Source organism: Neorhizobium sp. 2083 (assembly GCF_031455615.1).
Classification (GTDB): Bacteria; Pseudomonadota; Alphaproteobacteria; order Rhizobiales; family Rhizobiaceae; genus Neorhizobium.
On sequence record NZ_JAVDTC010000009.1, the window covers coordinates 56943 to 230997 of the forward strand.

General features: G+C 61.1%; 163 protein-coding genes and 4 pseudogenes (1 of these 167 running past the window's edge). 99 read left to right on the top strand and 68 right to left on the bottom strand.

Annotated features, from left to right (window positions below):
- Both J2X76_RS27050 and J2X76_RS27055 read left to right on the top strand, forming a co-directional pair.
- Positions 1–259, top strand: partial view of a sensor histidine kinase gene (locus tag J2X76_RS27050; protein WP_310220649.1) — the 3' portion only. Its footprint begins 1142 nt before the window's first position; the window shows 259 of its 1401 coding nt (coding positions 1143–1401); its start codon lies off the left edge, out of view; its stop codon occupies positions 257–259.
- A complete protein-coding gene (locus J2X76_RS27055; protein ID WP_310220650.1) occupies positions 256–924 on the top strand; it encodes a response regulator transcription factor in 669 nt (222 codons plus the stop codon). Before J2X76_RS27050 ends, J2X76_RS27055 begins: the two co-directional genes overlap by 4 nt.
- On the opposite strand, the gene J2X76_RS27060 is transcribed toward J2X76_RS27055, so the two are convergent.
- Positions 904–1569, bottom strand: coding sequence for a hypothetical protein (locus tag J2X76_RS27060; RefSeq protein WP_310220651.1), 666 nt, complete (start codon positions 1567–1569; stop codon positions 904–906). The two genes, J2X76_RS27055 and J2X76_RS27060, sit on opposite strands and share 21 nt — an antisense overlap.
- A gap of 559 nt (positions 1570–2128) precedes the next feature.
- Here J2X76_RS27060 and J2X76_RS27065 point away from each other — a divergent pair.
- From J2X76_RS27065 to J2X76_RS27075, 3 genes are all read left to right on the top strand, one after another.
- Positions 2129–2938 carry a DUF1236 domain-containing protein gene (locus J2X76_RS27065; RefSeq protein WP_310220652.1) on the top strand — a complete coding sequence of 270 codons (810 nt, stop codon included), beginning with the start codon at positions 2129–2131 and terminating at the stop codon, positions 2936–2938.
- 22 nt (positions 2939–2960) lie between these two features.
- Positions 2961–3149, top strand: coding sequence for a hypothetical protein (locus J2X76_RS27070; protein ID WP_310220653.1), 189 nt, complete (start codon positions 2961–2963; stop codon positions 3147–3149).
- 74 nt (positions 3150–3223) lie between these two features.
- Positions 3224–3622: a DUF1236 domain-containing protein gene (locus J2X76_RS27075; protein ID WP_310220654.1), complete on the top strand. Its 399-nt coding sequence runs from the start codon at positions 3224–3226 to the stop codon at positions 3620–3622.
- Positions 3623–3715: 93 nt separating this feature from the next.
- Here the strand turns inward: J2X76_RS27075 and J2X76_RS27080 are convergent, their stop codons facing one another.
- The 5 genes from J2X76_RS27080 to mscL all read right to left on the bottom strand — a co-directional run bounded on the left by J2X76_RS27080 (position 3716) and on the right by mscL (position 7984).
- A complete protein-coding gene (locus J2X76_RS27080) occupies positions 3716–4507 on the bottom strand; it encodes a polysaccharide deacetylase family protein (RefSeq protein ID WP_310220655.1) in 792 nt (263 codons plus the stop codon).
- 127 nt (positions 4508–4634) lie between these two features.
- Positions 4635–4964 (bottom strand): hypothetical protein, encoded by a 330-nt coding sequence (locus tag J2X76_RS27085; protein ID WP_310220656.1) that lies wholly within the window; start codon positions 4962–4964, stop codon positions 4635–4637.
- A 113-nt stretch (positions 4965–5077) separates the two neighbouring features.
- Positions 5078–6112 carry a UDP-glucose 4-epimerase GalE gene (galE, locus tag J2X76_RS27090; protein WP_310220657.1) on the bottom strand — a complete coding sequence of 345 codons (1035 nt, stop codon included), beginning with the start codon at positions 6110–6112 and terminating at the stop codon, positions 5078–5080.
- Positions 6113–6271: 159 nt separating this feature from the next.
- The gene (locus J2X76_RS27095; protein WP_310220659.1) at positions 6272–7441 is read right to left on the bottom strand and encodes a pyridoxal phosphate-dependent aminotransferase; all 1170 of its coding nucleotides are present in this window, start codon (positions 7439–7441) and stop codon (positions 6272–6274) included.
- 117 nt (positions 7442–7558) lie between these two features.
- Positions 7559–7984 carry a large conductance mechanosensitive channel protein MscL gene (mscL, locus tag J2X76_RS27100; RefSeq protein WP_310220806.1) on the bottom strand — a complete coding sequence of 142 codons (426 nt, stop codon included), beginning with the start codon at positions 7982–7984 and terminating at the stop codon, positions 7559–7561.
- A 199-nt stretch (positions 7985–8183) separates the two neighbouring features.
- Between mscL and J2X76_RS27105 the strand changes: the two genes are divergently transcribed.
- A complete protein-coding gene (locus J2X76_RS27105) occupies positions 8184–11696 on the top strand; it encodes a PAS domain-containing hybrid sensor histidine kinase/response regulator (protein WP_310220660.1) in 3513 nt (1170 codons plus the stop codon).
- A gap of 196 nt (positions 11697–11892) precedes the next feature.
- Positions 11893–13128, top strand: a complete 1236-nt coding sequence (locus J2X76_RS27110; RefSeq protein WP_310220661.1) for an OpgC domain-containing protein — start codon at positions 11893–11895, stop codon at positions 13126–13128.
- 221 nt (positions 13129–13349) lie between these two features.
- Here J2X76_RS27110 and J2X76_RS27115 read toward each other — a convergent pair whose 3' ends face one another.
- A complete protein-coding gene (locus J2X76_RS27115) occupies positions 13350–14882 on the bottom strand; it encodes an altronate dehydratase family protein (RefSeq protein ID WP_310220662.1) in 1533 nt (510 codons plus the stop codon).
- 32 nt (positions 14883–14914) lie between these two features.
- A complete protein-coding gene (locus J2X76_RS27120) occupies positions 14915–15616 on the bottom strand; it encodes a FadR/GntR family transcriptional regulator (protein WP_310220663.1) in 702 nt (233 codons plus the stop codon).
- A gap of 286 nt (positions 15617–15902) precedes the next feature.
- Here J2X76_RS27120 and J2X76_RS27125 point away from each other — a divergent pair, with 286 nt between their 5' ends.
- The 9 genes from J2X76_RS27125 (at position 15903) to J2X76_RS27165 (ending at position 24963) form a co-directional block, all read left to right on the top strand.
- The gene (locus tag J2X76_RS27125) at positions 15903–17471 is read left to right on the top strand and encodes an ATP-binding cassette domain-containing protein (RefSeq protein WP_310220807.1); all 1569 of its coding nucleotides are present in this window, start codon (positions 15903–15905) and stop codon (positions 17469–17471) included.
- Positions 17464–18492: an ABC transporter permease gene (locus J2X76_RS27130; RefSeq protein WP_310220664.1), complete on the top strand. Its 1029-nt coding sequence runs from the start codon at positions 17464–17466 to the stop codon at positions 18490–18492. The genes J2X76_RS27125 and J2X76_RS27130 overlap by 8 nt, the downstream gene beginning before the upstream one ends.
- 189 nt (positions 18493–18681) lie before the next feature.
- Positions 18682–19623, top strand: coding sequence for an ABC transporter substrate-binding protein (locus tag J2X76_RS27135; RefSeq protein WP_113130437.1), 942 nt, complete (start codon positions 18682–18684; stop codon positions 19621–19623).
- Positions 19624–19698: 75 nt separating this feature from the next.
- Complete coding sequence (locus J2X76_RS27140) at positions 19699–20712, top strand: aldo/keto reductase (protein ID WP_310220665.1); 1014 nt, start codon at positions 19699–19701, stop codon at positions 20710–20712.
- Positions 20713–20715: 3 nt separating this feature from the next.
- Positions 20716–21534 (top strand): amidohydrolase family protein, encoded by an 819-nt coding sequence (locus tag J2X76_RS27145; protein ID WP_310220666.1) that lies wholly within the window; start codon positions 20716–20718, stop codon positions 21532–21534.
- Positions 21535–21538: 4 nt separating this feature from the next.
- Complete coding sequence (locus tag J2X76_RS27150) at positions 21539–22546, top strand: zinc-binding alcohol dehydrogenase family protein (RefSeq protein ID WP_310220667.1); 1008 nt, start codon at positions 21539–21541, stop codon at positions 22544–22546.
- Between the two features lie 10 nt (positions 22547–22556).
- Positions 22557–22886 carry an L-rhamnose mutarotase gene (locus J2X76_RS27155; RefSeq protein WP_310220668.1) on the top strand — a complete coding sequence of 110 codons (330 nt, stop codon included), beginning with the start codon at positions 22557–22559 and terminating at the stop codon, positions 22884–22886.
- A 50-nt stretch (positions 22887–22936) separates the two neighbouring features.
- Complete coding sequence (locus J2X76_RS27160) at positions 22937–23668, top strand: SDR family oxidoreductase (RefSeq protein WP_310220669.1); 732 nt, start codon at positions 22937–22939, stop codon at positions 23666–23668.
- A gap of 17 nt (positions 23669–23685) precedes the next feature.
- A complete protein-coding gene (locus J2X76_RS27165; RefSeq protein WP_310220670.1) occupies positions 23686–24963 on the top strand; it encodes an L-fuconate dehydratase in 1278 nt (425 codons plus the stop codon).
- A 29-nt stretch (positions 24964–24992) separates the two neighbouring features.
- On the opposite strand, the gene J2X76_RS27170 is transcribed toward J2X76_RS27165, so the two are convergent.
- Positions 24993–26402 (bottom strand): mannitol dehydrogenase family protein, encoded by a 1410-nt coding sequence (locus J2X76_RS27170; protein WP_310220671.1) that lies wholly within the window; start codon positions 26400–26402, stop codon positions 24993–24995.
- A 299-nt stretch (positions 26403–26701) separates the two neighbouring features.
- Between J2X76_RS27170 and J2X76_RS27175 the strand changes: the two genes are divergently transcribed.
- Positions 26702–27331, top strand: a complete 630-nt coding sequence (locus J2X76_RS27175) for a hypothetical protein (protein WP_310220672.1) — start codon at positions 26702–26704, stop codon at positions 27329–27331.
- 96 nt (positions 27332–27427) lie between these two features.
- Positions 27428–28711 carry a cystathionine gamma-synthase family protein gene (locus J2X76_RS27180; RefSeq protein WP_310220673.1) on the top strand — a complete coding sequence of 428 codons (1284 nt, stop codon included), beginning with the start codon at positions 27428–27430 and terminating at the stop codon, positions 28709–28711.
- Between the two features lie 126 nt (positions 28712–28837).
- Here J2X76_RS27180 and J2X76_RS27185 read toward each other — a convergent pair whose 3' ends face one another.
- The 5 genes from J2X76_RS27185 to J2X76_RS27205 form a co-directional block, all read right to left on the bottom strand.
- Positions 28838–29146: a hypothetical protein gene (locus J2X76_RS27185; RefSeq protein WP_310220674.1), complete on the bottom strand. Its 309-nt coding sequence runs from the start codon at positions 29144–29146 to the stop codon at positions 28838–28840.
- A gap of 525 nt (positions 29147–29671) precedes the next feature.
- On the bottom strand, positions 29672–30001 hold the full coding sequence (locus J2X76_RS27190) for a hypothetical protein (RefSeq protein WP_310220675.1): 330 nt from the start codon (positions 29999–30001) through the stop codon (positions 29672–29674).
- Positions 30002–31232: 1231 nt separating this feature from the next.
- Positions 31233–33449: an FAD-dependent oxidoreductase gene (locus J2X76_RS27195; protein ID WP_310220676.1), complete on the bottom strand. Its 2217-nt coding sequence runs from the start codon at positions 33447–33449 to the stop codon at positions 31233–31235.
- A gap of 184 nt (positions 33450–33633) precedes the next feature.
- The gene (locus J2X76_RS27200) at positions 33634–34842 is read right to left on the bottom strand and encodes an acetyl-CoA C-acetyltransferase (protein ID WP_310220677.1); all 1209 of its coding nucleotides are present in this window, start codon (positions 34840–34842) and stop codon (positions 33634–33636) included.
- A 107-nt stretch (positions 34843–34949) separates the two neighbouring features.
- Positions 34950–36743 (bottom strand): acyl-CoA dehydrogenase C-terminal domain-containing protein, encoded by a 1794-nt coding sequence (locus J2X76_RS27205; protein WP_310220679.1) that lies wholly within the window; start codon positions 36741–36743, stop codon positions 34950–34952.
- A gap of 489 nt (positions 36744–37232) precedes the next feature.
- Between J2X76_RS27205 and J2X76_RS27210 the strand changes: the two genes are divergently transcribed.
- The 3 genes from J2X76_RS27210 to J2X76_RS27220 all read left to right on the top strand — a co-directional run bounded on the left by J2X76_RS27210 (position 37233) and on the right by J2X76_RS27220 (position 43161).
- The gene (locus J2X76_RS27210) at positions 37233–41162 is read left to right on the top strand and encodes a peptidoglycan-binding protein (RefSeq protein WP_310220680.1); all 3930 of its coding nucleotides are present in this window, start codon (positions 37233–37235) and stop codon (positions 41160–41162) included.
- Positions 41163–41431: 269 nt separating this feature from the next.
- Positions 41432–42358, top strand: coding sequence for a sulfite exporter TauE/SafE family protein (locus tag J2X76_RS27215; protein ID WP_113128675.1), 927 nt, complete (start codon positions 41432–41434; stop codon positions 42356–42358).
- A complete protein-coding gene (locus J2X76_RS27220) occupies positions 42358–43161 on the top strand; it encodes a TIGR02186 family protein (protein ID WP_310220681.1) in 804 nt (267 codons plus the stop codon). The genes J2X76_RS27215 and J2X76_RS27220 overlap by 1 nt, the downstream gene beginning before the upstream one ends.
- A gap of 10 nt (positions 43162–43171) precedes the next feature.
- Here J2X76_RS27220 and J2X76_RS27225 read toward each other — a convergent pair whose 3' ends face one another.
- The 3 genes from J2X76_RS27225 to J2X76_RS27235 form a co-directional block, all read right to left on the bottom strand.
- A complete protein-coding gene (locus tag J2X76_RS27225) occupies positions 43172–44062 on the bottom strand; it encodes a class I SAM-dependent methyltransferase (RefSeq protein ID WP_310220682.1) in 891 nt (296 codons plus the stop codon).
- Positions 44002–44886 (bottom strand): metal-dependent hydrolase, encoded by an 885-nt coding sequence (locus J2X76_RS27230; RefSeq protein WP_310220683.1) that lies wholly within the window; start codon positions 44884–44886, stop codon positions 44002–44004. The genes J2X76_RS27225 and J2X76_RS27230 overlap by 61 nt, the downstream gene beginning before the upstream one ends.
- Before the next feature lie 183 nt (positions 44887–45069).
- Entirely contained in the window at positions 45070–45585 is a 516-nt protein-coding gene (locus tag J2X76_RS27235) for a helix-turn-helix domain-containing protein (RefSeq protein ID WP_310220684.1), read from the bottom strand.
- Positions 45586–45679: 94 nt separating this feature from the next.
- On the opposite strand from J2X76_RS27235, the gene J2X76_RS27240 reads away from it, so the two are divergent.
- From J2X76_RS27240 to J2X76_RS27260, 5 genes are all read left to right on the top strand, one after another.
- Positions 45680–46240 (top strand): dihydrofolate reductase family protein, encoded by a 561-nt coding sequence (locus J2X76_RS27240; protein ID WP_310220685.1) that lies wholly within the window; start codon positions 45680–45682, stop codon positions 46238–46240.
- A gap of 94 nt (positions 46241–46334) precedes the next feature.
- Positions 46335–48125, top strand: coding sequence for a chloride channel protein (locus J2X76_RS27245; RefSeq protein ID WP_310220686.1), 1791 nt, complete (start codon positions 46335–46337; stop codon positions 48123–48125).
- Between the two features lie 72 nt (positions 48126–48197).
- Positions 48198–49154 carry an alpha/beta fold hydrolase gene (locus tag J2X76_RS27250; protein WP_310220687.1) on the top strand — a complete coding sequence of 319 codons (957 nt, stop codon included), beginning with the start codon at positions 48198–48200 and terminating at the stop codon, positions 49152–49154.
- Between the two features lie 84 nt (positions 49155–49238).
- Positions 49239–49676 (top strand): universal stress protein, encoded by a 438-nt coding sequence (locus J2X76_RS27255; RefSeq protein WP_113128667.1) that lies wholly within the window; start codon positions 49239–49241, stop codon positions 49674–49676.
- A gap of 40 nt (positions 49677–49716) precedes the next feature.
- On the top strand, positions 49717–50016 hold the full coding sequence (locus J2X76_RS27260; protein WP_310220688.1) for a hypothetical protein: 300 nt from the start codon (positions 49717–49719) through the stop codon (positions 50014–50016).
- On the opposite strand, the gene pdeM is transcribed toward J2X76_RS27260, so the two are convergent.
- Together pdeM and J2X76_RS27270 are read right to left on the bottom strand one after the other, a co-directional pair.
- A complete protein-coding gene (gene pdeM, locus J2X76_RS27265) occupies positions 49995–50723 on the bottom strand; it encodes a ligase-associated DNA damage response endonuclease PdeM (RefSeq protein ID WP_310220808.1) in 729 nt (242 codons plus the stop codon). The genes J2X76_RS27260 and pdeM overlap by 22 nt on opposite strands.
- Before the next feature lie 32 nt (positions 50724–50755).
- Positions 50756–53302 (bottom strand): ligase-associated DNA damage response DEXH box helicase, encoded by a 2547-nt coding sequence (locus tag J2X76_RS27270; RefSeq protein WP_405030099.1) that lies wholly within the window; start codon positions 53300–53302, stop codon positions 50756–50758.
- Positions 53303–53394: 92 nt separating this feature from the next.
- Between J2X76_RS27270 and J2X76_RS27275 the strand changes: the two genes are divergently transcribed.
- Positions 53395–53901: an Rrf2 family transcriptional regulator gene (locus J2X76_RS27275; RefSeq protein ID WP_310220689.1), complete on the top strand. Its 507-nt coding sequence runs from the start codon at positions 53395–53397 to the stop codon at positions 53899–53901.
- Between the two features lie 18 nt (positions 53902–53919).
- The gene (locus J2X76_RS27280) at positions 53920–54384 is read left to right on the top strand and encodes a carboxymuconolactone decarboxylase family protein (protein ID WP_310220690.1); all 465 of its coding nucleotides are present in this window, start codon (positions 53920–53922) and stop codon (positions 54382–54384) included.
- Between the two features lie 22 nt (positions 54385–54406).
- On the opposite strand, the gene J2X76_RS27285 is transcribed toward J2X76_RS27280, so the two are convergent.
- Both J2X76_RS27285 and J2X76_RS27290 read right to left on the bottom strand, forming a co-directional pair.
- Positions 54407–55048 (bottom strand): YitT family protein, encoded by a 642-nt coding sequence (locus J2X76_RS27285; protein ID WP_310220691.1) that lies wholly within the window; start codon positions 55046–55048, stop codon positions 54407–54409.
- A 105-nt stretch (positions 55049–55153) separates the two neighbouring features.
- Positions 55154–56095 (bottom strand): methyltransferase, encoded by a 942-nt coding sequence (locus J2X76_RS27290; protein ID WP_310220692.1) that lies wholly within the window; start codon positions 56093–56095, stop codon positions 55154–55156.
- A gap of 128 nt (positions 56096–56223) precedes the next feature.
- Between J2X76_RS27290 and J2X76_RS27295 the strand changes: the two genes are divergently transcribed.
- The 3 genes from J2X76_RS27295 to J2X76_RS27305 are packed head-to-tail and all read left to right on the top strand — an operon-like array spanning position 56224 to position 58348.
- Entirely contained in the window at positions 56224–56490 is a 267-nt protein-coding gene (locus J2X76_RS27295; protein ID WP_310220693.1) for a DUF6460 domain-containing protein, read from the top strand.
- A 1-nt stretch (position 56491) separates the two neighbouring features.
- Positions 56492–56980, top strand: coding sequence for a CAP domain-containing protein (locus J2X76_RS27300; RefSeq protein ID WP_310220695.1), 489 nt, complete (start codon positions 56492–56494; stop codon positions 56978–56980).
- A 3-nt stretch (positions 56981–56983) separates the two neighbouring features.
- A complete protein-coding gene (locus tag J2X76_RS27305; RefSeq protein ID WP_310220696.1) occupies positions 56984–58348 on the top strand; it encodes an MATE family efflux transporter in 1365 nt (454 codons plus the stop codon).
- On the opposite strand, the gene J2X76_RS27310 is transcribed toward J2X76_RS27305, so the two are convergent.
- Positions 58324–59415, bottom strand: coding sequence for a quinone-dependent dihydroorotate dehydrogenase (locus tag J2X76_RS27310; RefSeq protein ID WP_310220697.1), 1092 nt, complete (start codon positions 59413–59415; stop codon positions 58324–58326). The two genes, J2X76_RS27305 and J2X76_RS27310, sit on opposite strands and share 25 nt — an antisense overlap.
- Entirely contained in the window at positions 59412–59762 is a 351-nt protein-coding gene (locus J2X76_RS27315) for a DUF952 domain-containing protein (RefSeq protein WP_310220698.1), read from the bottom strand. The genes J2X76_RS27310 and J2X76_RS27315 overlap by 4 nt, the downstream gene beginning before the upstream one ends.
- An 82-nt stretch (positions 59763–59844) precedes the next feature.
- Between J2X76_RS27315 and J2X76_RS27320 the strand changes: the two genes are divergently transcribed.
- The 3 genes from J2X76_RS27320 to J2X76_RS27330 all read left to right on the top strand — a co-directional run bounded on the left by J2X76_RS27320 (position 59845) and on the right by J2X76_RS27330 (position 61884).
- Positions 59845–60261, top strand: coding sequence for a hypothetical protein (locus J2X76_RS27320; RefSeq protein ID WP_310220699.1), 417 nt, complete (start codon positions 59845–59847; stop codon positions 60259–60261).
- Between the two features lie 86 nt (positions 60262–60347).
- Entirely contained in the window at positions 60348–60995 is a 648-nt protein-coding gene (locus J2X76_RS27325; protein WP_310220700.1) for a response regulator transcription factor, read from the top strand.
- A 223-nt stretch (positions 60996–61218) separates the two neighbouring features.
- A complete protein-coding gene (locus J2X76_RS27330) occupies positions 61219–61884 on the top strand; it encodes a helix-turn-helix transcriptional regulator (protein WP_113128653.1) in 666 nt (221 codons plus the stop codon).
- A 41-nt stretch (positions 61885–61925) separates the two neighbouring features.
- On the opposite strand, the gene J2X76_RS27335 is transcribed toward J2X76_RS27330, so the two are convergent.
- A complete protein-coding gene (locus J2X76_RS27335; protein ID WP_405030100.1) occupies positions 61926–62810 on the bottom strand; it encodes a transporter substrate-binding domain-containing protein in 885 nt (294 codons plus the stop codon).
- Between the two features lie 59 nt (positions 62811–62869).
- Here J2X76_RS27335 and J2X76_RS27340 point away from each other — a divergent pair, with 59 nt between their 5' ends.
- From J2X76_RS27340 to J2X76_RS27350, 3 genes are all read left to right on the top strand, one after another.
- Entirely contained in the window at positions 62870–63106 is a 237-nt protein-coding gene (locus tag J2X76_RS27340; RefSeq protein ID WP_310220702.1) for a hypothetical protein, read from the top strand.
- A 152-nt stretch (positions 63107–63258) separates the two neighbouring features.
- A complete protein-coding gene (locus J2X76_RS27345) occupies positions 63259–63465 on the top strand; it encodes a hypothetical protein (protein ID WP_310220703.1) in 207 nt (68 codons plus the stop codon).
- A gap of 51 nt (positions 63466–63516) precedes the next feature.
- Positions 63517–64212 (top strand): hypothetical protein, encoded by a 696-nt coding sequence (locus J2X76_RS27350; RefSeq protein ID WP_310220704.1) that lies wholly within the window; start codon positions 63517–63519, stop codon positions 64210–64212.
- Between the two features lie 429 nt (positions 64213–64641).
- On the opposite strand, the gene J2X76_RS27355 is transcribed toward J2X76_RS27350, so the two are convergent.
- Together J2X76_RS27355 and J2X76_RS27360 are read right to left on the bottom strand one after the other, a co-directional pair.
- A complete protein-coding gene (locus tag J2X76_RS27355; RefSeq protein ID WP_310220705.1) occupies positions 64642–64878 on the bottom strand; it encodes a DUF6894 family protein in 237 nt (78 codons plus the stop codon).
- A 9-nt stretch (positions 64879–64887) separates the two neighbouring features.
- Positions 64888–65190 (bottom strand): hypothetical protein, encoded by a 303-nt coding sequence (locus J2X76_RS27360; protein WP_310220706.1) that lies wholly within the window; start codon positions 65188–65190, stop codon positions 64888–64890.
- 263 nt (positions 65191–65453) lie between these two features.
- On the opposite strand from J2X76_RS27360, the gene J2X76_RS27365 reads away from it, so the two are divergent.
- The 6 genes from J2X76_RS27365 to J2X76_RS27390 all read left to right on the top strand — a co-directional run bounded on the left by J2X76_RS27365 (position 65454) and on the right by J2X76_RS27390 (position 70161).
- A complete protein-coding gene (locus J2X76_RS27365; protein ID WP_310220707.1) occupies positions 65454–65957 on the top strand; it encodes a hypothetical protein in 504 nt (167 codons plus the stop codon).
- Positions 65958–66032: 75 nt separating this feature from the next.
- Positions 66033–66284, top strand: coding sequence for a DUF982 domain-containing protein (locus J2X76_RS31685; protein WP_405030101.1), 252 nt, complete (start codon positions 66033–66035; stop codon positions 66282–66284).
- 75 nt (positions 66285–66359) lie between these two features.
- Positions 66360–66614, top strand: coding sequence for a hypothetical protein (locus tag J2X76_RS27375; protein ID WP_310220709.1), 255 nt, complete (start codon positions 66360–66362; stop codon positions 66612–66614).
- A 1221-nt stretch (positions 66615–67835) separates the two neighbouring features.
- The gene (locus J2X76_RS27380; RefSeq protein WP_310220710.1) at positions 67836–68057 is read left to right on the top strand and encodes a hypothetical protein; all 222 of its coding nucleotides are present in this window, start codon (positions 67836–67838) and stop codon (positions 68055–68057) included.
- 615 nt (positions 68058–68672) lie between these two features.
- Positions 68673–68942 (top strand): hypothetical protein, encoded by a 270-nt coding sequence (locus tag J2X76_RS27385; protein ID WP_310220711.1) that lies wholly within the window; start codon positions 68673–68675, stop codon positions 68940–68942.
- A gap of 337 nt (positions 68943–69279) precedes the next feature.
- Positions 69280–70161, top strand: coding sequence for a DMT family transporter (locus J2X76_RS27390; protein ID WP_405030102.1), 882 nt, complete (start codon positions 69280–69282; stop codon positions 70159–70161).
- Between the two features lie 112 nt (positions 70162–70273).
- On the opposite strand, the gene repC is transcribed toward J2X76_RS27390, so the two are convergent.
- From repC to J2X76_RS27415, 5 genes are all read right to left on the bottom strand, one after another.
- Entirely contained in the window at positions 70274–71548 is a 1275-nt protein-coding gene (gene repC / locus J2X76_RS27395; protein ID WP_310220712.1) for a plasmid replication protein RepC, read from the bottom strand.
- Between the two features lie 153 nt (positions 71549–71701).
- The gene (repB, locus tag J2X76_RS27400) at positions 71702–72703 is read right to left on the bottom strand and encodes a plasmid partitioning protein RepB (protein WP_310220713.1); all 1002 of its coding nucleotides are present in this window, start codon (positions 72701–72703) and stop codon (positions 71702–71704) included.
- Between the two features lie 4 nt (positions 72704–72707).
- Positions 72708–73901, bottom strand: coding sequence for a plasmid partitioning protein RepA (gene repA, locus J2X76_RS27405; RefSeq protein WP_310220714.1), 1194 nt, complete (start codon positions 73899–73901; stop codon positions 72708–72710).
- Between the two features lie 2448 nt (positions 73902–76349).
- Positions 76350–79547, bottom strand: a complete 3198-nt coding sequence (locus tag J2X76_RS27410) for an efflux RND transporter permease subunit (RefSeq protein ID WP_310220715.1) — start codon at positions 79545–79547, stop codon at positions 76350–76352.
- A 1-nt stretch (position 79548) separates the two neighbouring features.
- A complete protein-coding gene (locus tag J2X76_RS27415; protein ID WP_310220716.1) occupies positions 79549–80688 on the bottom strand; it encodes an efflux RND transporter periplasmic adaptor subunit in 1140 nt (379 codons plus the stop codon).
- A 200-nt stretch (positions 80689–80888) separates the two neighbouring features.
- Between J2X76_RS27415 and J2X76_RS27420 the strand changes: the two genes are divergently transcribed.
- Together J2X76_RS27420 and J2X76_RS27425 are read left to right on the top strand one after the other, a co-directional pair.
- A complete protein-coding gene (locus J2X76_RS27420) occupies positions 80889–81560 on the top strand; it encodes a response regulator transcription factor (RefSeq protein ID WP_310220718.1) in 672 nt (223 codons plus the stop codon).
- Complete coding sequence (locus J2X76_RS27425; RefSeq protein WP_310220719.1) at positions 81560–82900, top strand: HAMP domain-containing sensor histidine kinase; 1341 nt, start codon at positions 81560–81562, stop codon at positions 82898–82900. The genes J2X76_RS27420 and J2X76_RS27425 overlap by 1 nt, the downstream gene beginning before the upstream one ends.
- 77 nt (positions 82901–82977) lie before the next feature.
- Here the strand turns inward: J2X76_RS27425 and J2X76_RS27430 are convergent, their stop codons facing one another.
- On the bottom strand, positions 82978–83598 hold the full coding sequence (locus J2X76_RS27430; protein WP_310220720.1) for a TetR/AcrR family transcriptional regulator: 621 nt from the start codon (positions 83596–83598) through the stop codon (positions 82978–82980).
- A 111-nt stretch (positions 83599–83709) separates the two neighbouring features.
- On the opposite strand from J2X76_RS27430, the gene J2X76_RS27435 reads away from it, so the two are divergent.
- The 4 genes from J2X76_RS27435 to J2X76_RS27450 all read left to right on the top strand — a co-directional run bounded on the left by J2X76_RS27435 (position 83710) and on the right by J2X76_RS27450 (position 90291).
- Positions 83710–84786: an efflux RND transporter periplasmic adaptor subunit gene (locus J2X76_RS27435; RefSeq protein ID WP_310220721.1), complete on the top strand. Its 1077-nt coding sequence runs from the start codon at positions 83710–83712 to the stop codon at positions 84784–84786.
- Positions 84783–85868, top strand: coding sequence for an efflux RND transporter periplasmic adaptor subunit (locus tag J2X76_RS27440; RefSeq protein WP_310220722.1), 1086 nt, complete (start codon positions 84783–84785; stop codon positions 85866–85868). The genes J2X76_RS27435 and J2X76_RS27440 overlap by 4 nt, the downstream gene beginning before the upstream one ends.
- Positions 85865–88942 (top strand): efflux RND transporter permease subunit, encoded by a 3078-nt coding sequence (locus J2X76_RS27445; protein ID WP_310220723.1) that lies wholly within the window; start codon positions 85865–85867, stop codon positions 88940–88942. The genes J2X76_RS27440 and J2X76_RS27445 overlap by 4 nt, the downstream gene beginning before the upstream one ends.
- 218 nt (positions 88943–89160) lie before the next feature.
- Positions 89161–90291 carry an alpha/beta fold hydrolase gene (locus J2X76_RS27450; RefSeq protein WP_310220724.1) on the top strand — a complete coding sequence of 377 codons (1131 nt, stop codon included), beginning with the start codon at positions 89161–89163 and terminating at the stop codon, positions 90289–90291.
- Between the two features lie 59 nt (positions 90292–90350).
- Here J2X76_RS27450 and J2X76_RS27455 read toward each other — a convergent pair whose 3' ends face one another.
- The 7 genes from J2X76_RS27455 to J2X76_RS27485 all read right to left on the bottom strand — a co-directional run bounded on the left by J2X76_RS27455 (position 90351) and on the right by J2X76_RS27485 (position 98248).
- Positions 90351–92036 carry a glycoside hydrolase family 3 N-terminal domain-containing protein gene (locus tag J2X76_RS27455; RefSeq protein WP_310220725.1) on the bottom strand — a complete coding sequence of 562 codons (1686 nt, stop codon included), beginning with the start codon at positions 92034–92036 and terminating at the stop codon, positions 90351–90353.
- Complete coding sequence (locus tag J2X76_RS27460; protein WP_310220726.1) at positions 92036–93103, bottom strand: sn-glycerol-3-phosphate ABC transporter ATP-binding protein UgpC; 1068 nt, start codon at positions 93101–93103, stop codon at positions 92036–92038. The genes J2X76_RS27455 and J2X76_RS27460 overlap by 1 nt, the downstream gene beginning before the upstream one ends.
- 2 nt (positions 93104–93105) lie before the next feature.
- Complete coding sequence (locus J2X76_RS27465; protein ID WP_310220727.1) at positions 93106–93993, bottom strand: carbohydrate ABC transporter permease; 888 nt, start codon at positions 93991–93993, stop codon at positions 93106–93108.
- A complete protein-coding gene (locus J2X76_RS27470) occupies positions 93990–94877 on the bottom strand; it encodes a sugar ABC transporter permease (RefSeq protein WP_310220728.1) in 888 nt (295 codons plus the stop codon). The genes J2X76_RS27465 and J2X76_RS27470 overlap by 4 nt, the downstream gene beginning before the upstream one ends.
- Before the next feature lie 65 nt (positions 94878–94942).
- On the bottom strand, positions 94943–96178 hold the full coding sequence (locus J2X76_RS27475) for an ABC transporter substrate-binding protein (RefSeq protein WP_310220729.1): 1236 nt from the start codon (positions 96176–96178) through the stop codon (positions 94943–94945).
- Between the two features lie 148 nt (positions 96179–96326).
- Positions 96327–97241 carry a LysR substrate-binding domain-containing protein gene (locus J2X76_RS27480; RefSeq protein WP_310220730.1) on the bottom strand — a complete coding sequence of 305 codons (915 nt, stop codon included), beginning with the start codon at positions 97239–97241 and terminating at the stop codon, positions 96327–96329.
- Positions 97242–97330: 89 nt separating this feature from the next.
- Positions 97331–98248 (bottom strand): LysR family transcriptional regulator, encoded by a 918-nt coding sequence (locus J2X76_RS27485; protein WP_310220731.1) that lies wholly within the window; start codon positions 98246–98248, stop codon positions 97331–97333.
- Between the two features lie 130 nt (positions 98249–98378).
- Here J2X76_RS27485 and J2X76_RS27490 point away from each other — a divergent pair, with 130 nt between their 5' ends.
- The 7 genes from J2X76_RS27490 to J2X76_RS27520 all read left to right on the top strand — a co-directional run bounded on the left by J2X76_RS27490 (position 98379) and on the right by J2X76_RS27520 (position 105388).
- Entirely contained in the window at positions 98379–99305 is a 927-nt protein-coding gene (locus J2X76_RS27490; RefSeq protein WP_310220732.1) for an ABC transporter substrate-binding protein, read from the top strand.
- 65 nt (positions 99306–99370) lie between these two features.
- Positions 99371–101116 carry a thiamine pyrophosphate-binding protein gene (locus J2X76_RS27495; RefSeq protein WP_310220733.1) on the top strand — a complete coding sequence of 582 codons (1746 nt, stop codon included), beginning with the start codon at positions 99371–99373 and terminating at the stop codon, positions 101114–101116.
- A gap of 1 nt (position 101117) precedes the next feature.
- Positions 101118–101942, top strand: coding sequence for an ABC transporter ATP-binding protein (locus tag J2X76_RS27500; RefSeq protein ID WP_405030103.1), 825 nt, complete (start codon positions 101118–101120; stop codon positions 101940–101942).
- Positions 101939–102715 carry an ABC transporter permease subunit gene (locus J2X76_RS27505; RefSeq protein ID WP_310220734.1) on the top strand — a complete coding sequence of 259 codons (777 nt, stop codon included), beginning with the start codon at positions 101939–101941 and terminating at the stop codon, positions 102713–102715. Before J2X76_RS27500 ends, J2X76_RS27505 begins: the two co-directional genes overlap by 4 nt.
- A complete protein-coding gene (locus tag J2X76_RS27510) occupies positions 102712–103479 on the top strand; it encodes an ABC transporter permease (RefSeq protein ID WP_310220735.1) in 768 nt (255 codons plus the stop codon). The genes J2X76_RS27505 and J2X76_RS27510 overlap by 4 nt, the downstream gene beginning before the upstream one ends.
- A 27-nt stretch (positions 103480–103506) precedes the next feature.
- Positions 103507–103941, top strand: a complete 435-nt coding sequence (locus J2X76_RS27515; RefSeq protein WP_310220736.1) for a heme-binding protein — start codon at positions 103507–103509, stop codon at positions 103939–103941.
- Positions 103942–103957: 16 nt separating this feature from the next.
- On the top strand, positions 103958–105388 hold the full coding sequence (locus J2X76_RS27520; RefSeq protein ID WP_310220737.1) for an aldehyde dehydrogenase: 1431 nt from the start codon (positions 103958–103960) through the stop codon (positions 105386–105388).
- A gap of 152 nt (positions 105389–105540) precedes the next feature.
- Here J2X76_RS27520 and J2X76_RS27525 read toward each other — a convergent pair whose 3' ends face one another.
- Complete coding sequence (locus J2X76_RS27525; protein WP_310220738.1) at positions 105541–106260, bottom strand: GntR family transcriptional regulator; 720 nt, start codon at positions 106258–106260, stop codon at positions 105541–105543.
- Between the two features lie 123 nt (positions 106261–106383).
- Here J2X76_RS27525 and J2X76_RS27530 point away from each other — a divergent pair, with 123 nt between their 5' ends.
- The 9 genes from J2X76_RS27530 (at position 106384) to fhuB (ending at position 118139) form a co-directional block, all read left to right on the top strand.
- Entirely contained in the window at positions 106384–107433 is a 1050-nt protein-coding gene (locus J2X76_RS27530) for an amidohydrolase family protein (protein ID WP_310220739.1), read from the top strand.
- A 1-nt stretch (position 107434) separates the two neighbouring features.
- Positions 107435–108328 (top strand): VOC family protein, encoded by an 894-nt coding sequence (locus J2X76_RS27535; protein WP_310220740.1) that lies wholly within the window; start codon positions 107435–107437, stop codon positions 108326–108328.
- Between the two features lie 30 nt (positions 108329–108358).
- Entirely contained in the window at positions 108359–109930 is a 1572-nt protein-coding gene (locus tag J2X76_RS27540; RefSeq protein ID WP_405030104.1) for a bifunctional 3-(3-hydroxy-phenyl)propionate/3-hydroxycinnamic acid hydroxylase, read from the top strand.
- Positions 109931–109974: 44 nt separating this feature from the next.
- The gene (locus J2X76_RS27545; protein ID WP_310220741.1) at positions 109975–110823 is read left to right on the top strand and encodes a fumarylacetoacetate hydrolase family protein; all 849 of its coding nucleotides are present in this window, start codon (positions 109975–109977) and stop codon (positions 110821–110823) included.
- 476 nt (positions 110824–111299) lie between these two features.
- The gene (locus J2X76_RS27550) at positions 111300–113423 is read left to right on the top strand and encodes a TonB-dependent siderophore receptor (protein ID WP_310220742.1); all 2124 of its coding nucleotides are present in this window, start codon (positions 111300–111302) and stop codon (positions 113421–113423) included.
- A gap of 115 nt (positions 113424–113538) precedes the next feature.
- Positions 113539–114414, top strand: coding sequence for an alpha/beta hydrolase-fold protein (locus J2X76_RS27555; RefSeq protein ID WP_310220743.1), 876 nt, complete (start codon positions 113539–113541; stop codon positions 114412–114414).
- Positions 114411–115283, top strand: a complete 873-nt coding sequence (locus J2X76_RS27560; RefSeq protein ID WP_310220744.1) for an ATP-binding cassette domain-containing protein — start codon at positions 114411–114413, stop codon at positions 115281–115283. Before J2X76_RS27555 ends, J2X76_RS27560 begins: the two co-directional genes overlap by 4 nt.
- Positions 115284–115296: 13 nt before the next feature.
- Positions 115297–116178, top strand: a complete 882-nt coding sequence (locus J2X76_RS27565; RefSeq protein WP_310220745.1) for an iron-siderophore ABC transporter substrate-binding protein — start codon at positions 115297–115299, stop codon at positions 116176–116178.
- On the top strand, positions 116175–118139 hold the full coding sequence (gene fhuB / locus J2X76_RS27570; RefSeq protein WP_310220746.1) for a Fe(3+)-hydroxamate ABC transporter permease FhuB: 1965 nt from the start codon (positions 116175–116177) through the stop codon (positions 118137–118139). Before J2X76_RS27565 ends, fhuB begins: the two co-directional genes overlap by 4 nt.
- 155 nt (positions 118140–118294) lie before the next feature.
- On the opposite strand, the gene J2X76_RS27575 is transcribed toward fhuB, so the two are convergent.
- Positions 118295–118513: a tannase/feruloyl esterase family alpha/beta hydrolase gene (locus J2X76_RS27575; protein WP_310220748.1), complete on the bottom strand. Its 219-nt coding sequence runs from the start codon at positions 118511–118513 to the stop codon at positions 118295–118297.
- 257 nt (positions 118514–118770) lie between these two features.
- Here J2X76_RS27575 and J2X76_RS27580 point away from each other — a divergent pair, with 257 nt between their 5' ends.
- The 4 genes from J2X76_RS27580 to J2X76_RS27595 all read left to right on the top strand — a co-directional run bounded on the left by J2X76_RS27580 (position 118771) and on the right by J2X76_RS27595 (position 125009).
- Positions 118771–120021, top strand: coding sequence for a sensor domain-containing diguanylate cyclase (locus J2X76_RS27580; RefSeq protein ID WP_310220749.1), 1251 nt, complete (start codon positions 118771–118773; stop codon positions 120019–120021).
- 185 nt (positions 120022–120206) lie between these two features.
- Positions 120207–122522: an EAL domain-containing protein gene (locus J2X76_RS27585; protein ID WP_310220750.1), complete on the top strand. Its 2316-nt coding sequence runs from the start codon at positions 120207–120209 to the stop codon at positions 122520–122522.
- A 404-nt stretch (positions 122523–122926) separates the two neighbouring features.
- The gene (locus J2X76_RS27590; RefSeq protein ID WP_405030108.1) at positions 122927–123760 is read left to right on the top strand and encodes a DUF3313 domain-containing protein; all 834 of its coding nucleotides are present in this window, start codon (positions 122927–122929) and stop codon (positions 123758–123760) included.
- A 436-nt stretch (positions 123761–124196) separates the two neighbouring features.
- Positions 124197–125009, top strand: coding sequence for a MipA/OmpV family protein (locus tag J2X76_RS27595; protein WP_310220752.1), 813 nt, complete (start codon positions 124197–124199; stop codon positions 125007–125009).
- 66 nt (positions 125010–125075) lie between these two features.
- Here J2X76_RS27595 and J2X76_RS27600 read toward each other — a convergent pair whose 3' ends face one another.
- The 4 genes from J2X76_RS27600 to J2X76_RS27615 all read right to left on the bottom strand — a co-directional run bounded on the left by J2X76_RS27600 (position 125076) and on the right by J2X76_RS27615 (position 127680).
- Positions 125076–125837, bottom strand: coding sequence for an amino acid ABC transporter ATP-binding protein (locus tag J2X76_RS27600; protein ID WP_310220753.1), 762 nt, complete (start codon positions 125835–125837; stop codon positions 125076–125078).
- Positions 125834–126514 carry an amino acid ABC transporter permease gene (locus J2X76_RS27605; RefSeq protein ID WP_310220754.1) on the bottom strand — a complete coding sequence of 227 codons (681 nt, stop codon included), beginning with the start codon at positions 126512–126514 and terminating at the stop codon, positions 125834–125836. The genes J2X76_RS27600 and J2X76_RS27605 overlap by 4 nt, the downstream gene beginning before the upstream one ends.
- Positions 126515–126592: 78 nt before the next feature.
- Positions 126593–127366, bottom strand: a complete 774-nt coding sequence (locus J2X76_RS27610) for an amino acid ABC transporter substrate-binding protein (RefSeq protein ID WP_310220755.1) — start codon at positions 127364–127366, stop codon at positions 126593–126595.
- A 5-nt stretch (positions 127367–127371) separates the two neighbouring features.
- Entirely contained in the window at positions 127372–127680 is a 309-nt protein-coding gene (locus J2X76_RS27615) for a hypothetical protein (RefSeq protein WP_310220756.1), read from the bottom strand.
- 54 nt (positions 127681–127734) lie between these two features.
- Between J2X76_RS27615 and J2X76_RS27620 the strand changes: the two genes are divergently transcribed.
- The 9 genes from J2X76_RS27620 to J2X76_RS27660 all read left to right on the top strand — a co-directional run bounded on the left by J2X76_RS27620 (position 127735) and on the right by J2X76_RS27660 (position 136547).
- Positions 127735–128493, top strand: a complete 759-nt coding sequence (locus J2X76_RS27620; RefSeq protein WP_310220757.1) for an IclR family transcriptional regulator — start codon at positions 127735–127737, stop codon at positions 128491–128493.
- 5 nt (positions 128494–128498) lie between these two features.
- Positions 128499–130208 (top strand): hypothetical protein, encoded by a 1710-nt coding sequence (locus J2X76_RS27625; RefSeq protein ID WP_310220758.1) that lies wholly within the window; start codon positions 128499–128501, stop codon positions 130206–130208.
- Positions 130205–130942 (top strand): hypothetical protein, encoded by a 738-nt coding sequence (locus J2X76_RS27630; protein WP_310220759.1) that lies wholly within the window; start codon positions 130205–130207, stop codon positions 130940–130942. The genes J2X76_RS27625 and J2X76_RS27630 overlap by 4 nt, the downstream gene beginning before the upstream one ends.
- The gene (locus J2X76_RS27635) at positions 130939–131910 is read left to right on the top strand and encodes a membrane dipeptidase (protein ID WP_310220760.1); all 972 of its coding nucleotides are present in this window, start codon (positions 130939–130941) and stop codon (positions 131908–131910) included. The genes J2X76_RS27630 and J2X76_RS27635 overlap by 4 nt, the downstream gene beginning before the upstream one ends.
- A gap of 15 nt (positions 131911–131925) precedes the next feature.
- A complete protein-coding gene (locus tag J2X76_RS27640; protein ID WP_310220761.1) occupies positions 131926–132966 on the top strand; it encodes an ABC transporter substrate-binding protein in 1041 nt (346 codons plus the stop codon).
- A gap of 97 nt (positions 132967–133063) precedes the next feature.
- Positions 133064–133912 carry an ABC transporter permease gene (locus tag J2X76_RS27645; protein ID WP_310220762.1) on the top strand — a complete coding sequence of 283 codons (849 nt, stop codon included), beginning with the start codon at positions 133064–133066 and terminating at the stop codon, positions 133910–133912.
- A 6-nt stretch (positions 133913–133918) separates the two neighbouring features.
- Entirely contained in the window at positions 133919–134722 is an 804-nt protein-coding gene (locus J2X76_RS27650; RefSeq protein WP_113284567.1) for an ABC transporter permease, read from the top strand.
- A 31-nt stretch (positions 134723–134753) separates the two neighbouring features.
- Entirely contained in the window at positions 134754–135818 is a 1065-nt protein-coding gene (locus tag J2X76_RS27655; RefSeq protein WP_310220763.1) for an ABC transporter ATP-binding protein, read from the top strand.
- A 399-nt stretch (positions 135819–136217) separates the two neighbouring features.
- Positions 136218–136547 carry a helix-turn-helix transcriptional regulator gene (locus J2X76_RS27660; RefSeq protein WP_310220764.1) on the top strand — a complete coding sequence of 110 codons (330 nt, stop codon included), beginning with the start codon at positions 136218–136220 and terminating at the stop codon, positions 136545–136547.
- Positions 136548–136673: 126 nt separating this feature from the next.
- Here J2X76_RS27660 and J2X76_RS27665 read toward each other — a convergent pair whose 3' ends face one another.
- From J2X76_RS27665 to J2X76_RS27680, 4 genes are read right to left on the bottom strand one after another with little or no spacing between them, the layout of a single operon-like run.
- On the bottom strand, positions 136674–136988 hold the full coding sequence (locus J2X76_RS27665) for a hypothetical protein (RefSeq protein WP_310220765.1): 315 nt from the start codon (positions 136986–136988) through the stop codon (positions 136674–136676).
- Positions 136989–137612, bottom strand: a complete 624-nt coding sequence (locus J2X76_RS27670; protein WP_310220766.1) for a thermonuclease family protein — start codon at positions 137610–137612, stop codon at positions 136989–136991.
- On the bottom strand, positions 137609–138241 hold the full coding sequence (locus J2X76_RS27675; RefSeq protein WP_310220767.1) for a thermonuclease family protein: 633 nt from the start codon (positions 138239–138241) through the stop codon (positions 137609–137611). The genes J2X76_RS27670 and J2X76_RS27675 overlap by 4 nt, the downstream gene beginning before the upstream one ends.
- A gap of 17 nt (positions 138242–138258) precedes the next feature.
- The gene (locus J2X76_RS27680) at positions 138259–138468 is read right to left on the bottom strand and encodes a hypothetical protein (RefSeq protein WP_310220768.1); all 210 of its coding nucleotides are present in this window, start codon (positions 138466–138468) and stop codon (positions 138259–138261) included.
- Positions 138469–139065: 597 nt separating this feature from the next.
- Here J2X76_RS27680 and J2X76_RS27685 point away from each other — a divergent pair.
- From J2X76_RS27685 to J2X76_RS27705, 5 genes are all read left to right on the top strand, one after another.
- Complete coding sequence (locus tag J2X76_RS27685) at positions 139066–139446, top strand: hypothetical protein (RefSeq protein ID WP_310220769.1); 381 nt, start codon at positions 139066–139068, stop codon at positions 139444–139446.
- Between the two features lie 156 nt (positions 139447–139602).
- Positions 139603–140352, top strand: a complete 750-nt coding sequence (locus J2X76_RS27690; RefSeq protein ID WP_310220770.1) for a ParA family protein — start codon at positions 139603–139605, stop codon at positions 140350–140352.
- Between the two features lie 100 nt (positions 140353–140452).
- Positions 140453–140761 (top strand): hypothetical protein, encoded by a 309-nt coding sequence (locus J2X76_RS27695; RefSeq protein ID WP_310220771.1) that lies wholly within the window; start codon positions 140453–140455, stop codon positions 140759–140761.
- 22 nt (positions 140762–140783) lie between these two features.
- The gene (locus tag J2X76_RS27700; RefSeq protein WP_310220772.1) at positions 140784–141158 is read left to right on the top strand and encodes a hypothetical protein; all 375 of its coding nucleotides are present in this window, start codon (positions 140784–140786) and stop codon (positions 141156–141158) included.
- The gene (locus tag J2X76_RS27705; protein WP_310220773.1) at positions 141124–143139 is read left to right on the top strand and encodes a relaxase/mobilization nuclease domain-containing protein; all 2016 of its coding nucleotides are present in this window, start codon (positions 141124–141126) and stop codon (positions 143137–143139) included. Before J2X76_RS27700 ends, J2X76_RS27705 begins: the two co-directional genes overlap by 35 nt.
- A 32-nt stretch (positions 143140–143171) precedes the next feature.
- Here J2X76_RS27705 and J2X76_RS27710 read toward each other — a convergent pair whose 3' ends face one another.
- A complete protein-coding gene (locus J2X76_RS27710) occupies positions 143172–143801 on the bottom strand; it encodes a hypothetical protein (RefSeq protein ID WP_310220774.1) in 630 nt (209 codons plus the stop codon).
- A 201-nt stretch (positions 143802–144002) separates the two neighbouring features.
- Here J2X76_RS27710 and J2X76_RS27715 point away from each other — a divergent pair.
- Together J2X76_RS27715 and J2X76_RS27720 are read left to right on the top strand one after the other, a co-directional pair.
- A pseudogene (locus J2X76_RS27715) lies at positions 144003–144101 on the top strand (transposase); the annotation flags it as partial.
- 212 nt (positions 144102–144313) lie between these two features.
- The gene (locus tag J2X76_RS27720) at positions 144314–144943 is read left to right on the top strand and encodes a hypothetical protein (protein ID WP_310220775.1); all 630 of its coding nucleotides are present in this window, start codon (positions 144314–144316) and stop codon (positions 144941–144943) included.
- 456 nt (positions 144944–145399) lie between these two features.
- On the opposite strand, the gene J2X76_RS27725 is transcribed toward J2X76_RS27720, so the two are convergent.
- Together J2X76_RS27725 and J2X76_RS27730 are read right to left on the bottom strand one after the other, a co-directional pair.
- Complete coding sequence (locus tag J2X76_RS27725; protein WP_310220776.1) at positions 145400–145858, bottom strand: helix-turn-helix transcriptional regulator; 459 nt, start codon at positions 145856–145858, stop codon at positions 145400–145402.
- Positions 145859–146143: 285 nt separating this feature from the next.
- Positions 146144–146899 (bottom strand): hypothetical protein, encoded by a 756-nt coding sequence (locus J2X76_RS27730; RefSeq protein ID WP_310220777.1) that lies wholly within the window; start codon positions 146897–146899, stop codon positions 146144–146146.
- A 300-nt stretch (positions 146900–147199) separates the two neighbouring features.
- Between J2X76_RS27730 and J2X76_RS27735 the strand changes: the two genes are divergently transcribed.
- From J2X76_RS27735 to J2X76_RS27770, 8 genes are all read left to right on the top strand, one after another.
- Positions 147200–148345, top strand: coding sequence for an ABC transporter ATP-binding protein (locus tag J2X76_RS27735; protein WP_310220778.1), 1146 nt, complete (start codon positions 147200–147202; stop codon positions 148343–148345).
- On the top strand, positions 148342–149244 hold the full coding sequence (locus J2X76_RS27740; RefSeq protein ID WP_310220779.1) for a sugar ABC transporter permease: 903 nt from the start codon (positions 148342–148344) through the stop codon (positions 149242–149244). Before J2X76_RS27735 ends, J2X76_RS27740 begins: the two co-directional genes overlap by 4 nt.
- Positions 149245–149312: 68 nt before the next feature.
- Positions 149313–150080 (top strand): carbohydrate ABC transporter permease, encoded by a 768-nt coding sequence (locus tag J2X76_RS27745; protein WP_310220780.1) that lies wholly within the window; start codon positions 149313–149315, stop codon positions 150078–150080.
- Positions 150081–150103: 23 nt separating this feature from the next.
- On the top strand, positions 150104–151351 hold the full coding sequence (locus J2X76_RS27750; RefSeq protein WP_310220781.1) for an ABC transporter substrate-binding protein: 1248 nt from the start codon (positions 150104–150106) through the stop codon (positions 151349–151351).
- A 16-nt stretch (positions 151352–151367) separates the two neighbouring features.
- On the top strand, positions 151368–152156 hold the full coding sequence (locus tag J2X76_RS27755) for a phosphodiesterase (RefSeq protein WP_310220782.1): 789 nt from the start codon (positions 151368–151370) through the stop codon (positions 152154–152156).
- A gap of 21 nt (positions 152157–152177) precedes the next feature.
- A complete protein-coding gene (locus tag J2X76_RS27760) occupies positions 152178–153929 on the top strand; it encodes an HAD-IA family hydrolase (RefSeq protein ID WP_310220783.1) in 1752 nt (583 codons plus the stop codon).
- Between the two features lie 196 nt (positions 153930–154125).
- Positions 154126–154626: an N-acetyltransferase gene (locus J2X76_RS27765; protein ID WP_310220784.1), complete on the top strand. Its 501-nt coding sequence runs from the start codon at positions 154126–154128 to the stop codon at positions 154624–154626.
- Positions 154627–154815: 189 nt separating this feature from the next.
- Positions 154816–156489, top strand: coding sequence for a Na/Pi cotransporter family protein (locus tag J2X76_RS27770; protein ID WP_310220785.1), 1674 nt, complete (start codon positions 154816–154818; stop codon positions 156487–156489).
- A 35-nt stretch (positions 156490–156524) separates the two neighbouring features.
- On the opposite strand, the gene J2X76_RS27775 is transcribed toward J2X76_RS27770, so the two are convergent.
- The 6 genes from J2X76_RS27775 to J2X76_RS27800 are packed head-to-tail and all read right to left on the bottom strand — an operon-like array spanning position 156525 to position 161929.
- Positions 156525–157364 (bottom strand): MurR/RpiR family transcriptional regulator, encoded by an 840-nt coding sequence (locus tag J2X76_RS27775; RefSeq protein ID WP_310220786.1) that lies wholly within the window; start codon positions 157362–157364, stop codon positions 156525–156527.
- Positions 157361–158455 carry a DMT family transporter gene (locus J2X76_RS27780; protein WP_310220787.1) on the bottom strand — a complete coding sequence of 365 codons (1095 nt, stop codon included), beginning with the start codon at positions 158453–158455 and terminating at the stop codon, positions 157361–157363. The genes J2X76_RS27775 and J2X76_RS27780 overlap by 4 nt, the downstream gene beginning before the upstream one ends.
- On the bottom strand, positions 158448–159035 hold the full coding sequence (locus tag J2X76_RS27785) for a hypothetical protein (protein ID WP_310220788.1): 588 nt from the start codon (positions 159033–159035) through the stop codon (positions 158448–158450). The genes J2X76_RS27780 and J2X76_RS27785 overlap by 8 nt, the downstream gene beginning before the upstream one ends.
- A 23-nt stretch (positions 159036–159058) precedes the next feature.
- Positions 159059–159898, bottom strand: a complete 840-nt coding sequence (locus tag J2X76_RS27790) for a nucleoside-diphosphate kinase (protein ID WP_310220789.1) — start codon at positions 159896–159898, stop codon at positions 159059–159061.
- 3 nt (positions 159899–159901) lie between these two features.
- On the bottom strand, positions 159902–160630 hold the full coding sequence (locus J2X76_RS27795) for an aspartate kinase (RefSeq protein WP_310220790.1): 729 nt from the start codon (positions 160628–160630) through the stop codon (positions 159902–159904).
- Positions 160631–160642: 12 nt separating this feature from the next.
- Positions 160643–161929: a DegT/DnrJ/EryC1/StrS family aminotransferase gene (locus J2X76_RS27800; protein ID WP_310220791.1), complete on the bottom strand. Its 1287-nt coding sequence runs from the start codon at positions 161927–161929 to the stop codon at positions 160643–160645.
- Positions 161930–162295: 366 nt separating this feature from the next.
- On the opposite strand from J2X76_RS27800, the gene J2X76_RS27805 reads away from it, so the two are divergent.
- Complete coding sequence (locus J2X76_RS27805) at positions 162296–163192, top strand: HEPN domain-containing protein (RefSeq protein ID WP_310220792.1); 897 nt, start codon at positions 162296–162298, stop codon at positions 163190–163192.
- Positions 163193–163292: 100 nt separating this feature from the next.
- Here J2X76_RS27805 and J2X76_RS27810 read toward each other — a convergent pair whose 3' ends face one another.
- The 6 genes from J2X76_RS27810 to J2X76_RS27835 all read right to left on the bottom strand — a co-directional run bounded on the left by J2X76_RS27810 (position 163293) and on the right by J2X76_RS27835 (position 168028).
- Positions 163293–163526, bottom strand: coding sequence for a hypothetical protein (locus tag J2X76_RS27810; RefSeq protein ID WP_113129065.1), 234 nt, complete (start codon positions 163524–163526; stop codon positions 163293–163295).
- Positions 163527–163635: 109 nt separating this feature from the next.
- Positions 163636–164343: a TfuA-like protein gene (locus J2X76_RS27815; protein WP_310220793.1), complete on the bottom strand. Its 708-nt coding sequence runs from the start codon at positions 164341–164343 to the stop codon at positions 163636–163638.
- Positions 164340–165542, bottom strand: a complete 1203-nt coding sequence (locus J2X76_RS27820; protein ID WP_310220794.1) for a YcaO-like family protein — start codon at positions 165540–165542, stop codon at positions 164340–164342. The genes J2X76_RS27815 and J2X76_RS27820 overlap by 4 nt, the downstream gene beginning before the upstream one ends.
- Positions 165532–165750 carry a hypothetical protein gene (locus J2X76_RS27825; protein WP_310220795.1) on the bottom strand — a complete coding sequence of 73 codons (219 nt, stop codon included), beginning with the start codon at positions 165748–165750 and terminating at the stop codon, positions 165532–165534. The genes J2X76_RS27820 and J2X76_RS27825 overlap by 11 nt, the downstream gene beginning before the upstream one ends.
- Positions 165751–165764: 14 nt before the next feature.
- Positions 165765–166886, bottom strand: a complete 1122-nt coding sequence (locus tag J2X76_RS27830; RefSeq protein ID WP_310220796.1) for a hypothetical protein — start codon at positions 166884–166886, stop codon at positions 165765–165767.
- Between the two features lie 701 nt (positions 166887–167587).
- Complete coding sequence (locus tag J2X76_RS27835) at positions 167588–168028, bottom strand: helix-turn-helix transcriptional regulator (protein WP_310220798.1); 441 nt, start codon at positions 168026–168028, stop codon at positions 167588–167590.
- 173 nt (positions 168029–168201) lie between these two features.
- Between J2X76_RS27835 and J2X76_RS31690 the strand changes: the two genes are divergently transcribed.
- The 4 genes from J2X76_RS31690 to J2X76_RS27850 all read left to right on the top strand — a co-directional run bounded on the left by J2X76_RS31690 (position 168202) and on the right by J2X76_RS27850 (position 169949).
- A complete protein-coding gene (locus J2X76_RS31690) occupies positions 168202–168459 on the top strand; it encodes a TniB family NTP-binding protein (protein WP_405030105.1) in 258 nt (85 codons plus the stop codon).
- A 153-nt stretch (positions 168460–168612) separates the two neighbouring features.
- Positions 168613–169134 carry a DUF1403 family protein gene (locus tag J2X76_RS27840; protein ID WP_310220799.1) on the top strand — a complete coding sequence of 174 codons (522 nt, stop codon included), beginning with the start codon at positions 168613–168615 and terminating at the stop codon, positions 169132–169134.
- A gap of 45 nt (positions 169135–169179) precedes the next feature.
- Positions 169180–169419 carry a hypothetical protein gene (locus tag J2X76_RS27845; RefSeq protein ID WP_310220813.1) on the top strand — a complete coding sequence of 80 codons (240 nt, stop codon included), beginning with the start codon at positions 169180–169182 and terminating at the stop codon, positions 169417–169419.
- Positions 169420–169640: 221 nt separating this feature from the next.
- The gene (locus J2X76_RS27850) at positions 169641–169949 is read left to right on the top strand and encodes a hypothetical protein (protein WP_310220800.1); all 309 of its coding nucleotides are present in this window, start codon (positions 169641–169643) and stop codon (positions 169947–169949) included.
- A gap of 962 nt (positions 169950–170911) precedes the next feature.
- Here J2X76_RS27850 and J2X76_RS27855 read toward each other — a convergent pair.
- From J2X76_RS27855 to J2X76_RS27870, 4 genes and pseudogenes are all read right to left on the bottom strand, one after another.
- Positions 170912–171166 (bottom strand): hypothetical protein, encoded by a 255-nt coding sequence (locus tag J2X76_RS27855; RefSeq protein ID WP_310220801.1) that lies wholly within the window; start codon positions 171164–171166, stop codon positions 170912–170914.
- A gap of 744 nt (positions 171167–171910) precedes the next feature.
- Positions 171911–172238: pseudogene (locus J2X76_RS27860) on the bottom strand (tyrosine-type recombinase/integrase); the annotation flags it as partial.
- Positions 172238–172537: pseudogene (locus J2X76_RS27865) on the bottom strand (type II toxin-antitoxin system VapC family toxin); the annotation flags it as partial. The pseudogenes J2X76_RS27865 and J2X76_RS27860, both read right to left, overlap by 1 nt.
- Positions 172537–172794: a type II toxin-antitoxin system VapB family antitoxin gene (locus J2X76_RS27870; RefSeq protein ID WP_310220802.1), complete on the bottom strand. Its 258-nt coding sequence runs from the start codon at positions 172792–172794 to the stop codon at positions 172537–172539. The pseudogene J2X76_RS27865 and the gene J2X76_RS27870, both read right to left, overlap by 1 nt.
- 578 nt (positions 172795–173372) lie before the next feature.
- Here J2X76_RS27870 and J2X76_RS27875 point away from each other — a divergent pair.
- A pseudogene (locus tag J2X76_RS27875) lies at positions 173373–174055 on the top strand (hypothetical protein); the annotation flags it as partial.

The window sequence follows — 174055 nt, forward strand, 5'->3', positions numbered from 1 at the left end:
AGCGCTCAACAACGGCTACCGGCACGGCGGCGGCAAAGGCCAGAGCGTCCGCCAGAGTTTCGATGACGGTAACGTGGTCATCGAGGTCGCCGACCGGGGCCCGGGCTTCGACCCTCATCGCATCCGCCCGGAGGGTCTCGGGCTTGCGGGTCTGAGAGAGCGGATAGAAAGCCTTGGCGGCACATTCGCGATCTCCACATCGAAAGACGGGACCACGGTCCGGATGTCCCTGAACGTGCATGAAATGGAGCAGGCATGATGGCAGGAATAAAGATAGCGGTCGTCGACGATCATCCGTTGTTCCGGGAGGGAGTGACGCGCAGTTTCGGCGAGATCGAGGACTTCGAAATGGTCGGTGAAGGCGGTTCGCGGGATGACGCATTGCGGATCGTACGGGAACTATGCCCGGATGTGATGCTGATGGACATTTCCATGCCCGGCAACGGCCTCGAAGCCATAGCAGAGGCGCTCGACCATTGTCCGGATCTCAAGATCGTCATGCTGACCGTTTCGGAGGCAAGCGAAGACATCGCCACGGCGCTCAAACTGGGAGCCAAAGGCTATGTTCTGAAAGGCGTCGGTTCGAGAGGTCTGGCAGACGTGGTCAGAACCGTCGCATCCGGAGAGAGCTACGTTTCTCCCGCCCTTTCGGCACGCCTGATCGCCGGCCTTTCAGCCCCCGGCGATGTACCGGCCAAGCCCGACCCCATGTCGGAACTGACCGGCCGCGAACAGGAAGTCCTGAGGCTGGTCGCCTCGGGGCTCAGCAACAAGCGGGTGGCGCGACAGCTGGATCTTCACGAGAAGACCGTGAAGCATCATATGACCCGCATCCTTGCCAAGCTGAAAGTGACCAACCGGACGGAGGCGGCGCTCGCTCTTCGCGACGCGACCGATCAGCAGTCAGCGGCCGAACGACTGTAGTCGCGAAGCATCCGAAGGGGTCGCGGTCCGGTTGACGATGGTGCGGGAACGCGAATCCCGCATCTCGTAGCGACCCTGGGAAATCCGCTCCGTGGCGCCATTGTGGTGGCGGACGGTTATCGAAGTGCCACGGACATCGACCTCGGCGCCGGCCTTGGCGGGCGCCGCCGGCGTTGCCGGCCGGGCGGGAGCTGCAGCAGGGCCGGGCGCACCAGTGGGATTTGCCGTTCCGCCTCCCGGAGCCGATGGAGCCGATCCGGCCCCCGGCCCCTTACCGGATCCGCCTGCAGCGCCGGTCTCCGTATCGGATCCGGTTGCGCTGCCGGTGCCGCCGCCGCTATTGCCGCTGCCGGCACCATTTCCGTTATTGCCGGAACCGCCGCTGCTGCCGCTGCCTCCGTTGTCGCTGCTGTTCCCGTTACCGTTACCGTTACCGCTGCCGGAGCTCTCGCTGCCGTTGCCGCCACCACCGCCATTCCCGCCGCCTCCGCCATTGCCCCCATTGCCATTGCCTTCCTGAGCAGTGGCCGTCGACAGGGCAACGTCAAGCAGACCGTCCGAACCGGCCACGACCTTCAAAGGCAGCATGGCTGCGATGACTGTGGTGATCACCCCGCTCAAGACAAGTGTTCTACGCGTCGGCATCTCTCGCTCCCTCGGGCGTGGTCATCTCCTACGTGAGACATGTATCTGGTGCACGCGGCGGCAAAGTTTAAACCGGGCACCCGCCCTTATGGTTCCGTCGCCCGTCCTACCGGTCAAAATGCCCGCCGACCGCCGCATGGCAGCCGGCGGGCAAGGTTCTGCGCTGAAAAGGACCGATGATCGCGCAGGAACCGCATCTGCAATCCGTCAGGGAGAAAGCGCTCCTCATGTGACGATAGAGACGAACAGCCTCGCGATGGGGATCAATAGCCACCTGGCCTGCAAAACGCTGTCGTCCATGACGGAACCTCCTGAAAAACCTTCAGGACCAACGATACTTTAACAGCGCGATTCCTGAATTTCAGCCCCCGCTGGACCTTTGCCCCGCCTCATCGGACCAAAGGCCCAAGACATCTTCGGCCTGAAGTCCCGTCCGGCCCGACTGAAGCCCAAACATCGGAACGACCCATGGCAGACGGAGTTGGACGGGCGATTGCGGCCTCATGCAGAGGCCAGCAACCGAGACAAATGCACAGAGAACAGAGGTAGAGGAAACATCATGAAACTCTCATTGAAACAGACGTTCGCGATGGCGCTTCTCGCCGGATCGACGCTTTCGGTGGTTCCGGCCATCGCTCAGACTCAGGCTCCCGCAAATAGTCAGGACGGCGGTTCCACTGTTCTGCCGCGCAAGCTTCCCCCAGGCTCGGATGGCGCAGCCGGCGACAAGCAGGCACAGCCGAAGCAGGATATGGGTGCCGCGACACAACAACCGAAGGGTGCCACCTCAGACAGCAGCTCGACCACCGCCCAAGGCAAGGCCGACGATCAGCAGCGCCTGAAGAAGGGCGACACCGCAGCTCAGGATAAACCCGCCGATCCGAAGAAGGCGCAGGCCAACGATAGCCAGCCGGCCGCCAAGGATAATACCGCGCAGCAGAAACCTGCCGGCCAGAACGACGGTTCCACGACCGCCAATTCCAGCTCCGGAACGGGAACGGATGCCCGCAAGCCGGCAACCGACGACACCGCCCGGCAGAACAACGGCGCGCAGCAACCAAGCTCTAACCAGGCTGCCACCACCGACAAGCCATCCAACGAAACCACCGGCAGCATCAACATTTCGACGGAACAGAAAACGGAAGTCCGCAATATCCTCGTCCAGAACAAGGTCGAGCCGGTCAACGTGGATGTCGAGGTCAATGTCGGCGTCGCCATTCCGAGGACGGTGAGATTGCATCCGCTGCCGCCGCGCATCGTCGAGATCGTGCCCGCCTATCGCGGTTACGAATATTTCGTCCTGGCGGATGGCAGGATCATCATCGTCGAGCCTTCGAGCCACAAGATCGTCTACATCCTGGTCGGCTGAGTGCCGAACAGGGGAGGAAATCATGAGTGAGCGAGAACCGACAGGAATCCGTTCGGGCGGTCGCGGCGGCTGGGCCGTCGCCATCGTCCTCCTGGTCGTCGCCATCACCGGCGGACTCTTGCTCTTTGAAGGCGGGTACCTCGGAAACCGTACCGTCGGCATCAATGTGACCCTGCCGAAGATCGAGGCGCCGGCGCCGGTCACGAAATGAACGGCCTCGATTGTATTCCAAGGGCGCGGCGCCAACCAACTGCCCGCCCTATGAGACCTGAAAGGAGAAATATCATGAAAACCAAGATCATCGTTCTTTCCGCCGCAGTTCTCGGCATCCTTGCGCCGGCGGCCTCCGCCCAGCAGGGCACCGTCAACGGTGCCGCCGGCGGCGCGGTCACCGGTGCGATCATCGGCGGCCCGGTCGGCGCAGCCGTCGGCGGCGTCGCCGGCGCGGTTGCCGGCACCGCCATCGATCCGCCGCCGCAGCGTGTCGTCACCTATGTCGAACAGGCCCCTGCCCCGGCATCGCCGGTCGTCATCAAGGAGAAGATCGTCGTCGGCAAGCCGATTCCGGAGACCGTCGTGCTCACTCCGGTTCCGGACAGCCCGAAATATGCCTATGCGGTGGTGAACGAACAGCGCGTCATCGTCGATCCGCAGACCCGGACCGTCGTCCAGGTTGTCCGCTAAACCCGACTATTGCCGAAACCAGATCGGGGAGAGACGGAATTCCGTCTCTCCCCGATCTGCATTCAAAGGCCACCGGTCCGACAGCCTGCACGCTCATTGCGTCGTGTTGTCGTCGCCCATGCCATCGACGTCCGAAAGACGCACGAATTCGACGCCTCGTCGTTTCAGGGCGAGCAGCGCGCGTGCGACCCCCTCCCCGGCCGCATGGGTCGGCTGGTTGATATGCGCGAGGACGACATCGCCATCCTTGGCTGCTGCAATGCGTTTTTCGGCGACGGTGGCCCCAAGGAGAGAGCCGCCGTCGCCGTTCAGCGAATAACCGGCGATCCGGTATCCCATCTCGCGGATCTGGCGGATCGCGGAAGGATCGTATTTGGCGGTCGAGCCGCGGAACCAGTGCGGCGGCGCAAGCCCGGCCGCCAGCATGGCATCCGCGCCCCCGGCCACTTCCTGGCGAACGGCCTCCGGCGATCCGGCCGCGGCGATGCCGTAGATCGACACCGGCACATCGACGGCCGGCACGTGGTTCTGGCCATGGTTTTCCAATTCGAACAGATCGAGGTTGTTCAGAAAGATTGCGACCGACTGCGGGTTCTTTTTCAGCCAGCGGGCGGTGACGAAAATGGTCGCAGGAATGCGTTCCCGGACAAGCGTCGACAATATGCGCTCGTCGGCCTGGCCCATGCAGGCATCGAAGGTCAGCGCCACCCGAGGGCGAACGGCATTGCCCGAACGCGAGACATGCAGCTGCGGCTCGACCAGTTTGGGAGCGTGTGCTGCGTTCTGGGCCGCTGGCTGGTTTGTAACCTGCTTCGGCGGCAGATTTTGTGCGCTCGCCGTCAAAGGCAGGAGCAGGAGGACAGTGGTAAGCAGGGCGCGTCGCATGGCGGATACCAATCTCGGGAAACGCGCCTGTTTATCGCACAAGCCTTGAGGACGCCATGCGGTGGAATATCCGGGCAACAAAAAAGGCCGGGCGATGCCGGCCTTTTTCGCGAAAACGTGTTCGGCGTCAGCAGTTCGAAGCCTGGCCGTTGGTGTTGGTGCCAGCCTGACCCGAAGGAACCGACGCTGTCCCGGTCGTATCGGGAGTGGTCGCCGAGCCCTTGGTCTGAAGGTTCGGAGCGCAATTGGTGCGGGTATCCTTGGTGCCGGCTGCATTACCCATGGCGCCGCTGGTGCTGTTGGTGGCGTTCGGGTCGATCTTCTTCGTGCCGTCGCTGCTATCGCTGGCCGAGGTTCCGGTGGAACTTGCATTGCCCTTGCCGCTCGTCTGGGCAAGCGCGCCGCCTGCTGCGAGGCCGAGGGAAAGGATCGATACGGTAATCAGCTTCAAAGTCATGGGTTTCCTCCGTTGACACACCGGCAGAACCGGCGGATTCGATTTGCTTACGCAGGTCAAACCGCAGAAAACGGAGGATGTTCCATTTAAATATTTGCCGATGGGCCGGGAGCTTAGAAGCGTGCGGATGCCAGCCTGCTCTGCAGCGACTTGAGATCTTCGGCCTTGCGGGAAGCGAGGCCCTTCTCCCAGGAAATCGCTGTCTCGACGATGAGATCGAGATCGTCATGGCGCGGTTTCCAGTCGAGCAGCCGGCGCGCCAGCGTCGAATTGGCGACTACGCTTGCCGCATCGCCCGGCCGGCGCGGCCCGTAGCGGATCTCGAACTTGCGGCCGCCGACGCGCATCACGGCATCCAGAACCTCAAGCACCGAATAACCGCGGCCGTAGCCGCAATTGGCGATCAGCGGCTCGCCGCCGCGGCGCAGGTAGCTCAAGGCCTTCAGATGGGCGTCGACCAGGTCGGTGACGTGGATGTAGTCGCGGATGCCCGTGCCGTCCGGCGTCGCATAGTCGGTTCCGTAGACATCGACGCCGCGGCGCTTGGCAAGCTCGGCCTCGCAGGCGATCTTGATGAGGTGGGTTGCCCCCTCGGTAGACAGGCCGGTTCGCCCGAGCGGATCGGCGCCGGCGACGTTGAAGTAGCGTAGCGCGACGAAACGGAAGTCGTGGGCGGCCGCAGCGTCGCGCAGCATCATTTCCGACATCAGCTTCGATTGGCCATAGGGGTTCTTCGGCTGCAGCGGCGCGCTTTCCAGCACCGGCGCATCGTCTTTCTGGTCGCCGTAGACGGCCGCTGTCGACGAGAAGACGAAATGGCGGATGCCCGCTTCGACCGCGGCGGCGGCGAGCAGGCGGGTGTTGCCCGTATTGTTCTCGTAATAATCCAGCGGGTTGGCGACCGATTGCGGCACGACGATCGAGCCTGCGAAATGCAGGATCGCGTCGATATCGTTTTCGGCGAAGATCTGCGCCAGAATGGCCCGGTCGCCGACATCGCCCAGATAGAACCGCGCCTCGGCCGGTACGGCCCAGCGAAAACCGGTCGAGAGCCGGTCAAGAACGACAACTTCCTCGCCCGCGTCGAGCAAAGCCCACGCCATGTGGCTGCCGATGTAACCCGCGCCGCCTGTCACCAGAACTGCCATGTTTATACTTCCCTGCTTTCTTATCGTTGGCAGGACAAAAACATGGGCGGTCTTCAACAATGCTTACCCGGCGCAGGTCGCGCCGGGTTTATCTGGGCCCAGGGCAAACAGACTCTTGAGCGGATCGCTCAAATTTTATCGTCTTCGTGCCGGGACGGCTCAAAGACGCTTGATATAGTCGGAAAGGCGTCCGGCCGCCTCCTCGATCTGCTTCGGGTCACGCAGGAAGCAGGCACGCAGGAAAAGCTCACCGCCCTTGCCGAAAGCCGAACCCGGCGCCAGCGCCACGCCGATCTTGTCGACGATATCGAGCGCCGCGCGGCGGCTGTCGGTGATGCCGTCCACCTTGACGAAGGCGTAGAGCGCGCCGTCCGGCTTCAGGGTCTCGACCCGGTTGGTGGCGATCAGCGCGTCGCACAGGATGTCCCGCGCCTCGGTCGCCCGGGCAATATTGGCATTGACGAAATCGTCGCCCTGGTTGAGCGCGACGACGGCACCGCGCTGCAGGAACTGCGCCACGCCGGAATTCGAATACTGCACCAGGTTCTCGATCACCTGTCCCATTTCCGGCGGGGCGACGATCCAGCCGACGCGCCAGCCGGTCATCGACCAGTTCTTGGAGAAGGAATTGGCAAAGATGATCCGGTCGCCCTCTTCCATGATGTCGAGGAAGGACGCAGCACGGGCAGCACCGCCGTAATAATAGCGCGCGTAGATCTCGTCGGCGATGATCCAGATGCCGCGCTTGCGGGCGAGCGCCAGGATGCTCTTCAGATCCTCGAGCGTCGCGGTCCAGCCGGTCGGGTTGGCCGGGGTATTGATGAACAGGCCCTTCGTCTTCGGGGTGATCTTGCCTTCCAGCTTGGCGAGATCGAGCGACCAGCGGCCGCCGACGAAATCGAGCGGCAGGCCGACGGAATGGGCGCCAGAGATCTCGATCGCCGATATGATGTTCGGCCAGGTCGGCGACAGATAGATCATCTCGTCGCCGGGCGAGGTCACGGCCTGCACCGCCAGCATGATCGCGTGCATGCCCGAGCCGGTGACATAAAAATGCTCGACCGGCAACGAAACGGAAAAATGCCGCGCGTAGTAGTCCGAAAGCGCCTGGCGCAGTTCCGGGATGCCGCGCTGCCAGGTGTAGAAGGTCTCGCCGCCCAGAAGCGCCTCGGTTGCGGCGCGATTGATGAAATCCGGGCTCGGCAGGTCGCCTTCACCGGCCCAGAGCGGGATCAATCCTTCCCGTCCGCGCGCATAGGTGATGACCTCGACGATGCCGCTTTCGGGGGCCGCGACGGCACGGGGGCTGAGACTGGAAATGATCGACATGGAATTCCCTCGGCTGGTTTTCCCACTTCTTTAGCGCAGGAAGCCTAAGGAATCCCATGATAATCCGTGAGGCGGGAATCGATTCCGATGATGATTTGCCGCCGCGTGATCAAAAGATCACTTTGTCTTCAGCAGATCCCGTATTTCGGTCAGGAGCTGGATATCGGCCGGCGGCGGAGCGGGCTTTTCGTCGACCGGCTTCTTTTCGTCTGCGAGCCGCATGCGGTTCACCGCCTTCACCATCAGGAAGATGATGAAGGCAAGGATCACGAAATTGATGAGAACGGTGATGAAATTGCCGTAGGCAAAAACTGCGCCCTGTTCGCGGGCAGCGGCGAGCGACGGCGCCGTGACCGCCTTGGACAGTGGCAGGAAATAATTCGAGAAATCGAAGCCGCCTCCGGTGATGGCGCCGACGATCGGCATGACGATGTCATCGACCAGCGATTTGACGATGCCCGTGAAAGCGGCGCCGATGATGATACCGACCGCGAGATCGATGACATTGCCCTTGGCGATAAAGGAACGGAATTCGCTAATCATTGACATGGCCACTTTCCCCCATGGCGTTCGAGATGGAATGATCTCCAACATAGCGCTTTCGCCGCGCCTGAACAGATGGCTTCGCCGAACGCCTAAATGCGACTGTCTATTGGACTTTTTGCCGAGAAGCCCCCTGATTCCCAAGCGATTGCTTTTCCCCTAATGTTCGAACTGCCGCAATTCCCTGCGGGGAGGACCGATGCTTCCAGGCTGGATCATTTTTGTTTCGGCTTTCGCCTATGTGCTGCTGCTGTTTGCGGTGGCGAGCTATGGCGACAGGCGGAGCCGTATCTTCGGCGTGCCGAAGAACGGAAGGCCGGTCGTTTACGCGCTGAGCCTGGCGATCTACTGCACCTCCTGGACCTATTTCGGCGGCGTCGGGCTTGCGTCGCAAAAGGGCCTGGAATTCACCGGCATCTATATCGGCCCGATCCTCGCCTTCACGCTTGGCATGCCGATCATCCGGCGCATCGTCGAGCTTGCCAAGGCCGAGAAGCTGACGTCGGTCGCGGATTTCATCGCCGCCCGCTATGGCAAGAATTCCACCGTCGCGATGATCGTGGCGATCATCGCGCTGGTCGGCGCCGTTCCCTATATCGCGCTGCAGCTGAAGGCGGTGTCGAGCTCGGTCGCCGCCATGGTCAATCCGTCGGATTACGGCATCGGCAGCGGCAATCTCTATTTCATCGACCTGGCGCTGATCGTCACGCTGATGATGGCTTCGTTCGCGGTCATCTTCGGCACCCGCCACACGGATGCGACCGAGCATCAGGACGGGCTGATCCTCGCGGTGGCGATGGAATCGGTCGTCAAGCTGCTCGCCTTTGCGACGGTCGGCTTTTCGGTCTTCTTCATCCTGTTCGACGGGCCGTCCGACCTGCTCGCCAAGGCATCGGAAAACATGCTGGTCGGTTCGGCGCTCGCCTACGAGACGCCGATCAGCCGCTGGCTGATCCTGATCGCACTGTCGGCGTTCGCGATCATCATGCTGCCGCGGCAGTTCCACGTGACCGTGGTCGAAAACCGCACCACGAAGGAGCGCAAGGTGGCGGGCGCGCTTCTGCCGCTCTACCTCGTCGCCATCAATATCTTCGTGCTTCCGGTCGGCATGGCCGGCCTGATCACCTTCGGCGGCACCGGCGATGCCGATCTCTACGTGCTGACCCTGCCGCTTGCCGGCGAGCTGAAGGTGGTGTCGCTGATCGCCTTCATCGGAGGCTTCTCCGCCGCCACCGCCATGGTGATCGTCGAATCCGTCGCACTCTCGATCATGGTGTCGAACGACATCATTATTCCGATCTTCCTCAGGCAGCGGCTGATGGCCGCGCGCTCCGGCCAGCGGACCGACTTCACCCGTACGCTTCTGCACATCCGCCGCGTGGCGATCTTCGGGGTCCTGATCCTCGGCTATGCCTATTACCGCATGGCCGACAGCCAGTCCGGCCTCGCCTCGATCGGGCTGCTGGCATTCGCGGCGATCGCGCAGGTGGCGCCCGCCCTGTTCGGCGGCCTCATCTGGCGCCGCGCCAACGCCCGCGGCGCGATCCTCGGCATGTCCTTCGGCTTCCTCGCCTGGGCCTATCTGCTGTTCGTGCCGAGCTTCGGCGGGCCCGACAATTCCCACGTGGCGGCGGCGGTCCTCAATTTCCTGTTTCCGGGCACCGGCATCTTCTCCGGCCCGCAGACCGATCCGCTGGTCAACGTGACCATCTTTGCCCTGACGCTCAACACGCTCGCCTTCGTGCTCGGGTCGCTGTCACGCAATCCGCGGCCGGTCGAGCGCATCCAGGCCGGCATCTTCGTGAAACGCCATCTGCGCTCGCAATTCGCCACCCGTGGCTGGAAGACCCGCGTGAGCGTCGGCGACTTGAAGGCGGCGATCGCCCGCTATCTCGGCGAGGAACGCATGCGGCGCTCCTTCTCCAATTACGAGAAGACCGCCGGCCGCACGTTCAGCGACGACCAGCCCGCCGACATGGCGATGATCCATTTCTCCGAACAGCTGCTCGGCAGCGCGATCGGCTCGTCTTCCGCCAGGCTGGTGCTTTCCCTCATTCTGCAGAAGGCCGAGGATACCAATTCCGACACCGCTTGGCTGCTCGACCAGGCAAGCGAGGCGCTGCAATATAACCAGGACATGCTGCAGACCGCCCTTTCGCAGATGGACCAGGGTATCGCCGTCTTCGACAGCTCGGAGCGCCTGACGATCTGGAACCGCCGTTTCCGCAATCTGCTCGACCTGCCGGAACAGGTCGGCCAGGTCGGCTTTCCGCTCGCCGACATGGTCGCCATTCTCTCCGAGCGCGGCGATGTGGAGGCGTCCCATCAGGCCGAGGTGATCCGCCAGTTCCAGACCCTCGACGCCCCCTTCTCGCTCGTGCTGAATGGCGGCGAGCGAATCATCGAAGTGCGCTCCAATGCCATGCCCGACAAGGGCATCGTCGCGACCTTCACCGACATTTCCGAGCGCGTCGCCGCAGACCAGGCGCTGAAACAGGCAAATGAGACGCTGGAACAGCGGGTCGGCGAACGCACCGCCGAGCTTACCCGCGTCAACAAGGAGCTTGCCGACGCCCAGGCATCAGCCGACGAGGCCAATATCGGCAAGACCCGGTTCTTTGCCGCCGCCGGCCACGACATCCTGCAGCCGCTCAACGCCGCCCGGCTCTATTCCTCGGCGCTGGTCGAACGGCTCGGTGCGTCGGACAACAATGGCTCGCTGGTCCGCAATATCGATTCGGCGCTGGAATCGGTCGAGGCGATCCTCGGCGCGGTGCTCGACATATCGAGGCTCGATACCGGCGCCATGAAGCCGCGTTTCACCTCCGTGCCGCTCGAGGACCTCCTGAAGCGTATCGAAACCGATTACGCTCCGATGGCCCGCGAGAAGGACCTGGAATTCGTGGTCATGCCGACCTCGCTGAAGGTGCGCTCGGATGCCAACCTGCTGCGCCGGCTGGTGCAGAACCTCGTGTCCAATGCGATCAAGTACACGATCGACGGCAAGGTGCTGATCGGGGCCCGCCGCCGGGGCGGCCAGGTGATCATCGAGGTGCTCGATTCCGGCATCGGCATCCCGCCCTCGAAATTCCGCACGGTGTTCAAGGAATTCGCCCGGCTCGACGAAGGTGCAAAGACCGCGGCAGGCCTCGGGCTCGGCTTGTCGATCGTCGACCGCATTTCAAGGGTGCTCAACCATCCGGTCCAGCTCGCCTCGACGCCCGGCCGCGGCACGACCTTCCGGGTGCAGGTTCCCATGGACCTCACCGCATCGCAGACGATCCGCGCCGACCAGGCGGAGCGCCGCAAGCGCTCGCAGCCGCTGAACGGGCTCAGGGTTCTCTGCATCGACAACGAACCGCGTATCCTCGAAGGCATGGCGCTGCTGATCACCGGCTGGGGCTGCACGGTCGGCCAGGCGGATTCGCTTGCCGCCCTCGACGAGATCGTCGCCCGCCACGAACCGCCGCCGGAAATCATCATCGCCGACTATCATCTCGACGACGGCAACGGCATCGAGGCCGTTCTCAAGTTGCGCCAGAAATACCAGGCGGACATCCCGGCACTGATCATCACCGCCGACCGTACACCGGAAGTCCGCGCCGAAGCGGAGCGTCACGATATCGGCGTCCAGCACAAGCCGGTGAAACCGGCCGCCATGCGCGCCTACCTCACGCAGGTTGCAGGTCTCAAGCGCGTCGCGGCGGAATAGTGTGAACCTTACCCAACCCAGCGTTCATCGCGGAGTCATCACGCACAGTTTACGGTAGTTCAGGTCTAAACGGCCAAATAGGGCTGGAACTGTCCGGCTTTTTGCCGCGTTTAGCCGCGTACATCCTGGCCCGCAGAGGCCTTACGGACCGAAAGGCGACAGCCGTCGGAACCGGCAGAGACGGAGACCGCGACCGATGAAACGCTTTGATATTATTGATGGTATGCGAGGATATTTCCTCGTTTTCATGGTACTCAATCATCTGATCTTTGCTGGCGGCTATCTTCTGGTGAAGATCAACCACAACCAGCTCGCCTTTGTCGAAGACGCCCAGGGCTTCGTCTTCCTGTCCGGCCTGCTGATCGGCATGGTTTACGCCAAGAAGATGCTGAAGAACGGCTATGCCGCCGGCCGCACCGCGATCTACAACCGCGCCTTCGAACTTTATCGTTATGCGATGGGCATCGTGCTGGTTGTGCTGGTCGCCCAGATGCTGCTGCCGGGCGCCTATTCGATCTGGTTCAACTGGCTGGGTTACACGACCTTCGACGACCCGCTGCGCCTCGCCGCGATCGCGACCTTCCTGTACCAGCCGACCTTCATGGACATCCTGCCCCAGTATATCGTCTACATGCTGTTTGCCCCGATGCTGGTGAAGCTGGTGCTGGAGGACAAGTGGCATTATGTCGTGGCCGGTTCGGTCATTCTGTGGATGGCAGCCCAGCTCGGCCTGCAGCAGATCGCCACGACGCCGCTCAACGACCTCGTCATGGGCGCCGACGACCAGGGCATTCGCGTGTCCTTCAACCTGCTCGGCTGGCAGGTCGTGTTCTATTCGGGCCTCGTGCTCGGCGCGCTGACTTCGGCCGGCAAGATCAAATGGAGCAATATCCTGTCGCCGGACAATACCTTCATCCCGAAGGTGGCGCTGCTGATGGTGCTGTTCTTCCTGCCGCTGCGCCTGATCACCGCGCATGAACTGATGCCGCCGCACATGATCGGCAAGTTCGCCTCGATGGAAATCCGCGCCGATTTCGGCCCGGTCTATCTCCTCAACTTCGCCGCCGTCGCCATGCTGGTCACCTGGCTGATCGTCGCGGGTCCGAAGCACAAGGACGAGGGGGTGCGCCGCATCGCCGGTGCGATCACCTGGGTGTTCTCGATCAAGTACCTGCAGCTGCTCGGCCGCCACTCGCTCTATGTCTATGTGTGGCACGTCGCGATCGTCTACTTCGTCTATTATTTCGACGGGCGGACGCCTGAACTCAACGAGTTCACCAAGACCGCGATTGCGCTGGTCTCGATCGCGCTGCTGTCGCTACCGGCCCTGTGGCGCGAACGCGACAAGCTGTTCGGCACAGCGGAACCGGCCCCGGTCAAGGTGCAGCAGCCGGCAAAACCCGGCGCACCGCAGCAGATGGTCATTCGGTGAGCGATAAAGGTCAGAACGAAATAAGGGCATTGGCGTAAGCCACTGCCCTTTGCGTTTCAACACATCGCAACATATGCACCGTCATCCTCGGCCTTAAGCCGAGGATCCACCATCCGCACAGCCAGCCTCGTGGATCCTCGGCTCAAGGCCGAGGATGACGGTGGGTGGGGCGGCGGAGCGGAGCGCCGCTTTTCCGAGACAGCCCCGGAGCCATCGCCCTTTCACGTGACCGCCCCGACCTGCCACGGCACGAATTCGTTGTCGCCGTAGTCATAGATCTCGCTCAGCGTCTTCTTGCCCGAAGCCACCGCGATCACGTCCTCGAAGATCCGCAGGCCCGCCTCTTCGATCGTCTCCTCACCGGTGACGATGCCGCCGCAGTTGAGGTCCATGTCTTCCTTCATGTGCTCGTACATTTCGGAATTGGTGGCGATCTTGATGCAGGGGGACGGCTTGAAGCCGGAGACAGAACCCCGGCCGGTGGTGAAACAGATGACATTGCAGCCGCCCGCCACCTGGCCCGTCACCGCGACCGGATCGTAGCCGGGCGTATCCATGAACACGAAACCGGGTTCGGTGACGGTCTCGGCAAACTCGTAGACGGCCTTCAACGGCATCGAGCCGCCCTTGGCGACGGCGCCGAGCGACTTTTCCAGGATGGTGGTCAGGCCACCCAGCTTGTTGCCGTGAGACGGGTTGTTGTTGAGCTCGTCGCCGTTGCGGGCGGTATAATCCCGCCACCAGTCGATCCGCTGCAGAAGTTTCTTCGCCACGTCCGGCGTCACGGCACGGCGGGTGAGCAGATGTTCGGCGCCGTAGATCTCCGGGGTTTCGGAGAGCACCGTCGTACCCCCGTTGCGGACGATGAGGTCCGAGGCATAACCGAGCGCCGGATTGGCCGAAATGCCGGAATAACCGTCCGAACCGCCGCATTCCAGCGCCAGTTTCAGTTTCGAGAGCGGCTGGGGGGTGCGCGTCGCGGCATTCACGGCCGGCAGCATCTCCTTGATGATCGCGATCGCCGCGTCGATGGTCTTTTTCGTGCCCCCATGCTGCTGGATGTTCATGGTGCGCAGCCGGTCGCCCTCTTCCATGCGGTAATGCTCGAGGATCGGAGCGATCTGATTGGTTTCGCAACCGAGGCCGATCATCAGGATGCCGCCGAAATTCGGATGGCGGGCATAACCCTGGATGGTGCGGATCAGCAGCCGGTAACCTTCCGACTTGTTGTTGAGCGCGCAGCCGCCGCCATGGGTGAGCGCCACGACGCCGTCGACATTGTCGAAGCCTTCGAGCCCGCCCATGCGGTTGAAATAGTCGGCGATGTAACGCGACACCGTGGCGGAACAGTTCACCGAGGAGATGACGCCGATATAGTTGCGGGTGCCGGCGCCGCCGGTGCCCCGGTCGTAACCGAGAAAGGTGCGCCGCTCGGCTTCCGGCAGCATGCCCTTTTCCTCGATATCGACGCTGAACTGATGTTCGTGTTCGGAAGGCAGCATGGCGAGGTTATGGAGATGGACATGGCTGCCGGGCGCGATGTCCTCGGTCGCAATGCCGATCACCTGGCCGTATTTCTTCACCTCGCCACCCGCCGGGATCGCCCGGATCGCCACCTTGTGGCCGCGGCCGATCAGTTCGCGGGCCATGAGATCGCCGTAACCGGTCGGTCCACCGGCCCGCATCGGCTGCCTTGCGACGCCGACGTCGTCGATCGGGTTCAAGATGATGATGGGTGAAGCCGCAATATCCATTTTCGTTTCCTCCCGAAACAGCCGCAGGCATATCACCGCGTCTCGTGGTTCATCCAGCGTTGTTTCGATTCTTCCAGATGTGCATGCATCATCGCCTGCGCAAGAAGCGGATTGCGCGCCTCCAGCGCCGCATAGATCGCCTCGTGTTCGACGAGCGCTGCACCCCAGGTTTCCGGGGATTCGAACCGCGCGCGGATCTGCGCAGACATCGGGCTGTGCCGTTCGTCGAACAGGTCGCCGACGATATGGGCCAGCACCGAATTGCCCGACTGCCCCGCAATGGTCAGATGGAAAAGCCGGTCGAGATCGAGCGCCTTGCGGCCTTCGGCGATCTCGGTGCGCATCTGGTCGAGCGTCTGGCGCAGCGACCGCAGCATTTCCGGGGTGATCCTTGCCGCCGCGAGCAGGATGACCGCGCCTTCGACGGCGGCGCGCGCCTGCATCAGCTCCAGCGGGCTTTCGCCCATGGAACCGCTCTGCCAGGCCCGGCGGTCCGGCTCGGCCGTGACATAGATGCCCGAGCCCATGCGGATCTCGACGCTTCCGTCAATTTCAAGCGCGATCAGCGCTTCGCGCAGGGATGGCCGCGAGACGCCGAGCTGCTGGGCAAGCTCCCGCTCCGCCGGCAGCCGCGCCCCAGCCGGAAACTGGCCACCCTGGATGAGCAGCCGGATCTGGTCGGCAACCTGCTGATACAGACGTCTTGGTTCTGGAGCTTTGATGGATCCATTCATGGATTTGGTCATCCCGGACAATGTGGCCTTACCATATCAGGCAGTTCCCAGAGAGCAACAAACAAATTTTCTCCATTGAATTTCCGTAGGTTTCCAGCATTTCGCGCTGACCTTCAAAAGGCAAGCGGCAGGCCGTCCAAAAAATTGGCTTGACCAGTTCTGAGCTCGGGTTTACCCATTGGTGACGCCGGAGGGAGGAGCCGCCGGCGAATGGGCCTGGTGGCCCAGGGAGGCAAATGTGGAAAACCGTCCGGCCGAGCTTGGGCAGACTGCGCATGGCGCCGCCATGCTGCCGGGCCGCGTCGCGCCGGCCCCGGCCACCGGAGCGCTGCTCCGCCTCGACAATATCAGCAAGGACTTTCCCGGCGTCAAAGCGCTCTCCAACGTCCATTTCGATCTCCGCCGCGGCGAGGTTCATGCCGTCTGCGGCGAAAACGGCGCCGGCAAGTCGACGCTGATGAAGATCGTCAGCGGCGTCTACCAGCCGAGCTCCGGCACGATCACCTACAAGGGCGAGGAACGGCATTTCTCCTCGACGCGGGAATCGGAAGCCGCCGGCATCGCCATCATTCACCAGGAACTCAATCTCGTGCCGCATCTGACGGTGGCAGAGAACATCTATCTCGCCCGCGAGCCGCGCCGCGGCTTTTTCGGCGGAGGTTTCCTGGTCGACCGAAAGAAGCTGCGCGCCGACGCCAAGCGTTGCCTCGACCGACTGGGCGTCGACATCGATCCGGACCGGCCGGTGCGGGGCCTCTCCGTCGCCCAGTGCCAGATGGTCGAGATCGCCAAGGCATTGTCGCTCGACGCCGAAGTGCTGATCATGGACGAGCCGACGTCGTCGCTCACCGAGCAGGAGACCCGGCTGCTGTTCAAGGTGATCCGCGACCTGAAGGCATCGGGCGTCGGCATCGTCTATATCTCGCACCGGCTGGACGAAATGTCCGAGATCGTCGATCGCGTCACGGTGCTGCGCGACGGCCGCTATATCTCCACCGACGATTTTGCCGCCACCAGCATCGACGCGATCGTCTCGAAAATGGTCGGCCGGTCGCTGGAGGAAAAGTTTCCGGACCGCACGTCCGTCCCGAGCGACGAGATCATCTTCTCGGCGCAAGGCCTTTCGCGCGCCGGCGTCTTCCGCGACGTCTCGTTCACGCTCCGCCGCGGCGAGATCCTCGGCTTTGCCGGGCTGATGGGCGCCGGACGCACGGAAGTCGCCCGGGCCATCTTCGGCGCCGACCCGCTCGATGCCGGCACCGTCACCCTGCATGGCCGGACGCTCACTATCAGCTCGCCGCGCGACGCCATCGCCGCCGGCCTCGCCTACCTGTCCGAAGACCGGAAGGCGCAGGGGCTGGCGGTCAAGATGACGGTCGATGCGAACATGACGCTTGCCAACATGGAGGCGGTCTCTAACCGCTTCGGCGTGATCGATTTCGCCAGGCATGCGAAGGCCACCAGGCAATATGTCGATCTGCTCAACATCCGCACGCCCTCGATCAAGCAGCCGGTTCGCCTTCTCTCGGGCGGCAACCAACAGAAGATCATCATCGGCAAGTGGCTGTTCCGCAAATCGAAGCTGCTGTTCTTCGACGAACCGACACGCGGCATCGATGTCGGCGCGAAGCTCGCGATCTACCGGATCATGGACGAGCTTGCGGCAAACGGCATCGGCGTCGTGCTGATCAGCTCCGAGCTTCCGGAAATTCTCGGCATGACCGACCGCGTCGCGGTCTTCCACCAGGGCCGCATCACCGGCGTGCTGGAGACCGCGAAAACCGATCAGGAAGAGATCATGCGATACGCCTCCGGCTACGGCCCGGCAGGTGCGGCGAGGAATGCACATGGCTGAGATCACCGAAGTCTCGAAACAGAAGAGCGGCGCATTCAGCGACCGGCAGAAGGACATCATCCAGAAATTCGCCGCACTCGGCAGCCTGTTCGTGCTGATCGGCGTCTTCTCGGCAACCAGCAGCGCCTTCTTCACCATCGACAACGGCATGACGGTGGCGCTGCAGGTGACCTCGATCGCCTTTCTCGGCATCGGCGCCACCTGCGTCATCATCACCGGCGGCATCGATCTGTCGGTCGGCTCGGTCCTGGCGCTTTCCGGCGTCGTCGCGGCACTCGCGGTCAAGGATTTCGGGGCGCCCGTCTGGCTCGGCATGATCTCCGGCATCCTGACCGGCTCGGTCTGCGGTTTCATCAACGGCATTCTCGTTACCGGCATGCGGCTGCCGCCCTTCATCGCCACGCTCGGCATGATGATGATCGCCCGCGGCGTCGCGTTGCAGATCACCGGGGCGCGGGCCGTTTCGGGGCTTGGTGAATCCTTCGGCGAACTCGGCAACGGCTCGCTCCTGCGCATCGTCAAGATCGGCGACGACGGCTTTCCGACCATCATCTTTCCGGGCATCCCCTATCCGGTCATCCTGATGATCGTCATCGCGCTTGCCGTGTCCTACATGCTCAACCGCTCGGTGCTCGGCCGGCATATCTATGCGGTCGGATCGAACATGGAGGCAGCAAGGCTTTCCGGCGTCAACGTCACCCGTATCGTCAGCTTCACCTATGTGCTGTCCGGCACGCTCGCTGGCCTCACCGGCTGCGTGCTGATGTCGCGCCTCGTCACCGCCCAGCCGAACGAGGGCGTGATGTACGAACTCGACGCGATCGCCAGCGCGGTTATCGGCGGCACCTCGCTGATCGGCGGGGTCGGCACGATTTCCGGAACCGCGATCGGCGCCTTCGTGATCGGCATCCTTCGCAACGGCCTCAACATGAACGGCGTCTCCGCCTTCACACAGCAGATCATCATCGGCCTCGTCATTCTGGTCACCGTATGGATCGACCAGCTGCGCAACCGCCGTTAGAGCGCCATGCGCCTGTTGGGCGCATAAAGGACGCTCTAAGTTATTGAATCTACGCATCGCACTTTCCGAAAATCTTCGATTTTCGGGTCGATGCGATGGAAAGGGCACGCGGACCTTTACCCGCGAGAACTTCGGAGAGTGAGGAGCTCTCGGGAAACCGGCCGACAAGGCCATCAAGAGGAGGAAGACATGAAGAAGCTTGCTGCCGCGCTGCTGACAACCGCAATCGCGCTTACCGCATTCTCTGCCCAGGCCGGCGAAATCGCCGTCATCGTGAAGACCGTCAATTCCACCTTCTGGCAGAATGTCCAGAAGGGTGCCGATGCCGCCATGAAGGCCGGCGGCGGTAGCAACACCATGACCTTCCAGGGACCGGCCGCGGAATCGGCGATCGCCGACCAGGTCAACATGGTCGAAAACGCCGTCAACCGGAAGGTTTCGGGCATCGTGCTGGCGCCGTCCGATCCGGACGCGCTGGTTCCAGCCGTCAAGAAGGCCTGGGAAGCCCGCATCCCGGTCGTGATCGTCGACTCGCTGCTCGCCAAGGGCTCCGAGCAGTACTACCAGTCGTTCCTGGCCACCGATAACAAGAAGGCCGGCGAACTCGCCGCCAAGGCGCTGATCGACAAGGTCGGCAAGGAAGGCAAGATCGCCGTGATGTCCTACGTGGCGGGCGCCGGCTCCGAGATCGGCCGCGTCGGCGGCTTCACCGACTATATCAAGGCGAACTCGAAGCTTCAGATCGTCGGGCCGTTCTACTCGCAGTCCCAGATGGCCACCGCACTCAACCAGACGACCGACGTTCTGGCCGCCAATTCCGACCTGAAGGGCATTTTCGGCGCCAACGAGCCGACCGCGATCGGCATGGGCCGCGCTCTGAAACAGTCCGGCAAGGCCGGCAAGGTGGTCGCGATCGGCTTTGACGGAAACCAGGACCTGCAGGAATTCGTGAAAGACGGCACGCTGTCGGCCATCGCGGTGCAGGGCTCGTTCCAGATGGGCGAACTCGGCGTCAAGACCGTGCTCCAGTCGCTCAACAAGGAGAAGGTCGAAAAGTTCGTCGACACCGGCGTCGTCGTCGTCACCAAGGACAATATCGACAAGCCGGAAGCCAAGAACGTTCTCTACTAAGCCTTACCCCAGCGGGCGCGCATCGCGAATGGTGCGCGTCCGTGATCCTCGCCCCCATGAACTTCGGACTGTCCCATGAATGTCGCCGAGCGCCGCAAGCTGCCCAATGCCCCCGTCGAACTCACCGTCATGGGTCTCGGCTGCGCCCAGATGGGCAACCTCTACCGCAAGACCTCCTACGAGGAATCGGCGGGCGCCTTCAAAGCCGCCTGGGAAACCGGTATCCGTTATTACGATACGGCGCCCTTCTACGGTTATACCCGCTCGGAACGCCGGCTCGGCACGATGCTGACCGACCTGCCGCGCGGCGACTTCGTGCTCAGCACAAAGGTCGGCCGGGTGATGCAGCCGGACGAGACGGTCGGGCCGGACGAGGACGGGTATGTCGAGCCGCTGCCCTTCCGGCCGGTCTTCGACTACAGCTATGACGGCATCATGTGGTCCTTCGAGGCGAGCCAGCAGCGGCTCGGCATCCTCAAGCCCGATATCCTCTACATCCACGATATCGGCAGCATGACCCATGGCGACAAACACCAGCACTACTGGTACCAGCTCACCGCCGGCGGCGGTTTCCGGGCGCTGAAGAAGTTGCGTGAGGAAGGACTTACCAAGGCCGTCGGCCTCGGCGTCAACGAGTGGGAAATCATCCGCGACGCGATGCAGGTCTTCGATATCGACATCGCCATGCTCGCCGGCCGTTATACGCTGCTCGAACAGCAGAGCCTCGCCTTCATGGACGATTGCGCAAGCCAGGGCGTCGGTATTGTGGTGGCCGGCCCGTTCAATTCCGGCCTGCTCGCCGGCAATCGCAAGTTCAACTATACAGACGCGCCGGCCGATATCCTCGCACGGGTCGATGTGCTGCGCGCTGCCTGCGAGGAAGAGGGCGTCAGCCTGCAGGCGGCTGCCCTGCAATTCCCCCTCGCCCATCCGGCCGTAGTCACCATCGTTTCCGGCGCACGCACCGCCGAGCAGATCAGATCGAATGTCGACTGGTTCGGCGAAGAGATCCCCGCCTCCTTCTGGTCGCGGCTGAAAACCCGCGGGCTGGTCGCCGAGGGCGCACCGCTGCCGGGCCAGGGAGCCTGAGCGATGCGGATCGACGCGCACCAGCATTTCTGGCGGATCGCGGACCGGGTGGGCCAATGGCCGCCGGCCGAATTGCAGGCGATCCACCGGGATTTCCTGCCCGACGATCTTTCTCCGATGCTGCGCGAAACCGGCATCGACGGCACCGTGCTGGTGCAGACCATGGAGAGCGAGGCGGATACCGCCTTCATGCTCGATCTCGCGGACAGGACGCCTTTCATCCTCGGCGTGGTGGGCTGGACGGATATGAAGGCTCCCGACGCACCGGCGAACATCGCGCGGCTGGCCCGTCATCCAAAGCTCAAAGGTCTTCGGCCGATGCTGCAGGATATCGCCGACGACGGCTGGATCGACGATGCCGCGCTCGACACCGCCGTGGCCGCGATGGTTGACCATCACCTCGTGTTCGACGCGCTGGTACTGCCGCGCCATCTCGAACCGCTGACGAATTTCGCCCGCCGGCACACCGATCTCCCCATCGTCATCGACCATGGCGCCAAGCCGCCGATCGCGGAAGGCCGGTTCATCGGCTGGTACGCACGCATGAAAGTGCTCGCCGAACTTCCGAACGTCCGTTGCAAGCTCTCCGGCCTGCTCACCGAAGCCGGCGACCAGAAGCCCCAGGCGGTGCGGCCCTATGCGGAAACCATTTTCGACCTGTTCGGCCCGAAACGGGTGATCTGGGGCAGCGACTGGCCGGTGCTGAGGCTTGCCGGCGACTATCGTGCCTGGCTCGATCAATGCCTCGACATTGTGCCGGACAGCGATCATGCCGATGTCTTCGGCGGCAATGCCCAACACTTCTACCGACTCGGAGCGTAACCCTATGCTGACGATCATCTGCGACGCACCGGGAAAACTCAGCGCCATAGACCGCCCCAAGCCTCTTCGTGGCGAAGGCGAAGTGCTGGTGAAGCTGCGCCGCATCGGCGTCTGCGGCACGGACCTGCATATCTTCACCGGCAACCAGCCCTATCTCTCCTATCCGCGCGTCATGGGCCATGAGCTTGCCGGCACGGTCGAGGAGGCGCCCGCCGGCAGCGCGCTTGAGGTCGGTGATACCGTCTCGATCATGCCCTATATCTCCTGCGGCCACTGCCACGCCTGCCTCAAGGGCCGCACCAATTGCTGCCGCAACCTCGGCGTCCTCGGCGTGCATCGCGACGGCGGCATGACCGAATATCTGAGCCTGCCGCAGGAATTCGTGCTGAAGGCGGAGGGCCTGTCGCTCGACCAGGCGGCGATGGTGGAGTTCCTGGCGATCGGCGCCCATGCGGTTGCCCGCGCCGGGATCGAGCCGGGGCAGAACGTGCTGGTCACCGGCGCCGGGCCGATCGGTCTTGCGGTCGCGATCTTCGCCACGCTCGATGGCGGCGCGGTGACGCTTCTTGACGGCCGCGCCGACAGGCTGGATTTCGCCCGGCGGAATCTGGGGCTGGCATCCACGGTTCAGCTTGGCCCGGACGACCACGGGCAGCTTTCCGCCATTACCGCCGGCGACTTCTTCGATACGGTCTTCGATGCGACCGGCAATCCGAAGGCGATCGAGCGCGGCTTCGGTTTCGTCGCCCATGGCGGCACCTACGTGCTGGTCTCGATCGTTTCGAGCGACATCACCTTTTCCGATCCGGAATTCCACAAGCGCGAGACGGCGCTGCTCGGCAGCCGCAACGCGACCGCTGCGGATTTCGCGCGGGTGATGCAGGCAATGCGCGACGGCAGGATCCCCGCGGCGCTCATCACCCATAGAATGATGCTGTCGGAGGTGCCGGAGCGGTTTCCGGGACTGACCGATCCCGCCGCCGGCGTCGTCAAGGCATTGGTGGAGATCTAAGGAGATGGTGATGCAGCGCATGGGCATGGTGATCGGCGTCGAGCCGCAGATGATCGGCGAATACAAGCGCTTGCACGCCGCCGTCTGGCCGGAAGTGCTGGAGCTGATCAGCCGCGCCAACATCAGGAATTATACGATCTTCCTGCGCGAGCCGGAAAACCTGCTGTTCGGCACCTGGGAATATCACGGCACGGATTTCGAAGCCGACATGGCAAAAATTGCCGCCGATCCGAAGAACCAGGAATGGTGGTCGTTCACCATCCCTTGCCAGAGACCCCTCGATAGCCGCAAGGAAGGCGAGTGGTGGGCGATGATGGAAGAGGTCTTTCATCTGGATTGAGAATTTCCTCAATCAGACTGACGGCCGACCGGACATTTCGAGGATAAGACATGATCAGACTTGATGGAAAAACCGCACTCGTGACCGCTGCGGGTCAGGGCATCGGCCGGGCGACGGCGCTCGCCTTCGCCGAAGCCGGCGCGACGGTCCACGCCACGGATATCAACGAGGGCCTGCTCTCCGCCCTGCCGAAACTCGGCAACCTGAAGACCGCGAAGCTCGACGTGCTGAACAATGAAGCAATCGCGGCCTGCGTCTCGAACATCGGCACGGTCGATATCCTCTTCAACTGCGCCGGCTTCGTTCATGCAGGCTCCATTCTCGAGATGAAGGACAGCGATTTCGACTTCGCCCTCGACCTCAACGTCAGGGCGATGATCCGCACCATTCGGGCGGTGCTGCCGGGCATGCTGGCGCAAAAGGACGGCGCGATCATCAACATGTCTTCCGTCGCCTCGAGCATCAAGGGCGTCCCGAACCGTTTCGCCTATGGCGTCACCAAGGCGGCCGTGATCGGGCTCACCAAATCGGTCGCCGCCGATTATGTAACGGACGGCATCCGCTGCAACGCCATCTGCCCGGGCACCGTCGAAAGCCCTTCGCTGCAGGATCGCATGCGGGCGCAGGGCAATTACGACGACGCCCGCGCCGCCTTCATCGCCCGCCAGCCGATGGGCCGGCTAGGCACGCCGGAAGAAATCGCCGAACTCGCCCTCTACCTCGCCGGCGCCACCTATACGTCAGGCCAGGCTTACGCGATTGACGGCGGCTGGACCATCTGAACGAACACGAGAAACCAATGACCCGCATCACCGATCTCCGCGTCTTCGATCTCCGTTTTCCCACATCGCAGAGCCTCGACGGCTCCGATGCGATGAACCCGGATCCGGACTATTCGGCGGCCTATGTCATTCTCGATACCGATAGCGGAGATCTTGCCGGCCACGGCCTGACCTTCACGATCGGCCGGGGCAACGACATCTGCTGCATGGCGATCAAGGCGATGCGGCATCTGGTGGTCGGGCAGGAGCTCGAAACCTTCGCCAAGGCGCCCGGAAAATTCTGGCGGCATCTGACCAGCGACAGCCAGCTGCGCTGGATCGGCCCGGACAAGGGCGCCATCCACCTCGCCACCGGCGCGGTGGTCAACGCCTTCTGGGACCTTCTCGCCAAGAAGCGCGGCAAACCCGTCTGGCAGCTCGTTTCGGAAATGTCGGCCGAAGAGATCGCAGATATCGTCGACTATCGCTACCTGACCGACGTGCTGTCACGCGAGGACGCGCTGGCGATCCTGAAGCGGGCGGAAGCGGGCAAGGCGGAGCGCATCGCCACCCTCAAGCGCGAGGGTTATGCCTGCTACACGACATCGGCCGGCTGGCTCGGTTATCCCGAAGACAAGCTGCGCCGCCTCTGCAAGGAAGCCGTCGATGCCGGCTTCAATCATGTGAAGATGAAGGTCGGGCGCGATCTCGACGACGATATCCGGCGCCTGACCATCGCCCGCGAGGTGATCGGCCCCGAGCGCTACCTGATGATCGACGCCAATCAGGTCTGGGAGGTCGGCCAGGCGATCGAATGGGTGAAAAAACTCGCCTTCGCCAAACCCTTCTTCATCGAAGAGCCGACCAGCCCGGACGACATTGCCGGCCATCGAAAAATCCGCGAGGCGATCGGTCCCGTGAAGGTCGCGACCGGCGAGATGTGCCAGAACCGCATCATGTTCAAGCAATTCATCGCGGAAGGCGCGATCGACATCGTGCAGATCGATTCATGCCGCATGGGCGGGCTGAACGAGGTGCTGGCGGTGCTGCTGGTCGCCGCGAAATATAACCTGCCCGTCTGGCCGCATGCGGGCGGCGTCGGGCTTTGCGAATACGTCCAGCATCTGTCGATGATCGACTACATCGCCGTCTCCGGCACCAAGGAAGGCCGGGTGATCGAATATGTCGACCATCTGCACGAGCATTTCGTCGATCCGTGCGTGATCGAGAATGCGGCCTATATGCCGCCGACGCTGCCGGGCTTCTCGATCGAGATGAAACCGCAATCTATCGCGGATTATACGTTCAAGGGCTGATACAAAGCCCGCCCACGAGGACGCCGGCATCAGCCGGCGTTGATTTTTTCAAGCTCCGCATTCACCTGTGCACGCCATGCGCTATTCTCCATGAGAGCCTGGGGGAACAGGCCGGGAATGGCAAAGAAGGGTGCAGACGGGTCGTCCGCCGTCATCTCCGTAGCCGCCGCCTTGAGCTCGGCCGCACGCGGATCGTTGATCTCGGCAGTCTTGCGGGCATAGGCGATCCACAACGCGACAACGTAAGCCGCGGACGACGCATCACCGCCGCTCGCCAGGCTCTCCATCGCGCCCGCAAAGATGCGCTGCGGCAGTTTCTGGGTGCCGTCCATGGCGATCTGCTGCGTCTTGTGGGCGATCGTCGGGTTTTCGAAGCGCTCGATCAGCTCGTCCATGTAGCGGCCAAGATCGATGCCCGGCACCGGATCGAGCGTCTTCACCGCTTCCGCCATGTGGCGGCGAACCAGCGCCCGATATTCCGGAACGGCCATGACATCGCGGACGAATTCGAGCCCCTTCAGCTGGCCGAGATAGGCGATCAGCGAATGGGCGCCGTTGAGCAGCCTGAGCTTCATCTTCTCATAAGGCTCGACATCGTCGACGAAAAGCGCACCGCCGGCTTCCCATTTCGGCCGACCGGCAAGGAAATGGTCCTCGATCACCCATTGCATGAAGGGTTCGGTGCTGAGCGCCAGCCTGTCCTCGGCGCCGATCAGGGTTTCGGCAAGCGCCCGCGTCTCGTCGGTCGCGGCCGGCACGATGCGGTCGACCATGCTGGACGGAAAGGCGCCATGGCCGGCGATCCAGTTGGCAAGCGCCGGATCGCGGGCTCCCGCCATCTCGATCGTGAGTCGCCGGACGATGCGGCCATTGGTCGGCAGGTTGTCGCAGCACAGCACGGTAAAGGGCGGAAGCCCGGCGGCGTGGCGGCGGGAAAAACCTTCGACCAGGTAGCCGATCACACCGCTCGGCGATGTCGGATCGGCAAGATCGGCCTTGACGGACGGATGATTGCGGTCGAGCCCGCCGGTGAGCGGATCGAGGCCATAGGCCTTTTCGGTGACGGTGATGGTGACGACCCTGATCGCCGGATCGGCCAGCAGCGCCAGGATTTCCGCCTGGTTCCCGGTGCCCGAGAGGCCCCTGACCACCGAGCCGACCACCTGGGCGTCATCGCCGGCAGCGCTGCGCGCCACCACCGAATAAAGCCCGTCCTGCGTTGCGAGATCATGGACGATATCTACGGAACGTAAGCTGACGCCGACAATGCCCCAATCGCCGAACTCCGCCTCCAGCGCCGCATCCGTATAAACCGCCTGATGGGCGCGGTGGAATGCGCCGAGGCCGATATGCAGGATGCCGGGTTTCAGAAGCGCCCGGTCATAACCGGGGACGTTCACATGGGCGGGAAGCTTGGCGGAGGCGGAAAGGCGTGGCATTTCTTTGATCATGACACCCGGAATGTTCGCGGGCATCCTCCCTTATTGACGCGAGCAGTGAAGCCCCGCGCGAACGCACGGGTCAACGCCCTACTCTGGACATCCGGCCGACGGAAAGCCAGAGATTTCCGGCTCGAAAGGCGTGGAAAATTGCGTGGCTCCGCCCCGGGCGGCGCTTTCAAAACATGCAAAATCTGATAGTGACTAACCATCGGCCGCGGGAGCGGCCGGCACATCCGCCGATCGGCCGGAAACCGGCCGGGTCTTTGGTGCGGGATGTTGCGGGCAAGGGGGCATTCATGCGTTTGCAGGCAGTTCTTTCGATAGCATTCGCCCTGGCTCTGGCCGGCTGCTCTCAGGTGGCGGAGAAGGCGGAAAACGCCGCCAACCGGTCCTTCACGAGTTATGCAATGGACCGCCCCTATGCCGAGGTCGCCAATGTCAACCAGTCGCCGCTGGCGCGGCTTTCCGGCGCCGAGGCGACGTTCGGGCCGATGATCGGATCGACCCAGCTGAAAAACGGGATGACCGTCTACCGTCACATCGCGCCCGCCGCCAAGACCGAGTCCGGCTCGAGCTTCGGCGGGCTGGTCGGCCGCTCGACCGTGTCGCAGAACAACCGGCTTTCCTATTTCCTGGTCGGCCCAGACGGTATCGTCAAGGACTGGGCGACCGGTTCGGTGCAGGGCAGCACCAGCGACTGCGTGCAGTATATCGGCGGCATCATCAACCGCTGCGCCGACATGCGGCAGGTCCAGGCGTCGCTTGCGCTCTACGACATGCGCGTGACGACCAAGGGCGGCCAGCCGATCTCGGCCTGGGGAGAGCCGGGCATGCCCGCCGCCGAGGCCCCGGCGACGCATCCGGGCTCGCCCGCAGGACGCCCGGTTCCAGCGGCGGCGCGGCCGGCTCCGGTCGCAACGCGCTGAACAATCCGGCTTTCGCGGATGGCGCCCCTTGGCGCCGCCTTTTGCGATATTATCTCCGCTCATGGCCGCCGCTTTTCTTACGCCAGGAGATCCGTCATGACCGCCCCGCATCCCTCGAAGACGCATATCGGCAATCACAAGCTCCATCCCGAAACGCAGATGCTGAACTACGGCTACGACCCGGAGCTTTCCGAGGGCGCCGTGAAGCCGCCGGTTTTCCTCACCTCCACCTTCGTGTTCAAATCGGCGGAGGAAGGCCGCGACTTCTTCGATTTCGTCTCCGGCCGCCGCGAGCCGCCGGCGGGGACGGGCGCGGGCCTGGTCTATTCGCGCTTCAACCACCCCAACAGCGAGATCGTCGAGGATCGGCTGGCGGTCTACGAGCGCACCGAAAGCTGCGCGCTTTTCTCCTCCGGCATGTCGGCGATCGCGACGACCCTTTTGGCGTTCGTGCGGCCCGGCGACAGCGTGCTACATTCGCAGCCGCTTTATGGCGGCACCGAGACGCTGCTTGCCAAAACCTTCCTCAATATGGGAGTCGCGGCAGTCGGCTTTGCCGACGGGGTGAACGAGCAGTCGGTGACGGCGGCGGCCGAGGAGGCGATGGCCAGGGGCCGCGTCTCGGTGATCCTGATCGAGACGCCCGCCAACCCGACCAACAGCCTGGTGGACGTGGCGATGATCCGCCGGGTGGCGGAGGCGATCGGCGCAAAACAGGGCCATACGCCGGTGATCGCCTGCGACAACACGCTGCTCGGGCCGGTCTTCCAGCGGCCGATCGAGCACGGGGCGGATATCTCGCTCTATTCGCTGACCAAATATGTCGGCGGCCATTCGGACCTGATCGCCGGTGCGGCACTCGGGTCCAAGGCGGTGATGAAACAGGTGAAGGCGCTGCGCGGGGCGATCGGCACCCAGCTCGATCCGCATTCCTGCTGGATGCTCGGCCGCAGCCTGGAGACGCTTTCGATCCGCATGGAAAAGGCCAATACCAATGCCAAGGCGGTCGCCGACTTCCTGCGCGGGCACCCGAATGTGGAGAAAATCCATTACCTGCCCTATCACGACCCGTCCTCGCCGGTGGGACAAGTGTTTGCGGCGCAATGCACCGGCGGCGGCTCGACCTTCTCCTTCGACATCAAGGGCGGCCAGCCAGCCTCGTTCCGGTTCCTGAACGCGCTCTCGATCTTCAAGCTGGCCGTCAGCCTCGGCGGCACGGAATCGCTTGCCAGCCACCCGGCGACCATGACCCATTCCGGCGTGCCGGCCGAGGTGCGCCAGAGGATCGGCGTGCTCGATTCGACGATCCGGCTGTCGATCGGCATCGAGCACCCGGACGACCTGATCGCCGACCTGACGATCGCGCTCGATAGGGCGTGAGGGGCCGGAAGGCCGCAACCGGAGCCACCCTGATATCGGAGGCGTCATTCGTCTCCCTCTCCGGTTTGCCGGCGCCCGTCGTATTTCTGTTGGTCGTCGCCTACGGGAAAGAGCTTGCAGATCCCGTCATAATAGATTTTCGCGCGACGGGGCTCTTCGCCGCGCGCGCAGGGTGGATAGGCCGCATTGTAGCCGGCCTTGTATTGCGCCTCGGAGAGAAACCCCGATGCAGCGCCTGGCGCGGCGGCATTTGCCGAGCGTGCAATCCTTCCAGAAGCCGACATGAGTGGCGCCGAACTGCGTGAGCCTCTGGCGCGTTTCCTGCTGCTTTCGCTCCGGCAGCCGGCGAAACTCGCCCCAGGTCATTCCGAAGTAATGAGGTTCGGCATCTTCCTTTTCCTGCCTGCGTTTCCATTCCGCCTCGCTCAAGGCCATCGCTCGCCCTCCTTTTCGGCGCGCATGCTTCTTCGTTCACGCGGCCGTCCGCGGCCCGTGTCATTGACTACTTGGGGAGAGCCCACACGAATGCGGAACCTCATTTTGTTTAGTAAGTGTGGCTCCGCATTCGCGTGGCCTTCGGCGTCTTTTCAGGGCTTCCGGCCCCTACAGGTGATCACCTCGCCCCACTGCGTGGCTGTGTTCACGGCTTCCTTTCGGGAAACCTTGCCACTTGCACGGCTAATCCGAACCCGGCCTGGCGGCCAGGGGGAGGCTTGATAGGAAGATTTGTCTTGAGACGCCTCTCCCATGGCTTTCACCTCCCTCACCTTCCCCGCACGTTACGGTTCCAATGAGGGCGCCGGCCCCCGCCTGCCCGCGAACGTCTCGCGAAACACTCCGGCGACGGAAGCGAGGGGATTGTAGGCATGGGTTCGGAGGGCGGGGATGAGGAAGGAGTTAAGTCGTTGAGGTCATTAGAGCGGCCCGCAAAACCTGCTCTGATGGAGCCGCCTGATTGGCTCAGCGGTAGCCGAGCGATTTCAGCGTCATGTCCATCCAGAAGAAACCACCGAGCGCCGCCACGGCGGTGATCGCAAACAGGAGCCACCCGGCGACAGTCAACGTGCTGCGCTCAACATCGCGATAGGGATAACGGTTTCCGGTCAGGAGAAAATAGAGGCCGAACACCGCGCAGACCGCCAGCAGAACGACGATACGCGGCATCCACGCCACCGTATCGACGCCCAATTCCGCCTGTTGAAGCGGCTGCCATATGGCGGACCATGCCACGACCGCCCCGACGATGAGGACCAGCAAGCCACCCAGACGGTATTTTACTTCCGCGGACATGACCCCTCCTGCAACCCCAGCTTGACGAATGGGGGCAACATAGAAGGGAAATCGGTGTTCGGGAAGCGTGGCAGGCTAAATCCGGGGCTTGGCTTAGGCAGCCGGCGAGCAGGTGTTCTGGCGGGAACTAAGGTGGATCCTCGGGTCACCCTCGGGTTAAACCGAGGGTGAGGATGACGGCATTGAAGGGGGTGCCGGGGTGCGAAACAGCACCGATAAGACACTCTCATCGTCGCTTTGCACCTTCACGCCACCCTATCTCCGATCTTTTTTGGGTCCCTTTTTTCGGGGTTTCCGACCAGATTTTGGCCAGCTCTCCCACCAAGCAACCGGGAATGACGCATTATGATGGCTAAATAACCGCGTCGATGCCGGCATTAACTTAAACTGAGTTCCAAAGTTATACGGCGATAAAATCTTCGTCTTTAAGCTTGCAACTACCGCATGCTTGCGGCGTCCGTGTAGATTTCGAAGGAGCTTAAAATCCATCGTTAAAAAGCAATACATACCGTTCCCTCTCGGCGACGGTAATATGGTAGCAATCGTGATTGCTAGATTGGCCCAAAGTGTCAACAAGACTGAGAAAAAGCTCATCCGTTTTTCCCGACATTCGCTGTTTTCTTTGATCACTCAATGACGGCAATCCCATATATGAGGGAGCCATTACCATCATGTAATCGCTATCTATAATCTCCTCGATTTTTATTTTCGAGAAAAGGCTATAGTCGTAGCTTTCGTACCCGCCATAACGTCCGAAGGGCTGGCTCCACGTTTCATCCCGCAACTCACTCGAAGAGAAAAGCTGAATTTTTTCTCTATGAGCGAGCCTGGCTATTGCTGGCAAATATCTGACAGACTTTGCTATGTCATATTCATCATTGTCATGGAAAACGGGAATCCTAGCCGCATAGCCAGTATCTATTTAGATATCGCCCCACATCTTTTTTCCGGTGTTTATCCAACCGGTTTCCTGAACAACTCCATGTCCAATAACAGAATTATCTATCAGAATGCGGCCTGCACCCTTCTTCTGAATTTCCGTCACTCTGACTGAATTTGAGGTATCAATGAGCCAATCTAAAACCTGCGGAAAATACCTATATCGCCAGTGTTCTTTTTTGGCCTCCCACCACCCAGAAACCAATTCCAACATAGTAAATCATTCGCGCCCAAATTAGATCGACCGAATTGTAAACCCTAAGGCCACTCATACTTCAAATGAAAAGGCGGCTCACGCCGCCGCCCCCACCTTCCCATACGGGTCAAACCGCCCATAAAACGTCTCGCCCTTCGCCGCCATGTCCTTCAACAACGGCGTCGGCTTGAAATGCGCCCCGTAGCTCGCGGCAAGCTTTTCGCAGACCGCGACAAAGTTCTTCACGCCCATGCCGTCGATGTAGGAGAGCGTGCCGCCGGTATAGGGGGCGAAGCCGAAGCCGAGGATGGAGCCGACGTCGGCTTCGCGCGGGTCGGTGACGATGCCTTCTTCCACGGTGCGGGCGGCTTCGAGCGCGATCGTGACCAGCAGGCGCTGTTTGAGGACGGTGACATCCACCTCGTCGGCGCGCTTCTGCGGGTAGAGGGTCTTCAGCTCGGGCCAGAGGAATTTCTTGGCGGGCTTGGCCGGGTATTCGTAAAAGCCCTTCAGGTTCTTGCGGCCGCGGCGGTCGAAGACGTCGACCATCTGGTCGACCAGCGCCATATGCTCCGCCTTGACGGCATTGGGGCCGAGATCGGCGATCGAGGCCTTCATGATCTTCTGGGAGAGATCGACGGCGACCTCGTCGTTGAGCGACAGCGGGCCGACCGGCATGCCGGCCATTTTTGCGGCATTTTCGATCATGACAGCCGGCACGCCTTCGATCAGCATGTCATAGGCTTCGTTGATATAACGGAAGACGCAGCGGTTGACGTAAAAGCCGCGGGTATCGTTGACGACGATCGGGGTCTTCTTGATCGCGGCGACGAAATCGAGCGCCACGGCGAGCGCCTTGTCTCCCGATTTTTCGCCGAGGATCACCTCGGTCAGCATCATCTTTTCGACCGGCGAGAAGAAATGCACGCCGATGAACTGGTCGGAACGCTTCGAATTCTGCGCCAGGCCGGTGATCGGCAGGGTCGAGGTGTTGGAGGCGAAGATGGTGGTTTCGGGGATCACCGCTTCGACCTGCTCGATCACCGCCTTCTTGACCGCGCGGTCCTCGAAGACAGCCTCGACGACGAAGCTTGCATCCGACAGCGCCTTGTAGTCCGGGGTGGGGGTGATCAGCGAGAGCAGCTTTTCGCCCTCCTCCTTGGTCATCCGGCCCTTGCCGACGCTGTCCGCCACCAGCTTTTCGGAGACGGCCTTGCCCTTATTCGCAGCCTCCTGGTCGCGGTCGATGAGGGTGACGGGAATGCCGGCGGCAGCCGTCACATAGGCGATCGAGGCGCCCATGAAACCGGCACCGACGACTCCGACCTTGGAGAACTCCGTCTTCGGCTGGCCGGCCGGGCGGCGGGCGCCCTTGCCGAGTTCCTGCATGGAAACGAACAGCGAGCGGATCATCGAAAACGCTTCGGTGGTGCGCAGGATCTCGGTGAAATACCGCTGCTCGACCTTGAGGCCCGTATCGAAGGGAAGCTGCAGGCCCTCATAGACGCATTTGAGGATGGCGAGCGCGCCCGGATAATTGCCGGCGCTCTCACGACGCAGGATGGCGGGGGCGGCCGGCCAGAGCTGAGCCGCGGCCGGCGTCCAGATGCCGCCGCCGGGGACCTTGAAACCCTTTTCGTCCCACGGGGCGACGGGTTTGAGGCCGTCCTTGATCATCTGTTTTGCGGCGTTGATGAGCTCGGCGGGCTCGACGACCTGGTGCACGAGGCCCATGGCCTTGGCGCGCTGGGCGGTCAGCGACGAGCCGGTCGTCATCATCTGCAGGGCGTCCTGGGCGTTGGCCAGCCGCGGCACGCGCTGGGTGCCGCCGGCGCCCGGGAAGATGCCGACCTTGACTTCCGGCAGCGCTATCTTCACCGACTTGGAATTGGCGGCGACGCGGCCGTGGCAGGCGAGCGACAGTTCGAACGCGCCGCCCATGCAGGTGCCGTTGATCGCCGACACCCAGGGCTTGCCGTTCGTCTCGACCTTGCGCCACAGCCAGGACATGCGGCCGGCGGCATCGAAAAGTTTTTGCGCGGCGGTCGCCGGGTCCTTCGCCTGCTCCTCGGCAAGCATCGAGAACATCGACTTGATCATGGTGAGATCGGCGCCGCCGGAGAAGGACGACTTGCCGGAGGTAAAGACGACGCCCTTGACGGCCGCATCTGCAACAGTCGCATCGACGATCGCGTCGATCTCGTCCATCACTTCCATGGTGAAGACGTTCATCGACTTTTCCGGCATGTCCCAGGTGACGAGAGCGATGCCGTCCGCGTCGGTTTCGACGGTGAAGTTCCTGTAGGTGCTCATGATGGGATTCCTCTTCCCTTGAATTCTATAATAGCGCCGAACGGCCCCTCATCCGCCTGCCGGCACCTTCTCCCCGCCAGCGGGGAGAAGACATATGCCGCGCCGTGGCCGTTCCCCCTCGCCCCGTTCACGGGGAGAGGGTGCGCCGAGCGCAGCGGAGGCGGGGTGAGGGGCTTTCACGGTCTCAAACCCGTTCGATGATCGTGGCCGTGCCCATGCCGGCGCCGATGCAGAGCGTGACCAGCGCGGTGTTCAAGTCGCGGCGCTCCAGCTCGTCCAGAACGGTGCCCAAAATCATCGCGCCGGTGGCGCCGAGCGGGTGGCCCATGGCGATAGCGCCGCCGTTGACGTTGATCTTGTCGTGACTGATGTCGAAGGCCTGCATGTAGCGGAGAACCACGGCGGCGAAGGCTTCGTTGAGCTCGAACAGGTCGATATCGGAGATCTTCATGCCGGAGCGCGCAAGCAGCTTCTCGGTGACGTCAACCGGGCCGGTCAGCATCAGCGCCGGGTCGGAGCCGATATTGGCGAAGTGGCGGATGCGGGCGCGAGGCTTGAGGTTCATGCTCTCCCCGCCGGCCCTGGAGCCGATCAGGACGGCCGCGGCGCCATCGACGATGCCGGAGGAATTGCCGGCGTGGTGGACGTAGTTGATGCGCTCGATTTCCGGATGGGCCTGGATGCCGACGGCTTCGAAACCGCCCATCTCGCCCGGCATCTGGAAGGACGGGTTCAGCTGGCCAAGCGACTGCATGTCGGTGGTCGGGCGCATGTGCTCGTCGCGGTCGAGGATAACGAGGCCGTTCTGGTCCTTGACGGGGATGACGGAGTTCTTGAAGTAGCCGGCCTCCCAGGCCTTGCCGGCCCGCTTCTGGCTTTCGACGGCATAGGCATCGACGTCGTCGCGGCTGAAACCGTATTTGGTGGCGATCAGGTCGGCGGAGACGCCCTGCGGCATGAAATAGGCCGGGAAGTTGACCGAGGGGTCCATGTACCAGGCGCCACCGGACATGCCCATGCCGACGCGCGACATCGACTCGACGCCGCCGGCGATGACGATGTCGTCGGATCCGGCTGCGACCTTGCCGGCCGCGAAGTTGACGGCATCGAGGCCGGAGGCGCAGAAGCGGGAGATCTGCATGCCGGGAGCCTTGGTCGAATACCCGGCCTCAAAGGCAGCGGCCTTGGGGATGACGGCGCCGGCGTCCATGACCGGATCGACGCAGCCCATGATGATGTCGTCGACATAAGACGTATCAAGGCCATTGCGGTCGCGGATCGCTTGGAGCGTCTTGGCGGCGAGGCGCACGGACGGCACTTCGTGCAGCGCCCCATCCTTCTTGCCGCGGCCGCGCGGCGTGCGGACGTGGTCGTAAATGAAGACTTCGGTCATGGTGTCATCTCCCTGGGTGGCAATTTATATTGCCTCAAATCTCGGACATGGGAGAGAAGACCCCTCCCCAGCCCTCCCCGCAAGGGGGAGGGACCGTCGGCGCAAAATCAAAACGCCTCGGCGGCCAGTTCCATCACGCTGTCGGCGCCGGCTTCGATGCGGACCTTCCGCATCGCGGTTTCCGGCAGGATCTTTTCCATGAAGAATTTTGCCGTGGTGAGCTTGTTCTTCAGGTAGTCGGCGCGGGCGTCGCCGGCGGCAAGGCCGGCCTGTGCCGCCTTGGCGATCTTGGCCCACATGTAGCCGAGCGTCACCAGGCCGAAGAGGTGCATGTAGTCGGTCGAGCCGGCGCCGGCATTGTCGGGCTTGGCCATGGCGTTCTGCATGAACCACATGGTGGACGCCTGCAGGTCGTTCAAGCCCTTCTTGAGGCCCTTGGTGAAGGGGGCCATGTTTTCGTCGGCGCGGTTTTCCTCGCAGAAATCGCCGATCTCCTTGAACATCGCCATGACCGCGCGACCGCCGTTCAGCGCCAGCTTGCGGCCGACGAGGTCGAGCGCCTGGATGCCGTTGGCGCCTTCGTAGATCATGGTGATGCGGGCATCGCGGACATACTGGCTCATGCCGTGTTCCTCGATATAACCGTGGCCGCCGAAGACCTGCTGGGCCATCACCGCGTGCTCAAAACCCTTGTCGGTCATCACGCCCTTGAGGATCGGGGTGGCGAGACCGAGAAGGTCGTCGGCGTTCTGGCGTTCGGCGGCATCGGGCGAACGATGGGCGATGTCCGACTTGAGAGCCGTCCAGAGCAGGAAGGCGCGGCCGGCTTCGTTGAAGGCGCGGATGGTCATCAGCGAGCGGCGGATATCTGGATGGACGATGATCGGATCAGCCTTTTTGTCCGGCGCCTTGGTGCCGGAGAGCGAACGGCCCTGGATGCGCTCGCGGGCATAGGCGACCGCATTCTGATAGGCCGTCTCGGCGATCGAGAGACCCTGCAGGCCGACGCCGAGGCGGGCCTCGTTCATCATCACGAACATGGCGGCGAGGCCCTTGTTCTCCGCCCCAATCAGGAAACCGGTCGCCTCGTCGTAGTTCATGACGCAGGTGGCATTGCCGTGAATGCCCATCTTCTCCTCGATCGCGCCGCAGGAAACGCCGTTGCGCTTGCCGAGCGATCCGTCCCTGTTGACCATGAACTTCGGGACGATGAAGAGCGAGATCCCCTTGGTGCCCTCGGGCGCGCCTTCGATACGAGCAAGCACCAGGTGCACGATGTTGTCGGTCATGCCGTGCTCGCCGGCGGAGATGAAGATCTTCTGGCCGGAAATCTTGTAGGACCCGTCGGCCTGCGGCACCGCCTTCGAACGCAGCAGGCCGAGATCGGTGCCGCAATGGGGTTCGGTCAGGTTCATCGTGCCCGACCAGGTGCCAGCGACCATGTTCGGCAGGTAGGTCTTTTTCTGCTCGTCGGAACCGTGCACGAGGATCGCGGCGATCGCGCCCTGGGTCAGGCCCGGATACATCATCAGCGACATGTTGGCGGACGACATGTATTCGCCGACGGCGGCATGCAGCGTGTAGGGCAGGCCCTGGCCGCCGAATTCCTCCGGCACGGCAAGGCCGATCCAGCCGGCCTGGCAATATTGGTCATAGGCCTGCTTGAAGCCCTTCGGCACCGAGACCGTGCCGTTGTCGTGACGGGTGCAGCCTTCCTGGTCGCCGGAGAGGTTCAAGGGGAAAAGCACGTCCTCGGCAACCTTGGCGGCTTCCCCGATGATCGCCTCCAGCATGTCCGGCGTGGCATCGGCAAAGCCCGGCAGGTTGCCGTAGCGCTCAAGGCCGAGCACGTCGTTGAGAATGAAAAGCGTGTCGTTTACCGGGGCCTTGTACACTGGCATAGTCGAGCTTCCTCCAAATCCTCGTCCAAGGATCGCTGCGGGCCTTCGGCTCACGGCAGGATCCGCATTCTTTCTACCACAAATAATTGACGTTCGCGTAAACGTCAATTGCGTGCGTGCGGAACTTCCACGGTCTCCCCGTCGCCATTCCTCGTCCCCGGCATAGTCTTAACGGGCCGAGCAGTTGCGAGGCTGGATGGGAAAGCGGGGAAATAGGGCCGGCAGGCGGAACCTCATCCCCGCGAGGGACCTGGAACACGTCGAAAAGGTTAAAATTTTCGTCCGGGTTAACGACTTGTTTACCACGTTTCGGGAAATAGTGGGCACTCAGGCGACGCAGTGCATTTACCACCAGACGTACCGCGTCCGCTGAAATGGCAAGTCCTGCGAAAGGCATTTCTAATATACGGCTATTCGGCGGGAATTTCCTGTCCCTGAACAAGGCCTATTGCGAAAGCCGGCAGGTACAACGTCGAAACGAGCGAGCACATGAACGGATCACGATCGACCCCTTCCCGTCCCGGCGACCGCTCTTCCCTGGATGCGTTGAACCGCACCATCGAAGGGCTGGAGGCGCGTATCGAGGGGTTGATGTCGGGCACGGCGCGTGACGGTCGTGCGCCGAAAGCGGCCGATCCGCGCGAGCAGCGCCGGCCGGCTCCGGCCGCCGCCTATCGCGAACCGCAACTCTCCAGCGATCCGCTTGCCGAGATCCGCGAACGCCAGCGCATGCTCGACGCCGGCCGCGACCGTGCAAGGACCGAGCGTCCTCGCGCTCCGGAGCCTCGCCGCGAAGAACCCCGTTACGCCGAACCGCGCCGTACCGAACTGCGCCCGCCGGAAGCCTATCGTCCGCCAGTACGGCAGGCCCCCGTTCGCACGGAAGCGCCCCGTTATGCCGAACAGCGCCCGATCGCGCCCGCACCGCGCCGTGAGGAGCCCCGCCGCATGGCGGCCCAGCCGCGCATGCCTGCACCGCAGCCGCAGCAGCCGGCCGAGAACGGCATGCGCGACATCGCGCAGGCGCTGGTCAGCCTGCGCCAGGAACTGAAGCAGGATATTTCCGAGAGCGTCGGCCGCGAGATGACGGCGCTGCGTTCCGAAATCCGCTCGATCAAGTCCATTGCCCAGGACCAGAATTTCACCGAGGACCTGCGCGGCGACCTTGCCCGGCTTGCCGACGGCATCAACCAGCTCGGTTACCAGGCAACGCCGGAGGCTGCCGGCCTGCGCAGCGAATTCGAGGAGCTGCGCGCCGTCATGGACGGGCTCGCCCGCGAAGATTCCGTGCGGCGGATGGAAACCCGCTGGCAGGGTCTCGAAGATCGCATGCACGATCTCGACTCGGCGGCGCTGCGCGAAGAGCTCGTCTCGCTCGCCTACCGCATCGACGACATCAAGGGCCAGCTCGGCGCCATGAGCGACAGCCCGGTCATCCGCGCGCTCGAACAGAAGCTGATCACGGTGGCGAGTGCCATGGAACAGCTTGGCTCGCGCATGCAGCCGAACGATGCGGTCATTGCAGAACAGTTCGCGACATTGGACGAGCGGCTGGACGAAATCAGCCGCGCGATCGCTGCCGGCAGCCGCGCCTCGGCAGCCGCCTCGATCGACCAGTCCTTCCTGCAGCGCCTGGACGGCCGGATCAGCGCGCTGGCCGACCAGATCGATGCGATCAGCCACGCGGCCCATGCCCAGGTCGATCCGACCGAAGCGCTCTCCGCCCGCATCGAGGCGCTGACGGGCCGGATCGAGGAGCTTACCGACGAACAGGCGGCCATGCGCCTGGAAGAGCGTCTGGAGCAGCTTTCGCTGATCCTGGAACAGGCCCAGAAACCTTCGCAGGATCCCGAGCTTTCCGCTTATCTGGCCGACATCTCCCGCAAGATCGACGGACTGGAGCAGGGTTCGGTCAACGACGCGCTTGCCGAACGGCTCGACTATCTCGCCCGCCGGATCGAGGAAATCGGCTATCAGCCGCACGCCCAGTCGGCGATGGACGGGCAGGCCTTCGAACGGCTCGAAGACCGGCTGACCGACATCGCGGCGCGGCTCGACGAGGCAACCGCAGCACCGCGCAGCGATGACGGCGCGCTTCGCAATCTCGAAGACCAGATCGCCCATCTTTCGGTGCTGATCAGCCAGCCGCAGCAGGCTGCAGGCGCCCTTCCCGCCGAATTCGAGAGCCGCATGACGGCGCTCGAAAGCTATATGGCGACCAATGACGAATACATCATCGAGGCCGCCCGACAGGCTGCCGAAACGGTGGTGGAAGCCTATTCCCGCAACGGTGCCGCAGGCGCGCCCGTGGCCGCTGCCGATATGGCGGCCCTTTCCGCGCTTGCCGAGGACCTTCGCCATCTCGAAGACCTGACCCGCCATTCGGACGACCGCACCCACCAGACCTTCGAGGCGCTGCACGGCACGCTGGTGCAGATCGCCGACCGCCTGGACGGAATGGAAGAACGGCTTGCCGGCTCCGCTCATGCGGAGCGGGATCGGTATTACGAGGAACCGGCGCGCCACGAAACCCGCGCCGCCCCGGCCATGCCGGCGGTCGCGCAGCTTTCCGTCGCCGCCGCCGAAGAGCTGATGAGCTACGAGCTGGCGGAAGCCGAGGCCGAAGCAGGCGAGCAGCCGCCCGCGACCTTCGGAACGCGGACCAAAGTGCCTCAGGAGGTTACTTCCGACGAAACGGTGCTGCGCGCCGACTATGCCGACACCAAAGTCGCCGCCAAGGAAAGCGTCGCCAAGGAGAAAGCCGCAAGGACCAGCCTGCTGACCGAGCTTTCCCGCCGCTTCCTGCCCGGCGGCAAGGCCGAGGCCCCGAAGGGCGGCCGCACCGTGATCGATCCGACGCCGTCAATCGATCCGTCCGACGTGCTGCCGGCAGATCGCGAAAACGACCTTCTCGAGCCGGGCTCGGGCGCGCCCGACGTCAAGAAAATCCTCGAGCGGGTTCGCGCCAGCCAGGCCGCCGGCGAATTCGAAACCGACCGGACGAGTGCCGCGGAACGCGCCGATTATATCGCCGCCGCCCGCCGCGCCGCCAAGGCCGCAGCCCAGGAAACCGATCCCTCGCAAGGCGGCTCGCCCTCCAAGGACATGCGCAAGGCCGCCAAGGCTGCCGGAGCCAAGGGTTTCGGCGCTGTCATCTCGCAGCATCGCCGCCCGATCCTGATGGCCGTCGGCGCCGTGCTCCTGGTGCTGATGGCGATGCCGCTCGCCAAGACGCTGACCAGCGGCACCAAGGCCCCCGAGGCACCTGCACCGACGATCGAGGCTCCGGCCCGGCCGGCCGCGCCCGCCAACATGAACGGCGCCGCCGAAATCCCGACGATCGAGGACCAGGCCGCGACCGACGGCGCCGAAAGCGACACGACCGTCGCAGCGGCTCCGACGCAACCCGTCGAGCAGGCGCCGGCGCCGGCGATCACCGCCAACTACCTCACCGATCCGCGGCCCGCATCGGGCGCGCCGTCGATCATGGAACAGCCCGGCACCGCGCCGACGGCTTCGAACACGTTCGCGGCCGCTCCCAAGGCAACGGCTCCGGCCACGATCGTGGTGCCCGTCGGCATCGAACCGAAATCGCTTGCCGACGCTGCCGCTGCCGGCGACGCGAACGCGCTCTTCGAAATCGGCGCCCGCTTCACCGACGGAAAGGGCGTCAAGACCGATCTGTCGGAAGCCGCCAACTGGTACAAGCTCGCCGCCGACCGCGGCCTGGCGCCGGCGCAGTACCGGCTCGCCAATCTCTTCGAAAAGGGCACGGGCGTTTCCCGCGACCTTTCAAAGGCGATGACCTATTACAAGCAGGCCGCAGACGCCGGCAATGCCAGCGCCATGCACAATCTCGCCGTGCTCTACGCCTCGGGCGCCGCCGGCCAGCCGGATTATGCCGCAGCCGTTTCCTGGTTCGCCAAGGCTGCCGATTTCGGCATTGCCGACAGCCAGTTCAACCTCGCCATCCTCCTGGCACGCGGCAACGGCGTGAAGCAGGATCTCGAAGAATCCTACAAGTGGTTTGCCGCCGCCGCCAAGGAAGGCGACAAGGACGCCGCCCAGAAGCGCGACGAGGTGGGCAAGGCCATGCGCAAGGAACAGCTGGAAAGCGCCAAGGCCAAGGCGGAGCAGTGGAAGGTGAAGCCGCTCGACCCGAAGGCCAATGCCGTCAACCTGCCGGACGAATGGGCTTCCGGCAAGCCGCTGACCACCGCTTCGGTCGATATGGAAAAGGCGATCCGCAACATCCAGGCGATCCTGAACAAGAGCGGTTTCGACGCCGGCACCGCCGACGGCAAGATGGGTGCAAAGACGGTAACGGCGATCAAGGCCTTCCAGACCTCGGTCGGCCAGGAGCCGACCGGCAAGATCACCGACGCGCTGGTCAAGGAACTGCTCGCCAAGAACAAGTAAGTCTATCTGCCCGATCGTTAAGTCTACTTACCCGACCGATCTAGGCGAGTTGGGGGATATTAATCACGCCCCCAGAAAAACGGCGAAATTGCCGCATTATCCGGCACTTGCGAATTGACTTCGCGGTACGCCCGGGCGCATGACGGATGAGGTCCTTCATGCCCTGTTCACATGGCATGTGAGATCACGTTCCCATACCCGCGCCGGGCGGATAACTCATCGCGAACCGCCCGCGAGGGCATCGCTTTTTGCCGTGTCGAGGTTCTGCCGTGACTGTCTACCTGCCGATCGCAGAGCTGTCGGTGAACATCTTCATCATTCTGGGCATGGGCGCGGCCGTGGGCTTCCTCTCCGGCATGTTCGGTGTCGGCGGCGGCTTCCTGATCACGCCGCTTCTGATCTTCTACAACATCCCGCCGGTCGTGGCGGTCGCCACCGGCGCCAATCAGGTCGTCGCCTCCTCGATCTCGGGCGCGATCACCCATTTCAGGCGGGGCACGCTCGACATGAAGCTCGGCTCCGTCCTGCTTGTCGGGGGTCTGGCGGGCGCCACCGCGGGCGTCTGGGTGTTCTCTTGGCTGCGGCGCATCGGCCAGCTCGACCTGTTCATCTCGGTCCTCTACGTCGTGCTGCTCGGCTCGATCGGCACGCTGATGCTGCAGGAGAGCGTGCGCGCCATGCGGCGCGCGAAGAACAACCAGCCCTTGCCCCTGAAGCGGCCCGGCCAGCACAACTGGGTGCACCGGCTGCCGCTGAAGATGCGGTTCAAGAAATCGAAGATCTATCTGTCCGCCATCCCGATCGTCGGGCTTGGATTCGGCATCGGCGTGCTGACCTCGATCATGGGCGTCGGCGGCGGCTTCATCATGGTGCCGGCGATGATCTATCTGCTGCGCATCCCGACCAACGTGGTCGTCGGCACGTCGCTGTTCCAGATCATCTTCGTCACCGCCTACACGACCATGGTGCAGGCAGCGACCAACTATTCCGTCGATATCGTGCTCGCCTCGATCCTGATGGTGGCCGGCGTGATCGGCGCGCAATATGGCGTGCGGGTCGGGCAGAAACTGCGCGGCGAGCAGCTGCGCGCGCTTCTGGCGCTGCTGGTCCTCGCCGTCGGCATCCGTCTGGCGATCGGGCTGATCGTCACGCCGGACGACGTCTATTCGGTCGCGGCCGGAGGGATGTCCTACTGATGCGCCGGCTTCTCCAAACCATCCTCCTCATGCCGTTCCTGGCGCTTGGTTCGCCAGCCGTGGCGCAGGTCCCCTTCGGGGAGGCGTCGGGGGTGAAGGAAGGACTGGAGATCGGCGCTTCGACCAGCGAGATCGCCATCACCTCGGATTTCCGCGGCGCGGATCTGACGATCTTCGGGGCACTCACCAATGCCGACGAGCTGTTTCTGGCGATCGGCCAGTATGACATGGTGGTGACGCTCGAAGGCCCGAAGGACTACGCGACGGTGCGCAAGAAGGAGCGCGTCTTCGGGATCTGGATGAATACCGAAAGCATGACCTTCGAACAGGTGCCGGAAAGCTATTCGCTGGCCAGCACAAGGATGATCGACAGTATCGACGAGGCGCCGAGCCTCAACAATATCGGCGTCGGCATCGACCACCTGGCGCTGAACCCGGTCGGCTACATCCCCGATTCCGGCATGATCGGCGAGTTCCGAGACGCCTATCGGCGCCTCAAGCTGACAAACGGGCTCTACCAGCGCGATACGAGCGGCGTGCGCTTCGTCTCGTCCAGCCTGTTCCGCGCCTCGCTGAAACTGCCGGCCAATATACCGGACGGAATGCACATGGTGCGGGCCTACCTGTTCAAGAGCGGCCAGCTGATCACCCAGCGGGAAATGCCGCTGCGCGTCGTCAAGACCGGCATCGAGCAGGCGATCACCGACGCCGCCCACGACCGGCCGCTCGCCTACGGCCTCCTCTGCGTGCTGATCGCCGTGATCACCGGCTGGGGCGCCAGCATCGTCTTGCGCAAGGACTGACGGTCCGTTCTCAGGCCGATTTGCGGAACCGGCGCGCCACGTAGACGACGCTGCCGCTTTTCAGCCCCTTGTAGAGGATCGAACCCTTGGCGCCGGCAAATTCGGACATGAAGCGCCGCATGAACCACGCCCGGTCGATGCGCTGGCGCTTGCGCGTTTCTGCCGCATCGAGCGCCTTGATGACCCCCGGCGACAGCTCGTGCCCGGCTACGCGTTCAAGCCCGGAAGCGTCGAGCTGACGGTCGAGTTCGGCGAGTTTTCCCCTGGAGCGCATGTCGGCGAAGGTGAACCAGCCGCCGGGGGCCAGGACCCGCGAGACTTCCCGCGCGAAGGCCGGGACATCCGCATAACAATGCGAGGACTCGATGTTGACGACCACGTCGAAGGATCCGTCGGCAAACGGCAGCCTCTCGGCATCGCCGGTCTGGAAGGAAAGCGCCGGGGCGTCGCCGTTCAACTTTCGCGCCAGGCGCACCGTCTCGGGAGAATAATCGAGGCCGACCACCGATGCGGGTTGGTAATAACGGGCGATATAGCGCGATCCGCCGCCGCGGCCGGAGCCGATCTCCAGGACGCGTGCGCCGGCGACCGGCAGGTCTTCCAGCGCCTGATGGTAAAGGCCGATGAAAGCCCGTTCGTTCTCGTCCTCGGCCTTCAGCGGAAATGGCGCGCCGTCCGCCACGAAGCCGTAGTTCATGAAACGCCAGTCGTTATCGCGCCAGAACCGCGACAGGATGCTGTAGAGGCCGCGCCAAGCCCATTTCTGCGTGCGCGGAAACGCGCCGCGTTCGACCGCATCGAGGACGCTGGAAAATATGTTGCGCGACATGATCAGCCCCTTCAGCCGGCAGAGCCGGAAGGCACGGGCCCCGAACCCGGCGGCATTTCCTGTTCCAGCCATGCGCGCCCCTTGCGCACCAGTTCGGCATCATCGCTGTTTTTCGGATCGAAACCGGGAAGGTAGTAGCTGAGGAAGAGCGGAAAGCAGCGCCGCCAGAAGCCGGGAGCGACGGCCACGACCCACAGGAAGCGGAGCCAGAAGCGCGGTCCGGTCTTCACCCCGTCGGTATGGGCATAAAGTCGCGTGTTTCTGAGGAAGATGAACAGGAACGGGACGATCGTGGCATTCATGGCCGACACCCGCAGCAGATAGCGTTTCCAGCCTGCCAGGTTCGGCGTCACCGCCTTCAGCACGTCGAGCGCCACGGCCTTGTGCTCCAGTTCCTCCAGCGCATGCCACATCCACAGGCGCCGGTAGGGCGCCGCCGCGCCATCGAAAATCTCCGGCCGGCGCAGCGTCACCGACGACAATGTGGCGGTTAGGTGCTCGATCGCGCAGGTCACCGCCAGCCGGTGCAGGGGGTTCTTGGTAACACCCAGCGCAGCCTTGACCGGCTTTTCCATCTCTTCGACATCGTATCCGAGCGAGGCCATGGCGCGGTTGTAGTCTTCATGCTCGCGCGTGTGGTAGGCTTCCTGTACGGAATAACCGTTGATCTCTTCCGCCAGCTCCCGGTCGCCGAGCTTGGATGCGTAGTGCTTCAGCGAGCGGATGAAATAGCGCTCGCCCTCCGGCAGGAAGATCGACAGACCGTCGGCCATCAAGGTCTTGTGGATGTCGCCGCCATACCAGTGGCGCGTCGCGTTGCCCAATATCCCGAAGCGGATGTCGCGCGGAATGATATCCGCTTCGTCATTCGGAGCGTGCCCGTTCGATCCTGCCATATGTGCCATCCATTGTTTGGAACCGGTCGCCGCGACCTGCCGCACCATAAACCAACGCCCATGCCCCGTCGCGGATCGACGATCGGCATCTCCACACCTTCGGCAGATGCGTACTGAAACCAGGCGGCAGAAGCAATACGCGACGCGACGGGACCGCCCATCGGATGCAGGGATGGCGCCGGACTACTCGGCGGCCTCGGCTGCGGCGTTGCGGGCGACGATTTCAAGATAGGCCGCGCGCAGCCGGTCGAAGACGGATGGCTTGGCCGGATCGCGCGGGGCATGCAGATGCAGGACGCGCAGCTCGTCCATGAAATCGTCCCAGAGCGGCCGTCCGCCTTCCTCCAGCAGCTGCGCACGGATGGAAAGCTCTTCCGAAACCGGCATGAAGCGACGGCCCCAGGCGCCCATTTCCGCAAATATCGGCACCAGCCGGATCGACATTTCCGTGAGGCTGTAGATGCCCTTCTGCTTGTGGCTCGGATCGTCCTCGCGGGAGAGCAGTCCTCGTTCCACCAGGCGCTTCAGCCGGTCGGCGAGGATGTTGGAGGCGATCCCCTCCTCGGAATTCTGCAGCAGTTCGCGGAAGTGGCGGCGATTGCCGAACATGATGTCGCGGATGACGATTAGGCTCCAGCGATCGCCCAGAACTTCCAGCGTCAGATTGATCGGGCAACCCGACCGATGTGTTTCCGTCATTTTTTTCTCCAAGACCACTTGCATTCTACAATCAGTTTGGCTAGCTTTCAACTGCTTGCTTTTTGCAACTGGTTTTAACGCGATGGAGGATGACATGAGAAAGCTGGTGGTCTGGAACCTGATGACGCTCGATGGCTATTTCGAGGGAGAGAAACCGTGGGACCTCTCCTTTCACAACCATGCCTGGGGACCCGAACTGGAAAAACTCTCCGAACAATTCGGCGAAGAGGGTGACCTTCTGGTGTTCGGCCGCAAGACCTACGAGGGCATGGCCGCCTATTGGCCGACCGCCGAGGAAGGCGGCAAGGTCAAGGACTATATGAACAACATCGCCAAGATCGCGGTCTCCAGGACGCTGAAGGACGCGCCGTGGAACAATACGCGGGTCGTCAGCGATCCGGTCTCCGAGCTCGCCAAGCTGAAGGGCGAGGACGGCAAGACGATCTTCATCTTCGGCAGCGCCGAACTGGTGGCTTCGCTGATGAGCCAGGGCCTCGTCGATGAATATCGGCTCTGCATCGTACCGGTGCTTCTGGGGGCCGGCAATCCGCTTTTCAAGAAGGCGAGCGAACAGACCGCGCTCAAGCTGGTCAGTTCCAGCACCGCGGCCAATGGTGCGGTGATCCTCACCTATTCGGTCGGCAAGGCCGCGTAACTTTTTCGACATCGAGAAGAACCGGCGGGATTGATTATTGGCCGCAAGGGATATTTCCGTTAGGAACGCGCCACCTCGTTCCTTGTAAGACGCCATGTTCAGCCGGTTCCCTTCTCTCCAGCCCTTCGCCCGGGTTCTTCTCAATCCGGGCCAGTTGCGGGTACTTGTCCGGCGCAGCGAATTCGGGCTCATCGCCGTTGCAGCCCTGGTCGGCGTTTTGTCGGGGCTCGCGATCGCCGGCATGAGCTTCATCTCCCAGGAAATGCACCGGTTCATCTTCGGATTGAGCGGCGACGAAAGGCTGAGTTCCGCGACCGGTACGGACAGGCTGACGATCCTGCTCGCCCCGATCGTCGGCGGCATCATTCTCGGCCTGTTGTTCCTGATCCTCCGGCGCTGGCGCAAAAAGCCGATGGTCGATCCGATCGAGGCGAACGCCCTGCATGGCGGACGGCTGTCCTTGACCGACAGCATTCTCGTCGCCGTCCAGAACCTGATTTCCAACGGTTTTGGCGCCTCTGTCGGCCTGGAGGCCGGTTATACGCAGCTTTCTGCCGGGATCGCTTCGAAGATCGGCCTGCTGCTGCAATTGCGCCGGTCGGATCTGCGCATCCTGGTCGGCTGCGGCGCGTCGGGCGCCATTGCCGCCGCCTTCAACGCGCCGCTGACGGGCGCCTTTTATGCCTTCGAGCTGATCATCGGCACCTATACGATCATGAGCCTCACCCCGGTGGTCGTCTCGGCGCTGGTCGCGACGATCGTGACCCGATTGTTTTTCGGCGAGGAATTCCTGATCGACGTTGGAAATTTCGGCGCCGTCGGGCCGGCCGACTATCTGCCGGCGATCCTGCTCGGGGCCTTTTGTGCCGGCGGCGGCATCCTGCTGATGAAAGGCGTCACCTTCGTCGAGGAGACGGCGCGCAAGAGCTCGCTTTCACCCGCCTTCCGGCCGGCGATGGGCGGGATACTGATCGGGCTGCTGGCACTTGTCGACCAGCAGGTGATGTCGGCCGGTCATGGGGCGCTGCATCTCAATCTCGGCCAGAACCTGACGATCCCGGCGCTGCTCGCCATCCTGGCGTTGAAATCGCTGGCATCGGCCGTATCGATCGGCTCCGGCTTTCGTGGCGGCCTGTTCTTCGCATCGCTGTTCATGGGCGCCCTGCTCGGCAAGATCTTCGCCTATTCGGCGCCTTATATCTTCGCCCAGGCAACGCTGACGCCGGTCATCTATGCGGTCGTCGGCATGAGCGCGATGGCGGTGGCGGTGATCGGGGGCCCGCTGACCATGACATTCCTGGCTCTCGAAATCACCGGCGATTTTCCGATCACGGTACTGGCGCTTGCCGCCGTGATCACCTCGTCGCTCACCGTGCGCAGCACGTTCGGCTATTCGTTCGCCACATGGCGCTTCCATCTTCGCGGCGAAAGCATCCGCAGCGCCCACGATATCGGCTGGATCCGCAATCTGACCGTCGAGCGGATGATGCGCCCCGACATCCGCACTGCGCCGATTTCGATGAGCATCGAGGAATTCCGCAACCAATTCCCGCTCGGTTCGACGCAGCGGGTGATCCTGCTCGACGAGGCGGAGAAATATGCGGGCATGGTGCTTTTGCCGGACATCTATGCGGCACCAACCGAGGATGCGAAGGAAAAACCGACACTCGCCTCCTTCGTGAAATACAGGAACGACGTGCTGCTGCGGTCCATGAACGCCAAGCAGGCGGCGGCGATCTTCGACAGGCTGGAGGCGGAAGCACTTGCCGTCGTCAACAACCAGATCGAGCGCAAGGTCGTCGGGCAGCTCAGCGAAAGCCATACCCTGCGGCGCTACGCGGAAGAACTCGACCGGCGGCGACGCGAGGTTTCCGGCGAGATCTGATCCGCCTCCTCCCTTCGGCTAATTGCGCCTCATGGGCCGCAATATATGGTCGCCCCTCCAGGGAGAAGGATGATGACCGAAACGCAATTCGAAGCGCCCGCGCGCGGGGTGAGCGACGGCAGCGCCGGATCGTCGCGTCCCACCGGGCAGCCCGTCAGCTTGGCCTGTCGGGACGGCATCGTTCTGCATGGCCATACCTGGCCGGCCCGAACTGCGGCGGTCGGCAGCGTCATCATCAATCCGGCGACCGGAGTGCTTGCCCGCTATTATCATTATTACGCCGATTTCCTGGCCGGCCAAGGTTTCGACGTGCTGACCTACGACTATCGCGGCATCGGACTTTCGCGCCCCGAAAGCCTGAGAGGTTGCGGTTATCGCTGGCGGGAATGGGGCGAGCAGGATTTCGACGCGGCACTCCGGCATATGGATGCCGCCCGCCCGGGGCTGCCGCTCCATGTCGTCGGCCACAGCATCGGCGGATACCTGCCCGGGCTTTCGCCGAAAGCCGGCCGCATCGACCGGATGCTGACCATGGGAGCGCAATATGCCTACTGGCCCGACTATGCCAGCGGCCACCGCTTGCGGCTGTTCCTCAAATGGCATGTGGCGATGCCGGCGCTCACCGCAATGTTCGGTTATTTTCCCGGCAAGCGCCTCGGCTGGCTGGAAGACCTGCCGGCGGGGGTTGCGAACGAATGGAGTTTTCGACGCGCTAGGATGGAGCGCACCCATCCGGCAGCGGAGCGGAGCGACGTGCTGCGCCGGTTCGAGGCGGTGACGGCGCCGATACTGGCGGTCACCATGGCGGACGACGACATCGGCACGGTGGCGGCGATCCGGCGCACGCTCGATTATTACCGCAATGCCGGGGTGCAGCAGGTTCTTCTGGAGCCGGAGGACTATGGCCTGCCGGAGATCGGGCATTTCAGCCTGTTCCACTCCCGGCACAGGGAAGGTTTTTGGCGCGACAGCGTCAGCTGGCTGCGGGACGGCATCAATCCCTGGCCGGCACACGTGCTGCCGCTGTAAACGCCTGGCCTTGCGGCTTGCGCTGGATCAATGAGCGGTCTCGTGCAGCTGGCGATGATGTCGCCAGGTTAAAAGGAGGCACAGATGTTCAAACACGTTCTCATTCCAACTGACGGCTCGCCGCTTTCGACCAGCGCGCTCGAAAAGGCGCTCGATTTCGCGCATGAAATCGGTGCCGAGGCCACGGTTCTGGTGGTGATGGAACCGCTGCAAGTGTTCACGCTCAACCCGAGCGGCATGGAAATCGCCTATGCGGAATACAACCGCCAGAACAACGAGGCGGCCGACGGTATTTTGGCCGACGCGAAGGAAGCGGCGAAACAGCGGCTTGTCGCCTGCGAAACGGTGAAGCTCGGGAGCATCGATCCGGCCACCACGATCATCGAGACCGCCGGCACCTACAATTGCGACGTCATCGCCATGGCCTCGCATGGCCGTTCGGGGTTCAAGGCCTTCATGCTCGGCAGCGTGACGATGAAGGTGCTGGCCCATTCCAAGACGCCGGTGCTGGTCTATCGGTGATAGCATTGCCTCCCGCCCGCGAGTGCGCTTTAAAGCATCGATGAGCAACGAACTGGCGGAACTGCGGGACATCGGCTGGTCCATATGGGACCCGATCAGCCTCAATACTGACACCGGGCCACCGGAGGGCGCGGCCGATGAATATGACAGCTATCTCCTGCAAGCGCGCAGAATGTTGCGCGCCGGGCGGCCACAAAATCAGGTCGCTGACTTTCTCATGGAGATCGAAAGTGAGCATATGGCGCTCGGCCACGCGCCCGATGCACGCGATCGAGCGATGAGAACAGTCCAGGCGCTGCAGCGCGTCTTTATGATTAATCAGCCGATCAGATTGGCGTAACGGACGGAATAAATACGGTCGCGGCCGAGAAGGTGCGCGACCAGGGCCTCGCGGTCGAACAGGCCGTGCATGGCCCGGTGGCGCAGGTCGAGGCCGCCCGCAAGCACGCCGAAAGCCGGCATGAGGAGGCGGGTGCCGTCGCTGGCAAAGCAGGGACGGCGGACCGATTTTTCGCGGCGCCGGACGGTCGCCGACGGATGAAGATGGCCGGCGATCTCGCCTTTGCCGGAGATCAGGCTGGGTTCGTGGCGGAAGACGAGGTCGCCATAAAAGAGTTCGTCGGTGCAGGTGCCCGGCAGATCCACCGTGCCGTCCGGATCGTGATTGCCGTTTATCCAGATCCAGTCGCGCCCGCGCGCCATCGCGGTGATCAGCGCGCGCAGGTCGGGGGCAAGATGTTGCGAACCCTTGCGATCATGGAAATTGTCGCCGAGCGAAACGACCACTTTCGGGTCGTAGCGGGTGATGACGGCCGAGAGGATATTGAGCGTCGCGATCGTATCGTAGGGCGGCAGCATCATGCCGCGGCGAGCAAAAGCAGCGCCTTTTTCCAGATGCAGGTCCGAGACGACGAGCACGCCGGTTTCCGGCAGGTAGAGGCCGCCGAGCGGATCGCAGACGGCGAGAACGCCGTTCACGACGATCTCTTCCGCACCGGTTGCGGCCGTTTCCCCTGAAATCGTTCGCGCCAAGGCGAGGCGGTGCATCAATTCAATGTCTTCCAGTCCAGCGTACCGCATCAGCCTAGAGCCTCCGCGATCAGTTCGTCGGCGGCTTCCTGCAGCACCGCGTCATGGGCCTCGCCCGGCACCGGCTCCTTGCCGATCTCCAGCATGATGGGAACGGCGAGCGGCGAAACGCGGTCGAGATCGCGGTGGGTGATGTGCCCCCTGATTCGCGCCAGCATATCGCCTAATCGGGCAAGATCCAAAAGACCGGATGCCGCATCCCGCCGCGTCGCCTCCAGGAGGATGTGGTCCGGCTCGTGGCTGCGCAGCACGTCGTAAATGAGATCGGTGGAAACGGTGACCTGGCGGCCGGTCTTTTCCTTGCCCGGATGGCGGCGCTCGATCAGGCCGGAAATCACGGCGCAATTGCGGAAGGTGCGCTTGAGCATATAGGATTCATCAAGCCAGGCCTCGAGATCGTCGCCGAGCATGTCCTCGTCGAAGAGGTCCGAGAGGCTGAGGCGACCAGTGCGGATCATCGCGCCGATATCGTTAAGACCCCAGACGGCGAGCGAATAATCGGTGGCGACAAAGCCGAGGGGATGGCTGCCTGCTCGCTCCAGCCGGCGGGTCAGGAGCATGCCGAGCGTCTGGTGCGCCAAACGCCCCTCGAAACAATAGGCGATCATGAAGAACCGCTTGCCGCGCGGAAAAGTCTCGATCAGCAGCTCGTCCTTCTTCGGCAGCATGGAGCGTTCGAGCTGGATGTTCAGCCAGTCGCGCACCTGATCCGGCAGCACGCCCCAGCGGTCGGGATCGGCGAGCATGCCGCGCACCTGGTCGGCCAAATAGGTCGAGAGCGGAAATTTGCCGCCGGCATAGGCCGGGATTTTCGGATCGAGCGAGAAGGCGTTCGAGACGAGACATTCGTTCTCGCGGATGCCCTCGAACCGCAGGACCTTGCCGGCGAAGAGAAAGGTATCGCCCTGGACGAGCTGTTCGAGGAAATATTCCTCGACCTTGCCGAGAGACATGCCACCGCGGCCGACCGTGCCCTTTGCCAGCCCTTGGGCATTGCGCTTGACCAGCCGGACATTGAGTTCCGTCGCCTCGACGATCGTGCCGAGGTTCAGGCGATATTGCTGGGCAACAGCCGGGTTGGAGACCCGCCAGCGGCCTTCCTTGGTCTTGCGGATCTTGGCGTAACGCTCGTAGGAGCGCAGCGCATAACCCCCGGTCGCGACGAAATCGACGACGCGCTCGAACATTTCCCAGGAGAGATTTGCATAGGGTGAGGCGGACGTGATCTCGTCGTAGAGCTCGACCGGGTCGAAGGGCTCGGCGCAGGCCATGCCGAGCACGTGCTGGGCGAGCACGTCGAGCGCCCCCTCGCCGACCGGCGGCGTATCCTGGGCGCCGAGATAATTGGCGTCGAGCGCCGCCTGGCATTCCATCACCTCGAAACGGTTGGCGGGTACCAGGATCGCCTTTGACGGTTCGTCCATGCGGTGGTTGGAGCGGCCGATACGCTGGGCGAGCCGCGAAGCGCCTTTCGGCGCGCCGACATGCACGACCAGATCGACATCGCCCCAGTCCATGCCGAGATCGAGCGTCGAGGTGGCGACGACCGCCCGGAGCTTGTTGGCAGCCATGGCTGCCTCGACCTTGCGGCGCTGGCCGGCATCGAGCGAGCCGTGATGCAGGGCGATCGGCAGGTTGTCCTCGTTGATGGTCCACAGCGTCTGGAACAGCAGTTCGGCCTGGAAGCGGGTGTTGACGAAGATCAGCGTCGTCTTGTGCCGCTTGATCTCCTCGTAGACCTCCGGGATCGCATAGGTGGAGACGTGGCCGGACCAGGGAATACGGTCCTCGGTGCGCATGATGGTGATGTCGGGCGCAGCACCGCCGGTGACATGCACGAGGCCGGCGGGCCGGGCCGGATGCGCGCCCTCCGGGGCGTTTTGCGGGACCAGCCAGCGCTGCAGGTCCATCGGATCCGACACGGTGGCCGAGAGGCCGATGGTGCGCATGTGCGGCGCATGCCGGCGGATACGGGCAAGGCCGAGCGAGAGGAGATGGCCGCGCTTGGAGGTGACCAGCGAATGCAGCTCGTCGAGGACCACGTATTTCAGGTCCTTGAAGAAACGTTCGGCCTCCTTGTTGGCGAGCAGCAGGGCCACCTGTTCGGGAGTGGTCAGCAGGATGTCCGGCGGATTGAGCTTCTGGCGCTGTCGCTTGGCCTGCGGCGTGTCGCCGGTGCGGTTCTCGATCGAGATATCGAGGCCCATTTCGGAGACGGGCGTCATCAGGTTGCGCTCGATATCGACGGCGAGCGCCTTCAGCGGCGAAATGTAGAGCGTGTGGATGCCGGTGAAGGCCGAGCCGGGCGGCATCTTGCCGCGGCGTGTGAGATCGGTCAGCGAGGGCAGGAATCCCGCAAGCGTCTTGCCCGCGCCGGTCGGCGCGATCAGCAGCATGTTTTCGCCGGACGTGGCGCGCGACAGCAATTCCAGCTGGTGGGCGCGCGGCTGCCAGCCCTTCTCCGCGAACCATTTCTGGAACGGCCGGGGCAGAAGCGCGGCGTCACGGCCGGAGGAATGGGTTTCGATGATATCCACGCCGTTAAGTTAAGAGAAAGCGGGCGAAAAAGAAGGGGCTTGACGCCTGCGACAATCATAGATAAATTTTATCCACGATTAGGAGATACCCCATGAAACTCGGCGACGGCGTCGAACAGGCGATCCACAGCATCAGCATGATGTCCAGCCTTTCCGAAGGCGGGGTCCTGTCGGCCGCGGCGCTGGCAGAATTTCACGGTGTTTCGACCAGCTATCTGCTGAAACATCTCCAGGCGTTGTCGGGCGCCAGACTGGTGGAAACGGTGCCGGGTCCGAAAGGCGGATATCGGCTGGCGAAAAAGCCGGCGGAAATCACGCTTCTCGATATCGTGCTCGCGGTCGAAGGGCCGGCTCCTGCCTTCCGCTGCGCCGAAATCCGCCAGCGCGGGCCAAACCCGCTGCCGGGCCGCTATTTCACAAAACCCTGCGGCATCAACGCCGCGATGCTGAAGGCCGAAAAAGCCTATCGCGCCGAACTCGCCAAGGTGACGATCGCCGACATCCTGGCGGACCTCAGCGCAGCCGACGATGGCGGCATCGCCGCCCGCGGCTGCGCCTTCCTCGAACTCAACGAACGCAGAACCAGCCGGAACGGCTGACAACCCAAGGAGAAGACCATGCATCCCCGTCTCAACATGATGAAAGCCGCCCCGGAAGCCATCAAGGCCGTGACCGCGCTCGAAAACTACGTCCAGGCTTCCGGCCTGGAGCGCCGCTTCATCCACCTCATCAAGCTGCGTGCGTCGCAGATCAACGGCTGCGCCTATTGCGTCGACATGCATGTGAAGGAATCACGCCATGACGGCCTTTCGGAACAATGGATCAACATGATGTGCGTCTGGTGGGAATCGCCGGTCTATGACGACAAGGAACGCGCCCTGCTCGGCTGGGTCGATGCCGTCACGCGCATCGCCGATACCGGCATTCCGGACAGCGCATTCGACACGCTGAAGGCGCATTTCACCGAAGAGGAGATGGTCAAGATCACCGTCGCTCTCGGCGCCATCAATACCTGGAACCGGCTTGCCGTCGGCTTCCGCAACCAGCATCCGGTCGACAAGCCGGCCACCAAGGCCGCCTGAACCCGCCTCGGCCTGCCCTCGATCACCGCGCGACGATATACCTGTCGGAGCGGTGATTGATGGCCAGCACGAGATTGAGCACGACAGCGCCCAGCACCGACCACGCGACGGTGATGGGCGAAACGACCACGAAGGCGCAAAGCATGACGCAGAGATCGAAGGCGAGCTGGATGAGGCCCGCCTGCACGCCGAACCGCTCCTGTATATAGATCGCCAGGATGCCGACGCCACCGAGCGAGGCGCGATGGCGATAAAGCCCGAGCAGGCCGTAACCCAGCACCAGGCCGCCGAGAAGAGCTGCCCAGAACGGGTGCAGATACTGGATCAGGAAGAAACGGCTCTCCACCTCGGTAATGACCGAGACCAGCGCGATGGCAATGAAGGTCTTCAGCGAGAAAGCCCAACCCAGCCGCCTGAACGACAGGTAGTAGAACGGCAGGTTGACGATGAAGAACAGCAGGCCGAACGAGATCCCGAACGCATAGTGCAGCAGGAAGGCGACGCCGGCGGTGCCGCCAGTCAGAAGCCCGACCCGATTGAGGAAATAGAAACCGAGCGCCGACACCATGGCGCCGATAAAAAGGCCCTGCGCGTCCTCCAGCAGCGTATGCTGCGACGGATCGGCGCTGTAAAATCCGAGACCGCGCCTCTGCTGTTCAGCCAATTTGAACCCCTTGGATCTGCGATGATATTGCACTGCAATAAAACCATCGGCAAGGGGCTTCAAGTCATCGGTGGCCTCGCCATGAAAAAGCAAGAAACGGCAGGTTCAGCCGGGCTTTCGCGACAGAAACAGAATGCCCTGGACAGGTTTCCCGGCATCCATGCGAATGACGGCGGTTTCGACCTTCATGAGATCGAAGCCGAAGGTGGAAAGCAACGTCCGGATATAGGTTTCCGAATGGGCATAACGCAGGGAATCCCGCAGCACGAAAACCTCCCCCTCGCCCGCATCCTCCACCGAGAATGCAAAAAAGCCGCCGGGTGAAAGCAGGTCCTGCACCAGCGGGAAGACGGTTTCGAGCGAGCCCAGATACATCAGCACGTCGGCCGCGGAAACCAGATCGCCGCGATGGAGCGGAAGTTCGCCGAACAGGCCGGAAGCCTCCCGCGCGAGGCTAAGATCGGACTGGCCGAGATGATCGTAGAGGCCTTTGGCCTGCGCCTTGGCCAGCATGTTGGCCGACAGATCGAAGCCTTCGAGACGCTCGGTCCTGCCCCGGATTTCGGCGCCGAACAGGCCGGTGCCGCAGCCGAGGTCGATCGTATTTCGGAAAGGTCCGTGCGGCGCGACCAGGGCGGCCAGCTTGGCGGGCACGGAATAACCGAGCTTCTCGACAAGCGCCCTATCAAAACGGTCGGCATAGTCATCGAACAGGCCTTCGACATAACGGCTCGGCGGCCGGGCGGGCGTTTCCTCCGCACCCAGCAATGCAAGCTTCAGGCGGGCGCCGAAGACGTCGTCCGGCTGCAGGGCCAGAGCCTGCCGATAGGCTTCTATCGCGGTGCCGAGGCCGGCCTTTTCGCGATATTCTCCGAGCCGGAACCAGCCCGCGGCCCAGCCGGGCACCAGCTCGAGCGCCTGTTCGATCAGTTCCGCGGCGGCTAGAAAATCCGCGCCTTCCGCCAGCATGCGGGCGTAGTCGGCGCGGCGGTCGGCGGTGGCATCGCCGGACGAAAATTGGCCTGTTGAAACGGGCTTGGGCGTCATGCAAGGTCCTCGAAGGTGGTGGTTCTTTGCCGAAGCCACAAAAAAACTCAAGTTCTATCTGAGGGGAGACGCTTGCGGCGCGACAGAGCCGCGGTTATGCCTTTCAAGCAATTCGGAGAAGGACAAGGATGGCGGACGGGGTCAACAGGTTCCTGGGCGATACACCGGGTCGCACGATCGTCAAGCTGATCGTGGTGTGCCTGGTCGTGGGTTTCGTGCTGGCGTTCTTCGGCTTCACGCCCGACAATATCGTCGGCGAAATCCGCTACTGGTTCCTGGACCTCTGGTACAACGGCTTCCGGGCGCTCGGACGGGTCGGCAACTATCTCGTTCTCGGCGCGATCATCGTCATCCCGATCTTCGTCCTCCTGCGCCTCATAAGCTATCGCCGCTGACATGACCTCACTGATCGAACCCTCGCGGCGGAACTTTCTCGTCTTTTCCGGCATGGCGCTGGTGCTGGCCGGCTGCTCCACCCCGGCCGTGCTGACTCCGACGGCAGGTGCCGAGGACGAGACCCAGGCAGCACTTCCCATGGTCAACAAGCTGCGCCAAAGCCGCGGCCTCGCGGCGCTTACACTCGACATGCCGGCCCGCAAAGCGGCGGCCCGCCAGGCCGTTCGCATGGCCAAGGCCAACGAGATGAAGCACCTGATCGGCTTCGACGACGATTTTGGCGCCCGGATGAAGAGTAGCGACGTGGCGTTGCCGGCGGCCGAGAACATCGCCAGCGGACAGGATACGGTCGCGGCGGCGGTACAGGCCTGGATCGATTCGCCGAAACATCTCGAAAACATGCTCGGATCCTATAAGGGGCTCGGCGTCGCCATGGCGCGAACCTCGGCGGGCGCCCGGCCCTATTGGGCCATGGTTCTCTCCGGCTGACCGATGGAAAGCGGGGAAGCGGGGCACCATCGCGAGGCTGAGGCAGTCAGGCCGTTCGACGTGACGCACCGGCTGGTGCTCGGCATCGCCATCCCGATGACGCTCGGGTTTCTCACGACGCCGCTGCTCGGGCTCACCGATACCGCGGTGGTCGGGCAACTCGGCAAGGCGGAAGCGCTGGCCGGGCTGGCGATCGGCGCCATCCTTTTCGATCTCATTTATGGCAGCCTCAGCTTTTTCCGCACCTCGACCACCGGGTTGGTGGCCCAGGCCTTCGGCCGCGGCGACCGGCGCGAGCAGCAGGCGGTGTTCTGGCGGGCATTCCTGAGCGCGATCGGCCTCGGGGTGATCATGCTGTCGCTCTCGCCGCTGATCCTCCGGTTCGCGCCGGACCTGATGACCAGCGATCCCGCCGTCGCCGGCGTGACACGGCAATATTTCGGCATCCGGGTGCTGACGAGCCCGGCGACCTTTGCCAATTTCGCGATTCTCGGCTTCGTGCTCGGGCGCGGCCAGGGCATGCTGGGCCTCATGCTGCAGATCATCCTCAACGGCACCAACATCGTGCTCGCCATCCTGTTCGGCCTCGTGCTTGGCTGGGGCGTGGCAGGGGTCGCCTGGGCGACGGCTGCGGCGGAAGTGACCGCCGTGGCGATCGGCCTCGTCATTGTCAGCCGGCAGTTTTCCGCCGCCTACAGGCCGACGCGTGAGGACATCTTCGATACCGCCAAGCTGCGGCAGCTCTTCCAGCTCAATGCCGATATCCTGATCCGCTCGCTGATATTGAACGGCGCCTTTGCGGTGCTCACCCGCGTCGGTTCGAGTTTCGGGGCGGTGACGCTGGCCGCCAATGCCGTGCTGATGAATATCTTCATGCTGTCGGCCTTTTTCCTCGACGGACTGGCTGGCGCCGCCGAACAGCTCGCCGGCCGGGCGGTCGGGGCGCAATACCGGCCGTCCTTCGACCGGGCGCTCAAGCTGACCGGGCTGTGGTCCTTCGTGATGGCGGGGGCGGTCGGGCTGTTCTTCATCGCCTTCGGCCAGCCGATCATCGAGCTGCTGACCACCTCGCAAGACGTGCGGCAGGCAGCCTATACCTATCTCGGCTGGGCGGCCGTGACAGGGCTCACCGGGGCGCTTGCCTTCCAGATGGACGGCGTGTTCATCGGCGCCACCTGGTCTCGCGAGATGCGCAACATGATGCTCATCTCATTTGCCGGTTATTGCATCGGGCTTGCCGTACTCGTGCCACCGATGGGCAATCACGGGCTCTGGCTGTCGCTCAACCTGTTCCTTCTGATGCGCGGCTTCTTCCTGGCGGCGATGGTGCCGCGCAAGGCGCGTCAGAGCTTCGTCTCGGCCCATTGATCGAGGCGGGTATCGCGCAGCTCACGGATGGAGGTAACCTTTTCCCGGTCGAGAAAGCCCGACAGGCCCTTGACGATCGTGGCCGGCAGGCCGGGGCCTTCATAGACCATGCAGGAATAAAGCTGCACGAGATCGGCACCGGCGCGGATTTTTTCGAGCGCGTCGGCCGCGCTCGAAACACCGCCGACCCCGATCACCGGCAGATCCGGGCCGACACGCTTGCGAACCTTGGCGAGAATGGCGGTCGAGCGCCTGAAGAGCGGCACGCCGGACAAGCCGCCCGCCTCCTTCGCCCGGACCTGGTCCTTCAGCCCGTCGCGGGAAAGCGTGGTGTTGGAGACGATCAGGCCGTCGAGCGGATGGGCCGCAGCTTCGGCCGCGATATCGTCGAGGCCCTCCTCGGTGAGATCGGGAGCGATCTTCAGGAAGACCGGCACTGTGCGGCCGTGGAGCAGCGCCTCTTCGGCACGGGCGGCGAGCACCGCTTCGAGCAGCGCCTTCAGGCTGTCGCGCGCCTGCAGGTCGCGCAGGCCCGGCGTATTGGGCGAGGAGATGTTGACCGTGAAATAGGTGGCGAGCGCATAGAATTTGCGGATGCCGGCGACATAGTCGGCGACACGGTCGGCCGCATCCTTGTTGGCGCCGATATTGACGCCGACGATGCCGGACGCGTTGCGCCGCGCGGTCAGGCGCGCAAAGGCGGCTTCATGGCCCTCGTTGTTGAAACCGAGCCGGTTGACGACGCCGCGGTCCTCCACAAGGCGGAAGATGCGCGGCTTGTCGTTGCCCGCCTGCGGCTTTGGAGTGACGGTGCCGATCTCGGTGAAGCCGAAACCGAGCTTCAGCATCGCATCCGGCACTTCGGCATTCTTGTCGTAACCGGCGGCAAGCCCGATCGGGTTCGCAAAGCGGATGCCGGCAACCGTCTGGGCAAGCCGCGGATCTGCGGGCAGCCGGCAGGCAGGCACGAGGCCGGTCTTCAGAGCTGATATCGACAGGCCGTGGGCGGTTTCCGGATCGAAAACGAAAAGGCTGCGCGAGGCAAGCCCGGCAAAGGGGCCGATCATGGCATCTTCTCCGGAAAAGCGTGCAGGCCATCGGCGCCGATCAAAAGCGGCATTTCCCAGAGCACCGAGGATATCGGCAGCGTGCCGTAGAGATGCGGGAAAAGATCGCCGCCGCGCGAAGGTTCATATTTCAGCGCCTCGCCGAGCTGCGGTGCATTGACCGCGATCAGCATCAAACCGGCCATGCCGGCAAAATACAGCCTGGCGGTCTCCTTCGCCTGGGCGCCGGTCGAGAAATGGATATAGCCGTCCTTCAGGTCGATTTCGGCGCCTTCGAAGACACCTTTTTGCTTCGCCTGGCGCCAAAGCGTTTCCGGCACGATCTTGTACACTATATCCGTCATCATCAACTCTCGGGGACCTGCTATTCTCCGACCGTTTGCCGCAAAGCCCGGCGCTTGTCCACCGTTACAGCAGGAGGACCACAACATGAGAACGCTCGCATTGACGACTTGCACGCTGCTCTTGCCGCTCGCCGCCTCGGCGCAGCAACCGCAAACCAACCGGTTCCAGCTTCAGCGCACCGAAACCGGCATCGTCCGGCTCGATACCGAAACCGGCGCGATGACGCTCTGCCGCGACGAGAACGGCACGCTCACTTGCCGGATGCAGCCCGACGAAAGGGCGGCGTACGAACAGGAACTCGACCGGCTGGCGAAACGCGTCACCGCACTCGAGGAGCGGCTCAGCCACACGCCGCCGGACGCCTTGAAGGCGCTGCCGAGCGATGCGGAGGTCGACCGTTCGCTGTCGATCATGGAGAAGTTCATGCGGCGCTTCATGGCGATCGTCGGCGAATTCGCAGACGAACGGGAGGCCAATAAGCCACAACCCGATCGTACGTGATTTCCCGCACTTGTTTCGGGTCTGCGAGAGGTTTACAACTTCCTAAGATTCAAAGCACGACTATGCTCTTGGGAGGGGGCGTGGAAATGCAGACACTCACGATCATCATCGCAGACGACCACCCTCTGTTTCGCGGCGCGCTCAGCCATTCGGTGCGCGGTATCGCCGAACAACTCGTCATCATCGAGGCCGGTGATTTCGATGCGGCGCGGCGGGCGGCCGAAAACAATCCCGATACCGACCTGATGCTGCTCGACCTTTCGATGCCGGGCGTCAGCGGCTTTTCAGGCCTGATGTCGCTCAGGGCCGAATTTTCCGGCCTGCCGATCGTCATCGTCTCGGCGAGCGACGATTGCGCCACCATCCGCCGGGCGCTGGAACTCGGTGCCTCCGGCTTCATCTCCAAATCCTCCGGGCTCGACGATATCCGCGCCGGCATCCAGGCGGTGCTGGAAGGCGACATCTGGGCGCCGAAGGGCGATCTGGCGGGACCGGAAGAAGATCCGGGCCTCATCGAGATCATCGAGCGGCTGCGGACGCTGACGCCGCAGCAGAACCGTGTGCTCTCCATGCTCGGCGAGGGGCTGCTCAACAAGCAGATCGCCTATGAGCTCGGCGTCTCCGAGGCGACCATCAAGGCGCATGTCTCGGCCATCCTCTTGAAGCTCAACGTCGATAGCCGCACCCAGGCGGTGATCAAGCTCGGCAAGATCAACATGGCGCTGGTGGCCTGACACGGGCCGCCACGGGAACAGGATTTTATTCCTCTCATCCCTTTACGCGAGGCTGCGGTTCCGGTAAAATCCGGGGCGTGCGCGCGAGCTGGCAACCGCCGGGACGGAGCGTTCAAGAATCCGGTCGACAAAAGTCTGATCGGGAGGGGTTCTGATCGAGAGGTTCGCAGAGCGCTGGCTTGTCCGGCTTTGTCTCGCGCACCGGTCACGGGTACGGACGACGATGCTGTCACATGATACGATCTGGAGCGCGATCGATACGCTCGCCCAACGCCACCAGCTGACGCCTTCCGGGCTGGCGCGGCGCGCCGGGCTCGACCCCACCTCGTTCAACAAGTCGAAACGGCTCGGCCCGGACGGGCGGCTGCGCTGGCCTTCGACCGAATCGATCGCCAAGGTGCTGGAAGCGACGGGCGCGACGATCGACCAGTTCATGAGCTACCTGCCGGCGGTTCCCGGCCGCTCCTCGATGCCCGAAGGCAATTTCCCGCCGCAGAGCGGCTCCATCCCGCTGCTCGGGTTCGCGCAGGCCGGCGCCGGCGGCTTTTTTGACGATGGCGGCTTTCCGGCAGGCCAGGGCTGGGATGTTGTGGAATTCCCGGTCGATCCTTCCCGCAAGGCCGGCGTCTATGCGCTGGAAGTCCAGGGCGAATCGATGATGCCGCTCTACCGCGACGGCGACGTGCTGATCGTCGAGCCCGGCGCGCAGGTGCGCCGCGGCGACCGCGTGGTTCTCAAGACCAGGGAAGGCGAGGTGATGGCAAAAGTGCTCGCCCGCCAGAGCGCCCGGACGGTCGAGCTCCTGTCGCTCAATCCCGACCACCCGAACCGCACCTTCGATCTTTCCGATGTGGAATGGATCGCGCGGATCATCTGGGCGAGCCAGTGAGCACGCATAGCCGGTAGGAAATTGCTCCTACCGGCGGCCGATCAATAAAGCCCGTTCGGAAAATAACGCAGGTAGATATCCTGCAGCCGGCCGTTGCGCGACAGGACGCTCAGCGCCTGGTCGAAGGCCGCGGTCAGGAGCGGATCGTTCTTGCGCAGCATGACCGAAAGACCTTCGCCGAGGAATTTTTCGGACAGATAGGGACCGTCGAAGAGCGCGCAGCATTTTGCCGAGCTTTCGCCTGCGACCCAGAAGGGCAGCCTCAGCCCGTCGGAAAAGACGGCATCCACCTTGCCCGCCTTCAACGCTTCCAGCATCGCCTCGTAGGTGTCGAAGGGCGTGGCGGCGACCTTCGGGAAAAACGCCTTCAGCATCAGTTCGTGGGCGGTACCCCTGACGATGCCGACCGGCTTTCCGGAAAGCGCCGCCGCCGTATCACCGTCGATCCTGGCCTTGAGGTTGCGGACAAAACGGGCCGGCACGCCGAGATATGGCCGTGAGAAGGCGAACCGCTGGCGCCGCTCCGGCGTGGCTGCGATGCCGGCCATCACCGCCTCGCCGGCACCGCCTTCAAGGGCTTTTTCCAGTTCGCCGAAGGGCAGTGCCTGGATCTGGCACTTTGCTTCGATCTTCAGTTCGGCGCAGATCTCGCGCGCAAGATCGACATTGAAGCCTGCAAGCCGGCCGGTCTGGTCGGCAAAATTGAACGGCGGGAAATCGACGCTGGTCAGGATCCGCACCCGGACAATGGTGGAGAGATCCGGGCGGGCAAGCCGCTCCTTGGCATCGAACATCAGCGGCAGCGGGCTGTCGCCTTCCCCAGCCTGGGCTGGCAGGGCGGCGGAAAAAATCCCCCCCGCCACAAGGCAAAGCTGCAGAAGGTTGAGAAACCCCTTGATTTTCGGGGATGCAATCATGGGATGCATCTCTATGATCCAGATCGGGACAGGTTGGGGCGTTCGCTTGCGGGCGGTGTAGCAGAATCATGCGCTTAGGGGAATATCCGCCAGCAGCGCTGTCGGTGCAAGGCGAAGCGCTGATCAATCCGGCCTCGTTCGGAAAACCGTCGGCGGATCCTGGCGCCGTTGCCGAGGATCCCGAATTCGCAGCCCTTGCCGCGCTGGGCTTCTCGAAACCGCTGCTTGCGGCGCTCTCCGAGAGGTCGCGGCACAACGGCACCAGCATCGAAAGCGAGCTGCTTCACTGCGGCCAGATCGACTAGGTAGCCTATTATGGAGCGATGGCTCGCTACCTCCGCCTGCCCTTCATGGCTGAGATCGATCCGGCCTCGATCAACGACATGCCAGGGCTGGATAGCCACGTCCGATCCAGATCCGGATCAACCACCGCTTCCTGCCGCCACAAGTGGCGATCGTGCCCGAAGCGACAAGGCTTTCCGATCTCCGGGCGAGCCTTTCCACCATGCCGCAGCTCGGACAGGGCCTTGCGATCACGACCCCTTCCGCGATCCGCCGGGCAGTCTGGCAGACCGGGGGGATGCGACGCGTGCGCGAGACGATCAGCGTACTGTTCGACCGTCACCCTGCTTTTTCGGCCCGCATCGTGCTTTCCGCCCACTAGGGATTTTATGCCGGGCTCTGGTTTGCCGCCCTCGTCTCGGCACTGATCGTCATGCCCGTCGAGACGCTGCTCGTCCTGCATATTCTCCTGTCGCTGATCTATTTCGCGTCGCTCGGGCTGCGTTTCGCCGCCTTCACCCGACAGCAATTCGCAGGTCCGGGCCCGGCGGCCCCTCGGCCTCCGGAGGATGGCCTTCCCTGTTATACGGTGATGGTGGCGCTCTACCGCGAGGCGGCAGTGGCGGAGCAGCTGATCGCCAGCCTCGTGCGGCTCGACTGGCCGCCCTCCCTGCTCGACATCAAGCTCATCTGCGACGCGGACGATCAGGAAACGATCGCGGCACTAAAGGCTCCGAAGCCTGCCCGGCACTTCGAGATTGTCGAAGAGGCTAACCTACCCTGCCCACCCGAGCTTCCGGCAGAAGTCCTCGGCAGCTTCGATAGCGCTTCTTTTATCGGTAAAAGGTCCGAGCATATCGATTCCCCCTCGAAAAGTGACGATGACGCTCTTCGTCAAGACGTCGTAGATAATCCCCATCTCACGTTCGTAAGGAGTAGTGCTGGCCATGATGTTCTCCGCAAACCTGCGAGAGCGCGATCATCTCCCAGCCGCCGAGCGGTCGGCGATACAATTCACATAAGGCGAGAGTGGATTTCGGCCACCCCAGCCTACCAAAAGAGTACTGAGATTATCCGCGTGGCCTCAAGTTTTCCCAAACCTCTCCAATGGGATGACGAAGACAAGTAGGTCGATTCACGCTGAATTCAGCTCTGACGGACGCGGCTACCGGGACGCAGAGGATTCTGTTGAGAGCTCTGCTTCACGAGAGTCGCCTGCAGTGGCACCATCGTTTCTCTCCGGCGCCGAATTGGGAACGGGTCTCGCAGGAGGTCCTTGGACTGCGCGGCGCCATGCCACAAGGTTCTCCGTGATCTGAGCAGCGCGTACGAGGCAGTGATTGCCTCCTTTGAGCTCGATAAGGCTATTTCGTATGATTTTTTGGGCAAAGCGTTGCTCCGGCTTGGCAGGCGGGAGCACATGGTAACCCTCAGCCGTCAGCGCCTACCTTTTCGGTTGCTGACGATGTGCAGAAATATGGGGCGGTTGTTGAGGAAGTCCACCCCCGACCCCCAGTTTCCCCTTCACGCACCACTACCAAAGACACGAGCTCTCGGGTTACTGGAGCCTGAGAACAGATCTGAAAGGAACCGCTCTGAGGACGGTTCCTTCCGCGGTGGCGATCTCAAATTGGTCGCCGTCGATGATGTCAGCGGCCAATACTTTCTCCGCAAGTATCTCCCGGACAGCTTGAACGGCGTCCTCTTCGGCTGCGTCGAGGGTAGCGAATTCAGTACCTTCCAAGTCTTTCTCAAGGATACCATCTTTGCGAATATGGAAGTAATATCTGGGCATGCTGTTTCCTTAAATTTCATGGCTCAAACTCAGATCATCCATCCTTGTTCCGCCATTGCCCGAGACGGCTCCGAAGGAAAGAGCCTCGGCTAAGGATTTGCCTCTCCGTTCAACGCGACGTATTCTGTCGGAATGGACGCCCCGTTCGAAACCGAACTTGACATGGTCCGACGCCACGTACGTCGTGGCGAGGCAATTATCTTGCAGCAGCGTGAGCTGATCCAGCGTCTGAAAAATCGGGGTGCGTCGACAATCGCCGCTGAGGATCTTTTGGACATGTTCCAGCACATGCAGTCCGAGCACCTGCGGCATCTTGCTAGAATTGCAGGTTAGCGCGACACGATCTGCCTCCCCACTACCTGAGGCGAGGAATCTGGAGAGACGTGATTGGTATCAGGTCGTGATGTGGAATTACCAGCTACGCCGCACGGCCGTGCACGGAGCCGCCGCAGAGCGGAGCGTCTTTGACTGCGGAAGGAAGAAGCAGAGTAAAGTCCGATCGCGTTGTCGCCGCGGCATCGGAACCATAGCTGACACACCGCGGTTGTGACGCGTCAAGAACAAGGAGGCTCACAATGCGCATTTTCTCGATTGCTGCGTTGATCGCAGGTTCGGTTATCCCCTTCAGCGCGAGTGCAGCCGAGGAAGATTTCCTGAAATCTATCGAGGGTAACTGGACGGGCGGAGGCAAGGTGCTCCGAAAACTCGGCGGTGAGAACGTCAACGTCTCGTGCAATATGAAATCCGAGGCCGATGCATCGAGCTTCTCCATGGATGGGTCGTGCCGCGCGCTGGTCGTCCTTACGCGGGGCTTCAAAGCCAAGGTCAATACGTCCGGCAACTCCTATTCGGGTACTTACGTGGGGGTGTCGGGTAAGGCTTCGGCCCTCGCGGGAAGTCGCGACGGCAACACGATCAACCTCGACGTGACGTGGGCCAATGAAATTTACGGGGATCGCAAGGCTACCATGATAATTCAAAAGGTCGGCGAAACCGGCCTGCGTATCAAGACCGTGGACAAGGATCCTAGTTCTGGAGAGCAGATCGTAACCACCGAACTCGATTTGAAGCGCCGATAGCGCCTGCGCTATGCCAGAATCGGGAGCGCATGTGGATGCTGAATGTTGTCTGGCGCAGAGTGGCGGAGTTGGAGAATGTTTGATCCTAAACGTTGGCGTCGACCAGTGGTCTACGAAGATGAAAATGGCCTACGATGCAAAGTCAGCAGCACTGAACAGGCTTCAGAGATCCTGAATTCCTCTTGGCCCGCAAATTCCGGAGAAGAGTTTCTTCGAGCTAGCGAGATCTTCCTCGACGTGATGAGAGGTAGCCGCCCAGTTGCCGAAGCGCGGGCCGCGTTCCTCCGGGCGGCTGAGGAAGCCGATCTTGATATCAGTGGCAATTGAGTCGGGATCGACTACGCGGCGCGCACTAATGGTTTTTTTAGTTGTGCCAATCACCAAATCTGCTCAACTGCAATCATGACCAAAGACGAAGTCTCAGCATTTGTCATCGCCATGATCGAGGCCGGAAGCAACATCCAGGCCATCGGAAATATCGGATATGTCCTCGCAGAGCCCGTCGATCCGACTGACAAAGAAGCTTACCGTCGGATCGAGCTTGTTTCCTCGGCATTTGGCGAACGAGACCACCTCAAAGACCAAATCATCGCCTACCTCCATGAGATCGGTCGCGTGGTTGAGATCCCAGAGGAGTCCGGCACAGACCTGATGTGATCCCTGCGCCGGGGGGGGCGGCGAGTGGAGAGGAGAGTATCCAGCAGCGCATCGCGGGGGCCGGAATAGGCCCCTTTTCCATAAGGCGAAGCTAATTAGCCGTGGCGGACTGGACATGGGCGTCGCGAGAGCGTGTTCGCGGGGAACGAACAATCGTTTCGAGGGGGGACGGGGATTGCCCTCGCGACGACAATTCAATGACCATCGCGCGAGTCAGTTCCCTCCGAAGATTCCGAAATCGCTAAATTAATCCGGCTCCGTGATTGGAGTGTGCTCAAGAATGCAACCGGCTTCGCTGCTCGCCCCAAGCGGAGATGAGCTGGGTTCATGCTCGCTCTCGGTGGGTCTTGCATCAGAGCGATGCACAGCACGCATCGATCCCGTTCCAGTACAGCGCGCGGCCTCCCCGCGAAGAGTCATTTGTATGTATCTCAGCGCTTCCTATGGGCCGCCAAACAGCACTTACGGCTGGCGTATCTGCCTCAGGGTAAAAAGCCCCGCCGTGGAACGCCTATCCGTTTTATCAACAGGTCGCCTCGGTGCAAGCAGTTTATCCTGAACCGCTATTATTGCGGCCACGATGGATGCTGTCCGGCAAAGAGCGCGCACTCTTCGTTCAGTGAAATCCGCCCGGCGATAGCGTGTTTAGGTTCCCTTGATGGCATCTTGGATATCGTTCTGCTCCCGCCGCTGAGCTGCGCCACCCCATTTCTTCTCGATCAATCGGCCTGTTCGGATATCGATGGATATTCTCCCTCGAACTCGTTGACCCAGCGGAATACGACTCCATGTCTGCCGTACAAAACCGAAAGGCAGAGTATGCGTCAATGTAAGCAATGCGATGACACAGGTTGGGTCTGCGAAAGGCACCTAAACAAGCCATGGAGCGGAAAGAGGGGATGCGGCTGTGGTGGCGCGGGATTGCCTTGCCAAAACTGCACCGACGACGATGGCTGGGATCAACCTCCGAACTACACGCAGTTGTTCCGGTCGATGACACCCATCGTGGGCAAGAAGTACAAATAACGCCGATACGCGATCATCACACTCTCGGCGTGCCATTGACGGAACTTCAACCGTGCTTGCATCGAACTATCAACAGACTGCTAAAGGCTCGAGCGGGAAAACGGTCGAGCCTTCTTTTCCTCAAGGCGTTTCAGCTTCCGTGGACTATTCGTTGGTACTTCCTTGGAATACTGTACCGTACGAGGAGATCGTCCCATGATCACTGAGCACGCCAGCTTTCCGTATCCTGACCCGCTACAACCTGAAGAGCTGGATATGTTGCAGCGGGTGTTCGATGTCGCGTGCGTCGAGGCAGGCATTCAAAAGAAAAGTAGGCAGGCTGAAGGGCTGGCGGCGACTCTATTGCAGCTTTTCCAAAGCGGAATTCACAATGAGCAGGATCTCGAGGCTGCCCTTAAAAAGGTAGACTTCATCTGATGCAAAGGATGTCGCGACTGCTGGCCGTCATCGTGACAAGTACCACCTCCTAATTTCGGGTCGGAAAAATTCCGTACTAGAAGATCGTGGCCATTGACCTATTTCACAGTTGCTTGGTTCGGGAGCCTAATATGCTGGAGACAATCCAACGGCATCTGCTTGGGGTACTGGTGATTGCGAGTCCATTGATCGTTGGCTTCCTGTGGTGCGTCTTCCTATGGAAGAAAAGGCGGCACTTTTCTGGACAGCGTCCAAATGGATTGGTCTGGTTATCTTCATGGTTCAAATAGCTGGAATGTTGCCGTAACGTCTGCCCTCGGATCCAATGGGAAAGTGGACTATTCAGATGCGCTGCTAGCGAATTTGACACGCGCGCTGATGCCTGTGCGATGCCGATCCTGCGTGTAGGACAAGGCAAGTGTGACAGCAACCCGCGCCGCCGCCTGGCGGGCGGTGATCGAGCTGTGCTCGAAACCGTTCTTCTGGAACAAGACGCCGCGTCGGCCGACCGGCAGAAGAAGCTGATGCGACATCGCCGTCAGCGGCGCTCCCGGCGCGGGGAACCTTTCTGCGCTCCAGGCGTCAGGTAGACAGCTCTGACGATGGAGGAAAACCATGAATACCTATTACCGCTATCTCGGCGCGGCGCCTGCCCCCGGTGTCCTGATCATCAAGTTTTACCATTCCGGCGACCAAGTAAGAGGCTTCATCCGCCGGGTTGCCGACGCCTCCGAAGACGACGCAATTTTTCCCGGCGAGGAGATGGAGCCTGAAGCGGCCTTCAGGATGGCTGAAAACAAGAACCGTGGGCCGGACCGGCGGCCAATCTTCGTAGAACTTTCCGAAGGGGTTCAGTGGGATCCTGCCTGGGGAAGATTGATGTGATGGTCGGTGGCTACGCATTCGCATGCCCAACGAACGGTGCAGGGCTTCCATCGCGCAGTTCGTGCGCAAAGGTCTCTACGGTTCACAGTGACAGACCCGGCGGTGTGCTCAGGTCATCGGAGCCTGGTTGTTTTCCGCGTTCGGGCTGATATCGATGCGATCTCCGTCGAGGTGGGCAAGATCAACTGGAAGCCGTCATGTCTGCGCTCGTTGCTCATTGGCCTATTCACAATGGTGGGTCTTCCGTCGTATCCACCCCGTTCGGGAGATGACGCACCGGAGCATAGCTGACCACTCGCTGTGATCCCCTGCTGTGCGTCCAGAGGAAAAGGCACAAGTGGAAAATACCCAATCGAATATAAGGGCGGCGGCCTGGATGATGGCGTCCATTGCGCTGCTCCTGCTGATGGCCGTCGCGGGCCGCTCGCTAACCCGCGAAATCGACGTCTTTCAGGTGATGGAGATGCGCTCCGTCATCGCCTTTTTCATGCTCCTGCCGCTCGTCCGTCGCGAAGGCGGCTTCAAGTCCATGCGCACCGGCATTCTACCGGCGCATATAGGCCGCAACCTTGCCCACTATATCGGGCAGTTCGCCTGGCTGATGGGCCTCACGCTGATCCCCATGGCGCAGGTGATCGCCATCGAGTTCACCGCTCCGATCTGGGCGGCCTTGATGGCCGCGGCCTTTCTGGGAGAGCGGCTGACATGGCGCAAGGGCGTGGCAATCCTGTTCGGCCTTGCCGGCGTCGTGCTGATCCTGCGCCCGGGCTCGGCAGCACTCAACCCCGGCCACATCATCGTGCTGGGAGCAGCCTTTGTCTTCGCCATATCCTTCATCGCGACAAAATTCCTGACCCGTTCGGACAGTGCGACCAAAATTATCTTCTGGATGCTCATCATCCAATCCGTGGTCGGCCTGGTACCAGCCTTGAGAGTGTGGGTCTGGCCGTCTCCCGCGCTCTGGCCATGGATACTCCTTATCGCCTTTTCAGGCACGTTCGCGCATTACTGCATTGCCAAAGCCCTGTTCCATGCCGACGCAACCGTGGTGATGCCGATGGACTATCTTCGGGTCCCGCTCTCGGCTCTCCTTGGCTACCTGCTCTATGCGGAAGGCATCGACAACTTCACAGCCGTCGGTGCCGGACTGATCCTGGCGGGTAACCTTTTCAATCTGCGCAGGGCAGGTACGAACCGGATCGAAGCCCCGACGACCTGACGGCCGGCAAAGTCATCCATTCCATCCGAGCGGTTTCATAGGGATTTCATGCATGAAACCGCACGCCCTGTCGGCGCTGAAAATGGGAGTTTTGGCTTATCCTTCATCGTTTCTAGCCTGCCTGTCGCCCATCAGGCGCGCGCACCCTCGCAAGCGCCATCAGCATCGGACCTATTGCGAATTCACCTCGCACGGTTCGCCGCGTCAGATCGCGCAGATAGCCGCCAGCCGAGTTGATTTGTCCTCCCCTCTCGAGAATGCAGGCGATGACGGTGGCAGCATTCTCCGGCCCCATGGCCATAGACGCCTCCTCGTGGGCCGACTGGCTTACTCCGAGCATCATTCGAACCACGACAGCGGCGGCCATTAGGTCGCGCCAGCTATCGATCCTGCCGCCTGGACCGTAATCGGCGATTTGCGGGCAGGCCTGCAGGACGAGCGCGAGCGGGAAAGATTGCAGCGGTTTTGTCATCGGGGGATGTTCGTGGTAGAAGGTTTTCCGGAACTGGAGTGCTTTGGCCGGCTCGCTGGGCAATTCCGGACGATTTGGCAAGCAGGCCACCAGCGGCGTTTCAACACGCGGTTCAGATTCATAATTGTAGTTAGGATTCGAATTCTGTTTGTGGCGCTCATTCTGGGACTCACTGGCGTCTATTTTTTGTGTTTTTACGCGCATTTCCAACAGGTTGATGATCTCCGAGCGCAGCATGGTCATCTCTTCCAGGATCGGTGAGAGGTTTTGAACGGTCACGACACGGGGAATCCGCCCGACCAGCGCTCTGTACATGTCCATGATCGCTCCCCAATCTCCGGGGACCGCTTCTTCGAAGGCTGCAGCAATCAGCTTGGCGACGTCACGACGGCAGATGGTCAGCCGGTCGCGGGTAATGCGCAACAGATGCCTTTCGGCGATCACCTGGGCGGCCAGGCTTTCGATCTCGTTGGCCCGAGCCAGAAGCGGCGCGAGGCTGAAACCGAAAGCCTCGTCGATCTCCCCTACCCTGTCGCGGCGGGCATAACGCTTGCCGTTGGGGCTATCCTTGCGCAGGATCAGGCCGGCATTCACGAGAACGGCAAGGTGCCGCCTCAGGGTCGCGGCCGTCATGCCCCGAGCCCGAAGGGAAAGCTGAGCGTTGGAGGGAAAGACGACCAGTCCCCTCGCCTGCGAAAGCTCATCGTCGGGATAAAACGTCAGGAGCGCGTCGAGCACGGTCAGCGCGCGATCGGTCATACCCAGCAAGGGGCGCGCCTCGCAGACCGCTCTGAACAGTTTCCACTTGTTGCGGGTAGTTCCAGGCTCGATCGTCCCGGCGAGCTGTTGATTTGCCAACATGCCAAGCGACATCGCCCGCCGCCCAAAGGGCGTCGTCACATATCCACTCTCCATTTGCCTTCACTTTCGCTAAGGCAAAAGAAATCCGCTCGCCCAAACGGCGCCTAAACTCTTGACAGTGATTCGAGGAAATGCGATTCTAGATTTGCTAAGATCTGAGAAGGGCTTCCACGACTATGTCGCTTGGGGGCCTTTTTCTTTTGCGGTTTACGCTCCTTTGTTTTGCTTGAATTCTGCAAAGAGGCTTTCAAGCCTCTCCTGCACAAACTGGTCGAAACCGGGCGCTGCCTTGTTGTCGAAAACAAAGGTCGCGCTGGATGCGTTCTTCTTGAACTGAACCGGAACGCCGGAGATCTGCCCCTTCGGAGTCGGAGCTTTTGGCGCAACAGGCCTTTTCGAGGCAAGCGCAAGCGCCCGGTGAAACCGCTCATCGCTCGACAGCTCCCGGGAGTTGTCCGCGGACAACTCTGCCAGAATGAGGCCGGGCTCGACGCTTTCGAGGCGCTCGCCCAATTCCAGCCAGCGCCTGCGCCCGATCTCCGGCGCCGCTCCGATGGCTGTGATCAGGGTGATTGGCACCTGCCGTGTCACGATCAACATCTTGGAAAGTGCGGCCTTGTCCACCCCCAAGGATGCCATGATGATATCCCGGGTGAATCCGCGCTGCTCCAATCGCTGGGCGAAAAGAGCCCGCTCGATATAGGACAGATTGGTCCGAGCGCTGTTTTCCTGGCCCTGGCTGACCACCAGCTGGTCGTCTGTCAGTTCGCGGACGACAGCCCGAACGCTGATGCCGAGCCTTTTGACGGCGGCGAGCCGCCGATGGCCGTAGGCGACCTGGTACCGCCCTTTCGTCTGCGGATGCGGGCGCACCAGGATAGGCACCTGCTGGCCATGTTCGCGGATCTGCTCCACCAGTTCATTCAGCTGAACAGGGTCGATCTCCAGGCGATCTTCGACGAAGGAAGCGTCGATAAGGCCGGGCTCGATTTCGACGACGATCTGCCCCTTGGCGAGCTGTCGCTCAAGATCGTTCGCCCGCTCGACTTTCTCGGTGATGTTGCCAAGCGTCTTGGTGATCCCGCCAACCGGGGCCGGATTACGGGTCTGCGGCACGAAACCTGCGATTGGGCGGTTGTCCCTCGGGGATGACGGCTCGAGGCGGGCCGAGGGTGAAGAGGAGATCTCGATGAGATTCTTTCGGGCCATCTAACTACTTCCTTCCCCATGTGGAACGGATATGGGCCTCGATCTCCGAATTCACGAGATTGAGCGACTCCCAGGCCCGATCGTAAGTGCCGCGCACGAAGAGCGACCGTTCCACTTCATAAAGCGTCTGCTTGGTCACGCCGGCATCGGCAACTGCTGTCGATTTCAACATCGCGTTGTGAAGCATCCGGTTTCCAAAGATTGCGCGCATGAAGCCCGTCATCTGGCTCTGCGGACCGTCATTGGGTTCAAACCGCGTCACGAGATACCGCATCCAGTCATAGCTGGTCCTGCCCCCCGCCCGTTCGACGACGGACATGAGCTCGCTCGTCATGGTCAGGAACTGCGACATCGACATGACGTCGAGCATTTGCGGATGTACGGTGATCAAGACGGATGTCGCGGCGCAAAGCGCCGACATCGTCAAGAATCCGAGCTGTGGCGGGCAATCGACCACCACGACATCGTAGAGGCTTTCGATCTCGGTCAACGCCTCGCCGATGCGAGCGAAGAACATCGTCTCAGCCGTGCCGGATGCCATGGCCTTGGGGGTCTCGTGCTCGAACTCCATGAGTTCGAGATTTCCGGGGATCAGATGCAGATTGGGCGTGTAGGTTGCCCGCACGATATCGGAGATCGGCCGGGGATCCTCATAGCGGATAGCGCCGTAGAGCGTCTCGCCCTCTCCGACATCCAGTTCCGGCTGATGACCGAAAAGCGCGGAAAGAGAGGCCTGAGGATCGAGATCGACCGCCAGGACGCGGTAGCCCCTCAAGGCCAGATATTGCGCCAGGTGGGCCGCTGTGGTCGTCTTTCCCGATCCGCCCTTGAAGTTCATGACCGAGACGATCTGGAGCTTGTCGGCGCCTCTTCGGCCCGGTACATATTTCGGGGTTCCGTTCCGCTCGTCGAGCACCCGGCGGATGCGGTCCATGTCGTCGGCGCTATAGAGGCGGCGCCCGTTCGCCAGAGGATCGGGTCCGTGGCCTTCGGCGGCAACCTGGCGAAGATAACCTTCGCCGATGCCTATGAACCCTGCGGCTTCGGCAGGGGAGAAGAACCGCATCGTCTTTTGAGAAAGCGGTGGGAAGATTTTCGCTTGATGCTGCTGGAGCTGATAGGACAGTTCCTGCGCGTCTGTTGCCAGAAGTGAAGGAAGATGCTCTTGATCGTCCTGGATAACGAGACTCGGCTGCATTGGTTGGTTTCCCGTTTAACTGCGCAATTTTTACAGAAAGCGCTCTAACTGCGCAGTTATATTATGCGCCGATTCGTTACCGATTTACAAACGCTTAACCAAACGGTCATTTTGGCCGCAAATTCTGCCGAAGCGCGGCTTTTGGGGCGGTTCTTGTTCTCTGAATTCCGGCCGCTTATCCCCCGAGCCGGACGATTCTGATCGAGACGAGTAGTCCGCGGACTACTCGTGATATGGTGACTATGTGGTAGGCCAAAGGAGCGGGTGTGTCCGCGTCTATCTCTCTCTTCGGGTAAGGTAGTCCGCGGACTACCGCGATGTCTTAAGGTCGGGTGGGCGGCGATCTCCAGGAACGCCTTGCCCTGCTCATCTGACGATGAGTCGGACGTTCCGGTTTCCCCCGCCGGCCTTCGCGATGGGTTCGGAATTGGGGCGGATCCATTGGCGTGGCAAGCATGTGAGCCGGGGCGTCATCTTGACGGCGCTCTATTGTGCCGCGTTGGCGCGGTTCATTCGATCTGCCTCGTTCGCTTCGCGAACAAATAACGGTTGCTAGGGGAGGGGCTTCATTTCGTTAGCACTCACCGAGCAGAGCAGAGTTCCGACACATTTCGAGTTTCTGATGCCCTTTCTCACTATGGCGCCTGGCACGACCTGATTGATGGCATCGATGCGTTGGTTCCACACATCGTCCGGTTCGGCAAGGCATTGCTGCGCGGAGGTGAGCCGCGGGGCAGCCGGCAAGCGGCCGCTTCTGCGGGACTGTCCGCCGGCCGCATGATCGAGGCGGTGGGCCAACCGGAGCGGCCGACACATGCGCCAAACGAATGCCGCGGGCAGCGCCATCACATCGCGGCGTTGGTTCGGCCGGTTGTGGGGACGGGGGACTAACTTGCGGGACATCGATTTCGGCGGTCGGTGCCGCGGTCAACTTTTAACGCAAACCACGGCGCAAAATAATTGAGAACAAAACGGCCCGGAGGCAGGCAGTTGGGTGCTTGACTCGATCCGGCAGTTCTGATGCCAGCGATGCGGTGCATGCGGCAGGCTGAAGAGCCACCGGCGTATAAAGCGAAAGCCTCACTTCATTCCGCGTAGCGAGCATGGGCGAGTAAGATCTTCGATCTTCGACGAATTATGGGCGAACCGTGAATGCTCGATAGATGACCTACGGACGGGAGTGTCATTATTGGAGAACGTGCGGCAGCGTTGGCTGCTAGTTAACCAATCGTTACCACGAAGGTGAGACGGCCGTCTGGCTATGGGGATGGACCAGAGGCAATCACCCGTTCGCGAGAAGCGGCTATCCGCAGATAGATTGCTGCTCGATCGGGGTGCCGTGGGGCTCGAATTTCATTGTGGCTGCTGTTGCGATCGAAGGCTCGATCATGAAGGGGATCGGGAGCGTCCCGAGTCACTCAGTAGAGGGCCAGCAAGCATGCGGGTGGTTTCGTCTGTTCATGGTGGTTGGGGTAGCCCTAGCGATTTTCATAAACCCGACCGATGGGCGGAACGGCAAGAGCAACGGAGTCGCTCGTCGTGATCAGCGGATGGATGAACAGCCGAACCGATGGCGTATGGCGGAAATCGAGTCTTCACTCATGCGGATGAAAGCCCTTGCTCGCGCTTGGGGGACGACGCTGCTCATTCGCACCACACACCGCTGCGCGTCCTTCATGGACAGGGCGGTGGTCTTCCTCGGCGAAGGACGAAACAATCGGTCGGCCGTTGCGCGATAGTTTTTAGATTGAAGCCTGCTTTCGTCCCCGGCCGAGCCGCATCGGCGGGCGGGTTTCGTGGGATCGTTTGAGGTTCACCCAAGTTCGGCAGTCGGAGGCGGAGAGGGGAGGGCTAAGGTCGCTCGTCTGGATGATATTCGGGCCCGTCACGGGTTGACGACTCTGGCCGGACAGATCAGAAGAACAGGACGAGCGGGCGGATGAAACGAAAAAATCCCCCGCCAGATGGCCGGCCCAGAGCCTCTAAGCGCTTCTCGATCTGGTCTCGGTGTGGCGCCGACGTTTTTGCCGGACTTTCCAGCTTTTTTTGGTCGACAATCGGTGCGGTTTGGCGAGTTTTTTCAGTCAAAACCGCACATGTGGCGCGGGCCTATTGGGCTTGGTTTTCTCGTAACCATGCCGCAGACAATCGAAATCTGCTTCGCCCGGATAATAAGGCCCGGGCACGGACGAGTCCAAAGGCGGGACGACTCCGTCAAGTGCGCGTCCTATTTGAAGTCCTGAAATGTGGCTGTGCCCAGACCCCAACGGCGGTGAGAATTCGGCTTCCCGGCGCTATGCCAGTGTCGGTTTCGCTACCTCCGGATATCTGCACATATCACCGGCTATTTGAGCAGGAGAATGAGGAGCGGCCCTCCGACCAGCGCACCCAAGATGACGGCTGAAAGGATATATCTGGCGAGGACGCGGAAAATGGCTCGGACCGAGGTCATTGTGTCGGCAGGCCCGCGCCGTGTTCGGCATTCGATCCCGGATGGGGTCGTCCGGAATTGTTCCCGATGGCCCCGATCCCGGCATCCTCCCGCCTCTCTGCTGCTTTGGCGGCACTTGGGAAGACCCGGCGCGTCAGGCCGTCCAGATAAGACAGGATCACGGGCACCACGACCAGGGCAAGAAGGGTGGAACTGACGAGACCGCCAATGACCGCATGTGCCATTGGAGCGCGTTGCGCGCCGCCGCCGGAGGCTGCCATCGCAAGGGGGATCATGCCAAATATCATTGCAAGCGTCGTCATCATGATCGGGCGGAATCGGGTTGCACCCGCATTGACCAGTGCCTCGGAGAGCGAAAGACCGCGCCGGCGCTCCCGGTTGGCGAAGTCGACCAGCAGGATGCCGTTCTTGGTAACGAGCCCCATCAGCATGATGAAGCCGATCATCGAGAACATGTTGATGGTGCTTCCCGCCACCAGGAGGCCAATGACCACGCCCACCAGCGACAGCGGAAGCGCAGCCATGATGGCGATCGGCTGGGTAAAGCTTCCGAACTGGGAAGCCAGCACGACATAGATGAAGACCACCGCCATGATCAGCGCCCTGAACATGTTGCCTGTGGCGTCCGCGATGTCTTCGGCATCGCCTCCGAACTTTATGCGATAGCCCGCAGGAAGATCCTGCCTGGCAATCATGGCCTCCAGTTCGACCGTGACATCCCCTACGGCTCTACCGGACACAGCAGCCGAGATCAGCACCTCTCTCGACATGTCGAGACGCCGGATTTCGGAGGCGGCCGGGACGACCGTAATGTCAGCGACCTGATCGAGCCGGATCATATGCGGGCTGCCGCTCGCCTCATCGCCTGAAGCTTTCAGCATCAGTTCCCCGATGGCGGCAGCATCTGTGCGTTGGTCCTGTGGAAGCCGGACGACGACATCGTAGGTTTGTCCATCTGCGTCGGTCCAGGTGGAGACGTTTTCGCCGCCGATCAGCGGCGAGAGCATGCCGGCCAGTTCGGAGATGCCGACACCCAGATCGCTTGCCTGCTCACGCTTGAGCCGAACGGAAAGGATCGGCTTCGTATCGCCGGCGGTCGCATTGACGTCCACCAGGCCGGGGACCCGGCGCATGCCAGCGATCAGATCCGCGGCGATCTTTTCCAGCACCGCCCGGTCGTCTCCCAGAACGCTGAGCTGGATTGGACTGGCGCCGCCACCTAGGCCCTCCTGGATGATGGCGATCTCGATGCCCGCTATGACGGAAAGGCGCTCGCGGATAGGATCCGCGATGGTGGCAGGCGTTCGTTTGCGTTTTTCCAGCGGCACGAGGCTGACGAGAATGGCGGCTTTGTGTTTGCCCATGGTGCTGCCGGTATTGATTGTCGAGTAGATCGAAGCGACCTCCGGAAACTCACGCAGCGCCTTCTCGATCTGCCCGACCTTGGTGCGGGTGTAATCCAGCGAGGAACCGGCCGGCGTCGTCACGTGGATCTGGAATCGTCCTTCGTCCGCATCGGGGATGAATTCGACGCCCACCAGAGGAACCATCAGGATGCTGCCGGCGAAAATGCCGCCAGTCGTCACGAGCGTGATCAGGCGATGTCGCAGCGTCCAGCGGATGATCTTTCGATAATGCACGGTGAGCCTTTCGAACCCGGCATCGAAGCGGGCAATCAGCCGTCCGATCGGGCCGCGTCTTGCATCGGGCTCCGCACCGGGATCGTGCCAGACGCTGGAGAGCATCGGGTCGAGCGTGAAGGCGACGAAGAGCGAGATCAGCACGGCAGCGGAAACCGTAACCCCGAACTCATAGAAGAAGCGGCCGACCATGCCTTCCATGAACGCGACAGGAAGGAAGACCGCGACGATCGTGGCGGTCGTCGCCGTCACCGCCAGCCCGATCTCGTTCGTGCCGTCGAGAGCCGCCCTGAGATGTGACTTGCCCATATGAAGATGGCGCGTGATGTTCTCGCGCACGACGATCGCATCATCGATGAGAATTCCGATCGAAAGCGTCAATGCCAGCAGGCTGAGCATGTTGAGCGTGAAGCCAAGAAAATCGATGACGGCGAGCGTGCCGATCATGGCGATCGGAAGCGTCAGCCCCGTGATCACCGCGCTTCGCCACGAGTTGAGGAACAGGAAGACGATGACGACCGCCAGCGCCGCTCCCTCGACTAGGGACGACTGCACCTGAGCGAGCGACTCCTGAATGGGCATCGAGGCATCCGTGATGATCTGGAGCCGCACATCCTGGGCGCTCAATTCGGCGTTCAGTTGATCGAGCCGCCGGCGGACATCGCCCACCACCTGGACGGTATTGGCGTCCCGGACCTTGACGACGGCAATGGCGAGCGCCGTTTCGCCGTTGTAGATCGCCCGGCTTTCAGGGTCTGCCGCGCCATCCTTCACGGTGGCGACATCGCGGAGATAGATGGGCCCGCCGCCACGGCGGGCGACAATCATGTCCAGAAAGTCGCGCGGTTCCGCAATCCGACCCTGCACCTGAATGGTACGTTCAGAAATACCGCTGATGACGCTGCCGGCGGGCCTGTTCCGGTTGGTGGTTCGCAGCGCCTTGACGACCTCGTCAATGCCGATGCCAAGGGCATGCAGCCACGTCTCGTCGATGCTGATATCAACCTGCCGCTTCTGACCGCCGATCAGCGTCGCCTGCCCGACGCCGGACACCGCCGTCAGCTGGCGCAGCACGCGCTGCTCGGCGACAGCGGTGAGCTCCGGCATCCCGAGGGAGGGCGAACTGACCGCCACCGAAAGTATCGGCTCGTCGGATGGGTTGAACCGCGCCACGACAGGCTTGTCGGCATCTTCCGGAAGATCCGCCTCGAGTGCCGCTATCTTGTCGCGGACATCCTGCGCTGCGGTCGTGCTTTCGACCTCCAGCTTGAATTGGGCAATGACCACCGAGCGTCCTTCGTAGGAGGTCGATGTTATTTCATCGAGGCCGCTGATCGTATTGAGTGCCTCCTCGATTGGTCTGGTCACCTCAGTCTCGACGGTTTCGGGCGTAGCGCCCGGGTAGGTCGTCGTGACCACGACAACCGGGACGTCGACATTCGGGAATTGGTCGATGCGGAGGCGCCCGTAGGAAAAGGCGCCGAGCACAAGCAGTACCACCATCATCATGGTGGCGAAGACGGCATGGGTGACGGAAATGCGCGTGAGAAACATGTCAGCCCGCCTTCGGGATCGTAACGGCGACGTCCGGCTTCAGGCGAGGCAGCGGCACGGTCACGATCGTATCGCCGTAAACCAGGCCCCTGGAAATCTCGACACCGTCCTTCCCGCCCCAGCCCGATCCAACGGTCACGGGCTGGCGAACGAGACGGCCTCTTTTCAGCTTGAGGACGTAGTCTCCCGTCTCGTCCCTGCGCAGCGAGATCGCCGGGATCACGATCGCGTCTTCATTTTGCCGGATCAGGATCGAGCCGGTCGCGAACATTCCGCCCCGCAGACGGGCGTCATTGTCGGAAAGCCGGATGTAGACCGGGATGAACCGTGTACCGTGATCGGCGACGGGGCCGATACGATCCACGCGTCCGATAGCGGTTTGCCCGTTCAGTCCGTCTATGCGGAGTTCTGCCCGTTGACCGATGGCGATGCGGGGCACATCGCGCGTCGAGACCAGGACTTCGGCTTCGAGAACGCTTGTATCGACGATCGTGAAAAGCTCGGCGCCGGCGGCGACACGGGAGCCCGGATCGATCGCCCGCTTTGAGATCACGCCGTCGAACGGCGCCAGGATTTCCGCGTCCCGCAAGCCGGTGCGTGCGATGTCCGCCTGGGCCGAAAGGCTCTTCAGCCTGGCCGTCGTGGCGGCAACCTCGCTTCGCGCCTTGTCGAGCTGCTCCTGGCTCGCGATGTTCTTCACCGCGAGCTGTTCGATCCGGTTGAGCGACTGCATGGCAAGCAGCATTTCCGCCATGGCGACATCGCGATCCCCTTCACGCTGTCTGAGGATCGAGCGGAGATCGTCCGTCTCGAAACGGACCAGCACGTCTCCCGCCTTGACCGCCTGTCCCGCAACGGCGTGAACCTCCACGATCCTCCCTCCGTCCTTGGCATGCAGGACGGCACGATTGATCGGCTCGAGGTCCCCGCTCACCCGCAGTCGCTCCGCCATGGACGTCGGCCGGATGTCAGCAATCTCCGAAGGGGCCAGTTCCAGCGGTTTATCGATCTGGCCCGCCGTCACCGCCTGCACGACCTCTTTCACCCGCTCATTCGCATCGATCGTTCCGCGTGCGGGATCGATAAACACGACAGCGACATAGACGCCTCCCAGAAGCAGCCCCGCCTGGGTCAATCTCATTGTCCATTTCAAAGCCATAAGCGACATTCCCTGGATGTGAAGCACGGCCGCCCACGGGCGGCGTGTCGCATTCGCGACTGGATGGTTGCAGTTGCTAGGCTTCGACAATTGCAGCAGCATTACCTGCCGGTTCTCCTGTCCTCGCAATGCTGCCGCAATCTTCGGGGCGGAGAAGGAGGAGACCGGAGAACAAAGCGGCGATGAGACTTCTGTTGATTGAGGACGAGAGGGAACTGGCGGACGCGCTGTCGGCGGCGCTGAGCAAGCATGGCATCGTCACCGATCACACCATGCATCTTGCCGACGCTTTCGAGCTGACGCGCCAGAACACCTACGATGCGATCCTGCTGGATCGGCGTTTGCCTGATGGCGAAGGGCTGAGCTTCATTCCGATGCTGAGGCGGTCGGGCACCGACACGCCGATCATCGTGCTGACGGCGCGCAATGAGCCCTTGGAGCGTGTCGAGGGTTTGGATGTCGGCGCGGACGATTATCTGGGCAAGCCGTTTCTTGTCGACGAGCTGATGGCTCGATTGCGGGCAGTTCTGCGACGGCCGCCAAGTCTGACGGAACTTCAGATCACGGTCGGCCGGATGGTGATCGATCCCCTGCATCTTAGCGTGACCGTCGGATCGGCCCCGCTCGACCTGCCCAGACGCGAACTTCTCGTTCTGGCGGCGCTCGCCAAGCGCAAGGACAAGACCGTCCTTCGGTCGACGCTTGAGGCGGCGGTCTATAATTATGAAGAAGAGATCCAGTCGAACGCGCTCGATGCGCATATTTCCAGGCTGCGCAAACGGCTGACGGATGCCGGTGCCGGTGTCGCGGTCCACAATATCCGCGGCGTCGGATATCTCCTGAAGGAGGAATGATGCACGAGGCGAACAAGTCGAACCCGTCGCTTTGGTGGAGGCTGAGTTGGCGGCTTAGCCTCGTGATCGTCGCCGTGGTTGCTGTCGTGATCATCGGGCTTTGCGTATGGGCTACCACGAGAATGTCGCCGAACATTTTCGTGGAGGACAAAATCAGTGCCGCGGTGGCGACGGCAGTGAAACGCGATCCGCAGGGAAAGTTCCAACTGCGCGATACGCCGGAACTGCTATCGCTTAAAATGCAGAACAAGGGGCTTTGGTATGTCGCAGCCACGACGGACGGTGCTTCGGTATCCTATGGCGCCATACCTGCGCCCTATGCCGGGATTGCTCCTGTGGCGCACCTGTTCCAGGACGCGGACATACGGGGATCGGCGGGTACAAACGAGGTTGCGTCGATCGAACGCGTAGAAACTGCGGTGGGGGAAGTCCGCATTCTGTCCGGCGGTTTTGCGGACAAAGGCTGGCCCGTTCTCACCCTTCTGGGCGGCACTTACCCGATTTATATTACTTTGATCGTCGTGGCCCTGCCTGCGATCTTCCTTACCGTTCCCCGAATCGTGCGGCGCGCGCTCGCAAGGGTGAGCGATGTCGCCGACAAAGCGTCGCAGATCGAACCCCGCCAGCATGGAGCGCGCCTGCCGGTCGAGGGTATTCCCAAGGAAGTCGCTCCGCTGGTGATCGCGTTCAACGGAACGCTCGACCGGCTGGAGAACGAGTTCAGGAAACGCCAGCGCTTCCTGATCGACGCGGCGCATGAGCTCCGCACGCCGATCGCCATCATGCAGACGCGGATCGATGGGATGGCCGAGGGCCAGGAACGCAGGCGATTGTTGAGCGACGTTGCACGCCTGGCCGAGACGGCCGAACAGCTCCTCGATTTTGAGCGCAACGATCAGGCGACGGATGTCGACGGGACGGTCGATCTCGTCGATCTCGCCCGAACGGTGGTTGCCGACCTTGCGCCCCTGGCGATTGCGGCGGGCTACCAGATTTCGTTTGAAAGCGAGGTGGAAAACCTCGAACGCCGCGGCAGCCCCTCCGCCCTGCCGAGAGCGATCAGCAACCTGGTGCGCAACGCGATCGATCACGGCGGCAATCGCGGGATGATTACTATTACGGTTTCGGCAGGCGGGCGCATCAACGTGGCCGACGAAGGACCCGGCATACCGGCCGAACATCAGGACCTGGTTTTCGAACCCTTCTATCGCGTCACCCCGAAAAGCAGGGGTACAGGCCTCGGTCTGAGCCTGGTGAAACAGATCGTCGCAAACCATCGGGGGCAAGTCAGCCTCAAAAGCGGTTCGACCGGAACGCAGGTCGCGATCGAGCTCCGATAGTTGCCTGAGCCCCAAATGCACACAATCGCGCTGCCGATTTTTGCCGTGACCGCGCATCAGAGGGGCGAGCCAACGCTTCATTGTTTCAGCAGGCCATGCAGTATCAGCTCGAGGTGGGTATTGAGGATGGTGCGCTTGTCGATGAGCCGCCGGTCGTCGAAAATCAACCGAAAGACCAGCGTCCCGGCAAGAGGCGAGATAACAACTTTTGCAAGCTCGGCGAGTTTGGCCCGGAAACGCCCCTGGGCGACGCCTTCCTCGAGTATCTCGTCTATCCTCGATATAACGGGCTCCATGAAGACATCATGGTGGCGATCAATCAGCTCCGGGAATTTTGGACCTTCAGCGACGACAAACCTGAAAAGCTCGCGCATCTTCCTGTCGTCGACCAGCCGGTCGAATAGAAATTCAAGAAAAGACCGCAGCTCTTCCACCGGGTCTCCGATGCCGCGGGGGTAATTCCTGAGCGCTTCCTGGAAGGGCGCCGATATGTATTCGACCGTGGACTCGAAGAGTTTTTCCTTGGTCTCGAAATATACGTAAATCGTACCCTTCGTCACGCCGATCCGCTCGGCTATGTCTTCCACCCTGGATGCCGCATAGCCCTTCCTGACGAATTCCTCAAAGGCGGCTTCAAGGATTTGTAACGGCCTCTGCGCCTTCTGCTCCGCGCGAGTCAGCTTTCTAAGATTAGGCATCTCTACTACACTCCATCATGCGCATCCCTGATTTCCAGAGGCGAAAAGTTTCATTGACTAATGCGTCAGTCAATTATATGGACGAGACCAAGGACAGCAAGGGGTAATCCCATGAAACGCATTCTTGCCTCAACGATGTTCATCGGCATCGCTTTATTATCATCATGCAGCGACCGACAGGAGGCGGAGGAGACTACACCCAAACGCGTTGCGGTGGTCGTCGCCTCGAAGCAGCCGCTGGTGCAGGGCGGAACGATCACCGGCGAGGTGCAGGCGCGCGTGCGAAGCGACCTCTCTTTCCGGGTGAGCGGCAAGATCGTCGAGCGCCTGGTGGATGTTGGAGCGTCGGTCAAGGCCGGACAACTCCTTGCCCGTATCGATGCCGAAGAGCAGAGGGCCGACCTCGAGGTAGCCATCGCGAACCTGCAGGCCACCGAGGCGCAACAGACCCAGGCCCAGCTCGCCTTTGATCGTCAACGGAACCTGTTCCAGACACAGGTCACCACCCGCGCCGCGCTCGACCAGGCCCAGGAAGCCCTGCTGACGGCGCAGGGCAGCGCCAAGTCGGCGCAGGCGCAGTTGGAAACCGCGAAGGATGCGCTGTCCTTTACAGAACTCCGTGCCGATGCCGAGGGCATCATCACCGCCCGTAATGTCGAGATCGGCCAGGTAGCCCAGGCTGCCCAGGTGATCTTCACGCTCGCGCATAGCGGCCCCCGCGACGCCGTCTTCGATGTCGTCGAAACACTCTTCCTGGGACGCGAGATCGATCCATCCGTGACAGTCAACCTGCTCTCCGATCCATCCCGGAAAGTCGAAGCCAAGGTACGGGAAATCTCCCCGACGATCGATTCCTCCACAGGCACGATCAAGGTCAAGCTCGGCCTGAACGGAGACACATCCATGCCACTCGGTGCTCCTGTCGCCGGGTCCTTCCGATACAAGCCCCTCGACATGATCGAACTCCCCTGGTCGGCGATGGCCTCGAAAGGCGGAGCGCCGGCAGTCTGGGTGGTGGATCCCACGTCTTCCAAGACCACGCTGCGACAGATCCAGGTCAAAGGATACGAGACGCACAGTTTCACGATAGAATCGGGCGTGTCGTCGGGAGATATCGTCGTCTCGGACGGGACCAAGTTTTTGAGGCCGGGTGAGATCGTTTCCTTCGACAAAGGGGCCACGAAATGAGCATCAGCATCAAAATGACCGCTCTGCTGCTTGGCGCAACGGTCCTTGCCTCATGTCAGAAACAGGAGGAAGCCGCGCAGGAGGCTCCTCGCCCTGTGCTGTCCGTCATCGCCCGGCAGACACCGGCTGCCTCGCTTCGCTTGACCGGTATGGTTGAACCGAAAATAAAAACGGAGCTTGGCTTTCGGGTACTCGGCCGGGTCATAGCTCGCAATGTCGGTGTCGGAGATCTTGTGAAAAAAGGGGACGTCGTTGCGGCGATCGATCCGTTGGCACTCGAGCTTGCGGTTCGCAGCGCGCAGTCAGATCTTTCGAATGCGCAAGCGCAACTCCTCAATGCCAGCACTACGGAACAGCGCCAGCGCACCTTGACCGAAGCCCGCTCCGGAACCGAAGCGGCGCTGGAAGAGGCCGAGCAGGGGCGAAGAAGCGCGACCGCCAGCGTTGCGAGAGCCCAGGCCAACCTGAACAAGGCAGAAGAGCAATTGGGCTACACCCAGCTGCGCGCAGATTTCGACGGCGTGGTTACCGCCACGTCCGCGGAAGTCGGCCAGGTCGTGTCCGCCGGGCAGGCTATCGTGACGATCGCGCGTCCGGACGAGCGCGACGCCGTCGTCGACGTTCCCCAGGGCACGGCTGAACGCCTGAAGCCCGGAGCTCCCTTCGATGTGACCCTGCAGCTTGATCCGACGATCCGGACAAGCGGTGTGGTACGGGAGATCGCTCCAGAGGCTGAGACGGCGACGCGCACGAGCAGGACCAGGATCACCCTCACGGCACCGCCGACCGCATTCCGGCTGGGGTCGGTCATCACGGCCGCGGCGATAATCTCCGCAAAACCACAGATTCTTCTCCCGGCTTCGGCCCTATTGCAGAGCGATGGCGCCACGAGCGTATGGTTCGTCGACACGGCCGCGAGAAAGGTGACGCTGCGGCCGGTGAAGGTCGAGGGCGAGATCGTCGAGGGCGGTACGGCACAGGTGACGGAAGGCGTTGCTCCTGGAGATCGCATCGTTGTTGCCGGGATCCACAAATTGAAAGATGGCCAAACCATCAGGATTGACCAGGAGGTCAGCGAGTGAAGAAGTTCAACCTCTCGGACTGGGCGCTCGAGCATCGCTCGCTCGTCTGGTATTTCATGCTCGTCTTCGTTCTTGCCGGAACGTTCTCCTATCTCAATCTTGGACGAGAGGAAGACCCCAACTTCACCATCAAGACGATGGTGATCAATGCACGGTGGCCGGGCGCGCCGGCGGAGGAAGTCGCGCGTCAGATCACCGACAGGATCGAGAAGAAGCTCGAGGAGCTGGACAATCTCGACTACGTCCGGAGCCAAACCGTTGCCGGCCAGACCACCATCTTTGTGGAATTGCTTCCCACGACCAAAGCACGGGACGTCAACCCCACATGGGTGCGCGTTCGCAACATGATCGGAGATATCAAGGGCGATTTTCCAACCGGAGTGGTCGGACCATTTTTTAACGACCGCTTTGGCGATGTCTTTGGCAATATCTACGCCTTCACCAGCGACGGCCTGACACAACGGCAACTCCGCGATCTGGTCGAGGATGCTCGCGCCAAGGTGCTGACGATCGAAAATGTCGGGAAGGTAGACATAATCGGGGCACAGGACGAGGCCATCTATCTCGAATTCTCGACGCGCCAGATCGCAGCTCTCGGAATTGATCGCCAAGCCGTCATTCAAACGCTTCAGGCCCAGAACGCGGTGACACAGTCCGGTTTTGTCAATGCGGGGCCGGAGCGGATCGCCCTGCGCGTCGGGGGGCAATTCACATCGGAGGAGAGCCTGAAGGCGATCAACCTGCGGGTCAACGACCGCTTCTTCCCATTGACGGACGTCGCCACGATCAGGCGCGGTTATGTGGACCCGCCTTCGGCGCTGTTCCGGTTCAACGGCCAGCCGGCAATCGGATTGGCCATCGGCATGAAGGCCGGCGCCAACCTTCTTGAGTTCGGCGAAGCGCTCGATGCCCAGATGCAGCGGATCGTGGCGGACCTCCCCATCGGCGTGGACGTCAGCCGGGTATCAGACCAGCCGGCAGTCGTCGACGAGGCGGTTTCGGGTTTCACGCGCGCCCTGTTCGAGGCAATCGCCATCGTTCTCGTCATCAGTTTCATCAGCCTCGGGCTTCGGGCCGGCATGGTCGTGGCGATCTCCATTCCGCTCGTGCTCGCCATAACGTTCGTCTACATGGAATATTCCGGCATCTCGCTGCAGCGCATTTCGCTCGGTGCGCTGATCATCGCCCTTGGCCTTCTCGTCGACGATGCCATGATCGCGGTCGAGATGATGGTCGCGCGCCTGGAGGCAGGCGACGATCTCAGAAAAGCGGCCACCCATGTGTACACCTCGACGGCCTTTCCAATGCTGACGGGGACTTTGGTGACCGTTGCCGGTTTTATTCCCGTCGGCCTGAACAACAGTGCGGCAGGCGAGTTCACCTTCACGCTATTTGTCGTCATTGCCGTATCGCTCATCGTATCGTGGATCGTGGCGGTCCTGTTTACGCCTCTTCTCGGCGTGTCGATCCTCCCTAAAACCATGAAATCCCACCACGAGGAAAAAGGCCGTTTCGCCTCGGCATTCTCCTGGCTTCTAAGATTGGCCATGCGGTGGCGATGGGCCACGATCGTACTCACCATTGCCGTGTTTGGTGGATCTGTTGGCGGGCTGGGACTGGTGCAACAGCAGTTCTTCCCGGCATCCGACCGTGTGGAATTAATCGTCGACTGGAACCTTCCGCAGAACGGCTCGATCGCCGAAACCAACCGACAGATGGCCAAGTTCGAACAGGAGATGTTGGCCAAGAACCAGGATATTGATCACTGGACAAGCTATGTGGGACAAGGCGCGCCTCGCTTCATCCTGTCCTTCGACGTTCAGACCCCTGACGTCACGTTCGGTCAGACGGTCATCGTCACGAAAGGCCTGGACGTCCGCGACAAGGTGCGGGCAGAGCTGCAGGACTATCTGACCAAGACCTTTCCGGGAAGCGATGCCTTCGTGAAGCTGCTGGACATCGGCCCGCCTGTCGGAAAGCCTGTACAATACCGTGTCAGCGGGCCGGACATCCAGAAGCTCCGCGAACTCTCCCAGCAGTTCGCATCGATCCTCGGCAGCCATCCGCTCCTTTCCAACATGGTCTTCGACTGGAACGAGCCGTCGAGGGTGGTCAAGGTCGATGTCCTCCAGGACAAGGCGCGCCAGCTTGGTGTTTCCTCGGAGGATATCGCAACGGTGCTGAACAGCATCGTGGAAGGGGCCTCTGCCACGCAGGTGCGTGACAACATCTATCTGATCGACGTGATCGGCCGGGCGGCTGCGTCCGAGCGCGGGTCCATCGAAACACTGCAGAACCTGCAACTGCCGGGGTCCAACGGAAAATCCGTGCCGCTGTCGGCGGTCGCCAACTTCCGCTACGAGCTCGAGCAGCCGACCATCTGGCGCCGCGACCGGATCCCGACCATCACCCTCAAGGCAGCCGTCGTCGGTCCGACCCAACCCGCCACGATCGTCGAGCAGCTGCGGCCGCAGGTTGAGGCATTCCAGAAACGGCTTCCGGTCGGATATACCGTGGAGATAGGCGGCTCGGTGGAATCGAGCGCGGACGCCCAGGGACCGATCGTTGCGGTCGCCCCGATGATGTTGTTCGCCATGGCGACGATCCTCATGATCCAGCTGCAGAGTTTCAGCCGGCTGTTCCTGGTGTTTGCGGTCGCGCCGACGGCACTCATTGGCGTGGTCGCCGCGCTGCTTCTCTCCAATGCTCCGATGGGCTTTGTTGCGATCCTTGGCGTTCTTGCGCTGATCGGAATCCTGATCCGAAACTCGGTCATCCTGGTTGTCCAGATCGAGACGCTCCGAAACGAGGGCGTACCGGCATGGCGGGCGGTCATCGAAGCGACCGAGCATCGCATGCGTCCGATCATGCTCACTGCCGCCGCCGCCACGCTCGCGCTGATCCCGATCTCCCGCGAGATCTTCTGGGGCCCGATGGCCTATGCCATGATGGGAGGCATCGTCGTCGGCACGGCTCTGACGCTCCTCTTCCTGCCCGCGCTCTATGTCGCATGGTTCCGGATTCCCAGGGATGAAGGCGTTCGGACCGACAGTGGTGCGGTGACACAAGGATAACCGCCGCGAAGACTATGTCATCCGGCCGTCGTGACAGCGATCGCGATCTTATCTTCAGCCATCGCCCGCATCGGTGATGTGCTCGCAACCGTTGTTTCAGACGGTATCGATGAGGGGATTTGCACGGCGGGATATCAGCGCTGTATCGCCGACCTCCATCAGGGCGACGGAATGCCTCGAAACAGCCAATCCCCTTGGCTTCACTGAAGTGAGAATTCATGACAAAGCGTTTTTCAAAAACGAAGCCCTACATCATGATTGCAGTGGGCATGGTTTTCCTGGCGGGTTGCGCCAGTAGGCCATCCCCCGATGTCTTGAATCCGGTTCATGTAGATCAAGGCACCTCGCAGGCGGTCACCATTTTGACCGCGACAAACAGAAAAGGAGATGCCGCGCAAGGCGGATTCGGGAGCACCTGGGCGGAGGACATGACATACGAGCAATATGCCTTTTCTGTTCCTCTCGATAGAAAAAGCACGATCATCACCTATCCGACATCGAAACCGAACCCTGAGCGACAGTTTCTGGTGACCCGGCGAAAGCAGCTTCAGAAAGATGGGTTCGTGCAGGAGGCGATCCGTTCGGCGCAGTTTGACGGCACGGTCGGAATTTTCGTGCACGGTTACAACTACAGCTATCAGGAAGCCCTGTTCAGGACGGCGCAAATAGCCGCCGATGCGAAAATGCCGGCTGCTCCGATCCTGTTCTCCTGGCCTTCGGCGGCGGCGGTCGCCGGATATGTCGCCGATAGAGACGCAGCCTTGTACTCGCGCGGCGAGCTCGATTCCCTCGTAAAATCGCTGTCGGCTCCCGGCAAGGTGAAGCGCATCGTTCTTTTCGGACACAGCATGGGCGGGTTCCTGGTCATGGAAACGGTACGCGAGCTCAAACTGCAGCACCGCGACGATGTCCTCGACAAGCTCACGGTCATACTCGCTGCCCCTGATATCGATGTCGATGTATTCCGGTCTCAACTGAATGACATCGGCAGAATGACGACCCCTATCTCTCTTCTCGTTTCGAAGGACGACCGCGCCCTTGTGGCTTCGAGTTTTATAGCGGGGGAGCGACCGCGCGTCGGACGTGTCGATATCGACGATCCCATTATCCGGGAGGCCGCCTTGAAAGGGGGGCTGCGGGTCATCGACATTACCTCGGTCCCAGGCTCGGATGGATTGGGTCATGACCGCTACGCATCCCTCGCCAAGTTTGGAGCCCAGCTTGCCAACTTCGAAACCGGCCGGCGATCGAGTGCCGCTGATGTCGGTGCCTTTGTGTTTGGCGCAGCCGGTACTGTGGTCTCCAGCCCGTTTCGCGTGGCGGGAAGTGTAATCGGCTCACCGCGATAGGCGCCGCACCCAGCTCCGCCCATCGCCCCAACGAGATGAATTGCCTCGTCAAAAGCGACTCAAAGAAGAGCCTCGGCCAAGCCGCATGTCGGATCGACCGGGCTCTTTCCGGCGAAGGGAATATAGCCGAGTAGCGCCGCCACCAGCGCTTTCTGGACCGGCGGCACCGCGGCGTAGCCGTTTACGAAGGTCTTACATTCCGGCATGTGGTAGAGAAGGAAAGGCGTGCCGAGCGAAACATAGAGCGTCGGGAGATAATCCCAGAGCCGGTCCATCGAATGCGGGAAAAGACCGTGAAGGTCTTCCCAGTGCGGTCCGAGGTTTTCCTTGGCGGACACGCCTTCCTCGGCCAGCAGATACATGCCGATGTCGTGGGCGGCTGCATCGATCTCGTCGCCTTTTCTGTAAAGGGTCACGTCGAAGCCGCGTTCGCGCATGAGGTCGGCGAACTGGAGCTGCGGCAGGGGACCGGACGGGCTCATCCGGCTGTCGAGCTGCGCCAGCAGAATGCGTTTGTGGCGGCCCGGGTCGAGGGGCAGCAGCGCCTGCGTATCCTTGACCAGCGTGATTCCGGCTTCGGCCGCCGCCATCGACCATCCGGCATGTTCGGAGCCGCCCAGGAAACGGGAGCGATCCGCCTCGGACGGCAGATGGCCACCCGTCCGGTGCAGCTTCAGCGATGCCTTGAGGGCGAGGACGCGCAGGACGGCCTCGTCGACACGCGACTCGCTCAGGGAGCCGTTTTGGAGGCCTGATTTCAGGTGGCCAAGGTCTTCGTCGAGATCGTCGGGAAAGAGGAGGATATCGCAACCGGCTGCGATGCAGAGCGGCACGAGTTCACGTCGAGCGCCGCGGGCATTGAAACCGACCATGCCGGACGCGTCTGAAACAACGAGACCATTAAAGCCCAATTCGTCCCGAAGCAGGGTGGTGCAGAGATCGAAGTTGAGCGTTGCCGGCATATGGGCGGGGCTGCGAGCGGCCGCGCCGAGCTCGGCGGTATAGGCGGGAAGCGTGATGTGGCCGGCCATGACCACCTGGACGCCCCTGGCGATGGCATCGGCGTAGATCTTGCCGAACGTGTCGCGCCATTCGGCCATCGACATCGTGTTGTGGGTCGTCGCGAAATGCTGGTCGCGGTCGTCGAGGCCGTCGCCCGGCCAGTGCTTGACGCAGCTCGCAAATCCCGCCGAACGTGCGCCTTCCTGGTAGGCCGCCGTCATCGCCATGACGGTCGCAACGTCCGATCCGAACGAGCGGGTATTGACCACGTTCGAGCGAAAATTGACGGCGAGATCCGCAACCGGTGTCCAGGAGGCGTTGAAGCCGAGGTACCCCCCCTCGCTGCCCGCGACCACGCCCATGCGGCGGGCCTGTTCGGGATCGCCCGTGGCGGCGATGGTCATCTGGTTAGGATAGGGGGTTCCCGCTGCGACGCTGCTCTTTTCGGAAAACTCGATGTCGCAGGTCATCAGCAGCGGGATCGCAGTGCGCGACTGCAGGAATTCCGCGCTTGCCCGAAGTTCCTGCTCGGAACGCGATGGCATGCGGTGGACGCCACCGACATGGCGCGAAAGCGGGACGGACAGACTTTCAGGAGAGAGGTCGCGGCAGAGCGGCAGCACGATCTGGCCAAGCTTTTCGTCCAGCGACAATGTGTCGAATGTCGACTGGACCCAGGCAACGCCTTCGTCATCCAGATGGAAGGGATGACCCGCAAGCTTCTTTACAATATGTCCGGTCATCATATGCGCTTTCCAGTTTCCTTGTCGAAGATGTGAAGCTTTTCCTCTGCGAGGCGGAGCCGCACCCGGTCGCCCGGCATCACGCTGATGGAGGAGGGCGCCTTTACCGAAAGGCCGATATCGCTCCGCTTGCACCAGACGAGCTTTTCCGGACCCATCGGCTCGACGACGTCGATCTCGACCGCCAGGCCGGAGCCGCTGTCATCGGTATGGATTGTCATGTCCTCGGGGCGAATGCCGACAATCACCGGCCGACCGTCGGAGAGCGGCGCGGAGATGGCTGCGGCAATAGGGACGGCCTGTCCATCGATGATCGCATGACCGCCGCCGATCGTGCCGTCCAGGAAATTCATCGCGGGCGAACCAACGAAGCGGGCGACGAACGTGTTCGCCGGCCTGTTGTAGATTTCGTCGGGCGTGCCCTGCTGCTGGATGATCCGGTCCTTCATCACCACGATGCGGTCGGCCAGCGTCATCGCCTCGATCTGGTCATGGGTAACGTAGACCATGGTGGACTTGAGGCGCTGGTGAAGCCGTTTGATCTCGACGCGCAGGTCCGAACGGAGCTGGGCGTCGAGGTTGGAGAGCGGCTCGTCGAACAGGAAGACGCCCGCATCGCGCACCACGGCACGGCCGATCGCGACGCGCTGCCGCTGGCCGCCGGACAGTTCGGCCGGCTTGCGGTCGAGCAAAGGCTCGATCTGCAGCATTTTCGCGACATGTGCGACGCGCTTTTCGATCTCCGGCTTTGCAATCTTGGCCACCTTCAGGCCGAAGCTGAGATTGCCGCGCACGCTCATGCGGGGATAAAGTGCATAAGACTGGAAGACCATGGCGATGCCGCGGTTTTTCGGTTCGACATTGGTCATGTCGTGGCCGCCGATCAGGATCTGCCCTTCGGCGACATCCTGGAGGCCGGCGATCGCGTTCAGGAGCGTGGACTTGCCGCAGCCGGAAGGGCCGAGCAGCACGATGAATTCCGATGCGGGAATGTCGAGGTCAATGCCTTTCAGGACCTCGACCTGCCCGTAGCGGATCCCGAGGTTTCGAACCTGTACGCCTGTCATGATTAGCCTTTCACGGCGCCGGATGCCACGCCGCGAACAAACCAGCGGCCCGACGTGAAGTAGACGAGAAGGGGGATGATCGAGGTGAGAAGCGTCGCCGCCATCTCGACGTTGTATTCCCGTTCACCGTAGGTGGAGTGCACGATATTGTTGAGCTGGACGGTCATCGGCGCATAGTTGATGCCGCCGAACACGAGACCGACGATGTAGTCGTTCCAGATGAAGGTGACCTGCAGTATGCCGGCGACGGCGATCATCGGAACCGACATCGGCAGCAGGATGGAGAAGAAGAACCGCCAGTAACCCGCGCCATCGACGCGAGCGGCCTTGAAGAGATCGATCGGAATGGACGCGAAATAATTGCGGAACAGCAGCGTCACGACCGGCAGCGCGAATACGACATGCACGAAGATCACGCCGGCGAGCGAATTGAACAGGCCGACAGTCGAGGTGATGCGGACAAGCGGATAGATCAGCACCTGGTAAGGGAAGAACCCTCCGATCAGCATGACCGTGAACAGCACGTTGGCGAAACGCACCCGCCAGAAACTCAGCGCGTAACCGGTCACCGCGCCGGCGGCGATCGCCAGTACCAAGCTTGGAACGGTGATCAGGAAGGAATTCACGAAACCGACCTTCAGACCTTCGCAGCGCAGGCCCGTGCAGGCCGAATTCCACGCCTTCCACCAGTGCTCGAAGCCGAAAGCATGCGGCAGGGAGAGAAGAGTGCCTGAACGGATCTCCTCCATCGACTTGAACGCCGTGACGATCATCACATAGAGCGGCAGGAGTACCACGACCGCGATGACGATCAGCAGCAGGTAGACCAGCACGCGGGAAAGCGGCGCTGAAAGCGTCTTGCGGCGGATGAGAGCGTTTGCGGGCTTCATCGTGCGCCTCCCTTGCGGCGGTTCTTGAGAATGAGAAGCGGCACGGCGACGGCGAGGACGAGAAGAAGCAGCGTCGTGGCGGCGGCAGAGGCGAGGCCGACCTGCTGGCGTTCGAACATGTGGTCGATGATGAATTTGGCCGGCACGTCCGTGGCGATGCCCGGACCGCCGCCGGTCATGGCGACGACGACATCGAACAGGCGCACGACCGTGAGCGACATCAGCACCAAGGCTGTCGCAATGCTTGTGCCGATACTCGGCACGATGATGTAGAGATGCGCCTTCCAGACGGGTATGCCCTCGATCCGGATCGCCTTCCACAGGTCGTCGTCGACGCCGCGAAGGCCCGCGAGCAGGACGACCATGACGAGGCCGGCCGAATGCCAGACCGCCGCGATGATGATGGTGAAGATCGCCATGTCCGCATTGACGATCCAGTCGAACGAGGCGTTCTCGAAACCGAGCTTGCGCGCCACGTCGGCAATACCGAAATTCGGATCGAGCAGCCAGCGCCAGACGAGGCCGGTGACTATGAAGGACATGGCGAACGGATAGAGGTAGATCGTCCGGAGGGCATTTTCACCGCGCACGCCGCGGTTGATCATCGCGGCCATCGAATAGCCGATGAGCAGGGTGACCGGAATGAAGATCGACGCGAACAGCACCATGTTGCCGAGCGAGACCTGCCAGCGGGCATTCGAGAACAGATTGATATACTGCGCAAGGCCCGCGAACCTGTAGTTCGGCAGCATCGAGGACCGGGTGAAGGATATACCCGCCGCCCAAAGAACGCCGCCGACATAAACGGACAGGACGACGAATGCGACGGGGACAAGCGTCAGGGTCGCCTGAAGGCGACTGCTTGAAGGCGACCTCACGAACACGATGGGACTCCGAATATCTGGTCATTCGGGGGAGGCGCCGAGACGCGCTCCCCCGATCGTTGGGATCAGCTCGCGGAGAGCCCCTTTGCATAGGCCTCGATGAACTGCTCGGCGGTCAGACCGCCCCTGGTCGAGAAGCGGGTGATCGCATCTTCGACGGCACCGACGATCGCTGGCGTGAACATCATCTGGTCACTGCCGGTGGACAGCTTGGGATCGTTGAAAAAGCGGGATGCTTCCGCAATGCACGGGTTGAGCTTGGACGTATCTGCGCCCTTGAGGATCGGGATCGTGCCGTTGGCGACTGCGAAGGCCGTTTGGGTCGGAACGTCAGCAAAGGCCTTGAGGAGCAGGTCCTGCGCCTTGGTCATCGCCGCATTCTTCGGTTCCGGGAAGAGGAACACGTCACCTGAAATCACCATGCCCTGATCGGGGTTGATGATGGCGCATTCGTAGTCCGTGCCGGCCGTCTTTCCAGCGGCCGCAAAGGCACCGTTCAGCCAGGTGCCGCCCTGCGTCATCAGGGCCTTGCCGGAAATCACCAGATTGGTCGAATCCGGCCAGGAACGTCCCGGGGTGCCGGCATCGGCGTAATCCCTGAGCTTTTCGAAGACCTTGACGGCGGCTTTGAATTTCTCGCCACGAACGGCGGAGGCGTCGCGCTTGTAGATGACGGCGTCATAGGTCTCTCGCCCTGCGACCCCCAGAACGACGGCATTGAACATCAGCCGCTGCCAGCGCGGCTCGCCGGATGGCGTGAACGGCGTGAGACCAGCAGCCTTGGCCTTGTCGAGCGCGGCGAAAACCTCGTCCCAGGTCTTGGGTTTCGCGACCCCGATCTTGTCGAGGATCGGCTTGTTGAACCAGAACCAGTTGGCGCCGTTGCCGGAGATCGGAAGCGCCCAGATCTCGCCATCGACGATGCCCGAGTTCAGGAGGGCCGCCGGCATTTTGTTCTGCCAGTTGTCAGCCTTTGCGGTCGCCGTCAGATCGCGCAGCAGTGCGTTGTTCTGCAGTTCCACGAATTGGGCGCCGGTGTTGAACAGCATGGCGGCTGGCGGATTGCCGCCGACGACGCGGTTGACGGCCGTCGAACGGGCGTTCGGGCCCCCCGAAATGGCATTGTCCACCCATGTTCCGCCGAGTTCGGTGAATTTCTGGGCCAGAACCTTGACGCCGGCGGATTCGGCCGCCGAGGTCCATTGGTGGATCACTTCGCCCTTCACCTCCTGTGCGCTCGCGGATGCTGCGATGCAGAGTGCCGTGGCGGTGGTCGCTGCGAGAAGCAATTTGGAAATCAATGTCGCTCCCTCCTCCTGAAATCCAGGCAGAACCCTATCGTCGCAACATTCCATTCGTCAAATAATGGAATTAACGATGATTATAATCTGAGCTTATGGATATTGCGGCTGCTTTCGCGGTCCCGGAGCCAGCGCGTGGACTGGCATTTCACTCCGCATCGGTTTCCGTGGCCAGATCCCGCGCGGCAGATACGAAACGCTGTCCGAGCAGATTAAGCTGCCGGCCGGCAATTTTCTGCATCGCGAACTGTCGCGTGGCGATATGTTCCGCGAGCGGAATTGCGGTGAGTATGCCGCGCCGGATTTCGTCGCGCAGAAACTGATCCGAAAGAATGCTGACGCCGTCGGATCGCTCGACGATCGCCTTCAGCACACTGAAAGGCGCCGCCTCGACGAGATTGGCGGGGAAGGGGATCCCATTGGTCGTGAACAGGGCTTCGATCTGCTTGCGGAAGGCGCCGCCTGGTGGCGGCATGACCCAGGTGGAGCCGGCCAGATCGACAAGCGAAACCCTGTCCCTGCCCGCCAGCGGATGCCCCGCCCTGACCACGATGACGGAGCGTGCGGTGAAAAGCGGGATCTCTTCCACGCCTTCAGGTGTCGGCCTCTGCCCGACATTGGAGATGACCAGATCGAGTTCATGCGTGAGAAGCCGCGCCATGAGTTCTTCGTCGGTGCCCTCGGTGACTGTCACCGCAGCGCTACCGCTCTCCCTGAGGACTTGGGCGATGACCCGGGGCAGGATGCTGCCCGTCGCAAGAGGGGTTCCGCCGACGCGCAAAGGGCCTTCGGCTCCGCGCCGCCGCGCTTCGAGTTCCTTTTGGGCAAGCTGAAGAATGGCCTCGATGCTTTCGGCGTGGCGGATCAGGATCCTGCCCGTATCGGTCAGGATGGCGCCGAACCGGCCGCGGTCGACGAGATGCATGCGGGTGATGTCTTCGAGCCGCGCGATGCTGACGGACAGCGCCGGCTGCGAGATGCCAAGCGCCTCCGCGGCCTTCTGGAAAGACCCTGCGCGGTCTATGGCAAGCAGATAGCGAAGCAGTCGCGGTTCGAGATCCATGATATCCAGATAGGCAGCTCGGTTTTCAGAACCTGTTATAGCCTGGGGCCGGCGGCGACAACTACGCCTGGGTCAGGCTGAGCCCGAAGTCATTTGCCGAGAAACGTCGCTTCCCACCGGCCCGACCTGATGTTCTCCTTCGTGGAGGCCAGCAGCATTTCCACGAAGCGCCTGGCTGCCAGCGACCGCTCCGAATTCTGCAGCAGCGCGATCAGCCAGGTGACGGAAAGCCCCTCTATCGGCGCCCAGGCAAGTCTGGTCAGCGGCGAGTTGACCATCCCGCAGAAAGGCATGATCGTAAAGCCCACCCGGCGGCGGATGAGGTCGTCCATCGGTGCATATTCGGTTTCCACTGCCACCCTTGCGCGGCGACCGATGCGCGCGAACTCCGTTTCGATCAGGGTTCGCAGGCCGTCCGGACGCGGCGTCAGGATCAGCGGCCGGTCGGCCACCATGTCCAGCGTGATCGGCCGGTCGGGCGTCAGGTCGCTGCCGGCTGGTCCGACCAGGTAGAGCTGTTCCTGCAGGAGAGGTTCGGTGTGCAGGTCCGGCTCGGTCAGCGGCGCGGCCAGGATACCGATATCGATGTCGCGGAAGAAGATCGCCTCGCGTAGCTGGAAGGAATGGGCACCCCGCACGCGCAGTCGCACATGCGGAAAGGCTTCGACATAACTCGCCACCAGTTCGCCAGTCAGCACCCGCCCCATGAACGGCGGCGCTCCGAAGGCGAGCCGGCCCGATGGCGTGTCGGCCGCATGCATTACTTCTTCCGGAACGCGTTCGATCTCTTCCATGATCGCTTCGGCCCTGACCCGGAAGATCTCGCCGGCCGGCGTCAACGTCAGGCCGCGGCCGGTGCGCTGGAAGAGCGCCGTGCCTATTTCCTGCTCGAGTGCGGCGATCTGGCGGCTCAGCGCCGGTTGCGAGATATCCAGCTTTTCCGCGACGCGCGAAAGGTTGCCGAATTCGGCGGCCTTCAGAAAATACTCCCACTTCCGGAGGTTCATCGTCTCGCCTCCCGTTCCGATGAGATATGCATTTCAGGTTATATCTGAACTGCCATCCTGTCTATTGATGAAGAGGTACGCAGTTGGAATAGTCGCGATGGGTTGAGGAGCCATATTCGAGGAGGTATTCATGCTCAAACGCGCAATTCTCATTGCCAGTGTCGCCATGGCCGGAGCGGCCCCGTCCTGGGCCCAGACCAGGATCGCCGTCGGCACGCCGCCGATCGCCGAAGTGGAAGCCGCGTTCGTGGCGAAGGACGAGGGCATGTTCGAGAAGAACGGCCTGAATGTGGAGTTCCTGCCGACCGGCTCCAACCAGACGCTGGTGGCGGCGCTGGTGGCCGGCTCGCACCAGATCGTCGCCGTCTCGCCGACCGTGCTGCTGCAGGCGGTCGACAGCGGCATCGATCTCGTCGTCGTCGCAAATTGCGGCGTCACCGCTCCCCGCACGGCAACCAATGTCGGCCTTGCAGTGCGCGGCGGCGTCGAGATCAGCAAGCCCGAGGATATCAAGGGCAAGAAGGTCGGCACGCCGAGCATCGGCGGTACTCTGGACATTCTTTTCCGCCAGTGGCTGAAGCAGAAGAACGTGCCGGAAAAGAGCATTACCTTCATCGAGGTGCCGATTCCGAACACGGCCGACGTCCTGAAGGGCGGCACGATCGATGCGATCATCGCCGGCGAGCCTTCGCTCGGCCGCGCCGTCAGCCAGTCGAACGGCAAGGTCGCCTTCAACTACATGTCGGAAATCCCGGAAAACCTGCCCTATACGACTTTCGTCGCCACCCGGGAATGGGCGAAGGCGAATGCCGGTACGATCAAGTCCTTCCGCACGGCCTTCGCCGAGGCGGTAGGCTATGTGGCGGCGAACCAGGGCAAAACCCGCGAAATCGTGTCCAAATATACCCGCCTGCCGGTGGAGGTCCTGAACAAGATCGAACTGCCGGAATGCAAGACGGTACCGAGCAAGGCCGCCCTCGACTATTTCGACAAGGCCATGCGCGAAGGCGGCATGTTGACCGGCAAGATCGATACCGCCGGGCTGATCGCGCCCTGAGCCGAAAGGGCCGGGGTGCACGGTGATGTTCCCCGGCCATGCTTCCAGTTTTTACAGGTGACATCATGGTCCAGATGACCGGCGCCGAGGCGCTGACCCGTTTGCTCGTTCCGGAAGCCGTTCCGTTTGTCTTCGGCATCGCTGGCGGCAAATTGAACCCACTTCTCCATGCGATTTCCCGCGAGCCGTCGATCCGCTATCTCGGCGTGCGCCACGAGGCATGCGGTCCCCTGATGGGGGCAGCCGTCGCGGCGGCCAGCGGGCGGATCTGCGTGGCGCTCGGCGAGATGGGGCCGGGTTCTTCCAACCTGGTCGGCGGCCTCGGCACGGCCTTCAACAACAACCTGCCGCTTCTGCTCGTCACCTCGAACAACCACCAGGCCGCATCCTATCCGAACCGCGGCATGTTCATGGATCTCGATACGCACGCGCTGCTGAAGCCGCTTACCAAGTGGAGCGCTGTCGTCCATGACGGGCGCCGCTTGCCGGATCTCGTCCGCGACGCATTCCGCCAGGCACTGACGGGGCGACGCGGACCTGTCCATCTCGACGTGCCGCAGGAAATCTTCACCTCTCGGTTCGATTTCGATGAAGAAGCGCTTTCCGTAACCCCGGAGGGCTATCGCGCCGTTGAAGGCCCCCGCGCGTCTGCGGCACAGATCGCCCGAGCGGCGGAGATGCTGGCTGCCGCGAAACGCCCGGTTCTGGTGGCGGGCGGCGGCGTCGTCTCCGCGAATGGCGGCGTCCTGTTCCGCGAGCTCGTCGCTGAAATGAAGGCGCCCGCGTTCGCGACGCAAATGGGGATCGGAACGGTCCCGTCGGATTCCCCCTTCTTCATCGGCCACGGCGGCATTATCGGCGGAGACGCCATTCCCGCGGCGTTCGCGGAGGCGGACGTCGTGCTGGCGGTGGGCTGCCGCTTCTCGTCCTGGCTCTGGGATGAGGGCGGGGCTCTCGCCAAGGGTGACGCGCGCCTCATCAATATCAATATCGACGCGATGAGCCTCGGCGCGAATGCGGCGCACGCCCTGGGTATCTGGGCCGATGCGAAAAGCGCCCTCGCCGACCTCCTAGCGGCCCTCAGGGGCCGCGCCATGCCGCAGCGGTCGGAATGGCTCGACCGCCTGCGCGGCATCTATGCAGGCTATCGCGGTAAGCTCGAGCGAATGGCCAAGGACGACGGGGCGATCATGCATCCAGCCCGTCTCGGCACGGCACTCGGAAAACTCCTGCCGGCGGATGCGCTGATCGCCTACGACGGCGGGCATACGTCCTTCTGGAGCAACGATCTGACGCCGGCGACCGTCGAGCGAACCCGCTTCCATGAGCCGGGCATGTGCCAGCTCGGATTCGGCACTCCCTATGCGGTGGCGCTCAAGTTGCTTCACCCGGATCGGCCGGTTTTCAACATCTGCGGAGACGGTGCTTTCGGCTTCACGCTTTCGGAACTGGATACGGCGCGGCGTTACGGCCTGCCGATCATTAACATCATCCACAACAACGCTTCCTGGGGCGTCATCAAGATGGGGCAGCAGAAGAGCTACGACTTCTCGTTCGGTGCGGATCTCGATGGCATCGATTATGCGGACGTGGCCCGCGGCTTCGGCTGCCACGGCGAACGCGTTGCCAGCGTGGACGAGATTGGCCCCGCGCTCGAACGCGCTATCGCTTCCGGCCTGCCGGCGGTTATAGACTGCCACGTCCGTTTCGAGGCCCATCCGAGCATGCCCTATTTCGCAAAAATGAATGCCTACGGTTTCCAGAAGGGTGCGGGTGGCGGCCCTCATGCCGCGCTGGTGAAAGGAGCGTGATGTGGTCGTGACCCAGCTTTCCACCCGTCCACGGCTTGGCGCCGGCCATTCGGCCCCGCGATCCGGCGAGCCGCGAATTCGCATCCGCGACGTCACGCTCTCCTATGGCTCGCTGCAGATCATCGGCGGGATCAGCCTCGATATCGCACCCGGCGAGACGATATCTGTCATCGGGCCGTCCGGCTGCGGCAAGACCACCTTGCTGCGCATGCTCGCCGGCCTCGCCAGACCGACATCCGGCGGCGTCGAACTCGAGGGGTCGGTTCTCGGCGGGCCAAATCGCTCCGTCGCGATCGTCTTCCAGGATTATGGAAAGGCGCTGTTGCCCTGGCGCACGGCGGCCGGAAACGTATCGCTGGCGCTCGAGGCGCGTGGCTGCCCGGCGAAGGAACGTTCGGCGATTGTCCGCGATCTTCTGGGAAAGATCGGCCTCGGCCAGCATGCCGAGAAATATCCGCGCGAAATGTCCGGGGGCATGCAGCAGCGCCTGCAAATTGCCCGCTGTCTGGCGCAGGAGCCGAAAGTGCTTTTGATGGACGAGCCTTTCGGCGCGCTCGATGCGATGACCCGGCAGGCGCTGCAGGATGAGGTGCTTGGGCTGGTCGCCACGACCGGCGCGACCATGGTGTTTGTCACCCACGATCTCGAGGAGGCGATCTATCTCGGTGACCGGATCGTCTGCCTCCAACCCAATCCGGGCCGCGTCGGCCGTATCGTCGACGTATCGCTGGCACGACCGCGCGACCAGCTTCTGACGCGCGAGGATCCGGAATTCCTGCGCCTGCGCCGCGAGCTTTACGATCTCATCAAGGACGACCACCAATGAGCGCGGCTGCCGTGCTGAAGAACGGCTGTCGCGCGGCGGCGCTGCCGGTCGCGCTCATCGTCCTGGCGCAAGTGGCGGCAACCGTCACGCAGCTGGAAAGCGACAGCCTGGCAAGCCCGGTCGACATCGCAAAGGCTTTCGTCTCCGTGATGGGCGACGGCACGCTGCTCAAGGCGACGGCCGATACGTTGAAAGCGGCCGCCGCGGGTTGTCTTCTGGGCGTCGGAGCCGGGTCGCTGCTTGGTATCGTACTCGGACTTTTTCGGATCGCCGATGACGTGCTCGATCTTACCATCGAACTGTTGCGTCCGGTCCCCGTCGTTGCGCTGATCCCGGTTGTCATGATGCTGCTCGGCTTCGGCGCGGAGATGGAAATCGTCATCATCGCGCTCGGCATGCTGTGGCCCTCCGTTGTACTCGCACGCGCGGCGGTCAAGGAGGTCGAGCCGCGATTGATGGAAGTATCGAACGTGCTCCAGCTCGGTTTCGCGGCACGGGTGTGGAAAATCGTGCTGCCGGCCATCCTGCCGCAGCTTTTCATGTCACTGAAGCTCGCGGCCGGGTATGCGCTGGTCGTCGCCGTCACTGTCGAGATCACCGCCAACCCGCTTGGATTGGGTTACGGCATCATGATGGCGCAGCAGGCGCTGAGGCCGGCGGAAATGTTCGCCTATCTGATCTGGATCGGTGCCGTCGGCTGGCTCATCAGCGTTCTTTTGAATGCGGCCCAGCGCACTTTCTTTCCGGCATTCGTCAACGGGGAGGGCCGATGATGGCACTCCCTCTGCGCAAGCTGGTACTGGGTGTCGGGGGGCTGGCAGCCTTCATATTGCTCTGGAAGCTCGTCACTGACGCCAAGCTCGTCTCGCCCGTCTTCTTTCCTGGCCCAGAACGGACATATGCGGCGCTCGTGAAAGGGCTCTCCGGAGGACCGCTTCTCTCGCAGACGTTCGAGACGGTGAAACGCATGTTGCTCGGCTGGCTTCTTGCTTCTTTCGTCGGCATCCTTTTCGGCGCGCTGGTCGGCGTATCGAAACGGGCGCGAACGTTTATTGCCCCGACACTTGAGCTGCTGCGGCCGCTCCCGGCCTCTGCCATGATACCGGTCGCGATCGCGTTCCTGGGCTTCTCCGACAACATGGTCCTGGTGGTCATCGCATTCGGCGCCCTCTGGCCGATGCTGCTCGCGACCATTCATGGTTTTGCCGCCATGGAGCCGCGTCTCTATGAGGTCAGCGAAGTGCTTGGCCTCAACCGCGCGCAAGTGATCTGGAAACTCGCATTGCCGAGCGCGATGCCGATGATCCTCGCCAGCCTGCGGCTCGGTCTCACCATTTCCCTCATTTTGGCTGTCGTCGGCGAGATGCTTGCAAGCCGGGAGGGGCTTGGCCAGAGCATTCTGGCGGCGAGCCGCAGTTTCCGTTCGCCCGATCTTTTCGCCGGTATCGTCATTCTCGGGGCTATCGGCCTTTTCGGCAGCCGTCTGCTGTCGGTCGCCGAACGACGCCTGCTGCGCTGGCAGGCGAGCAGCCGCTAATTCAACTCAAACAGACGGGATATTGTCATGCTCAAACTTTCCGACGCCTCCACGATCATCGACGCTGCGCTGGCTGAAGGCCGCGTCCGTTCGCTCGCGCCGCTGGCTGTCGCGGTCCTCGATGCCGGCGGCCACCTGGTGGCGTACAAGCGCGAAGACGGCGCAGGCATCGTTCGCTTCGACATCGCCTTCGGAAAGGCCTGGGGCTCGCTCGGCATGGGTTTCGGTACCCGCGAGCTGACGGAACGCGCCGCCAAGAACCCGGCATTCATCACCGTCCTCGCCTCCGTGAGTGCCGGCCGAATGGTGCCGTCGCCGGGCGGCGTACTGATCCTCGACAATGCCGGCATTGTCATCGGAGCAGTGGGCATTTCGGGTGACATCGGCGACAACGATGAACTATGCGCCATCGTGGGCATCGAAAAGGCCGGCTTTCGTGCTGCCCCGAAGCTCGTTGACTGAAGTGAGGAATTTTCCAATGCAGCAAACCATATCCAATTCCGCGCCTCCGGGCGAATTTGTTCGCCTCAACCCCATGACCGGAGAGATCGCCAGCAAGGCGCAGGCGGGAAAGTCGGCAGAAGCGAATGCGGCGGCCGACAAGGCCGCGGTCGCCTTTCCTGCCTGGTCGGAAACAGGACCAAATGCCAGACGTCAATTGCTTATGAAGGCGTCACAGGCGCTTGCGTCCAGGAAGGACGAGTTCATCGCGCTGATGCAGGCCGAAACCGGAGCGACAGCAAGCTGGGCTGGCTTCAACGTGATGCTTGCGGCGAGCATGATCCTGGAATCTGCGTCACTGACGACGCAGATCAAGGGCGAAGTCATTCCGTCGGACAAGCCCGGCTGCCATGCCATGTCGGTTCGTCAGGCATCGGGCGTCTGCCTCGGCATTGCGCCCTGGAACGCGCCGATCATTCTCGGCGTTCGGGCTATCGCCACTGCGCTCGCCTGCGGGAACACGGTGGTCCTCAAGGCCTCCGAAAAGTGCCCGGCCGTCCATAGCCTGATCGTAGACTGCTTCCAGTCCGCCGGGTTTCCGGAAGGCGTCGTGAATGTTGTTACCAATGCTCCCGAAGACGCGGCAGAAGTCGTCAACGCCCTGATCGATCATCCGGCCGTGCGCCGGATCAATTTCACCGGTTCGACCGAAGTCGGCAAAGTCATCGCGCGGCGTGCGGCGGAGCACCTGAAGCCGGTCCTGCTGGAGCTGGGTGGCAAGGCCCCGTTCCTGGTTCTGGATGATGCCAATCTGGACGAGGCCGTCGCGGCAGCAGCCTTCGGAGCATTCTTCAACCAGGGGCAGATCTGCATGTCGACTGAACGCATCATTGTGGTCGATGCCATTGCCGACGCATTTGTCGAGAAGTTCCGGGTAAAAGCCGGCACGCTCGTTGCGGGCAATCCGGCGGAAGGAAAAGCGCCGCTCGGGGCCGTGATCGGCATCGAGATCGTGGGAAAGGTCCAGGAGCTGGTGAGTGACGCTGTCTCCATGGGCGCAAGGCTCGCAACGGGTGGCCTTGCGGAAGGGGTCCTGATGCCGGCGACGGTCGTCGACGGCGTGACCAGGGACATGCGCCTCTACAGCGAGGAGAGCTTCGGACCTGTCGTGGCTATTCTGCGCGCGCGTGATGAAGACCATGCGATCGAACTGGCCAATGACAGTGAATACGGCCTTTCGGCCTCCGTCTTCACCGGCGATGCAGCCCGTGGCCTGCGCGTGGCGCGCCGTATCAATTCGGGGATTTGCCACGTCAACGGACCGACGGTCCACGACGAGGCGCAGATGCCGTTCGGTGGCGTGAAGGGCTCGGGCTATGGCCGTTTCGGCGGTCAGGCAGGTATCGCCGAGTTCACGGACCTGCGCTGGATCACGGTCGAAACTCTGCCGGGGCATTATCCGATCTGAGCCAAGAGCCAATTGAAGGTCGCAGGGCCGCCTTGGAGGCGGCCCTGTTCTACCGGTAACCTTGAAGCTGGCGTCAGTGCCTTCGACAAAAGCTGGGGCCGGATACGGTCAAAGGAATAAACGCTGCTGAATAGCGGCAGTTCTTTGAAACCTCAGGCCGGTGCCGTGGCGTCGCCGGCTTCGTTGGTTTCGAGATCAGCGCGTATGAACTCCGCGGTCTGTTCGTAGTGTTGCTGCAGAAGTCTCACGGCCTCGTAGGTATTGCGATCCATCACCGCCTTGAGGATGTCGGCATGTTCCTGTGTGACCTTGCGCACACGGAAAGCCTTGCGGCTCGAAAGTGCCCGATAGCGATTTAGTCGATCGGCAAGCTGTTCGCAAAAGCCGATCAGCGGTCGCGAACCGCAGCCGTTGATCAGCACTGCGTGGAACGCACGATGAAGGCGTTCCCATTCCGGATTGCTCTCGAAACGGTCGGGGTTCAGCGATCTCGGCGCCCGCTCCAGCCGATGATGCGCCACCAGCAGGGCTTCCTCCCAGGCCGGCGTCGCATTGCCCATGGATTCACGGAGCGCCAGACCTTCCACCCAGCATCGCGTCTTTGTCAGCTCGCCGAGTTCTTTCAGGCTTATCGGCTTGACGAAAAAACCGCGCTGCTCTCTGCCGATCACGAGGTCTTCCGTGGTCAACCGATTCAATGCCTCGCGAAGTGGTGTCTGTCCCGCTTCGTAGTGCTCCATCAGAAAACGAAGCTGCAGCTTTCTGCCCGGCTCGAGCCGCGCGGAGAGGATATCGGCCTTCAGGCGCTCGTAGATGCTTGTCGCCAGCGTGGCCGGGCTTTCCGCCCCTTTGTTCAAGGCATCGACGTCCATGCGTTCCTCTCGTTTCAAACCGCCGTTTTATATACACAATTATTCGAGATCGCAAAATTTATAAATTCTGACTTTACGGCCGCAAGTTTGTATAATATTCCACCGTTAACACAGGAGGAAAATGTGAGCGGAGAGGATATCCGGGCGAGCTCGTTCAGAAGCGGCTGCAATTGCCGTGGCATCGATGTGCATTGCCACGTCGTTCCCGCTCGCTTCCCTGAGGTCGCCGGTGGTCACAGCGTTTGCGGTTGGCCTTCGATGATCGCTGCGGATGACTGCCACGCGACCGTGGTGATCGACGACAAACCCTATCGGACGGTGAACAACGCCTGCTGGGTTGCCGAGCGGCGGCTGGCGGAGATGGACAGGGCCGGAATTCAGATCCAGGCGCTGTCTCCCATGCCGGAACTGTTCGGCTACTGGATTGAGACGGATGCCGCCTGCGATCTGGTGCGCTACGTCAACGATTCAATCGCCACACTCGTGGCGGAAGGTCGGGGCCGATTTGTCGGTCTCGGCGGCCTGCCGCTGCAGGATATTGAGCTGTCCATCAAGGAGTTGCACCGGATTGTCGGGGAACTCGGCTTCAGCGGCGTGGAAATCGGCAGCAACATCAATGGTGTGGTGATCGGCGATCCCCGCTTTCATCCGTTCTTTGCCGAAGCCGAGAAGCTCGGCGCAGCCGTCTTCGTTCATGCCGTGCGCCCGGCGGGCATGGACCGGCTCGTCGGGCCGGCGCCGCTTCAGCAGGTGCTAGGTTATCCGACCGATGTGGGGCTCGCCGCGGCGTCGGTCATTACCGGAGGATTGTTGCAGACGTTTCCGAAGCTGCGGATTGCCTTCAGTCATGGTGCCGGAACATTCGCTTCGCTGCTGCCGCGGCTGGAGCAGGGCTATTTAGCTTTTCCGGCCGTGAAGGACATCATGCCCGAGCCGCCGTCGGCTCAGGCGCGGCGTCTCTACGTGGATTCACTGGTTTTCGATGCTGAGACCCTACGCCGGCTGGTCGCCATTTTCGGCGAGGACCGCGTGCTGCTCGGCACGGATTATCCATTCAATTTTCGCGAGAAGGAGCCCGTCGCGCGCATCAAGGAAGCATTCGCGGACGCCTCCCTGCTGGAGCGTCTGACGTTTGCCAATGCGATCGCCTTCCTGGGTTTGGACGAGGTTTGATATGACTGTATTTCCTGTCACCGCATTGCGAAGCGTCGAACTGGGCACGCCCGATCTCGCAGGCTCCGTCGATTTCTATACCCGCGTGTGGGGATTGGAGGTCGTCGCGGAAGCATGCGACAAGGTCTTCCTGGCGGCCACCGGCAACGATTTCCATGTCCTGGAACTGAAGCAAAGCGACCGGTCCGAATTGCGCAAGATCACCTTCCGTGTCGGTTCCGCGGAGGAGCTGGCGGCGCTTTTTGCAAGGACGGTCGCCTCAGGCTGCACGGTAATGCGCGAACCGGGTCCTGCCGATGCGCCTTCCAGCGGCGAACGTTTCGTCATTCGCGAGCCGCAGGGCTCGGTTCTGGAATTCGTGCACGGTGATCGCCGCAAGGCCGGCAGTGCCGTTGCCAACAGGCCCGAACGTCTTGCCCATGTGAACATCAATACCGCGGATATCGAAAGCCTTTCCGCTTTCTACCGGGATGTTCTCGGTTTCCAGCTCACTGACCGGTCGAAGCTGATGGCCTTCCTGCGCTGCAACGACGACCACCATGCGGTGGTTCTGGCCGAAGCCCGGGCGAATGGCCTCAACCATGTCGCCTTTCTGATGCCCGACCTCGAATCCGTCATGCGCGGATCGGGCCAGGTTGTCGATCACGGACATCCCATCGGCTGGGGAGTCGGCCGGCACGGGCCGGGTGACAACGTCTTTGCCTATTTCATCGATCCCCAGGGCGTCGTGGTGGAATACACCGCCGAGGTTCTGCAGGTCGACCAGACCTATCGTTTCCGCGGTCCGGACGAATGGGTCTGGCCGCCCGGCCGCACCGATCACTGGGGTATTGCCCCTCCCAAGAGCGACGCCTGCAAGAAGGCGCAGATTTCTATCGGATTTTCCGGCGCGTGAAGCCGCCGTTCAGTTTGCAGAGGCATTCCCGTGAAGAACGAGATTTCGAATACGTATGACGTGCTGGTCGTCGGCTTTGGCCCGGCAGGCGCCGTGGCCGCCGGAATGCTCGGTGCACGTGGGCATTCGACGCTTGTCGTCGATCGCCTGACCGACATTTACGACAAGCCGCGTGCGATCGCGATCGACCATGAGATTCTGCGTCATTTTGACAATATGGGCATTGTCGACCAGGTCATGCCCTATATCGAACCCTTTACGGCATCCCAGCATTTCGGGGCGCAGGGGCAGCTTATCCGTCGCATCGATATGGTGCCCGCGCCTTTTCCTCTTGGTTACACGCCGAGCATGGTCTTCACCCAGCCGCCGGTCGAGGCCGTGCTGAGACGCCACGCCAGAAGCTTTGACAACGTGACGGTCGAGCTTGGAACGGAAATGCTGGATCTTGATCCGCGCGCCGACGAGGTGGTGGTAACGCTGAAGGACGCTGCCGGTGCATCGCGACAAGTTGCCGCGAAATACGTCATCGGCTGCGACGGTGCGTGGAGCAGGGTGCGCGAACTTTCCGGCATGAAACTGGAGGATCTGGTATTCGACGAGCCGTGGCTGGTGGTGGACGTTCAGGTTCACGACGACGCACTCGGCAACCTGCCGCAGACTTCTGCGCAGTATTGCGATCCGGCGCGGCCGACAAGCTATATCATGGGGCCGAAGAACCATCGGCGCTGGGAGATCATGCTCTTGCCCGGGGAAGACCCGCGCGAGATGGAAAAGTCCGAAAATGTCTGGCGCCTCCTGTCGCCTTGGCTCACACCGGAAGAAGGCGATCTGTGGCGCGCGGCGGCCTATCGTTTCCATGCGCTGGTTGCCGATGAATGGCGTCGCGGCCGGGTGATGATCGCCGGCGATGCGGCCCATCAGCAGCCGCCATTCATCGGGCAAGGCATGTGCCAGGGCCTGCGCGACGTCTCCAATCTCATCTGGCGACTCGATCGCGTCTTGAAGGGACAGTCTTCGCAGGCGCTTTTCGAGACCTACACGACCGAACGCAAGCGCCACGTCCAGACGCTGACCGGCAAGATCAAGGCGATCGGTCAGGCGATCTGCGAGCGAGACCCGCAAGCCGCTGCCGCGCGAGACGCCCGTATTCTTTCGGAGGGTGGCGGCAAGCCGCTGATCATTACGCGCCAGGAAATCGTGCCGCCCATCGAAGAGGGGCTCATCGCTGCAGAAGGCACCCCGGCAAGGGGGGTGCTTTTCCCCCAGCCCGCCATTGCTGATGGCGTTTCGTCGCGATTGCTGGACGCTTTCACCGGGCCGACATGGCGGCTCGTACTCGACGGCCGCCGGATCGGGGTAGCCGAAGGCGAAGCACTTGCCGGGGAAGACAGCGGACTGGTGGTCCGCAGCGTCGTCGGCGCCAATCACGCGACGCAGGATCCCGCCGTCCTGCGTGAAAAGGATGACGTGCTTTCCGCCTGGTTCGACCGCCACGGCGTGATCGCCGCGCTGGTGCGTCCCGACCACTACGTCTTTGGCGCGGCTGAAAACATCGATGCCCTTCGCCAGCAAATTGCGGACTTGCGCGTCCGCCTTGCGTGACGCGCTGTCCATCGAGAACTGTTCCGATACAGGAGAAGCCCTCTATGAGATTGTCCACCGTCAAGATCGCCGGCCGCGCCACCTGGGGCGTCATCGAAGGCGATAACTTCCGCGACGCCGGCGCGGTGCTTGCATCGCGTTACCCGGATCTCAAGGCTGCCATCACCGCCGGGTTCGCCGGCGTGAACGACGCCGCCGCCTCGGCCGCTGCTATCCCGCTTGCAGAGGTCGAATGGTTGCCGGTCGTGCCCAATCCCGACAAGATCCTCTGCGTCGGCCTGAACTACGAAACGCACCGCAAGGAAACCGGCCGCAGCGAAGTCGAGAACCCGACGATCTTTTCGCGCTATGCCAATAGCCAGACCGGCCATCTGGCGCCGATCGTGCGCCCAAGGGTTTCCGTCAATCTCGACTTCGAGGGCGAACTCGCGGTCATCATCGGCAAGCCGGGCCGTTACATCCCGCGCGCCGAGGCGATGGACCATGTCGCAGGTTATGCCTGCTACAACGACGGCAGCGTTCGCGACTTCCAGTATCACACCCATCAGTTCACGCCGGGCAAGAACTTCCCGGATACAGGCGCCTTCGGCCCATGGATGATGACGCCTGACGAGCTTGGTCCCCTGGATGACTTGCGTCTCCAGACCCGGCTGAACGGCCAGGTGGTGCAGGAAGCGACTTTCGCCCAGATGATTTTCGATATCGCGCGGCAAATCGAATATTGCTCGACCTTCACGCGTCTGGAAGCCGGCGACGTTATCGTCAGCGGCACGCCAGGCGGCGTCGGCGCAAAGCGCACGCCGCCGCTCTGGATGAAGCCGGGCGACGTCGTCGAGATCGAGATCGACGGACTGGGAATCCTGCACAATCCAATCAAGGACGAAGCGCACTGACAAGACTTTCCGCGGGGGCTGGTCGGGAGAGGTGGCCGGCCTCTCGCGAACGACGGGAGATTTGGCTTCAACCGGAGGACGATATCTAACGGGAGAACGATATCTCGAAATTTTCAAGACGCATTTTAATGGCAGACGTCGACGCAGGTCCGGTTCCGGCCTGCGCTTCTGCTCAGGCGGCGGACTGAGCCGCAGCGACCGGTTACCGTATTGGTCGCCGGCAATAGCCCAGATGTGCTGTGCCGCATCATCACTGCTCGGATACACCATACGAGCGAAATGGATCGGTGTTGCAAACATGGCATCGCTTCAGAAAAAACATGAGTACAATAATCATATTTCATTGATCACCCCTACTTCGGCTCTTATAGCTGCGAACCGCGAGGCATCTCGCAAGGCGCATTTTCCGCGCCGTTAGCATCCGTGATCTCTTCGATCACTCATCGCAGTTTGCCGCTTGCCGAAAGGATCGGGCAATGACGTTCTCCTCCAGATCGCTCTCCACATATCGCCGTCTCATCAGCTCCACTATTATGGCTGGCGCGATGACCGCAGCACTCTCGCCCGCTGTGGCGGTTGCGCAGGACGCTGCCGGCAGCGCGACGCAACTTGAGCCGATCATTCTCAGGAACTCCAGCGCCCAAACCATTCGTGAAGACAACGATACGATCATTCCGAAGCGGGCGGTTTCCGCTTTGAAGACGGATACGCCGCTCGTCGAGACACCGCGTTCGGTTTCCGTCGTGACCCGCGAGGAGATGGAGCAGCGTTCCGTCACCGACATGATCCAGGCAACGCGCTATAGCTCCGGCGTTACAACAGGCGGCTTTGGTTATGACCCTCGCTTCGATCAGATTTACATCCGCGGTATCGAGACGACCACGGGCGGCGATTTCCGCGATGGTTTGCGTCAGCCGGTGATGAATTACGGGACCCTCACGACCGAGATATACACGCTCGATCGCGTCGAAATATTGAAGGGACCCACATCGGTCATGTATGGCGCGGCGAGCGCCGCCGGTATCGTCAACAAGATTTCCAAACTGCCCCTGGAAGAAGCCCACCATGAGGTCGAGCTTCAATACGGCACGATCGGACGCAAGCAGGCCGCTTTCGATATCGGAGGATCGGTCGGCGACAGCAACGACATGTTCTACCGGCTTGTGGGCCTCGTCCGAGAAGGAGAGACCAATTATGACATCCAGGACGACCGCTACCTTCTGCAGCCCTCTTTCACTTGGGAGGCGACGGACAGCACCAAAATAACCATTTACGGGCTGGCCCAGAATACTGAAACAGAGTCGAGCGCCTGGACCTTCCAAAACGGCGGCCAGATCCATCGCGTCAGCGATCCGGATTATGATTACCAGAAGATCCGGCAGTACCAGGCGGGGTACCAGCTCGAACACGATTTCGGGAACGGCCTGACTTTCCGGCAGAACGCGCGGGTGAGCGACCTGCACCTCAAGGCCCGCTACAATAACCGGATGACGATGTTCAGTGCGCCTGCCGCTCCATGGTCCACCACGGCAGTCACCGACGAGATGCGTGCGTATCAGATCGACAACCAGTTCCAAGCCAAATTCGAAACCGGCGCTGTATCCCATACGATCCTCGCGGGGCTGGATTTCACCGCCGTCAACTCTGATTTTGCTCTAGGCTCTGGCTCCATGTCGCCGAGTGCCCGCAGCAGCGCTCCCACGCCAGCCCTTACCGGTTTTACCGGCAACAATCTGCGTCAGACGGGTCTATATGCGCAGGAGCAGGCGGAATTCGAAAACTGGCGTTTCGTGGGCGGCTTGCGGTACGATTGGCTGGATCAGACCAAGAGAGATAAGGTCGCTGGTACCGCTGATGAGAAGATCGACGGGGCTCTGTCCGGGCAAGTCGGGCTCCTCTACCTCTTCGACAACGGCCTTGCGCCGTATGTAAGCTACGGAACCTCCTTCGTCCCCTCGACCCAGCTTTCCGCTTCGGGTGCGGTGCTCAACCCAACCAAAGGCCGGCAGATCGAGGCCGGGATAAAGTACCAGCCGGAAGGCGAAGACCTTTCACTCAGCACCGCGGTCTATCGCCTGGTTGAAACGGGCAAGCCGCAATATGCGAGCGCGCCGCTCTTCTACGAGAACTCGGGCGAAAATACGTTTACAGGCTTCGAGGCCGAAGGCCGGAAGACTTTCGACAACGGCATCAGCCTGATCGCCGCCTACACCTACACCCACGGCGAAATCACGCGTAATCTTGACAGCGCCATTATCGGGAACACGCCGACGACGACACCCAAGCATGTCGCTTCCCTGTGGGTGAATTATGCCGCGCCCGAAGATACCGCCATCGCCGGCCTCAGCATTGGCGGCGGCATTCGTGTAACCAGCGAATCCTTTACCGACGATTCCAATACAACCAAGAATGCGGGTGTCGCCTACCTCGATGCGTCGCTGTCTTATGATTTTGGCGCCAAGTCGCCCGATCTCAAGGGCCTGTCGCTGACGGTCAGTGCCACCAATCTTGCCAACCGCGAAGAGCAGGTCTGCAACGGCGGCTATTGCTATTTCGGCCAAGGTAGGGCGGTCGTCGGCTCGCTGAAATATAAGTGGTAACGGTGTTGAAGCTCGTCGCGACAGATCCAGGACCTGGTCGTCCTGCAACCACTTCTCGGCCCACCCGGGCCATAAGCGAAGCGAATATCGCCCCTGTATTTCCAGCGGAACAACCATGACTGAAAAAGCCTACGCATTGCCCGGAACTGTTTATTTTGACCTGGCCCCGGTTGCCGGTGGGGAACCCTATCGCATCTTCCTGTTCACCCCAAAAGGAGAGCTGCCCGCCGCCGGATGGCCTCTTTTGGTCATGACCGACGGTAACGCGACCTTTCCTTTTGCGTTCGCCAGCATGGTGACACAAGCGCCGTACCCAACCGGCACCAATGTGGATTGGGGCGTCATTGCCGCGATCGGCTACCCCTCCGACGAACCCTATGATGCATTGCGGAGGGCCTGGGACCTGGGGCCTCCGCCAATCAAATCCTATCCGCCCTATTTTGAAGGTGGGCCTCCTGTTCGTATCGGCGGGACAGGCGATCTGCTCGACTTTATCGAGAGCCAACTCTTTCCGCGGCTTGACGAAATGGTTCGGACGGATGCGACGCGCCGGTCGCTTTTCGGGCATTCCTTCGGCGGGCTTTTTACCCTCTACGCCCTTTTTGAGCGCCCGGGCCTTTTTGCCAATTGGATCGCCGCCAGCCCGACCATCTATTGGGAAGGCAGTGAAATCCTGAACAATGAGGCCAGCCGGAAACGCATCGCAGGCCCCGCAGCCTTCCTCCATCTGTCGGCCGGCGAGTATGAGGGGGATAGGCTTGCGCCCTTCCAGTACCGCAACGACGATGCCGCATCTCGTCTTGAGAAGAGGAAAACCGAGCGGACTGCCGCATTGGCGCAGGAAATGGCAATCCGACTGAACGGCCCCGAGACCGGAATCCGGACGCAGTTCGAGCTTTTTGCAGGGCAGACCCACATGTCCGTGCTCGGACCGGCCGTCAACCGTGCCGTGAGCATTGCCTTTGAAAGTGGAGTAGCGCAGGGCATATGACGGATACCTGCGCCTCAGCCCCAACGTTAAATTTTCAGACTGTAACGGGAGGTGACGTGACCTCGGAACAACTCGCGCAGAACGCGCCCGAAACAACGAAAGTCTTTGAGATCGACAGGATCGGGCTTTCAATCGACGGCAATGCGATCCTATCGGATGTCAGCCTTGAATTTCCGGCGGGAGAGGTCGTTGCCCTGGTTGGCCATAACGGTTCGGGCAAATCCAGCCTCCTGAAGATTCTGGCGCGGCAACTGACCCCGACTTCCGGAACTGCCGCTTATGGTGGCCGTGATCTCAAGCAATATCAGGCCCGCGACTTCGCGCGATCCGTCGCCTATTTGCCGCAGGATTTGAACACGGGCTCGGACATGACGATCCGCGAGCTTGTCGGTTGCGGCCGCTATCCGTGGCACGGGGCGCTTGGTCGTTTCTCGGAGATCGACAAGCAAAAGGTCGAGGCAGCCATAGCGGCAACCCATATCGAGACATTTGCAGAGCGCGTTGTGGGCACGCTCTCCGGTGGCGAGCGGCAACGTGCATGGATCGCCATGCTGATCGCCCAGGATGCGCACTGCCTCCTCCTCGACGAGCCGACCGGGGCGCTGGATATCGCGCACCAGGTCGAGGTCCTTTCTCTCGTGCGGCGGTTGGCGCACGAAGGCGGCCGGAGCGTGGTCATAGTTCTTCACGACATCAACATGGCGGCACGCTTCTGCGATCGCATCCATGCGCTGAAAGGGGGGAGGGTGGTCGCCAGCGGCACGCCGGGCGAAATTCTGGTGCCGGCCACGCTGCACGCCATTTATGGGATCGTCATGGATGTAATTTCCGTTCCGACCCTTTCGCATCCGCTTGCCTATGCCTGCTGAGACCCGCCCGCGGATGGAAATTTCACGGCGCACATTTCTTCGCTACACAGCCGCAGCCGCTTCCATCCCGACGCCGTTGTTCGCGGAGGTGGCCGGGCAAAGGGTCGTAAGCCTCGACTACGGATTGGCGTCCACGCTTCTGTCGCTTGGATTGCCTCCCGTCGGAATATCGGATCTCGCCGATTGGGGTCGATGGGTCGTCGAGCCGGCAATGCCTCGATCGGTTGTCGATATCGGCAGTGCCTTTGAAGTCGATTTTGAGACCCTCATTCAACTCAAGCCGGAAGTCATCCTGACGACACCTTATCTCGACGAACTCCTGCCCAAGCTTCGGCCGATCGCCAAGGTTCTACGTCTTGAAATCTTCACTCCGGAATCCGGCCCCATTCTCCCATCGGCGATCGCGGCGACGCGCAGACTGGCGGCCGAACTCGGCCGTGAGGCTGAAGCGGAACTCTTCGTCGAGCGATCCGAAGCGTTTTTCCATGAATGCCGCCAGCGGTTGGCCGGCCGGATCATTCCGCCGGTCGCTCTGGTGAGTTTCATGGATGCCCGTCACGCTCGCATCTATTCAGCTCCGGGCTTGTTTCACAATGCACTCGAGCGCATCGGTGTGCGCAATGCCTGGACACGGCAATCGAATTATTGGGGTTTCGAGACGATCGGCATCGAGGAACTCTCCGGCATTACCGATCCGGACGCACGGCTGCTAGCCTTTGATCCCGTTCCCCCTGACGTGCTGCCGAAACTCAAGGACAGTCCGCTTTGGCAGGCGCTCCCATTCTCGCGGCCGGGCCATCTTTCCGTCGTCGCTCCGGCCCTGATGTTCGGCATGCTCAACGAAGCCGTGCGTTTTGCCGGTCTGGTGACCGAACTCCTGGAACAAGACTCATGAGCCCAACTCGCAGCGATAACCTCGGGCCTGCGCTCGTATGTCTCGCACTGCTCTGCGGTGGCGGTGTCGCGGCCTGGTTTCTCATCGAACCGGCGCTCTCCGTTGTGGCCGGGCAGGGTTACGACACTCAGCGCATGGTACTCTATTATTCGACGCTGCCGCGGCTGGTCACGGCATTGCTGGCCGGTGCGGCTCTCGCAATGTCCGGCGCCCTGTTCCAGCACATCCTGCGGAACCCGCTGGCCGATTCGACCACGCTCGGCGTCTCGGCCGGGGCCAATCTCGCGCTGGTGGTGGTATCGCTTTTCGTGCCGGGTCTTCTCGGTGCAGGCCGTGACGTCGTCGCTCTTGCCGGAAGCGCGGTTGCCGCCGCGATCGTCATCGGGCTTGGTGCGCGCCGCGGCTTCTCTCCCTATTCGCTCGTCCTCTCAGGGCTGGTCCTAAGCCTCTGGTGTGGGGGACTGGCGGCCATCCTCATCTATCTGAACCAGCGATACCTGGCGAGCTTGTTCATCTGGGGAGCTGGTTCGCTCGCGCAGCAGAGCTGGACCATCCCTTTGTCGCTCGCGTGGAAAATGACGATCGTCGCCATGGTCTGCGCGCTGGTGATGAGGCCGCTCTCGCTGCTTGACCTTGGGGAAGCCGGTTCGGCTGCGCTCGGCGTGAGGCTGGCTCGCCTTCGCATCGTAGTCATTGCTTGCGCGGTGACGCTCGCCGCCATCGTCACCAGTGCCGTCGGGGTAATCGGTTTCATTGGGTTGGTTGCGCCGACACTTGCACGGCTTTCCGGAGCGCGGCGGCCGGTTCAGTTGATCTTCTGGTCTCCGCTGATCGGCGCAGCACTTCTCTTTTTCGCCGATTCCGTCCTGCAACTCTCGGCAGGCGGGCTCGGAAGCTTCTTGCCGACCGGTGCGGTCACCGCCATTTTTGGCTCACCGCTGCTTCTGGCCCTCCTGCCGCGATTGAAAGTCCGTCACCGCATTCAGCAGGCGGAGTTGCCTCGGAGGTCGCGCCGCCGGAGCGCCGGTGTTCCGCTCATTATCGCGGTCGTGAGTGTCCTCGGCCTCGTGGCTGTCAGCCTGTTTGTCGGGCGTGGACCTGGCGGCTGGGCTGTCCTTTCTGGCGAATTCTTCGACGATATCCTTGCGCTTCGCGCACCGAAGGTCTTCGCGGCGCTGGCATCCGGCGCGATGCTTGGCGTTGCGGGTTCGATCCTGCAGAGACTGACCGGTAATGAAATGGCAAGCCCCGAGGTTCTCGGGATCAGCGCCGGCGCGACCTTTGGCGTTGCCATCGCTCTTTTCGCCATCGCGCCGGGTTTTCCCGGTGAATTTGCCTTCGCTGTCGGCGGTGCCATTTCGGTTCTCGCCATCATCCTTCTCGGTTCGCGACGCTCCAACTTCGCACCGGAACGTGTCCTGCTTGCCGGCATCGCACTCAGTGCGATGGTCGATGCCGTTGTCGGTGTGCTGAGTTCGACGGGCGATCCAAGGGCGGCTCTGCTCATGCGCTGGATGAGCGGATCCACCTATCTCGTGAACGGCACAATCGCCATGTCGGAAGTGGCACTCGGCGCCGCGTTGGTCGCGATTTCCTTGGCGGCGCGGCATTGGCTGGACATCCTGCCGCTCGGGCCGGCCCCTTCGGCTGCCGTCGGCATACCGTTGGCGGGTTCGAGATTGGCCCTGTTCGGCCTTGCCGGTCTCATGACGGCAGCCGCGACATTGACTGTTGGTCCACTATCCTTCGTCGGCCTGATGGGACCGCATTTTGCGAGGGAATTAGGGCTGACACGCGCTCTGCCGCAGATGATCGGTGCCGCGCTGATCGGTGGTGGTCTGATGATTGCCGCTGATTTTCTCGGCCGCACCATCGCGGCTCCCTATCAGATCCCGGCTGGGCTCGTCTCAGCTCTTATAGGCGCACCCTGCCTGATGCTCCTGTTAGGCAAGAAGCGTTGATGGGAGGTTCCGCGCTCTTTCGTCAAGGCCTCCCGCGACGCGGCGTCGGGAACCGGGTTCCCGAGCAGCGCTTGCCTATTGGCATGTTATGCCTCGATCCGTTGCACTGCCTCGGGCTACTTGCGGATATGGGCAGTAAACATATCGGGTGCCTGTCAACGATTTCGCTTGGGCGTTCTTTTCGGTAACGCCGGCCGGACGGATTGTGGAGTCACGCCTTTTTCCACCCAGTCAACGAGCGGCGAGAAGAAATCGAAGTCATCGTAGGAGGGGCCGCCCGCTCCGTGAGGCATCCCCGGACTGCGGTAAAATTTGACACTTATCAAGCCCCGAAATTCAGCTAATCGAAAGTCATGACGATTCCTCCATCGCATTGCGACGGTCTACAAGCCGCAATTCCTCCAGGTCCATTGTCACATTGGGATAAAACGAAGCATATTGTCTAACTGCTATTTCACAACAATCCATAACCCAACTGGGATGCTGAGGTGCAATGTTCATCCGGCAATGAAACGCGGGCCGAACACCGCGGTTGGTGCTGTTGCCGTTCCTCGAGGCCGCATGGGTGCGGATTCCGACAACGACCTGTTTACGAAGTCTGGGCATAATTCTGTCAGATAAGGAGGTGCTCATGGCTGTTCTCCGTCCATTCGGGAAATCCTCTGTAGAGGCAGCACGGCGCGAGATGGAACGCCTCGCGGCTCTGGACCAGCTCGACATTCTAGATTCTCCCCGGGATCCGGGCTTCGAAAGGGTGGTCCGTCTAATCAAGGAGATATTCGCGGTCGATATCGGTATCGTCTCCTTCATCGACGCCCATCGCCAGTGGTACAAGGCATGTTCTGGCCTTCCGGCGGATGAGATGCCTCGCAATGATACCTTTTGCCGGCATGTCGTTGAATGCGATGAACCCGTTGTGGTTCAAGACGCAACTCGCGATCCTCGTTTTTCTGCCAATCCTGCTGTGACGGGGGAGGCTCACGTCCGCTTCTACGCAGGTGTGCCGCTGAAGACAGCAGACGGCCATACTGTCGGTACCGTCTGCGCCATCGACAGAAGACCCCGCTCGTTCAGCAGCCGCGACCTCGTCATCCTGCAGGAACTGGCCGCCGTCGCCATGGATCGGATCGAACTCCTGAGGTCGGGGGCTACGGATGGCCTCACGGGAGCCATGACGCGCCGTGCATTTAAGGAAGAGTCTGCTCGGCTATTGTCGCAGGCAAGCCGCCACAATCATGACGTTTCCTGCATTGTATTGGATGTCGATCATTTCAAGAGTGTGAACGACACCTACGGACATGCGGCCGGTGACGAAGTGCTGAAGCTCGTCGCGGCCACCTGCCGCGAACACCTTCGAGCGGGTGATCTCCTTGGCCGGTTAGGTGGTGAGGAGTTCGCGATCCTGCTGCCCCATGTTGATCGGGAGGCTGGTCTTGGCGTCGCGGAGAAACTGCGCCGGGCTTTGGCCTCACAAGCCCTCGCATTCGGAGCAGACACCGTCCAGGTGACGGCAAGTTTTGGTGCCACCTCGATGTCTATCGTCGCGAAAGACATCGATACTCTTCTGGCGCAGGCGGATGCCGCCATGTATCGCGCAAAGCAGGCAGGCCGTGACCGATGCACGGCATGGACTTCTGCAGAAGGCTCGGGCGCAAGCGAGCGCCGACGAGTGCTGAAGGCCGGCGCCATCATCTTCAATGACAGACGCTCTACCTTCGACTGCACGATCCGCTCTCTTGGTGCAGACGGTGCTAGTATCGTTGTTTCCAGCACTGCGGGCATCCCTCCACATTTCACCTTGGCGGTCCAGGCGGAGGGCTTTGAAAGCGCCTGCCGCGTTATAGCCCAGGATCGCCAACATCTTGAGGTCAGCTTCCGCTGATACGAAACTTTTGTGCGAGCGACGAGGAGCGGGAGACATTGTCTCTAGAACGACAACGGCATCCGGACCCCCAGATCCAGGCTGAGATTTAGATCCACCGCTTTTTGGGCAGTCGTTAAAACTGTACGGACTTCCCTAACCTCTGCATCAGACCTGACATGAAAGGGTACCGGTCGGAGGTGTCAATGACCCGACTGGTTTCATGTATCACTGAACAGCACCACTGGCCGCTTCTGCTGGTCGCCGCCTGTGTTTGTGCCGTCGGCAACCTGGCGGGGGTGTTCATGTTGTCGCGTGCGCATCAGTGCGCCAAGGCGCACCGCGATCTCTGGCTTGCGGTCGCGGGTGTGGTTCTTGGCGGTACGATCTGGGCGACCCACTTCATCGCCATGCTGGCGTACAGCATCCCCGTGAACTACCAAATCGCGGAGACAGGGATATCCATAGTCGCCGCAATCGCGATAGCCTGTCTTGCGACGTATACCCTCCTTCATCTTCCGGGGCGGCAGGGTGCGGTTGCAGCCGGTATGTTTCTCGGCCTGGCGATTGCGGTGATGCACGCCATTGGGCTGAGCGCCATCAGCTCGGTCTATATTGAAAATGATACCGCCACGGCTGTCATGGCATGGCTATTGGGCGGCGGTTTCTCGATCAGCGCTACGCTCCTTTTCTACCGGGAGATGAATGGCTTGAGGCTGATCCTCGCCAGCTTTTTCATCGTCCTCGCAGTCTGCAGCCATCATATGGTTTCCATGACCGGACTCGCTATCGTCCCGTTATATCCGGGCCCTGTCGATGCTCTGACATTCCTTGACCGCGTCGGTATCGCGACCGGCGTCTGCATCGTCTCGAGCCTGTTGATCGCGACAGGTGTCGCAGCGCTCTTCTTCGACCGGCACCTGACCGACGTAAAAGGTCTTGCGAACGCGACCTCTGAAGCCGTTGTGCTGACGCGAGCAGGGCAAATTGTCCATGCCAATGAGCGTTTCACGAGCCTGACCGGAAAGCCGATCGCCGAACTGAAGTCGGCCTCGCTCTCTGATTTTATGTTCGAAAGGCAAGGATCGAGAGGTCTGCTGAATTCTCCTTGCGGCCCTATCCACGTCGAGATTGTCGAGGGCGTGATCGAGTACAAGGGCCGCGAGACCTCGGTGTTCGGCTTGCGGGACATCAGTGAGCGCCTCGAGGCGAACCGCCAGCTGATGCATCTTGCTGCCCATGACCCACTGACGGGCCTCTTGAACAGACGGGCGTTTAACAGCCGCTCAGAAGAAGTGATCGCTGACGCGGTCGCCGGTGGAAAAGCGTTCTCGCTGCTCACGCTTGATCTCGACCGCTTCAAGTCCATCAACGATGTTCACGGCCATGCCACCGGCGATCTTATTCTGCAGCAGGTCGCCGATGTCTTGAATTCGTCGTTTGAGGGAAGCGCGCTGGTGGGCAGGATAGGCGGAGATGAATTTTCGGTTCTGTTGCCCGGACTAGATGGGCTCGCGGCGCACCAGTCCGCGTCAGTACTTATAGGAAAGTTCAGATCCCAGTTCGAGACCCACGAGAAGGCGGGTGCGTTGGGAGTGAGCGTAGGTGTGGCCACGTTCCCGGAACACGGGGCTGATCTCAAGCAGCTGCAGAACAATGCCGACGCCGCGCTCTATCGTGCCAAATCCCAAGGAAGAGGGAGAATATGCGCGTTCGACCGTTTCCTTGACCAGCAACTCCAAAAGCGGAGACGGTTGGAGGATGAATTGCGGGGCGCAGTCAACAAGGGTGAGCTGTTCTTGCTCTACCAGCCGATCGTCGAGACCGTGACGCGGGAACACAAGGGTTATGAGGCTCTCTTGCGCTGGCGCCACCCCACGCTCGGCGTTTTGTCACCGGCAGTGTTCATCGAAGCTGCGGAGGAGAGCGGGAGCATCGTTGAGATCGGAAAATGGGTTCTCGACAAGGCGTGCCGGGAAGCATCGTCGTGGGATGGCAATCAGTTCGTCGCCATCAACGTTTCGGTCCGCCAGTTGTATTCTTCCGATCTCGTCGATCATGTAGCAACCGCGCTTTCTGCCAGCGGCCTTCCTCCGGAGAGGCTGGAACTGGAGATCACTGAGACTTCGCTGCTCGAAGATAGCACCGATGTTGCTCATTGCCTGGATACGCTGGATGCACTCGGCGTGAAGCTTGTGATGGACGACTATGGCAGCGGTTACGCCTCGATGACCAACCTCAGGCGCTATCCATTCCACAAGGTCAAAATCGACCGCAGTTATGTTGCTGCGCTTGAAGATGATCCGGTCGCGGAGGTTAGCATTGACTGTGCCTTGGCCCTCGGCAAGGTGCTTGGACTGGCGGTTGTCGTAGAGGGGGTCGAGACGGAGACGCAATACCACCGCCTCATCGACAAGATGCCCAATCAGTTGCAAGGCTTCCTTTTCGGCCGACCGGCTCAGATAGGAGACCATCTCCGTTCGGAAAACAGGCGTGCAGACCGCTTACCCTGCTCGGCATAATAACCTTTAGGCAGCCCATCGGCAAACCGGGCGTTTATGGAAGAGCTGATCCGGCGGGCGAGGGGTAGGATTTGAGTTGGTATCCTGCCCTTTCGGTCAGGAAGGGTGTTCCTGTGCACTTGGCAAACTCGCCAGAGGCGGGCCCGAAATCCGCAAAGCGGGGTGTTGCCAAGGCGCTGACATATCGCCGTGCCGTTGTCCGAGCTGACGAGCGCGCCGACTGGGTGCCATAAAGTCTGTCCCGTTGATCATTGCCTTAACGGCAGCCGCTGCCGAAACGGTTTGTAATTCTGCGGCAATCCTTGCACCGCACTGTCGCCCCAGAACATCCGTGACGGAGGCCAGAAGGCGTGTGCAGCAATCGATCCATTGAATCATTTCTCCGATTTTTGGGGCCTCCACCCATATTTGCCTTCAGGTCCTTGTGTTTCACCATCCCTCTGATCCTTGCGGTTACCGGATGCGCCTCGGTGCCTCTGAAGGAAGCAGGCACCCTGACCTCCTACCGCAATCTTGGCGCGCAAAAAGGGACGTTGGGCAAGAGGCGCCTCTATGTCGACGGGCAACATCTGGCCACGGTGAGAACCGTCACGATCGTGCCGACGACTTTCTCCTTCAGCGCCGCATCCCGGATCAAAACGGAAGCCGACCGCTCGCTGGTGTCGAACGCGCTGGACCGGGCGCTCTGCGTTGCGCTCAGCGACAAGTACCAGATGGTCCCGGCCGGCCAACCGGCGGATCTGACGGTCCGATCCGTCGTCACCGATATCGTCTCGACGAACCAGGCCGTGGCCGGGGTCGCGACCGCGGTCACCGTCGGCACCGGTTTTGTCCTGCCGGTCAGCGTGCCGCGCCTGCCCTTCGGTCTCGGAGGATTGGCAGTCGAAGCAGAGGCCGTCGACGGCGGCGGCATTCAGAGCGCGGCGATGGTATGGGCCCGCGGCGCGAACTCGATCCAGGACAAACCCCGTATTTCCGAGGTCGGGGACGCCTATGGCCTCGCTTCCAAGTTTGCGAGCGATTTTTCGGCCATGCTCATTTCCGGCAAGGAGCCGAAAGGGCTCAACCTCTCTCTTCCCTCGCGGCAGAGGATAAAGTCCTGGCTCGGCGGCAAGCCGAAATACGCGGCTTGCGACGCATTCGGCCGGGCGCCCGGATTGGTCGGTGTCGTCGCGGCCAAATACGGTGCACCGCCGGAATGGACCGACAAGAAACCCAAACCCCTCGTGACACACTGACATGCTCTACGCCCCGGCTGGCCTGGAGCGTCGCGCAAGCCGCTGCGCTTTTTACGGAGGAACGGCGGTCGGCCCCTCCAGCGACCGGCCGGTTCCGTAAGGCGGCATGGACGGACGGAGCAATGGCCAGCACCCCCAAGGCCCTGTTCCGTTCGTCCGCTGCTTGCCGGCATTCGCAAGCAGGATGCCCACCACCCCCTCGTTCGGCCCCCCATATCGGCGGCCGATTTTCATCCGGGCCTGTAATGCTGCGGCAATTCTTCAACCGCAGTTTCTTTCTGAAACCATCCCCGGGTTTCTTTAGCTTTTATAATCAGGAGTTATTTTGGTGAGCCAGCATGATCAACATCATCCGGAAGGCCGGCACCGCAACACGGTCTCAAGCGGAGTTGGGGCTTCCGACATCATAATAAGAAGGTGGACGGCAAGGGCGTCGATGGCGGTATTGGCTGCAGCCTCGGCACTGCTTCCGGCCGCGGCACTTGCGGCAGACCTCGACGCAGCCGATGCGGCGATTGCCCCTCCCGAACAGTTCGATACCGGACGCTATGGCGGCATTCGCGGCAAGCTGCATGACTGGAAGGTGACGATCGGCGTCGGGGCGATCTATCTCCCCGAATACGAAGGATCCGACGAGTTCAAGGTGCAGCCGTTTCCGGTGATTTCCGCCCAGTTCGGTGAGCGCGTGCATCTTGATACCGGCGGCCTCACCGTCGATCTGTTCGAGACCAACGGTTTCCGGATAGGCATTACGGGCGGCGTCGAGATGGGCCGCAAGGAGGATGACTCGGACTACCTGCGCGGTCTTGGCGATATCGACATGGGCGGCGTCGTCGGAGGGATTGTCAGCTACGAGACGGGTCCATTCGGCGTTTACGCCAAGTTGGACAAGACCATAGGCGGCAGCGAAGGCCTGACCGGCACGTTCGGCGCGAAGGTTTCGCATCGCTACGAACGGTTCATCTTCTCCACCGATGTGTCCGGCACCTGGGCCGACGACAATCACATGGAAGCCTATTTCGGGGTGACATCGATCCAGTCAGCCCGTTCCGGCCTGGCGGAGTATGAGGCGAAGTCGGGGATCAAGCGCGTCGATCTCAAGGGCTCCATCACCTACATAGTGACCGAGACCTGGAGTGTCACGGGAGCGGCCGGCGCCGGTTTCCTGCTCGGGGATGCCAAGGACAGCCCGATCGTCAAGGATGACATTCAGCCTTTCGCCATGCTGGGCGTAGGATATCGTTTCTAGAAGGATGACATCGCCGCGGCAGCCGTCAGGGCTGCCGCTCTCCGATCTTCATGCGCGGAGGACGGCCTAGATGTGGATCGTCTGGGCCGCGTTGATGGACGAGATGAAGCTTTTCGTGCGGTCCTGTTTCGGATCGCCGAAGATCGTCTCCGCCCTGCCGGATTCGATCACCTTGCCGCTTTCGAGAAAAACGACATGATGGGCGATTCGCGATGCAAGCCGCAGGTCGTGCGTCGCCATCACCATCGTCGTTCCTTCGGCCGCAAGCCGGCCAAGCACATCGATGACCTCGGCCGAAAGTTCGGGATCGAGCGCCGAAGTCGGTTCGTCGCAGAGCAGAACCCGCGGCGAGGGCGCAAGCGCCCGGGCGATCGCGACGCGCTGTTGTTGTCCGCCGGAAAGCTCGGACGGCCAGGCATCCGTTTTATGCGCCATTCCCACTTTGGTGAGCAGTTCGCTGGCGCGGCGGTGGGCTTTTTCCCGCGGCCATTTGAGGACCGTCGTCAGCCCTTCCATGACGTTTTCGATCGCGGTGCGATGGGGAAAGAGCTGGAAGTTCTGGAAGACCATGCCGGTCTGGCGGCGAATCTTCTGGATCGATTTCCAGCCGATCTTCTTGCCCGGTTCGAAGTCGAGCCTTTCATCGCCGATGCGGACGGAGCCGGCCGTCGGGATTTCCAGGAGATTGATGCAGCGGAGCAGCGTACTCTTGCCGCCGCCCGACGGGCCGATGAGCGCAGTCACGCTTCCTTCGGGAATGCTGAGGCTGATGTCCTTGAGGATCACGGCATCGCCGAAGCGCTTTTCGATGTTGGAAAGCTCGATCATCGATGTGACTCCAGCATGCCGCCATAACGGGCGAAGCGCTTCTCCAGCTTGTTCTGCAGCGACGACAGCACCGAACTCAGGACGAGATAGATCAGGGCAGCCTCGATATAGAGGATGAGCGGCTCGTAGGTGGTCGCGACGATCCGCTGGGCGGCCTGGAAGAGTTCCGGCACCGTGATCGCCGCGGCGAGCGAGGTATCCTTGACCAGCGAGATGAAGGTGTTCGAAAGCGGCGGCACTGCGACGCGCGCAGCCTGCGGCAAAATGGTGCGGCTCATCGCCTGGCGCCATGACATGCCGATCGAATAGGCTGCTTCCCACTGCCCTTTCGGCACCGAGGAAATGACGGCGCGGATGATTTCCGAACTGTAGGCGCCGATATTCAGGGTAAAGCCGATCAACGCGGCGGGAAAGGCGTCGAGCAGGATGTTGATGCTCGGCAGGCCGTAGAAGATAACGAAAAGCTGTACGAGAAGCGGTGTGCCGCGGATCACCCAGACGTAAAATCGTGCGACCAGCGCCAGCGGCGCGGGGCCGAACAGCCGCGTGACCGCCGTGATCAGGCCAAGGATGAGCCCCAGCAGGAAGGACAGCAATGTCAGCGGAACCGTGAAGCGGATGCCCGCCCATAGGAGGGTCGGAAGGGAATCCGACATCAATTGAAGCCAGTGCGGCACGATGTGATCCTCAAAAAATGACGCGTCCGGCGCGGGCGCCGGACGGGGTATTCACGCATTCAGGAATGAACCGGCAGCTTACTTCGAGACGTCCTGTCCGAAATATTTGTCGGAAATCTTCTGGTAGGTACCGTCGGCCTTGATGTCGGCCAGGGCCTTGTTGATGGCGGCGAGGAGTTCCGGCTCGCCCTTGCGGATGATGATGCCGGAATAATCGGCATTGTCCTGCTGCGCGGCGATCTTCACCGGCGCGTCGGGCTTCTGCTTCTTGAAATCGAGGAAGGAGAGGCTGTCGTTGATCGTCGCCTCGGCGCGGCGCGTCAGCACGAGCTGGATCGACTGGTCGAAACCATCGGTGGCCACGAGTTCCGCGCCCGCCTGCTCGGCGATTTTGCCGAAATTGCTGGTCAGGGACTGGGCCGACTTCTTGCCCTTGAGATCCGCGAAGCCCTTGATGTCGCTGTTGTCCTGGCGAACGATCAGCACCGCCTTGGATGCGATGTAGGGATCGGAGAAATCGTATTTCTGCTTGCGGGCTTCGGTAATGCCGACCTGGTTGATGACGGTATCGTAGCGCTTGGCATCGAGGCCCGCGATGAGGCCGTCCCACTTGCCTTCGACGAATTCGGCCTTGACCCCGAGTTTCGCAGCAACGGCCTGCCCAATCTCGACATCGAAACCGGCAAGTTTGCCGGTGGCGTCATGATAGGTGAAGGGCGCATAGGTGCCCTCGGTGCCGATCTTGAAGATGCCTGCGGATTTGATGGCGGCGAGATTTTCGCCGGCGAGAGAAGGGGTGAGGGCTGCGGCTTGAATGAGGGCCGCCGCGACGATGGTTTTCAACCGGAACATTTAGGTCATCCTTTCAGCAGTGCTTGCTGGCGACTAGATGACAGAAAATAGGACGGCGCGATTGAAAGAAAACCGCGAATAAAACCGGCAAATGCGAATATTTTACTCAGGGCGGTCGCGGCCGCCCATGAGCCTCCGGGGGATGACAGGCGCGGGCGCAGCCAACGGAAGAAGCGCCCGCCTCGCGCCGGAAGATAGGGCAGACCGTTTACACGCCCGATCGCACCGTTCCTTCGATTGAAGCAAGCCAGTTCAGCGCAGAAAAATCCAAACTCGGTGAAGGTCTTAGCGATGAAGGCCTGGAATTTGCGCACGATTGCGCGCCCTCGCGGTTGACATACGTCAATGACGGGGAGATTATATTCAACATGGATACATCATATTCACATAGAATACAAGAGGAAAATGGCGGCGTCCGCCCCCTCTCGACGGTTCTGAAGACGATGGCGGTGCTGGACGTGCTGGCCTCGAGCGCCCGCGGCATGAAGCTGCCGGAGATCGCGTTGGCCATGGAACTCTCACGGCCGACGGCCTATCAGCGGCTGCTGACGTTGATCGAAGCCGGCTGGGTCGAGCAGGATCACGAGATGCGCTACCGTCTCTCGATGCATGCCTGTCGGCTTGCGGCTGCGGCCATGGAGCAGGCAAATCTGGGAACGCGGGTCCAGCCGATCATCGAGATGCTGGTCCATCGGGTGAAGGAAACGGCTTCGCTGGCGGTGCTCGACCGCGGCCTTCCCTGCATTGTCTCGCGCGTGGAATCCGAAAGCGTGCTGCGTGCCGAACAGAAGATCGGTACGACCATGTCGCTCGAAGGCTCCGCGTCCGGCCGCATCCTGACCGCCTTCGCGGACGAGGTGACGCTCGCCCGCCTCAAGGAAAGTGGCGAACCGTTGGCTTCGGAAGAACTTCTGGGCGAGGCCCGCGCCAATGGCTACGCGCTGTCGAGCGGTTATACCCATAGCGGGGTCGTGGCGATTGCCGCGCCGATCTTCGATCTCCACGGAAAGTGCACATCGACGATCTCGCTGGTCATGCCGCAGATGCGCTTCGATCTGGAAAGTTTTCGCGAGCCGCTTCTCGAAACCGCCCGCACCATCACGAAAATGCAGCAGGGAGAACGTTGACGGTCATGACCGCGACTTCCGAACAGGTGGCGATGCCACAGCCGCGCCCAGGCCACGAGGTGATGAAAATCTCGCGGCTGGCGGCAATCCAGCCGAGCCGGCTTAGCGGTACGCGCGCCTTCATGAACAAGATGATCCGCGAGCGCTGGGACATTTCCAACGTCCTGTTCGACGTGGATGAAAACGCCGAAGGCACCGTCGTCTATTCCATCAAGGCGCCGGACCAGGAATTCTCGTTCATCGGCTTTTCCCGCCCCCCAAGCCGCACCGCGCGCACCGGCCGCATCATCGGCCAGGCCTGGGACATGATGGGCGCGCTGATTGAAGGACCGGCGACCGAGGCGGAGATCGAAACGGCGCGGCGGGAAATTCCAAAGCTCTATACCGGCCGGGCGACCGCCGGCACGCTGATCTGGTGCCGCTCGAACCGCTCGATGCGGGTCTTCGACCAGACGCTCGAAGCGCTGGCCGAGGGCCGCCAACCCTCCGTCGCCGATCTTTCCAAGGTCTGCTACCTGATGCGCAATACCGGCCTCGACGGTAACGGCACGTTCGGGACGCGCTCCTTTCCATCGCTTGGAGCGCGCCATGCGCTTGGTGGCGTTCTCGAGGCGCAGTTGCTGACGGCCTACCTGATGCGGGAATTCTCCTGCGATCTCGTCGAACATCTCGCCGCGAAGAAATCGGACAAGGCCATACGCCTCGACCCGCGGCTACGCCGCTATATCGGTGTCGGCAATGGATCCGCGCTCGGCCTCATCTTCTTCGTCCACAAACATCCGCGCCTGATCAACGGGCTTCTCGCCGCACGCGAAGGCGCGATTGCGGCGGCGCGCGCGCTGAAGCTCGATGCGTCGGATGCCCGCGTCGCAAAGCTGCTCGACTTCGTCCGTCAGGCAATCGTCTTCCGCCGCCAGGACCAGATGGTCTACGAGACATTTGCGTCCAGCGCCGAAGTGGCCGCCGATCTTGAAAAGGTGGTTGCGGCGTTGGAAGAGTTTCGCAGGAGCGGCACGGTGCTTGGCCGCAAGGCGGATTATCCGCTCGATATCCTCGCCTTCGAGTTCGAGGTCGAGATCGTGCCGGAAGCCTATGAGACGTTTCTGTCGTTGCTGATCGAACTGGTGCCGGAAGAGGCCGACGCGCTGTTGGCGGCCGTTGACGGTCCCGACGAGTTCACCGTCTCGCCGGCCGAGACAGTGGAAGACCTGATGGCGCTCGTCCGGGACGAATATCGGTGGGCGCTCGACACCGACATGGCAGGCCCCGACGCCTATAAATATGTCTGGTACAAATCCGAGACGGCAGAAGAGCCCCGCCGCGGCTCCCGCGAGGAAGTGCCCGAGGCGCTCGATCTCGGCCTTGATGTCTGCGGCGGCATCCAGACCCTGTTTGCCGATCTCGGCAGCGCCGAAAGTTCGCTTACCGTCGCCCGCTTCCTGATGAAGTATCCCGAACATCGCTACATGGTGGCGCGCATTCAGAGCCTGCGCGGGCAGGGCTATCACACGCCACGCGCTAATATCAACGCCGAGGCTTTCGTGCCGATCGACCTCGTGCGGTTGATGAATGTCGGCATTCACGGCATCGACAAGACCCGCGACTTCCTCAGCCGCAACCTTCGCGGCGTGCTTTATCACGGCGCACCGACCCCAGACGATCTGCGCGCCGGCTACACCGGCACTTGGTACTATCCGGCGGAACCTGTCCTATGACCTCCCTGAATTCATTTCCTTCCATGCGCGTCATGCCTCGCGAGATGCGGCTGATGTCCGAGCGGATCTTTTCGCTCAGCAGCCTGCCCAAGGGTTTCTTCCTGACGGTCGGCGACTTTCCGATGTATTCGCAAAAGCTTGGCCTCGGTGGTTTCCAGCTGTTCGAAAAGCGGTTCGTGAGCTTCAGGTCGGCGGCCGTCGCCCGTATCGCGATCGCCTCGGAGGAGGGGCACCGCATCACGCTCGATGCCGCGGGCGAACATGCCTGGTTCGTGCTGCCGACCGCCCTCGATCTGCTCGGCGAGCTTGCGGCCCGGTTCGGATCGGCGGAACTGACGGTACTTGGTGCGACGGATGCCGACGAGCTTGCAATCGCCACGCGTTTCGGCGGTCGATCGGGGCTTGCGATCTCCATGTCGGGCAATGTGCTGAAGGCTGTTCCCGCAGCCGTCACCGGCGACGTCCCCAAAGACGATCCTCTGCTCTGGTCGCTTCTGGAAGAGGGCGCAGAGATCGAGAGCGATCTCTGGTGGCGCATCTATCACCTGGCAAAACAGGCGCTTGCCACCGACAGCATCGTTTCGCGCCGCCACGCCGGCCCGATGATCGTCAACGAAGATGGCACTGTCATCGGCCGCAAGGACAATGACGACGAGACCGACGTGACGTTCCTGTCGTCCAGATTGTCGGAACGCGAAAAGGCCGAACGCAAAAAGGAAAGTGCGCGATCATGATCATCGACGGTTTGCAATGCGGGCATTTCGATCGCGCCGCCTTTGAAACGCTGCTCAAGGGAACGGTTGGCGGCGTCGTCAACACCTGCGGCTTCTGGGAAGGCACGGTGGAATCGCTCGATTCGATCGGCCGCTGGCGCGATCTCGTTCGCGAGAATGCCGACATCGCCGAGATCGCTCTTTCGGCGGGCGACATCACCCGCATTTCCGATGCGGGCAAGCTGGCGATCATCATGGGCTTCCAGAACAGCAACCTTTTCGAGGGCCGGGTCCGCTTCGTGGAGATGTTCGCCGAACTTGGCGTGCGCGTGGTGCAGCTCACCTACAACAACCAGAACGAACTCGGTGGCTCCTGCTACGAGGCGGAGGATTCCGGCCTGTCGCGCTTCGGCAGGGAAGTGGTCCGCGAGATGAACGCGGCCGGCATTCTGGTCGATTGCAGCCATGTCGGCGACCGCACGACACTCGATGCCATCAAGGTGTCGGAAAAGCCGATCGCGGTCACCCACGCCAATGCCCAATCGCTTTTCATGCACAAGCGCAACAAGTCGGACGACGTCATCAAGGCGCTGAAGGACACCGGCGGGGTAATCGGCTGCGCCGCCTATCGCAACATTACCGGCGACGAATTCTGCGCCTCGATCGAGGCCTGGTGCACGATGGTTGCCCGCACGGTCGATATCGCCGGCATCGATTCCGTCGCGATCGGCACCGACAAGAGCCATAATTTCACCGCCCCCGACTATGCGTGGATGCGCAAGGGCCGCTGGACGCGCGGCGAGGACTATGGTGCGAGCGCTGCCGGCAAGCCGCTCAAGGCCGCACCTCCGGAATGGTTCCAGAAGGTCGAGGACATCAGGGTGATCCCCGACGGCCTCAGCGCCGTGGGCTTCTCGAAGGAAGAAGTCGCGAAGATCACGCACGGGAACTGGCTGCGGCTCTACGAAGCCACGTTCAGAAAATCATAAAAGAGGAGAACTGCAATGACTGGAATGAAGACCTTTCTCATGCCTGACCGCCGCCGTTTCCTGAAGACGGCCGGTGCCGCGATCACCGCTTCGCTCGCCGCTCCCTATGTGGTTCGCGCTCAGGAAAAGATCCTCTATGTGAATACCTGGGGCGGGCCGTGGGAGGCTGCCGCGAAGACGCATCTGATCGATCCGTTCACCGCCGAAACCGGCATCCAGGTGAAGACCGTTTCCCCGGTCTCCTTCGCCAAGCTTGCCCAGCAGGTCAAGACCGGCACCTACGAGTTCGACGTCACCACGCTTGGCGGCGGTGAACTGGTGCGCGCCAACCAGGCCGGCATCATTGAAGAGCTGAAGGAGCCCTATAAGGGCGGTCTCTTCGAAAACGGCGTCGCTTCGCATGCGTTCGCGACCGTGATGGCCTGGCGCACCGACAAATATAAGGACAGCCCCAAGACCTGGGCCGACTTCTGGAACGTCGAGAAGTTTCCCGGCGGACGTTCGCTGCAGCGGTATGCGTCGCGCGTCATCCCGATCGCGCTCCTCGCAGACGGCGTGGCGGTCAAGGACCTCTATCCGCTCGACGTGGACCGGGCCTTCAAGTCGCTCGACAGGATCAAGCCGCATATCCGCGTCTGGTGGACCGCCGGCGCCCAGTCGACCCAAATCCTGCGTGACGGGGAGATCGACATGATCGGCATCTGGCACGGCCGGTATTTCGAGGCCGAGAAGGCTGGCGCTCCGGTTGCCATGACCTGGAACCAGGGCGAGATCGAGCGGGCCTACTGGGTCGTCGCCAAGAAGACCCCGAACCTTGAAAACGCCAGGAAATTCGTGGAATTCGCCACCAGTGCCAAGCCGCTCGCCGGCTTCTCCAAGGCTGCGGATTACGGCGCGCTGAACCCGGCTTCCAACCAGTTCGTTGCTGCGGCCGATGCCAAGCGCATGCCGACCTCGCCGGACAACTACAAACAGACCTTCGAGCAGGACATGGTCAATTTCGGCATCGATCCGGCAGAACTCGCCGAACGTTTCGAAGAGTGGGTCGCCAGCTGATCCGCTCTCCTCGATCAGCCGACCTGTTGGCCGGCATCGCGCGGGTGCCCCGCGCGATGCCGCAACGACCTTGCCTGCCATAAAAAGGGGAACGGCAATGGGCATCAGCCTTTCAAAACTGACGGAAAAGACGAATATCTGGCCCTGGTTGCTGCTCGCGCCGCTCGGCATCTACATGCTCGTCTTCTTCGTCGTGCCGCTCGCCGAAGTGGCAATCATGAGCTTCACCGAACCGAAGGTCTCGCTTGCGAACTACCAGAAGGTCCTGACCGGGGCACTTTATCAGCGCGTCTTCCTGAACACGTTCATGACGGCGGCCTTCGTGACGCTCTGCTGCCTTCTGGTCGGTTATCCGCTGGCTTATCTGATGGCGCATTCCAAACCCCGGACGGCGATGCTGATCCTGCTCCTCGTCACCATGAGTTTCTGGACCAGTTTTCTCGTCCGCACCTATGCGTGGATGGTTCTGCTCGGCAATAACGGCCCGCTGATCGCCTTCCTGCAGATGATCGGGTTCGACAAACCGCCGCAGCTTCTCTTCACCCGGTTCTCCTCGACGCTCGCCATGGTCCATATCCTGGCGCCTTACATGATCATGAACATCTACACGGTCATGAAAAAGATCGATCCGGCGCTGATCCGGTCGGCGGAAAGCCTCGGCGCCAGGGGCTGGTCGCTGTTCCGGCACGTCTACCTGCCGCTGACGGCGCCCGGCATCGCCAACGGCTCGGTGCTCGTCTTCGTCATCTGCCTTGGGTTCTACGTGACGCCGGTGCTGCTTGGCAGTCCGCGCGAGCAGATGATCGCCGGCTTGATCGGCCATCAGATCGAGGAATTCCTGGCCTTCGGCCTGGGCTCCGCCATGGCGATGATACTGCTCGTGGTGACGCTGATCATCCTCACCATCTATCACCGCCGTTTCGGCCTCGACAAACTCTGGGGGTGACCGAACATGAATAGGTTCATGCGCTGGGCCGGCTTCATCGTCGTGCTCTTCATTGCCGCCCCGCTCGTCATCGTCGTGCCGATGTCGTTTTCGAATGCGAGTTCGCTGCAGTTCCCGCCCCCCGGCTACTGGCTCGGTTATTATCGCGCCTATTTCACCAGCGTGGACTGGCTGATCCCGACCTGGAACAGCATTCTCATCGCGACCGCCACGACCATCCTCACCATGGTCCTGGTGGTGCCGGCGACCTTCGCGCTCGTGCGCCATCGGTTTCGCGGCAAGGGGTTCGCGGATCTGATGATGCTGATGCCGATGGCGGTGCCGCATATCGTCATGGCGGTCGGTTATTATTCCTATTTCGGCGATCTCGGGCTGGTTCACAGCCATCTCGGCGTCATTCTGGCACATACCTGCCTGTCGGTACCGATCGCCTTCCTCGTCCTTTCTGCCAATCTCAAGGGCTTCGACCGAAACCTTGAACGGGCTGCGCAGAGCCTCGGCGCCAGCCCGGCAAAAACGTTCCTGCACGTGACTTTGCCGATCCTGCGGCCGGGACTGGTGATCAGCTCGCTTTTCGCCTTCATCCAGTCCTTCGACGAAACCGTGGTGGCGATCTTCATTTCGGGCCGCGATGCCGAGACCCTGCCGCGCAAGATGTTCGACAGCATCCGTCAGGAGGCCGATCCGGTGATCGCCGTCATCTCGACGCTGCTCTTCTTCGTGGTGCTGGTCGGCATAGCGGCTCCCTATTTCGCCAGCGCGCTGCGCAGCCGCGCTCCCAAGCCGAGCCGGCCGGCCGGCGCACATTGAACACCCCCGAAGGGCTCCCCAAGGACTTCCGATGACGAACTACCTGCAACTCTCCAACATCACCAAGACCTATGGGCATTTCACGGCGCTCGACGATGTCAGCCTGTCGGTCGATAAGGGGGAGTTCGTAACCTTCCTTGGGCCGAGCGGCTCGGGCAAGACGACCACGCTGATGATCATTGCCGGTTTTGAAAAGGCGAGCGGTGGCACGGTCGAGGTCGGCGGGCAGTCGATCTCCCAATTGGCTCCGCATGAGCGCAATATCGGAATCGTGTTCCAGAACTACGCCTTGTTTCCGCACAAGACGGCGGTCGAAAACGTCTATTTCCCGCTGCAGATGCGCGGTATCAGCCGTTCTCAAGGTCTGCGGCAGGCAGAAGACATGCTGTCGCTCGTCGGCCTCAAGGGTTTCGGCCATCGTCATCCGAAGGAATTGTCCGGCGGCCAGCAGCAGCGGGTGGCGCTCGCCCGCGCACTGGTCTTCGAGCCCTCGCTGCTTCTGCTCGACGAGCCGCTCGGTGCGCTCGACAAGAACCTGCGCGAGCAGATGCAGATCGAAATCAAGCGCATCCAGCGCAGCCTCGGCGTGACGACAATCTTTGTGACCCACGACCAGTCGGAAGCCATGTCGATGTCCGATCGCATCGTGGTATTCGAGAAAGGCGGGATCGAACAGGCCGCAGCACCACTGGATATCTATCATCGCCCGCAGACATCCTTCGTCGCCGCCTTTATCGGTGAGAGCAACCTGATCCCGGCGACCATCGCCAGCGCGGCGGCCGGAACGGCTGAAAGTCCCACACTGGGTGCTGTCGACTATGCGAGCACCGACGTTCTTGCCGACGGCCAGAAGGTGACGCTGCTGATCCGGCCGGAATATATCAAGCTGTCGCGCAACCCGATCGACGGCCGCAAGAATGTTCGCATGGTCGTCGAGACGATCGTCAACTACGGCGACAATGCACTCGTGATCGGTCGGGCAGGAGATATTCCGGTGCGCGTCAGGGTCCTCGGCGCCGATGTGGTGATCATCAAGGAAGGCGAGGAATGCTGCATCAGCTGGATGCCGGACGCCGTCTTCGTCATCACCAGATAGGATCGCGACGGAGCGAAAGGACGGCCGACGTGGTCTCGTGGCAGCGACGTGACGTCAATCTGTCGCCCGACCCCACGCATGCCATCTCAGGGGCCGGCTGCTTGGCGGCCGCCATGCGGACAGCAAGCCGTCACCAGTGCTCTTGCACCGGCTGATCGTAGCGGTGTAGGTGTAAGAGGCGTAACGAAGTTGTAAACTGCCCAACGTGAGAGATGGGCAACAATCGGTTTACGCTTAGTCGTAGAGGTTACCAGTCGATATCGAGTATTGAATGAGCAAGAGGCTGTCGAGGATATTGCGGCTCCAAAGACGAGGTGTGCTCTGTCGTCATCTTGTTGGCATGTCCGTCTGTCGTGGATCAGCAGTATCCGCGGCCAAGGAAGGTGTTCAATGCCTCGTATGAAACGCGACATTCCGGTCGAACCCGTCGATATGGCCTCATTGGAGGCACTGACGTTCCAGGAAAGGCTCGCGATCGGCATCGAGCGGTTGAAGGCTGAGCGTGACGTGAAGAACAGGGTGCTGGCAGAGCAGCTCGGCGTGGATGAGGCATACATATCGCGCCTGGCTCGCGCGATGGGTGACGTCAAGCTGTCGACCCTCGACAAGATGCAGCGAGCGTGGAACGTCGATGGGGAGAATTTGCTCAAGGTCACGGAAGCCGATCTCCCGCTGATTGCGGTCTGGAAAACACGCCTAAAAAAGAAGAAAGCTGCCGAGACGCCGTGATCCTAGCGCCGTCGCGGCCACCGCGTCGACCGAGTTCGTTGATGGCGTATTCGCCGGCCGTTCCAATGATGAAAGCCGGCGCGGCGGAGATCAGTGCTCCTTTGCTGAGCGTTCTCATCGACGACATCAATATCCCTCGATTCCAAGACGCTTCAGGATGGCGACCGGATCGGTTTCGCACTCCTTCTTCCATTCAGGATGTTTCGCGCAGGCGTAGGCGTATTGGCTTAGGTCGGCCGCCGACAGGTCCGCAAGCCTGTTGCCGGCCGCTTTCCATTGCTGCACGTTCGGCGGATCGCAGCCAGCGCCGCCCGCTCCGCAAAAGTCCGGATCGCGCTCTTCAATCTGTTTCTGGGTGTAGCCGTCTTGCGCGCTGATTGCGGGCGGGGCGACGGTTAGCAGAAGCGCCACCACGGCGAAGAGTCGGGAGAAGCGTTTCATTCAACCTCCATGCGTGTTCGTAAGGGTCACGGTACTGTCTGGGGTGACCGGTAAGGGCAACGGTAGGACCCGGTCGGATTCCGATGAAAGCCTATCGGACACTCCGTCATTCGCCGTCGACGCGGTGTACAGCCATGGAGGCAGCAGCTCCGGCGACGACCAGACACCGAAACCTAAACCGCGGGCCTTCCGCTCGATATCGAAATAGGCGGGAACTTGGGGTTCATTGCGATAGTTGAAGGCGTAGCCAATGCCTTCCGCGATCGCCGTCGCGGCCAGGTTCGTCTCACCGACAAAGCAATGAGCGATTAGAACCAGGTTGGCGTCCCGGCCGATCGGCGTGCAGTTGACGTTCTGGCCAAGCGTTCGAAGGATCATCCAGGCACGTGACACCTGCCCGGCCGGCCACGTCACGCTTTCGCTCGTCGCCGTCTGCTCCAGGCGAGGGGTTTCATAGCCGGCGAGCCGGACGATCTGACGGCTCTTGATAAACTCGAATGTTCTGCCGTCGATGATCTGTGCCTTGCCGTAAATCTGGCGCGGCACATCCGTCGGGCGGCCTTGCCCGAGCGATGCCGTCTGGGGGACTGCGAGCAATATCATCGTGAGGGCGGCGGCTTTCATCGCGACGCTCCAACTTGCTGCGTGAGGATGGTGACCGGATGCGGCATGTCCGGATACGCCCAAAGACCTGCCTGCGCCGCGCGCGCGCTTTTCTCGGCGATCCTGTAGCCTGGAACGATCAAATGTCCGGCGCCATCAACCGCCGCAAATCCCCAGCCCTGAGCGATCAAATAGGTCGCCAGATCGTAGCGATGCTGCCCTGCGGTCGTCTGGCACACAACGACGAGATTATTGCGATCGATGTCCTTCATGTTCGTACAGACGGGTCTTGCGTCCCTGATCATGGCCTGGGTCATGATCACGTTGAGTTCTCCGCAATCCCGGACAGCGCCGCCGGAAAGCGTAATGCTGGTCCCGCGCAGGCATGCCTGCAAACCATAGAGGCGATACCGCCTACCGCCGGAGACCCAGGTATCGCCGGTCTCGAACTGCGCTTCCGCGGGGAATGGCACGAATTCGGATGGAGCACGATCCCCCTCAACGGCTGCCGCGCGTTCGGCTTGCGATGCCTGAACGGGAAGGACTAGGGGCAAGGCATGCCGCGTCGAGAGGAGTTCCGCGCCGGCAAACATCGGCATAATGGTGATGCCCGCATAAAGGCCCGAAACGGTGATCGTGGAAAGCAGCATGAAGGTTCCGATCCGCATCAGTGCATTACTCGATTTGCGCGAAAGCGCTCATCGTAGGGATGCGCGAAATGGTCGTTCGCCCAGATCCCGGCTCTTGAGCTTCGTGCGGCGCCTTCAGCGCGCGCATATTCCGGAAAGACCGGTCGGCCCGCACCGTCACGAGAGGCGAACGCCACGCCCTTGGCGATGAGCGCTTCCGAGAGCGACTGCACCGCACCGTCCTTCATGAAAAAGCACTCCGCGAAACGCACGTCGGCTGGCCGGGGTTCCGGCCCAAGTCATGGCAGGGGAACGCATTGCCGGCACTTGCCTTCGCCTCGCCAAGAACAGCGGTCATCCCGGCAAGCGAGATCATGGAGCATGTCGCTACCACACCCGCAAATTCTATTCGGCCGGTCGAAAGGCAGCCGTGCCCCCCGGCCAGCCTGACAACCGTGCCATCATCAGCGAGAAACGTGCTGCCGCTCAGCACGGCCTCCGGGCTCACTCTTCCCAGATCGAGCCGTGTTGCAAGCGACATCGTATCTACTCGCGCCTGAGGCCCAGGGGGGAGATCTTCCCCTCGTGGGTAGGCCTCCTGATAGGAGCTGACGAACTCCGCAATCGAGTCGGCCCGTGCGGCCACTGGCAGAGCGATCGAAAAACCGACAAGGGTCCAAAAGTGGGGGCGAGTGGGTCGCCATGCGCCATTGTTCATGTTCGCATCCGTCATCTGTTGACTTGCTTGATCATGCACAAACTTGTACTGTAGTGCAAGTCTGGAATTCCATTAGAGTTGAGCTAGCGTTTTCTGGACACTCGATTTCGCATGTGGAGACAAGCAGATGGTGGTGCATCGAAAGGGGCTTAGAGCCTGGGTGTTTCCGTTCCAGGCGGCGCGGTTCTTGATCTTGATAGCGAACTTTTTGCTGGTTGCGGCGGCTTGCCTTTTGGTGGCGGCCTTCGTGGGCTACGCGATTGCCTTGACATGTTCGTATGCGTTCCTGCCGGCAGAGTGGACAAAGGCGCTGTGGCAGTGGGCCGCGGACCTCTATGACCGGTCTTCCTGGTTCAAGGCTGCAACGATGACCTTCTTTGTGCTCCTTTTCCTGCCGCTTCTTGGGTTTTGGCCGGGGAGGGATCCGATCGCCGATGCAGCCCGCGAGCGGGAGACGATGCGACTGAACGACGAGCTGATTGCGGCGCGGCAGCGCGGACTGCTCTAACGGAAGCTTCGGGCCTGAAAGTAGGATTTCGGGCACGTATGCGTGTGGTGATCAGAAGCTTGCGCCCATCGCTTAACGGGCGTCGGCCGTAGTTTATGTCTTCTGACCCGCCGGCCGCGGCGCCGACATTCGTTCCCCAAAACGGTGAGGAATTCGATGACAGCAAAACCGCTCTCGCTTGCCATTTCGACCTTCAAGGGCGGCGCCGGGAAATCGACTCTCAACGTCAATCTTGCAGCAGAGTTCGCCCAACAGGGACACAGGACGCTGTTGATCGATTGCGATGAGCAGGAATCAGCCACGCGCTGGTACAATGTTTCCATGAAGCGGGGATTGCTGCCGACGGATGGGACGCTGCTGCATTTGCGAGTTGCTCCTGCAGACCGGTTTCGGGATCGGCTCGACAATGCTCCCGAGGCTGATATTCGGATCTACGATGTCGGCGGCTATGTGCACCATCGCGCTATCGACGTCTACCACGAGTGCGACGCGATCCTCATACCGGTCATCCCGGAACCGACCGCCGCGACGTCGGCTATAAAGGTGGCGACGATTCTGAACGAGATCTCGAGGAAACGGGGTCGGGGACCGATCCCTTATGCTGCGATCTGGAACTATGTCGACATGATCGCCCTCAAGCACAACCGCTCGCTACCCGAGGTTCACGCGATCCTGACGAGCGGTAGGATTCCCATGGTCGAGACAGTCGTCCGGAAAAGCAACCACTTCAGTGACGTCGGTGCCGGCTTTGGCTCGCTCTATTCCAAGCTTGCCAGCATCGAGAACAATCCCTCCCTGACGCCGTCGGCCAAGCGCAGAGCGTCGGAAAGCGTGCTCGACGCGATCGATCTCGTGAAGAGGATCAACAACGAGTTCATCGGCCTTCTTCAGGCGGAGGCGGCTTGAGATCATGTCGAGGGAAAGAACGCCGGCAGGAAATATTCTCGCCCTTGCCCGATCCAGAGAAGGCCGGACGACGGACGTCGCGGAAACTGCGACCTCGTACATGCCGACCAATATCGACCTCGATACGCTCATGCCTGATGATGCTCCTCAGGGGCGGGAAGAAACCATCCTTCCAGACACCCGGCCGCCGCAAATCCGAGGTCCAAGCAAACATCAACGCGGCGAGCGATCGGCGCCGAAGGAACGCGTATCGGCAGCGGGCGCAGACGTGAAGCGAAAGCGCATATCGCTCTATCTCGACGACGACGTGCTGACGAAAATCTTCCGGGTCTCGTTGGAACGCCACGAGCAACTGTCGTCGGCGACGCACAGGCTCATTGTCGAGGCGCTGACGGCGAGGGGACTATGAACAAATGCGAGAGCCTCCCGTCATGTTTCGCCTGCCCCATCACGTTTTAAGCAATGCCGAGGCTCTTGCCACACGGCTCGAGATTTCCGTCAACATCGTCGCAAAGCTGATCGTCACGAGGGAGATCATGCACGTTCCGGCGATGCTCGACGAACATGACCGGCAATTGGCAAACATACACCAATTTCTGCGCGAACTTGCTTTTCGCAACGAGGCGTTTCTCCGCGAGCAGCGCGGACATGCAGGGAGCACCAATGCGATCGCGCACAAGCTCGACGAGGTCATGGGCGCTCTCGATGCAATCCGCGATGCCGCCTTCGTCCGGCCGTCGTCCTACATCGTTGACTTGATCAGGAAACGTGATGAACGAGCCGTCCAGACCTCGCTCGAAGTCTAGGCTGCAAGGCCGAAGGCTGCCGAGCTATTTCGATCTGATCGACGACGAATTGCGGCGGCGTGGCGGCGGCGGTGGCGGGAAATGGCCGTCATTTGCGACAACTGGCAAGCCTCCGGCCTGGCATCCCGGCGCTGCCTCGGCACTTAGCCGCGCGCTCGGGAATAACGCAGTCGTCGTCAAGGTCCTGTCCTATGGCGCCGGCGCGAGCGCCGCTCGCCGCGTGCTTTCCTACCAGAGCAGGGAAGAGAAGGCGCGCGACCAAGACGACCGCGAGGTGTCCGACATCAACGAGGCAGTACGTTCATGGGAGAGAGAGTTCGGTAGCCGCAAGGGAAGTAGGGACGTTCTTCGACTGACCTACGAGCTCGAAAGCGCCAGCCGGGACGACATAGCCCGCGCCATCAATGCGCTCGCCGAAGATGGTTTCTTTCAGGCCGGCGACACCGGCCGGACCTATGCATTCAGTGTCAGCGAGGGCGTGAAGGGGCAGACACGCCTGGATTTCGCGCTGGTGATTGCCCATGAAAAAAAGGACCGGTCTGATCGAAGCAGCCGCAATCGCATTCCGGCGGAGATCGACGCTGTGCATGCAATCGATGCGCGGCTGGATGAAGCTTTAAGGCGAGAGGGCGTCAAGCCGATGTCGCGCTATCCCGAAGATTTCTCCTCAGGTCCGAAGGGCCTGACTGCGACGCTGCACGCCATGCAGCGCAGGGGTGGGGAAGTGACGCTTTCCACGAAAACAAGCATCGAGGGGCGGCCCGGCAAGAGCGGGCGTTACCTGCAGGGCGCCGAACGGCGCGAGATAACCACCACGGATCACAAGCAACTGACGGCGGAGGGGAAGATCGTCGGCGCTCTCATGCAGACCCGCCAGCCGCGGGACTTCATGCATCTCTTGTTGTCAGGGCCGGCGAACGTCGACCGCGATCGTTTCGTCGCGGCCGGCCGTGACTTCCTCAAAGAGCAATTCGCGGGGCATCGCCATGCCTATGCCGTCCACAATCGCAACGATCTTGAGAAACATCCGCATCTGCATGTGATCGTGGCGCTGCGCGATGCCAGTGGCAAGTCGCTCAATCCAAACATCCGCGATTTCACCGAATGGCGGATCCGCTTCGCCGAGAAGGCCCGCGAGCGTGGCATTCGGATTGACCGTCAAAAACGCATTGAGCGAGCTAGCCCACCGCCGGTCAAACGTTGGGAATGGGAAATGTTTCGGCGAATAGGAGCAACCGCCCCGAGCAACGTGGTTGAGAAGGTGATGTCCAAGATACGCGATACGCCGTCGGCCCCGAGGCTAGAGAACGCCATGGGACGGCTCGAGCAGAGCCGCCGATCGGTCGGGCTTGTAATCACGATGCTGGACGGAATTGCGAAGGATCGATCTGCACCCAGCACGGCCCGTGAGCTGAGCCAAGATCTTTCGATTGGACTGCAACGCGAATACCGGCGGCTTGAGACAGCCCTCCACGGCGGCCGGGACCCCGCACAAGAGAAAGGCCAAGAAAACATGCTAAGATCAACACCCATCAGCGCGTCCCAAGCGAAGGCCGGGAAAGAAACGCTGGCGAATACCGCGTTGAGCCTTACCTCAAAAATCGCCAACCCATCCGACCGGCTGATCTTCGAGCAAGCGACGAAGATCATTCGAAAGGTCGTCGGACTGCAGCTCGATTCCCGCGTCGTGAAGAACCGCGACCGCGCCGAGGTCGACAAGGATAAACGCGGCTCTGGCAGCCTGAAGACGAAGTCCGTCGCCGGGCGCGATCACGTTGCAGAGCAAGGCATCGTCGATAAAAGCTCGAACAACCACTCGGTCGATCAATCACGCATCGCTCGGTCCAACGACGAGCATGAGCGGCCGGAAACAGTTGGTTCGGCTCGCGAACGTCAGAAAGCCCAACAGCGCGATCGTGAGGCGCCGAAGTCGATTAAACTTCGGCCGCCCCAGGACAAAGATCGGGATCGCAGTCGTTAATAGGCGAGCGGCGTCATGCTCGAATCGCCGTGTTAGGGCCACCGGCGAGGATTCAGCCGCAGTTTTGCTTGGATCGCCGCGCCAAGGCGTTGCACTTCGGTGAACTCTGACGCGGAAGGCGGTGTGTGCGCTCCGAACCGCCTGTTGTGCTGCCGGCAAGAGTATCTAATGCCCATGATGTCCACACGGTTCGCCGCAGAAATCTCCGCAGATGAACTGCTGACGAACAGAGCGTCTTTTTTATCTATTCCGTACCAGCTGATCACCCTCAAGATAGTTTTGGCATTATCAATCGGCTTCCAACCGCCGCCGATGTTTGCTTTTGCCTCCTCCTTTTCTGCGGGTTGATTTCGCCCAATCCAAAAGTCTGGTTTAGCGCCCTCAGGCTCAAGCAACTTGTCGAGCAGTCTAGTCAATTCAGCAAATTTATCCTCTCCTGGAGCGCCGGCATCTGCTCCCCTTTGACTAGAGACGAAGCCGAAGTGGACATCGAGCCCTCGTAGCTGGGTTAACAGCTTGACGAATTCCTGGTTGATATCTCCTAGATTCAGATCGCTGGAGGGGCTCTTCTGTCTTAGGAGGAGGCCGTCTCTAGTGAAGATAACAATGCCGTGGGAACCGATGTCCCTAAAGATCCCGACTAAACCACCCATACGGATCATAGACGTACTGACTTCTTCTCTGCTGCAGATTGATTTCGAAAGTACGGGCCGCGTTGTTGCGGTTGTTAAATCCACATAAAATACATCTCTCGGTAGAATTCCCAATATGACGTTATGTCACATCAAGTCAAGCGCACTCTGTGCTGTCCTCCGCACCTCGTTGACCCCGGCGCGCGAGAACAAAGTCCGGACGTGAAAGCGGAGACCTTTCGCTCTGGGCGCGACTTCGCCGCATGGATCGGTTTGACACCGCTTCAGCGTACGACCGGACGCACGGAAAGGCTCGGACGAAAACATCGCAGATGGCGCGGGCTTTAGGACGCTTCCTGATCAATGCATCCAGCGCGCTGGAGGATGAGGGCGACGGTTTTAGACAGCATCAGTACGGAAAGACGTTAAGTCTGAGAAGCAAATGCCCGATCCATCATTGATCTAATATTACTCTTTTGCCGGCGGGATACATTTCGAAGTAGTGCATTGACGGTTGCTGTCGCCCGCACCATCTAGGCTGCATGCCGAAATCCGAAAACAACGACGTCGAACTGATCAGAACATGGACGTTGGCGACCGCGGTCACAATTGGGTCTTCCGTTCGCGCCAAGGGTATCCTTCAGGAAGCCCAGGCGAGGCTGCCTGCAATTTCTAAAAAAGCGCTATCGCTCGAAGGAACCGATCTGGTTCTGTCGATGCCAGCCGATCAGAAGGCGGCTTTCAATGCCGCGGTCTCAGTCGTCGCCACGACGATGGAGGATGCGCCCACGTTGCCTGTCATCCCCCGCGAGATTGAGGATATTCTCGGGATGAAGACGAGCGAGCGGCATCGCTGGCTTGCGGATGGCCGCCTTCCCAGCATTGGGACTAGAACCGTGAGGTTGGCCGGGCGAGCGCGTCAGATCACCTTCCATGTCTTCGACCCAAAGGTGGTCGAAGACCTCCTCGACCGAGGAGCCGTCGATGAGTGGCGAGTGGAGGATGTCGAGGCGAAGGCTGATAAGAGAAGGAGGGCCGCCTATCAGGCAAAGCTGAGGCGGTTGATCAAGAAGAGCGGCAATCTGCGGGAAAAAACGGACACCGGTTTGGATGATTCCGCATCGAGACTTCGGGATTGGGAGGATTTCGACGTCGACGGGCTGCTCTATTGATCACGAAGTGATCAGGCATCGTCTGCGGTCCGACAAGCGCCCTGGCCGTAAGCCTTTCGGCCTTTCCAGCGGTTAGGGCGGAGGCGCCGGCTCCGGTCGAGAAGCTCAAGGCTGCTGGGCGTTCTAGATGTCCAGGCGCTTGCGGGCAGGGGGGCCGGCGTGCAGAGCACCGTCGGCTCCGTCACTCTCAAGCGGCGGCCGCCTTCGCCAACAGCAATGGCGCCTCGCCGCCGCTGCTAACAGCCTGGCACGACCTTGAGGACGAGGAGGAGCGTGTCGGCTAGGTTAAGGGTCCTGTCCTGCGACATGGTTACGTCGCGGTCGGCGTGTTTCGAGGTCGGAATTTCCAGCGGCCATTGGTTTGAGGAAGGGCGGGGAATGCCTTCCTATCTCGCCAGTCTCCTCGACGCCATTGGCACGTCTGTGAACAAACCAGATGATCCCTGGCTCGGCAGGTCAAACTTCCTCGGTTGTCATTATTTCCATCAATGCGACGATCCTTGATCGAACTTGACGTGGGAGTGCAAGCGCAGTCTCGACAAGTAACCGACCTTCTGGGGATCGGACATATTCCCAGTTTCGCTCTTCTTCGGCGCGCAAACCCATACCCTCGCCCATTGTATCCGGCAATTCCGAAAAGAAGTAGGTGAGCGGCATGCCAAGGTGGCAAGCCATCTGGAAAAGCATGGACGAGCTGACGCGGTTGGTTCCGGCCTCGTATTTCTGTATCTGCTGAAACGACAGCCCAACCTTTGCTCCAAGCGAGCCTTGCGAGAGGCCGAGATCGGTCCTGCGAGCCCGGATCTTTCGCCCGATCGCTTCGTCAATCTCCAACGCTTCAGGTATGCGAGTTTCCAATAAACCGACGCAGGAAAAGTTCGTTTCGGTTGTGCGGGCTTGTCGACGGTGTCGCATTATGAACCCCTTGCGAAGCTGCGACCGTGTCGCAGCGTGTCTGGCGATCGGGGAGTTGGAAAGCCGTCAAGCCCCTGTAACCTTTGGTTCAAAGAACCTCTTCTATACGTTACAGGCTCCCCGACCATAGGGAATTCATCGGTCGCTGCGCAAACAAGCACGTCCTCGGTTGACGGGGTTTCCACGCCCCAGGCAGCTCCGCCGCCCTCTGCTCGTATAGCGGTATCGTTTCCAAAATACCAGCAGTGCGTTCAGGGAATATTGCTGAGACTATACCAAAGGCCCTCAATCAGAATGCACGCGGCGAGCTGTGGATAGTTCCGCGACCAGTGTCTCGAGAATGAACTGATGGGTAAGCGCGGCACTTGGCAATTCGGTTATCGCTGGCAGGACAACATTGGATACCTTATCAATGCCGGCACTCATTCGAGAGGGGATCGTGGCAATGAACGCACCAAGCCTGCGCATTTTGCGCAGGCGCCGTAAAACATCCGCTCCGACCTCCGGTTCCAGGTAACATATGACAACGCAGGACGCGCCAAGATGATGGGCGTCTTCGAATCCCCTTGTTGAGACGGCAAACGCCGGCAGATCGTATTCCACGAGTCGCGCAGCAAGAGCCTGAGCCGAAAGCTGAGCCGGTCCGTCACCAAGGACATATATCCGGGACGCTTCGAGCAAACCAAGCGCGAGCCTAGAAATGTTTTCTTTGCGGAGATAGGAGCGGCTTTCCTCCAGAGCCCGCAGGAATCGGTCGCCGACCTTCACGGGACCTGGCTGCTCCTGCGACAACAGCGACTGCGCCTCCAGTTCGCTTGCGAGCGCGATCTTGAGTTCCAGCAGGCTTTGGAAACCAATCTCACGGTAGAACCTGATAACCGTCGCTGATCCCACCTTGCAGGCCTGAGCAATTTCACGAACAGACTGGCTGAGCACCAGGTCGGGGCAAGAGGCCACATGGGCTCCGACCTTAGCGAGTGCCGGCGGAAAAACCGGTAGTTGCTGTTTTATCCTGGACGATACCGCAAGTTTCGGCGCCATGATCCTCGACATACCCCGAATAAAACATCGCAAGCGAATCCCACGAAGATTTTTCCGAGTTTCTCACGCGAAACCTGCAATTGCATTCCCCGAATTTAAGGGCGCCGGTTTCTTTTTTTACGGGAAAATCGTGCCGTTTTGCGAGAACTTATCAGGAACATCTGCGTGCCCCTATCGAGCCTCACGGGCAAAGTTTGCATCGGAATCAGGCATTTACTGCCGCGGGCCACTTGTCATCAAAATGGAACTATGATCCACTATACATGGACTTTATGGACCAAGTGTGTGAGGAGGCAAGCAGTGATCGACATCAACGATGGGGCAATAGATGCCAGAGGATTAGTCAAGCAATTTGGCGGCCACCGTGTCGTTGGGCCTGTCGATCTTTCGGTGCGGCCGGGGGAATTTCTGACGCTGGTGGGGCCGTCGGGGTGTGGCAAGTCGACGCTCTTACGTTTGATAGCCGGTCTCGAAACGGCTTCGGAAGGCTCGATCAGCATCGCCGGTCGAACTGTCACAGATGATCCGCCGAAAGAACGCGACGTGGCAATGGTGTTCCAGAACTACGCGCTTTATCCCCACCTCACAGTCGCTCAGAATATGGCCGTGCCGCTTCGCATGCGACGTCTGTCGCTGCCTCAGCGCCTGCCGTTTGTCGGATCGCTGCTACCGCGGAGCGCGGTCGCGCTCGCCGAGATCGATCATGATGTGGAGCAGGTGGCACAATCCCTGGGAATTGCGCAGCTGCTATCACGAAAGCCGGCCCAACTTTCGGGCGGCCAGCGCCAACGCGTTGCGCTTGGTCGTGCTATTGTCAGAAAGCCTCGCGTCTTTCTTCTCGACGAACCACTGTCTAATCTTGACGCGCAACTACGCGTTCAAATGCGTAGCGAGCTTGTGCAGCTTCATCGTCGCCTGCAGGTCACACTGATCTACGTAACCCATGACCAGGCCGAGGCGATGACGATGTCAAACCGCATTGCCGTAATGTTCGCGGGAAACATCCTTCAGATAGGCACGCCGGAAGCGGTTTACGACGATCCGGACCACCTGAAGGTGGCAAGCTTCATATCCAATCCTGGACTCAACACGATGCCATTTGCTGCCATTGCGAACACACAGCTGGGTCGCCAGATCGGTGCAATGGCAAGCGGATCCGCGGGATGTACTGTCGCGTTTCGCCCTGAGGCCTGCACCGCGGTCTCATCAGCCGACCAAACAGATTTGAGCGGGAGAGTGATCTTCTGTGAAAGGTTTGGCGCAGAAGCGTTCGCACATATCGCAGTGGATCACCTCGAACACCCGATCATCGCTCGGATCGAGCCTGCCCACGCGACCCGATTGACCTGCGAGCAGCTCGTCCGCGTCAATCTGGACATTTCGAAGCTTTTTTTGTTCGGGCCGGATGGATTGCGGTTACGGCCCCGGCGGAGGGCGGCGGCATGACAAGGGCGTCCACGATCGACAGACCGGTACGGCAATATGATTTCGGGACGATGTGGCTGCTGGTCTTCCCTGCGACCGCGCTCCTGCTTGCCTTTCTTGTTATCCCGACGGCGCTGGTCGTCGTCCTGTCTTTTACCGACTATGAGCTCGGCAAGGAGGGACTGAGATATATCGGGATAACCAATTATTCCGACATGCTGGCCGATCGGGTCTTTTGGCAGTCGGTTCGCAACACAGCGCTATACGTGGCGCTCGTCGTTCCCGGCTCCATCTTTATTGCCCTTGCGGTGGCGCTGCTGATTGAACGTCGGAGCGTCCTTGCGAGATTTTACAAGGTCGCGTTTTTCCTGCCAGTCACCGCGACACTGGTCGCTATGGCGACGGTATGGGAGTTCATTCTCCATCCCAGCATTGGCCTCGCCAATCATCTGCTCTCAGTGTTGCGGATCGATCCGATCCGCTTCCTGTCTGATCCGGATTGGGCGATTGTTTCACTCGCAGCAATCGGGATCTGGCAGTCGATTGGTTTCAACATGGTATTGTTCCTCGCGGGATTGAGCTCGATTCCGAAGGAGATAGACGAGGCCGCGGCCCTCGACGGTGCGGCTGGCGGCATCGACAGGTTTATGATCGTGACCTGGCCGCTGCTCGGTCCGACCACATTGTTCGTGACCATCACAACCGCAATCAATGCGATGAGGGTGTTTGAGTCGGTTGCGGTTATCACTCAAGGCGGCCCGAACAAGGCGACCGAAGTCATCCTTTACTCAATCTACCTGGAAGCCTTTCAATATTTCCGCACCGGCTACGCGTCTGCGCTGACCGTTGTTTTTCTCCTCGTCACTGTCAGTCTCATCATCCTTCAGATGCGCGTAGCAGATCGAAAGGTGCACTACTAATGGTTCGCCGCTCTTCTCCCGTCTCCAGTACGCTTGCCCATCTCGCGCTTTTTTGCGGGGCAATCTTCATGCTGACACCGTTCTTCTGGATGATTGTCACCTCCTTCAAGACGCCTGATGAGGTTTTCCTCGCCGAGTTCCAACTGCTCCCAACGAAGTGGGGCGGAACGGCGAACTATATTGCCGCCTTCACGGAAGCGCCATTGCTGCGATTGATGGTGAATGGTGCGGTGGTGTCGCTTGCGATCCTGGTGGTCCAGGTAATTGTTGCCGCACCGTGCGCATATGCTCTGGCTAAAATTCCCTTCCGCGGAAGCGGCATCTTGATGGCGGCTGTGCTTCTCGGGTTGATGATCCCCATCCAGGTGCCGGCGCTGCCGATTTATATCGCCTTCGCCTATTTCGGCCTGCTCGACAGTTATACTGCCCTGATCATGCCGTTCTCGATATCGGTCTTCTGCATCTTCCTGCTGCGCCAGTTCTTCAAGACTTTCCCCCAGGAGATCATCGAGGCAGCGCGTCTGGACGGCTATTCCGAATTCGGGATCGTCTGGTGCATCGTCTTCCCAACCGCGCTTCCAGCAATCGCGGCCTTTTCAATCTTCTCGATCATCGCGCACTGGAACGATCTCTACTGGCCCCTCATTGTGATCACCGAGCCCAGCCTCGCCACGCCACCGCTCGGCCTGATGATGTTCCGGCAGTCGAGCCAGGCCGGCGGAAATATCGGCGCGTTGATGGCAGCCAGCACGATCGTGATCGCGCCGCTCGTCATCGCTTTCCTTTTCGCTCAAGCCCAGTTCATCCGTGGACTCACTGTCACCGGCCTAAAATAATCTCAACCAGGAGGTATTTTGATATGCTTTCCCGCTTCCTCGCAATCACTACCGTTGCCTTGCCACTTGTTGCGCAGCCGACGTTTGCGCAAACCAACCTTGTGGTCCAATACGCCTATCCATCGCATCAGGCCTTCCACAAGGCTGTCGCCGACGCCTTCACGGCGGGCCGCCCCAGCGTAACGATTACGTTCCGCGCCGCCGCACCCGACTATGATGAGGCCCTGCAGACGGTGCTGCGCCAGTCTATGACCAATGATCTGCCGGACGTCTTTATAACAGGGCTGCAGAAAATCCCGGACCTCGTTTCTCGAAAAATCGCGGTTCCCCTTACGCCCTTCACCGGTGGGCAGGACCTGGCTGGCCTAGGTTACTCGGATCGGCTTCTCTCGCTGGGGCAAATGGACAATGTCCAGTACGGGATCGCCTATGCCACCTCCACCCCGATCGTCTTCTTCAACATCGACCTTGTGAAGGCAGCTGGCGGTGATCCCGGCAGGCTGCCTACAGACTGGGACGGTCTGATTAGCCTTGCGCATTCGATTACGTCGCTGGGCGGCGGCATTGACGGCATGTATTACGACGTGGGGACGGATGACTGGATGTTCCAGAATTTGATCTTCAACCAGGGCGGCGACTTGATGAGCGCCGACGGCAAAGACATCGCCTTTGACGGCGCAGAGGGCAGGGCCGCAATGCGGCTCTTCAAACGCTTCTTTACCGAGGGTGGACAGAAAGCGATCGAACAGCGCGCCGCACGACAGCAATTTGCTGCCGGCACGCTTGGAATTTACTTCACGTCCCCGTCCATCATCAGCACCTTTGAAAAGCAGATCGGCGGGAAGTTTGTGATGCAGACATCCACCATGCCGCTCGCCAATCCACAAAAGGCAGGTGTGCCGACCGGTGGAATGGCTGCCGTGATCATTACAACCGATCAAGAAAAACAGAAAGCGGCCTGGGAATATATCAAGTTTGCCACCGGTCCCGTCGGCCAGACAATCGTTGCGAAGGCGACAGGTTACATGCCTGCGAACACCAAGGCCCTGGAGCCGGGTTTTCTTGGTGATTTTTTCAGACAGAACCCCAACTGGGAAAGCAGTTCGCGGCAGATTCCCATCGCTCGCAAGTGGGCTGCGTGGCCGGGCCCTAACGGCGTCAAGATCGCTCGCAACCTCGTCGATAACATGACGCGGATCGCCGGCGGAGCCGATGCCGACGAAGTGCTCGCGGCCATGGCGCGCGAGACGCGCGCGCTGCTTCCGAAGTGAGGCGGGGGATATCTCAATGATGATCGCCCATATCACGGATCCACACCTCGTTCGACGGCAGGAGACACTGTTCGGGCTCGATCCGATGCATCGACTGGATCGCGTACTTACTCAAATCCAGCGAGATTATGCGGATGTCCGCCTGTGCGTGATCAGCGGCGACCTCACCGATCGCGCCGATGCGGAAGCCTACATGATGCTTCGCGAAAGATTGACAAACTTTCCGATCCAGACGCGGCTGATGCTCGGCAATCACGACGACCGGGCGGAATTCCGGTCGGTCTTCCGTGACACTGCAGCCGATGCGCACGGGTTCATACAGTACTTTGACGACATCGGCGATCTGCGTTTGATTTACCTGGACACGCTCGCACCAGGCTTGACCGAGGGCAAGCTCTGCGAGAAGCGCCTGTCGTGGTTGGCCGAGACACTAACGGCCGCTGCCGACAAGGACGTCGCCATCTTCACGCACTACCCCTTCCGCCGCATCGGCTTGCCGCATTTCGAAGGAATGCTCCTCAGCAATCCCGATGCCGTCATGTCGCTTCTTAAAGCGCACGGGCGTGTCAGGCACATATTTTGCGGGCATGTTCATGTCTCCATGTCGGGACAATGGGACGGAATACCGTTCACAGTCTCCGCCGGCACGGCCCATCAGATCCTGCCAGATTTCTCCAGCCGGAATGCACGTTTTGTCGCCACGACGCCCCAATTCGACATCGCAACGCTCGACGGAAACAGCTTTCGAGTGACGCGCGTGGAGGCTGAGGAACGGAAGGTCCTGGCGATATCGGCCGGCGTCTGAGGCTTCACGAGGAACGACTCCATGAATCCAAAGCTCATCATCTTCGACTGCGACGGCGTGCTCATCGATAGCGAGGATCTGGGATGCGAAATCCTTGCAAGCGCGTTGCAATCCGCTGGCTGCTCCATCAGCCTTGAAGAGGTTACGAGGCGATTTACCGGAATAAATTTTCGGGAAATGTCACGCATCCTGCGCGCCGACTACCATTTTGTAATACCAGCCGGCTTCGAGGAACAAGTTAAGGAACGGGTCGAGGGGGCGTTCCGGACGGTGTTGCGCCCCATTGCGGGCGTGCGGTCACTCCTTGAACAGCTCGACACAATGGTTTGTGTCGCATCCAGTAGCACGCCTCGAAAACTACGGCTCGGTCTGCAGGTGACCCAGTTGTTACCTCTCTTTTATCCGAACATCTTCAGTACCGCCATGGTGCCAAACGGAAAGCCGGCGCCTGACATTTTTCTGCATGCCGCCCAGAAGATGGGTGTTGCGCCTCAAGACAGTGTGGTGGTCGAAGACAGTGTCGCGGGCGTGACTGCGGGCGTGAGAGCTGGAATGCGGGTGATCGGTTTTTGTGGCGGCAGCCATTGCGGGCCCGGACATGCCGACCTTTTGAAGGCGGCAGGCGCAGACGTCGTGATCTTCGAACTTGCCGACATCTTCAGCCATCTTTCCCCTGCCCTCCGCAGGCCACTCAACCGAACAAGGGAGACAGAACGAATGACGACAGCGACGAGGCCCGTCAAAACTGCGATCGTCGGCGCCGGGATATGGGGTGCCAACCATGCTTTGGCATTGCAATCACACGCGGCTGCTGAACTGGCGGTCATTTGCGATCTGGATGAAAACCGCGCGCGCGCAGCTGCCGAACGGTTTGGCTGCGATTGGTCGACGCAATTGTCAGATGTCCTTTCCTCCGATGTGGAGGCGGTTACGATTGCCACGCCGGACCATCTCCATCGGGAGCCGGCCGTTGCTGCGCTGCTCGCAGGCAAAAGCGTACTGATCGAAAAGCCGCTGGCGACAACAGTCGCCGACGCTAGAGCAATCCTGGATGCTGCCGAAACCGGTGGCGGCATCCTGATGGTTGATTTCCACGCGCGTTGGCACCCGTTGTTCATGGGCGCCAAGTCCTATGCCGAGAGCGGCAAACTCGGAAAGCCGGTGATGGGTTATGCGCGCCTCAGCGACACCATTTGGGTACCGACCAAGATGCTGGGATGGGGCGCGCGCTCGGGACCGGAATGGTTCCTGATGCCGCACATGACCGACATCGTCCGATGGCTCGTCGATTCCGAACCGCGAGAGGTGTACGCCAAGGGCTCAAGAGGGGTGCTGCAACGCCATGGTATCAATTGCTTCGACACAATCCAGGCGATGTTCACATTCGAGAATGACGCCGTTTTTACTCTGGAAAGCTCCTGGATCATGCCGGAGAGTTACTCCAATGTGGTGGATCAACGCCTCACGCTCTATGGTACCGAGGGGGGGCTGGATCTGCGCAACGAGCCAAATCTCTGGGTTTACACTGACCGCTTTCACACGCCCTTTTCGTCAGAAGCCCTTACACGCTACGGAAAGGCCTGGGGATTTCAATACGAGCCGATCAAATACTTCATCGATTGCGTCGCCTCGGGCGATACGCCCGAGGCGACGGGCTATGACGGACTGATCGTCACGGGGATGATCGAAGCTACCGTCAAGAGCATTGAAGAAGGGCGGCCTGTCCTTATCCAGGAGGTGCTAGGGGGGCTGGCCGAACTGCAGACGTCATGACGGATCGATTGATCCGCGATGGGCGAACGTGCCTATGCCACGCGTAATGGGACTGTTGTTCATGTAGAGATGCCCAGCCTCCTGTCAGGCCACCGCCCGGAACAGATTGCGATTGGACGGAATGGGCGATGAGATATTCCCGAGATTATCGCGAAAAAATTCGCCGATCGGGCGCGGGTCCACCTGGAGGTTGTCGATGGCAGATATGTTTACGATCCGGCGGCTGACGCCCGAAGACGCGCCCGTCTTCAGGTCAATTCGCCTTGAAGCCTTGCAGAGCACGCCGCATTTTTTTGGGTATTCTTTCGAGGAAGAGGCTGCTGAACCACTGTCCTTCTTCTCGCATCGGCTGGACACACATGTCGTCTTCGGGGCGTGGCACGGAGATGCCCTGAAGGGTATCGCCGCCATGGAGAGGGGGCGCCTTGCAAAAACGCGCCACAAAGGCACGATCTGGGGGATCTATCTGGCACCCGATGCGCGGGGGCACGGCTTGGCCCGGAAGATGCTCACGGCGCTCATCAACGACGTGAGAGGGACAGTGGGCGATCTCAGGTTAACCGTGTCCACCGAGAATCCAGGCGCCTATCGCCTATACCATGACCTCGGCTTCCGCGAATACGGCCGCGAGCCGCGCGCGCTGAAAATCGGAGAGATCTTCCATGATGAGTTCCTAATGGCACTCCGCCTGGAGTAGCTGACCTCCTGCCAAGTGAATTCATGTCGAGCCGGTTCGCCTTCGGCCTGGGCAAGCGCGATGGAGGTGGGAAGGTCAAACGCGGCCCGCTCGCCTCTCTAAGCGCCCGGCGGCGGGGCATGACGCGGTCTCGTCTTTGTCTGCTGAGAAATCGGCAGTGGGATGTGTTGCCCAGAAATGAGAATTACGATGTTCATTGCCATTACCGTAATCAGCCTTTTCGGACACGTCGCGCTACTCCTTTGGGGAACGCGGATGGTGCAGACCGGCATCCAGCGTGCCTATGGGTCGAAATTGAGGAGGTTCCTCGGGGAAGCCCTGCGCAGTCGGCTCAGGGCGTTTCTGGCGGGGTTGGTCGCCACCACCATCCTGCAAAGCAGTACGGCGACAGGAATGATTGCGTCGGGTTTCGCGGCAAGTGGTTATGTCGGACTGGTTCCTGCCTTTGCCATCATGCTCGGCGCCAATGTCGGCACAACGCTGATCGTGCAGCTCTTTTCCTTTGATGTGGCAGCAATGTCTCCGGCGATGATCCTGACAGGGTTCGTCTTCTTTCGGCACGTGACCAGGCCGGAGATGCATCACCTCGGCCGTGTCTTGATCGGCCTTGGCTTTATGCTTCTCGCGCTTCACCAATTGCTGGCGGTCGTGTCTGAAGCTTCGCGGGCGACGGAGCTGGGTTCGGTCCTGAGGATGCTTTCCTCGATGCCATTGCTCAGTCTCCTGCTCGCGGCCGCTCTGACGTGGGCTGCTCATTCAAGCGTTGCTGTCGTCCTGCTCGTGATGTCGCTGGCCGGAAACGGGGTAATCGATGCCTATCAGGCAATTGTTCTGACTTTAGGTGCGAACCTCGGGACCGCCATCAATCCGGTCGTCGAGGGAGCGGCCGGGACTGATCTTTCTTCCAGGCGACTGCCCGTGGGCAACCTTCTGACCAGGATCGCGGGGATGGCGGTCGCTTTTGCAGCACTTCATCCCATCACGTCCGTTATGATGTGGATTGATGGCGATGGGACGCGCGCTGTTGCAAATTTTCACACCGCCTTCAACCTGATTGTCTCTCTGGCATTCCTGCCTTTCCTGTCGCCGGTCGCGACCATGCTGACAAGGTTAATGCCAGACCGACCGGCCGGGAGCGACGCAGGGCGGCCTCGTTATCTCGAACCTGTGGCACGCGAGACCCCCGCCGTGGCACTGGAAGCGGCTGCGCGTGAGGTTCTGCGGCTGGTCGATACGCTGGAAGCAATGCTGGCTGGCGCAAGGCAGGCACTTCACGTTCCGGACCGGATGATGGTTTCGAGATTGAGAAAGATGGACGACGTTCTCGACCGGCTCGACAGCGCGGTAAAGCATTATGTCACTTCGATAGGTCTTGATCTCTTCGGCGAGGCCGAGCACCGTCGGCGCGAACAGATCCTTCGATTCTCGACTGGACTGGAACACGCCGGTGACATCCTTGATCGGAGCGTTCTTCCCCGTTTGGAAAAGCGCATTCGCAAAGGGATCGGGTTTTCGGACGGTGAACGGAAGACGCTCGAGGCGCTCCTGGACCGGTTGATCAAGAATCTTGGACATGCCTCGGCTCTTTTCATGTCCCAGGATGGCCGACTGGCGCGTCTGCTGGCCGATGAAAAAACCGCTTTCCGCCATGCGGAGCGCGCGTTCGCCAAAGAACACTTCAGGCGGCTCGGGGAGGGCGATATCGGTGCCGCCGAGACGAGCGCGCTACATCTAGACCTCCTGCGGGACCTCAAGCAAATCAACGACCATCTGGTTGCCACGACCGCTTACCCGGTTCTGGAGCGAAACGGCGAGCTCCTTCAAAGCCGGCTGACCGAGGCGCGCTCGCGCGCACGCCCATGACATCAAGGACTGACATACGCTTGATGCACCAGACACTAGCGGCGATCCCTTTCACCCGAGCCTTTGCGCGGGCGCTTCGCTTCCCTGCGGCCGATCTCGATAGCGACAGCCGAGACCAGCACCTCGATCACGAAGAGCTGAGTGAACGCCACCGTCAGCGCGCCTCCCGTCAATGGCGATTCTGCGGCGGCTGCGAGAAGAACCGTTTCAGATGAGGCGACGATCGGGCTATCTGGTCTCGCGGTGATTGCCGCTGTGAAAACGCCGGCGCTCCGAGCCCGTTTCAGGGCCTGAACTGTCTCGGAGGTAATTCCGGTCTCGGACAGACCGATGGCAACGGACGTGGCATCAAGCCCGTGGGCAAGTTCTGCGCCGATCTTCGGGTCGCTGAAGGCGAACGCCATGATCCCCAGCCTCAGGAGCCGGGTGGCCAACAGCGTAGCCAATATCCCGGACATGCCTGCCCCATAGATATCGACGCGTCGTGCGTCGACGAGACGAACTGCGAGTGTGTCGACGTTGGCGTAGTTAAGCAGCGATACATTGTCCTGGAGCATTGCGGAGAGCGTCCCTCTCAACGTCTCAGAAATCTGCCGGCTGGCGAGCGCAGAAGCGTCTGGCGCCTGCACCGGCCGTGTTGCCAGCTCTCCAGCAAGGGCAAACTTGAAATCCTGGAATCCTTCAAAACCGATCAGCCGGCAAAAACGGACAACGCTCGCCTTGCCGCTTCCCGATAGCGTTGCAACCTGGTCAGCGGTCTGTTTGACGATCAGCTCCGGATTTTCGACGATGTATTTGCCGATACGCCGTAGTGCCATCGGCAACTGGGGCATATGTGCCCTGATCATTGGCAAGACGCTGCGCTGTGAGTTCATCTATGACCACGTGAATCTGATGTAAGTCGAGTTCCTCGCCTGTCACGCGACTCGATCGAACGATGATATAGCCTCGATAATACGACTCGTGAATAAGCCGTCGGCGCAGGCGGGGATTTATCGAAGCCCGTAAGGCTCGCAGCTCGCATCTGCCGGCCGTCCTGGTGAGAGTGTCGTGGACGCGGTGGTGAACTGTTCGATTGCAAGGCCAAGCATGAGCCGATGATGATCGTGGCGCTGCCCACAAGCGTAATCCAGGAGATTGTATGACCGAAAAACCAAACCTCGAGAGTTTGGGTGGACAAGGGGCTCAACGTCACAAGGACGGCGATTTTACCGGCTTCGGCGTGACGCATCGCCAGAAGCCATAGGAGCGATTGCACCGCGCCGCCAGCACCGACGAAGAGTACAAGCCTCCCCGTCGCCATTGACGGGTCTGCTGGCCAAGCGTGGTGGTTGCGGAGGAGTATGATGATCGACAGCATCATAGCGCCGCCAAGCATCGTCAAGAAGGTCGTCGCAAGAGCGCCGGCACCACTGACCATCGGCCGGGCCAAGACATTATAGAGGGCGCTGGAGCACGCGGCGGCGGTCAGCATTCCGATGCCCATCACACGCTCTGCGCTTCCATTGCCCTGCAGGGAATCTGTTGAGAAGATACACAGGCAAAGGCCGGCAAAAGCTGTCGCGGCCCCGAACCAGCGGGAGAAGGAACCGCGTTCCCGGCCGAGCAGCCTGGCAATGATGACCGTGAGCACAGGCGTGAAGCAAAGCACAATCACTGTGGTTGCGGCATCAGTCCGGATGAGGCCCTCCATGATCAACCAGGGCGTCAAGCCGCAGATAAGGGCACCGACTGAAATGATCACGGCGCAAAGGCGTGGTGGCACGTCCCGGCAGGACCAAACAGCCAGAGGTCCGAGGCACGCAAGCCCGATGACAATGCGCCACTCTGCCATGAGCAAACCATCGATCTCCTGCGATGCCTGTTTGGCGGCCAGAACCGTTGCACCGCTCAGAATGGCCGACATCGACCCGAATCCGGCCCCCAGCCAACCCACGCGCGTTCCTTGGTGGGAATTGTTAGACATTGCTTACCCGCATGAAATGATTTCTTGCGGCGACGATGTCCGATGCCGCGGCAGCGTTGAGGTTCCTGGAGCGGCTGAGCGCCGCCAGAATTGTGTCGGCGGCATCGACGAGGCGGCCCGAGCGTTTGGAAGCTGCGACGATCAAAACAAGATCAAAGGAAAACAGCCCGGCGTTGGCACAATCTGCCAGATCGTCGTAATGCTTGATCTGATCGCCCCCTTCAGCCATCAACAGCTTTTCGAGCAGGACGTCTGCAAGCGAGACGCGCCAACCGAACTGCAGGTCCACGATCGGGGCGCAAATGCGCGGCTCTCCGCTCATTACCCAGTTGATCGCTGTCGTCTCGCCATCCCGGACAATTGTCATCTCGGTTTCCATTTCCTGCCGCGACTGAGGTCCGGCCGCGATAGCGTGCTCTTCAAGGGTCGCGAGATCCATTTCCATCGATGAGACGTAGTCGAGTTCGGAAACGCAATGAATGTCGAGATCGCCAACCCGCCGCCCCAGGTGCTCGGCGAGGATCGCTGAACCGGCGAAGAAACTCCGTGGGCTGCGGTTGGCAGCAAGGATCGAAACCACCCGCGATTGAAACCGCGAAAGGGTCATCCTGCGCTCCGATTCCGGTTTTCTCGCTGCGAAAGGAATGCCGGCGAAGTGCTGATCTTCTCCATCCAAAGCGGGTTGGAATGCATTGCGCTGTCTATCATCAGCCTTTGCCAGGCGGAGATCTCGCCGAGGTGGGAAATGTTGTTTCTGACGAAGTCACTGTCACCTGTCAAAAACGCGTAGGTCAGGCGCTGGAGGGGACGCGATACGGATTCGGACAAATCGAGAAGGTAATTGAGCAAAATCGCAGCGGTTTTGGCTGCATCACGGTCACGCTCCATCTGCGCCAGCGGCAATCCAGCCTCGGCGTAACTGCTGATCGCGTTCGCAAAGTGGTAGAGACCAGAATTCAGCGGCTGCTCGGCAAGACGTAGACGTTCGTCGACTGAGCCGGGAACAGTGTCGCCAACCAACCGGCTCTCAAGAATTCGGAGCTCTTCACGCGCAATCTCATCGTTGTCGCTGACATGCAGCAGATTGGCGACTGGGTTATCGCACCAGAAGCCGGCCCGGACGGTGCCCGGTTCGGCAAAACACGGTTGCGTTGCACCCTTGAGCGCCTGCAGACGCGGTAGCGCCGCGACGCCTCTCCAGATCGACACAAAGCACGCGCGCGCCTCAAACAGATCAACCACGAGAGGCCAGTGACGTCCGGATGTTGATCCCGTAAGACTATAGAACTCCGTTATGGAGGCCGCATCGTGCACCGCGAGAAACCGTCGTGTCACCTCGAGCCCGGTTGACGCAACGATAAAGGCGTCGAGAGACGGCACCAATCCGGAAACGATAACCTCCGGGCCGTAAACGGTGGCCGCCTGCAGGGGATCATCAGACATTGTTCAATTGCCCTCGCGATGGGCGCCGTTTGACACACGGGTCCCGACGAAAGCCTCTCCCTGAAGCCACTGCCGGAGCCTCTCGGGGTGCCGCCCGTTGATGACAGCGGCTTCCAGATCCCTGCTGCTGATCCATGCAGCGGCACATCGGTCGACCGAGGTGTGACCCATGGCAAGAAGGTCTGCCGCCGAGATGTTGGCAATCAATTCGCTTTTGATACCGACAGAGCCTGGTTTGTAGACGCCGTCGACGTCTGTGAGGATCCCGATCCGCGGCGCGTCGACCAGCCACGCGAACCACGCGGCGATAGCATCCGAGGTCACATCCCATGTCATCTCAACCGGGTCGAGATCAGCTAGCAGCCTGGCCGGCAGGATCACTGGAACCAACCCGTCGTCGAGAGCGATACCGCACTCTCGTAACGTCTCGCAGGCTCGAAGTTTTCCTGAAAAGCCGCGGTCACAGAGGATCAACCCCGTCTGGTCCTGCGCCATCGCGGTTGCGCGATGGGCGGTCTCGGGTGCAAGCGGCTGTTCACGGTCGATCTCCTCGATCGCCTTGTCAGGACGGCCGCCGCCCGGGATCACCATCAGGCGGTGCCCCAGCTGCGCGCAGGCGGCGATGCCCTCGATCAGCAGCTTCGTCGCGGCAAGATCCCGCGTCAGGCTGCCGCCAAATTTTACCACCGCATCGATGCCGTAGTATGTGAACCCCTCGACCTGAGAACGCATGGGCTCCTCCCGTCACTCGGCGGCTCGTTGCCGAATATCGGCGCGAAGCTCAGGCATGGCAGCCCAGACCTTCCTGAAGGCGTCAGCATAGGCCTGCATGAGTCCGAGACCGTTCGGGGGTGCGATCTCGGAAACGTAGAACATTGTGTCCAGCAGAGTTACCGTATTTGGAAATTCCGCTGCCGACCATTTGCCTCTGAAGGCCGGCAGGTAGTCAAACACCGGCTTGGTCAACCAGACCCAGACAGGAACGCCTTCGGCGCGAAGGGCCTCGACGATAACGTCACGAGCAGCCGGGCCGTGGGGCAGGTCCAACGCCTCGAGGTCGAGCCGAAGCGGGAAGTTCAGGAAAGAGTGCGAGCCGTCCGTGGTATCGAAAAGAGGGACAAGGCCGCTACACTCGCGCAGCTTCGGCCAGAGGAAGGCGGCATTCCTGCGCCGAGCAGACAATTGTTCGTCCATTCCTGCCAGGCGGGCGCGGGCAAGCGATGCTGAGAAAACGTTGGGCCTGTAATTGAAGCCCAGCGTATCCGGTGAGAATACTCGTTCGCCGTTGCGCGACGAGCTCGTCAGCGACACCCTGTCGACATGGTCGATCAGACCGGAATGGTCAGTAACGACAAATCCGAGTTCTCCAGCCCCCAGGTGTTTGGCGCCATTTCCAGAAAGCATCAACGCGTCGCTGTCGAGGAGCCGGCCATTGTCGATGCGCTGCAGGGCGCCGATGGATTGGCAGACGTCATCGAGGAGCGCAGTGCCATTTGCTCGGCCCTTTTGCCGCAACCTTGGGCACCGGATGTTGCCGCCGAACAAGTGCGTGATCAGCACTGCACCCGTTGCCGGATTGACGGCCTCAATCGCCAGATCCTGGTCAAGCGACGCAGTCCCGAGCTCCACGTCCACGAAGACAGGCTCAAGGCCAGCGATCGCAATCGGACCTACGGCGCCCGGCCAATTCAGCGCCGCGGTGACGACCTGGTTTCCGCGCGACCTGAAGTAGTCCAGGGCGATATGGATTGCGGCCGTCCCGCTACCGACGGCGCGAACCTCCCGTCCACAAGCGAAGGTAGAGACGCTGCGCTCGAGAGCTGTCACAATCGGATGATTGACCCGGTGGTACCGGCCGCTCTCGACGACAACCCTCAAGGGTGCCACGTGCCTTGGGTTTGCTGCGGGCCAGCTCGTTACCGCACCTTCCCTGATAACTACCGGGCCGCCCTTGATCGCAAGTTCCGAGTGCGCCGCAATGAAATGCGAAAGAGCTGGTGAAATACTTGATTCGTCTGGAACATTTTGCACCTGCATATCTCCATTTTAATCTTCATGGGAATGCATCACAGCCGCGAGAGTTTTCGCATGGCTTTCGCTTCGGTTGTGCGTGAGTAGCCATGTCATGACAGACCGTCATAAATCTGTCAAATAAAAATTCTATCTGGACGAGCATATACGTGAAATGTGATCAACCGTTGCGGAGCCTTTGCCAGCAACTGGTACACACGCACCGCGTGAAAATGCCCGTTCCAGTAACGCAAGTGCGGGACCAATGAACGCTTGAGTAACATTGTCGGCGAACCGGCAGGACGCGATCTTTCACTTGCAGGATGTACAGTTCAGATGGATCTGGTAGGCAGTGTCAGGTGCTGCCATGAAAGTCGGGGTTGAAGGTTGTCGCTTTTGGATCATCTCGAGCATCTACCGGAACGGAAACGCGCCGAGCTTTCACGCGCCGTCAAGATCGTTTTCGAAGAGTTTGAGCAGGCTCAAGCCGGCAAGCAGAAGCCTGGGCGTATCCTCAAGGTCATTCTGTTCGGCTCCTATGCCCGGGGCGACTGGGTCGAGGATCGAAGCAGCGGTTATCGGTCGGATTACGATCTGCTGGTTGTGGTCAATATAGAGACCTGGAGTGAGGAACACGAGGTCTGGCATCAGGTTTCCGAACATCTCCTGCGAGAGATCACCATTACCAACCGGATCAAGACGCCGGTCAATTTAATTGTCCACAGTCTTCAGGACGTTAACGACAAGCTTTCCCGGGGCAAGCCGTTTTTTGTCGATATCGCGCGTGACGGAATTGTCCTTTACGAGGAAAGCGGCCACCCGCTGGCACGGCCAAAGGCCCTAAGTGCCGAGGAGGCGAGGGCGGAGGCACAGGGCTATTACGATCAGTGGTATCAGCTTTCGGCGGAAGCCTTTCGCGGAGCGCAGCTTATGCTGCAAGATGGAATCTGGCGCGACGGCGCTTTCATGCTCCATCAATCCACAGAACGGGCCTATCATTGCGTTCTGCTTGTTCTGACGCTCTACAGCCCAAAGTCCCACCGGCTGAAAATGCTCCGGTCGGCAGCGGAGGGTATAGACCCGCGCCTCATTCCCGCATGGCCTCGCGACACGAAGTTCGCACGGCGCAGCTTTGAGCGGCTCGACCGAGCTTATGTGGATGCGCGCTACTCGCCGCACTACACGATTACCACCGAAGAGCTGGGCTGGATTGTCGAGCGGATCGGAGTTCTACAGGAACTTGTCGACCAGATATGTCAGGAGAGGCTTGCTATTCCAGCCTGAGCTTGGGCTGGCCTGGACGAGCACGCGCAATCGGTCCTGCTGTGGTCCCGCAGGCCGAAGCTTAGGGCGGTTGGCCCTCGGCGCCTAAACACGTCTATGATCAGCAGTGACCCGCGCGGGTCGCCAGCTGAGAAATCTCTTCTGTCGAAAGAATGCTCGTGAGCTCGCTCTGTAGCTCCGTCAGCAACGTCTTTCGGGCGATATCCAGATGTTTGGCGGCGGACTCGGCGGCAAGAGATGCCGCCGCGCCGACCGTATATTCGATCATATTAATAAGCGCGAGAAATTCTTCGTGACGCTCCGTCAACTGCACATTTGCACCCTTGCGTATCATGACCAAACCCCGTGGTCTGTGGACTGGATCATTGTTTGCACAGGATCGCGGTCGACGCGCGTTGCAAAATCGTTGCACAAGTTACGCGAGAATCGTTTGCCCGTTTCCCTTACTGCTCCGGGGTCGGATACATCGTCCGCCACAGGGAGGTTCGGTTAAACTGCCAGCTTTTAAGGACGGGCGGCAGGCCTATTTCGCCCTTAACGAGCACTGCCAGCAATTCAAGGGAATCAAGCCGTTTCTGGTCCGTCCACGCTCGCCTGACCACCGATTGCAGGTGCGGGAGTTCAATGTCCGCTGCTTCGGCGATGCGCTTCCAGGTCCGGTCCTTGAAAAAGATACCACGAGCAATCCTGGTGATCTCCATGCAGAGATCTTCGGACAAAAGTTCCAGCCTGCGTGCCTCTGCAACGGTCGCGTCGAGACTGACCATGGGTATCGTAAGAGGCATATAGGCGAGTTCAGCCGGAGCATGAAGCAGGGCAACATCGCCGTCGTCGATACGGCGGCCCACACGATAATCCTCGAATATTCGCCCTATACCTGCCATGCCGAAGGCGGCGCATTCGACCGCACGCAAGGCGCCCATGCTGGCCGCACCGCAAACGAGGATACCTTTCGACAGCGCGAACAGCAGTTCCTTGTGCCAGACGGGAGCTACCAGTTCAAACTGCCCATCGATGAGACCGATGGCGGTCGCACCATCCTTGATCGCCTGCATCACGTCACCTTGACGCGCCGGGGCTCTGATCTCGATATCGTGACCAGCGAGGGCCTCCGCGTCAGGCAGGCTCGGTCCGACAAACAGGACCTTCACTGCAACGCTCGAGAAATGGCACGAACGCCGAAACGTTGGCGCCGATCGCCATCAGGATTTTCAAGCTGGGGAACCAGCACTTTCGCGACAAACACCGGGAGCCAGGGGGGCGCCAGATCGACAGCGTAAATCTGTGAGATACCTCCAGCGCGAAGCCGGTCCAAAATGACAGTGAGCGCTTCCCCGGTGGTCTGTGGGTGAGGTGGCTGCGTGCCCCCCAGCTGTCGCGAGAAGGGCTGGTCGAATGCCTCGAGAATAGCAGGCTCGATCGCACGGCTGAATGTGTCCGGCACCAGATCGTCGCGCGCTCCCGCGATAAATGTCATGCGTGATTGGACAGCTTCGGTCACAGCACGAATGGCGGCGGCGGCGGGTAGAAGAGACGCCCCGGCACCAAGGGTGATCTCCACGTGCCTCAGGGCTCGCGAAGCATGCCGTCTTCTGGGGCCAATGAGTGCCACCATACACGGAATGGAAAGGTCGCTCGTGATGTCGAAAAGAGCAACAACCAGTCCAGCCGCTTCGATCTTGTCGAGGAGTTCGCGCAGCGTGGCGCCACCGGCGCGCACCGTATCGACCCTTTGAGTGAAGCGCTTTTTCGGTGGCGTTACTTGCCAGAGGGTGAGGGCGTCACGTTCCACGCGTTCCAGCAAACCGTGCAGGACTGCTTCTTCAGGCGTATTGCCGGAGGCCAGCCCATCTGATGATTGCCAATACCGTGGTGAAACAAGTGAACGATCAAGGCGCACCGCTTCAAACGGAACCCAAAGATGGTCTTGCTTGAGCAGGTCGCGTGAATTTGCCCAGGTCACCGGCTCGTGGGGCGCGATCAGGTCGGCCCTGGCCGCCAGCAGACTGTCAAGCGTGTCGAGGGATTGGCCGCGCATATGCATGGAGGTGATGGACTCGGTGAGCCGGTCACAGGCAGGATCGCTGGCGACGGAACGCTCGATGGCTTCCATGACAGCGGATGTCCGCGCAGCGTCGTCATCGACACCTTTTCCCTGGGCGATGACGATCGCCTTGGCATTGGGTGTATAAGCGCACCAGACAGGTATCCCGATTCGGTCGAGGTCGGTTTGTCTGGCAACGCGTGTGATACCCAGCCGGTCAAGATGGGCGGCGACCTTCTGAAAGGTCTCGGCCGCACCGCAGGACCGGTAATCACCGATGCCGATCCTTAACTGATCAAGGTTCATGGTGTCCTGTTGCGACTTCCGCCGCGGACGAGACGACAACGCCGAAATCGACGCCCTTAATCACGGTCGCCCCCTGCTGCCTCAACGCTGCGGCCGTAGCGAGTTCGCCGACCGGTGGCTGACTGAGTGGAGTGAGTGTTCCCGAGCTGAAATCCGCAAGCCACAGGCCCGTTTCGCCCGCAACGCCAATCACTGCAACTGCTGCCATTACTATCTCCTTTGTTAAAAACCGGCCTTCACAAGGCCTTCCCTATAAAGCTCTGTCTGCCAACGCTCCTTGTGCGGTATCATTTTGAGCCATCGCTCCAGATCGAAGTCAGGATTGTTCTTTAGCACCCGAACCCGGCATGCGCGCGCCTTCGCAGATTCACCCAGCATGGCCCAGCTCGCCGCCGCCAGCCGGGAAGCCGGGTTGCTGTCATGCATGCGTCCAATGTAACCAAGCGCCTGCTGGTAATCGCCCAGGAAGTAGCTGGCACCGGCAGCCGTCCAGAAATAGGCATCAGGTGAAAGCGGATTGAGTTCGATGGCAGACCTGATCTTCGCAAGCGCCGATCGAGGGTCGCTTGCATGAACGAGGGTATCGGCATGACTATACAAGACGTCCGCATAATGAGGGCTGATTGCCTCCGCTTCGCCCAGAGCGTGCAGGCTCTCGTCGATCTTGCCCATATAAAGCTGGCTGACACCCAATTCCTTGAAAGCCCCCGCGAGCTGACGGTTTTCTTTGATTGCCGCACGAGCGTGCCTTTCCGCATGATGTAGCAGCTCCGGATCGTTCCTCGCCGTGAGAAGCCATTCCATGGTCAGGGTCCGGGAGACCCCCGCAAGGGCCGCTGCAAAGCCTCCCTCGCCATCCAGAGCATTTTTGAAATACCTGCGCGCTTTCCTCACAGCTGGCAAGTTGAGACTGGAAAGGGCTTGCAGGCCTTTCAGATAGGCGAAATATGGCGCCGGCCGCTCATCGAAACTGCTGACGAGTGATCTCCGTTCGTTGATCCTGTCGATGATTGCTCGTTGGATAGCATCTGAAATCGACGCCTTGCCGTGAGAAATGGCCAAGGGATCTAATTGGAAACGGCTCGCCCAGACAATCTCATCGGTCGGCATATAGATGAGCTGGACAAACAACCGGTCATCCGATCGCCTCGTGTCGAGCGCGTAGAGGACGGAATGATGGGCGAGTATTGCAGCCTTGTCCTTGGAGGCCCGGATACGTTCGGATGTATATGGGGCAACCACCGAGACGGACTTGCTGGCGCACATGGCAATCGTGAGATCTTCAATGAGGGCATTAGCGATCGATCCCCGGCGTTGAGCCTCATGGGAAGTCTCTGGCGGCAATAGCGCTATCCTTGGAGGCGTATGATGCGCAGGAAATTCTGGTGTTTGTTGGTCCGACTCGGATGCCGCGACATGCGGCGATACCCGATACGGAGCGCTCGTTGCAATTCCGCCCGATCCCTGGGTGTACTCGGAGTGAGGCAGGAGCGCTCTCCTGACCTCATCATCATGCGGATCTCGCTCAAGGAGTAGAACGGCGGCACGCGTAAGTTCCGACCGCACGGAGTCCGACGTCGATTGTGCCCGAAGCGCAAGGTATTCGGATCGCAGGTGGCCAGCCAGACGTACGCGGACATCTCGGACCCAGATATCGAGAGCGCTTGCGCCTTCTCCGTACGACGGAAGAAACTCCCTCGCGACGGCATGTATTGCCGTTTGCAATCGCCCCAGCGGGCTGGTCTGGGTTTTAAGATCAAGGTCGCAGCGAAGAATGTCGGAGTTGATAGACAGGCTTGAACCTTCGCTGTTGACCAAGGCGTTCGATGACGTTGCTCTTGCAAGCCGTCGCAAGGTTGAACGGAGGTTGGTCGCTGCTGCTTCCCGCGGGCCGGGCCAAAAGAGGCTCGCCAGCTCACGTCGTGTGACGGGTCGCCCGACATCGTATAGATAGGCCAGTATAACAAGGGATAGCGCCGGAACAGGGACAGCTTGCCCGGCCGCGTCCTCGAGGCAGCAATTGCCGAAAGTCGCAAGGGTAAACGTCATATCGGCGTGGCTTTTGAATGATCGGACCCGTTGATCTCCTCTGGGTCCGGCGGAGAGGTGGCCAATGATCGGACGAGACTGAGGAGGCTTCGCCGCACGTGTTTGTCTTCGATGGAATGAAATGCTGTCGCCAGTGCGATTGTTTCTTTTGAGTTCATCAACTCCGACAACCGATGGCTGGCATCGTCCGCCGTGTCGATGACGAGTGCGCTCGGCCCCGCCTCGAAGAAGAAGATGATTGGCAGGTTCAATAACTCAGAGATGTGCTGAAGGCGGCTCGCGCCAACTCTGTTTGAACCCTTCTCGTATTTCTGGACCTGCTGAAAAGTTATCCCAAGACCCTCGGCCAATTGTTCCTGTGTCATGCGGGCCTTTGTGCGGCCAAGACGAATACGCGAACCCACATGAATATCGATCTGGTTTGGAGCTTTCTTCATTGTGGTTGACCCGGGAAGTACAATGGCGCACCCATAAATAAGCGCGAGTTTCTCGGCGGATGCAACCGGAAAATAATGGATCTGGTGCCTCCTGTTGGCACCAGGCTCAGTTAGGCGAGTTACACTATCGAGATTGCGACGCTCCCAAACGAAATCCGTACGCCCGCTTCTAGATGAGTGATATTCCGCATGAGCAACGCCGGATGCTCAATCTGCTGCGCTTCCTCGGGAACGAGTTGCGCATCCTGCTCATTTGCCTGGTCTCTCACGCAGCACGAGACGCGATGCGCGGCGACGCCCCTCTCAACAGCCGTTGCGAGCCCTATGGCTTGCCGCCTTGGCGGCACGATGCCGATCCATGGATTGGTAGGAGGCCTTCTGCCTTCGTTGCCATTGCGCTCGCCGTCCCATTTCACGGACAGCCCTCTTAAACGCCCGGTCGAGGTCAATGGTGGCGCCACGGCATCGATATTCCGGGTGGTGATTGATCTTGCCGTCCAAGCCGTCCACACTGGAGCCGAGCCCATCACGCCGGCCGCGATTCTCGCTTACCCGCTGGCTGCGCCGTCGCCAGTCGCTGCGGCATGAGCGATGAGAGGGGAGAGAAGGGCGCCGCCTCCGATCGTGCCTCCCCTGCCGCACGGCCGCGAAGCCGCCTTTGCCGCCGGTATGGCGCTGAAACCCCCTCGACGATCTGCTCCGCGCCGACCCGCCATGGTTCGATTGCTGGCGATCGCCTCGCCCTCAAATCCGCTGTGATGGCCGCGAAAATGTTGGGACGCGGCGAGGAGGAAACCGCTATCCCGGATCCCGGCCCCGCCGGCAAGCTGTTTCTGGCTACACGAATGTTGGCGCGCCAATCCGGGCCGATCACCAGGCCGTTTGTTCAGAAGCTTGCCGAGGATGACGCCCCGTCTCTTCGGGCGCTTCTGAAGGAATGGAATATTGATGATGATCTATGGGATGAACACTTTGCCCAGGAAAGGCGGGAGGAGGACGAGAAAGACGCGAAATTGTTGGCTGTGTTGACACGCGCGGACGCTCCAATCCAGCCGCCACCCAATTCCCTAGGAGCAATCGACATTGAGGATTCAATTCGGTTTTGATGTGTGATTCATAGCCCTCCAGATTTTTCCGTCTGGAGAGCTATCATGGTGAAGTCCAAGCTCTACGAACTGACACCTGAACAATGGCGCGGGATCTGCGACTTATCGCCCGGTAAGCCCACCGATCCCGGACGTTCCGGGGCAGACAATCTCGAACGGCTATCGCGCGAAGCAAACCATACTGCACTCGAGCTCGAATTGTCCAAAAAGCTCAACGTCCGAGATCGGGCATTCGCAATGCTGCATAGCGGCAATGTAGGTGAGATTCGTATTGCCGCGCTATAGCCCGCGTCGGGCTCCTCTCGGATCCCCACCACGCGCCCGATCTCATTGAGGTAAGCAATGATGTCCTCCTTAGATGACCGCGTTCGCTGAACGCCTCTGAGACCCGGTTCGAAATCCGCGCGAAGGCTCCTCATGTCGGGATCGATCGGTTCAGCCAGGTATCGTCGCGAGGCGAGAGCGTACCTATGTAGATCCGTCAGGTCAAATCGCAGGAGATTTAGATGACAGCGGAATTCGGCCCATACATACAGATGCGCAAACTCGCTCAGCAGATGGCAATCCAATACCAGAAAGACCCGGACATCGATCTGGCGCCTCTTCTTGCTCATTTTATGGATGAGGTCGAAGTGAATGTGGCTTCCGATCGGTTCGATCATTCAGGGTTCATGGAAAAGATCAGAGGACCCTTGACGCTTGATGCTGAAGTGACATTAGACCACCGCCGCAAGGAATTCCTGAAGGCCGTAGCCGATGCCCTGCAAGAACGCCTTCAACGCGAAGCTGATGCTGCCACCCTTCCGGTGTCATAGGCCGCAGCCTCGAACAAAAGGTTCATCAACGACAGGAGGCGCGGTTTGTCGCTCTGGTAAAATTTCCCCATTCTTGACTTCGATCAAGTTGCGCTCCCCTCAGTTGCGCTACTTTGGGCCGAAAGAGGGATGGGATATGGAACGTCTAATATTTGAGCGAGACATCTGCGGAAAAAGCTATAGGGTTTGCGTGCGAACAAGACCGCAGAACAGTCCGATCTTTACCTATCAGGTTTTCCGCGCACTGCCGTCTGGAAATGTTTGGCAAGGTGTGCCTCCGGCATGGGCAAGTGTGAGATCAATGATGGACGAGGCATTTGCTTCAGACTTAGCGTTTTTTCGTACCCGCGCGGTCTAGAAATTACGTGCTCTTAGTCTCTGATCTGGAACTATTTGTGCTGCTCGCGGTTTTATTGCCGTCGCGAGGGCAAATCCCCCGTCCCCCTCGAAACGATTGTTCGCTCCCCGTGAACACGCTCTCGCGACTCCCTCCCCCATCTTTGCGCAAATCAACCCGCCTCATGTAGATCAGCTGCTCACATGGTTGGAGGGCGCCATACCAGCCTGTGATGCGCGCGGCGGTGCCTCCGCTGTATGCATCTAAGCCGTGGAACAAGTCAGTCGACATGCGGGTTCCTCCAAAAAACCGGCCGCTTCGACTGCATGGGCTAGTGCATATGATCTATTCATTGGAAGGTTTGCAGGAAGCGGACGCGCGCGTCCTGCAAGCGAGGCAGGCGATCCAAAGGCAAAGGATACTTCTGGCGCATTTGATCGAACATGGTCATCCTACGGCTACGGCATTCGAGTTGCTGGACGAGTTTCACGTCTGCCTAGAAAGACGCCTGACGTTTAGAGAACGGATCGCTTCCGAATTAGGGCGAATTACTCAGCGCGGCGACCTGGACCGATCCAGCCCTTCGGCGATCTCCAGATGGAGCGGCTGCGGGCCGGCGCAGTGATCACACGGAGCTTGTCTCTGACCCCTCCGGAATCTCCACCACCCGCCCGATCTCATGAAGGTAGGCGATGATGTCTTCCTTGAGGTGGTCTCGCTCACCGAATGCTGACGATACGAGCTCGATCCGGCGGTAAGCTTCTTTGTCAGTCGGATCGACCGGTTCCGCAAGGACATAGCCGATCTTTCCGACCGCCTGGATATTGCTCCCGGCCTCGATCATGGCGATTACAAATGCTTTTATTTCTTCTTTGGTCATGTCCGTAGATGAGCAGACTTCGTGCGGGCGCAACTAAACGAATTGGCAGCGATACTGCCAAGTGCTTCTCAGCGCGGTACGTGGTATGTCGTCGAAGCGACTGGATAGGCATAGACACCTCGGTACAAGAAGCCATTCCGATACAGGCACCCTCGCAGCCGCATCGCATGAAGACTGGTTTCGCCTATCGCCTCAGCCTCTGCTAAACCAGCTTCGGGCAGACATCTCGCCAGCGCTCGGTTGTATGCTTGCATGAGTCGCGGGCTGCTTTCCACGGGAACCGCGCCATAGACATGCCAATTCGACCGCGCTTCCGCGGCCACCGAAGTGCAGGCAAGACTTAGGGCGACACCTAATACAAGCTTGAGATTCATCTGTTGGCTCTCCGGCTGAAAATAACCCGAAAACGTGGCGCCGAGTATTTTGTTCCTGACGCCGCGTAGCTGTTGGCGATAGGAAATCTCACAAATAACCAGGCCAAAAAGAAGCCCGCCGAAGCGGGCCAATTTTTTGGGGACGTTCGATGGAGAACACGGAAGACGACGGAGAACAGGGCTCTGGGAGAAGCGTTTTGATCGCCCTCCGTGTTCGCCACACTAACATCGGCGGTCGAGCTAAGTTTCGCTTGTTGCCAAATTAACTTGCCGCCATTGCCGACGCGCTGAACGCGTCTCGCTAACAGGGGCGCTCGCTCATAATAAAGCTTAAGGGATTACACTTAATCACGCGGCATTCTTGCCCCTACACCCGGCTAAAAAGAGGAACATGAGCCAGTTTAGCGAACTTGATCCAGGTTTCGATCGCGGCGATCGGGCGGGTCGCATCGGCGGAGCCGCGGCCGACCTCGACCTCCCGCCATCCGGTCTTGCCTCCAATATGACAAGCATTCCCTTTTCGAGGATCTCGATCCAGCCGCGGCCGTCTTCCGTTTGTCCGACTTAAGATCAAGACCAACAATCTCCGAGCGACGCAGTCCGCCTGCATAACCGATCAGCAGCATGGCGCGATCGCGCAGACCGCGCAGCGTGCCGCGATCAAGGGTCTCGATCATCGCGATGATGTCTTCCGCTAACAATCGGCGAAGTTCAATCCCGCGGGATGGCGGCCCTTGCAATAGATCAGCCAGGCCTGTGTCGCCAGGTCGACCAGCTCAGCGTCGACCGGAATGATCTCAGCTTCGATTTTTGAAAGCCAAAGATCGATCTCGGCTAGCGCATGTTCGCCGCCCCGGCTAACCATGACCATACGGGCTTCGAGCACGTATGTCGCCGGCACTAGTCGGATTGGGTCGGTGATGATGGATTTTTCAAGCCGCTCCGCCTGTGGGTCGCCGCGCAGGATCGCTACAATCGCGGATGTATCGATGACCATTAGTTCGGAATTCCATGCTCATCGAAGCCGACGATATCCTCGTCCGTTCGACTTTCCAGCTCGGGAAGGCGTGCTACCCTTTTCCGGATGGCTTGAAGTTCGCTGAGCATGCGCTCCTGAGAACCGCCGGCGTGACCCATTCGGTGCAGCCGCTCTTCGAGCGCTTGATGAATTGCCGCAGTCTTGCTGACCCCTTGGCGGCGCGCCAACTCATCGACCAGGGCTACTGTAGCTGGATTTTTGATATTCAGTGACATCAGAGACTCCCAAAATCTACCTTTGCTAAGAAATCTACCCTAGGCCATTCGCGAGTGTCAGCGACGTCCGATAATGCAAGATTATCGGTCATCTTTACTGGCGACGTGCAGTGCGGTTTATGCCGTGAGTGTGTGCAAAACCGCACACGCATCCATGCGGCAAGAACCTGCTCCTCCGCCAAGCTATCTTCCGCGAACTGACTGCGCGGCTTGCTGCGAAAGTGCTGCCGCCTTGGGGGCAATAGGAGCGAGGGCAGATGCTGCCCGCCGCGTCGCCTGGCAATCCCAGCCGCCAAGGCTTCGCAATTATAGCCTTGAATTGCACCGCGCCGGCCGTAGCCTCGAGGATGAGGGCACGCAGAGAATTTCGGCGCGCGGAACCATCTACCCGTCGAATTACAGGCGGCGTGCCGTCGGCCTGACGCTTTACCACGATACTTGCGCGAGCGATCTCTAATATATGTGTCTTGTTCTCATATTTTTGTTGTTGGCGTCAAAAAGTGGTTGCGCTGTGTGGGTTGTGCGACGTTAGGATGCGTCGTGTTTTGATGACGAATTGATTCGCTTCGAGGGGGCTCATGCGTAGCAGTCGGGTTTGTTTTGCGGCTTTTGCCGCCACGGTATCGCTTTGCGTTTTTTCCGGAGGTCTGGCCGGAGCGGTGGTTGTAGACGGGCTGCTGGGGCATGGAGCGCTGGCGGCCGAGCAGGGTGCGAAGCCGGGCGGGTTTGGCAGCGGCACTGGTCTTGGTGGCGGGACCACTGGCCGGACTGGAACGGGGCAGGCAACTTCGGGTGGAACGGCAGGCCAGACCGTCGGTTCGGGGGCCGAGGCGCTCGAGCCAGGCACTGCGATCGGGGCGGGAACTGGCGCGTCGTCGAAAGACCGGGCTGTGGACCGGACGCTTGGGATCGGCAAGCCGCAGGAGAAGAGTCTGGGGGCAGGGGCTGTTGACGGAAAGGCTGGTGGAACCGCACCTGGAACGGCACTGGGCAAGCCGGCCGAGAAGCCAGAGGGCGAGGACGCTCAATCGGGCACGGCCGCCAAGACCAAAGATGCCGATGGTGCACTGGAGCCTGAGGCGATGTCGGCCATGGCGGCGGCCGAACCAGCGGTGGGTGGACGCCCCAACAATGCGCCTGAAAAGCCGTCGATCCCGGAGATCACGGGCAATGGGTTCTTCACCCAGAAGATCGGCATCGACGTTCCCGGCTTCCGTGGCCTGGAGCCGAAGCTCTCGCTGGCCTACAGCTCGGCGCGCAA

Excerpts from the sequence above, each read along its gene's own strand:
- J2X76_RS27055 (WP_310220650.1), top strand. The coding sequence starts at position 256 with ATGATGGCAGGAATAAAGATAGCGGTCGTCGACGATCATCCGTTGTTC.
- J2X76_RS27060 (WP_310220651.1), bottom strand. The coding sequence starts at position 1,569 with ATGCCGACGCGTAGAACACTTGTCTTGAGCGGGGTGATCACCACAGTC.
- J2X76_RS27065 (WP_310220652.1), top strand. The coding sequence starts at position 2,129 with ATGAAACTCTCATTGAAACAGACGTTCGCGATGGCGCTTCTCGCCGGA.
- J2X76_RS27070 (WP_310220653.1), top strand. The coding sequence starts at position 2,961 with ATGAGTGAGCGAGAACCGACAGGAATCCGTTCGGGCGGTCGCGGCGGC.
- J2X76_RS27075 (WP_310220654.1), top strand. The coding sequence starts at position 3,224 with ATGAAAACCAAGATCATCGTTCTTTCCGCCGCAGTTCTCGGCATCCTT.
- J2X76_RS27080 (WP_310220655.1), bottom strand. The coding sequence starts at position 4,507 with ATGCGACGCGCCCTGCTTACCACTGTCCTCCTGCTCCTGCCTTTGACG.
- J2X76_RS27085 (WP_310220656.1), bottom strand. The coding sequence starts at position 4,964 with ATGACTTTGAAGCTGATTACCGTATCGATCCTTTCCCTCGGCCTCGCA.
- galE (WP_310220657.1), bottom strand. The coding sequence starts at position 6,112 with ATGGCAGTTCTGGTGACAGGCGGCGCGGGTTACATCGGCAGCCACATG.
- J2X76_RS27095 (WP_310220659.1), bottom strand. The coding sequence starts at position 7,441 with ATGTCGATCATTTCCAGTCTCAGCCCCCGTGCCGTCGCGGCCCCCGAA.
- mscL (WP_310220806.1), bottom strand. The coding sequence starts at position 7,984 with ATGATTAGCGAATTCCGTTCCTTTATCGCCAAGGGCAATGTCATCGAT.
- J2X76_RS27105 (WP_310220660.1), top strand. The coding sequence starts at position 8,184 with ATGCTTCCAGGCTGGATCATTTTTGTTTCGGCTTTCGCCTATGTGCTG.
- J2X76_RS27110 (WP_310220661.1), top strand. The coding sequence starts at position 11,893 with ATGAAACGCTTTGATATTATTGATGGTATGCGAGGATATTTCCTCGTT.
- J2X76_RS27115 (WP_310220662.1), bottom strand. The coding sequence starts at position 14,882 with ATGGATATTGCGGCTTCACCCATCATCATCTTGAACCCGATCGACGAC.
- J2X76_RS27120 (WP_310220663.1), bottom strand. The coding sequence starts at position 15,616 with ATGAATGGATCCATCAAAGCTCCAGAACCAAGACGTCTGTATCAGCAG.
- J2X76_RS27125 (WP_310220807.1), top strand. The coding sequence starts at position 15,903 with ATGCTGCCGGGCCGCGTCGCGCCGGCCCCGGCCACCGGAGCGCTGCTC.
- J2X76_RS27130 (WP_310220664.1), top strand. The coding sequence starts at position 17,464 with ATGGCTGAGATCACCGAAGTCTCGAAACAGAAGAGCGGCGCATTCAGC.
- J2X76_RS27135 (WP_113130437.1), top strand. The coding sequence starts at position 18,682 with ATGAAGAAGCTTGCTGCCGCGCTGCTGACAACCGCAATCGCGCTTACC.
- J2X76_RS27140 (WP_310220665.1), top strand. The coding sequence starts at position 19,699 with ATGAATGTCGCCGAGCGCCGCAAGCTGCCCAATGCCCCCGTCGAACTC.
- J2X76_RS27145 (WP_310220666.1), top strand. The coding sequence starts at position 20,716 with ATGCGGATCGACGCGCACCAGCATTTCTGGCGGATCGCGGACCGGGTG.
- J2X76_RS27150 (WP_310220667.1), top strand. The coding sequence starts at position 21,539 with ATGCTGACGATCATCTGCGACGCACCGGGAAAACTCAGCGCCATAGAC.
- J2X76_RS27155 (WP_310220668.1), top strand. The coding sequence starts at position 22,557 with ATGCAGCGCATGGGCATGGTGATCGGCGTCGAGCCGCAGATGATCGGC.
- J2X76_RS27160 (WP_310220669.1), top strand. The coding sequence starts at position 22,937 with ATGATCAGACTTGATGGAAAAACCGCACTCGTGACCGCTGCGGGTCAG.
- J2X76_RS27165 (WP_310220670.1), top strand. The coding sequence starts at position 23,686 with ATGACCCGCATCACCGATCTCCGCGTCTTCGATCTCCGTTTTCCCACA.
- J2X76_RS27170 (WP_310220671.1), bottom strand. The coding sequence starts at position 26,402 with ATGCCACGCCTTTCCGCCTCCGCCAAGCTTCCCGCCCATGTGAACGTC.
- J2X76_RS27175 (WP_310220672.1), top strand. The coding sequence starts at position 26,702 with ATGCGTTTGCAGGCAGTTCTTTCGATAGCATTCGCCCTGGCTCTGGCC.
- J2X76_RS27180 (WP_310220673.1), top strand. The coding sequence starts at position 27,428 with ATGACCGCCCCGCATCCCTCGAAGACGCATATCGGCAATCACAAGCTC.
- J2X76_RS27185 (WP_310220674.1), bottom strand. The coding sequence starts at position 29,146 with ATGGCCTTGAGCGAGGCGGAATGGAAACGCAGGCAGGAAAAGGAAGAT.
- J2X76_RS27190 (WP_310220675.1), bottom strand. The coding sequence starts at position 30,001 with ATGTCCGCGGAAGTAAAATACCGTCTGGGTGGCTTGCTGGTCCTCATC.
- J2X76_RS27195 (WP_310220676.1), bottom strand. The coding sequence starts at position 33,449 with ATGAGCACCTACAGGAACTTCACCGTCGAAACCGACGCGGACGGCATC.
- J2X76_RS27200 (WP_310220677.1), bottom strand. The coding sequence starts at position 34,842 with ATGACCGAAGTCTTCATTTACGACCACGTCCGCACGCCGCGCGGCCGC.
- J2X76_RS27205 (WP_310220679.1), bottom strand. The coding sequence starts at position 36,743 with ATGCCAGTGTACAAGGCCCCGGTAAACGACACGCTTTTCATTCTCAAC.
- J2X76_RS27210 (WP_310220680.1), top strand. The coding sequence starts at position 37,233 with ATGAACGGATCACGATCGACCCCTTCCCGTCCCGGCGACCGCTCTTCC.
- J2X76_RS27220 (WP_310220681.1), top strand. The coding sequence starts at position 42,358 with ATGCGCCGGCTTCTCCAAACCATCCTCCTCATGCCGTTCCTGGCGCTT.
- J2X76_RS27225 (WP_310220682.1), bottom strand. The coding sequence starts at position 44,062 with ATGGCTGGAACAGGAAATGCCGCCGGGTTCGGGGCCCGTGCCTTCCGG.
- J2X76_RS27230 (WP_310220683.1), bottom strand. The coding sequence starts at position 44,886 with ATGGCAGGATCGAACGGGCACGCTCCGAATGACGAAGCGGATATCATT.
- J2X76_RS27235 (WP_310220684.1), bottom strand. The coding sequence starts at position 45,585 with ATGACGGAAACACATCGGTCGGGTTGCCCGATCAATCTGACGCTGGAA.
- J2X76_RS27240 (WP_310220685.1), top strand. The coding sequence starts at position 45,680 with ATGAGAAAGCTGGTGGTCTGGAACCTGATGACGCTCGATGGCTATTTC.
- J2X76_RS27245 (WP_310220686.1), top strand. The coding sequence starts at position 46,335 with ATGTTCAGCCGGTTCCCTTCTCTCCAGCCCTTCGCCCGGGTTCTTCTC.
- J2X76_RS27250 (WP_310220687.1), top strand. The coding sequence starts at position 48,198 with ATGACCGAAACGCAATTCGAAGCGCCCGCGCGCGGGGTGAGCGACGGC.
- J2X76_RS27255 (WP_113128667.1), top strand. The coding sequence starts at position 49,239 with ATGTTCAAACACGTTCTCATTCCAACTGACGGCTCGCCGCTTTCGACC.
- J2X76_RS27260 (WP_310220688.1), top strand. The coding sequence starts at position 49,717 with ATGAGCAACGAACTGGCGGAACTGCGGGACATCGGCTGGTCCATATGG.
- pdeM (WP_310220808.1), bottom strand. The coding sequence starts at position 50,723 with ATGCACCGCCTCGCCTTGGCGCGAACGATTTCAGGGGAAACGGCCGCA.
- J2X76_RS27275 (WP_310220689.1), top strand. The coding sequence starts at position 53,395 with ATGAAACTCGGCGACGGCGTCGAACAGGCGATCCACAGCATCAGCATG.
- J2X76_RS27280 (WP_310220690.1), top strand. The coding sequence starts at position 53,920 with ATGCATCCCCGTCTCAACATGATGAAAGCCGCCCCGGAAGCCATCAAG.
- J2X76_RS27290 (WP_310220692.1), bottom strand. The coding sequence starts at position 56,095 with ATGACGCCCAAGCCCGTTTCAACAGGCCAATTTTCGTCCGGCGATGCC.
- J2X76_RS27295 (WP_310220693.1), top strand. The coding sequence starts at position 56,224 with ATGGCGGACGGGGTCAACAGGTTCCTGGGCGATACACCGGGTCGCACG.
- J2X76_RS27300 (WP_310220695.1), top strand. The coding sequence starts at position 56,492 with ATGACCTCACTGATCGAACCCTCGCGGCGGAACTTTCTCGTCTTTTCC.
- J2X76_RS27305 (WP_310220696.1), top strand. The coding sequence starts at position 56,984 with ATGGAAAGCGGGGAAGCGGGGCACCATCGCGAGGCTGAGGCAGTCAGG.
- J2X76_RS27310 (WP_310220697.1), bottom strand. The coding sequence starts at position 59,415 with ATGATCGGCCCCTTTGCCGGGCTTGCCTCGCGCAGCCTTTTCGTTTTC.
- J2X76_RS27315 (WP_310220698.1), bottom strand. The coding sequence starts at position 59,762 with ATGATGACGGATATAGTGTACAAGATCGTGCCGGAAACGCTTTGGCGC.
- J2X76_RS27320 (WP_310220699.1), top strand. The coding sequence starts at position 59,845 with ATGAGAACGCTCGCATTGACGACTTGCACGCTGCTCTTGCCGCTCGCC.
- J2X76_RS27325 (WP_310220700.1), top strand. The coding sequence starts at position 60,348 with ATGCAGACACTCACGATCATCATCGCAGACGACCACCCTCTGTTTCGC.
- J2X76_RS27330 (WP_113128653.1), top strand. The coding sequence starts at position 61,219 with ATGCTGTCACATGATACGATCTGGAGCGCGATCGATACGCTCGCCCAA.
- J2X76_RS27335 (WP_405030100.1), bottom strand. The coding sequence starts at position 62,810 with ATGCATCCCATGATTGCATCCCCGAAAATCAAGGGGTTTCTCAACCTT.
- J2X76_RS27340 (WP_310220702.1), top strand. The coding sequence starts at position 62,870 with ATGCGCTTAGGGGAATATCCGCCAGCAGCGCTGTCGGTGCAAGGCGAA.
- J2X76_RS27350 (WP_310220704.1), top strand. The coding sequence starts at position 63,517 with ATGCCCGTCGAGACGCTGCTCGTCCTGCATATTCTCCTGTCGCTGATC.
- J2X76_RS27355 (WP_310220705.1), bottom strand. The coding sequence starts at position 64,878 with ATGCCCAGATATTACTTCCATATTCGCAAAGATGGTATCCTTGAGAAA.
- J2X76_RS27360 (WP_310220706.1), bottom strand. The coding sequence starts at position 65,190 with ATGCCGCAGGTGCTCGGACTGCATGTGCTGGAACATGTCCAAAAGATC.
- J2X76_RS27365 (WP_310220707.1), top strand. The coding sequence starts at position 65,454 with ATGCGCATTTTCTCGATTGCTGCGTTGATCGCAGGTTCGGTTATCCCC.
- J2X76_RS31685 (WP_405030101.1), top strand. The coding sequence starts at position 66,033 with ATGTTTGATCCTAAACGTTGGCGTCGACCAGTGGTCTACGAAGATGAA.
- J2X76_RS27375 (WP_310220709.1), top strand. The coding sequence starts at position 66,360 with ATGACCAAAGACGAAGTCTCAGCATTTGTCATCGCCATGATCGAGGCC.
- J2X76_RS27380 (WP_310220710.1), top strand. The coding sequence starts at position 67,836 with ATGATCACTGAGCACGCCAGCTTTCCGTATCCTGACCCGCTACAACCT.
- J2X76_RS27385 (WP_310220711.1), top strand. The coding sequence starts at position 68,673 with ATGAATACCTATTACCGCTATCTCGGCGCGGCGCCTGCCCCCGGTGTC.
- repC (WP_310220712.1), bottom strand. The coding sequence starts at position 71,548 with ATGGAGAGTGGATATGTGACGACGCCCTTTGGGCGGCGGGCGATGTCG.
- repB (WP_310220713.1), bottom strand. The coding sequence starts at position 72,703 with ATGGCCCGAAAGAATCTCATCGAGATCTCCTCTTCACCCTCGGCCCGC.
- repA (WP_310220714.1), bottom strand. The coding sequence starts at position 73,901 with ATGCAGCCGAGTCTCGTTATCCAGGACGATCAAGAGCATCTTCCTTCA.
- J2X76_RS27410 (WP_310220715.1), bottom strand. The coding sequence starts at position 79,547 with ATGTTTCTCACGCGCATTTCCGTCACCCATGCCGTCTTCGCCACCATG.
- J2X76_RS27415 (WP_310220716.1), bottom strand. The coding sequence starts at position 80,688 with ATGAGATTGACCCAGGCGGGGCTGCTTCTGGGAGGCGTCTATGTCGCT.
- J2X76_RS27420 (WP_310220718.1), top strand. The coding sequence starts at position 80,889 with ATGAGACTTCTGTTGATTGAGGACGAGAGGGAACTGGCGGACGCGCTG.
- J2X76_RS27425 (WP_310220719.1), top strand. The coding sequence starts at position 81,560 with ATGCACGAGGCGAACAAGTCGAACCCGTCGCTTTGGTGGAGGCTGAGT.
- J2X76_RS27430 (WP_310220720.1), bottom strand. The coding sequence starts at position 83,598 with ATGCCTAATCTTAGAAAGCTGACTCGCGCGGAGCAGAAGGCGCAGAGG.
- J2X76_RS27435 (WP_310220721.1), top strand. The coding sequence starts at position 83,710 with ATGAAACGCATTCTTGCCTCAACGATGTTCATCGGCATCGCTTTATTA.
- J2X76_RS27440 (WP_310220722.1), top strand. The coding sequence starts at position 84,783 with ATGAGCATCAGCATCAAAATGACCGCTCTGCTGCTTGGCGCAACGGTC.
- J2X76_RS27450 (WP_310220724.1), top strand. The coding sequence starts at position 89,161 with ATGACAAAGCGTTTTTCAAAAACGAAGCCCTACATCATGATTGCAGTG.
- J2X76_RS27455 (WP_310220725.1), bottom strand. The coding sequence starts at position 92,036 with ATGACCGGACATATTGTAAAGAAGCTTGCGGGTCATCCCTTCCATCTG.
- J2X76_RS27460 (WP_310220726.1), bottom strand. The coding sequence starts at position 93,103 with ATGACAGGCGTACAGGTTCGAAACCTCGGGATCCGCTACGGGCAGGTC.
- J2X76_RS27465 (WP_310220727.1), bottom strand. The coding sequence starts at position 93,993 with ATGAAGCCCGCAAACGCTCTCATCCGCCGCAAGACGCTTTCAGCGCCG.
- J2X76_RS27480 (WP_310220730.1), bottom strand. The coding sequence starts at position 97,241 with ATGGATCTCGAACCGCGACTGCTTCGCTATCTGCTTGCCATAGACCGC.
- J2X76_RS27485 (WP_310220731.1), bottom strand. The coding sequence starts at position 98,248 with ATGAACCTCCGGAAGTGGGAGTATTTTCTGAAGGCCGCCGAATTCGGC.
- J2X76_RS27490 (WP_310220732.1), top strand. The coding sequence starts at position 98,379 with ATGCTCAAACGCGCAATTCTCATTGCCAGTGTCGCCATGGCCGGAGCG.
- J2X76_RS27495 (WP_310220733.1), top strand. The coding sequence starts at position 99,371 with ATGGTCCAGATGACCGGCGCCGAGGCGCTGACCCGTTTGCTCGTTCCG.
- J2X76_RS27505 (WP_310220734.1), top strand. The coding sequence starts at position 101,939 with ATGAGCGCGGCTGCCGTGCTGAAGAACGGCTGTCGCGCGGCGGCGCTG.
- J2X76_RS27510 (WP_310220735.1), top strand. The coding sequence starts at position 102,712 with ATGATGGCACTCCCTCTGCGCAAGCTGGTACTGGGTGTCGGGGGGCTG.
- J2X76_RS27515 (WP_310220736.1), top strand. The coding sequence starts at position 103,507 with ATGCTCAAACTTTCCGACGCCTCCACGATCATCGACGCTGCGCTGGCT.
- J2X76_RS27520 (WP_310220737.1), top strand. The coding sequence starts at position 103,958 with ATGCAGCAAACCATATCCAATTCCGCGCCTCCGGGCGAATTTGTTCGC.
- J2X76_RS27525 (WP_310220738.1), bottom strand. The coding sequence starts at position 106,260 with ATGGACGTCGATGCCTTGAACAAAGGGGCGGAAAGCCCGGCCACGCTG.
- J2X76_RS27535 (WP_310220740.1), top strand. The coding sequence starts at position 107,435 with ATGACTGTATTTCCTGTCACCGCATTGCGAAGCGTCGAACTGGGCACG.
- J2X76_RS27545 (WP_310220741.1), top strand. The coding sequence starts at position 109,975 with ATGAGATTGTCCACCGTCAAGATCGCCGGCCGCGCCACCTGGGGCGTC.
- J2X76_RS27550 (WP_310220742.1), top strand. The coding sequence starts at position 111,300 with ATGACGTTCTCCTCCAGATCGCTCTCCACATATCGCCGTCTCATCAGC.
- J2X76_RS27555 (WP_310220743.1), top strand. The coding sequence starts at position 113,539 with ATGACTGAAAAAGCCTACGCATTGCCCGGAACTGTTTATTTTGACCTG.
- J2X76_RS27560 (WP_310220744.1), top strand. The coding sequence starts at position 114,411 with ATGACGGATACCTGCGCCTCAGCCCCAACGTTAAATTTTCAGACTGTA.
- J2X76_RS27565 (WP_310220745.1), top strand. The coding sequence starts at position 115,297 with ATGGAAATTTCACGGCGCACATTTCTTCGCTACACAGCCGCAGCCGCT.
- fhuB (WP_310220746.1), top strand. The coding sequence starts at position 116,175 with ATGAGCCCAACTCGCAGCGATAACCTCGGGCCTGCGCTCGTATGTCTC.
- J2X76_RS27575 (WP_310220748.1), bottom strand. The coding sequence starts at position 118,513 with ATGCGATGGAGGAATCGTCATGACTTTCGATTAGCTGAATTTCGGGGC.
- J2X76_RS27580 (WP_310220749.1), top strand. The coding sequence starts at position 118,771 with ATGGCTGTTCTCCGTCCATTCGGGAAATCCTCTGTAGAGGCAGCACGG.
- J2X76_RS27585 (WP_310220750.1), top strand. The coding sequence starts at position 120,207 with ATGACCCGACTGGTTTCATGTATCACTGAACAGCACCACTGGCCGCTT.
- J2X76_RS27595 (WP_310220752.1), top strand. The coding sequence starts at position 124,197 with ATGGCGGTATTGGCTGCAGCCTCGGCACTGCTTCCGGCCGCGGCACTT.
- J2X76_RS27600 (WP_310220753.1), bottom strand. The coding sequence starts at position 125,837 with ATGATCGAGCTTTCCAACATCGAAAAGCGCTTCGGCGATGCCGTGATC.
- J2X76_RS27610 (WP_310220755.1), bottom strand. The coding sequence starts at position 127,366 with ATGTTCCGGTTGAAAACCATCGTCGCGGCGGCCCTCATTCAAGCCGCA.
- J2X76_RS27620 (WP_310220757.1), top strand. The coding sequence starts at position 127,735 with ATGGATACATCATATTCACATAGAATACAAGAGGAAAATGGCGGCGTC.
- J2X76_RS27625 (WP_310220758.1), top strand. The coding sequence starts at position 128,499 with ATGACCGCGACTTCCGAACAGGTGGCGATGCCACAGCCGCGCCCAGGC.
- J2X76_RS27630 (WP_310220759.1), top strand. The coding sequence starts at position 130,205 with ATGACCTCCCTGAATTCATTTCCTTCCATGCGCGTCATGCCTCGCGAG.
- J2X76_RS27635 (WP_310220760.1), top strand. The coding sequence starts at position 130,939 with ATGATCATCGACGGTTTGCAATGCGGGCATTTCGATCGCGCCGCCTTT.
- J2X76_RS27640 (WP_310220761.1), top strand. The coding sequence starts at position 131,926 with ATGACTGGAATGAAGACCTTTCTCATGCCTGACCGCCGCCGTTTCCTG.
- J2X76_RS27645 (WP_310220762.1), top strand. The coding sequence starts at position 133,064 with ATGGGCATCAGCCTTTCAAAACTGACGGAAAAGACGAATATCTGGCCC.
- J2X76_RS27650 (WP_113284567.1), top strand. The coding sequence starts at position 133,919 with ATGAATAGGTTCATGCGCTGGGCCGGCTTCATCGTCGTGCTCTTCATT.
- J2X76_RS27655 (WP_310220763.1), top strand. The coding sequence starts at position 134,754 with ATGACGAACTACCTGCAACTCTCCAACATCACCAAGACCTATGGGCAT.
- J2X76_RS27660 (WP_310220764.1), top strand. The coding sequence starts at position 136,218 with ATGAAACGCGACATTCCGGTCGAACCCGTCGATATGGCCTCATTGGAG.
- J2X76_RS27665 (WP_310220765.1), bottom strand. The coding sequence starts at position 136,988 with ATGAAACGCTTCTCCCGACTCTTCGCCGTGGTGGCGCTTCTGCTAACC.
- J2X76_RS27670 (WP_310220766.1), bottom strand. The coding sequence starts at position 137,612 with ATGAAAGCCGCCGCCCTCACGATGATATTGCTCGCAGTCCCCCAGACG.
- J2X76_RS27675 (WP_310220767.1), bottom strand. The coding sequence starts at position 138,241 with ATGCTGCTTTCCACGATCACCGTTTCGGGCCTTTATGCGGGCATCACC.
- J2X76_RS27680 (WP_310220768.1), bottom strand. The coding sequence starts at position 138,468 with ATGAAGGACGGTGCGGTGCAGTCGCTCTCGGAAGCGCTCATCGCCAAG.
- J2X76_RS27685 (WP_310220769.1), top strand. The coding sequence starts at position 139,066 with ATGGTGGTGCATCGAAAGGGGCTTAGAGCCTGGGTGTTTCCGTTCCAG.
- J2X76_RS27690 (WP_310220770.1), top strand. The coding sequence starts at position 139,603 with ATGACAGCAAAACCGCTCTCGCTTGCCATTTCGACCTTCAAGGGCGGC.
- J2X76_RS27695 (WP_310220771.1), top strand. The coding sequence starts at position 140,453 with ATGCCGACCAATATCGACCTCGATACGCTCATGCCTGATGATGCTCCT.
- J2X76_RS27700 (WP_310220772.1), top strand. The coding sequence starts at position 140,784 with ATGTTTCGCCTGCCCCATCACGTTTTAAGCAATGCCGAGGCTCTTGCC.
- J2X76_RS27705 (WP_310220773.1), top strand. The coding sequence starts at position 141,124 with ATGAACGAGCCGTCCAGACCTCGCTCGAAGTCTAGGCTGCAAGGCCGA.
- J2X76_RS27710 (WP_310220774.1), bottom strand. The coding sequence starts at position 143,801 with ATGATCCGTATGGGTGGTTTAGTCGGGATCTTTAGGGACATCGGTTCC.
- J2X76_RS27720 (WP_310220775.1), top strand. The coding sequence starts at position 144,314 with ATGCCGAAATCCGAAAACAACGACGTCGAACTGATCAGAACATGGACG.
- J2X76_RS27725 (WP_310220776.1), bottom strand. The coding sequence starts at position 145,858 with ATGCGACACCGTCGACAAGCCCGCACAACCGAAACGAACTTTTCCTGC.
- J2X76_RS27730 (WP_310220777.1), bottom strand. The coding sequence starts at position 146,899 with ATGGCGCCGAAACTTGCGGTATCGTCCAGGATAAAACAGCAACTACCG.
- J2X76_RS27740 (WP_310220779.1), top strand. The coding sequence starts at position 148,342 with ATGACAAGGGCGTCCACGATCGACAGACCGGTACGGCAATATGATTTC.
- J2X76_RS27745 (WP_310220780.1), top strand. The coding sequence starts at position 149,313 with ATGCTGACACCGTTCTTCTGGATGATTGTCACCTCCTTCAAGACGCCT.
- J2X76_RS27750 (WP_310220781.1), top strand. The coding sequence starts at position 150,104 with ATGCTTTCCCGCTTCCTCGCAATCACTACCGTTGCCTTGCCACTTGTT.
- J2X76_RS27755 (WP_310220782.1), top strand. The coding sequence starts at position 151,368 with ATGATGATCGCCCATATCACGGATCCACACCTCGTTCGACGGCAGGAG.
- J2X76_RS27760 (WP_310220783.1), top strand. The coding sequence starts at position 152,178 with ATGAATCCAAAGCTCATCATCTTCGACTGCGACGGCGTGCTCATCGAT.
- J2X76_RS27765 (WP_310220784.1), top strand. The coding sequence starts at position 154,126 with ATGGCAGATATGTTTACGATCCGGCGGCTGACGCCCGAAGACGCGCCC.
- J2X76_RS27770 (WP_310220785.1), top strand. The coding sequence starts at position 154,816 with ATGTTCATTGCCATTACCGTAATCAGCCTTTTCGGACACGTCGCGCTA.
- J2X76_RS27775 (WP_310220786.1), bottom strand. The coding sequence starts at position 157,364 with ATGAACTCACAGCGCAGCGTCTTGCCAATGATCAGGGCACATATGCCC.
- J2X76_RS27780 (WP_310220787.1), bottom strand. The coding sequence starts at position 158,455 with ATGTCTAACAATTCCCACCAAGGAACGCGCGTGGGTTGGCTGGGGGCC.
- J2X76_RS27790 (WP_310220789.1), bottom strand. The coding sequence starts at position 159,898 with ATGTCTGATGATCCCCTGCAGGCGGCCACCGTTTACGGCCCGGAGGTT.
- J2X76_RS27795 (WP_310220790.1), bottom strand. The coding sequence starts at position 160,630 with ATGCGTTCTCAGGTCGAGGGGTTCACATACTACGGCATCGATGCGGTG.
- J2X76_RS27810 (WP_113129065.1), bottom strand. The coding sequence starts at position 163,526 with ATGATACGCAAGGGTGCAAATGTGCAGTTGACGGAGCGTCACGAAGAA.
- J2X76_RS27820 (WP_310220794.1), bottom strand. The coding sequence starts at position 165,542 with ATGAACCTTGATCAGTTAAGGATCGGCATCGGTGATTACCGGTCCTGC.
- J2X76_RS27825 (WP_310220795.1), bottom strand. The coding sequence starts at position 165,750 with ATGGCAGCAGTTGCAGTGATTGGCGTTGCGGGCGAAACGGGCCTGTGG.
- J2X76_RS27835 (WP_310220798.1), bottom strand. The coding sequence starts at position 168,028 with ATGAAGAAAGCTCCAAACCAGATCGATATTCATGTGGGTTCGCGTATT.
- J2X76_RS31690 (WP_405030105.1), top strand. The coding sequence starts at position 168,202 with ATGAGTGATATTCCGCATGAGCAACGCCGGATGCTCAATCTGCTGCGC.
- J2X76_RS27840 (WP_310220799.1), top strand. The coding sequence starts at position 168,613 with ATGAGCGATGAGAGGGGAGAGAAGGGCGCCGCCTCCGATCGTGCCTCC.
- J2X76_RS27845 (WP_310220813.1), top strand. The coding sequence starts at position 169,180 with ATGGTGAAGTCCAAGCTCTACGAACTGACACCTGAACAATGGCGCGGG.
- J2X76_RS27850 (WP_310220800.1), top strand. The coding sequence starts at position 169,641 with ATGACAGCGGAATTCGGCCCATACATACAGATGCGCAAACTCGCTCAG.
- J2X76_RS27855 (WP_310220801.1), bottom strand. The coding sequence starts at position 171,166 with ATGACCAAAGAAGAAATAAAAGCATTTGTAATCGCCATGATCGAGGCC.
- J2X76_RS27870 (WP_310220802.1), bottom strand. The coding sequence starts at position 172,794 with ATGTCACTGAATATCAAAAATCCAGCTACAGTAGCCCTGGTCGATGAG.